At 62.7% G+C, this 208,708-nt stretch carries 183 protein-coding genes, 1 other RNA gene and 2 pseudogenes; 113 read left to right on the top strand and 73 right to left on the bottom strand.

What is annotated here, in order from left to right:
- Positions 1–902 precede the first annotated feature (902 nt).
- On the top strand, positions 903–2,465 hold the full coding sequence (locus ACW73L_RS14060) for an FG-GAP-like repeat-containing protein (RefSeq protein ID WP_498922862.1): 1,563 nt from the start codon (positions 903–905) through the stop codon (positions 2,463–2,465).
- Positions 2,466–3,188: 723 nt separating this feature from the next.
- Here ACW73L_RS14060 and ACW73L_RS14055 read toward each other — a convergent pair.
- Entirely contained in the window at positions 3,189–5,624 is a 2,436-nt protein-coding gene (locus ACW73L_RS14055; RefSeq protein WP_498922861.1) for a LamG-like jellyroll fold domain-containing protein, read from the bottom strand.
- 489 nt (positions 5,625–6,113) lie between these two features.
- On the opposite strand from ACW73L_RS14055, the gene ACW73L_RS14050 reads away from it, so the two are divergent.
- The 9 genes from ACW73L_RS14050 to ACW73L_RS14010 all read left to right on the top strand — a co-directional run bounded on the left by ACW73L_RS14050 (position 6,114) and on the right by ACW73L_RS14010 (position 18,858).
- Positions 6,114–8,426: an NADP-dependent malic enzyme gene (locus tag ACW73L_RS14050; protein WP_498922860.1), complete on the top strand. Its 2,313-nt coding sequence runs from the start codon at positions 6,114–6,116 to the stop codon at positions 8,424–8,426.
- A gap of 7 nt (positions 8,427–8,433) precedes the next feature.
- A complete protein-coding gene (locus ACW73L_RS14045) occupies positions 8,434–9,801 on the top strand; it encodes an NAD-dependent succinate-semialdehyde dehydrogenase (protein WP_498922858.1) in 1,368 nt (455 codons plus the stop codon).
- Between the two features lie 198 nt (positions 9,802–9,999).
- Complete coding sequence (locus ACW73L_RS14040) at positions 10,000–10,395, top strand: CBS domain-containing protein (RefSeq protein ID WP_498922856.1); 396 nt, start codon at positions 10,000–10,002, stop codon at positions 10,393–10,395.
- 122 nt (positions 10,396–10,517) lie between these two features.
- A complete protein-coding gene (locus ACW73L_RS14035) occupies positions 10,518–10,934 on the top strand; it encodes a hypothetical protein (RefSeq protein ID WP_498922854.1) in 417 nt (138 codons plus the stop codon).
- A 236-nt stretch (positions 10,935–11,170) separates the two neighbouring features.
- A complete protein-coding gene (locus ACW73L_RS14030) occupies positions 11,171–11,377 on the top strand; it encodes a hypothetical protein (RefSeq protein ID WP_129883781.1) in 207 nt (68 codons plus the stop codon).
- Positions 11,378–12,175: 798 nt separating this feature from the next.
- A complete protein-coding gene (locus tag ACW73L_RS14025) occupies positions 12,176–12,451 on the top strand; it encodes an RNA recognition motif domain-containing protein (RefSeq protein WP_129883780.1) in 276 nt (91 codons plus the stop codon).
- Between the two features lie 98 nt (positions 12,452–12,549).
- The gene (gene rbp, locus ACW73L_RS14020; protein ID WP_129883779.1) at positions 12,550–12,840 is read left to right on the top strand and encodes an RNA-binding regulator; all 291 of its coding nucleotides are present in this window, start codon (positions 12,550–12,552) and stop codon (positions 12,838–12,840) included.
- Between the two features lie 619 nt (positions 12,841–13,459).
- Entirely contained in the window at positions 13,460–17,152 is a 3,693-nt protein-coding gene (locus ACW73L_RS14015; RefSeq protein ID WP_498922851.1) for an FAD-dependent oxidoreductase, read from the top strand.
- A 257-nt stretch (positions 17,153–17,409) separates the two neighbouring features.
- The gene (locus ACW73L_RS14010) at positions 17,410–18,858 is read left to right on the top strand and encodes a response regulator (RefSeq protein ID WP_498922849.1); all 1,449 of its coding nucleotides are present in this window, start codon (positions 17,410–17,412) and stop codon (positions 18,856–18,858) included.
- Positions 18,859–18,878: 20 nt separating this feature from the next.
- On the opposite strand, the gene hemE is transcribed toward ACW73L_RS14010, so the two are convergent.
- The 8 genes from hemE to ACW73L_RS13970 form a co-directional block, all read right to left on the bottom strand.
- Entirely contained in the window at positions 18,879–19,943 is a 1,065-nt protein-coding gene (gene hemE / locus ACW73L_RS14005; RefSeq protein ID WP_498922847.1) for a uroporphyrinogen decarboxylase, read from the bottom strand.
- Positions 19,944–20,022: 79 nt separating this feature from the next.
- On the bottom strand, positions 20,023–21,108 hold the full coding sequence (aroB, locus tag ACW73L_RS14000; protein WP_498922845.1) for a 3-dehydroquinate synthase: 1,086 nt from the start codon (positions 21,106–21,108) through the stop codon (positions 20,023–20,025).
- Positions 21,105–21,665 carry a shikimate kinase AroK gene (aroK, locus tag ACW73L_RS13995; RefSeq protein WP_498922843.1) on the bottom strand — a complete coding sequence of 187 codons (561 nt, stop codon included), beginning with the start codon at positions 21,663–21,665 and terminating at the stop codon, positions 21,105–21,107. The genes aroB and aroK overlap by 4 nt, the downstream gene beginning before the upstream one ends.
- A 50-nt stretch (positions 21,666–21,715) precedes the next feature.
- Positions 21,716–23,992 carry a type IV pilus secretin PilQ gene (locus ACW73L_RS13990; protein WP_498922841.1) on the bottom strand — a complete coding sequence of 759 codons (2,277 nt, stop codon included), beginning with the start codon at positions 23,990–23,992 and terminating at the stop codon, positions 21,716–21,718.
- Positions 23,989–24,573 (bottom strand): pilus assembly protein PilP, encoded by a 585-nt coding sequence (locus ACW73L_RS13985; protein WP_498922839.1) that lies wholly within the window; start codon positions 24,571–24,573, stop codon positions 23,989–23,991. Before ACW73L_RS13985 ends, ACW73L_RS13990 begins: the two co-directional genes overlap by 4 nt.
- Before the next feature lie 46 nt (positions 24,574–24,619).
- The gene (locus ACW73L_RS13980; protein WP_498922838.1) at positions 24,620–25,264 is read right to left on the bottom strand and encodes a type IV pilus inner membrane component PilO; all 645 of its coding nucleotides are present in this window, start codon (positions 25,262–25,264) and stop codon (positions 24,620–24,622) included.
- On the bottom strand, positions 25,261–25,836 hold the full coding sequence (locus tag ACW73L_RS13975; protein ID WP_201276228.1) for a PilN domain-containing protein: 576 nt from the start codon (positions 25,834–25,836) through the stop codon (positions 25,261–25,263). The genes ACW73L_RS13980 and ACW73L_RS13975 overlap by 4 nt, the downstream gene beginning before the upstream one ends.
- On the bottom strand, positions 25,833–26,897 hold the full coding sequence (locus tag ACW73L_RS13970; RefSeq protein WP_498922835.1) for a pilus assembly protein PilM: 1,065 nt from the start codon (positions 26,895–26,897) through the stop codon (positions 25,833–25,835). Before ACW73L_RS13970 ends, ACW73L_RS13975 begins: the two co-directional genes overlap by 4 nt.
- 249 nt (positions 26,898–27,146) lie before the next feature.
- Here ACW73L_RS13970 and ACW73L_RS13965 point away from each other — a divergent pair, with 249 nt between their 5' ends.
- Positions 27,147–29,546 (top strand): penicillin-binding protein 1A, encoded by a 2,400-nt coding sequence (locus tag ACW73L_RS13965; protein WP_498922833.1) that lies wholly within the window; start codon positions 27,147–27,149, stop codon positions 29,544–29,546.
- A 35-nt stretch (positions 29,547–29,581) separates the two neighbouring features.
- Positions 29,582–30,208 carry a hypothetical protein gene (locus ACW73L_RS13960; protein ID WP_498922831.1) on the top strand — a complete coding sequence of 209 codons (627 nt, stop codon included), beginning with the start codon at positions 29,582–29,584 and terminating at the stop codon, positions 30,206–30,208.
- Positions 30,209–30,334: 126 nt separating this feature from the next.
- On the opposite strand, the gene rpmE is transcribed toward ACW73L_RS13960, so the two are convergent.
- On the bottom strand, positions 30,335–30,538 hold the full coding sequence (gene rpmE / locus ACW73L_RS13955) for a 50S ribosomal protein L31 (protein WP_129883770.1): 204 nt from the start codon (positions 30,536–30,538) through the stop codon (positions 30,335–30,337).
- A 157-nt stretch (positions 30,539–30,695) separates the two neighbouring features.
- Here rpmE and ACW73L_RS13950 point away from each other — a divergent pair, with 157 nt between their 5' ends.
- Both ACW73L_RS13950 and ACW73L_RS13945 read left to right on the top strand, forming a co-directional pair.
- On the top strand, positions 30,696–31,475 hold the full coding sequence (locus ACW73L_RS13950) for an exodeoxyribonuclease III (RefSeq protein WP_498922829.1): 780 nt from the start codon (positions 30,696–30,698) through the stop codon (positions 31,473–31,475).
- Complete coding sequence (locus ACW73L_RS13945; protein ID WP_498922827.1) at positions 31,453–32,772, top strand: AmpG family muropeptide MFS transporter; 1,320 nt, start codon at positions 31,453–31,455, stop codon at positions 32,770–32,772. Before ACW73L_RS13950 ends, ACW73L_RS13945 begins: the two co-directional genes overlap by 23 nt.
- 7 nt (positions 32,773–32,779) lie before the next feature.
- Here ACW73L_RS13945 and lpdA read toward each other — a convergent pair whose 3' ends face one another.
- The 8 genes from lpdA to ACW73L_RS13905 form a co-directional block, all read right to left on the bottom strand.
- The gene (lpdA, locus tag ACW73L_RS13940) at positions 32,780–34,219 is read right to left on the bottom strand and encodes a dihydrolipoyl dehydrogenase (RefSeq protein ID WP_498922825.1); all 1,440 of its coding nucleotides are present in this window, start codon (positions 34,217–34,219) and stop codon (positions 32,780–32,782) included.
- A 151-nt stretch (positions 34,220–34,370) separates the two neighbouring features.
- The gene (gene aceF / locus ACW73L_RS13935; RefSeq protein ID WP_498922823.1) at positions 34,371–35,705 is read right to left on the bottom strand and encodes a dihydrolipoyllysine-residue acetyltransferase; all 1,335 of its coding nucleotides are present in this window, start codon (positions 35,703–35,705) and stop codon (positions 34,371–34,373) included.
- A 10-nt stretch (positions 35,706–35,715) separates the two neighbouring features.
- Entirely contained in the window at positions 35,716–38,400 is a 2,685-nt protein-coding gene (aceE, locus tag ACW73L_RS13930; protein ID WP_498922821.1) for a pyruvate dehydrogenase (acetyl-transferring), homodimeric type, read from the bottom strand.
- Between the two features lie 126 nt (positions 38,401–38,526).
- The gene (thiE, locus tag ACW73L_RS13925; protein WP_498922819.1) at positions 38,527–39,153 is read right to left on the bottom strand and encodes a thiamine phosphate synthase; all 627 of its coding nucleotides are present in this window, start codon (positions 39,151–39,153) and stop codon (positions 38,527–38,529) included.
- Between the two features lie 37 nt (positions 39,154–39,190).
- On the bottom strand, positions 39,191–39,589 hold the full coding sequence (locus tag ACW73L_RS13920; RefSeq protein ID WP_498922817.1) for a hypothetical protein: 399 nt from the start codon (positions 39,587–39,589) through the stop codon (positions 39,191–39,193).
- A 119-nt stretch (positions 39,590–39,708) separates the two neighbouring features.
- On the bottom strand, positions 39,709–40,134 hold the full coding sequence (locus ACW73L_RS13915) for a hypothetical protein (RefSeq protein ID WP_498922815.1): 426 nt from the start codon (positions 40,132–40,134) through the stop codon (positions 39,709–39,711).
- Positions 40,135–40,414: 280 nt separating this feature from the next.
- Positions 40,415–41,401, bottom strand: coding sequence for a sulfite exporter TauE/SafE family protein (locus ACW73L_RS13910; RefSeq protein WP_498922813.1), 987 nt, complete (start codon positions 41,399–41,401; stop codon positions 40,415–40,417).
- 285 nt (positions 41,402–41,686) lie between these two features.
- Positions 41,687–42,925 (bottom strand): multifunctional CCA addition/repair protein, encoded by a 1,239-nt coding sequence (locus tag ACW73L_RS13905; RefSeq protein ID WP_498922811.1) that lies wholly within the window; start codon positions 42,923–42,925, stop codon positions 41,687–41,689.
- A 62-nt stretch (positions 42,926–42,987) separates the two neighbouring features.
- Here ACW73L_RS13905 and ACW73L_RS13900 point away from each other — a divergent pair, with 62 nt between their 5' ends.
- The 8 genes from ACW73L_RS13900 (at position 42,988) to ACW73L_RS13865 (ending at position 52,279) form a co-directional block, all read left to right on the top strand.
- On the top strand, positions 42,988–43,836 hold the full coding sequence (locus tag ACW73L_RS13900) for a sulfite exporter TauE/SafE family protein (protein WP_129883760.1): 849 nt from the start codon (positions 42,988–42,990) through the stop codon (positions 43,834–43,836).
- Positions 43,837–43,844: 8 nt separating this feature from the next.
- Complete coding sequence (locus tag ACW73L_RS13895) at positions 43,845–44,135, top strand: Rdx family protein (RefSeq protein WP_498922809.1); 291 nt, start codon at positions 43,845–43,847, stop codon at positions 44,133–44,135.
- Between the two features lie 152 nt (positions 44,136–44,287).
- On the top strand, positions 44,288–44,818 hold the full coding sequence (locus ACW73L_RS13890; protein WP_498922807.1) for a GspH/FimT family pseudopilin: 531 nt from the start codon (positions 44,288–44,290) through the stop codon (positions 44,816–44,818).
- Positions 44,815–45,324: a type IV pilus modification protein PilV gene (gene pilV / locus ACW73L_RS13885; RefSeq protein WP_129883757.1), complete on the top strand. Its 510-nt coding sequence runs from the start codon at positions 44,815–44,817 to the stop codon at positions 45,322–45,324. The genes ACW73L_RS13890 and pilV overlap by 4 nt, the downstream gene beginning before the upstream one ends.
- Complete coding sequence (locus ACW73L_RS13880) at positions 45,321–46,202, top strand: PilW family protein (RefSeq protein ID WP_498922804.1); 882 nt, start codon at positions 45,321–45,323, stop codon at positions 46,200–46,202. Before pilV ends, ACW73L_RS13880 begins: the two co-directional genes overlap by 4 nt.
- Before the next feature lie 3 nt (positions 46,203–46,205).
- Complete coding sequence (locus ACW73L_RS13875) at positions 46,206–46,739, top strand: pilus assembly PilX family protein (protein ID WP_129883755.1); 534 nt, start codon at positions 46,206–46,208, stop codon at positions 46,737–46,739.
- Between the two features lie 28 nt (positions 46,740–46,767).
- Complete coding sequence (locus ACW73L_RS13870; RefSeq protein ID WP_498922802.1) at positions 46,768–51,774, top strand: PilC/PilY family type IV pilus protein; 5,007 nt, start codon at positions 46,768–46,770, stop codon at positions 51,772–51,774.
- A 34-nt stretch (positions 51,775–51,808) separates the two neighbouring features.
- Positions 51,809–52,279 (top strand): type IV pilin protein, encoded by a 471-nt coding sequence (locus tag ACW73L_RS13865; RefSeq protein ID WP_129883753.1) that lies wholly within the window; start codon positions 51,809–51,811, stop codon positions 52,277–52,279.
- 92 nt (positions 52,280–52,371) lie between these two features.
- On the opposite strand, the gene ampD is transcribed toward ACW73L_RS13865, so the two are convergent.
- Positions 52,372–52,947 (bottom strand): 1,6-anhydro-N-acetylmuramyl-L-alanine amidase AmpD, encoded by a 576-nt coding sequence (gene ampD / locus ACW73L_RS13860; protein WP_498922800.1) that lies wholly within the window; start codon positions 52,945–52,947, stop codon positions 52,372–52,374.
- 137 nt (positions 52,948–53,084) lie between these two features.
- Here ampD and moaD point away from each other — a divergent pair, with 137 nt between their 5' ends.
- From moaD to ACW73L_RS13835, 5 genes are all read left to right on the top strand, one after another.
- Positions 53,085–53,318: a molybdopterin converting factor subunit 1 gene (gene moaD / locus ACW73L_RS13855; RefSeq protein WP_129883751.1), complete on the top strand. Its 234-nt coding sequence runs from the start codon at positions 53,085–53,087 to the stop codon at positions 53,316–53,318.
- A gap of 68 nt (positions 53,319–53,386) precedes the next feature.
- Positions 53,387–53,773 carry a molybdenum cofactor biosynthesis protein MoaE gene (locus ACW73L_RS13850; RefSeq protein WP_498922873.1) on the top strand — a complete coding sequence of 129 codons (387 nt, stop codon included), beginning with the start codon at positions 53,387–53,389 and terminating at the stop codon, positions 53,771–53,773.
- A gap of 78 nt (positions 53,774–53,851) precedes the next feature.
- Entirely contained in the window at positions 53,852–54,199 is a 348-nt protein-coding gene (locus tag ACW73L_RS13845; RefSeq protein ID WP_498922799.1) for a DUF2288 domain-containing protein, read from the top strand.
- Positions 54,200–54,378: 179 nt separating this feature from the next.
- Positions 54,379–54,894: a disulfide bond formation protein B gene (locus ACW73L_RS13840; protein ID WP_498922797.1), complete on the top strand. Its 516-nt coding sequence runs from the start codon at positions 54,379–54,381 to the stop codon at positions 54,892–54,894.
- 71 nt (positions 54,895–54,965) lie between these two features.
- Positions 54,966–55,814, top strand: a complete 849-nt coding sequence (locus ACW73L_RS13835; RefSeq protein ID WP_498922795.1) for an SDR family oxidoreductase — start codon at positions 54,966–54,968, stop codon at positions 55,812–55,814.
- Positions 55,815–55,892: 78 nt separating this feature from the next.
- On the opposite strand, the gene rnpB is transcribed toward ACW73L_RS13835, so the two are convergent.
- Together rnpB and ACW73L_RS13825 are read right to left on the bottom strand one after the other, a co-directional pair.
- Positions 55,893–56,265: RNase P RNA component class A (gene rnpB / locus ACW73L_RS13830), an RNA gene on the bottom strand.
- Positions 56,266–56,493: 228 nt separating this feature from the next.
- Positions 56,494–56,988 carry a DUF5063 domain-containing protein gene (locus ACW73L_RS13825; protein ID WP_129883746.1) on the bottom strand — a complete coding sequence of 165 codons (495 nt, stop codon included), beginning with the start codon at positions 56,986–56,988 and terminating at the stop codon, positions 56,494–56,496.
- A gap of 193 nt (positions 56,989–57,181) precedes the next feature.
- On the opposite strand from ACW73L_RS13825, the gene thiD reads away from it, so the two are divergent.
- A complete protein-coding gene (gene thiD, locus ACW73L_RS13820) occupies positions 57,182–57,982 on the top strand; it encodes a bifunctional hydroxymethylpyrimidine kinase/phosphomethylpyrimidine kinase (RefSeq protein WP_498922794.1) in 801 nt (266 codons plus the stop codon).
- A gap of 77 nt (positions 57,983–58,059) precedes the next feature.
- On the opposite strand, the gene ACW73L_RS13815 is transcribed toward thiD, so the two are convergent.
- Positions 58,060–58,542: an MEKHLA domain-containing protein gene (locus ACW73L_RS13815; RefSeq protein WP_498922792.1), complete on the bottom strand. Its 483-nt coding sequence runs from the start codon at positions 58,540–58,542 to the stop codon at positions 58,060–58,062.
- A gap of 74 nt (positions 58,543–58,616) precedes the next feature.
- Between ACW73L_RS13815 and ACW73L_RS13810 the strand changes: the two genes are divergently transcribed.
- The 3 genes from ACW73L_RS13810 to ACW73L_RS13800 all read left to right on the top strand — a co-directional run bounded on the left by ACW73L_RS13810 (position 58,617) and on the right by ACW73L_RS13800 (position 62,437).
- Positions 58,617–60,527 carry an ATP-binding cassette domain-containing protein gene (locus ACW73L_RS13810; RefSeq protein ID WP_498922791.1) on the top strand — a complete coding sequence of 637 codons (1,911 nt, stop codon included), beginning with the start codon at positions 58,617–58,619 and terminating at the stop codon, positions 60,525–60,527.
- Positions 60,528–60,647: 120 nt separating this feature from the next.
- On the top strand, positions 60,648–61,139 hold the full coding sequence (locus tag ACW73L_RS13805) for a TlpA family protein disulfide reductase (RefSeq protein ID WP_498922790.1): 492 nt from the start codon (positions 60,648–60,650) through the stop codon (positions 61,137–61,139).
- A gap of 50 nt (positions 61,140–61,189) precedes the next feature.
- Positions 61,190–62,437, top strand: coding sequence for an urease accessory protein UreH domain-containing protein (locus ACW73L_RS13800; protein WP_498922788.1), 1,248 nt, complete (start codon positions 61,190–61,192; stop codon positions 62,435–62,437).
- Positions 62,438–62,634: 197 nt separating this feature from the next.
- Here the strand turns inward: ACW73L_RS13800 and ACW73L_RS13795 are convergent, their stop codons facing one another.
- Together ACW73L_RS13795 and ACW73L_RS13790 are read right to left on the bottom strand one after the other, a co-directional pair.
- Complete coding sequence (locus tag ACW73L_RS13795; protein ID WP_498922787.1) at positions 62,635–63,246, bottom strand: hypothetical protein; 612 nt, start codon at positions 63,244–63,246, stop codon at positions 62,635–62,637.
- 174 nt (positions 63,247–63,420) lie between these two features.
- Positions 63,421–63,813: a hypothetical protein gene (locus tag ACW73L_RS13790; protein ID WP_498922786.1), complete on the bottom strand. Its 393-nt coding sequence runs from the start codon at positions 63,811–63,813 to the stop codon at positions 63,421–63,423.
- A gap of 658 nt (positions 63,814–64,471) precedes the next feature.
- Here ACW73L_RS13790 and ACW73L_RS13785 point away from each other — a divergent pair.
- From ACW73L_RS13785 to ACW73L_RS13750, 8 genes are all read left to right on the top strand, one after another.
- Complete coding sequence (locus ACW73L_RS13785) at positions 64,472–64,771, top strand: hypothetical protein (RefSeq protein WP_498922784.1); 300 nt, start codon at positions 64,472–64,474, stop codon at positions 64,769–64,771.
- Positions 64,772–64,776: 5 nt separating this feature from the next.
- Complete coding sequence (locus ACW73L_RS13780) at positions 64,777–66,030, top strand: ABC transporter permease (protein WP_498922782.1); 1,254 nt, start codon at positions 64,777–64,779, stop codon at positions 66,028–66,030.
- 3 nt (positions 66,031–66,033) lie between these two features.
- Entirely contained in the window at positions 66,034–66,705 is a 672-nt protein-coding gene (locus ACW73L_RS13775; protein ID WP_498922781.1) for an ABC transporter ATP-binding protein, read from the top strand.
- A gap of 5 nt (positions 66,706–66,710) precedes the next feature.
- Complete coding sequence (locus ACW73L_RS13770) at positions 66,711–67,709, top strand: hypothetical protein (RefSeq protein WP_498922780.1); 999 nt, start codon at positions 66,711–66,713, stop codon at positions 67,707–67,709.
- An 11-nt stretch (positions 67,710–67,720) separates the two neighbouring features.
- Entirely contained in the window at positions 67,721–68,239 is a 519-nt protein-coding gene (locus tag ACW73L_RS13765) for a nitrous oxide reductase accessory protein NosL (protein WP_498922779.1), read from the top strand.
- Positions 68,240–68,245: 6 nt separating this feature from the next.
- A complete protein-coding gene (locus ACW73L_RS13760; RefSeq protein ID WP_498922778.1) occupies positions 68,246–68,803 on the top strand; it encodes a peroxiredoxin family protein in 558 nt (185 codons plus the stop codon).
- On the top strand, positions 68,778–70,286 hold the full coding sequence (locus tag ACW73L_RS13755; protein WP_498922776.1) for a nitrous oxide reductase accessory protein NosL: 1,509 nt from the start codon (positions 68,778–68,780) through the stop codon (positions 70,284–70,286). Before ACW73L_RS13760 ends, ACW73L_RS13755 begins: the two co-directional genes overlap by 26 nt.
- Before the next feature lie 167 nt (positions 70,287–70,453).
- Complete coding sequence (locus tag ACW73L_RS13750; protein ID WP_498922775.1) at positions 70,454–70,972, top strand: metallophosphoesterase family protein; 519 nt, start codon at positions 70,454–70,456, stop codon at positions 70,970–70,972.
- Between the two features lie 123 nt (positions 70,973–71,095).
- On the opposite strand, the gene ACW73L_RS13745 is transcribed toward ACW73L_RS13750, so the two are convergent.
- Both ACW73L_RS13745 and ACW73L_RS13740 read right to left on the bottom strand, forming a co-directional pair.
- Positions 71,096–71,809 (bottom strand): uracil-DNA glycosylase family protein, encoded by a 714-nt coding sequence (locus ACW73L_RS13745; protein ID WP_498922774.1) that lies wholly within the window; start codon positions 71,807–71,809, stop codon positions 71,096–71,098.
- Positions 71,810–72,417: 608 nt separating this feature from the next.
- Entirely contained in the window at positions 72,418–74,118 is a 1,701-nt protein-coding gene (locus ACW73L_RS13740) for an alkaline phosphatase family protein (protein WP_498922772.1), read from the bottom strand.
- 659 nt (positions 74,119–74,777) lie between these two features.
- Between ACW73L_RS13740 and ACW73L_RS13735 the strand changes: the two genes are divergently transcribed.
- The 3 genes from ACW73L_RS13735 (at position 74,778) to cysG (ending at position 79,108) form a co-directional block, all read left to right on the top strand.
- Positions 74,778–75,743 carry a glycosyltransferase family 2 protein gene (locus tag ACW73L_RS13735; RefSeq protein ID WP_498922770.1) on the top strand — a complete coding sequence of 322 codons (966 nt, stop codon included), beginning with the start codon at positions 74,778–74,780 and terminating at the stop codon, positions 75,741–75,743.
- Positions 75,744–75,885: 142 nt separating this feature from the next.
- Positions 75,886–77,670 carry a glycosyltransferase family 39 protein gene (locus ACW73L_RS13730; RefSeq protein WP_498922769.1) on the top strand — a complete coding sequence of 595 codons (1,785 nt, stop codon included), beginning with the start codon at positions 75,886–75,888 and terminating at the stop codon, positions 77,668–77,670.
- Positions 77,671–77,695: 25 nt separating this feature from the next.
- Positions 77,696–79,108 (top strand): siroheme synthase CysG, encoded by a 1,413-nt coding sequence (gene cysG, locus ACW73L_RS13725; RefSeq protein WP_498922768.1) that lies wholly within the window; start codon positions 77,696–77,698, stop codon positions 79,106–79,108.
- A gap of 177 nt (positions 79,109–79,285) precedes the next feature.
- On the opposite strand, the gene ACW73L_RS13720 is transcribed toward cysG, so the two are convergent.
- Positions 79,286–80,053 (bottom strand): hypothetical protein, encoded by a 768-nt coding sequence (locus ACW73L_RS13720; RefSeq protein WP_498922767.1) that lies wholly within the window; start codon positions 80,051–80,053, stop codon positions 79,286–79,288.
- Between the two features lie 292 nt (positions 80,054–80,345).
- Here ACW73L_RS13720 and ACW73L_RS13715 point away from each other — a divergent pair, with 292 nt between their 5' ends.
- Positions 80,346–81,281, top strand: coding sequence for a hypothetical protein (locus tag ACW73L_RS13715; RefSeq protein ID WP_498922766.1), 936 nt, complete (start codon positions 80,346–80,348; stop codon positions 81,279–81,281).
- Between the two features lie 36 nt (positions 81,282–81,317).
- Here the strand turns inward: ACW73L_RS13715 and mpl are convergent, their stop codons facing one another.
- Positions 81,318–82,694 carry a UDP-N-acetylmuramate:L-alanyl-gamma-D-glutamyl-meso-diaminopimelate ligase gene (gene mpl, locus ACW73L_RS13710; protein WP_498922764.1) on the bottom strand — a complete coding sequence of 459 codons (1,377 nt, stop codon included), beginning with the start codon at positions 82,692–82,694 and terminating at the stop codon, positions 81,318–81,320.
- 244 nt (positions 82,695–82,938) lie between these two features.
- Between mpl and apaG the strand changes: the two genes are divergently transcribed.
- Positions 82,939–83,316: a Co2+/Mg2+ efflux facilitator ApaG/CorD gene (apaG, locus tag ACW73L_RS13705; RefSeq protein ID WP_129883732.1), complete on the top strand. Its 378-nt coding sequence runs from the start codon at positions 82,939–82,941 to the stop codon at positions 83,314–83,316.
- A 12-nt stretch (positions 83,317–83,328) separates the two neighbouring features.
- Positions 83,329–84,162 carry a symmetrical bis(5'-nucleosyl)-tetraphosphatase gene (locus ACW73L_RS13700; protein ID WP_498922763.1) on the top strand — a complete coding sequence of 278 codons (834 nt, stop codon included), beginning with the start codon at positions 83,329–83,331 and terminating at the stop codon, positions 84,160–84,162.
- 32 nt (positions 84,163–84,194) lie between these two features.
- Here the strand turns inward: ACW73L_RS13700 and ccmI are convergent, their stop codons facing one another.
- From ccmI to alaC, 9 genes are all read right to left on the bottom strand, one after another.
- Positions 84,195–85,397 (bottom strand): c-type cytochrome biogenesis protein CcmI, encoded by a 1,203-nt coding sequence (gene ccmI, locus ACW73L_RS13695; RefSeq protein ID WP_498922761.1) that lies wholly within the window; start codon positions 85,395–85,397, stop codon positions 84,195–84,197.
- Positions 85,398–85,401: 4 nt separating this feature from the next.
- Positions 85,402–85,866 (bottom strand): cytochrome c-type biogenesis protein, encoded by a 465-nt coding sequence (locus tag ACW73L_RS13690; RefSeq protein ID WP_498922760.1) that lies wholly within the window; start codon positions 85,864–85,866, stop codon positions 85,402–85,404.
- Complete coding sequence (locus ACW73L_RS13685; RefSeq protein ID WP_498922871.1) at positions 85,863–86,393, bottom strand: DsbE family thiol:disulfide interchange protein; 531 nt, start codon at positions 86,391–86,393, stop codon at positions 85,863–85,865. Before ACW73L_RS13685 ends, ACW73L_RS13690 begins: the two co-directional genes overlap by 4 nt.
- A gap of 24 nt (positions 86,394–86,417) precedes the next feature.
- Positions 86,418–88,391: a heme lyase CcmF/NrfE family subunit gene (locus tag ACW73L_RS13680; protein WP_498922759.1), complete on the bottom strand. Its 1,974-nt coding sequence runs from the start codon at positions 88,389–88,391 to the stop codon at positions 86,418–86,420.
- On the bottom strand, positions 88,388–88,852 hold the full coding sequence (gene ccmE, locus ACW73L_RS13675) for a cytochrome c maturation protein CcmE (RefSeq protein WP_139557785.1): 465 nt from the start codon (positions 88,850–88,852) through the stop codon (positions 88,388–88,390). The genes ACW73L_RS13680 and ccmE overlap by 4 nt, the downstream gene beginning before the upstream one ends.
- Positions 88,849–89,019: a heme exporter protein CcmD gene (gene ccmD / locus ACW73L_RS13670; RefSeq protein WP_498922757.1), complete on the bottom strand. Its 171-nt coding sequence runs from the start codon at positions 89,017–89,019 to the stop codon at positions 88,849–88,851. The genes ccmE and ccmD overlap by 4 nt, the downstream gene beginning before the upstream one ends.
- A gap of 80 nt (positions 89,020–89,099) precedes the next feature.
- Positions 89,100–90,191, bottom strand: a complete 1,092-nt coding sequence (thrC, locus tag ACW73L_RS13665) for a threonine synthase (protein WP_498922756.1) — start codon at positions 90,189–90,191, stop codon at positions 89,100–89,102.
- Positions 90,192–90,259: 68 nt separating this feature from the next.
- Entirely contained in the window at positions 90,260–91,570 is a 1,311-nt protein-coding gene (locus tag ACW73L_RS13660; protein WP_498922755.1) for a homoserine dehydrogenase, read from the bottom strand.
- A 33-nt stretch (positions 91,571–91,603) separates the two neighbouring features.
- On the bottom strand, positions 91,604–92,788 hold the full coding sequence (gene alaC, locus ACW73L_RS13655; protein ID WP_129883724.1) for an alanine transaminase: 1,185 nt from the start codon (positions 92,786–92,788) through the stop codon (positions 91,604–91,606).
- A 211-nt stretch (positions 92,789–92,999) separates the two neighbouring features.
- Here alaC and ACW73L_RS13650 point away from each other — a divergent pair, with 211 nt between their 5' ends.
- Positions 93,000–94,196, top strand: coding sequence for a cytochrome-c peroxidase (locus ACW73L_RS13650; RefSeq protein WP_498922754.1), 1,197 nt, complete (start codon positions 93,000–93,002; stop codon positions 94,194–94,196).
- A 19-nt stretch (positions 94,197–94,215) separates the two neighbouring features.
- Here the strand turns inward: ACW73L_RS13650 and ACW73L_RS13645 are convergent, their stop codons facing one another.
- The 4 genes from ACW73L_RS13645 to ACW73L_RS13630 are packed head-to-tail and all read right to left on the bottom strand — an operon-like array spanning position 94,216 to position 96,873.
- Complete coding sequence (locus ACW73L_RS13645) at positions 94,216–94,530, bottom strand: DUF4870 family protein (RefSeq protein ID WP_498922753.1); 315 nt, start codon at positions 94,528–94,530, stop codon at positions 94,216–94,218.
- A gap of 45 nt (positions 94,531–94,575) precedes the next feature.
- Complete coding sequence (locus ACW73L_RS13640; RefSeq protein ID WP_498922751.1) at positions 94,576–95,121, bottom strand: GlcG/HbpS family heme-binding protein; 546 nt, start codon at positions 95,119–95,121, stop codon at positions 94,576–94,578.
- Positions 95,122–95,149: 28 nt separating this feature from the next.
- Positions 95,150–95,860 carry an N-acetylmuramate alpha-1-phosphate uridylyltransferase MurU gene (gene murU, locus ACW73L_RS13635; protein WP_498922750.1) on the bottom strand — a complete coding sequence of 237 codons (711 nt, stop codon included), beginning with the start codon at positions 95,858–95,860 and terminating at the stop codon, positions 95,150–95,152.
- The gene (locus ACW73L_RS13630) at positions 95,857–96,873 is read right to left on the bottom strand and encodes an aminoglycoside phosphotransferase family protein (RefSeq protein WP_498922748.1); all 1,017 of its coding nucleotides are present in this window, start codon (positions 96,871–96,873) and stop codon (positions 95,857–95,859) included. Before ACW73L_RS13630 ends, murU begins: the two co-directional genes overlap by 4 nt.
- Positions 96,874–97,150: 277 nt before the next feature.
- On the opposite strand from ACW73L_RS13630, the gene ACW73L_RS13625 reads away from it, so the two are divergent.
- The 4 genes from ACW73L_RS13625 to rsmA are packed head-to-tail and all read left to right on the top strand — an operon-like array spanning position 97,151 to position 102,936.
- Entirely contained in the window at positions 97,151–99,745 is a 2,595-nt protein-coding gene (locus ACW73L_RS13625; protein ID WP_498922747.1) for an LPS-assembly protein LptD, read from the top strand.
- 20 nt (positions 99,746–99,765) lie between these two features.
- Positions 99,766–101,136, top strand: a complete 1,371-nt coding sequence (locus tag ACW73L_RS13620; RefSeq protein ID WP_498922745.1) for a peptidylprolyl isomerase — start codon at positions 99,766–99,768, stop codon at positions 101,134–101,136.
- A 1-nt stretch (position 101,137) separates the two neighbouring features.
- Positions 101,138–102,136 carry a 4-hydroxythreonine-4-phosphate dehydrogenase PdxA gene (pdxA, locus tag ACW73L_RS13615; protein ID WP_498922743.1) on the top strand — a complete coding sequence of 333 codons (999 nt, stop codon included), beginning with the start codon at positions 101,138–101,140 and terminating at the stop codon, positions 102,134–102,136.
- Entirely contained in the window at positions 102,136–102,936 is an 801-nt protein-coding gene (gene rsmA / locus ACW73L_RS13610; RefSeq protein WP_498922741.1) for a 16S rRNA (adenine(1518)-N(6)/adenine(1519)-N(6))-dimethyltransferase RsmA, read from the top strand. The genes pdxA and rsmA overlap by 1 nt, the downstream gene beginning before the upstream one ends.
- A gap of 144 nt (positions 102,937–103,080) precedes the next feature.
- On the opposite strand, the gene ACW73L_RS13605 is transcribed toward rsmA, so the two are convergent.
- Together ACW73L_RS13605 and ACW73L_RS13600 are read right to left on the bottom strand one after the other, a co-directional pair.
- Complete coding sequence (locus ACW73L_RS13605; protein WP_236102134.1) at positions 103,081–103,404, bottom strand: Lpp/OprI family alanine-zipper lipoprotein; 324 nt, start codon at positions 103,402–103,404, stop codon at positions 103,081–103,083.
- Positions 103,405–103,487: 83 nt separating this feature from the next.
- Positions 103,488–104,051 (bottom strand): L,D-transpeptidase family protein, encoded by a 564-nt coding sequence (locus tag ACW73L_RS13600; RefSeq protein ID WP_498922869.1) that lies wholly within the window; start codon positions 104,049–104,051, stop codon positions 103,488–103,490.
- A 103-nt stretch (positions 104,052–104,154) separates the two neighbouring features.
- Here ACW73L_RS13600 and ACW73L_RS13595 point away from each other — a divergent pair, with 103 nt between their 5' ends.
- Both ACW73L_RS13595 and ACW73L_RS13590 read left to right on the top strand, forming a co-directional pair.
- A complete protein-coding gene (locus ACW73L_RS13595; RefSeq protein ID WP_498922739.1) occupies positions 104,155–105,789 on the top strand; it encodes an alpha-D-glucose phosphate-specific phosphoglucomutase in 1,635 nt (544 codons plus the stop codon).
- Positions 105,790–106,391: 602 nt separating this feature from the next.
- The gene (locus tag ACW73L_RS13590; protein WP_498922738.1) at positions 106,392–108,860 is read left to right on the top strand and encodes an RICIN domain-containing protein; all 2,469 of its coding nucleotides are present in this window, start codon (positions 106,392–106,394) and stop codon (positions 108,858–108,860) included.
- A 375-nt stretch (positions 108,861–109,235) separates the two neighbouring features.
- Here ACW73L_RS13590 and ACW73L_RS13585 read toward each other — a convergent pair whose 3' ends face one another.
- Positions 109,236–115,022: an alpha-2-macroglobulin family protein gene (locus ACW73L_RS13585; RefSeq protein WP_498922736.1), complete on the bottom strand. Its 5,787-nt coding sequence runs from the start codon at positions 115,020–115,022 to the stop codon at positions 109,236–109,238.
- Positions 115,023–115,308: 286 nt separating this feature from the next.
- Here ACW73L_RS13585 and ACW73L_RS13580 point away from each other — a divergent pair, with 286 nt between their 5' ends.
- Entirely contained in the window at positions 115,309–115,971 is a 663-nt protein-coding gene (locus ACW73L_RS13580) for a class I SAM-dependent methyltransferase (protein ID WP_498922735.1), read from the top strand.
- A 726-nt stretch (positions 115,972–116,697) separates the two neighbouring features.
- A complete protein-coding gene (locus ACW73L_RS13575; protein WP_498922734.1) occupies positions 116,698–118,848 on the top strand; it encodes an outer membrane protein assembly factor BamB family protein in 2,151 nt (716 codons plus the stop codon).
- Positions 118,849–119,082: 234 nt separating this feature from the next.
- On the opposite strand, the gene ACW73L_RS13570 is transcribed toward ACW73L_RS13575, so the two are convergent.
- The gene (locus tag ACW73L_RS13570; protein WP_498922732.1) at positions 119,083–119,565 is read right to left on the bottom strand and encodes a bis(5'-nucleosyl)-tetraphosphatase; all 483 of its coding nucleotides are present in this window, start codon (positions 119,563–119,565) and stop codon (positions 119,083–119,085) included.
- A gap of 94 nt (positions 119,566–119,659) precedes the next feature.
- Here ACW73L_RS13570 and ACW73L_RS13565 point away from each other — a divergent pair, with 94 nt between their 5' ends.
- A complete protein-coding gene (locus tag ACW73L_RS13565) occupies positions 119,660–120,406 on the top strand; it encodes a BPSS1780 family membrane protein (protein ID WP_498922730.1) in 747 nt (248 codons plus the stop codon).
- A gap of 476 nt (positions 120,407–120,882) precedes the next feature.
- Positions 120,883–121,293 carry a c-type cytochrome gene (locus ACW73L_RS13560; protein ID WP_498922728.1) on the top strand — a complete coding sequence of 137 codons (411 nt, stop codon included), beginning with the start codon at positions 120,883–120,885 and terminating at the stop codon, positions 121,291–121,293.
- A 30-nt stretch (positions 121,294–121,323) separates the two neighbouring features.
- Here the strand turns inward: ACW73L_RS13560 and uvrD are convergent, their stop codons facing one another.
- Positions 121,324–123,489 carry a DNA helicase II gene (gene uvrD, locus ACW73L_RS13555; protein WP_498922727.1) on the bottom strand — a complete coding sequence of 722 codons (2,166 nt, stop codon included), beginning with the start codon at positions 123,487–123,489 and terminating at the stop codon, positions 121,324–121,326.
- A gap of 86 nt (positions 123,490–123,575) precedes the next feature.
- Here uvrD and ACW73L_RS13550 point away from each other — a divergent pair, with 86 nt between their 5' ends.
- Positions 123,576–123,830: a YgaP family membrane protein gene (locus tag ACW73L_RS13550; protein ID WP_498922725.1), complete on the top strand. Its 255-nt coding sequence runs from the start codon at positions 123,576–123,578 to the stop codon at positions 123,828–123,830.
- Positions 123,831–123,919: 89 nt separating this feature from the next.
- On the opposite strand, the gene ACW73L_RS13545 is transcribed toward ACW73L_RS13550, so the two are convergent.
- Positions 123,920–124,348 carry an FxsA family protein gene (locus ACW73L_RS13545; RefSeq protein WP_498922724.1) on the bottom strand — a complete coding sequence of 143 codons (429 nt, stop codon included), beginning with the start codon at positions 124,346–124,348 and terminating at the stop codon, positions 123,920–123,922.
- A 41-nt stretch (positions 124,349–124,389) separates the two neighbouring features.
- On the opposite strand from ACW73L_RS13545, the gene cutA reads away from it, so the two are divergent.
- The 10 genes from cutA (at position 124,390) to ACW73L_RS13495 (ending at position 134,213) form a co-directional block, all read left to right on the top strand.
- The gene (gene cutA, locus ACW73L_RS13540) at positions 124,390–124,725 is read left to right on the top strand and encodes a divalent-cation tolerance protein CutA (RefSeq protein ID WP_498922722.1); all 336 of its coding nucleotides are present in this window, start codon (positions 124,390–124,392) and stop codon (positions 124,723–124,725) included.
- Positions 124,722–126,980: a protein-disulfide reductase DsbD gene (locus ACW73L_RS13535; RefSeq protein WP_498922720.1), complete on the top strand. Its 2,259-nt coding sequence runs from the start codon at positions 124,722–124,724 to the stop codon at positions 126,978–126,980. The genes cutA and ACW73L_RS13535 overlap by 4 nt, the downstream gene beginning before the upstream one ends.
- The gene (locus ACW73L_RS13530; RefSeq protein ID WP_498922719.1) at positions 126,970–127,506 is read left to right on the top strand and encodes a TlpA family protein disulfide reductase; all 537 of its coding nucleotides are present in this window, start codon (positions 126,970–126,972) and stop codon (positions 127,504–127,506) included. The genes ACW73L_RS13535 and ACW73L_RS13530 overlap by 11 nt, the downstream gene beginning before the upstream one ends.
- A 127-nt stretch (positions 127,507–127,633) precedes the next feature.
- Positions 127,634–128,080, top strand: a complete 447-nt coding sequence (gene aroQ, locus ACW73L_RS13525) for a type II 3-dehydroquinate dehydratase (RefSeq protein WP_498922717.1) — start codon at positions 127,634–127,636, stop codon at positions 128,078–128,080.
- A 7-nt stretch (positions 128,081–128,087) separates the two neighbouring features.
- The gene (accB, locus tag ACW73L_RS13520) at positions 128,088–128,537 is read left to right on the top strand and encodes an acetyl-CoA carboxylase biotin carboxyl carrier protein (RefSeq protein WP_498922715.1); all 450 of its coding nucleotides are present in this window, start codon (positions 128,088–128,090) and stop codon (positions 128,535–128,537) included.
- 42 nt (positions 128,538–128,579) lie between these two features.
- Positions 128,580–129,926, top strand: a complete 1,347-nt coding sequence (gene accC / locus ACW73L_RS13515; protein ID WP_129883701.1) for an acetyl-CoA carboxylase biotin carboxylase subunit — start codon at positions 128,580–128,582, stop codon at positions 129,924–129,926.
- A gap of 3 nt (positions 129,927–129,929) precedes the next feature.
- Positions 129,930–130,808 (top strand): 50S ribosomal protein L11 methyltransferase, encoded by an 879-nt coding sequence (gene prmA, locus ACW73L_RS13510; RefSeq protein WP_498922713.1) that lies wholly within the window; start codon positions 129,930–129,932, stop codon positions 130,806–130,808.
- A gap of 4 nt (positions 130,809–130,812) precedes the next feature.
- Positions 130,813–132,012, top strand: coding sequence for a class I SAM-dependent rRNA methyltransferase (locus ACW73L_RS13505; protein ID WP_498922712.1), 1,200 nt, complete (start codon positions 130,813–130,815; stop codon positions 132,010–132,012).
- A gap of 110 nt (positions 132,013–132,122) precedes the next feature.
- Complete coding sequence (locus tag ACW73L_RS13500; protein WP_498922710.1) at positions 132,123–133,478, top strand: adenosylmethionine--8-amino-7-oxononanoate transaminase; 1,356 nt, start codon at positions 132,123–132,125, stop codon at positions 133,476–133,478.
- A 3-nt stretch (positions 133,479–133,481) separates the two neighbouring features.
- Positions 133,482–134,213 (top strand): 16S rRNA (uracil(1498)-N(3))-methyltransferase, encoded by a 732-nt coding sequence (locus ACW73L_RS13495; protein ID WP_498922709.1) that lies wholly within the window; start codon positions 133,482–133,484, stop codon positions 134,211–134,213.
- A gap of 27 nt (positions 134,214–134,240) precedes the next feature.
- Here ACW73L_RS13495 and ACW73L_RS13490 read toward each other — a convergent pair whose 3' ends face one another.
- On the bottom strand, positions 134,241–134,723 hold the full coding sequence (locus ACW73L_RS13490; protein WP_139557816.1) for a YajQ family cyclic di-GMP-binding protein: 483 nt from the start codon (positions 134,721–134,723) through the stop codon (positions 134,241–134,243).
- Between the two features lie 14 nt (positions 134,724–134,737).
- Positions 134,738–135,595, bottom strand: coding sequence for a co-chaperone DjlA (djlA, locus tag ACW73L_RS13485; RefSeq protein ID WP_498922708.1), 858 nt, complete (start codon positions 135,593–135,595; stop codon positions 134,738–134,740).
- 66 nt (positions 135,596–135,661) lie between these two features.
- Here djlA and ACW73L_RS13480 point away from each other — a divergent pair, with 66 nt between their 5' ends.
- The 12 genes from ACW73L_RS13480 (at position 135,662) to ACW73L_RS13425 (ending at position 147,528) form a co-directional block, all read left to right on the top strand.
- Positions 135,662–136,546 (top strand): phosphoribosylaminoimidazolesuccinocarboxamide synthase, encoded by an 885-nt coding sequence (locus ACW73L_RS13480; protein ID WP_498922707.1) that lies wholly within the window; start codon positions 135,662–135,664, stop codon positions 136,544–136,546.
- 112 nt (positions 136,547–136,658) lie between these two features.
- Positions 136,659–137,879 carry an argininosuccinate synthase gene (locus ACW73L_RS13475; protein ID WP_498922706.1) on the top strand — a complete coding sequence of 407 codons (1,221 nt, stop codon included), beginning with the start codon at positions 136,659–136,661 and terminating at the stop codon, positions 137,877–137,879.
- Between the two features lie 864 nt (positions 137,880–138,743).
- Positions 138,744–140,324 carry a cytochrome D1 domain-containing protein gene (locus ACW73L_RS13470; protein WP_498922704.1) on the top strand — a complete coding sequence of 527 codons (1,581 nt, stop codon included), beginning with the start codon at positions 138,744–138,746 and terminating at the stop codon, positions 140,322–140,324.
- A 53-nt stretch (positions 140,325–140,377) separates the two neighbouring features.
- Complete coding sequence (locus ACW73L_RS13465; protein ID WP_498922703.1) at positions 140,378–140,692, top strand: c-type cytochrome; 315 nt, start codon at positions 140,378–140,380, stop codon at positions 140,690–140,692.
- A gap of 3 nt (positions 140,693–140,695) precedes the next feature.
- Positions 140,696–141,004: a c-type cytochrome gene (locus tag ACW73L_RS13460; RefSeq protein ID WP_498922701.1), complete on the top strand. Its 309-nt coding sequence runs from the start codon at positions 140,696–140,698 to the stop codon at positions 141,002–141,004.
- Positions 141,001–142,167, top strand: coding sequence for a cytochrome D1 domain-containing protein (locus tag ACW73L_RS13455; RefSeq protein ID WP_498922699.1), 1,167 nt, complete (start codon positions 141,001–141,003; stop codon positions 142,165–142,167). The genes ACW73L_RS13460 and ACW73L_RS13455 overlap by 4 nt, the downstream gene beginning before the upstream one ends.
- A gap of 1 nt (position 142,168) precedes the next feature.
- Entirely contained in the window at positions 142,169–142,633 is a 465-nt protein-coding gene (locus ACW73L_RS13450) for an Lrp/AsnC family transcriptional regulator (RefSeq protein ID WP_498922698.1), read from the top strand.
- 3 nt (positions 142,634–142,636) lie between these two features.
- Positions 142,637–143,179 (top strand): siroheme decarboxylase subunit beta, encoded by a 543-nt coding sequence (ahbB, locus tag ACW73L_RS13445; RefSeq protein WP_498922696.1) that lies wholly within the window; start codon positions 142,637–142,639, stop codon positions 143,177–143,179.
- Positions 143,176–143,619, top strand: a complete 444-nt coding sequence (locus tag ACW73L_RS13440; RefSeq protein ID WP_498922695.1) for an Lrp/AsnC family transcriptional regulator — start codon at positions 143,176–143,178, stop codon at positions 143,617–143,619. Before ahbB (ACW73L_RS13445) ends, ACW73L_RS13440 begins: the two co-directional genes overlap by 4 nt.
- Positions 143,620–143,622: 3 nt before the next feature.
- Positions 143,623–144,111 (top strand): siroheme decarboxylase subunit beta, encoded by a 489-nt coding sequence (gene ahbB, locus ACW73L_RS13435; RefSeq protein WP_498922694.1) that lies wholly within the window; start codon positions 143,623–143,625, stop codon positions 144,109–144,111.
- 15 nt (positions 144,112–144,126) lie between these two features.
- A complete protein-coding gene (gene nirJ, locus ACW73L_RS13430) occupies positions 144,127–145,329 on the top strand; it encodes a heme d1 biosynthesis radical SAM protein NirJ (protein WP_498922693.1) in 1,203 nt (400 codons plus the stop codon).
- Positions 145,330–146,424: 1,095 nt separating this feature from the next.
- Positions 146,425–147,528, top strand: coding sequence for a hypothetical protein (locus ACW73L_RS13425; protein WP_498922691.1), 1,104 nt, complete (start codon positions 146,425–146,427; stop codon positions 147,526–147,528).
- A 430-nt stretch (positions 147,529–147,958) separates the two neighbouring features.
- On the opposite strand, the gene ACW73L_RS13420 is transcribed toward ACW73L_RS13425, so the two are convergent.
- The 3 genes from ACW73L_RS13420 to ACW73L_RS13410 form a co-directional block, all read right to left on the bottom strand.
- Positions 147,959–149,716 carry a choice-of-anchor Q domain-containing protein gene (locus ACW73L_RS13420; protein WP_498922689.1) on the bottom strand — a complete coding sequence of 586 codons (1,758 nt, stop codon included), beginning with the start codon at positions 149,714–149,716 and terminating at the stop codon, positions 147,959–147,961.
- 987 nt (positions 149,717–150,703) lie between these two features.
- On the bottom strand, positions 150,704–150,835 hold the full coding sequence (locus ACW73L_RS13415) for a hypothetical protein (RefSeq protein ID WP_498922688.1): 132 nt from the start codon (positions 150,833–150,835) through the stop codon (positions 150,704–150,706).
- An 8-nt stretch (positions 150,836–150,843) separates the two neighbouring features.
- On the bottom strand, positions 150,844–151,068 hold the full coding sequence (locus ACW73L_RS13410) for an enoyl-CoA hydratase-related protein (RefSeq protein ID WP_498922686.1): 225 nt from the start codon (positions 151,066–151,068) through the stop codon (positions 150,844–150,846).
- Positions 151,069–151,499: 431 nt separating this feature from the next.
- Between ACW73L_RS13410 and ACW73L_RS13405 the strand changes: the two genes are divergently transcribed.
- Positions 151,500–152,909 (top strand): choice-of-anchor D domain-containing protein, encoded by a 1,410-nt coding sequence (locus ACW73L_RS13405; RefSeq protein WP_498922684.1) that lies wholly within the window; start codon positions 151,500–151,502, stop codon positions 152,907–152,909.
- Positions 152,910–153,397: 488 nt separating this feature from the next.
- Here ACW73L_RS13405 and scpB read toward each other — a convergent pair whose 3' ends face one another.
- From scpB to ACW73L_RS13385, 4 genes are all read right to left on the bottom strand, one after another.
- A complete protein-coding gene (gene scpB / locus ACW73L_RS13400) occupies positions 153,398–154,177 on the bottom strand; it encodes a methylmalonyl-CoA decarboxylase (RefSeq protein ID WP_498922683.1) in 780 nt (259 codons plus the stop codon).
- Between the two features lie 74 nt (positions 154,178–154,251).
- The gene (locus ACW73L_RS13395; protein WP_498922681.1) at positions 154,252–155,940 is read right to left on the bottom strand and encodes an acyl-CoA mutase large subunit family protein; all 1,689 of its coding nucleotides are present in this window, start codon (positions 155,938–155,940) and stop codon (positions 154,252–154,254) included.
- Between the two features lie 11 nt (positions 155,941–155,951).
- Positions 155,952–156,926: an ArgK/MeaB family GTPase gene (locus ACW73L_RS13390; protein WP_498922680.1), complete on the bottom strand. Its 975-nt coding sequence runs from the start codon at positions 156,924–156,926 to the stop codon at positions 155,952–155,954.
- Entirely contained in the window at positions 156,923–157,357 is a 435-nt protein-coding gene (locus tag ACW73L_RS13385) for a cobalamin B12-binding domain-containing protein (RefSeq protein WP_498922678.1), read from the bottom strand. Before ACW73L_RS13385 ends, ACW73L_RS13390 begins: the two co-directional genes overlap by 4 nt.
- Before the next feature lie 210 nt (positions 157,358–157,567).
- On the opposite strand from ACW73L_RS13385, the gene ACW73L_RS13380 reads away from it, so the two are divergent.
- Positions 157,568–158,941 carry a cytochrome P450 gene (locus ACW73L_RS13380; protein WP_498922677.1) on the top strand — a complete coding sequence of 458 codons (1,374 nt, stop codon included), beginning with the start codon at positions 157,568–157,570 and terminating at the stop codon, positions 158,939–158,941.
- A gap of 56 nt (positions 158,942–158,997) precedes the next feature.
- Here ACW73L_RS13380 and ACW73L_RS13375 read toward each other — a convergent pair whose 3' ends face one another.
- Both ACW73L_RS13375 and ACW73L_RS13370 read right to left on the bottom strand, forming a co-directional pair.
- Positions 158,998–159,408 (bottom strand): hypothetical protein, encoded by a 411-nt coding sequence (locus tag ACW73L_RS13375; RefSeq protein WP_498922675.1) that lies wholly within the window; start codon positions 159,406–159,408, stop codon positions 158,998–159,000.
- A gap of 410 nt (positions 159,409–159,818) precedes the next feature.
- Positions 159,819–160,883 (bottom strand): DMT family transporter, encoded by a 1,065-nt coding sequence (locus tag ACW73L_RS13370; protein ID WP_498922674.1) that lies wholly within the window; start codon positions 160,881–160,883, stop codon positions 159,819–159,821.
- 151 nt (positions 160,884–161,034) lie between these two features.
- Here ACW73L_RS13370 and ACW73L_RS13365 point away from each other — a divergent pair, with 151 nt between their 5' ends.
- Genes ACW73L_RS13365 through ACW73L_RS13350 form a run of 4 tightly spaced genes read left to right on the top strand, consistent with a single transcriptional unit; the run spans position 161,035 to position 167,227 of the window.
- Complete coding sequence (locus ACW73L_RS13365) at positions 161,035–162,486, top strand: toll/interleukin-1 receptor domain-containing protein (RefSeq protein WP_498922673.1); 1,452 nt, start codon at positions 161,035–161,037, stop codon at positions 162,484–162,486.
- 6 nt (positions 162,487–162,492) lie between these two features.
- Positions 162,493–163,476 (top strand): AAA family ATPase, encoded by a 984-nt coding sequence (locus tag ACW73L_RS13360; RefSeq protein ID WP_498922671.1) that lies wholly within the window; start codon positions 162,493–162,495, stop codon positions 163,474–163,476.
- Positions 163,473–166,397, top strand: a complete 2,925-nt coding sequence (locus ACW73L_RS13355; RefSeq protein WP_498922670.1) for a formylglycine-generating enzyme family protein — start codon at positions 163,473–163,475, stop codon at positions 166,395–166,397. The genes ACW73L_RS13360 and ACW73L_RS13355 overlap by 4 nt, the downstream gene beginning before the upstream one ends.
- Positions 166,397–167,227: a formylglycine-generating enzyme family protein gene (locus ACW73L_RS13350; RefSeq protein ID WP_498922669.1), complete on the top strand. Its 831-nt coding sequence runs from the start codon at positions 166,397–166,399 to the stop codon at positions 167,225–167,227. The genes ACW73L_RS13355 and ACW73L_RS13350 overlap by 1 nt, the downstream gene beginning before the upstream one ends.
- Positions 167,228–167,480: 253 nt before the next feature.
- Here the strand turns inward: ACW73L_RS13350 and ACW73L_RS13345 are convergent, their stop codons facing one another.
- The 3 genes from ACW73L_RS13345 to ACW73L_RS13335 all read right to left on the bottom strand — a co-directional run bounded on the left by ACW73L_RS13345 (position 167,481) and on the right by ACW73L_RS13335 (position 168,942).
- On the bottom strand, positions 167,481–167,696 hold the full coding sequence (locus ACW73L_RS13345; protein ID WP_498922668.1) for a PIN domain-containing protein: 216 nt from the start codon (positions 167,694–167,696) through the stop codon (positions 167,481–167,483).
- A gap of 77 nt (positions 167,697–167,773) precedes the next feature.
- On the bottom strand, positions 167,774–168,046 hold the full coding sequence (locus ACW73L_RS13340; protein ID WP_498922666.1) for an antitoxin: 273 nt from the start codon (positions 168,044–168,046) through the stop codon (positions 167,774–167,776).
- A gap of 302 nt (positions 168,047–168,348) precedes the next feature.
- Positions 168,349–168,942, bottom strand: coding sequence for a Uma2 family endonuclease (locus ACW73L_RS13335; RefSeq protein ID WP_498922664.1), 594 nt, complete (start codon positions 168,940–168,942; stop codon positions 168,349–168,351).
- Between the two features lie 308 nt (positions 168,943–169,250).
- Between ACW73L_RS13335 and ACW73L_RS13330 the strand changes: the two genes are divergently transcribed.
- Positions 169,251–170,456, top strand: coding sequence for an MFS transporter (locus ACW73L_RS13330; protein WP_498922663.1), 1,206 nt, complete (start codon positions 169,251–169,253; stop codon positions 170,454–170,456).
- A gap of 31 nt (positions 170,457–170,487) precedes the next feature.
- On the opposite strand, the gene ACW73L_RS13325 is transcribed toward ACW73L_RS13330, so the two are convergent.
- Positions 170,488–171,114, bottom strand: a complete 627-nt coding sequence (locus ACW73L_RS13325) for a hypothetical protein (RefSeq protein WP_498922662.1) — start codon at positions 171,112–171,114, stop codon at positions 170,488–170,490.
- Between the two features lie 75 nt (positions 171,115–171,189).
- On the opposite strand from ACW73L_RS13325, the gene ACW73L_RS13320 reads away from it, so the two are divergent.
- The 3 genes from ACW73L_RS13320 to ACW73L_RS13310 all read left to right on the top strand — a co-directional run bounded on the left by ACW73L_RS13320 (position 171,190) and on the right by ACW73L_RS13310 (position 174,437).
- A complete protein-coding gene (locus ACW73L_RS13320; RefSeq protein ID WP_498922660.1) occupies positions 171,190–173,499 on the top strand; it encodes an MMPL family transporter in 2,310 nt (769 codons plus the stop codon).
- 231 nt (positions 173,500–173,730) lie between these two features.
- Positions 173,731–174,087, top strand: coding sequence for a hypothetical protein (locus ACW73L_RS13315; RefSeq protein WP_498922659.1), 357 nt, complete (start codon positions 173,731–173,733; stop codon positions 174,085–174,087).
- Positions 174,084–174,437 (top strand): hypothetical protein, encoded by a 354-nt coding sequence (locus tag ACW73L_RS13310; RefSeq protein ID WP_498922658.1) that lies wholly within the window; start codon positions 174,084–174,086, stop codon positions 174,435–174,437. The genes ACW73L_RS13315 and ACW73L_RS13310 overlap by 4 nt, the downstream gene beginning before the upstream one ends.
- Positions 174,438–174,594: 157 nt before the next feature.
- On the opposite strand, the gene ACW73L_RS13305 is transcribed toward ACW73L_RS13310, so the two are convergent.
- From ACW73L_RS13305 to ACW73L_RS13295, 3 genes are all read right to left on the bottom strand, one after another.
- Positions 174,595–174,954 (bottom strand): DsrE family protein, encoded by a 360-nt coding sequence (locus tag ACW73L_RS13305; protein WP_498922656.1) that lies wholly within the window; start codon positions 174,952–174,954, stop codon positions 174,595–174,597.
- A 91-nt stretch (positions 174,955–175,045) separates the two neighbouring features.
- Positions 175,046–175,705, bottom strand: coding sequence for an NAD(P)H-binding protein (locus ACW73L_RS13300; RefSeq protein ID WP_498922655.1), 660 nt, complete (start codon positions 175,703–175,705; stop codon positions 175,046–175,048).
- Between the two features lie 68 nt (positions 175,706–175,773).
- Positions 175,774–176,109: a DUF5684 domain-containing protein gene (locus ACW73L_RS13295; protein ID WP_498922653.1), complete on the bottom strand. Its 336-nt coding sequence runs from the start codon at positions 176,107–176,109 to the stop codon at positions 175,774–175,776.
- Positions 176,110–176,411: 302 nt separating this feature from the next.
- Here ACW73L_RS13295 and ACW73L_RS13290 point away from each other — a divergent pair, with 302 nt between their 5' ends.
- From ACW73L_RS13290 to ACW73L_RS13230, 13 genes are all read left to right on the top strand, one after another.
- A complete protein-coding gene (locus ACW73L_RS13290; RefSeq protein WP_498922651.1) occupies positions 176,412–177,161 on the top strand; it encodes a hypothetical protein in 750 nt (249 codons plus the stop codon).
- A gap of 89 nt (positions 177,162–177,250) precedes the next feature.
- On the top strand, positions 177,251–179,122 hold the full coding sequence (locus tag ACW73L_RS13285) for a VWA domain-containing protein (RefSeq protein WP_498922650.1): 1,872 nt from the start codon (positions 177,251–177,253) through the stop codon (positions 179,120–179,122).
- Between the two features lie 97 nt (positions 179,123–179,219).
- Positions 179,220–180,017 carry a hypothetical protein gene (locus tag ACW73L_RS13280; RefSeq protein ID WP_498922648.1) on the top strand — a complete coding sequence of 266 codons (798 nt, stop codon included), beginning with the start codon at positions 179,220–179,222 and terminating at the stop codon, positions 180,015–180,017.
- Between the two features lie 99 nt (positions 180,018–180,116).
- The gene (locus ACW73L_RS13275) at positions 180,117–180,353 is read left to right on the top strand and encodes an antitoxin (RefSeq protein ID WP_139557845.1); all 237 of its coding nucleotides are present in this window, start codon (positions 180,117–180,119) and stop codon (positions 180,351–180,353) included.
- Positions 180,350–180,757 carry a type II toxin-antitoxin system tRNA(fMet)-specific endonuclease VapC gene (gene vapC, locus ACW73L_RS13270; protein WP_498922647.1) on the top strand — a complete coding sequence of 136 codons (408 nt, stop codon included), beginning with the start codon at positions 180,350–180,352 and terminating at the stop codon, positions 180,755–180,757. Before ACW73L_RS13275 ends, vapC begins: the two co-directional genes overlap by 4 nt.
- A gap of 322 nt (positions 180,758–181,079) precedes the next feature.
- Positions 181,080–182,663: an SrfA family protein gene (locus ACW73L_RS13265; RefSeq protein WP_498922645.1), complete on the top strand. Its 1,584-nt coding sequence runs from the start codon at positions 181,080–181,082 to the stop codon at positions 182,661–182,663.
- 25 nt (positions 182,664–182,688) lie between these two features.
- Positions 182,689–185,679, top strand: coding sequence for a virulence factor SrfB (locus ACW73L_RS13260; RefSeq protein ID WP_498922644.1), 2,991 nt, complete (start codon positions 182,689–182,691; stop codon positions 185,677–185,679).
- A gap of 10 nt (positions 185,680–185,689) precedes the next feature.
- The gene (locus tag ACW73L_RS13255; protein ID WP_498922642.1) at positions 185,690–188,362 is read left to right on the top strand and encodes a putative virulence factor; all 2,673 of its coding nucleotides are present in this window, start codon (positions 185,690–185,692) and stop codon (positions 188,360–188,362) included.
- Positions 188,363–188,373: 11 nt separating this feature from the next.
- Positions 188,374–189,438: an SEL1-like repeat protein gene (locus ACW73L_RS13250; RefSeq protein ID WP_498922641.1), complete on the top strand. Its 1,065-nt coding sequence runs from the start codon at positions 188,374–188,376 to the stop codon at positions 189,436–189,438.
- Positions 189,435–191,423 (top strand): vWA domain-containing protein, encoded by a 1,989-nt coding sequence (locus ACW73L_RS13245; RefSeq protein ID WP_498922639.1) that lies wholly within the window; start codon positions 189,435–189,437, stop codon positions 191,421–191,423. The genes ACW73L_RS13250 and ACW73L_RS13245 overlap by 4 nt, the downstream gene beginning before the upstream one ends.
- A gap of 337 nt (positions 191,424–191,760) precedes the next feature.
- On the top strand, positions 191,761–192,567 hold the full coding sequence (locus ACW73L_RS13240; RefSeq protein WP_498922637.1) for an ABC transporter ATP-binding protein: 807 nt from the start codon (positions 191,761–191,763) through the stop codon (positions 192,565–192,567).
- On the top strand, positions 192,560–193,804 hold the full coding sequence (locus tag ACW73L_RS13235) for an ABC transporter permease (RefSeq protein WP_498922635.1): 1,245 nt from the start codon (positions 192,560–192,562) through the stop codon (positions 193,802–193,804). Before ACW73L_RS13240 ends, ACW73L_RS13235 begins: the two co-directional genes overlap by 8 nt.
- Positions 193,805–194,062: 258 nt before the next feature.
- Positions 194,063–195,658: a GmrSD restriction endonuclease domain-containing protein gene (locus tag ACW73L_RS13230; RefSeq protein WP_498922633.1), complete on the top strand. Its 1,596-nt coding sequence runs from the start codon at positions 194,063–194,065 to the stop codon at positions 195,656–195,658.
- Positions 195,659–196,096: 438 nt separating this feature from the next.
- Here the strand turns inward: ACW73L_RS13230 and ACW73L_RS13225 are convergent, their stop codons facing one another.
- The gene (locus tag ACW73L_RS13225; RefSeq protein ID WP_498922631.1) at positions 196,097–196,435 is read right to left on the bottom strand and encodes a HepT-like ribonuclease domain-containing protein; all 339 of its coding nucleotides are present in this window, start codon (positions 196,433–196,435) and stop codon (positions 196,097–196,099) included.
- On the bottom strand, positions 196,432–196,650 hold the full coding sequence (locus ACW73L_RS13220; RefSeq protein WP_498922867.1) for a nucleotidyltransferase family protein: 219 nt from the start codon (positions 196,648–196,650) through the stop codon (positions 196,432–196,434). The genes ACW73L_RS13225 and ACW73L_RS13220 overlap by 4 nt, the downstream gene beginning before the upstream one ends.
- Positions 196,651–196,878: 228 nt before the next feature.
- On the opposite strand from ACW73L_RS13220, the gene ACW73L_RS13215 reads away from it, so the two are divergent.
- Positions 196,879–197,001: a hypothetical protein gene (locus tag ACW73L_RS13215; protein ID WP_498922629.1), complete on the top strand. Its 123-nt coding sequence runs from the start codon at positions 196,879–196,881 to the stop codon at positions 196,999–197,001.
- Between the two features lie 125 nt (positions 197,002–197,126).
- Here the strand turns inward: ACW73L_RS13215 and ACW73L_RS13210 are convergent, their stop codons facing one another.
- The gene (locus tag ACW73L_RS13210; protein ID WP_498922627.1) at positions 197,127–197,390 is read right to left on the bottom strand and encodes a Txe/YoeB family addiction module toxin; all 264 of its coding nucleotides are present in this window, start codon (positions 197,388–197,390) and stop codon (positions 197,127–197,129) included.
- Positions 197,387–197,629, bottom strand: coding sequence for a type II toxin-antitoxin system Phd/YefM family antitoxin (locus tag ACW73L_RS13205; protein WP_498922866.1), 243 nt, complete (start codon positions 197,627–197,629; stop codon positions 197,387–197,389). Before ACW73L_RS13205 ends, ACW73L_RS13210 begins: the two co-directional genes overlap by 4 nt.
- Positions 197,630–197,800: 171 nt before the next feature.
- Here ACW73L_RS13205 and ACW73L_RS13200 point away from each other — a divergent pair, with 171 nt between their 5' ends.
- The 4 genes from ACW73L_RS13200 (at position 197,801) to ACW73L_RS13185 (ending at position 199,792) form a co-directional block, all read left to right on the top strand.
- The gene (locus ACW73L_RS13200) at positions 197,801–198,508 is read left to right on the top strand and encodes a transposase (protein WP_498922625.1); all 708 of its coding nucleotides are present in this window, start codon (positions 197,801–197,803) and stop codon (positions 198,506–198,508) included.
- Between the two features lie 294 nt (positions 198,509–198,802).
- Complete coding sequence (locus ACW73L_RS13195) at positions 198,803–199,027, top strand: DUF433 domain-containing protein (RefSeq protein ID WP_498922624.1); 225 nt, start codon at positions 198,803–198,805, stop codon at positions 199,025–199,027.
- Positions 199,028–199,062: 35 nt separating this feature from the next.
- A complete protein-coding gene (locus tag ACW73L_RS13190; RefSeq protein ID WP_498922864.1) occupies positions 199,063–199,203 on the top strand; it encodes a DUF5615 family PIN-like protein in 141 nt (46 codons plus the stop codon).
- A gap of 154 nt (positions 199,204–199,357) precedes the next feature.
- Positions 199,358–199,792, top strand: a complete 435-nt coding sequence (locus tag ACW73L_RS13185; protein ID WP_498922622.1) for a hypothetical protein — start codon at positions 199,358–199,360, stop codon at positions 199,790–199,792.
- A 657-nt stretch (positions 199,793–200,449) separates the two neighbouring features.
- On the opposite strand, the pseudogene ACW73L_RS13180 reads toward ACW73L_RS13185, so the two are convergent.
- The 3 genes and pseudogenes from ACW73L_RS13180 to ACW73L_RS13170 form a co-directional block, all read right to left on the bottom strand.
- Positions 200,450–200,635 (bottom strand): annotated as a pseudogene (locus tag ACW73L_RS13180) (transposase domain-containing protein); the annotation flags it as partial.
- Positions 200,605–201,300 (bottom strand): IS110 family transposase, encoded by a 696-nt coding sequence (locus ACW73L_RS13175; protein WP_498922621.1) that lies wholly within the window; start codon positions 201,298–201,300, stop codon positions 200,605–200,607. The pseudogene ACW73L_RS13180 and the gene ACW73L_RS13175, both read right to left, overlap by 31 nt.
- A 253-nt stretch (positions 201,301–201,553) precedes the next feature.
- Positions 201,554–202,147, bottom strand: coding sequence for a hypothetical protein (locus tag ACW73L_RS13170; RefSeq protein ID WP_498922619.1), 594 nt, complete (start codon positions 202,145–202,147; stop codon positions 201,554–201,556).
- A gap of 768 nt (positions 202,148–202,915) precedes the next feature.
- Here ACW73L_RS13170 and ACW73L_RS13165 point away from each other — a divergent pair.
- The 6 genes from ACW73L_RS13165 to ACW73L_RS13140 all read left to right on the top strand — a co-directional run bounded on the left by ACW73L_RS13165 (position 202,916) and on the right by ACW73L_RS13140 (position 208,090).
- Positions 202,916–204,487 carry a formylglycine-generating enzyme family protein gene (locus tag ACW73L_RS13165; protein ID WP_498922618.1) on the top strand — a complete coding sequence of 524 codons (1,572 nt, stop codon included), beginning with the start codon at positions 202,916–202,918 and terminating at the stop codon, positions 204,485–204,487.
- A gap of 8 nt (positions 204,488–204,495) precedes the next feature.
- Positions 204,496–205,278 (top strand): YMGG-like glycine zipper-containing protein, encoded by a 783-nt coding sequence (locus tag ACW73L_RS13160; RefSeq protein WP_498922616.1) that lies wholly within the window; start codon positions 204,496–204,498, stop codon positions 205,276–205,278.
- Between the two features lie 31 nt (positions 205,279–205,309).
- Positions 205,310–205,777 (top strand): hypothetical protein, encoded by a 468-nt coding sequence (locus tag ACW73L_RS13155; protein WP_498922615.1) that lies wholly within the window; start codon positions 205,310–205,312, stop codon positions 205,775–205,777.
- 24 nt (positions 205,778–205,801) lie between these two features.
- Positions 205,802–206,137 (top strand): hypothetical protein, encoded by a 336-nt coding sequence (locus tag ACW73L_RS13150; protein WP_498922614.1) that lies wholly within the window; start codon positions 205,802–205,804, stop codon positions 206,135–206,137.
- Between the two features lie 159 nt (positions 206,138–206,296).
- Positions 206,297–206,761 (top strand): YbhB/YbcL family Raf kinase inhibitor-like protein, encoded by a 465-nt coding sequence (locus tag ACW73L_RS13145; protein WP_498922612.1) that lies wholly within the window; start codon positions 206,297–206,299, stop codon positions 206,759–206,761.
- A gap of 12 nt (positions 206,762–206,773) precedes the next feature.
- Positions 206,774–208,090: a DUF4910 domain-containing protein gene (locus ACW73L_RS13140; RefSeq protein WP_498922610.1), complete on the top strand. Its 1,317-nt coding sequence runs from the start codon at positions 206,774–206,776 to the stop codon at positions 208,088–208,090.
- Positions 208,091–208,492: 402 nt separating this feature from the next.
- Here the strand turns inward: ACW73L_RS13140 and ACW73L_RS13135 are convergent.
- Positions 208,493–208,708, bottom strand: a pseudogene (locus ACW73L_RS13135) (IS256 family transposase); the annotation flags it as partial.

Here is a 208,708-nt window from a genome sequence, read left to right as displayed (position 1 = left end):
AAACCGACCCCGCACCCAGCCGATTTGGTTCGGCGGGAAAGGTAAGGGGAATTTCAGAGCGGTTTTTCACCATCCTGCTAGTGAAAAGACGATTTATATTCAGGTATTGGCACTTTCTCGTCAGTTTATCCGGTGACATATTGATGTCAATGGATTGGTCTTTCTCTCGTTTTTCTATGCATATGGTTGATCATCTTCGCACCGATTTTTCCTGGCAGGGCGAGTCGGTCTGCCATGCCATTAGCGATCTATCGTATGCGTTCAACTTGAATTCATGTGTTTCGGCTGGCGCGCTTACTGGGATTATGGGTTAGGGTCCAGGAACGACCGGGCCATCAGCCACACATCAGCTATATGTCGGTGCGATTCAGGTCGGTACCTCCGTAACGACCTGTGTGTCGAATATTGCCCCAGCTAGTCGGGTACGCTCGCGGTGATGCAGAGCAGCTTCAGTGCGACGCATTTTTTTGTGCTGGAGGCTGGTTTGCGCTCCTCCTACGGTTATGAGCGGCCTGTGTTCATCCGTATTGGTTTGTCGGAACAGGTTAAGGGCCGCTTGTGATAGCGATAAAGACATAGGTCTAAGGAGATACGCAATGATACCTATTGACGGAAATAAGCCGGTTCAATTCCAATAACTATCAGGTTAATTCGACATTTGCCGGATAAATGGCAGGAGGGTATCGTTTGCTCAATGCGTTCGGCTCATTTGGGATAGTTTCAGGTATCCAATATTCGTGGGGTGTAGTCCGATCGGCGTACTGCTCATGTCCTACTTCGTGCGTGCTTTTGTCCGAGTCGGTTCGATGGGTCAGCGTTGGTCGGGGGTAATCTTAAGGATGACAGCAATGTTGACTGCAAAGAAATTTGAGAGACGGGCGATTTGCACAGCTCTATTTACCATGGGTGTGGTCGGTGGAGACGCTGCGGCTGGAGCGCTCGTCGACACTGCGGCCGAGATCGGGATAGCCGAGACGACCCCGGCGTATCACATGACCGCTGCCGACTATGATGGAGACGGATGGCCGGACATCCTGGTCAATCGACGCTGGACCCTGCCGTTTCGCCTGTATCGCAACGTCGGCGGGAGTTTCGTCGAGGACACTCGCATCGACTTCGGCATACGCGACCGGCTGGACTGTCAATGGGGCGATCCGAACGTAGATGGACGGCTCGATCTGTACTGCGGCAGAGGGGCGTCTCACGGCACGGCGACGAAGGCGAATCAGCTGTGGATCCAACAACCCGATGGTTCGTTTCAGGACCAAGCGGCAGCCTGGAATGTGACTGATCCGCATGGACGGTCGCGCAGTGTGGTTTGGCTTAACTTCAATGGAGACGGGTTTCCCGATCTATTCGTTGGCAACCACTTTCCCCGCCAGGACGGAATCCCCAGCCCTAATCGTCTGTTCGTCAATCAGGCTGGCAGCCGCTTCAGCGAACTTGTGATTCCCGGATTCACTGAGGAGATCGGCGGCGCTCCAGCTTTTGCGGTGGACATGGACGCAGACGGTTTCGATGACCTATTGGTCTGTGGGGCTTCGACGCTTTACGCATTCAGGAATACGGGCGGCACGGGCTTCGTCGACATGACGACAACGCTGGGTTTGCGGTACTACGCGCGCAGCGCCATCGCCGCTGATGTCAACCAGGATGGTCAACTCGATCTCGTGGTCACGATCCCGCGGGAGGTACGCATCTACCCCGGCCAAGGCCCCTGGAGCTTTGGTGAGCCCCAGCGCTTCACGGGGCAGAATCTCTACGACACGGTAACGGCAGATGTCGATGGCGACGGTGATCTGGATATCTACGTCTCCAGCACGAATCCGTCGGGGTCTGCCAATCCGGCCGATCTTTTGTTGCGTAACGGTGGGAACGGGGTGTTCACGCCGGAGGTGGTGGCCTCTTCGAGCCAGGGCTCGGGTGGGCGCGTCGCCGTCATCGATCACGATCTCGATGGCCGAGCCGGTATCCTGCTCGTGAACAGCCGCGGCGTGGGCGACGGTGGGCCGCTTCAATTTTTTCAGGACCCGCCGCCGGTGCAGCCGTCTACGAATCTGATACCCAATGGCGACTTCGAGACGGGTCAGCTGAGTCCGTGGGTCAGTTGGCGCGGTGCATTGCAGATCGCGCGCGATGAGACTCGTGGTGGCAGTTGGGTCGGGACTGTCCATGTCCGCGGCGGCGGCGGACAGGTCATCCCGGCGAGCGCCAATACCCGCTACACCCTTCGGGTTTCCGGTAGGGTCGACATGCCCCACTGGGCCGCAGCGGGTTATCAGTTCCAGGATGCGTCCGGCAAACCGATAGCGGCTGGCAGAAATCTGACACCGTTCGGGACGTCCTACGCGGAGCACACCGTAAGCTTCGAGACGCCTCCGAATACCACATCAATCTTGGTGCAGATCTGGAATACGGCCGGGGGGGGCGTCTATGCCGATGACTTTTCATTGACTGCACCATAAATCCTTTCTGATGCATGGCGTGCCACGGAATGGGCGCGCCGCGCAGGCAAAGCTCGGGCACTTTCGATCGCGATCACTCCAGTCCTCCTTATTCGTACGTCAGATTGGCGGGAAGCCGCGGCTGCCGTGCCCTGTACGTTGAATTCGAGCCGGCGCCGCAACATTCATACAAGCAGCGGTTCGCTGTCTTCATTCGTACCTTGCGGATTTCGGAAGGCTGAGGTCGAGACGCCCGACATGATCGGGATGACTACTCCTTGCGCTGACCAAGATGGGCCGGAAAGCGTGGAGCTGGCTGGTCGTAGTCTGCATGCCCGACCGGCTCTGGCCTAGCTGCCGGATGCTCCGCCACACTCCGGAGCGGATGCCCTGTTCTTCAGCAGTCTTCGCTGTGGTCAACAGGTCAAGCTTCGCCCTGCCGTCGGGTCGGAACGCTTGGGAACAGTGGCTGCGTGTCTGCCTTGGTCTAGGCTGAGCTGGATCGGTCGCGTTGCCAGCCTTACGTTGAGCTCAAGCGGCGCGGGACGACCCGGGAGGAGGAACCTCGAGTTTTCTGCTGGAGGCGCTATCCGAGCAAGTTCGAGTGGCGCCCGCATCGATTGCCCCGGCGCCACCTCCACTTCATTCGGTCAGCATCCGAAGACCGAGTGCCCGCCTGTGAAGAAAAGACCCGTCGCCGGCGCTGGGGGATATCGGTGCCCCGGGCGATTTGTGATCCGCGCGTCATCTCAGTTGTGCGTCATCGAGGTAAAGCGTCCCGCCCGCATTGATTTCCATCCAGATATTGAACTGCAGCGTCTGCCCGGTTGTGACCGGCACATTGGCCAGAACAGCTTCGGCCCAACTGCCGATCGAACTCATGGGAACGGTGTTCTGATACGTGACCTTACCGGTGGCGGTATCGCGTACTTTGACACCCAGGTGCGCCCACTTGATGCCGTTGAGTCGTTGGTACCAGATGGAGAGGGTATAGGCTGCCGGGGGCAGGGCACCTTGGCTCTGGTATAGCATGGTCTTGGTGGCCACCGGGCGAGTGTAGAGAGCGGCCTTCTGCCCGCTGTGAACGTTGGCGCCGGTGATGGTGCCGTTCCCTATGCCCTGCCAACCGGCGAAATCGTTTTCAAACCCCGGATTCGTGAGCCGGTTGGGAGGCGGGCCATCATGGGTGATGGTCGTTACCCCCGAGCCGTCGGGGCCGAGGACGATGGTGAAGTCGCCGGAAGGCCCCTTCGTGATGGTGCCCGCGCCTCCCGTCAGCCCTGCAGCCGGAGACCAGCGCGCGCCGTCCACCTCGGCGGCTTTCCCGGTGCGGTATACGGTAAAGATCCTGTCCAGCGTCGCCGCGGCAAACCCGATTCCGGGATCCCGTCCGGAGCGGTGCAGGGCCGAAATCATTCCTTCCGATAGCGCTGATGACCAGACGCCGCAATCGTCCAGTGAGCCGCTGAAGCCATTGGCCTTCTGCCCATCGGCTCCGACCGTAATGCCACCCCACGGTAGCGTATCCAGCTTGGTCGCGGAATTGGTCGCAGAGGCGGCGAGTGCAACGCCATCGACATACAACTTGGCTGCCATCATGGTCGCCCCGTGCCCCGGATGTGTGGTCGCGACATGATGCCAGAGGCCATCGCTCAAAGTGGGTAGCGAGGCTGCCGGTTTGACTGTACTGCCATGGGCGACCAGGGAGGGTATCCCGTTGTTCATCTGCAAGGCAAAAGCGCTGGATCCGGATCCCAGCGAGATGAGGGTCTGTTTGCCGGTGGAACTCGTGTTGATCCAGCACGCGAGGCTGCGTGGGTGGTCCGAGATGATCGGATTCAGGTGGACGGGCGCCTTGGCAACGGGAAGTTCGATGTAAGACGGTGATGTGCCGGAGAATCGCCCTGCGTTACCAACGATCCCCACTGTGCTCGTTACGTTCTTGGCGAGTCCGTAATAGTATTCTGATAACTGCCCGTTATTGGGAATGTTGCGTGAGTAGTCCGTTCCGTCCATGTTGTAGTTGAGAACGATTCCGGCGCGGTCTACCGGCTTCAGATTGCCTGTTGCCGTGATCACGTTGTTGCCGTTGTCATCGCCCTTGGTTATGGTCATCGTCCCGGTGGTTTTGAATGTCGTATAGGTTGTATCCGAGTGCTCGCGAAGCTGGATGTCGATCCGGTTATCTGTGACGTCGAAGAGCAAGTGCGAATGGCTATATCCCTTGAATCCGTTGACCAGTTGTACCGTCCCGCTGCTATCGTCGACGGATGAGGTAAATGAATGCACTTCGCCGGTCAGATACACATCGACCTTATGCTTGCGGATGATCTGCCAGAGCGGCGACCTTTCAGCGCCCTTGATAATCATGGCACTCGTATCGATCAGATTTATGGGCAGAATGGCTGGAGTATGCCCGGCAACAAAAATGAACCGGATATCGGGCAGATTCCTTCCGGCGGCAAGCACGGCATCGAGCCAGTTGAGGTGATCGCCAACCAACTCGGGCGAAACGACGCCGGTACGCGGGTCGAGCACTTGATTTGCGCCTTCGAAACGGAAGACATCGAGAATGACGAAGAGGATGTTGTTCTCGATGAATGCATAGGACGTATTCTCGTAGGGCGTGCCGACGGGCCTTTGCCGTGCCGTGCCAATCCAGCCATCATAGCGGGATGAGCCATCGGACTTCACCGTAAACGCCTTAGCAAAGGCTTGTTTGAAATAGACCATCGCACGGGCTTTCTCCGACCCTGATGGCCAGTTGTTGTCACCCAGTTCGTGGTCACCCAGTGCGCTGATCAGTGGCAGGCCGGCGGGAGGGCCTTCGAAGCGGTTCTTGATGTCCCCGAAGCAAACGGTGGCGCAATTTTCGATGAAATATGGCAGCGAGAAGGTTCCGTTCGGAGGAATGCCATAAGTCGCGCGGATGTTCTGGTTGCTGAGCCAGATGCCTTCAAACAAATCGCCTGTTTGAATGATGAACCGTGCGCCGCTGTCGTGAAAATCGAGTAGTTGTCGATGATCACGATTGACTACTACGGTCGGTGCCGGGCCGTATACTGCATCGTTGGAATGGATATCGGAGGTCGCCCCGAAGATCCAGGCCGACACGGTCATCGGGAAAAGGCATAAATACCCTGTGAGGAGCGATGCGAAGCGCGCTTTTATGTGGTTCATGGGTGGGTATCTCCATTGCAGGTTACCAGGCTCAGGGGTGCCTGGTTGGGGTTCTCCTAAAGTGATCTCTCATTAACGCCCTGTTTTCTTGCCTTCCGGGGTTTGGCTCAGTCCTCACTAAGGCTTAATATCGCTGGAATAAGTCAAGCACTTGGGGTTTAGTCCGTAAATGGGCGTGATTGCCTAGGAAAATGCTCTCAGTGAACGGAAGGAGTAGCGGATGTCTACGACGCAGGTAGGTCGGCGGGTGCTGGCGACGATACCCGCTCGCCGGAGCTCAGACGATGCGCAGCCGCGCGCTGGGCGGCGCGACGTACGCAGGGTCGTTCGATCGCTTACCCTGCCCGTCCGGAGGGCGCGATCGTCGAAATGAGCCACTTGGTAGACACACGGTTTCCTGGATGGGCCCGAAAAGGGCCCATCCCGATGCCGCCGCTCGATGGGACTGGGCTAACATGGCGGCTCCAGAAAATTCCGGAGTCGATCCCAATGGAAGAGGCACTGCGCAAAGCGGCGCTCGATTATCACGAGCACCAGAAGCCGGGCAAGATTTCGGTCGCGCCGAGCAAACAGCTGACGAACCAGCGCGATCTTGCGCTCGCATACTCCCCCGGCGTTGCGGCTGCCTGCGAAGAGATCGTCGCGAATCCGGCCAACTCCTACCGCTACACCACGCGCGGGAACCTGGTCGGAGTCATCACCAACGGCACGGCGGTGCTTGGGCTCGGCGACATCGGCCCGCATGCGGCTAAACCGGTCATGGAGGGCAAGGCGGTACTGTTCAAGAAGTTCGCCGGCATCGATGTGTTCGACATCGAGATCAGCGAGCGGGATCCCGACCGACTGGTCGACATCATCGCCAGCCTGGAGCCGACCTTCGGCGGCATCAACCTCGAGGACATCAAGGCGCCGGAGTGTTTCTACATCGAGCGCAAGCTGCGTGAGCGGATGAAGATTCCGGTCTTCCACGACGACCAGCACGGCACCTCGATCATCGTCGGCGCGGCCTTGCTGAATGCGCTGAAGATCGTCGGCAAGCCCATCGAGGAGGTCCGCATCGTGTCGTCCGGTGCCGGCGCCGCAGCGCTTGCGTGCCTCGATATGCTGCTCGTGCTGGGCGCGCGGATGGAAAACATCCTCGTGACCGATATCAAGGGCGTCGTCTACACCGGTCGCGTCGAGGAGATGGACGACAACAAGGCGCGGTATGCCAAGGATACGTCGGCCCGGACGCTCGCCGAGGCCATAGGCGGTGCCGACGTCTTCCTCGGCTTGTCCGCAGGCGGCGTGCTGAAGCAGGAGATGGTTGCCCGGATGGCCGAGCGCCCGATCATCTTCGCGTTGGCGAATCCGACACCCGAGATTCTGCCCGACGAGGTCAAGGCGGTGCGTGATGACGCGGTGATCGCGACCGGCCGTTCGGACTATCCGAATCAGGTCAACAATGTGCTGTGCTTCCCGTTCATCTTTCGCGGTGCGCTCGACGTCGGTGCGACCACCGTGACCGACGAGATGAAAAAGGCCTGTGTCGAGGCACTCGCCGGACTCGCCCAGGCAGGCCAGGCCGACCGTGTGCGCGAGGCCTATGGGACCGAGACGCTGACCTTCGGGCCGGACTACATCATCCCGAAGCCCTTCGATCCGCGTCTGATCTCGGAGATCGCACCATCGGTTGCACGCGCGGCGATGGCATCGGGGGTCGCGACCCGTCCCATCGCCAATTTCGAACAATACCGGCAAAGCCTGATCGAATTCGTTTACCAGACCGGCCTGGTCATGCGACCGGTGTTCGCTCAGGCGAAGCGCGAACCGAAGCGGATCGTGTTCTGCGAGGGCGAGGATGAACGGGTACTCCAGGCGGTCCAGGTCGTCCTGAACGAGGGGTTGGCACAGCCGATCCTCATTGGGCGCCCGGCTGTCGTGCATAAGCAGATCACGCGCCTCGGCCTGAGCCTGCAGGCCGGCAAGGATTTCGAACTGGTCGATCCGGATGCCAACCCACGCCATGAGGAATACTGGACGTGGTATCACCAGCTGATGTGGCGTCGGGGCGTGTCGCAGGAGCTCGCCCAACGGGAGGTTCGCCGGCGTACGACCCTGATCGGCGCGATCATGGTCCGCTTCGGGCTGGCCGACGGCCTGATCTGCGGCACCTTCGCGCAGTACGGCCTGCATCTCCGATACATCCACAACGTCATCGGACACAAGCCCGCTACCCGGAACTACGGCGCCATGAATGTGCTGATGTTGCCGGACCACACCCTGTTCATCTGCGACACCTATGTGAATCCCGATCCGACGGCCGAGCAGCTTGCGGACATCACTGTCCTGGCTGCAGAGGAGATCCGCCACTTCGGCATGACGCCGAAAGTCGCGCTGTTGTCGCACTCCAGTTTCGGCACGCACGAAAACCCCAGCGCCCAGAAGATGCGTGACGTGCTGCGGCTGATCCACGACATCGCGCCCGAACTGGAAGTGGAGGGGGAGATGCACGGCGACGCGGCGCTGTCCGGCGACATCCGGCAGCGGGTTTTTCCTTACGCGCGCATGCACGGCCAAGCGAACCTTCTGGTCATGCCGACATTGGATGCCGCCAACATCTCGTTCACCTTGCTGCGCGCTGCGGCGGCCGGAGCGATTACGGTCGGCCCCATCCTGCTGGGTGCCGCCAGGCCGGCCCATATCCTGACGCCGAGCGCGACGGTGCGCCGTATCGTCAACATGACGGCGTTCACCGTTGTGGGCGCGCAGGCGGCGGAGTCGCACGAGAGCGCCACTCAGGCAAGCCTACGCATTCGTTGACGAGCCCGTGTTCACCACCGTCGATCCGTACTCGGGAGAGCCGCTGGCGACCTATCCCGAAATGACGCCGGCCGCACTGGAAAATGCGCTCGAACAAGCTCGCGTGGCACAGCGGACGTGGCGCCGATGGACAGTGCGTGAACGCGCCGAGCGCGTGTTCCGGCTCGGTCATTTGTTGCGCGACGGCCGCGACCGGTACGCCGACCGGATGGCTGCCGAGATGGGCAAGGTATTGCGGGAGGGTTGCGCCGAAATCGAGAAGTGTGCGAAAGCCTGCGAGTTTTTTGCGGAGCGCGCCGAGGAGTGGTTGCGCCCCGAGGCCGTTGCAACCGAGGCATTCGACAGCCATGTGGATCTGCTGCCGCTCGGCGTGGTGCTCGCGATCATGCCGTGGAACTTCCCGTTCTGGCAGGTGCTGCGCTTCGGCATTCCCGCGGTGCTCGCCGGCAACGGCATTCTGTTGAAGCATGCGCCGAATGTGTTCGGCTGCGCGCTGGACATCGAGCAGCTGTTTCGCGCAGCAGGGTTCCCGGAGGGTCTGGTTCGCGCACTGTTGATCGATACACCGCGGATTCCACAGGTGATCGCGGACCGGCGAGTGGCTGCGGTGACCATCACCGGTAGCGTGAGGGCGGGACGCATCGTCGCGGGTCTGGCCGGTCAGTCACTGAAAAAGTCGGTGCTCGAACTCGGCGGCTCCGATCCGTTCCTGGTGCTCGCGGATGCCGACGTTGAAGCGGCCGCGTCGGCGGCCGTGGCGTCGCGTTTCCAGAATTGCGGGCAGGTCTGCATCGCGGCCAAACGCCTGATTGCGGTCGAAGCGGTGCGGGAGTCCTTCGAGCATGCGTTGCTGGAGCGGCTTGCGGCGCTGCGCGTCGGCGACCCACGCGATGCGGAAACCGATCTGGGGCCGATGGCCCGCGGCGATCTGCGGGAGCAGTTGCACGGCCAGGTCGAGGCGGCACGGAAGTCGGGTGCCGAGCTTGCGTTGGGTGGGCGCATGCCTTCCGGACCGGGCTTTCTGTACCCGCCGACCCTGCTGATCCGGGTGACGGCCGATGCGGCTGTCGGTCGTGACGAAGTATTCGGTCCGGTGGCGGTGTCGATCGGGGTTCGCGACGAGGCCGAGGCGATCCGCGTGGCGAATGCGAGCGAATATGGGCTTGCGGCATCGGTCTGGACCCGGGATCTCGAGCGGGGCGCATGCGTGAGCGCTCAGCTGGATGCGGGCGCGGTGTTCGTCAATCGTGCGCCGTTCTCCGATCCTCGTCTGCCGTTCGGGGGAATCAAACAGTCCGGCTATGGCCGGGAACTCTCCCGCCAGGGCATGCTTGAGTTCTGTGCATCCCGCTCGGTCTGGATCGACCCTGCCTGAACCGGGACGCACCGGGTAGCGGTTTGGGTGCTTCGGCACCGCGTTACTCGCCCGACCTCTCTCGCTGCATGTGGAAAAACTGCCGCTAGCAACTATTGCGGGGCCGCCTGCGATCTCAGACAATGGCGCGCTCCCGAACCGCGCCTAAATCACGGGGCGGTGCTGCGCGCCGCCGTAAGACAGCGAGGAGGTAACCCCATGTTGCGACAGATCAGCGTCCGCAGTTACATGACCACGCGTCTGGTTTCGTTCACGCCGGACATGAGCGTCTACGAAGCGATCCGCAAGATGCTAGAGCATAAGATCACTTCAGCGGTCGTCATGGACGACCATGGCAAGCTGGTCGGTTCTTTTTCCGAGTCCGATTGTCTGCGGGTCGCCTATCATGCGGGCTACCATGAGGATCCGGGCGGTAAGGTGCGTGATTACATGGCCACGGATATCCCGGTCATCGATCCCGAAACCAGTATCCTCGATGTGACGGAAATGTTCATGCGGGAGCCTTATCGCAGCTATCCCGTAATGGAGGACGGCGTGCTCGTCGGAGTGATCAGTCGTGTCGATGTCCTGCGAGCGCTGATTGCCATGGCATGACGGGACGGCATGTGCCGGCGGCCCGATCGATTAAGCCGGGGCGTCGGGGCCGGGTTGTGACAGGACGCGTGTTCGCGGACCCGCCAGCGGTCCGTCATCAAATCGCGTGACAGAGAGGCTTCATGAGCGAGTCGGGGCGGAGAATCCCCTGGAAGATCATTCTGATCGCGACGGCGATTGCCGCGATACTGTTCGGCGGCGAAGTGCTCGTCACGTTGTTCGTGGAGTTCGTCGAATTGCTGGTCGATGTGACTCACACGGCATTCATGCTGTTGTTGGAGAAGGTCTTCGGCCTTCCCTACGAAAAGGCGCAGGGCCGCGCCGCATGGATGAGTGTCGGCTTGCTCATCGCGCTTGCCTTGTTCGGCGCCTGGCGGTTGACCCCATGGATCAAGCGGGTCTCGGGCGAATGCCGACAGAGTGTTCACGATGCTCGCGCGGCCCTGATCGATTTGTGGCGGTCGGCACGCTGGTATCAAAAGCTACTCTACCTGGCAGGTGGACTGATCGTTCTGGCGATGCTGTTGATGGTGGTCTGAAGTCCTTGCGAAGCCTCTGAAGGAAGGCTCCCCCGGCTGGGTTCAGACTCGGCGTGACAAGATGCGGTTCGCGTTGCCAGACGAGACAGGATGGTTTACCGCCAAGGTTCTTGGCGATTGGACTCTCTACCGCAGAAATCGCCGAATGAGGCAGTTCGTCTTCGACCGACATGCCCCGCACCCCGTCGAATGCGGAAGTTTTTGCCTGACTGATTTAGCCGTTTCCCCAACAAACCATGCGTTACCGCGAAAATTCGGCCGAGCAGGTCGGTGCCGCTGTCGATGAACAGATGATGCTCGGCACAGCGTCGTACTCGTTGCTGGCCGGTCTGCTCCTCTGCGCGCTGGGTTTGCGGGCGCGTAAGTACTGGCTCGCCATGATGGGGGCCGTTTTCGTCGCGAGCAGTTCCGCTTATCTGTTTTCGCGCCTGTTCTCTGGGTGACGCGCGACCGCGTAGCACGGAAGAGCCTTGCGGGCAGCCGCTGCGTGCGTTGATCGGAGTCATGACCACCCGAAGCCTTGCCCACGGCGGCGTAAGGTGGGCGGACGGTATCGCGCAATCACTGTCTGCAGAGCGCCCCCGAAGTAACCAGAGCGTCGCTGTCGCGGGGCCGCAAAAGGCTCGGGCCGGGAGATTCAGTCGGGTCGACGACCCCTTCCCGGTGTGGGCTGGCCGATCGCCCGGATGGGCCTCGCCGTTGCTGCACGCATCGTTTAAAGGGGCCACCGAAAAAATCGATTGGCCAAAGCACACGAAGCAGGATAAGCTGTTAAGCGGTTAGCTGCTTCGCAGGCCAAATCCCCGGCTGTTCCGGTTTAGCTCTCATGGCAGAGTGCCCGGATGGCTGTATGCAAAGCCCACCTGATCCTCCAAGACCCTCCGCGGTAATCCTGGCTGCTCGCCGAATCCGGTTCGGCCGCCCGATGCCACGGGATCGTCGATCGCGTTCAGCGCTTGAGCTGCGCGCTGGCAACTCGAGGAATCGCAGTCTCCCAACCTGTATTGGGAGAGTTTTGTGGCGTGATTTGGCGAGACGCGCCTACGAACGCCCCGCTTAAATTCCCAGTGGATCATCGACGGCTTCTCCGCGACGGAACTCATCGTCGTGGCGTGGCCGGGTTCACCGAATCTGAGCGATCTATTTTGCAATACCCGGCCGGACCGGGAAGCCGACGACTGCGAAAGCCCCGCTCTCGCGGCGCGGCCCTGTGTTTCGGCACACGATGGAGGACCGTGCTCATGCTTCGAATCTATATTGGCAATCTCCCCCCCGACGTCACCGACGGCGAATTTACCGAGCTGTTCGCTGCCTACGGCCGCGTTCGTTCGATCGAATTGGTGCGTGATATTTTCTCGGGCCGTTGCCGCGGGTTCGGGTTCGTCGAGATGGAGGGCCACGAGGCCAGGGCAGCCATCGCCGGCCTGGATGGATATAATCTTCGCGGCAACAGTCTGCGGGTCAACGAAGAAAGGCCGCGCGCGCGCCGTGGCAGCAGTGGCGGCCGCCGCCGCTAGGCGCGGCGGCTGAGACTCCCGGTTGCATTGGGTTGGGCCGGGTTTCGTGACCGGCGGCGTTTTCGCACTTGGCGTGCTGGATTTCTGGAGTGTCTTTTATGAGCAGTAAGTTATACGTCGGTAACCTGAGCTACGACACGACCGATCAGGACCTTGAACAGTTGTTCGGTGCGTACGGCAGGGTCCAGTCGGTCCAGGTGATCATCGACCGGGCCACAGGGCGATCCAAAGGCTTCGGGTTCGTCGAGATGGGCAGCGATCAGGATGCCAAAGCGGCGATTGCCGGCATGAACGGCAAGGAAGTTGGAGGGCGCCGGTTGACCGTCAACGAGGCGCGTCCGCAGCAGGATCGCGGCGGCTTCGGCGGCGGTGGCGGAAGACGTTACTGAGCCTTACCGTCCTTACTCGTCTCATCCCGAGAGGGGCGACGGCCAGATAGGTCCGAGCCCCCTCCAGCCCCTCGGAACTGTGCCAAGGCTCAGAAGGCACGGTAACCATTCACCCTGCTGACGTGTTGGGTAGTGGGAGCGGGCTGGGAGGGCGAGACCGTCTGCGGGAGGGAACACGCAGCCGAGCCTCCAGGGACGGATTCACGGTTTGTCTCGGCCTCCCGGACCGCTCGCGCGCGGGGGACGTGAACAGTTACGAAGGCACGTCGCTCGCCCGATCGGGTTCGCGATAGCCGCTCACCCTCGGCTCTTTCGATTGCGTTCAGGTAGGCAAAAGCAACTCGGGGGCGGCCCTAACCGCGGCTCGAAGCAACTGCCGACCAAGTCACGCGGCGTGCCGCCACTTCTGGCGGCGTCGCGCTATCCCTCTTCAGCCGAGCGGCCGGGCCCGGCGGATTCCGGCCCACTGCTGCCCTCTCCGAGTTCCGCCAGTGCGCTGGTGCGCACCACACGACGGAGAGTCGCGTTCAAAACGCTGATTCGTTAAACTAACGGGTTATTGTAATGCTTCAGCTCGCAGCTGAGCCCGTTCATCAACCCGCTGAACAAACCTAACCCTATGACAGAACTCGCTCTCGGCGTGCCGGGCTTCACCTACGCAGACCTTTATGATTCGGCGCGATTGGCCGACCTGTCCCGTGAGTTCGATCGCGAGCTCGAGGAACGGGACGCCGAACTCTTCAGCGCTTTTCGCGACTACCGTTCTTGCGAGGGCGAGGGGATGAGCCCCGAGGTTGTCTCGGATCTGCTGGTCCGCGCCGCACCCCATGTTGGTGCTTTCGTGGCTCGGTTGTTTCAGGTCGAAGCGACGAGGGAAGAGCAGATCCGGGCGATCTGCAATGAGTTCGATACGGTTTTCGTCTACCGCAACGATATCGTCGCGACGCTGGATAAAGCCTTCAAGGGGGTCGATCCTGCCGCGTGGCCGGATCTCGATGTGCTGGATGCCCGCGTCCAGGCGCTGTTGCAAGCGACGACCGCTGCCGATGTGGACGCGGAAAGCCGCATGGGCCAATTGGCCGCGCGCATCGTGTCGCTGCAGCGGCACTTCGCGGCAGTGGCGTCGGACAAGCCCGGCACGCTCGATGATGCCGCTGACCGCGTGGATGCCCTGCGTGAGCAGTTGGTCGCTTCAGCGATCGCGCGGGAGGCCTTGTCCGAAACGCTGGCATTGACGGATCCGGCCGAGTTTGCCGATTCGCTGCTCCAACTGATCCGCCGCTGGAGCTTCGCCGCTCAACGCTTACCGGCCTTCCAGCGCAAGGTGCGGGGCTGGGTGAGCTTCAAATTTCCTGCAAAGACCGATTTCACTCATCTGGTCGAGCATGAGGTGCGGGAGCGTGACGGCTACGGTGCCTGGGCCGGCAGTCCGGAACATCACCGGCGGCGCGACGGCTTTGCGCTGACCGACCCGCGCTTCTCAGAGCGCCGTGTGCTGTACGAGGTGGACCACTGCATCTACTGCCACGACCGCGACACGGATTCCTGTTCCAAGGGCATGCGGAACAAAAAGGACGGCAGCTACAAGGAGAATCCGCTGGGCGTCACGATCACCGGTTGCCCGCTCGAAGAGAAAATCTCCGAGATGCATCTCGTGAAGCGCCGCGGGGACAACATCGGTGCACTCGCCCTGATCACGATCGACAATCCGCTGTGCCCCGGTACCGGTCACCGGATCTGTAACGATTGCATGAAGGGTTGCATCTACCAAAAGACAGAGCCGGTCAACATTCCGCAGATCGAAACGAATGCGTTGACCGACGTGCTGTTCATGCCGTGGGGATTTGAGATCTACAGCCTGTTGACGCGCTGGAATCCGCTGAACGTCAAGCGTCCGTACGCGCTGCCCTACAACGGCAAGAACGTGCTGATCGCTGGTCTGGGTCCGGCCGGATACACGCTAGCGCATTATCTGTCGAACGAAGGTTTCGGCGTGGTGGGCATCGATGGCCTGAAGATCGAGCCGCTGCCTAAGGAACTGGTCGGCGACTGGAAGACGCCGCCCAAGCCGATTCGCGACTTCCGTGACCTCTACGAGGATCTCGACAAGCGGATCATGCTGGGTTTCGGTGGCGTCGCCGAATACGGCATTACGGTGCGATGGGACAAGAATTTCCTGAAGGTGATCTATCTGACGCTCGCGCGGCGCCGCAACTTCAGCGTCTACGGCGGCGTTCGTTTCGGCGGCACGCTGACGATCAACGAGGCCTGGGATCTCGGTTTCGACCACATTGCAATCGCGTCGGGGGCCGGCAAGCCGACCGTCATCGACATCAAGAACAATCTGATCCGGGGTATCCGCAAGGCTTCGGATTTCCTGATGGCGCTACAGTTGACCGGCGCCGCAAAGGAATCGTCCCTGGCCAATCTGCAGGTTCGCCTGCCGGCGGGCGTCATTGGCGGTGGTCTGACAGCCGTCGATACGACAACCGAGTTGCTCGCCTATTATCCGGTGCAGGTCGAGAAGGTGTTGCACCGGTACGAAAAGCTCTGTACCGCGTTCGGCGAGGACCGCGTGCGGAGTCGTTATGACGCGGAGGAAACCGAGATCCTCGACGAATTCCTGACGCATGGTCGCGCTATCCAGGCAGAGCGGCAGCGTGCCGACGCGGCCGGCGAGAAGCCCAACTTCGTGCCCTTGCTGGAGCAGTGGGGCGGTGTGACGCTGTTCTACCGCAAGGGTATCAAGGATTCGCCCGCCTACCGGCAGAACCACGAGGAAATCAAGGAAGCGATGGACGAGGGGATCCTGCTCGCCGAGGGCATGAGCCCGCTGGAGGCGCTGGAGGATGCCCATGGCCATCTGCGTGCCGTTCGCTTCGAGAAGCTCGAGGAGACCGATGGCCGCTGGAAGAAGGCGAGCGAACTCGAAGTGCCGCTGAAGAGTCTTTTCGTCGCAGCCGGAACCTCGCCCAACACGATCTACGAATCCGAACATCCCGATACCTTCGAGATGGACCGGAAGTTTTACCAGCGCTACGAGCCCATCGCGGCCGAGGCCGGGTTCGAGTTCGAGCCGGTCAGCGACACCTTGTGGCCGAAGATCGGCAAGCCGGCGCCTTTCACGTCCTACCGCCGCGGCGGGCGCTACATCACGTTCTACGGCGACAACCATCCGGTCTATGCCGGCAATGTCGTCAAGGCGATGGCCAGCGCGAAGGATGGGCATCCTTACGTCGTGCGTCTGTTCGAGAAGGAACTGGCGGCGCTGGACCCGGGCAGGCAGGCCGAGCGCAATCAGGCTCTGCAGGCGTTCCAGCGGAAGCTGGATGAGGCGTTGAACGCCTACATCGTCGAGATCAACCGGCTGACGCCGACCATCATCGAAGTCATCGTCAAGGCGCCACTGTCCGCGAAGCACTTCTGCCCGGGCCAGTTCTATCGGGTCCAGAACTTCGAAGCTCTGGCGCCCGTCGTCGAGGACACCGTGCTGACCACCGAGGGTCTGGCTTTGACCGGTGCCTGGGTCGACAAGGAGCAGGGCCTCATTTCGTTGATTGCCCTCGAAATGGGCAGTTCATCGCGGCTGTGCGCGACATGGAAACCCGGCGATCCCCTCGTCGTCATGGGCGTTACCGGCGCGCCGACCGAGATCCATACCGGCGGAACGGTCATGCTTGTGGGTGGCGGCCTCGGCAACGCCGTACTGTTCTCGATCGGACGGGCATTGCGCGCCGCCGGTAATCAGGTCATCTACTTCGCCGGCTATCGCAACCGCGGCGACGTATTCAAGGTGCGCGACATCGAAGCGGCTTCTGACCTGGTGATCTGGGCCGTCGACAAGACGCCGGGCGCCGAGGCGATCCCGCCGCTGCGGCCCCAGGACAAGACCTTCGTCGGCAATATCATCGAGGCGATGCTGGCCTACGCCAAAGGTGAGCTCGGCGCGACACCGATTCATCTGGACGATGTCGACCACATCATCGTGATCGGCTCCGACCGCATGATGTCGGCTGTCAAGGCGGCACGGCACGGTGTACTCGCTCCTTATTTGAAGCCTCACCATACCGCCATTGGCTCGATCAATTCGCCGATGCAATGCATGATGAAGGGCGTTTGTGCTCAATGCCTGTGCAAGCACGTCGATCCGGAAACCGGCGAGGAGTATTTCGTCTACTCCTGCTACAACCAGGACCAGGAACTCGACCGGGTCGATTTTCCGAATCTTTACGCGCGTTTGCGGCAGAACTCGGTCCAGGAGAAGCTGGCGGGACTGTGGCTGGATTATCTGCTCACCAAGAAGAGTGCCTGATGGGTTACCGCGGGGCGGGTGCGAGTTGACGTCGCGCTTGCCCAGCTCCATTGGCCTGCATTGGTGCGGTGCTTTCGCGCAATGGCAGTATTGGTGACTGGGTTTTGGGGTACGGCGTTGAGGTCCTGACGACGCGCTCGAGTATATGCTGTGGCTATCGATACGGACGGACGGTGTGGCTTTCGGCTCAGGGTGGGACCGTCAGGCCCCTCGACTTCTGCGGCGCGGCTCTCCGGATACACTCATGAGGGAATCCATTGCAACTGCAACCCCAGATTCTGATCATCGATGATGAGCCGGTCAGTGCCGAGAGCCTCAAGGCGCTGCTTCACAGCGAAGGCTACTGTCTCCATTTCGCCGCTGATGGTCCCTCGGGTATCGAGATGGCCGAAGCGACGCCGCCCGATCTCATTCTGCTGGACGTCATGATGCCCGTCATGGACGGGTATGAGGTTTGCCGGCGCATACGGCAAAGCTCAACTCTGGCCGAGGTCCCGGTCGTCATGGTCACCGCGCTCGACGACCGCGAATCCCGAATCGCCGGCATTGAGGCAGGGGCGGACGACTTCATCAGCAAGCCGGTCTCTCGTAACGAGCTGCGCGCGCGGGTCCGAACGATCACCCGGCTGAATCGTTACCGCCGCCTGTTGGCTCAGGAGTCCCAGCTGCGCTGGCTGCTCGAGCAGTCCAAGGACGGCTATTTGCAGATGGATTCGAGCAACCGAATCGTTTATGCGAACCACAAGGCGTGTTTGTTCCTGGGCCTCGATCCGTCGAATCTGGAGGAGCAGGGCGATTTCCTTGTCAAGGCGCGGCAGCAGTACAACCTGGAGCCCCCGGCCGCCTGGGGTGCATGGGAGGCCCGCAAATCCCATGAGCCGCTGTATCTGGTGCGGCCCGAATCCGAGGTTGCGGCCGCATTCTGGATCGGCGTGGATGAGCTGCAGTGCAACGACTGCGGGCCGCTCGGACGTCTGGTGCAACTGCGCGACGTCAGCGCCGAGATGGCCAGTATCATCGATACCGCCAAACTGAGCCGGCTGATCCCGCACAAGCTCAATACGCCGCTGAATCATATTGCGATGAGCTTGTCGCTGCTGGAAGAGGTACTCAAGGGGCATCCGCTCGAGGCGGACGCCATCGAGTTGCTGACGATCGCACGCGGCGCCTCTCAGCAGCTCAACGAGTCGGTCGCTCACATCATTAGTTACATGAGCGTGTCGATGGGTCACCGCCAGCGTGGCAGGCTGGAAATTGCCGAGGCAGAAGCCGTACTCCGTGAGGTTGGCGACGCGTTGGAGTTCGCGCGGGCCGATGTCCGCTTCGCCTCGGATGGCTTCGTGTCTCGTCTTGCGATCGAGCGTTCCGCGCTGTCGTTGCTGTTGCACGAGATTCTGGACAACGCGAGGAAGTTCCACCCGGAGCGGCGGCCCGTGATCGACGTCAGCGTGGGCGCCGCGCGGTCGGGCAAGGTGCGGCTCCGGGTGGCGGACAATGGGGTCTGCCTTTCCCCGGCACAGATCGAACGGGCGTTTCAGCCGTTCGATCAGGCCGAAAAGTATGCCACCGGAGAAACGCCGGGCATCGGCCTGGGGCTGCCATTGGTGCGCCGCTTGATCTGGCAGGTCGGCGGCGATGTGCGGCTGTTGAATCGCGAGGATGGGCCGGGAGTCGTTGTCGAGGTGGAACTGCCCGCCGCGGTCTGATCCCTGGGTATGCGGTCCCGCTAGTCGCGGTGAAACGCCGGGCTGAGCTCATGCACGGCAGCGATCATCGCACCGGCATGTTCCGGGTTTACATCCGGCAGGATGCCGTGACCCAGATTGAAGACATGGCCCGGTGCGCGGCCGTATTCCTGCAATACGCGGCGCACTTCGTCGCGTATCACGTCCCGGGATGCGTAAAGAGTCATCGGGTCGAGATTGCCTTGCAGTGCGACCCGGTCGCCAACCCGGGCACGCGCTTCTCCGAGGTCGGTGGTCCAATCCAGGCCGAGTGCATCGAATCCCGCCGAGGCCATGCTGTTCAGCCACTGTCCTCCGCCTTTGGTAAAGAACACCGCGGGAACCCGGCGGTCTTCGTTCTCGCGGTTCAGTCGTTCTGCGACTCGCGCGGCATAGTCCAGCGAGAAGCTTCGATAATGGTGGTGGGCCAGGGTTCCGCCCCAGGTATCGAAGATCATGACGGCGTCTACGCCGGCGGCGATCTGCGCATTCAGATACAGCGCGACGGCATCCGCCAGCTTCGCCAGCAAGGCGTGCAGCAGGGTCGGATCTTCGTATAGCAAACCCTTGATCCTGCGAAAGTCGCGACTGCTCCCGCCTTCGACCATGTAGGTTGCCAGAGTCCACGGGCTGCCGGAGAAACCGATCAGCGGAACACGCCCCTGTAGCTCGCGCTTGATGAGTCGCACGGCCGCCATGACGTAGTCGAGGCTCTGCTCCGGGTCCGGGATCGGGAGATTGCGGATGTCCTCGGCCCGCCGGACCGGATGGCTGAAGCGAGGACCTTCGCCTTCGACGAAGGTCAGGCCGAGGCCCATCGCGTCCGGTATCGTCAGGATGTCGGAGAAGAGGATGGCTGCGTCCAGCGGAAAGCGTTCCAGCGGTTGCAGCGTGACTTCGCAGGCGAGTTCCGGGTTCGTACACAAGCCCATGAAGCTCCCGGCGAGTTCGCGCACCCGGCGATACTCCGGCAGGTAGCGGCCCGCCTGGCGCATCATCCAGACAGGGGTTCGGTCCGTCGGTTGGCGCAGCAGTGCGCGGATCAGGGTGTCGTTCTCTAGCAGCATGACAGGGTTCCGGCGGCGGCTGCGAAGGATCGGGCCGAGCGTCGTCCGAACCCGAGCGGATAAGGGTGGGGGCCGAGTCTCAACTGGAAAGAATCTCGGTCAGTGTCGCTTCCACCGTGGCCGAGTCGATTTCGAGCGGCAGGGTTGCACTACCGATTCCCTCGAGCAGAATCAGGCGCAGTTTGCCGTCGACGTTCTTCTTGTCGACCGCCATCAGTTCCAGCATGCGGCCTGCGGACAGCTGTCCCGGTTCGAGTTGCGTCGGCAGGCCGGCAGATCGCAGCAGGCTTTCGATACGCCCGACCCCATCGTAACCGAGCCAACCGAGGCCGTGCGACAGCCGAGCCGCCATGCAGGTTCCAATGGCGACCGCCTCCCCGTGGAGATAGGTACCATACCCGCAGCCGGTCTCGATAGCGTGTCCGAAGGTGTGACCGAGGTTCAGGGTCGCGCGTACCCCAGTTTCCCGCTCGTCCGCCGCGACGACCGCCGCCTTGTTTCGGCAGGACTGTTCGATCGCGTGGGCAAGTGCTGCCGGCTCGCGCTGCACGAGTGCCTCGATGTTGGCCTCGATCCAGTCGAAAAACACGGGGTCGCGGATCAGTCCGTACTTGATCACCTCGGCGAGACCGGCGCTCAGTTCGCGGTCGGGCAACGTGCAGAGCGTGCCCGTATCGGCGATGACGGCCAGCGGCTGGTAAAAGGCGCCGATCATGTTCTTGCCGCGCGGGTGGTTGACGCCGGTCTTTCCACCGACCGAGGAGTCGACTTGCGCCAGGAGTGTCGTGGGGATCTGCACGAAGGGTATGCCGCGCTGGTAGCAGGCCGCGGCGAAGCCTCCCAGATCGCCGATGACTCCGCCGCCCAGGGCGACCAGTGTCGCGTTGCGACTGAAACGTCGTTCCAGCAGACGGTCCCAGATTTCCGCTGCCGAATCCAGTGTCTTGTACGCCTCTCCGTCCGGAAGGATCAGCTGCTCGATGCGGCGGTCGCCCAGAGCGGCGTTCACTCGGGCCAGATAAAGGGGAGCCACCGTCGCGTTGGTCAGCAGCAGAACCTGCTGCGAGCTGACATGCCGCGCCAGCAGTTCGGCACGATCGAGCAGTTCGCGCCCGATGTAGATCGGGTAGCTTCTGTCGCCGAGCTCGACATTCAGCGTCTTCATGTGTCGCCCCGCCCGCTGCAGGCATTCTGATAGGCTTTGGCGATGGACCGGACGGCGGCCTGTCCCGACAGTAAACCCGTGTCGACGGTCACATCCGCGATCTCGGTGTAGAGCGGCTCACGCTCATGGAACAGATCTTCGAGGCGTTGGCGCGGGTCGGCCGTATTGAGCAGCGGGCGGTGAGAGTCGCGTTGGGTGCGTTCGAGTTGTTTCTCGATGCTGCACTTCAGATACGCCACGAAGCCTCGCCGTCGCAGCAGGGCACGGTTCTCGGGCAGGATGACGGCGCCCCCGCCGGTGGCCAGGACGATTTCGTCGCGCGCGCTCAGCTGCGCCAGCATCTCGGCTTCGCGGCGTCGGAAGCCCGCTTCGCCTTCGTATTCGAAGATCATCGGTATCGTGACACCGGTCCGTCGTTCGATTTCCCGGTCGCTGTCGACGAAGTCGCGGCCGAAAGTCTTGGCGAGCAACTTGCCGATGGTCGACTTGCCGGCGCCCATCGGACCGATCAGGAAGATATTCACGTTGACGGCACAGCTCTCGAAACGGGGGCGCAAATCATAGCACGGTGCCCCGGCTGGGGCGGACGCCTTGGCCCTTCATGCGGTTAGCGCGCGGCACCGAGGCTGTCGTTCAGCAGCTTCGGGGTGATGAAGATCAGCAATTCGCGCTTGTTGTCCTGGACTTCGTCGCGGCGGAAGAAGAAACCGATGCCGGGCAGATCGCCGAAGAACGGGACCTTGTCCACCGTGTTGATGTTGTCGGTTTCGTAGATGCCACCCAGCACGACGGTCTCGCCATTGGCGACCTGGGCCGTCGTCTGAATCTCGCGCTTTTCGATGATGATGTTGCCATTCGTCGTAGTCCCGCCGGGTGTGTCCTTTTTGATCAGCAAGTCCATCAGCACGAAATCATCAGGCGTGATGTGCGGTGTGACGTTGAGTTCGAGTACGACTTCCTTGAACTGGACATTCTGTACGGGGAGGCCCCCGGTCGTGCCCTGCTGAGTGATCTGGACCGGTATCTCGACACCCTGCTTGATGGTTGCCTTGGTCTGGTCCCCGGTAATGACCCGCGGATTCGACAAGAGCTCGCTGCGCCCGACGCGCTGTGCCGCCGACAGTTCCAGGTCGAGCAGATAATCCCCAGCCTTCAATAGAGTGAACCCGGCAGCCGCTGGCGTCACGAAACCGCCGCCCTTCGCGGCAAGATCGACCAGAGCGCTGCCGTAAGTGGCGCCCTGCGTCGCGTCGACAGGCAGTACGCCCTCGGTCGGTACCAGGTAGGCGCGCTGAGTCTGTAAGGCACCGGGCACGACCCGGTTGAGTCCAATCTTGGCGCCTAGTTCCCGGAAGAAGTCGTTACGGGCAATCACGATCCGTGACTCGATCAACACCTGCCGTACCGATTTGTCCAGCTGATTGATCAGGTCGCGGATTCGCTCCAGGTTGCGGGCCGTGTCCTTAACGATGAGTTGGTTCGTGCGCGGGTCCACGGTGACGTTCCCGCGACCCGACAAAATGGATTGCGTCGCTTCGGCCGTTGCGGGTCCTTCCGGTGGTTCGTTCAGGTTGCGGAGGTCCTTCAGGGTTGTCGGGTCCGAACGCATCGGCGTGGTCTGGTCGATGGTGCCCATCAGCACCTTCTTGATCTCGTCGGCGCGGGTATATTTGATCTGGATGATCTCGGTGCGCAGCGGCTCCAGGTCCTCGACGATGCGTTGGGCTTCCAGATCCTCCTTTTCCAGGCGATTGATCTCGTCAGTGGGTGCGACCCGAATGATGTTGCCGTCCTGACGCTTGGCCAGGCCTTTCGATTTCAGCACCAGATCCAGTGCCTGATCCCAGGGGACCTCGTTCAGACGCAGCGTGACATTGCCTTGGACGCTGTCGCTGGCGACGATGTTGAGGTTCGTGAAGTCAGCCAGGATCTGCAGCACCGAGCGGACCGGAATGTCCTGGAAATTCAGCGACAGGCGCTCGCCCGAATACTTGATGCCCCGCTTCTTGCTAACTTCGTCGCGTTCGGCGCGGCTCAGCGGCCGAAGTTCGACCGTCAGCACGTTATCGGTCTGGTAGCTCGAGTAGTCATAGTCTGCCGATGCCGGGGAAATGACCACTTTGGTGCCTGAACTCGCATCGATGGAGCGGACGGGGGTGGCGAAGTCGGTCACATCGTACTGCCGGGCAACCTGGGACGGGATCGTCGAACCAGGTAGTGTGACGACGATGCGTCCGCCTTCCGGACGCACGTTGACTGCGGCATCGGGGTCGCTCAGCGTGATGATCACGCGCCCCTCGCCACGATCGCCGCGGCGAAAATCGATGCGGTTTACCCTCGAAACGCCGATCGGTTCGCGCATGGCTGCCGGTGCGGCATAGCCGGGGCTGACCTGGCGGCTGGGTGCGAGCGGTGGATTCGGTGTGCGCCGGTAGGTGCCGTGCGACTGGTCTCCCGTCTTCAGTCTCAATCGGAAGCCGTTGCCTTCGACTTCGCCGGCGTAGGGAACCATCGACGCGAGATTCAGAATGACCCGCGTCCGCCCGCCGGCTTCGATCGCCTGCAGGGATTCCGCGCCGTGGGACCGCACCGGAATTAGCGTCTGTTTGAGCCCGTTCCGCGCGCCCGGGAAATCGATCGCCAAACGCGTCGGGTTCTCGGTCATGAACATCCGGGGTGTTGCGATGGGGCTGTCGAAGCTGAACCGGAACGTCAGGTCGCCGTCGGCCGAGGTCGAGAAATCGACGTCCCGCAGCGTACTCAACTGGGCCCACGCGGGTGCTGCCGCATGGACCAGCAGTACCAGCGCGAAGTACAGCCAGCGTCCAACGCGACCGTGGCCGGGGAAGCGAGTATGGGTCGGGGGGCAGGGTATCCCTTTCATCGCGTTTTTCGTTCTGCGTCGGGGGTGGCCGAGTCATTCAGGTCGAGCGCAGCCTGTCGCTCTTCCCATGACCCGTTGTTCACGGAAACCAGTTCAACGAGAAAGATGTGGTCGGACGTGATTTCCTGGATTCGCCCGTAGTTCCGCCCCATATGGTTACCAGGGCGTACGCGGTAGATTGTCCCATCGGCTGCCTTGACCAAGCCCCAGAGGGCCCCCTGAAGTCTGATGGTGCCAACCATGCGCAGGCTGTCGAGTTCGTATGCCTCCAACTCTTCCTTGGTGCGCGAAAGATCCGGGCGGGGTCCAGCGACCGGATGCTGCCGCTCGCTGGTTTCTTCCTTCGCCTCGGCACGGGCGAATGGATCTCTGCGTCCGCTGCCCTCGAAGGTGAATGGCTCGATGGAATGGAATTCCGGCAGCGGTTCGATCCTGCCCTGCTTCCGCGATTTCACTTCGGTGACATACGCCTGCAAATCGCTGATCTCATCGTCCGCGCAGCCGGCAAGCGCTGCCAGGGCACACCACAACGTGGCCCATCCCAGGCGCAGGGTATGTGTTTGTGTTCCTGATCCAGTCATGGTCGCTCGTACTCAGTGAGCCCTTTCGGTCGCGTAATCCGGATCGCTATTTCGGTTTGGGCGGCACCTTGGGTGCCAGAGGTTTGGCCGCGGTTTCGTCCAGGTAGCGATAGGTCTTCACGACGGCATCCATCAGCAGCTGTTCCTTGCTGCCCTTCGTGTTGCCTTCGCTACGGCGCGAGATCTTGATGTTGTGGATCGTAACGATCCGGGGCAGTGCGGCCAGTCCGCTGACAAAGGTTCCGAACTTCAGGAAGTCACCCACGACGCGAATCTGGATCGGCAATTCGGCATAGAACTCCTTGTTGACCTCTTCCGCCGGCTTGAACAACTCGAATTCAAGTCCGCTGGCCAGGCCGGTCTGAGACACGTCGACGAGAACGTCCGGTACCTGCGTCTTGTCCGGCAGTTGCTTCAGCAGGTCGCCGAAGGTCTGCTGAATCTCGACCAGTTGCTTCTTGTAGGCTTCGAGGTTTACCGCCTTCTTCTGTTTGATTTCGAAGGTCTGCTTCAGCTGGCTTTCCTGCGCTTCTTCCGCGGCGAGCTGTTCCAGTTGATTCCGTGTACCGAGGTAGTACCAGACCCCGGTGGTGGCGATGCACAGTACGCCGATGACCAGCGCCTTGACCGCCAATGGCCACGTGCCGGCCCGCTCCAAATCCCAGTCGATCTGGGTCAGGTCCAGGTTCATCGGGGCGTTCCTTCCGGTACCGTCGAGATCTGCTCCACGCGGACCGTAAACTGCTTGGCGAGCGGGGTCTTTGTGTCCTTCTCCTTTTCGGTCTGGATCACGTTCAGTATTGGCCGGGTCAGCCAACGGGACGATTCGAGATTCCGGAGATAGGCGGAGACGCGTCCGTTCGATTGTGCGCTACCGTTGATCACCATCTTTTGATCAGTTTGCGTCAGATCGCTCAGGGACACCCCCTCCGGGACCGTCTGTACGATCTCGTCGAACAGGTGCACGACGGCGGGGCGGCTGGTCTGCAACTGTTGGATGACTTCCATGCGGGCTACCAGACGTCGCTTCTGCGTATCCAGGTTCTGGATTTCCTTTATTTTTTCATCCAGCACGCGGATCTCCGACTTCATGAACTCGTTCCGTCGCACTTGGCGATCGATGGTGCGAGCGATATGAAGGTGCACACTGAGCATGACCAATAGGGTACAAAAAACGGCCAGCGCGACCCGCGCGAAGAAATCGCGCTTCTTCTGCTGACGCAGTTCGGCGCGCCACGGCAGCAGATTGATGTGGACGGTCAATCGAAACTCCTTAATGCCAGACCGCAGGCGACCATCAGCGCGGGCGCCTCGGCGCGCAGCGTCGGCGCCTTGATCCTGTTCGCCAGGGCCATCCCGGCAAAGGGGTCCGCGATCAGCGTCGGAATCTCCAGTGCCGTTTCCAGATATTCGCGGATGCCGCGGATCTGGGCGCATCCGCCGGCCAGCAGCAGTCTGTCCAACTGGCGGTTTGCGCCGGAGGAGCGAAAGAACTGCAGCGACACGTTGATCTGTCGGGCCATGGCTTGCCGGAACGGGTCCAGTACCTCCTCCAGGTAGCTCTCGGGCAGGCCTCCGAGTTTTTTTGCGAGCCCGGCTTCGGCAAAAGAGAGGCCGTACTTGCTCTGGATCTCTTCCGTCAACTCCTTGCCGCCGAACCCCTGCTCGCGGACGTAGACGCTGCGTCCGTCATGCACCACATCCAGTGTCATCATCGTCGCACCGACGTCTGCGATGGCGGTAGTTTGGCCCGAGCCGTGTTCAGGAAGCTGCTCGAGCATCACGCTGAACGCATTTTCCAGCGCATAGGACTCGACATCTACCACGCCGGCCCTGATGCCGGCCAGATCGAGCGCGGCCAGACGATCGTCGACGTTCTCCTTGCGCGAGGCAACGATCAGCACGTCCATCAATTCCGCATTCCGTGCATTCGGCCCCTGCACTTCGAAGTCCAGGCTGACTTCATCCAGCGGGTACGGAATGTACCGGTCGGCCTCCAGTTCGATCTGCAGTTCGAGTTCGTCATCGCCCAGGGAGGCCGGCATCGTGATGATCTTGGTGATGACCGCCGAGGTGGGTACCGCGACGGCTGCCGTCTTGAGTCGGGTGCCGGATTGCTTGACGACCGCTTTCAAGGCATCGCCCAGGAGTTCCACGTTGGCCACCGTCCGGTCGACAATGGCGCCGGGCGCCAGCGGCGCCACCGCGCATGCCTCGACACGAATCAGCCCGGCTTTGTCGCGGCTCAGTTCGAGTAGCTTGACGGCCGCTGTGCTGATGTCGATTCCGAGCAGTCCCGGTTTCGGTCTCTGTAATTGAAACATCGTGTGCCTTCCGTGCGTCCGCTGACCATCAGGAAACCGGGGTCCGGATCGCCTTAATCCGTGCGTTAGACTGGTACAACCCTGCGCCCGATGGTAATCTGCTGCGCAAACCGATCCTTCGCAACACAATCTCTTAGGCCTCTCGTGGGGCCTCCGTCCAGATCAGCGCCGAGCCTGCGCCCACTTTCCCACTGCTTCACAAATCTTCCTCTTCCACGCGTGGCAATTCGCAAGAAAACTGGCTCCTCGGTGATCGCCAGATTGCTGAAGGGGCTTATAGCCTTCGTTCTGTTCGCGATCCTGTTCGCCACCGTCGGGTTGCTTGGATTGTACTCCTATCTGGAGCCTCAGCTGCCCGATATCGCTAGCCTGAAGGACGTACGCTACCAGGTACCCATGAGTATCTTCAGTCGCGACGGCAAGTTGATGGCTCAGTATGGCGAGGCGAAACGCTATCCGGTCGCGATCGCGGACGTGCCTGAAGCCATGAAGCAGGCCTTTCTGGCAGCGGAAGATGACCGCTTCTTCAATCATCCCGGGGTGGACTACCAGGGCTTGCTGAGAGCCGTGTACACGTTTGCCAGCACCGGCGAGAAGAGGCAGGGGGGCAGCACGATCACGATGCAGGTCGCGCGAAACTTTTTCCTGACCAGCGAAAAGACCCTGGCACGGAAGATCAAGGAGATTCTGCTGGCCATCAAGATCGAGTCGACCCTGCCAAAGGAACAGATCCTCGAGCTTTACCTTAACAAAATCTATTTCGGCCACCATGCGTATGGGATCGCGGCTGCCGGGCAGATCTATTACGGGAAGGAGATACGTGATCTGACGCTCGCAGAGATTGCGATGATCGCCGGCCTGCCGAAAGCGCCGTCCCGCTACAATCCGATCGTCGACGCGCCGCGGGCCTTGGAACGGCGCAATTACGTTCTGCAGCGGATGGGCAAGCTCGGTTTCATCTCCCCGGAGCAGTTCCGGGAAGCGATCGCACAGCCGAATACCGCACGACTGCACACTCGTGCGATTGAACTGTCGGCGCCGTATGTCGCCGAAATGGCGCGCAATGAAATGGTCCAGCGCTACGGTGAAGACGCCTATCTCAATGGCTATCAGGTTCACACGACGATCGATAGCCGCTTGCAGCTCGAAGCCGAAAAGTCGCTCCGGAAGTCGTTGCGGCGTTACGACATGCACCGCGGCTATCGCAGCAGCAAGCAGCGCATCGACCTGAAAAAGGCGAAGACCGATGCGGACTGGGAAGAGGCATTGCGCAAGATTCCCAGCGGCGGCGAGACCGTGCCGGGAGTCGTGATCTCGCTGAAGGACCGTTCCGCAACCGTTTATGTGGCCGGTACCGGACTGACGGATGTCGACTTCGATCAGAGCGGTTGGGCGCGTAATCCCCGTGAAGGCCTCAAGCCGGGGTCCATCGTCCGGCTCTCGGTCAAGGATGGTGGCGCCTGGGTCTTGGCGCAAGTGCCGGAAGTGGAAGGCGCCATCGTCGCTTTGGATCCGAAGGATGGGGCTCTGATTGCCTTGGTGGGGGGTTACGATTTCGCGTTGAGCAGCTTCAACCGCGCCACGCAGTCCCAACGCCAGCCGGGTTCCGGCTTCAAGCCCATCGTTTATGCGACGGCCATGGAGAACGGTTACACCCCGGCCAGTGTGGTCGTCGACGGTCCGATCGCGGTCAAGGACGAGTCGCAAAGCGGTGGGGTCTGGCGCCCGAAAAATTCGGGTGGCAAGTTCATGGGTCCGGTACGGCTTCGGGTGGCTCTCGCGAAGAGTCGGAATCTGGTCTCGGTGCGCCTGATGAAGGATGTGGGTACCGACAAGGTGCTCGAGATGGCGAACCGCTTCGGCTTCACCAGCGATGAGCTGCCGCGGGGTCTGTCACTGGCGCTGGGCAGCGGTCATGCCAGTCCGCTCCGGATGGCGCAGGCCTATGCCCCGTTCGCTAACGGTGGTTTTCGCGTCGATCCTTATGTGATCGCCCGGATCGAAACACCCGACGGTGAGACGATCTTCGAGGCCAAGCCGCCCAGGGCCTGCCCGGAATGCCCGCTGGACGCCGAGCCGGCGGAGCCGGTCGCACCGCGAATCCTGTCGCCGCAAGTGCATTACATGATGAACTCGATGTTGCAGGACGTCATTCGCACAGGCACGGCGAAGAAAGCGTTGCAACTCAAACGGAAAGACATTGGTGGCAAGACGGGTACCACCAACCGCTCGCGTGACGTCTGGTTCAACGGGTACTCCCCGGCCCTGGTGACGGTGTGCTGGATGGGCTTCGATTCGTTCAAGTCGTTGGGCAAGCAGACGGGTGGTGACTTGGCGCTCCCAATGTGGATCGATTTCATGAAGACGGCGCTGGCCGACGTGCCTGAGGAATCCTTTCAGCAACCGGAAGGGCTGACGGCCACCCGTATCGACCCCAAGTCGGGTATGCTCGCAGGGAAGGGACAGGACGCCGGGGTCATGGAGCTGTTCCCATCGGACAAGGTTCCGAAGAAGCGTGCGGTGCCTAAGCCGGCCAAACGCAAGCCGAAGCCCAGCGAGGGAGAGGAGTTCAGCGAATTCGGTGGCTCGTCCCGGGCGCCCAGCCGCGGTGGTGGAGGCTCCAGTCGGTCTATCGAGTCCCTCTTTTAACGTTTCGAACGCTTCGCCACCAGCGGGGAGCCGCCGTGAATGCTCGCGACAGGGTCCAGTTCCGAATTGCCCAGGAAGCGGCCCGGGTGATGATCGAGGATGGCGTCCAGGATTATGGCAGGGCCAAGCTCAAGGCGGCCGAGCGGCTGGGGTTGCGTGACGTGCGGCAACTGCCGCGCAACGATGTGATCGATCTCGCGCGTCAGGAGTATCACCGGCTCTACCGGGATGCATCACACGAGTGCAGGTTGCTGAGCTTGCGGCGCATCGCGGTGGAAATCATGGCGCAGCTCGAGGCCTTTTCCCCCTGTCTTGTCGGTGATGCCGTCGCCGGCGACGCCGGGCCGCACAGCCCGGTCACGATTCAGGTTTTCCCCGAGGCGCCGGAGCAGGTCATCACGAAGCTGATCGATGCCCGCATTCCCTTTAGGGAGACCAGCCACCAGATAGCGGGCCGGATGGGGTTCGTGGAAGTACCCGGACTCCGTTTTTTTGCCGGCCAGTCGCGCGTCGACATCGTGATCCTCGCTCCAGACGGAGCGGGTCGTCATTGGGTGCGGCGCAAGAGCCAGCTTCCGAAGCTGTCGCTGGCCGAGTTGCGCAGGCTGCTCGAGGATCAGCCGGGTTCGTCGCCGGACCGAAATACCGGGTGGACTACCTGAGGTGAGAGCGGCAACAAGAAGGCGGCACTGCGGACGTGCCGGACCGAGGTCGGAGGCGTGGGCTGACGTTGGTAGCGACCGGTCGGCGCGGCGAGCCGCGCCGATGCAGCGCGCCGCCCCGAGTGATCAGCCGCGGGCGTACTTGCGGCGGAACTTGTCGACCCTGCCGGCGGTGTCGACGATTTTCTGCTTGCCTGTATAGAATGGATGGCAGGCCGAGCACACTTCGACGTGTAGCGGCTCGCCGAGGGTGGAGCGAGTTTCAAACGTGGCGCCGCAACTGCAGGTCACGGATATCGTCTTGTACTCCGGGTGAATATCGGGCTTCATGGACTGGGTCTCCCAACTGGGCTGGCGCGAAAAGCCCTTAAGTCTACTTGACTAAGCGCTACGCATCAAGCAAACCGGGTCGGACACGGTAATCGCTGTTCCGGCCACCGACGTCTCGCACTGATTGCCCCCGCCATTTCGGTTCTTTAGCCAGAGCATGCGTATTATCACGTTGAACGTTAACGGCATCCGGGCGGGTGCCCGCAAAGGCTTTTTCGACTGGCTGCCGCGCCAGCATGCCGATGTCATCTGTCTGCAGGAGATCAAGGGGCAGACGCATCAGCTGACGGATCCCTTGTACTGGCCGGAAGGTTTGAGCTGTTTTTACCTGGACGCCGAGAAGCCAGGGTACAGCGGCGTCGCATTGTATGCCGTGCGCGAACCGGATGAGGTCATCCAGGGGCTGGGCTGGCCGGACATGGACCGCGAGGCACGCTATCTGGAGGCCCGTTTCGGCAAGCTCAGCGTCGTCTCGCTCTACCTGCCATCCGGTTCGTCCAGCGAGGAACGGCAGGCGGTCAAATTCGACTTTCTGGAACGCTTCCTGCCGGTCATGGCCGAATTGATGCAGTCCGGTCGTGATTACGTCCTGTGCGGCGACTGGAACATCGCGCACAAGCCGATCGACCTGAAAAACTGGCGTTCGAACCAAAAGAACTCCGGCTTCCTGCCCGAGGAGCGTGCCTGGCTGGACAGGGTGTTCGACGAGCAGCATTGGGTCGATGCGTTCCGTGCCGTGAACCCTGAGCCCGATCAGTACACCTGGTGGTCGAATCGGGGGCAAGCCTGGGCCAAGAACGTGGGCTGGCGGATCGACTATCAGATCGTGACGCCGTCGCTCCGGGACTGTATCCGTTCAGCGGCCATTTACAAAGATGAGCGATTCTCCGATCACGCCCCTCTGACCATCGATTATGACTACCCATTCCCCGCGTGAGGCCTTGCTGAACCGGCGCATGCTGATTTGCGTGTTGACCGGGTTTTCCTCCGGTCTGCCGTTGTTCGTGCTGATCAGTCTGCTATCGGCCTGGCTCCGGGAGGGTGGCGTCGACCTGAAGGCGATCGGCCTGCTGGCGCTGGTCCAGTTCCCTTACATCTGGAAGTTTCTGTGGGCGCCGCTGTGCGATCGCTACGGTTTCCGTCTCGGTCGACGTCGCTCGTGGATGCTCGTCACGCAAGTGGGCTTGTCGCTGACCTTGCCGGCCTTCGGCTGGTTCGCGCCACAACCGGATCTCGCGGCTATTTCCGCCCTCGCCGTCGTCGTCGCATTCTTCTCCGCGACACAGGACATTGCGATTGACGCCTACCGCCGCGAACTGCTACGGGATGACGAGCAGGGTCTCGGCAACGTGATCCACGTGAATGCCTACAAGGTGTCGAGTTTGATTCCGGGTTCGCTGTCGCTGGTTCTGGCGGATCACCTGTCATGGCAGACGGTCTATTGGATTACCGCCTTGTTCATGCTGCCTGGTCTGCTGCTGACGCTGCTCGTCCGCGAACCTGAGGCCGCTCAGCGGGCGCCGACGACCCTGCGGCGCGCCGTGGTCGAGCCTTTTCGGGAGTTCGTCGGCCGGAACGGCTGGGTTTCCGCTCTCACCGTGCTGGCCTTCATCTTCTTCTACAAGCTGGGCGACAGCATGGCGACCGCGCTGGTCACGCCCTTCTACCTGGACATGGGCTACTCGAAAACCGAGATCGGCATGATCGCCAAACATGCCGGCTTGTGGCCTAACGTGGCCGGCGGCATTTTCGGTGGGATCTGGATGGTCTACCTGGGCACGCACCGGGCGTTGTGGGTCTTTGGCACGCTGCAGGCGCTCGTGATACTCGGCTTCGCTTGGCTGGCGACGGCAGGGCATACGCTGGTAGGTCTGGCGTCGGTTATCGGGGCCGAAGCCTTCGGCGTCGGGCTTGGCACCGCAGCGTTCGTGGCCTATATCGCCAGCACGACGAATCCGGCTTATACCGCAACCCAGTTCGCGCTGTTCACGAGTCTGGCCGCGACGCCGCGGACGCTGGCCAATGCCTTCACCGGATTTCTGGTCGAGGGGGGGGATCTGAAGCTGGGTGGGCTGACCTTGTTCCACGTCGAGGCGCTGGGCTGGGAGCGCTTCTTCTGGCTGTGTTTCATGGCGGCGGCCCCGGGCATGCTGCTGCTGTTCTTCATCGCGCCCTGGAACGGAACGCCCCGGAGCTTTGGCAGGCCGGCGGCCGAGTCCGACCGCGCGGCCTGAAGCGGCGCTACTTCTTGACGTACAGATCGGTGATCGAGCCTTCGATCATCTCGGCAGCGAAGGCAAAGGTCTCGGACAGGGTCGGATGCGGGTGAATAGTTAGCGCGATGTCCTCGACGTCGGCTCCCATCTCCAGTGCCAGCATCGCTTCCGCGATCAGGTCACCGGCATGCGGTCCGACCATGCCGACGCCGAGCAAACGCTTCGTGGCCTTGTCGCTGATCATCTTGGTCAGCCCCTCGCGCCGCCCCATGCCCAGCGCACGTCCGCTGGCAGCCCACGGGAACACGGCTTTTTCGAACTCTATCCCCTGCGCTTTGGCCTCCGCTTCGGAAAGCCCCATCCAGGCGACTTCAGGGTCGGTGTAGGCCACCGATGGAATAGACAGGGCCTGAAAGGCGCTGGGGTGTCCGGCGATCACTTCCGCAGCGACCTTACCCTGGTGCGTGGCCTTGTGCGCCAACATCGGGTTTCCGACCACGTCACCGATGGCAAAGATGTGCGGCACATTGGTGCGCTGTTTGTCATCGACCGGAATGAACCCGCGTTCGTCGACATGGATGCCGGCGCTGGCGGCCCCGATCATCGCGCCGTTTGGCTTCCTTCCTACGGCGACCAGAACCCGGTCGAACAGATCGGACGCAGGCGCCCCTTCGCCCTCGAAAGCCACCCGCAGACCGGCCTCCTCGGACTGAATGGAACTGACCTTCGTCTTCAGGAAGATGTTCTCGTACTGCTTCTGGATCCGCTGCGCAAGCGGCTTCACCAGTTCCGGGTCGCAGCCCGGAATGAGCTGGTCCATCAACTCGACAACGGTAATCTTCGAGCCCAACGCGTGATAGAAGCACGCCATTTCGAGGCCGATGATGCCGCCGCCGACGATCAGCAGCCGAGCCGGCACATCCTTGAGTTCCAGTGCGTCGGTCGAATCCATCAGGCGCGGGTCATCGTACGGAAAGCCCGGAATCTTCACCGGCGTGGAGCCGGCCGCGATGATCGCGTGGTCGAAGGTGATCGTCGTTGCGCCTTCGGGCGAATCGACGCGGATTTCCCGCTCCGAAACGAAGCTGCCCAGGCCATGCACGACCGTGACCTGGCGCTGCTTTGCCAGTCCGGCCAGACCGGTATTGAGGGTCTTGACGATACGGCCCTTCCAGTCCCGCAGCTTGTCGAGATCGATTTCCGGCGTCGCGAAACGGATGCCGAACGGGGCGCTTTCCTCGGCGTCGTGGATCACGTGTGCGACATGCAACAGGGCCTTCGACGGAATGCAGCCGACGTTCAGGCACACGCCGCCAAGCGCGGCGTAGCGCTCGATCAGCACGACGCGCTTGCCGAGGTCGGCAGCACGAAACGCGGCCGTGTAGCCGCCCGGTCCGGCGCCGAGCACGACGACCTCGGCATGCAGACTATTCCCTAGTGTAGTGGCGGAGGATTCGGTGGCCATGGTGCTCTCTAGCGTTGGTGCGATGGTATCTCGGAGGAGTTCGTGTTGTCCCTGCCGGGCCTTAATTCGGGCTGCGCGTGCTGCCGCAGGAAGTCGGTGACCGCCGTGGACGCGTTCGTTGCGGAGCCACGACTCCGCAACGAGCAAGAGATCAGAGCAGTACGCGCCGCAGGTCGCTCAGCAATTGCGCCAGGGTTGCGGCGAAGCGCGCGGCTTCGGCGCCGTCGATGACCCGATGATCGTAGGACAGCGACAGCGGCAGCATCAGTCTCGGTACCCACTGGCCGCCTTGGTAGGCCGGCTTCAGTTGGGCCTTGCAAACACCCAGAATCGAGACTTCGGGTGCGTTGACGATGGGTGTGAACGACGTGCCGCCGATGCCGCCCAGACTGGAAATCGTGAAGGTACCGCCCTGCAGATCGGTGTTGCGGAGCTTCCGATTGCGGGCGCGCACGCCCAGTTCGGCCAGTTCCGCGGCGATTTCGTAGACGCTCTTACGGTCGGCATCGCGTAGCACCGGCACCACGAGCCCATCGGGGGTGTCGACGGCAAAGCCGAGGTGGTAGTACTGCTTGAGGATCAGTTCCTCGCCGTTGGCCGCCAGAGACGCATTGAAGTTCGGGAAGGCCTTCAGTGTCGCGATGACGGCCTTCATGATGAACGGCAGCAGCGTCAGCTTGACCTCGCGCCGTTCGGCCTCCTGCTTGAGCGACACGCGGAAGGCTTCCAGGTCGGTGATGTCCGCCTCGTCCTGATGGGTGACATGTGGGATGCCCACCCAGGCGCGATGCAGGTTGGCGGCCGACAGCTTCTTGATCCGGGACATCGGCTTCCGGTCCACCGGGCCGAACTGCGAGAAATCGATCTCGACCGGCTCCGGCAGCGAGAAGCCTGACGCTGCGGTTCGCTCCGGTTGCTGGAGGCGCTGCTTGATGAAATTCTGCACATCCTCCTTCAGGATCCGGCCCTTGATGCCGGTTCCGCGAATCTGAGCGAGATCGGCGCCCAGTTCCCGCGCGAACTTCCGTACGGACGGGCTGGCGTGCGGTGGCGCCCCCTCGCTAGGTGGAGTGGTCGTTGGTGGCGGCGGTGCTACCGCGGCGGCAACCTGAGCCGGTTGTGGCGTCGCCGCCGGGGCGGAAGGGGGCGCCGTGGCGGCAGCGGGCGGCTCCGCTGCGGGCTCGGGCTTTGGCGGTGCGGCAGCTACCGGTGCCGGTTCGCTCGCGGCAGTCGGCGCGTCCCCGTCTTCGACCACCAGCGTGAGAATCGGAGATCCCTGGCTGACGCGGTCGCCCAGTTGCACCTTCACTTCCTTGACCGTGCCCCCGAACGGGGATGGTACTTCCATGGCCGCCTTGTCGCTCTCCAGTGCGATCAGTGAATCATCCGCCTTGACCGCATCACCGGTCTTGACCAGGACCTCGATGATTTCGACGTTCTTGTAGTCACCGATATCCGGAACGGATACCACCGCTTCTCGACCCATAGATGAATTCCTAGACCGTCAGAGGATTGGGCTTTTCCGGATCGATCTCGTAGCGCTTCAGCGCCTCCGTGACCTTCTCCACCGGGATCTGGCCTTCATCGGCCAGGGATTTAAGCGCGGCGACCGCGATGTAGTAACGGTCAACCTCGAAGAAACGGCGCAGCGCCTTGCGGCCGTCGCTGCGGCCGTAGCCATCGGTGCCGAGGACCGTGTAGTGGCGCGGTACCCAGGCGCGGATCATGTCGGGCACGGTCTTCATGTAGTCCGTTGCCGCGACGATGGGGCCTTTGGTGGGCGCCAGGCATTCCTCGACGTAACTGATTCGCTTTGGTTGGTCTGGATGCAACAGGTTCCAGCGTTCCTTTTCGAGCGCGTCGCGCCGCAACTCGCCAAAGCTTGTGGCGCTCCAGACGTTGGCCTTGATGCCAAAGTCGTCGTCGAGGAGTTTCGCCGCGGCGATGCTCTCGCGCAGGATCGTGCCGCTGCCGAGCAGTTGTACGGAGGCTTTTTTTCCCGCGTCGAGGATCTGGTACAGACCCTTGATGATCCCTTGCTCGGATCCCTTCGGCATGTCCGGATGCGCGTAGTTTTCGTTCATGACAGTGATGTAGTAGAAGACACTCTCGCCTTCCTGATACATCCGGCGCAGGCCGTCCTGAACAATGACAGCCAGTTCGTAGGCGAACGTCGGGTCGTAGCTGACGCAGTTGGGAATCGCTGACATCGTGAGCAGGCTATGACCGTCCTGATGCTGCAGACCTTCCCCGGCCAGCGTCGTGCGGCCGGCCGTTCCGCCCATAAGGAAGCCGCGTACCTGCATGTCGCCCGCGGCCCAGAGCAGATCGCCGACCCGCTGATAGCCGAACATCGAATAGTAGATGTAGAACGGGATCATCTGCACGCCGCAACTGCTGTAAGCCGTTCCTGCGGCGATCCACGAGCAGGCGGAGCCCGCTTCGTTGATTCCTTCCTCGAGGATTTGCCCGGTCTTGTCCTCGCGGTAGTACATGATCTGGTCGGCGTCTTCAGGTGTGTAGAGCTGGCCGACCGACGAATAGATGCTGTACTGGCGGAACAAGCCTTCCATGCCGAAGGTCCGGGCCTCATCCGGCACGATGGGGACGATGTACTTGCCAAGCTTCTTGTCGCGCAGCAGGATCGTCAGCATGCGGACGAAGACCATCGTCGTCGACAGTTCCCGGTCCTCGCTGTTCTTCAGCAGGCTCTCGAACAGGCTGAGATCCGGTACCTGCAGCAACGGCGCCTGCTCGCGACGAGCGGGCAGGTAGCCGCCGAGCGCCTGCCGGCGCTCCTGCAGATACTTCATCTCCGGGCTATCCTCGGGTGGCTTGTAGAACGGGATTTCCGCCAGGCGGTCATCCGAGACCGGGATGTTGAAGCGGTCGCGGAAGGCGCGCAGCGCCTCCTCGTTCATTTTCTTCTGCTGGTGCGTGATGTTCTGGCCTTCGCCCGCGCGGCCCATGCCGTAGCCCTTGACGGTCTTGGCCAGGATCACGGTCGGCTGACCCTTGTGGTGCACGGCCGCATGGTAGGCCGCGTAAACCTTGTGGGGGTCATGACCGCCGCGGTTGAGGCGCCAGATGTCCTCGTCCGACATGTTGGCGACCATCTCGAGCAACTCGGGGTACTTGCCGAAGAAGTGTTGGCGGGTGTAGGCGCCGCCCTTGGCCTTATAGTTTTGATACTCGCCGTCCACGGCCTCTTCCATGCGCTTGATCAGCAGGCCGGAATGGTCCTTCAGGAACAGCGGATCCCAGTATGAGCCCCAGATGACCTTGATCACGTTCCAGCCAGCGCCGCGGAATTCCGCTTCCAGTTCCTGGATGATCTTGCCGTCGCCGCGCACCGGACCATCGAGACGCTGCAGATTGCAGTTGATTACGAAGACCAGGTTGTCCAGCTTCTCGCGTCCGGCCAGGCCGATCGCACCGCGGGATTCCGGCTCGTCCATTTCGCCGTCGCCGCCGAAAAACCAGACCTTGCGTTCTTCGGTCTTGAGGATGTCGCGGTTCTGGAGATACTTCAGAAAGCGGGCCTGATAGATCGACATGATGGGACCAAGCCCCATCGATACGGTCGGAAACTGCCAGAAATCCGGCATCAGCCATGGATGCGGGTAAGACGACAGGCCGCCGCCGTCCACCTCCTGGCGGAAACGTTTGAGCTGCTCTTCGGTCAATCGGCCTTCCAGGTAAGCGCGAGAATAAATGCCCGGCGCCGCATGGCCCTGGAAGTAGATCAGGTCGCCGCCATGTTCCTTGGTGGGCGCCCGCCAGAAATGGTTGAATCCGACATCGTAGAGCGTGGCCGCCGACGCGAAGCTGGCGATATGCCCGCCATATTCGCTCGACTTGCGGTTGGCTTGCAGTACCATCGCCAGCGCGTTCCAGCGCACGTATGAACGGATGCGGCCCTCGATTTCCTGGTCGCCCGGGATGCGGGCTTCCATTTGCGGCGGGATGGTGTTGAGGTAGGCCGTATTCGCCTTGTACGGCAGGTTCGCGCCCGAGCGGCGAGCCTTCTCGACGAGGGACTCGATCAGGAAGTGCGCCCGCTCGATTCCCTCCTGCTCGATGACCGCGGCCAGCGCATCGAGCCATTCCCGTGTCTCGCCGGGGTCGACATCGTGGTCGTGTGGGACTTGCGCGAGCGTGAGGGGATTGACTGCTGCCATGTGTGCCTTTACGTACGCTGGGGTTTGAACAATCGGCGGATTATAGTCTTACCGCTCCCTTGGTATCCATGCCCCAAGGGGGAAACGGTTTGTGGACGGAGAGGGATGGCGCGCGGGCGTTTTCACTCAGTGCGCGAACAGGGAGAACAGGTTGCGGGCCGCAGTCTCAGGGTCGTTTTCACCGAAGACGGCATCGACCACGGCCAGCAGATCCGCGCCTGCTTCGATGAGCTCCACGCCATTCTTCTTCGTGATGCCTCCGATCGCGACGATCGGGACTGCCAGCCGTGATCGGGCGGCTCGCAAGGTATCGAGATGAGCGGGAGAGGCCAGAGGTTTGGTGACTGAGGAGAAGAACCGGCCGAAAGCGACATAGTCTGCACCCTGGGTCGCCGCATCTTCGGCTCGTGCCAACGAGTCGTAACAGGAGATGCCGATGATCGACCGCGCGCCCAGTAAGGCGCGGGCTTCCGTTATCGAAACGTCCTCGCGGCCCAAATGTACGCCGTCCGCCCCGATGCTGGCCGCTAACTCGGCGTCATCGTTGATGATGAGCGGGACGTTGAATTCCCGGCAGATGCCGCTCAGAAGCGAGGCCTTGCGGGCCCGTTCCGAAGGCCGCTTCTCGCGCAACTGAACTACAGCGGCGCCACCCTTCAAGGCGCTCGTGACCGAGGCGGTAAGCGCCTCGTGCGGCTCACCATCGCGCGTGATGACGTAAAGACCGCGGCGCGGGAACGGCAACGGGCCCATGCGCCTGGTCAGGCGTAACGCCTCACCAGCGACCCGGTTACCAGCCCCATGGGCCCCACATGCCCCAATTCATCGCCGCGTCTTCGTTCATCATTGCCGCCTGCCGCTGTTCGTCGGCAATCGACTTCTGTATAGCGAGCTGCTGATAGCGCTGATAAGCCGCGCCGTCACCAGCGTAGAGGCATTGGCAATATTTGGCGTCGGCGTAGATGAAACGCACCGAGTCGTTTTCGTTGTGCGGAACCAGTTTGAGTTGGGTCAGCGTCTGGAGGTGGGCTTTTTTGTCCGGTGTGTCAGCGTATTTGATCTGGAAGCCCGACGCCGCGAGCATCTGCTCGATGTCGGTGACCTCGTTGCGCTCGATTGCGGCGCACCCACTCATCAGACCGGCCACGGCTGCCGCGATGATCACGCCCCGGATGTTCTCTATGCCCATGCCTCGAATCCCTCGTGTGACGAAATACCCAGAGGAACTATTATGCCGGAAGTTCGTGCTGGCTGCCCTCGCCTTGGCCGACCCACGGCCGGTTCGTGCCTAACCGTGTTCCCACAGTTCTACAGACCGCCCCCATACGGGCCCCACATATCCCAGCGCATGCGGTTGGCGTGGTTCCACATGGTCTGTTGCCGCTGCTGGTCCATCTTGGAATTTTTGCGCGCGTAGTCCTGGTACCGCTTGTAGGCGGCCTGATCGCCAACATAGAGGCACTGGCAGTAGGTCGCGTCGGCATAAACAAAGCGGGGCTTGTCGCCGTCCTTGTGCCCGGTGATATCCAGTTGTGGAAGTGACTGGAGGTGCGCCAATTTTTCGGGCGTATCCGCGAGCTTCTCTTCGAATCCCGCAGCGATGAGCATTCGTTCGACTTCCGTGACCTGATCCTTCTCCATGGTCGCGCAACCCGACGCAGCAAAGGCTACAAGAAACGTGGTCAGGCTTCCGACCGAGTTCGGACGCAGTCGTGGTGCGACGTTGATGTTCATCATCGGGTTTCGGTTCTCCGACTTGGTTATGGGTGGATCGGCAGCGTCTGCCGTCGCCGACGAGCAGGCAGGCGGGTCCGCTTGCGCCATCTCTCCCGGATACTACACGGGATCCGCGCAGCTTGACAAAGGACTAGACTGAGCCACCGTCGGGGCGTGCTTTTGGTGAGGCTCGCAAGCGGAAGGACTGTGGCGGGGTTGAACTGATCGCTTGGTCGGATCGTCCTTGAGTAGGTTGCCGGTTGGGGGCAGCAGGCCGGCCCTTCGACGATGACTCCCGTCATTCAAGAGCGCTTCGCAGCGAGGAGCCGGCCCGGTTCAGGTCGGCGGGACGCTGCATGCTACGAGGGCGAGCTGTAGGCCGAGCGGGTGCGTGCAGCCAGACGCCAAGGCTCAGGATGCCCAGTACGGCAAGGATCCCGTCGGCGACCCAGACCCAGAACAAACGGGCTCCCGCCTGCGTCATGAGTTCGGCTCCCAGTTGATTGCGAATCTCCTGCAGCAGGTCGGTGCTCGCTTCGCGATAGACCAGATAGCTGGCCACAGCGATGACGAGCAGACCGAACAGGCGCCGGAGCGCCGTTGCATTGACGAAGCGCGCGATCAGCGCACCCAGAAAGCTGCCGCCGACCGTCCCACCGACGATGATGCCGGCCAGATCGAGATCGATGCTGACATGCTGGCTGTGTCCCGCGAGGGCGGCGAAAGACTGCAATGCCAGCACCATCAGCGAAGTGCCGACGGCCGACTGCATCGGCAGCCCACCGAGCAAAGCCAGGGCGGGCACGATCAGAAAGCCGCCGCCGGCACCGACCAGTCCGGTGAGGCAGCCTACCAGAATGCCGTCGAACGCGATGGCCAATAGCGGCAGGTGGGCCGGACACAGCGGGCCTCCGAGCTCACTTTCGGGTGCCCGCCGGCTGCTGCTCAGCATCGCAAATGCCGTCCCAAACATCAGCATCGCGAAGGTCAGCAGCAGGATGCCGCTCGGAACGAACTCGGCCAGACGCCCGCCGGCGTAGGCGCCGAGCATGCTGGCGAGCCCGAACGAAAGGCCGGTTTTCCAGCAGACACTCCCGCGCAGGGCGCGACCAATCATGGCCACCGCGCTGGTCGTCCCAACGACCAGCAGCGAGGTCGCGATGGCCGCTTTGGGCTCCATGTGGACGAGATACACCAACATGGGTAGCGTCAGTATCGAGCCGCCGCCGCCGAGCAGCCCCAACAGCAGTCCGATCCCTGCCGAGAGGACAACGATCAAGGTCATCGCCGCTGTCCCCCGCTGTATTCGACGAACGGTGCGCTGTGGGTGTCTGGCGTTGCAGTGCGGCTCATCGAAGCGGTTGGTTGGGGTAGTGGCGATGCACCGGAATGCCAGCTACTTCCGTGCCAGGGAATGGCAACGGGGCGTGCGTTGCAGCACGGGCTCGGGTGGCCGCAGGCCGCGGGGCTGGGGATCTCGCGAGAGAGGGGGGTTCGAATGTCTCGGTGTGTTTCGTAGTGAAACGTGTGAGGCGCCTTGAAACGGGCGCCTTAGCGCTCCGCTCGGCGGTCAATGTGCGGGACTGGGAAAATCTTGACGGGCTGCGCGGACGGCCCGGATGCGCAGTTCGCGGAGTGCCTGTCCGAAGGCTTCGCCGTTAAGCCCACGTCCCGTCAGTGCCTCGGTCTTTACCCCGCGGGCGGCGTTGCGCGCTGCGCGGATCCAGTCGGCTTGCGGGTAAGGTCGGTCCTCATAACCTGCACGCCCGCGGGCGTCGGCTTCGCAGGCCAGGAGAAAGTTCTCGGTATCGTCACCGCGATGAAAGGCGTCGATGCGCTGGAGCAGGTCGACGAGCGTCGCGGCACGCAATTCGAAGACACGGTGACACGTCCCGTGATGGAGCATGACCTTCTCGGCCAGTTTGCGATAGGCATTCGGAACCTTGAGCCGAGTGCACAGATCGCGGAGCGGGGCGAGCCCGCGCTGTTCGTGTCCGTGATGACGCGGGATTAGCTCCGGCGGTGTGGTGCCTTTGCCCAGGTCGTGCATCAATGCCGCGAAGCGCACGCAAGCATCTTGGCTTAGACGGACCGCCTGGTCGAGCACCATCAGGGTATGCAACCCGGTGTCGATCTCCGGATGGTACTCAGCTCGTTGCGGGACACCGAACAGGCGTTCGATCTCCGGAAACAGCACGCGCAACGCACCGCAGGATCTCAACGTCTCGAAAAAGGCGCGAGGCGCCTCTTCGCCCAGCGCGCGTTCCATTTCCTGCCAGACCCGCTCCGGCACCAGCGCGTCAGCTTCCCCGGCCGCGACCATGTCACCCATCAGGCGCCGGGTTTCGTCGGCAACGGTAAATCCGAGGGGCGCATAGCGGGCAGCGAAGCGGGCAATCCTTAGAATCCGGACCGGGTCCTCCCGGAATGCCGGCGACACGTGGCGCAGGCAGCGGCCTTCGAGATCACGCTGGCCTCCGTAAGGATCGATCAGCCGGCCGTTCTCATCGATTGCCATCGCGTTGATGGTGAGGTCACGTCGGAGCAGGTCGTCCTCGAGCGTGACGTCGGGGCCGGTGTGCACGGCGAAGCCGCGGTATCCTGGCCCCGTTTTGCGCTCGGTCCGTGCCAGTGCGTGCTCTTCGTGCGTTTTCGGGTGCAAAAATACCGGAAAGTCCTTGCCGACGGGCTTGAACCCCAGTGCGATCATCTGCTCTGGCGTGGCGCCGATTACGACCCAGTCGCGTTCGGAAATCGGTCGCCCCAGGAGTTGGTCGCGCACGGCGCCGCCGACGAGATAGCGCTTCATCTTGCGGTTATTGAAGGGATACCTGATAGGATTCGAGCATTCTAATCGGGGCGTAACGGTCTATGTGGGAATCCCTGCTGCTGTACCTGATCTGTGGGGCCATCGCCGGTCTAGCGGCCGGTTTGTTCGGTATCGGTGGCGGCATCGTGATCGTGCCGTTTCTCGCCTGGTTGCTTCCAGGTCAAGGGTTCCCGGATTCTCTCGTGATGCTGTCGGCAGTCGCAACATCGCTGGCGACCATCGTCGTCACGTCCATATCATCGGTTTCCGCGCATCACCGCCAAGGCGCGGTCTCATGGCCCACCGTTTGGCGTCTGGCGCCCGGCCTCGTTCTCGGTTCGATCGTGGGGCCACTGGTCGCCCGACATTTGCCGGTGCCGGTGTTCAAGTCGCTGTTCGGCCTGTTCCTGTGGTGGGTGGCTGTTCGGACTTTGGGTCACACGCGGCGCGGCGCCCCAATGCGCCCGACTGCGGGCGCGGCCTTTGCCGCTTTCGGGACACTGATCGGGCTTTCATCGGCGGTACTCGGTATCGGCGGAGGCACCTTGAGCGTGCCGTACCTGTTGCGTAACGGTTATCCAATGACCGAAGCCGTTGCCGTGGCCGGTGCCTGCGGATTTCCGATCGCAATCGTCGGCACGGCGACCTACCTCTTGCTAGGCTGGTCGCAGGCCACGATGCCCGTGCCGAGTATTGGCTATGTTTTTCTGCCTGCCTTCGTCGGCATCGTCGCGGCCAGCGTGCCCGCTGCCGCCGTGGGCGCACGACTCGCGCACCGGCTCCCGACGCGACGACTGAAGCAGGCGTTTGCGCTGATCCTGATCGGTGTCGGTGCCCGCTTGCTCTGGCAGGGCGGAATGCCACTGGGTTCAGCGCTGTGGCAAACCCTGCGACCGTTGATCATCGAGTGAGGTTCGCTATGTCGAAACCGCGTGTGGAGATCGAGTACTGTACCCAATGTCGCTGGCTGCTGCGCGCGGCATGGCTAGCGCAGGAGTTGCTGACCACGTTCGAACAGGAACTCGGCGCGGTCAGTCTCGTGCCGGGCACCGGAGGCGTATTCGTTGTTGCGGTGGATGGAGTGGTCGTCTGGTCCCGCAAAGACGAGGGACGCTTTCCGGAGGCGAAGGAATTGAAACAGCGGGTTCGTGACCTGATCGCGCCGGAGCGGCACCTCGGCCATTCGGATCGGGGCGCACAATTGGGCTGAGCAGAGCGCGGATTTGGTCCGCGCTGCGCCCTGTTGGCAAATCGCGGTGAACCGAGACAGGGATGACCGTCTGGCCTTGATCGGGCTGACAGATCGCAAAGTGGTGCATCGGTCACGGCAGGGCTCGGCGAGCCGCCCTATACCTCCGGGCCATGAACGCGCAAAAGACATTCGGTTTCACGTTGATCGAGTTGATGGTCACCGTATCGATCGCAGCGATCGTGCTGACGCTTGGGGTGCCGGGCTACACTCAAATGATTCAGAACAACCGCATGAGCGCCCAAGCCAATGAGTTCGTGGCATTTCTGAATCTCGCTCGCAGCGAGGCGGTAAAGCGAGGTACACGCGTGACCCTCTGTAAGAGTGCCGATGGGGCGAGTTGCAGCGGCTCGGGTGCGTGGGATCAGGGATGGATTGTCATCGTCGACAGCAACAACAATGCGACCGCGGATGAGGGATCGCCGCTGGCCGTGCATTCCGACCTCGGCACCTCAAGCCTGTCGGGTAACTCTTCTGTCGCTTCCTACATCTCGTTCGTTGGTGCCGGTGTTACTCAACTCACCTCGGGCGGTTTCCAGGCGGGAACGCTCACCTTGTGTTCCGGTATCTCCAGCATCCAGGGCCGCTCCATCGTGGTCAGTCGCACCGGGCGGGCGACCGTGAATAAGGTGTCGTGCTCGTGAATCACAGACATTCCCGTAGCGCCATTCAGGTCGGCACGCGCGAAGCAGGCTTCACCCTGATCGAGGTATTGGTCGCCGCGCTCGTGCTGGGACTTGGCCTTTTGGGGCTTGCCGGCTTGCAGGTCATGAGCCTGCGCAACAACCAGAGTGCCCATTTCCGATCGGTTGCCACGCAAGCGGCCTACGATATGGTCGATCGAATGCGTGCCAACCGGATCGGACTCGCCGACGGGAACTATCACAACGTCGTCGCCAGCGCCGATGATTGCGTTGCGAGCGCATGCACGCCGCTGCAGATGGCGGGCTACGACTTTGCGCAATGGTCAAACCACCTGGCGGCTGATTTGCCCCTCGGTACCGGTACCGTGTGCCGTGACGGCACACCCGAGACAGCCGATTGCGATGGGCAGGGTAGCGCCTATGCGGTCAGGATCTCATGGGACGACGATCGCTCCGGTGCGGTCGACGCAAACGATCCCGCCTTCGTAACGAGTTTTCAGCCATGACTCATCGTCTGACTCAATCCGGAGGACATGTTGCGCCCCGGCCCGGTCTAGATTGGGGTCGCATGGGCGGTTTCTCGCTCGTCGAAGTAATGATCGGTTTGACGGCGGGCCTGATCCTCATCGCAGGCATTGGGCAGATCTATCTCGGCAGCCGGCAGACCTACCGGCTTCAGGAGGGGCAGGCGCGGCTGCAGGAGGACGGGCGCTTTGTGATCGAATTCCTGAAGAAGAACATCCGGATTGCCGGCTATCGCAGCATTCCCTGGAATACCGGTCCGGTTGCTTTTCCGGCGCGCGCCACCGTACCGAGTTTCAGCACCGGGCAAGTGATAACCGGTACCGCAGATTCGGTCAGCATCCGGTTGCAAGGAGCGGGCGATGGCAAGGGTGATGCCGATGATCGGGTCGCGGACTGTCTGGGCGCTGCGTTAGATCGATGCGACGTTGCGATAAACACCTTTGCAGCCGACATCGACGATGCCGAGTTGGAATGTAGCGTGATAGTCGTCACCATGACACAAGAGCAGAACGAGGCGACGCCGCAGCTGAATGAATGTTCCGCTACTGCTGGAGTTACAGCCCGAACGATTACCCTGAAGAGCCCGCAGCCATTAGTCAGTGGATTTGGCAACCTCAATGTGCTTTATGGTTTATACACGGGTGGTACGTTGCCGACGATCCGATATCTCCCGGCGATCAGCGTTCCCGCTGGTTCTTGGGGTAACGTTGTCAGTGTCAGGATAGGCTTCGAACTGCGCTCTGAAGACAATCTGATTGCTGCACCACAGACCTATGTGTTCAATGGCGTAGAGGTTACCGATCGCCGGCTGCGCCGCAGCTTTGAGACGACCATTGCACTCCGCAATAAGCTGCCTTGAATCATGAACGCGACCGACAGGCTTGGCCTTAATGCTACTACTCAGTCCGGCGCGGCTCTAATTACGGGCCTCCTGATGCTGCTGGTCATGACGCTGATTGGTGTAACGGCGATGCGGGTCACGAATCTCGAAGAGAAGATGGCAGGCAATCTACGGGATCGGAATGTGGCGTTCCAGGCTGCCGAGACCGCACTTAGAGCCGGAGAGCGCTGTGTCTCGGCAGCAAACGGGCTTCAGGATTGCGTCGCTGGTCTATATTCCGAGAATGACTATAACCGCGATGCCACAGCCAACGATCCGCTCCCACTGCTGGATGCGTCGTTCTGGGATTCATCGGGTGTCATGACCTACAGCGGAGCCAACTTGGCGGCAGTATCGGTCGGACCTCGCTATGTCGTCGAAGAAATTCCCTATCTGTGTGCGCCGGTCAGTTTGGAAGTCGCTCCAGTCGAGCGATGCTACTTTCGGATAACGGGAAGAGGTATCGGGGGCACGACGAGCGCGGAAGTTATTCTACAGTCGGTTCATAAACGTTAGCGAGCCTGGGGCTGCTCCGGAGGTTGCCGTGTCCAAATACACTTCCTTCGTAAGCTCAATCGGTCGTTCCTTCGGTCGCGCATTCTTTGCCGCCATCTGTGTGGCAAATTCGGCGACATCCTCGGCAGGTGCCATTGCGCAGTCGCCGCTGTTTCTGGGCGTTAACGCCCCACCTTTGGTCTTGATTACCATGGGGCGCGACCACAAGCTGTACTATGAGGCTTATAACGACGCATCCGATCTGAACGGTGACGGTGTCCTAGATGTTGGCTATAACCCTGCCATCGATTATTTCGGTTACTTCGATTCCTATAAGTGCTACTCCTATGGGAGTGGCGTCTTTTCGCCCACTGCGAGAACGATGACGAAGAAATGTTCAGGAGAGTGGAGTGGAGACTTCCTGAATTATCTGACGACATCCCGCATGGATGCGCTGCGAAAGGTTCTATATGGCGGCTACCGCAGCACGGACTCGACCGCCGAGACGATTCTCGAGCGAGTGTTCATCCCGCAGGATGCGCATAGTTGGGGCAAGGAATACAAGGATGTCACGACCAATGGTTTCGACATTTCTCAGTACACACCGTTGTCCGCTCCCTACCCCGGAACACGGCACCTCTTCGCCAATACGACACTCTACGGGACCAGCGATCCGCTGCTGCGTGTCCTGACCGACAGTGCCTACCGTGTCTGGGAATGGCTGTCGATCGAGCGACCTGTTGCCGGTACTCAATGCGCAACCGGAAACAATACTCGGGCCAATTGCGCCACGAGCGGTTCCACGTATTGGGAGATCGTCCCTTCCGGATACTTTTCGAATCTGACGCAGACGACCTACCTTACACCGGGCTACACGAGCTCGCCCGTCGACGGCCCTGCCTTTACTTCGCTTGTTTCGACGTATGGTACCACTGCGAATCGCTCAGGCTCGGGGCCGGCGGCGAATGTAAATGGCTCTGGAAATCCTTTCGGCGCTGGTGACTATTACTTTACGTTGTTCGATGGGCAGTTGGTCATTCCGGAGGGAGCCGGTGGAACCTACACCTTTGCCGTGGATGGTGACGATGCAGTCGATGTGCTGATCGACGGCTCAGTCATAGCCAGTTGGTATGGCCAGCATTCCAAGTGCGACTGCACGACACATAGTGGCAGCGTCACGCTGGCGGCTGGGGCTCACACCTTCAGGTTCCGGCATCAAGAGCGCAACGGTAACGACTACTACTACTTGCGTTGGCAACGCACGATCCCGGCATCGACAATGACCGACTACACCGTACGTGTCAAAGCCTGTGTCGACGGCCTGCTGGAAACCGACTGCAAGGCCTACAAGTCGGGCAGCACAACGATCTACAAGCCGACGGGATTGCTCCATGAGCATGGCGAGGATGACGCCATGATGTTCGGTCTGTTGAGCGGTTCTTATACGAAGAATACATCGGGCGGAATCATCCGCAAGAATGTGCTGTCTTTCAGAAACGAGGTCAATGCGGCGACGGGACAATTTATCAATGGTGTCGGTGGGATTGTCGAGACGATCAACAAGCTCAAGACGGTGGGCTTCGGATCGGGCTATTCCTACGACCAAAATTGCACGGTCCCGGAAGTCAATCAACCGCTGCGTGAGGGCTATTGCCGCATGTGGGGCAATCCAATCGGCGAAATGATCTATGAAGGCCTCCGATATTTTTCGGGGAAGTCAGGTCCAACGTCGGATTTCTCGATCGGGACTTCGGGGGACGATGCGAACCTGGGGTTGCCGAAGCCGAACTGGCTAAATCCATATTCTGGCAATATGGGGACAACCTACCCCTCGGGCTACCCCACTTGTTCGCGCCCCAGTCAACTTATCATCAGCGATATCAATCCCTCCTATGACACGGATAAGGTTCCTGGAACCAGCTTCGGCAGTTATTCTGGAGACCTGTCAGGCTTTAATGCGTCCACCGAAGCCGGGAAGATATGGGGTGGTGAATCCGAAGCGACAAGAGTATTTATTGGTGAATCACAGGCCAACACGCCAAGTTACGATGGTGCGCCAACCCCAAAGACCGTCAACAGCTTCAATAACATTAGGGGTTTGGCACCGGAAGAGCCGACGCGGGAAGGTGGCTTCTATTCCGCCGCCGCGGCGCTGTTCGGCAAGACGCATGACCTGAATGCCGTCAGCGGGCCACAGAAGACCGATACTTTTTCGGTGGTACTCGCCTCGCCGCTGCCGCGTATCGAGATTCCGGTTGCGGGGCAGACGGTCACGCTGGTGCCCTTCGGCAAGACGGTTGGCGGTTGCGGCACGTTCAACCGAAATCAGGGTTACTACCAGCCGACCAACACGATCGTCGACTTTTACGTCGATACGATTCGGAACACGGCGGCCATCAACTACGATGCGTCCATAAACGGGGGGCGCCCCTACGGCAAGTTCCGAATCAATTATGAGGATTCGGAGTACGGCTCGGACCACGACATGGATGCCATCGTCGAATACACGTTTGCAGTGCAGGCAGACAATGCCGTCAGCATCGCGCTGCGTTCGGACTACGCGGCCGGTGGCTGCATACAGCACATGGGTTACGTGATCTCCGGCACCACTGCGGACGGAACCTATCTCGAGGTGCGGGACTCCGATACGAACAGTGATGTCGACTACTTCCTCGACACGCCACCGGGGCAGCTTCCCGGAGGGACGTGGAGCGACGGACAGGGGTTACCGCTGACTACCTCGCGCGCCTTCAGTGTCGGCAGCACGACCTCGGCATCCTACCTGAAGCATGACCCGCTCTGGTATGCGGCTAAGTGGGGTGGCTTCTTTGACAAGAAGAATCCTTCCACCAACCTGGGTAACGATCAGCTCGATGGTGATGAGTGGGACCTTGATCACGACGGCGTCCCTGACAGTTATTTCCTGGTCACGAATGCCGGCAAGCTGAAGGAGCAACTGACCAAGGCTTTCAACGAAATCAAGGCACGCGTGGGGTCGGCGGCCAGTATCGCCACTAACTCGACTCGGCTCGACACCGGTACGCACATCTATCAAGCCAAGTTCAACAGTGAGGATTGGAGCGGACAGTTGCTCGCTTTCCAGATCAGTTCCAATGGCTCAATCACTGACCGATCAATCAACGGTGTCAGGGACGGAATCATTGACGCCAAGGATGCACTGTGGGATGCGCGCGACAATCTACCGGCGGCGGGTGAGCGCGCTGTCTTCTCCTACGATCCGACGCCTGCCGATCCGGGTGGGATTGCCTTCCAATGGACCAATCTAAACGATACCCAGCAACTGGCGTTGGCCGGCACGGCCGATGACAACAGCCAGTCGGGGCTGGATCTGGTGGCTTACCTGCGCGGCGATCAATCGAAAGAGAAGAACAACGGGCCGTTCCGGCCACGGGAGACGGTGCTGGGAGATATCGTCAACTCAGATCCCCTCTTTGTTGGCAGCGAGAACTTCGGCTACAAGACCCTACCAGCTGGCGGCAGCGCCTACGCGAGTTTTCTCTCCAACAAGGAGAGCCGGGTGAAGATGTTATATGTCGGTGCCAACGACGGGATGCTGCATGCCTTCCGAGTCGATACCGGAGCTGAATTGTTCGCTTACTTGCCCGGCCTGCTGGTCGACAGTCATCTAGCCACCTTGGCCTCCGAACCTTACGCGCACCGTTATTTTGTCGATGGTTCGCCCCGTGCCGGCGATGCGTATCTTGACGGGGCGTGGCACACCATTCTGGTGGGAACGACCGGTGCCGGTGGCCGCGGGGTGTTCGCGCTGGATGTGACCAATCCCGCCGCGTTCAGCGCCAGCAATGTGCTGTGGGAATTTACGGCGACGAGCGACGCCGACCTGGGGTATACGCTACCGCAACCATCGGTGGTTCACATGGCGGACGGATCTTGGGCGGCTGTTGTCGCCAATGGATACAACAGTCCGGCAGGCCATGCGGTGCTGTTCATTCTTGATCTACGTGACGGCAGTGTGATCCGCAAGATCGATACCGGAGCCACTGGGAATACCGTTATCAGCAAGAACGGCCTCTCGACACCGATTGCGATCGACAAGGATCAGGATCGAGTCGTTGACTACATCTATGCCGGCGATCTCGTGGGTAACTTATGGAAATTCGATGTCAGCGATCCTGATCCCGGGGCATGGGGTGTTGCGGGCGGCACGTCGCCGTTCTTCGTTGCGTGCGCCTCTTCCACGGTTCCCTGCAGCGATGCCAACCGTCAGCCGATCACCGGCAAGCCGCAGGTAGGCAAGGCCACGGACGCGATGCAGGTGGAGCGGGGCGGTGGACTGATGGTCTATTTCGGGACAGGCAAGTATTTTGAGGACGGCGACAGCATCGTCCCTGAAGATCCCCAACTCCAGACCTTTTACGGCCTCTGGGATACAGATCCGGACGACGGGACGCTCGACGCCATTTCCGGCCGCGGTGAACTCCAGGGACAGTCCATAGTGGCTGAAACGAGCAAGGGCGCGTTCGACCTCAGGGTCACGACGAGCAATCCCGTCAACTACGCTGATGCGGCGGTTGTCGTCAAGGATGAAGCGGGTAACGACTTAACGCTGCAACCCCAGAAGGGATGGTATCTGGATCTCAAACCGGCATCGGGAGTAAAACAGGGCGAGCGGGTCGTCACCTACCCTCTGTTGCGCGGCGAACGCGTGATCTTCGTTACGGTGATTCCATCGCCGAATCCCTGCGACTACGGCGGAACGAGCTGGTTGATGGAACTGGCGGCGAGCAGTGGCCAACGGTCGGCTTCCGCGCCTTTCGATATCTACGGGGCGAACGGAGCACCGGATGGCGTCATCAACACGCAAGATCTGGTCAGCGCGATGGTAGGGGCAGCCACCAGGGATCTCGCGCCCTCCGGAAAGAAGTCGAACATCGGCATCATCAAGACGCCGGGCGTGATCGGAGGCGGAGAACTGGAATACAAATACACCAGCGGTTCCAGCGGGGAGTTGGAAGTGACGACCGAAACAGGGGCGGATGCGGGTGGCCGCCAAACCTGGATTCAGTTGCGCTGACCGTCTGCGGCACATCGTTTGGAGCGCAACGACCATGAACGATCACGATTTGCTTAATCCTCGTGGTTTCACACTGATCGAACTGATGATCACCGTAGCGATCGTCGGCATTTTGGCGATGATTGCGGTACCGAGCTACACCTCCCATCTGGCCAATGTCCGCAGGGCTGAGGCGCAAGGCTCACTGATGGAACTGGCGAACTTCATGGAGCGCTTTTACACGGAAAACATGAGTTACCTCTGCGTGCGCGAATATGCGCCGACCTGCACGGCAGTGGGGTCGCCTCCCACGCTGCCATTCACGCAGGCGCCCAAGGAGGGTGCACCCAAGGTTTACAACCTTGCGCTGCAGGCGGCCGCAAGCACCTACACGCTTCAGGCGACCCCGATTGCCGGCGGTCCGCAGGCCGAAAATGGCGCCATGGAACTCGATCATACCGGCGCGCGCCGCTGGGACAAGAACAACGATGGGGCCTTCAGCGGCGAAACCTCGTGGTCGCGTTAGGCTTCGGACTGTAGTCGACCCAAGAGTGCGCCCGGACGGTGCCATGCCTTGGGGGACTCGTAAGTGCCGTTCGTTCTATGGCCGATAGCCGTTCAGCCCCGCTGCAACAAGGCGCGTAACCGCTCCCAGTCGAACGACGGTCCCGGATCTGTCTTGCGGTCAGGGGCGATGTCGCTGTGACCTGTGATGCGCTCCGGCGACAGGGTCGGATACGTCTTCAGCAGCGTGCCGATGACTTCCGCCAGTCGATGGTATTGCTCGTCGGTGTACGGGACCGTCTCAGTCCCTTCGAGTTCGATCCCGATGGAAAAGTCATTGCAGGCGGCGCGGTCGCAGTAACGCGAGACGCCAGCATGGTAGGCGCGCTTGTGAAAGGGAACGTATTGCACGATCTCGCCGTCGCGGCGTAGCAGCAGGTGACTGGAAACGCGTAGATTAACAATGCCTTCGAAGTAGGGGTGGGCAGAAGGCTCAAGCGTGTTCGAAAACAGCCGGTCGATCCACTCGCCGCCGAATTCTCCGGGCGGCAGGCTGATGCAGTGGATGACGATCAGGCTGATGTCGTTTTCATCAGGACGGTCGTCGAAGTTGGGCGTTGCGCCGCGCCGCGCCGCGCTCAACCAGCCCTGATCGATTGCTCCGCCGGCTGTCGTGATCTGCACTGTCATTTGTTGTCGTCCGGGTGAATTGCGGGGCGCGTCACGAACGGAAAGTGGGCGCTTGGTAGCCGACTGGGCCGACGCTTGCCTGACCGGTTGCCGCGTGTATGATTGGCCTCTCCGAAATCCGTCGCGCCAGGATCGCCATGTCCATTCGAGTGCGTTATTTTGCCAGCCTCCGGGAAAAGATGGGCCGTGTCGAGGAAACCTTGGCGGCCGAAGGGCTCGAAACCGTATCCGATGTCTGGAAAGCGGTCAGCGAAGGACGACCACTGCCCGAACAGATTCTGTGCGCGGTGAACATGGACTACGCCACGCCGGAGTCGCTGGTCGCAGACGGTGATGAGGTCGCCTTTTTTCCACCGGTCACGGGGGGTTAACTGTGACGGTCGAGTTGCGCCCGACGCCGTTCGAGCCGTTTGCCGAGTTAAGTCGATTTCACGAGTCGATGGCGGAACAGCGGCGGTCAGCCGGCGCCTTGGCCACGTTCATTGGGACGATGCGCGACTTTAATGAAGGTGACACGGTGACGCGCATGACACTCGAACACTACCCCGGCATGACCGAGCGACAACTCGCGGCGATCGTCGAAACGGCGAGGGCGAGATGGCAATTCATCGATGCCCTCGTGATCCATCGGGTGGGAGAGGTATGGCCGGGCGACCCGATTGTGCTCGTCGGGGTCTGGTCATCGCACCGCGCGGCCGCATTCGACGCTTGCCGCTACCTCATGGAGGAATTGAAGAGCCGTGCGCCGTTCTGGAAGAAGGAAACTCTCGGCGCACGCGAACGCTGGGTCTCGTGCAACACCCCGGGTTATTCGTCGTGCGGTTGATCGGGTCTGCCGGCATCGGAGTCCAGGCCGTCATGCGACATTCTCAGTGCCACAACCGCCTTTGATCTCGCCACAGGCATGGCTTCAAACGCAGACCTGTCAGAGTCCCGGACACATCTCCACGCCAAACTGAACGGCGAGACGGGCAAGCTATACTGGCGCGAGCTCGAGCGGCATTTCGCGCGCGGTGCCGTCGTCAAGGTGGACGCGAGGCTCGACCTCGTCGAGGTGGCCGTTAGCATGGTGCAGGACGACGCGGCGACGCTAGGTGTCTGGCTGGAACAAGGCCTTATCGCACGCGCCAGTGACTCCGACGCCCTGGCGTGGAGCGCTGAGCCTGACCGCCCGTTCTGGGCTGTCGTCATTGCACCGTGGGTCGTCGTACAGACGGTGGTCGGCGAGATCGAGGCACCGGTCAGGGCTTGACTGGTCCGATGGACAAAATCTCCCTGATGTCGCAACATGCGGCTTTTCGTGTTGGGGTCTAAAGGGGACTGGGCCGGTCCGCGCCCGGGCCGTCGTCTTGCTCCGTTCCCATTGGACCGTCCGGCTAAGCCACCCTTCCGTCAACCCCACGGCGTGGGACACTGATAGACCACACAACGATGGATCTTCGTTACCCTCCCTCCGTCTATTTCGGCTTGCTGCTGACTTTCTGCTCGGTGCTGATTGCCGCGGCTCTGTACTTTCAGTTCAGTGGCGGGCTGGAACCCTGCCCGTTATGTATTTCGCAGCGCATCATGGTGCTGGTCGTGGGGGTCGTGATGCTGGCAGCCGTACTGCATCGACCCGGCCGTGTGGGTACCCGCGCGTATGCCGTGGCCGGGTTTCTGACAGCCATCGGCGGCGCTGCAATCTCGGCGCGACATGTCTGGTTACAACACCTGCCACCCGAGGAAGTCCCTTCCTGTGGTCCGGGCCTCGGCTACATGCTGGAGAACTTCCCGATCGGCGATACGGTCAAGGCCATGTTGAGTGGAACCGGTGATTGCGCCAAGGTCGACTGGACCTTGTTTGGGCTTAGCATGCCGGCCTGGGTGTTGTTGTGCTTTCTTGGACTGGCCGTGGCCAGCCTTGCTCAGGCCTGGAATACCCATGGTGCCGACAACCGCTTCCGCTGAGAGGCCCGCGTAGGCTCATCAGGGCATTCCATGGATTCCCTTCAAGGCGTTCTGATCGGGTCGGTTTCCTGATGGGCGTTGCCTCCGTTACGCCGGCTCGTTCAATTCTGATCACGGGATGCTCGTCGGGCATCGGACGTTGCGCGGCCGACCTACTGCGAAAGCGCGGCTATCGCGTTTTTGCCAGCGCCCGCAAGCCGGAAGATGTCGACGCGCTGCGTCGAGATGGTTTCGAAGCCGTGCATCTGGATCTGGCTGATTCCTCGTCGATTCGTGCTGCCGTGGCGTTCGTTCTGGAGGCCACCGGCGGCTCGCTCTATGGTCTGTTCAACAATGGCGCTTACGGTCAGCCGGGCGCGGTCGAGGATCTGCAGCGGGAGGTGCTGGTCGAGCAGTTTCAGACCAATGTCTTCGGCACGCACGAGTTGACCCAGCTGGTGGTGCCCGTGATGCGGCGTCAGGGCGGTGGCCGCATCATCCACAACAGCTCGTTACTGGGTCTGGTGTCGCTGAAATACCGCGGGGCCTACAACGCGAGCAAATATGCGCTTGAGGGCTTGGCCGATACTCAGCGCCTGGAACTCGATGGATCGAACGTGTTCGTCTCGCTGGTCGAGCCCGGTCCCATCCTGAGCCGCTTCCGTGAGAACTCGATGGCTGTCTACCGGCGCACGATCGATGTCGATGCGAGCGTTCACCGTGATCGTTACCGTGAGCTGGAAGAACGGCTAGCCAAGCAGGGCGCGGCCGCGCCGTTCACGCTCGGGCCGGAGGCGGTGGTTGCTAAGGTCATTCAGGCGCTGGAAGCAGGGCGGCCGAAACCGCGTTACTTCGTGACGTTTCCGACGTATCTGTTCGCCGCGCTGAAGCGCTGCCTGCCGGCCGTCTGGCTCGATCGGGTGTGTGCCCGCGTGAACTGATCCGATCTCGACACACGGCGTTTGAGGGAGAAGTGCGCCGCTCGGACGCAAGGTCTTTACCCGGAATCCCGGGAATAAAGGAGGAGTCAGCCGATAAGCCGGGTTCTGTCGTGGGCAGCCATTCATCTGGGACGCACGTCACCGTGCGCCTCAAGCGACCTACCCGGGAGCCGTGCGGGCCGCACGCTGGGCCGAAGCCGCCGCTCCCCTATTTGGTCTTGCTCCGGGTGGGGTTTACCGTGCCGTTCCCGTTACCGGCAACGCGGTGCGCTCTTACCGCACCATTTCACCCTTACCTCGCGCCGTAAAGGCACGGGGCGGTATATTTTCTGTGGCACTTTCCGTAGGCTCGCGCCCCCCAGGCGTTACCTGGCACCTTGCCCTGTGGAGCCCGGACTTTCCTCCCTCCACGGTCGTTGCCGACGCGAAGAGCGACTGCCTGGCCAACTCCGGTGGCTAGTGTAGCCGCCTGCGGTCCATCCCGCGAGTGCTGCTCTTGACCGTGCGATCCGTGTTCGGGTGAAGTCGAGGCGCAGCGGCAATTAGCGGCTTTACGGTGTAGACACACGACGCGCAAGTCGACGAACGGTCGCCCTGCCGCGGTGCGCTGGTCTCTATGGCGGGAAACGTACTGTGGGCACGGGCCGTCATGCTCAGGGGTGAGTGGCGGCAGTGCCGCTCAACTGGCGATCTTGAACTCGAACAGTTGCTTCGTGGCGTCTCGCAGGTGCTGTTCCCAATGGACTCGGTAGCTGAACACCCACATCGACAGGGCATGGGCCTCGTGGTCCGGTCCGGCGACGTGAAGATTGAGTGCGCGCTTGAGGTCGAAGTAAACATCGGTGATGTCGTCCGCCAGGCTCCCGGTCTTGAGTCCGTCACCGGCCTCCAGATCGCCCTCCGACCAATAGTCATCGAAGGGGCCAAGGAAGCTCTTGAGTCTCTGGTAGAGGGCAAAGCGGGCTTCGAGGTCCTGTAGCATCGAGTACTCGGTATCGTCCGCCGTGCTGCGCAGCAGGGGTTGAATGCGCTGTTCCAGTTCCAGCATGAGGTTTCCGATCTGGTGTAGCCAGGTCTTGCTGTCGCCTTCGAATGCCGCGTACCCTTCCACCAGGCGACAGAAGCCCGTGACGGATTCCGCGAAGCGGTTCTCGGAAGGATCCTGGTTACGCACTCGGCGCCTCTTGTGGAGTTTTTTTTGACTGTTCAGACCGCTAGTCTAGCTTACCGGGCTCGCGTCGTGTCGACGACCGGTCGCACTCGGTTGCCGCGTATGGCCGGTGCTGCGATGGCGCCGGGAGATTTCGCTCGCTGGCGGTCCATCACTCTCTCTCTCTCTCTGTCTCTCTCTCGCTCGGAGGTTGCGCGTGCCCCTGCCGGTCGTTTTGTGCTTCTCGGGCCATGATCCGACCGGCGGCGCCGGGATCCAGGCCGACATCGAGACCTTATTCAGTTTCGGCTGCCATCCGTGTACCGTCATCACCGCGCTGACCGAACAGGATACTGTCGACGTCCGTGGGGTATTCCCTCAAGATCCTGCCGTCTTCGTGGCCCAGGCGCGCACGCTGCTCGCCGATCTGCAGGTATCCGCCGTCAAGATCGGGCTGCTCGGCAGTGCCGATATCGCCCGGGCAATCGTGGAATTGCTCGATGCGCTGCCCGGCGTGCCGGTCGTGCTTGATCCCATCCTTGCCGCTGGCGGCGGACATCCGCTGGCCTCCGAAGCGCTGGCTGCGGTGATCGACGAGTATCTGCTGCCGCGGGTGGACGTCCTGACGCCCAACTCGACGGAGGCGCGGCGGCTGTCGGGACTCGCTACCCTCGACGCATGTGCCGAGCACTTGCTCGGTCGCGGCTGTCGACGGGTGCTGATCACTGGCACGCACGAGGTAGGCGAAGACGTCATCAATCGCCTCTATGGCCCCGAGCGCGTATGCACGCAGCGTGTCGCCCGTTTGCCTGGCACCTATCATGGTTCCGGTTGCACGCTCGCGGCGGCCGTCGCCGGTTGCCTGGCCTTGGGGCTCGACATCGATCACGCCGTACTTCGGGCGCTCTCGTACACGTGGGATACGCTTGCAGCCGGTTATGCGGCGGGCCGCGGACAATGGCTGCCGAATCGCCGAGTGACACCGCATCTTTCGCTCGATGCAAACTGGCCACCTTAGCGCGGGGAGGCGGCGAAACGTCCTGCGCGCAGCGGTGTCTTCCCGCTACCCCCGAGCCACGCCCTGCCTTGTGAAGGCTATTCGTCCTCCAGGAAAGTCCAGTGCGCGAAGCTTGCCGCTTGCCCATGGAGCATGCCGGTCTGGTCCACCAGGTTCCAGACGGTGGCCTTGTCGATGCGGAAACGCCGACCGCCGCGCGCGATCCGCACGCCCTGATAGTCGTCGATGTAGCCGCGCGTCGTGACTTGTTCCAGCAAGCGCGCACGTTCCTCGCGGCTGACCGGGGCGGCGGAAAAACGGGACGGCAGCGCGGTGAAATCCTCCCACGGCATGCCAAACAGGCCTAGCGCGGTTTCGTTGGCGTAATTGAACACCGGGTCGGGCGCCGTGTCGTGCGATACCAGTACGAAGCGGGCGCAGAAGACGAAACGCGCTGCTTCAGCGTCGGTTAGCCTCGGGTCAACCAGATCGCGCCGCGTCCAGTGCCGGAAGCTGTATCGCATCAGTGCCACATGGGTGGCCAGATAGTGGTTGTCTTCAGCAGGTTTGGGGAAGTGCATGATCCGGGTTTTCAGTGCCGATGGGCGGTCGCGCCGTATACTATGGCGCCTTTCCGACCGACTGCAACTTATCCATGCCGCTGCTCCGCCTGACCGACGTTTCCATCGCTTTCGGTGTCCACCCGCTGTTGGATCACGCGCAACTCCAACTCGACTGTGGCGAGCGGGTCGGGTTGGTCGGGCGCAATGGCGAGGGCAAGTCGACCTTGCTGAAGATCCTGTCCGGGGAGATTCTGCCGGACAGCGGTGAACTCTGGCGCCAGGGGGGCTTGAAGACGGCGTTGCTGGCCCAGGCGCCAACCCTGCCGGAGCAGGGGACGATTTATGACGCGGTGGCCGACGCGCTGGGCGAGATCGGCCACTGGATCGCGGAATATCACCGGCTGTCCGAACGGTTGACGTCCGATGGAGACGGCGATCTGCGCCCGCTCGAACGCCTACAGCATCAACTCGAAAGTCACGACGGCTGGAACTTGCGTCAGCGCGTCGAAACGGTGTTGAGTCGGCTTGGTTTGCCCGAGGATAAACCGACCGCGGGGCTTTCGGGCGGCTGGCAACGCCGCGTCGCGCTGGCTCAGGCTCTGGTGCTGGAGCCAGACGTTCTGTTGCTGGATGAACCGACTAACCACCTGGATCTCGATGCAATTCTGTGGCTAGAGGAGCATCTGCTGCAGTTCCCCGGCGCGATCTTGCTGATCACCCATGACCGGGCCTTTCTGCAAAGGGTCGCAACCCGGATCGTCGATCTGGACCGCGGCCGGCTGACCTCCTGGACCGGAAGTTATGACGATTTCGTCCGGCGCAAGGCGGCGGCGTTGGAGGAGGAAAGCCGTCACAACGCCGAGTTCGACAAGAAGCTGGCCGAAGAGGAAGTCTGGATCCGGCAGGGAATCAAGGCGCGGCGTACCCGGAACGAAGGCCGTGTGCGGGCATTGAAGAAATTGCGCGAGGAGCGCCAAGCGCGCCGCGAGCGGCAGGGTACGGCCAGGCTGGCGCTCGACCAGGCCGAACGCTCCGGTAAGCTGGTCATGGAAGCCGAGAGTATCAGACTCGCGTTCGATGACCGCCCTGTCGTGCGCGACTTCTCCACCAGTGTGATGCGCGGTGACCGGATCGGTTTGATCGGTCCGAACGGTGCCGGTAAAACCACGCTGGTCAGGCTGCTGCTCGGCGAACTGCCGCCGGATTCCGGTACCGTTCGGCTCGGGACGAATCTCAAGGTTGCCTACTTCGATCAGTTGCGGGCTCAATTGGATCCGGACCAGACGCTGGTCGAGGCGGTCGGCGATGGCCAGGAATGGATCACCATCGGCGAGCAACGCACCCATGTGCTCAGCTATCTCGGGAATTTTCTCTTCTCGCCGGCTAGAGCGCGCTCGCCGGTCAAGAGTCTCTCCGGTGGCGAGCAGAACCGCGCGCTGCTGGCACGGCTGTTCAGCCAGCCGTGCAATGTGCTCGTGCTCGACGAACCGACCAACGATCTCGATATCGAAACCTTGGAGCTGCTGGAGGAACTGCTGGCCGAGTTTCAGGGCACGGTGCTGCTGGTCAGCCACGACCGCGCATTCCTCGATCGGGTTGTTACGAGCACCTTCGTGTTCGAAGGCGATGGTCGAATAGCCGAGTATGTCGGCGGCTACTCCGACTGGGTGCAGCAACGCACCCCTGCCATCGCCCCCGCGACGTCTGCGCCAGCGACGGCAGCCACGCCCCCCGAGCGTTCCCGTCCACGTAAGAAGCTGAGTTACCGGGAACAGCGCGAACTGGACGAACTGCCGGCGGAAATCGAGAGCCTGGAGACGCAGCGCGCCGAGTTGACCGCGTTGATCAACGCCCCGGAGTTCTATCGCCGGGAACAGTCAGACGTGCAGCGCACGCTCGATGAGTTGAAGGCTCTGGAAACGCGGCTCGAAGCCCGTTTCGAACGCTGGGGTGAGCTGGAAAGCCGCGTGACGGACGACTCGCCCGGGCACGAGGCCCGATAATGGCGGGTGGGAACGGTCGCGGCATTTCAGGATCGGTCGCGCGCAGGGTTCGTCGCGAAGCTGGCCGCAAGGCTATCGGAAGGCGTGAACTCGTTGGAAAAATTCCGTAAGAAACGGTTTATGGCCATGCGTTGTTTCGGGTTGGTCATGATTCCGATGCTCGTCGTCCTCGCAGCGAGTTGTGTCGACGCCTGTGCCGCGACGCGAGAGTTCAAGCCCGGCAGCTTGACAGCCATCAAACAGGAGCACCAAGGCCAGCCGTTTCTGCTGAAAATGTGGTCGGTCGACTGTCCACCCTGCGTCAAGGATCTCGGGATGTTGCGGGACAAATTGAAGCGGCATCGGAAGCTGAATCTCGTCCTGGTCTCCGTGGACGAAAGTTCGACCGACCAGCAGGTCGCGGCCACCCTCCACCGGCTCGGCATGGATCACGTGGAGTCGTGGATTTTCGCCCACGGCGATGCGCGCAGTCTGCGCCGCGAGATCGACTCGCAGTGGTACGGCGAACTGCCACGTACCTATTTCTATGATGCCGCCCACGCACGTCTCGCGCTGACCGGACCCCTCACCGATGCGCAGGTCGACGCCTGGCTGCAGGTGATCGGGCGCTGACGATACCTTTGGGTGAAAGCCCATGATTGCCGAACAACAGGAAGCTCGTTATGGCCATCGGTAACGCACGCGCTGGCGTCGACCCGCCGCGTTCACCCTTGCGCTTCGCGCTGGGCCTGGTTTTTGCGGTGGTCGGCATCCTCGTGATTCTGTATCTCGATGAGCAACTGCGCGGCCACTCCGATCTGCCCGCCAATTCCGAGAATCTCAGTCTCGGCCTGCTGTTCGTGGCCGGCCTTTTGACCGGCTTCCATTGCGTCGGGATGTGCGGGGCGCTGGTGCTCGGTTACAGCGCCAGGGCGGCGACGGCGGGTCGTCTGTCGGTGTGGTCTCATCTGCTATACGGCGCGGGCAAGACGATCTCATACACGGTGATCGGTGCCGGTTTCGGCTTGCTGGGTTCGGTCATCGCATTCACGCCGTTTCTGCGCGGGGTGGTCGGCGCAGTCGCGGGCCTGTTTCTGGTGGCGTTCGGGATCAGCATGTTGCGGATCTGGCCCTCGTTCCGTGATTTTCACATCAAGCCACCGGCGTTTCTGCTCCGCTTCATCGGACGCGAGTCGCGCCGTTCAGGCCATCCCTTCGTGATCGGGCTGCTGAACGGCCTGATGATCATCTGCGGCCCCCTGCAGGCGCTGTACATCATGGCGGCGGGAACTGGCAGCCCCGTCAAGGGCGCACAACTGCTATTCGTGTTCGGAGCTGGCACGCTGCCGGTGATGCTCGGCTTCGGCATGCTGGCTTCGCTGCTTTCCAAACGCCTGACGCCGAAGCTGTTGCAGGCCTCCGGCCTCATCGTCGTCGTGCTGGGCGTGATCATGGTCAACCGCGGCCTCGCGATGACCGGCCGCGGCTACGACTTCAACTCGGTCAAGGCGCGAAGCTCCGCCTATCTGGAGCGTCAGCGTCTTGATCTGAGTGGGCTCATCGGACGCCTGACCGCCGACGACGAGAACGAGGTTCCGGCCGCACCGGTCCTGCCACCGCTCATCGACGGCTTCCAGATCGTCCACATGGCCGTCACCGACAAGGGCTTCGAGCCGAACCGGTTTCGTGTGCGCAAGGGGGTGCCGGTGCGCTGGGTCATCACCGCGACCGACCCAGTCAACCCGTGTGGCAGCGCGATCGTGATCCCGCAATTCGAACTCGAGATCGAGGTCAAGGCGGGTGAGCAGGCCTGCGAATTCACGCCCGTCGAGGAAGGCATCATCCCCTGGTCCTGCTGGATGGGGATGATGTCGGGGACCTTCGTCGTCGTCGGTGAGCCAGCCGGAGTCGCGGTTCCTGGTGGTAGCTGACGTCACGGTCGACGCGGCGCAGGTCGGCTCATTAACCGTATGTAGTCGCTACCGCGCTCCGAGCGCTCCGCGCTCGTCGCCCGGTTCGGCGCCAACGCGCTGCCCGCCCTTGTTGGAGCCCAATGGCACCTTCGCTGGCCCCCTCCAATTCCGGATGATGGCGGTGAATGGAGTGGGGAGGCGAGCACTCTGCCGGATTATTCGTCGGCCCGTCGCGAGCGGGCGAACAGATACATCAGGTAACCCGCGGCCATCCACTCATACCGATGCAGCCAGGGACGGCGTATCCATTGCTGCGTGATCAGAGGCCAGTGGAGTTTGATCAGATAGACCGCCAGCACGTCGTTCAGTGCGAAGATCACGTTGTCCTCGCTCAGCACCGAACGTGCGCGCTGCTGCACCGCTTCCCGTCGCGCCAGGACGCCCATGGCGGCCACGGTTTCTCGGGCTTCCTGCACTTTCCCGCGGAGCCAGCGCGCCGGCTGCCACCCGGACGCCCGAGCAACGGGAGGGATGGGTGCGGCTGTCTCGGCCGTCCGTTCGGTCTGCTCCGGCTCAGCCCATTCGACTGCCGTTAGCAGGCGGTACAGGGCTTGGATCAGGGCCTCGAACGCGCAGATATGTTCCAGGAAACGGACCGAAAGCTTCTCCTGGCGCGGCGAAAGATCGACGCGGTAAACGCCTTCGATGCGGCGCAGTTCGGATACGAGACGCTCGGCTGGCTGGCCTGAGCATAGCACCGGCGAGATCTGAAAGCGGACATGACCGGGCGATCGATAACGAAGGACTGTTTCCTTGACAAGGTCCATGGTGCGTTTGGGCAATGCGGTGGGGTGTCGGGTCGCCCTCGCGACTACGTTATCACTTCGTCGGGCGGGGACTCCGGCCGGTCGGTTACAGCGGCACGGCCCGGCGGGTCGACCACTGAGCCATGCTGGTCGTGGGGCCGCCCCGCTCAAGGCGGCGCGGGGTGTTTCCGTAGGCTACTCCGCGATTTCACTGCCCTGTTGGAGGATTTCCTCGCGGTACTTATGGATGAGGTAACCGACAGCCAGACCCGCTCCGAAGAGGACGAGCGGATGCGTCACGATCCGCCGGAGCAGAGAATGACCGGCGGCTGACGACGCAGTGACCGCCGCGCCGGTCGCGACACCTGCTGCCGTCACGGCGCGCGAACTCATCATCGCGCCCATACTGCCGTGTTCCATCATCGAACCCATCCCGCCAGCCATCGTCCCGGCCATGCCGGCTCCCATCATGTGCTTCATGCCGGCGCCTTCACCCATCATCTCGCCTGCCGCGTGCAGCGGGCAACTCGCTTCTTCGACAACCTTCTTGGCTACCTCGACTGTCTTTCCACCGTGTATGTGTGCCATTTCCGTTTTCCTGAATTAATGAACATCGATGATCGTTCCGGCTGCGCTTTCAATCGGGCCTCGGGCTTGGGGCTGTCGCTCCGCACACTCATCGTTGAATCACGTGTGTCTCTAGACCGTTGAAGGCGGGAACTGCAATTGGCCGCGCAGACGCGTGGCGCTCTTAAAGCGGGGGCCGCCAAAGCGAAGCGCAGCCAGCCCGTCAACGTGAAGCACTAGCAATGGGTTCGCAGGAGCGATGGGAACCGCCGCGGATTAGCTTCCGAGACACTCGCCACGACGCAAGCTAAGCCGGAGGGAAAGCTTTGTCAACTGAGTCGGGTGGCATGACTCGACCCGTCTGTCGCCGCCTCGGTGAGGCCGAGCGGAATGTTGGTGCAGGGCGTTCAGCGCGTCAAAGGCAGCGCGACAGACGCGCAGCGAAAGTGTTTCCAGGCAAATGTCCATAAGCGAGTTCAGGGCATCGACTGAGCGAAAGACGTAGAGATTTCTACGCATATTAGAGCGTTATCGAGAGGTGTAGCATGGTGAAGAGTGTTGCGTAAGCGCAAATCTGTTTCTTTTGTGCATATTGCTGGTGCGAGGTGATTCGGCAGCGCGTGCCGATCGTGAGTTCCATCCACTCGATCGGGGCTCGGCACGACCAAAGTCCATGGCCATGAGGAAGTCCCTTTCCATTTTCCTGGTCGTCATTATTCAACTGGTGATCGCGACTTTGCTCGGGGTGCATTGCGTCACAAGCCTCCGCTATGCAGAGCAGCGTCTGGCCGGCGAGCGATCGCTGGTGGAACGCCTGATGCTGACGGACCTCGCGCTGTTCACGGAAGCGCGGTACACGCGGCATTTGTCCCAGGCCGACCTGCACACGGCATTTCAGGATTTTCCGATGGCCCTGGAACATTTCCCGTCGGGCTCGTTCGTGCAGCCGGCGCCTGGCCACTACCAGCGAGAACCCTAGCCGCCATGCGCGAGTGGATCGAGAAACAGCGCTACATCATCGATTTCACGTTGTCGTCGCTGTTGCGGCGCAAGGTGAAGAATCTCGGGCTGTGGGCGCTATACATGCTGGTGGTCTTTCTGCTCGCGTCCGTGATGTTCTACACCCATGCGATCAAGCGCGAAGCGGTCGATGTTCTGGCGCATTCCCCGGAGATCATCGTGCAACGCGTCATGGCCGGCCGCCACGACCTGTTCCCCATGCGATACCTCGACACCTTGAAGGCGATTCGCGGTGTTAGGGCGGTCGGCACGCGGCTGTGGGGTTACTACTACGACGGCAGCACCGGCGCCAACTACACGCTGCTGGTGCCGCCCGAGCCGCCGGCCGACGAAGCCGCCCCAGCCGACGCGAGCCGGACGGTGACCGTGGAACAGGATACCAAGGCGCTCCGCGAAGCGCAGAGGCCACTGTTCACAGTCGATGGCACGCCCCTCGCGCCGGGCAGCGTGATCATCGGCAATGGCATCGCCACGGTACGGAAGGCCGGGGTGGGTGAATACATGACCGTCCGTGCCCACGACGGCAAGGTTATGACGCTGAAGATCGCGGGGCTGTTGTCCTCGTACTCGGAACTGGTGTCGAGCGATCTGATGCTGATCACCGAGAACGATTTCAGGCGGATTTTCGGTGTCCCGCAGGACTTGGTGACCGACGCGGTGGTCGCGGTGACCAACCCCGAGGAGGTCACGACCGTATCGACCAAGATCAACAAACTGTTGCCCGACAGCCGGCCGATCGTCCGCGACGAGATTCGCCGGACCTACGACTCCATCTTCAACTGGCGTGGCGGCATGATGATCGTGATCCTGTCCTCCGCGGTGTTCGCGTTCGTGATCTTCGCCTGGGACAAGGCCTCCGGCCTCAGTGCCAGCGAACGGCGGGAAATTGGCATCCTGAAGGCGATCGGCTGGGAGACCTCCGACATCATCCTGATGAAGTTCTGGGAGGGCGCCGTGATCTCGTTGACGGCTTTCCTGACCGGCGTGATCCTGGCTTACATCCATGTGTTCTTCACGTCGGCGATGTTGTTCGAGCCGGCCTTGAAGGGATGGTCGACCCTATACCCGGCTTTCCGGCCCGTGCCGTTCATCAGCGCCGAACAGTTGATCGTGCTGTTCTTTCTGACGGTGGTCCCGTACACGATGGCGACGGTCGTGCCGTCCTGGCGGGCGGCGACAATCGATCCGGACACGGCGATGCGGCAAACGGGAGAGTGAGCGATGATCGAACTGGTCAATGTCAGGAAGGTTTTCAACGCCGGCAAGCCCAGCGAGTACGCGGCCTTGAACGGAGTCAGCCTGACCATCGAAGAGAACAAGGTCACGGTACTGACCGGCCCCAGCGGCTCGGGCAAGACGACGCTGCTGAGCATCATCGGCTGCATGTCGCGACCTACCGCAGGACGGGTCAAGATGAAGGGCCGGGAGATCACCAGCCTGCCGGAACGCTTCCTGACTGAGGTGCGGCGGCGCAGCTTCGGTTTCATCTTCCAGCAGCATAATCTGATCAGCGGCATCACGGCGCTGGAGAACGTGATGCTGCCGGCCTACCCGCTAGGGGAGCGCCGCTCGACGCTCAAGGAGCGGGCGACGCAATACCTCGGACAGCTCAATCTGCAGGACAAGGCGGCATCGCAGATCGAATGGCTGTCGGGCGGTGAGGCGCAACGGGTCGGGATCGTGCGCGCGCTGATCAACAACCCGACGACCATCATCGCCGACGAGCCGACCGCCCACCTCGACACCAAGCTATCGCACCGGTTCATGGAGATTGTCGAGGGCTTCAAAGCCGAGGGCCGTACGGTGCTGATCACCAGTCACGATCCGCTCGTTTATCAATCCTCCGCGGTGGACCGCGTCGTCAAACTCAGGGACGGCCAGATCGAGGGCTAGCGGCCATGTTGTTGCTACATCCCGGCGTCATCGCCAACCTGCTCGCGTCGCTGATCATTGCGACAATGGTCATGTACTCAGCGTATTACGGCGTGCAAATCCTGCGCAACTGGGATATCGAGAGCGGCAGCGAACTGCAGCTGGTGCTGGAGCGCAAGACCTATCTGGTTTCGACCGTCCTGTCATATGTGTTCGCTCTGCAGTTGCTGTCGCTGTTCATGTATGTATTCACGGCCGACAACCTGCACCCCTTGTTCGTCGGGGCGATGTGTGCAGCCGGGACGCTGAATTTGAACGAGTTCGGCTATCCGACATTGCTGCTGAAAATGCTCAATTTCATCCTGGCCGGGCTCTGGCTCGTTCTGAATCATGCCGACAACCAGGGCTACGATTATCCGCTGATCAAGAAGAAATACGCACTTCTGGCCGTGGTCGCGCCGCTGATCGTGATCGAGGCCATACTGGAGTTCGGGTATTTCCTGGGCCTGCGCGCGGATGTGATTACATCCTGCTGCGGCAGTCTCTTCAGCAGCGAACAGGCGGGGGGGTTAGGGTCCGATATGGCGGAGTTGCCACCTGGCCCGATGATCTGGTTCTTCTACGGTACCGTGCTCCTCACGCTGGCTTCGGGGCTGTACTACTACCTGAATGGCCGGGGTGGCTATGTGTATTCAGTCGCGTCGGTGCTGTTCTTTCTGACGGCCATCGTGTCGATCATCTCGTTCATCTCGCTGTACATCTACGAACTGCCGACCCACCACTGCCCGTTCTGCATCGTGATGTCCGAATACGACTACATCGGTTATCTGTTGTATGTCGCACTCTTCATCGGCGTGGTCATGGGGGCCGGCGTCGCGACGCTGACTCCGCTGCGCGGCATCGCGAGCCTGCGTGAGGTGATCCCTGCTCTGACCCGCCGGTTGACGATGAGTTCGCTGGTGCTGTTCGCCGGTTTCGCGTCGGTGGTGACCTACCGTATCGCGGTTTCCAATCTGATCATGTGAAGGATAAAGCCATGATTCATATCACACGGCGCCAATATCTGCAGCTTTTGGCCGCTGCGGCGGTGGCCGGAGCAGGGGCCCTGTTGCCGATCCGCTATGCAGAGGCGGAGCCGGCCGGAGTGCCGGTGCTGAAGAAGACCGACCGTTGCCCGGTCTGCGGCATGTTCGTCTACAAGTACCCGAAGTGGGTCGGCCAGATCGTTTTCAAGGATGGTTCCTCGTACTTCTACGATGGTGCGAAGGATCTGTTCAAACATTATTTCGATGTCGCGAAATACACACCAGCAAAATCTGCCGGTGAGATTACGTATATGTACGTAACGGACTATTACGAGGTGGAATTGATCGAGGCCAAAACGGCGTTCTATGTGCTGGGCTCCAATGTGCTCGGGCCTATGGGGCACGAGTTGCTGCCGTTCAAGGACGAGGAGTCGGCACAGGAATTTCTGGAAGATCATCGGGGCACGTCTGTCGTGCGGTTTCCGCAAGTGACACTGCCACTGGTGATGTCGCTGGACCGCAGGACCTGATGGCAGATGATGATGTCCGTTAACTGTGCCTTGCGCCGGGGGCGGTTCGCCTCGTACCTGTTGTTGGCGATTGCTCTGTCTGCTTGCCAACCCAATACCGGGCTTCGCATCGGCGGTCAGTTCCCGCCGATTAAATTGGCGGATGTCAATGGCAAGCCCATGAATCTGCCCAGTGATGTGAAGGATAAGGTCGCATTGATTCGATTCTGGTCGATCACCTGCCCGTCGTGCAGCAAGGAACTCTTGAAGGCGCTAGAGGAGTTGTACCAGAAATATCGGGACCGTGGTTTGGTTGTCGTGACCATCAACGTGGACTCGACTGCCGAGAGTGATGCCGAGTTCCGAAAACTGAAAACGATTACGTATCCATTTCTGACGGATCCGGCCTGGGGTACAGCCAAAGCGCTCGGTATCGACAAGGTGCCGTTGACGTTTATCGTGGATACACAGGGAATCATTCGGGAAATCATCAGAGGAGACGCTCCGCCTGAGTTTTTCGAGCAATTGGTTACGCAAGTGTTATACAAGGGAGGCTTTTATGGACATCAGGTCCGCGGCCCTTAGATTAGGGCTCGCTTACGTCTTTGGCCTCTTCATGGCATCCGTCGTCGCTGCCGTGGAGATCGATACCCATGGTGAGGATTTGCACAAGAGGGAATGCCGTGTCTGCGGCATGAACATCGAGGAGTACAAGCGCAGTTCCGGCAGGCTCGTCTGGAAGGATGGCGTGACCGAATGGACCTGCGGCGTCGCCTGTACACTGCGTGAAATCGAAGAGGCCGGCGGTGTCGACAAGTTCCAATCGGTAGTTGTTCATGATTGGAACACCGGGAAGGAGATCGATATCCGCAAGGCGTTTTTCGTCGTCGGGAGTTCGGTGATCCCCGACATGATTCCGAACTACATCGCCTTCGAGACGTTCGAGGACGCGTCGAACTTCCGGGCAAAGAAAGGCGGTGATCTGATGACCTACGATCTCGCCTACGAGGACAGCTCGCCGCGCGGCAATACCGTGCCGTTCCGGGTCCGCACCGCGGTCACGCCGGGTGCGAACGCGTTCAGCGCCGGCATCACCTACAGCTACCAGCAGTCGGACATGATCAAGATGGGCGAGTCGGGTATCGATCCCGGTGCCTTCATCCGGGGCAACCCCTCGCAGGTGCGTGCGCCCGGTGAACTCCAGATCCAAGCCCAGTCGCTGGTGTTCAACTGGTCACCGACGGATCGCATCGGCCTGTTCATGAATCTGCCGTGGTCGCAGCGGCGGGTGACGGGCTATCAGCGGCGGGCCGTCATCGATCCGGAAACCAGACGTCCCGTCCGGGATCCGAAGACGGGTATCGTCAGGAGCAATGTCGTTGATACCACGCGCACCGCGGAGGGCCTCGGCGATCTGGCCCTGGAAATGCGCTACAACATGTGGCGCAGCAATCACTTCGACAAATGGTTCACGCTCCTGGTGGGTACGACGCTCCCCACCGGCAACTTCAATGCCCGCCGTCAGCTCGACCTCGCCACGGGCAACCAGATCACCGCAGAGGCACCCGGCATGCAACTCGGCAAGGGCACGGCGACGATGACCGGTGGACTGGTTTATTCGCACCGCTGGGAGGATTTCTGGTTCCATGGCAATCTGCTCTACCAGATAAACCCCGAGAACAATAACCACTATTCGTACGGTGACGTCGCGACGGCAGCGATCGGCCTGCATTACACGCCCAGCTACGACCTGGTGCTCGGCGTGGAAATGGACGCCATCTATGCCGACAAGAATCGGGACGGCCGCGTTCGCATCGGCAATACCGGCGGCACGACGGCGGACATAGCGGCCATCTTCGATTGGCGGATCGCCAATGCGGCGGGCGGAAACTTCAATCTGCGCGGTGCCGCGGGCCTGCCGTTCTATCAGGATCTCAACTATAAAGAGGTGCGCAGCCCGTTTGGTGGCACGACCCGGCAAGTGGCGCTGGGTGAGGGTTTCTTCGCGAATATCGCGTTGACCTGGCAGACGCGGTTTGCGCCGGGCATTCAGAGCTACGACCAATAATCGCTCTAAAGAGCGGGAGCGGGCCGGCCTCGGGCTGCTCCCGTCGCGCCCCTGGCGTGATCCATGCCTGGAATAATGCCCGGGCGCGGTGTCAAAACCGTGTCGATACGAGGCGGTGTTGACGATGCTTTAGTGGAGCTTGGCGCGACTCAGGAGGCGCTTCTCGGATGACGGTTTGTCGCGTTGGGCTCATCGCGGACACCCACGGCCTGTTACGGCTCGAGGCGGTTTCTTTCCTGCGTGGCTGCGACCATATCATCCATGCCGGTGACATCGGTGGGCCCGAGCTATTGGCTGTGCTGCGCGACCTAGCGCCGGTCACGGCGGTGCGGGGCAACAACGACCGCGGCCCCTGGGCCGACGATTTGCCGGATCGCTCCCAGGTGGTGGTCGGAGGCGTCACGATACACGTTCTGCACGACCTTGCCGCGCTCGATCTCTCGCCGGCCTCGCGGGTCGTCGTGTCGGGCCATTCGCACCGGCCTTCGGTTGTCGAGCGCGACGGCGTGTTGTACGTCAACCCGGGCAGTGCCGGGCGCCGACGCTTCAAGCTGCCGGTCGCGGTCGGCGAGCTATGGCTGGATGGCGACGAAATCTCGTCCCGTATCATCACGCTGGACTGCGCTACGGACCCGTTGAATCCCCTCATGTTGCGGGAGGGGCCGGGGAGACGAGACACGCCGTGAACACGTCCGTTTCGGCTCGGCTGCGGGGTCCGTCCCGCAGACGGTCCCGTCTCCCCGGTCCCGCTCCCGTTACCGATCGAAGGGGGAATGGTGATCTGCGATTACCCCCGCATGGCCTGAGGCTCATGGCACCACGATGCCGAGCCGCTCGAGCGCCAGGTCCATTTGCTCCGCCCACCCGCGGTTCGCCTGCGGGCTCGCCGGGCTCGGGTGGGGCAGGCCGCCGACCCGCACGGAACTGCCGGCCAGTGCCTCGGCGGCGCGGCGTTCAGCGAAGCGGCCGATCCCGAGTACCCAACGCGGTTTGAGTATGGCGGTCATGCGCTGCAGGGAGCGGTCGCACGCTGCCGTCACAGCGCGCCGTTCCCCGAGCGGCAATTTGTCCGGCGTCAGATTGGTGCCTGCTTCCAGAAAGAAGCACAGCGGACAGTAGTTGCCGACGAAAAACCGTTCGAAGAACCGTTCCGGATCGCCGTAGCGGTCGCGCGCCCAGCCCCACAGACGCCGGCCGCTGCCCTCGCGGCGCCGGCACGCGTAGCCCAGCACCGGGCGCTTGGGATGAAGGGTGGCCGGCTGGCCGACGGGACCCTCGATGCGGAGCCAGTCGCGGACGAATTCCACATCGCCGAAGGGAACACCGGTCTGGATCATGCCCCAGGGGCCCGGATTCATGCCGACCATCAGTATCTCGCGCTCACCCTGGCCGTAGCGTTCCAGGTAGGTTCGATGTGGCTCCCAAGCGTAAGCCAGGGGGTCGTATATGTGGCTGACCGGGGGCACGAACCGGATCCGGCGTAGTTCGGCCTGCAGGGCGGTCGCGTTATCGATTAGGGTCATGAGTGTGTCCTGATCCGTGCTCGGCACGATTGGCAAGATTCAGCACGGCGCGCGGCCGGCCCGCTAGCGGCGGCGGAGCTGGCTTTCCACAGCCAGCAGATGCTTCGGGCGGCGGTTAGAAAGGGATGCTCTCAGTCGTTCACCAACTCTGGTAACCATTCACCCTGCTGACTTGTTCGGTAGTCGGAGCGCGCCGGGAGGGCGAGACCGTCTGCGGGAGGGAACCCGCAGCCGAGCCAGAGACGGATTCACGGCGTGTCTCGGACTCCCGGACCGCTTCCCACGAGGGGGGCGTGAACAGTTACCCGTCTCTGTCCACGCACAGAGAGGTGCCGCACGAGTCCAGGACAGCCGTGTTGTAGCCATCTTGTTCTCAAATGGCCTTGTGCCAATCGCCGGCGGTCAATACCGATACGAGAGCGAACCCCAGGGCTGCCTGAAGGCGCCGCTAATGCCCCCGTCATTCCCAACGCCGCTCCTGATACCCGAGTAAAAACCCCACGATGGCGGGCTATCCCACGCGACGGGCTTACGCTTCACATCCCTATGGGTTTGACGGCAGGTGCCTCCGGGAGCCGGTACCGCTCCCGATAGCATTGGCAAGCCATTTATGCCGCTTCATTCTGCCGCAGCGCAGCGATGATGTCGGCGATGGGGTGCCCATCGAGATGAGCGGGGACGGGGGCCCCCATCAGTGTCAGCAGGGTCGGGCCGATGTCGACTCCCTCAACTGTCGGGCCCACCTTGCCCGCTTCGATCCCTGGCCCCGAGGCCATCAGGAAACCGGTCGACCGATGTCCGCCGGGTCGGGCGTGCGGGAACGGCCCGATGCGTCCGAGTTGAGGGCTGTCTGCGACATCCGCTGGTTGCTTGGGGTTCTTGTTCCAAATGGCGATCAGGTCGGGTCCCGGCAGTCGGTCACGGTCTTGATCCTCGGTAGGGTAGCGGCGGGTTCGCACCACCCTGTCTACGCAGGGTTCACCGGTTCGAGCGTTGGTCAGATCGGTCAGCAGATCAGTTATTTCCTGACAAACGGCATCGTAGTCGGCCGGATCCACGACGCCGTTTCGATCGCGTCCCTTCAGGTTGATGCGGATGTGTCCATCGGCGAAACCTGGTAGGCCGAAGGCCTTCATGCGTGGCCAGAGATCGCTGTACCACATTGCCGGCATCCAGTTTGCTCGCACCTTGCGTTCACCCAGTTCCCACGGAGACACCAGTCCGTTTGCCGATTTCGGCATGAACCGTTTCGGCAGCCAGGGTTTCACGAGTCTCAGCAGAGGATTGGGTTCATCGTTGAGCACCCAGACTTCGCCGGCCCACGATTTGCGGCCGATTCCGGTTTTGACTGGAGGGGGAGGCGCGGACGGGTTGCCCGCTGCGAGCGCCACCTGACCCGGGAAGCTGTACCGGTACATGAGTTCCGGTACGACTGCCATGCTCAATAGATCCGTAACGTTGACACCCATGCCGTGTATCGAAAAACAAAAGACATAGGTATCGGCTGGTACATCCGCCAGGATTTCGCCCAGGGCCGTGTCCACTGCTTCGTAGATATCAAGGAGCGGGTCTGCATCGGGGATGACCTTATCCTTGTAGCGGTTGTAGACCGGGTGGTCGGGATGGCTTAGATGCAACAGGTCGTGGCCACCGCTATGGGTTTCCGGAAACACCATAAGAAACAGGTCCAGCGTGTCCCTACGCATCAAGTCCTTGGCTATTTCCGTGCGGGTCTTGATGCTGCGCAGCAGGGCATGGTATAGCCAGCGAGCGTATTTCGGGTCCGACCAATGGCCATGGTCATTCCCAAGGACTTCATTCTTGCCGTATTTCTGATTGATCTCCTCGAGGGTTTCAGCGGGTCTCGAGTGGCTGGGGGTGAATGGGTAGTGCCCACCCCAGGCCAGTATCTGGAGTCCATTTACGTTGTCGGAAAGGCCTGAAGCGGGCAGGTCGAGGACGGATACCTTGTAATTTTCACCTACGGCATAAAAGGGTGGGTATTCCTTGAAATCGACACCGATTTCGGTGCATTCCCGGGAGGTGTGATAATCCTCGGGGAAGAATTTCGTCGTATCCCAAAAACCGGTCTTGTCGGGACGGCAACTAGTCCATGTCATGCTCCACAGTCGTTCGGTCGAACAGGTTGTGACTGGGCGGCCCGCTTGGTTGACCGTATTTTCGATTAGGCAGAAAGTGCCCTGCTCTTTGAGTTTTCTTAAATTCTTCAGATGGCCTTGCGCCATCCATCGCTCCATCAAAACAGGATCCGCCGAGTCGATTCCAATGCCGATGATGGGTCGCTTCATAAGTCCTCGCGCCGGTAGACGTCAAAAAAGTCGATGCTCGTATTTCGTTTCTGCCCGTATGCACGCGAGAAATCCGGCGGCGATCAACCACAACCTAGAGCGGACTTTCGGACAGACGTTCGGAACGTCCCTCACAACAGTTCGGGCGCCCCTTCATGGTGTGCCAACTTTCAGCATAGGGCTTTCGTATGATGCCTCGCGTCGTCCGCCGGCTCAACCTGTACTTTGCACCAAGTGCTTGCCAGGAAGGCGATATCTGTTGGGTGGCGCTGTGTTTCCTTGTGAGAACTCCAGTGATGCTGCGCTACCAGCGCACAGCCGTTTCGGGCCCATCGGCTGAAAGTTGCATGCGGGGCAAACAGTCAGCACACACAAATCAGTCGCTTGGCCGTTCCCCAATTTGATGTGGTGAGGTTCCGCTCGGATCATCACCGTAACCGTCCTCCAGAGTCACTCGTATCGCATTAAATGGTGAGCAAAACTTGAGGGGGGCGGGTTTTCCTGTACTATCTAATGCGAGACCAAGAGGGTCAGGCTGGCGAGCAGAATTGTTGCGGGGGCGGGAAAAAGGCGACGTCCTCGTTCCTTCGCAGCATTCGCATGAGTTCGATGCCAGCAGATGATGCGCCCTGCGGCGCGCAACAAATTCGAGCAGCACGATGCCGAGCGTCACCGTCATTATTCCTGCGTTTAACGCGGAGGCCTTCATAGGCGAAGCGTTGCAGTCGCTCCAATCGCAGAGCTTCAAGGATTTCGAGGGGATTGTCATTGACGATGGCTCTGCCGACGGCACGGTTGCGATTGCGCAGGCAGCAGCCGGCGCCGATGCGCGATTGCGGGTGTTGGTACAGCCCCGGAACATGGGCGGACCCTCTGCCATCAACCGGGCCATCGACGAGGCCAGGGGAGACTGGATCACGGTCCTGGACTCGGACGATGCCTTTTTTCCCGACCGCCTGCATTATCTGCTTGAGCTTGCGAAACGGTGGGAGGCAGATCTGTGCGCCGATAACCTGTGCCTGACCGAGGTCGGCACTGCCCAGCCGCTAGGTGTGTGTCTGGACGAGCGCCGACTGCCTCGAGAGACACTCATTTCATTCACCGATTTCCTGAAACTCGATGCGCTGGATCCCTACGGCCGGTCGAGGATGGGGGTGGGGTACTTCAAGCCGCTTATCAACAAGGAGTTTCTCGATCAGAACCACATTCGCTATCGGACCGACCTGACGAGCAACTACGACGGTCTGTTTCACGCCGAATGTCTGCTGGCGGGAGCGCGCTACGCGTTGAGCCCGGAGGCTCGCTACAATTATTTCGTCGCTCGACCGGGATCGATTGGTGCGACGTCGCGGGGGTTGCGCTCCGTTACCAACCGCACGCTCAGAAACCGGATTCTCATCGAGCACCCGAACCTGGATCGGTTTCCCGGTGCTCGCGAACTGTTGGTCGAACAATCCGCCACGCTGGCCCGGGCGAAGGCTTATATCGAGACCACCCAGGCCTTGAGCGATGGTGACTACTCGGTGGCAGCCCGACGCATGGGACAGCACCTGACTTACCTGCCGTACTTCGTGGCGCGGTTCGGGCACGCGGTCATGCGAAGGTTGCTGAGCGGGCACCATTAATGAAGGGTTCCTCCGTAGAGTAGCCCTCCCTCCACGCTGGCGGTTCGATTCCCCAGGGACCTGCCGCCTCGGTTACGAACCCCCCGCCAGTCACCCTCGCTCGCTCCGGGCGGGGTGTGATTCGCGGGGGAACTGTGCCACCATGACCGCCTTTCGAGCCCGGCCGCTCCTGTCGGAGCGCTGTGCTCGGCCTAACCGACTTTTCACTTACTGGACGATGCCGCGCTACGCCCTGCCTCTCCTTGCGGTGCTGGTCAGCGCCGTGACGCTGTGCTTTGGCCTGGGCGCCTATCCGCTCCTGCAGCCCGACGAAGGTCGCAACGCCGAGGTGGCGCGGGAGATGCTGGAGTCGGGCGCCTGGTTCGTGCCGACTTATGACGGTCTGCCGTATCTCGATAAGCCGGCCTTCTTCTTCAAGGCGGTGGCCCTGTCGCTAGGCGCGTTCGGTCAGAGCGAAGCGGCTGCCCGGCTGCCCTCGGTGGTTTTTGCGGCTGCGCTGCTGTTGCTGCTGTATCGTTTTTGCCGGCGACACTACGATGCCGCGACTGCCGCCGTGGCAGTGATCGTGGTCGCTGCGACCCCGCTCTACATCGCGTTCGCCCGTATCGTGATCTTTGACATGACGCTGGCCTTCTTCGTCTCGGCGACGATCCTGATGTGCTTCGAGGCTGCCGGCGCAGACGAGGCGCGGCGGCGGGCGCGGTTGTACACACTGGCCGCGGCTTGCGCGGGCTGCGCAACCCTGGTGAAAGGACCGGTGGGGTTTCTGCTGCCGACACTGGTCCTTGCGGTGCATCATGCACTCGGCGGCGCAAGGGGTTGGTGGCGCGAGGCGTTCGCGGCGCGGAATGTCGCGTTGTTCTTCGCGCTGTTTCTGCCGTGGTTCGTCGGCGTGAGTCTGCAACACCCCGATTTTCCGTACTACGGCATCATCAAGGAGTCGGTCCAGCGTTTCACGACCGACGAGTTCCACCGCACGGCACCCTTTTACTTCTACGGCGTGATCATCGCGCTGTGTTTTTTTCCATGGAGCGCGCTCCTCCCTGAAGCGATGGTCGCCGTATGGCGCGGACGGTCCAGGCTCGGCGCGGTGGACCGAATGTTCGTGGTCTGGGCGATCGTGGTGGTGGTGTTTTTTTCGCTGTCCAGTTCCAAGTTGCCCGGCTATATCCTGACGGCCAGCGTGGCGCTGGGCGTGCTGACGGCCCGGTTGTTCGTGCTGGCCGCGGCGGGGAATACGCGGGCGACAGGTATCGTGCGGCGCGGTACGTGGGGGCTGGCAATCGTCGCGTCGTGCGCGGCAGCTCTGTCCGGCAGCGTTGCGGCGAATCCCGACCGGCTGGGTCGGTTGCCCGTCAAGGTGGCGGAACATCTCGTGCCGCTACAGGGGGCATTCGGTCCGCTGGCGGTCGTGCTCGCAGTCACGGCGGGGCTCGCAGTATTCGGTGCGCTGCGCCGCAACCCACGCTACAGCTTTGCGGCCTTCGTCCTCTTTCCGCTCGCGCTGACGATGCTGACGGTTCAGCACATTGGGCCGTATGCAACGCAGCGTTCCGCACAGTCGCTGGCGGGCGCGATACCGCCTCTCGCCGACGACGTGGAGGTGGCCTGCTACCTGTGTCTCCCGAATGGGCTGCCCTACTACCTGGGGCGTCCGGTCACCGTGATCACCTTCCGGGATGGGCGCGAGTTCGAGAGCAACTACATCCGGTTTCGCCTGCTGGCGGATCCGAACTGGCCCGATGCAGCCGTCCGGGAGCCCGAAGTCGAGCGCTGGGTGACCGGGCGCGTGAAACCTGTCTACCTGCTCGTGCGCCGCACCGACCGGGAATACGTGCGCCGGCGGCTACAGCGTCCTGAGCTCGAATTTACCCGTCTGCATCCGGATTACTGGGGTACCTGGGTTCTGCCGCGGGCCTCGCGGTGAAGCATTCGACGGCGTAGGCGACACCATGCAGTACTTACCCATTTTCCTGAAGGTGACTGGCGAGACCTGTTTGGTCGTCGGCGGCGGTGAAGTGGCGTCGCGCAAGATTGCCACGCTGCTGCGCGCCGGTGCGCGAGTGACGGTCGTGTCCCCGGAGCTCGTCCCGGTAGTGGCCGAGTTGGTGACCCGGGGCCTCATCGTGCATGTTGCCAAGCCATTCGAGCCCGATGACCTCGAAGAGGTCGCGCTGGTCGTGTCGGCCACCGGCGTGCGGGCTGTCAACGAGGCGGTGGTCGCAGCGGCGCGTGAACGCGGCATTGCCTGCAATGTGGTGGATTGCCCGGAGCTGTGCACGTTCATTTTCCCGGCTATAGTCGACCGCTCGCCGGTGATCATCGCGGTCTCCACCGGTGGCGCATCACCGGTGCTTGCGCGCCAGGTGCGTGCCCAACTGGAGACCCGGCTGCCGGCGGCCTACGGGCGGTTGGCCGAATTCGCCGAGCGGTTCCGGACACGGGTCAAACAGGCTTTGACCAATGGCGATCAGCGGCGGCGGTTCTGGGAGCAATGCCTGCGAGGTCCGGTCGCTGAACTGGCGCTCGCCGGCCGGGAGGACGAGGCAGCGGCGCAATTGGAGCGGCTTATCGAAGTTGCGGCCGGTCGATCGTCGGCGGTCGGTATGGTGTCCCTCGTCGGCGCGGGCCCGGGCGATCCGGACCTCCTGACCCTGCGGGCCTTTCGCCTGATACAGGAGGCCGATGTCGTCGTCTACGACCGCCTGGTTTCGCCTGCAGTCATGGCCTTGGTCCGCAACGATGCCGAGCGCATTTATGCGGGCAAGGAACGCAGCCGGCATACCTTGCCGCAGGAGGATATTAACCGTCTGCTCGCGCGCTTGGCGCGTGCGGGGCAGCACGTCGTGCGGTTGAAGGGAGGGGATCCGTTCATCTTCGGTCGCGGCGGCGAGGAAATCGAAACCTTGATGGACGAGGGTATCCCATTCCAGGTCGTGCCGGGCATCACGGCAGCTTCCGGCTGCGCGGCCTATGCCGGGATTCCACTGACCCACCGCGACTGCGCGCAGTCGGTGACGTTCGTGACCGGGCATCTGAAAGAGGGGTCGGTCGGCGACCTCGACTGGGAGCGGCTCGCGCAACCACAGCAGACGCTGGTGATCTATATGGGGCTTCAGGGTCTGGAGCAGATCTGCGCGGCCTTGATCGCGCATGGCTGCGAGCCCGACCGTCCTGCCGCGCTGGTCCAGCAGGGAACGACGCCCGGGCAGAGAGTCATTCTGGGCACCGTTTCTACCTTGCCAGGTGAGGTCGCGACGGTGGGTGCCAGCGCGCCGACCCTGGTGATCGTCGGTCAGGTCGTCCGCTTGCGGCAAAAGCTGGCCTGGTTTCAGGCCGCCGCGGGACTGCCGCGCGCGCCTTGAGGGCCTCCGGGGTGTTCCGCCAAGCCGAACATACGGCTTGGGTTCAGTCCAAGATCCCCTGCGTCTACGGACCGGGCATGCGATCGGGATGGCTGCTATACGGCGGCGCTGCTTGCGGGCTGCGCTGTTGCAGGCTGAGGTAGCGACAGTCCCACCCGATAGCCGGGCGACCGTAGGTCAGCGGAACGGAGATTTCTCGGGCGCTGCGGGGGCTGCCCCGACGTGAAGCGCCTTTAGGGTGATGCGCAGTGCCGGCAGGCCGGTATCGGCGCTGGGCGTATAGGTCAATGCCGCCTCCTCGAACGGCGGCGTCCCGTGCGGCAGTACGAAGAACAGGAAACCGCGTGCCGACTCGCCGCGCCTGAGATCGACGGTCCGCAATTCCTTCCGCGTATAGTCTTCGCGGCGACCGTCGGCGGCCTCGTCGTCGCGTTGGTTCAGCATCAGGGAGCCCAGCAGACCGGCAACCCGGCCCGCCAGAGCGCCGATCGGGCCGGCCAAGCCACCCACCATGCCAGCGCCGGTCACGGCGTAGTGGGCTACGCCTGGTTTGGGCGGAAACAGCAGTGCCACTTCAGGGCCCGGGCGCGGCGTCGTCGTCTCACCGCCGGGCAAGGCCAGCGAGAAGTGTTCGGGTGCGACGTGCAGGGGAAGATCCGCAGCATTACTGACGACGACCTGGACCGGCAGCACGGCGATCGAGGCAAAATCGGCGGCGAAGATCGCTTCCTGTCGCTCGGGTTGGACGTGAGGGTCCGCGCCGAGCGAGATGGACCCTTGCCGGACCGAGTGCGGCATTGCCGGGATCGGCGCGCTGGCCGCTTCCCGCGCTTCGTAGGCCGCACACCCGGTCAGCAGCAGGCAGCTGCTCAACAGTGCCGCAGTTGCGGTCGCAGCGAGTCCGCCACGCGATGGCACTTGAACGTCGAGTCGATGCGGTAACATCGGGACACCGGAAGGGTGGTGGGCTTGCTGTCAGGCCATGAGGATCGCTCAGCTGAGGGCGCGGAGCAAGCCGGCTGGTGCAATGGCGCCGTTCCGCGACCTACGTGTTCACGCCTATTGCCATGCCGCGGGGGGCGGATTAGTCTCCATTTGATAAGGCATCGGCTCGAAGCCGACGGGTCATCAGACAGTAGGTCCTTCGCTACACTGTGGGTTGTCGCGGTGCCCGCGTGCCAGCGGCGGGTTGTCGGCGCCACCGATTTCGTGCCGTTCGCGGCAAAGGAGGTTCAAGATGAACGGGTATAAAGCATTGAGGCTCGCAGTACTGGGAGTCGCGCTTTCGCCGGTCGCCGCCGTAGCGGGCGGCTGGGGATTCCTCGCTCAGGCGCTGATGGTCGAAGACATCAGCTCGAGCCGGAATGGGGGCAGTCTGGCGGCCTATTACGGCGCGGTCGGCGTGAACGTCTTTTCGACGACCAGCAGTGCCTGGTGCCGGACCGGACTCTACGACGCCACGCACACTCAGTATCTGGCGTTCTGGAACGCGCGCACGTCCGCTCCGACCAGCTTCGGGTTTGGGTTCGGGTTCGTTGCGCAAAACGATGACTGGGGCACGAACTCGACCGCGATGACGGAGAGTCTGACGTCCACGACCGGTCAAGGCTACGTGGTCGGCAAGGCCGCTATCCTGGCCGAGGAACTCCCACTGGCGGATTTCGGGATCAATATCCCGGACGCTCAGGCGACCGAGCTTTACCAGGCCTTCATCACCCTGGCGATCGAGCAGCGCTTGGCAAAGTCGCGCCGTCACTTGGGCGCCGTGCTGGCCCAGGCCGCGAGGCGGCGGACCGACCGCTTCCCGGCGATGCTGGTCGATGCCTATGCGGAGACGATTGCCGGCAGTTGCGGCACGGACACGGCCCAGGTTGCCAAGCAGATCGAACGCCAGGAAAAGGCGTTTCGCCGCCATGTCCAAACCTATGGATCGCTGGTTTTTTCGCGCGGCAAAGAGGGCTTTCACTCGATCGTCGTGAGTTGGGCGGCGCTGACCGCGGCCGTCTGGAACAACCAGGGTGTGCACTCGGTATCTGCTTTCACCTTGCGGCGCCTGGCCGGATACTACCTGCCGCTCGCCGACGAGCTGATACGCGACGATTACCTCGCCGAGCTTCGGGCGACCGCCGATCAGGTTGGATCAGAACTCATAAAACAGCTGTTTGCGCCCTGAGCCCCGGTAGCACCGGCGGCAGTCCGCCGCCCGCCTTCAGTGTCGCGTGCGCAAGGCCTCAGCCGTTTTCGCGTGTACCGCGCCGAAGCCGCCATTGCTCATGAATACGATGTGATCGCCGGCTCGGGCTTCGGTTCGCAGGTGATCGATGATGGCGTCGAGCGTTGGCAGGACACTGATGTGCGGTGAGCTTGCCGCGACGCGCGCCGCATCCCAACCCAGGTCCGGCGCCTGGTAGATGATCGCCCGGTCAGCACTGGCGAGCGATGCGGCCAGCGCATCGACGTGCACTCCCATCTTCATCGTGTTCGATCGCGGTTCCAGGATCGCGATGATCCGGGATTCACCGACTCGTGCCCGCAAGCCCTCCAGCGTTGTCGCGATGGCGGTCGGGTGATGGGCGAAGTCGTCGTATAGGGTGACGCCGTCGACCGTCGCGTGGATCTCGAGCCGGCGCTTCACGTTGCGGAAGCTGCCGAGCGCGGCCGTGGCATGTTCTGGCTCGACTCCCGCATGGCAAGCTGCGGCAATGGCGGCCAGCGCATTGCGGGCATTGTGATGCCCGCTGAGTTCCCAAACGACTTCGCCCACGGAACGGCCCCGCCAGAACACTTCAAACCGGCTGGCATCCGCTGCCGCGAGGCGCGCTTGCCAATCTGCCGACCCCGATGGATCGAGGCCTGTCAGACCGGTGCGCTGCACCGGAGTCCAGCAGCCCATCTCTACGACCGCATCCAGATTGCCATCGTCCGCTGGCCGAATGATCAGTCCCTCTCCGGGGATGCTGCGAATCAGATGGTGGAACTGTCGCTGGATGGCCGCGAGGTCAGGGAAAATGTCCGCATGATCGTAATCCAGGTTGTTCAGGATCGCGGTTCGCGGCCGGTAGTGGACGAACTTCGAGCGTTTGTCGAAAAACGCCGTGTCGTACTCGTCGGCTTCGATGACGAAGAAGCGGCTCCCGCCGAGCCGCGCCGACAAACCGAAATTGAGTGGAACGCCCCCGACCAGGAAGCCGGGTTCCAGCCCGGCCTGCTCCAGAATCCAGGCCAGCATGCTGGTCGTCGTGGTCTTTCCATGGGTTCCGGCCACGGCCAGGACCCACCGCTGGGTCAGCACGAAGTCATGCAACCACTGTGCGCCCGAGGTGTAGGCCAGGCCCCGGTTAAGGACGGCTTCGACCTCGGGATTGCCCCGCGACAGGGCATTGCCGATGATGACGAGTTCCGGCGCGGGGTCGAGGTTCTCGGCTGCGAAGCCGCTCATCAGGCCGATCCCGTGGCGCTCGAGCTGCGTGCTCATCGGGGGATACACGTTCTGGTCCGAGCCGGTGACGTGATGGCCCAGCTCTTTGGCCATAATCGCGAGCCCTCCCATGAAGGTCCCGCAGATGCCGAGGATATGAATGTGCAAGTGGCAATACCTGTCGTAAGGAGCGGCATTCAGCGATGCCTGGCGGAGAATTCCCCGCCCGTGGCACGACCGAAGTTTGTGCCGGCGTGGCGCTTCGCCGAAATCGCTGCAGCGCGGTGGGTGTTGTCCTACGAGAGCCAGCGGACTTTGCCGCGCACCAGGCCGAGTCGGCTGCGGCGTGAAGATTTGTGGCGATCCCGGTTTGGCTTAAACTAGACGCCGTAGCGTAGCCACCTTTAGTCACATGAGCAAGAAGCACTGCATACAGATCGAAGCGGTTTCCCGGTACCTGGAATCCCAATCGGCGCCGGAAGCCGGACGTTACGTCTTCTCCTACACGATTACGATCGTCAACAATGGCAGCGTTCCAGCGAAGCTTCTGTCGCGTCACTGGGTGATCACCGACAGTGATGGGAAAGTGCAGGAGGTGCGCGGTGACGGTGTCGTCGGCGAGCAGCCGCATCTGGTGCCGGGGCAATCCTTCCGCTACACGAGTGCGGCCATGATCGAGACGCCGCTGGGCACGATGCAGGGCGAATACCAGATGGTTTCGGACGACGGGCAGCATTTCGATGCCGAGATCGCGCCGTTCGTGCTCGCGATCCCCCGCGTTCTGCACTGAGTTTCTCCGGGCATGGCGCTGCATGCCGTCGGCGACGTGCAGGGCTGTCACGCCGAACTGCTGAGTCTGCTCGACGAAATCCGCTTCGATCCGGCCCGTGATCGGCTACTGCTGACCGGGGATCTCGTCAATCGTGGCCCTCGATCGCTCGAGACCTTGCGCCTCGTCAGATCGCTGGGAGCGGCCGCGACCACGGTTCTGGGCAATCATGACCTGCATCTGCTGGCAGTGGCCTTCGGGATTTCCCGCACGAAGCGGAAGGATACATTCCACGATGTCCTCGATGCACCGGACTGCAACGAGTTGCTGAACTGGCTCCGGCGTCAACCACTCTGTCATCGCGAAGGCCGCTATACCTTGGTGCATGCCGGTCTGTCGCCTTACTGGACGGTAGACGAGGCGCGCGCCCGCGCCGCCGAGGTGGAAGCCGTGCTGCGGGGGCCCGACTGCGCCGCATTCCTGCGCCAGATGTATGGCAATGAGCCGGATCGCTGGTCGGAGCAGGCGACCGGCTGGGATCGCCTGCGCTACATCGTCAACGCCTTCACTCGCATGCGCTACGTCGCGCCGGATTGGCGGCTCGATTTCCGCGATAAGGGGCTGCCGGGTACGCAGCGTGACGGGCTCCTGCCGTGGTTCGAGATCCCGGGGCGGCGCAGCGCCGGTGCAGCAATCGTGTTCGGGCACTGGTCGACGCTGGGGTTCAGGGTGTCGGGCGGATGCCATGCGCTCGATACCGGATGCCTCTGGGGCGGCGAACTGACCGCGCTGCGTCTCGACGGCGCGTCTCAGCGGGTTGCAGTACCGTGCCTGAACGGACCCGAGGGTTATCAGCCGAAGGGGTAGGGCGGTCGTGCCCGATCCGTTTCGCCGGGAGGCTAAGGCACGATCTCGTGGATCTCGATCGACTGAACGGTCGTGGTGTTGCTGGGCAGCGGTGCGCTGAGGCCCTGCAAGTCGCCCGGTGACGGTGTCGGCTTGCCGCTCTTCGAGATGCGTGCGCCGATCACGATCCGCTCGAAGGACGAGAGCTTGCGTCCGGCCATCATGGCCATGGAATCGTCCAGTGTCACCTCCAATGGCAGGTCACGTACCTGACGACGCACCACCGCAAGCGGCATTGGCGGGCCCTCGCTGGCACGGGCAAAGACGAACACGCTGTCGTCGGGCGCCGCTCTGGACTTGAGGGCGGGGGACAGGGTCACATGGACAGCAATGCGGGCGCCGGAAGCCGGCTGGGGAGCCACTGCGGGCGCGTTGCTGGATGGGGCGGCAGCCTCGGCCTGCGCGATGTAATCGGCGACGGTTCGATACTCTTCGCTATCGGGAGGCAGTTGCTTTGCCAGCGCGCGCCAGTACCCCGCCGCCACGGCCATCTCGTCACGCTCTGCCGCGCCCAGACCGGCCAGCCACAGGCCAGTCGGGTGCTTTGGATCCCGCGCGAGGATGCCGTCAACCAGTTTTGCGGGCTCCCCGGCCATCGAGCCACCGTTGTTCTCGGCCAGCGCCTGCGCGTACAACGCGATGATGTCGAGGTTGTCGGGAGCGAGCTTGCGTGCGAACTCGTAGGCCGTCAGCGCCTTCGCTGAATTGCCCATGGCTTCGAGCGAGCGTCCGAGCAACAGCCATCCCTGCAGATCGTTTGGCTCTTTTGCGAGCTTGGCGGCCAGTTGTTCGACGGTGGCTTGCAGGGACTCGCGAGCCTCCGCGGTGGAGGCGGGCGGCGCGCGCACCAGATCCAGCCGTCCGAGTTGCCCGTACAATAACAGGCCGCCCGCGACGGCACCCAGGATGCCGGCGACGACGGATGTGCGACCCGCCGCGGCGGGTTTCGATGGCACTGCGTCAGGCGCAGCATCCAGATCGTCGAGCAGTGTGCGGTCCAGTTCTGTCTGCAGTGCCGCTGCCTGACCGGCATCGAGATCCTCGGCTTCCAGTTCATGGCGCCGCTGCTGATGGATCAGTAGATTCAGATCGCGGCGGGCCAGGCTTGCCTGCCGACCCCGGCTGAGCAACGCTGGCAGGATGAGGCCCAGCCCGAACAGCACCAGCAGCGCTGCGAGACTCCAGAACTGGGTCATCGGTTCATTTCCGGGTGTCGCCTTCCAGTTGGCGCAGTCGCTCGCGCTCAGCTGCGCTTAGCTCGGGCGAACGCGTAGCGGCGTGCTGCCGGGTGCGGGACCGGATGAACAGCAGCCCGCCGACCAATGCCACGAACGGGCCGAGCCATAGCAACCAGGTGATGGGCTTGACCGGGGGTCGGTACAACACGAAGTCGCCATATCGCTCCACCAGAAACTGGACCGCTTCTTCGTCGCTCTTGCCGCTCCGAATGATCTGGTAAACCTCGTCGCGCAGGTCGCGCGCCAGATCCGCGTCGGAGTCGGCCAGGGACTGGTTTTGACAAACGAGGCAGCGCAGTTCCTCGACCAGCCGCTCGTAACGCAGCTGTTCGGTCGTGTCCTTGAAGGTCCGGATTTCGGTAGCGCTCGCAACGGGAATGCAGACGCAGCACAGAACGAGCAGGCAGGCCCGGACAGAGTGTTTCAACCCGGTTCTCCTTCGAGTTGCTGGACGAGTGGCAGCAGAATGCCGTCGATTGCCTCACGCGTCAGGGGGCCGGTGAACTTGTGCCGGATGATGCCCTTGCGGTCGATCACGAAGGTCTCGGGGACGCCGTAGACGCCCCAATCGATGCCGACGCGCCCGTCCGCATCGAACGCGCTGCTGCGATATGGATTGCCGAGCCGCGCCAGCCACTCCAGGGCGGCATTCCGCTCGTCCTTGTAATTAAGGCCGTAAATGGGCACGCGGCCGGTCTTCGCGAGTTCCACGAGCAACGGGTGTTCCTGTCGGCACGAAACGCACCACGAGGCCCAGACGTTCAACAGGCTGACCTGTCCGCGGAACACCTCGCTGCTCAGCGCTTCGGCCGGTGCATGCAGTTGCGGCACGGAGAAAGCCGGTGCCGGCTTCCCGATGAAGGGCGACGGCACTTCGCGCGGATTGAGTGTCAGCCCCACGCCGAGTAGCACGACCATCAGCACGAAAACGACCAGCGGGATCAGGAAAGTCAGGCGCAAGGGCAGGGTTCCCCGGGTTCAGGCGGTGGCCGACGAAGGCGTCGCTGACAGCGCGGTCTTCTGGCGTGCGGCGACGCGATAGCGCTTGTCGCTCGCGGCCAGCACGCCGCCGAGTGCCATGCAAAGGCCGCCCAGCCAGATCCATCGAATGAACGGCTTGTAGTAGAGGCGGACGCTCCAGGCGCCGTTGTCCATCGGTTCGCCCAGCGCGACGTACAGGTCGCGGGTGAGGCCCGGGTCGATCGCCGCTTCGGTCATCGTGTTGCGTTGCACCCGGTAGGCGCGCTTCTCGGGCTTGAGTATCACCTCGCGGGTACCCGAGCGCACTGCGAATTCGCCTTGCGAGGCCGTGTAGTTCGGGCCTTCCACGCGGGTTGTCCCGCGAAAGGTGAACGCGTAGTCGCCGATTGCCACGGTCTCGTTCGGCGCGAGACGGACAGTCTTCTCGACCGTGTAGCGGCCCGACAGGGCGATGCCGATCAATACGACGGCCAGCCCGGCGTGGGCGAGGGTCATGCCGTAGACGCCGCGTGACTGGGAGCGGAGGCCCGCCAGCCAGTGTTCGCGCAGACGAATGCGGCTCCAGAGCGTATAGCCGGCCGTGACCACAAGCCAGATCGCCAGCGTGATCGTGGCCAAGGTCTTGATGTCGCGAAGGCTCCAGAACACGGCCATGGTGACGATCCCAGCGGCCAGGCTCAGCAGGGCCAGCCAGCGGGTGCGGTGTGCGATGGCGGTCAGATTGGCACTGCGCCACGGAAACAGCAGACCCGTGCCGGCCAGCAGGAATACCGGGGCCATCACCGGCGCGAACACGGCATCGAAATAGGGCGGTCCGACCGAGATCTTGCCGAGGCCGAGCGCGTCGACCACCAGCGGATACAGCGTACCCAGCAGGATGCTTCCGGCAGCCGTGACCAGCAGGATGTTATTCAGCAACAGCAGGTTTTCGCGCGAGACGAGTTCGTAGCGTGCGTTGTCACGGACGGCGGGTGCGCGCAAGCCGTACAGCATGAGAGATCCGCCGATCACGACGCCGAGCAGCACCAGGATGAACAGTCCGCGGGCCGGGTCGGTCGCGAAGGCATGCACGGAGGTCAACACGCCCGAGCGGACCAGGAAGGTGCCCAGCAGGCTCAGCGAAAACGCAAAGATGGCCAGCAACACCGTCCAGGCCTTGAACGCCCCGCGCTTCTCGGTCACGGCCAGCGAGTGGATCAGTGCAGTCGCGACCAGCCACGGCATGAATGAGGCATTCTCCACCGGGTCCCAGAACCACCAGCCGCCCCAACCCAGTTCGTAATACGCCCACCAGGAGCCTAGCGTGATGCCGGCCGTCAGGAAGGTCCAGGCGACCAGTGTCCATGGGCGCGACCAGCGGGCCCAGGCCGCATCCAGCGATCCGCTCAGCAGTGCGGCGACGGCGAAGCTGAACGCGACGCTGAGGCCGACGTAACCCATGTAGAGCATCGGCGGATGGATCGTCATGCCGAAATCCTGCAGCAGCGGGTTCAGGTCATTGCCGTCCGCAGGTGGTACCGGCAAGCGCTCGAATGGATTCGAAGTCAGCAGGATGAACAGCAGGATGCCGATGCTGACCAGCCCCATGACACCGAGCACGCGGGCCACGAAGTCCTCGGTCAGGCTGCGGCTGAAGATGGTCACCGCCAGCGTCCACAGGCCCAGGATGGTTGCCCAGAGCAGCATCGAGCCCTCGTGCCCGCCCCAGACCGCCGACAGGCGGTAGTAGAGGGGCAGCGCGCTGTTGGAGTGCTGCGCGACGTAGGCCACCGAGAAGTCGTTGAGGGCGAAGCTGGCCGCCAGGCACCCGAACGCCGCGAGCAGGAAGAAACACTGTGCGCGCCCAGCGCCCCGGGCAACCGCCATCCACAGCGTCACACCACCCGCGGCACCGGCCAATGGGAAACCGGCCTGCAGCAGTGCCATCATCAAGGCCATGACGAGGGCCAGATGGCCGAGTTCGGCGATCATTTCGGTTGCCAGGCCTGGTAATCGAGGACGGGCTTGCCGTCGGCGCCGTGCTTCACGGTGTCGGCGATTTCGGGCGGCATGTAGTTCTCGTCGTGTTTGGCGAGGACCTCGGTGGCTTCGAACACGCCGTCCTGATTCAACTGCCCGATCGAGATGATCCCCTGGCCTTCCCGGAAAAGGTCCGGAAGGATGCCACTATAGGTGACCGCGACGCTCGCCGGACCGTCGGTGACTTCGAATCCCACCTTTAGACTGCCGGCATCGCGTTTTACGCTGCCCGGAACGACGAGGCCGCCGACGCGGAACGGATAGCCTTTGGGCGCTTCGCCCGCGGCAACCTGTGATGGCGTGTAGAAGTACAGCAGGTTCTTCTGGAATGCGGACAGAGCAAAAAATGCCGCGACCGCGATCCCGATAAGGATGCCGCTCACCGCCAGCATGCGCTGGTGCCGCCGTGTCATGTGGAACTCTTGCGCTGTTGGTTCAAGGCCGAGAATCGCCGCTGGACCCGGGTGTGGCGGCGGCGTGCCGCGATCAGGTTGGCGGCCAGCACGAGCGCGGCCAGCCCGTAGGCCGGCCAGACGTAGGCGGCATAGCCGCCCATGTTCAGAAAGTGTTCGAAGTCCATCGTGAAGTCGTGTACCTGGCGCTGTCGTTCAGTGTTTGTGGAGGGGAGCGGACGGCAGCGGCCGGTCTCTTCACACCCCCTCAGAGTGCATCGAGGATAGCGCGTTTCACCGCGTCGAGTTGGGCTTCTACAGTGCGCGGCTTGACCGTGCATTGCCCAATGGCCGTGTCCGGGTCTTTGAGGCCGTGTCCGGTCAGAGTGCAAACGACCGTACTGCCCTCGGGGATGCGGCCCCGTTCGATGTCGTGGATTGCGCCGGCTACCGAAATCGCCGAGGCGGGTTCGCAAAAGATGCCCTCCTTCTCGGCGAGCAGTTTTTGCGCCGCCAGAATCTCCTGATCGGTGAAGCCGGCGAACCATCCGCCCGATTCACGCTGCGCGCGCCAGGCCCCGTCCCAGGACTGTGGGTGCCCAATGCGGATCGCGGTGGCGATGGTCTCGGGATGGTCGATCATTTCGCCGGTCAGGAAAGGCGCGGCGCCCGCGGCCTGATAACCCAGCATGATCGGTCGCCGGTCGGTCACCGGTGGATGGCGTTCGGTGCCGATCGCGTATTCGCTGTAGCCCTTCCAGTAGGCAGTGATGTTGCCGGCATTGCCGACCGGGAGGCAATGGTAGGTCGGGGCCTCGCCCAGTTCGTCGACGATTTCGAACGCCGCTGTCTTCTGCCCGTCGATACGGAACGGGTTGATCGAGTTGACGATCGTGACCGGCGCATGGTCGGCGATCTCCTTCACGATCCGCATGCCGTCATCGAAATTGCCCTTGATCTGCAGCACGACTGCGCCGTACAGCATGGCTTGAGCCAGCTTGCCCATGGCGATTTTGCCATCGGGAATCAACACGAAAGCCGTGATTCCGGCACGTCCGGCATACGCGGCGGCGGCGGCAGACGTGTTGCCGGTCGACGCGCAGATGATCGCCCGGCTGTCCTCCTCGACGGCTTTCGACACGGCCATGGTCATGCCGCGGTCCTTGAAGGAGCCCGTGGGGTTCAGTCCCTCGAATTTGACATACAACGCAACATCCTTGCCGATCAGCCTCGGGATGTTGTGGAGTTGGATCAACGGCGTGTTGCCCTCGCCGAGGCTGATCGGACAGGTCTTGTCCGTGCAGGGCAGACGGTCGCGGTAGCGGTGGATGAGTCCGATGTAGCGGTTGGCTGAAGGCATGGTGGCAGTCGCTGCGAAAAGGCTGGGGCGTCGGTCGTAACGCGCGAGTCCGGCTTTGGGGCTCGCGCTTACTTCAAGGTTTCGAGGCGGATCCGCACGGCGGGACCCTGGATCGTGTCGAGGGCTTCGATCTGCGCCAGCGCAGCATTCAGTTCCCGCTCCAGCACCCGGTGGGTGATCATGATGATCGGCAGATGACTCGCGCCCGTGGGCGCTTCCTTCTGTATCAACGCCTCGATGCTGATGCCCTGGTTGGCGAGGATCCGGGCGATGTCGGCCAGCACGCCGGGTTTGTCTTCAGCGTTCAGTCTCAGGTAATAGGCCGTTTCGACCTCGTCGATCGCGAGTACCGGTATGTCGGAGATCGACTGCGGCTGGAACGCGAGATGCGGTACGCGATTCTCGGAATCGGAAGTCAGCGTGCGCACGACATCGACCAGATCCGCCACGACCGAGGACGCCGTCGGCTCGGCGCCGGCGCCGGCACCGTAGTACAGCGTGGGTCCTACCGCGTCGCCCTTGACCAGGATGGCGTTCATGACACCCGCCACGTTGGCGATCAGCCGGCGCTCGGGAATCAGGGTCGGGTGCACCCGCAGTTCCACGCCGCGTTCCGTGCGCCTTGCGATGCCGAGCAGTTTGATCCGATAACCGAGGGCTTCCGCATAGGCGACGTCCGTGGCGGTGATGCCGGTGATGCCTTCGACGTAGACGCGCTGGAACTGCAGCGGGATGCCGAACGCGATCGAGGCCAGGATCGTCAGTTTGTGCGCGGTGTCCGTACCCTCGATGTCGAAGGCGGGGTCGGCCTCGGCATAACCCAGCGCCTGAGCCTCCTTCAGCACGCTGTCGAAATCGCGCCCCTTGTCGCGCATTTCGGTCAGGATGAAGTTGCAGGTCCCGTTGATGATCCCGGCGACCCACTCGACGCGATTGCCGGCCAGGCCCTCACGCAAGGTCTTGATGATCGGGATGCCGCCTGCCACGGCGGCTTCGAAGGCCACCATCAACCCGCGTCGGCTCGCCTCGGCGAATATCTCGTTGCCGTGCAGCGCGATCAACATCTTGTTCGCGGTAACGACATGCTTGCCCCGGTTCAGGGCCCGCAGCACCAGATCTTTGGCCGGTACTTCGCCGCCGATCAGCTCGACGACGATCTGGATGTCGGGATCGTCGACGACTGCGTGCGGATCGGTGGTGACTTCCAGCCCGCTGGTGTCGCAAATTCGGGCGCGCGCGAGGTTGCGAGTCGCAATCCGGGCGATCTGAATTTCGCGGCCGGCGCGCCGGCTGATCTCGCTGGCATTTCGACGCAGCACGTTGACGGTGCCGCCGCCGACCGTACCCAGCCCGAGCAGGCCAATCTTTACCGGCTTCAATGACAGGTCCTCACGTGGCATCTCGACCGGCGATCATACTTCATTGTCCCGTCGCAGCATATGACGGATGCCGCGCACGGCTTGTCGCGTCCGGTGTTCGTTCTCGATCAGGCTGAAACGCACATGGTCGTCGCCGAACTCACCGAAGCCGATGCCGGGCGATACGGCGACTTGCGCATCGAGCAACAGCTTTTTCGCAAATTCCAGCGAACCCATCGCGCGGTACTGCTCCGGGATCGGAGCCCAGACGAACATGGTGCCGCGCGGCTTCTCGACGTGCCACCCGATGTCGTTCAGGCCCTTGCACAGCGTATCCCGGCGTGATCGATAGAGTTCGCAGATCTCGTGGACGCAATCCTGGGGGCCTTCCAGAGCGGTGATCGCAGCGACCTGAATCGGGGTGAACATTCCGTAGTCCAGATAGGACTTGATGCGGGCCAGCGCGGCGACCAGCTCGGGGTTGCCACACATGAAACCCACGCGCCACCCCGGCATGTTGTAGCTCTTCGACAGCGTGAAAAACTCGACGGCGACTTCGGTCGCATGAGGAACCTGCAGGATCGACGGGGCGACGTATCCGTCGAAGACGAGGTCGGCGTACGCGAGGTCATGCACCACCCAGATCCGGTATTCGCGAGCGATTTCGATGACCTTCTCGAAGAAGTCCAACTCGACGCACTGCGTGGTCGGGTTGCCCGGAAAGTTCAGGACCAGCATCTTGGGTTTCGGCCACGAGGTCTTGATGGCCTTTTCGAGTTCCTCGAAGAAGTCGACCCCGTCGATCAACGGCACGTGGCGGACATCCGCACCGGCCAGCACGAAGCCATACGGATGGATCGGGTAGGCGGGATTGGGCACGAGCACCGCATCGCCCGGGCCCATCGTGGCCATCGCCAGATGGGCCAGGCCTTCCTTCGAGCCGATCGTGACGATCGCCTGGGTGTCCAGATCCAGTTCGACGTCGAAGCGGTCCCGGTACCAGTTGCAGATGGCGCGGCGCAGGCGGGGAATGCCGCGCGATACCGAATAGCGGTGGTTGGTGTCCTTGCGGGAAACCTCGACCAGCTTGTCGACGATGTGTTTGGGTGTCGGTCTGTCCGGATTACCCATGCCGAAGTCGATGATGTCGCTGCCGGCCGCTCGTTCCTTCGCCTTCAGTTCATTGACGATGTTGAAGACGTACGGCGGTAAGCGTTTGATGCGCTGAAATTCTTCCATTCGCGGCTCGGCAGGCAGAGGTCGTTGGGGGGAGGGCGGGTGTACGCGGTGAGGCGCCGTGACAAAACGCCTAAAAATAAGATCCGCGGTGGTTCTTGTCAAACTCGGCTTGGATGGTACGGCCGCGGGGTGATGGTGTGTCGGGATCTTGATTGAATTGCATTACAGATAGTAATGTTTATCAACTGTAAAAACTAATCAGGTGCCGGCCATGAAACGCGCTCATTCCGTTATTTTTCCGATCGCCGCCGTGGCTAGCATGGTCTCGCTGCCCGTACCGGGCTGGGCCGAAGGCCCGGTTCTCGGCGGTCAGCGATTCCTGCCGCTGAAGGCCCAACTCGGGCAGAAACTGTTTTTCGATTCGGACCTGTCCGCGCCGCCCGGTCAGTCGTGCTCGAGTTGCCACGATCCGAACGCTGGGTTCTCGGATCCCGATCCGCGCACGCCCACCTCGAAGGGCGTGATTCCCGGCCGCTTCGGCAGTCGCAATGCGCCCACCGCTGCCTACTCCGCCTTCGCTCCGGCATTCCATTACGATCCTGCCGAGGGGCTTTTCGTGGGCGGACAGTTCCTCGACGGGCGGGCGGCGACCCTGGAAGATCAGGCCGGCATGCCGTTCCTGAACCCGCTCGAGATGGCCAATCCGGACAAGGCGACAGTCGTCCGAAAGGTGCGCCAAGCCCACTACGCCGATCTGTTCCGCGCCGTTTACGGGCCCAAGGCGTTGGCCGAGGTCGATCGCGCCTACGACCGTATAGCGGATGCGATTGCCGCGTTCGAGAACACCCGCCTGATGAACCGCTTCAGTTCCAAGTACGATGCATATCTCGCCGGGAAGGCCGAGCTGACCCCAGCCGAAGCGAGCGGGCTGCGTTTGTTCGAGGATCCAGCCAAGGGCAATTGCGCCGCATGTCATCCCAGTGCCCCGGGGCCGGGTCGGACCCCGCCGCTATTCACCGACTACACCTATGACAATCTCGGCGTGCCGCGGAATCCGGCCAATCCGTTCTACGGTTTGCCCGCGGAGTTCAATCCGGAGCAGCGGGAGTTCGTCGACAGGGGGTTGGGAGCGGTTCTCGCGCGGTCCTCGGAAGACGGCAAGTTCAAGGTGCCGACGCTGCGCAACGTCGCCGTCAGCGGACCGTACATGCACAACGGTTACTTCGCCAGCCTTCGGGCAGTGGTTGCCTTCTACAACGATCGTGACGTCAGGCCGGCGTGCAAACCACGGTTCGTCGGTGAGGCAGAAGCGTTGCGGAGGGGCTGTTGGCCCCGGCCCGAGGTGACCCACAACGTCAATCGGGACGAACTAGGCCAGCTTGGTTTGACTGATCAGGAGGTCGACGACATCGTGGTATTCCTGCAGACCCTGACCGACGGTTACCGGTTGCCGACCGTGACGGAGTGACGCCGGTTGCGGGGCCGAATCACGGTCCCACGGCTTGCTCCCGGCTCAGCCGGACCCAGCCCTGAACGACCCGATAGACGATCCACATCAGGTCGCCGCTGAGGATCATCACGCCGAGCGGGCCAGCCGTCAGTGCGAGTGCTCCGGCGACGCCCACCGCGAGGCTGATCCAGAATGTCTGGATCTGCCAGCGGAAGTGGGATGCCAGCCACGACTCACCCGCTTTGGGCAGTTGCGTGTGGCTGATGATCGCGCTGATCGGGTAACTGATGCCGGCAATGACTGCGCCGGCCTGGAGCAGGTAAGCAATTTGAGCCAGTTGCTTTTTGGTCATGGCCATAAGCGGGTTTTATCGCGGTGTGAGGGGCGCGGTGACTCGCTACGTCGGCGGTCCGTATGGCTCAGCGCCGATGGCGGCCAGTCCGGCTCGCGCGCAGGTCTCGTCCAGGCGCACGCCCGGTGCACCGCCGACTCCGATGGCACCGACGATGGCGCCGTTCAGGGAAATCGGGAAGCCGCCCCCGAGCAGCAGGATCGAGTCGTTCATATCGTGCAGTCCGGCCAGTTCTGCGGAGCCGGCCGCGATTTCTGCGATGACTTGGGTGGGTTGGCGCAGGCTCGCGGCCGTGTAGGCCTTGCGTCGGCTGCTTTCCACGGTGTGCGGTCCGGCGCCATCAGCCCGTGCGGCCAGCACGGTCACACCGGCAGCATCGGTCACGGTCACGCTGACGCGGTGGCCATCCGTCTGACACTGTCGCAAACTCGCGGCTGCGGCCTTCTGCGCGAGTTCCAACGAAATGTTTGAGACCGTGACGAGATTCTCGGCGCGGAGCGGTGATCCGAACGAGGATAGCGCGAATGCTGCAAAAACGGTCGCCAGGTGACTCATGGAAGCGACGTCACGCTGCGTGGGGTGTGTCTTCATCTCGAACTCCGGGGCAATCCGACCCAAGTCAGACTTTCGACTGCGCGGCGCGATCGGATGTTCCGGTCGGTATATGGGGCTGACGCAGGCGGGCATCGAACTCCTGCAGGCGTTCGCGCGTGCCGATATCCATCCAGAAACCGGGATACAACTCGCCCGTGACGCGCCCGTGGGTCATGGCTTCGCGCAGGAGCGGTGCCAGCGCGCAACGACCCTCCGGCAGGTTGGCGAACAGCGAAGGCCGGTAGAGACCGATCCCGGCAAAGGTATGACGCTCCGCGCCGTCCGGCATCAGTGTCTGGCCGTGCAAGGCGAAGTCTCCGACTGGATGGTGCTCCGGGTTTGCGGTCAGGACCAGATGGGCGTCACCGGGCGGCGGGCGGTGCAGGCGCTCGAAGGGAAAATCGGTTGCGATGTCGCCGTTCACGACCAGAAAAGGGTCGTCCCCGAGCAGCCCTAGGGCATGGCGGATGCCGCCGGCCGTCTCCAGGGGCTCCGGACCCTCATCCGAGTAAGCGATGTTGACACTCCAGCGGTGTCCGTCGCCGAGGTGCTCCCGAATCTGGTCGCCCAGGTAAGCCAGATTGACCACCAGTTCGCGAAATCCGGCTTGGGCGAGCGCGACGATCAGGTGCTCGATCAGCGGCCGCTCTCCGGCTTCGAGTAGGGGTTTCGGCGTGTGGTCGGTCAGTGGCCGCAGCCGTTCGCCGCGGCCGGCTGCGAGGATCATGGCCTTCATGCGAAGACCGCGCGCCGGTGCGCCGGTTCGGCAGTGGACCGGAGAAACTCGCCGAACTCGGCGAATTCCGGATACTTCGTGCATACGCTGTCGACGTAGCCCAGCGTCCGCGGAATGTCTTTGAGGTAACCGCCCTTGCCATCGCGGAGCTGGAGGCGGGCAAAAATGCCGACGGCCTTCAGGTGTCGCTGCATGCCCATCAGGTCGAACCACCGCTCGAAGCGGGGAGCGTCCGAGGCAGCCAGCAGATCGTGTGCGATGGCCTGCTCCAGGTACTCCTGTCGCCAACGTGAGACACGGGACTCGGGCCAGGCGACATAGCAGTCCCTCAGCAGGGACACCAGGTCATAGCTGATCGGACCGATGACGGCGTCCTGGAAGTCCAGGATGCCCGGATTGCCGGAGGCACAGACCATCAGGTTGCGCGAGTGGTAGTCACGGTGGACGAAGACGCGCGGTTGCTCCAGGGCCGAGGTCACCAGTGTCGCGCTGACGCGGTCAAACAGAGACGCGGCATCGCCGTCGAGCGGACTGCCGAGCAGTCGACCCAGGAACCAGTCGCGGAAGATATCCAGCTCGCGTCGCAGCAGTGCGGCGTCGTAGGCAGGGCGTCCGCAGTCTTCGGTGTCGATCCCCGCCTGCAGGCGAACCAGCGCGGCGATCGCATCCCGGTAGAGCCGGTCCGAATTGTCCGCCCCGAGCGTTTCCAGATAATGGCGGCTGCCAAGGTCGCTGAGAACGGCAAAGCCTCTCTCCAGGTCGGTGGCATGCACGGCGGGCACCGTCACGCCGGCCTGACGCATCAAGTTCGCAACATCGATGAAGGCCTGGAGATTCTCCGTAGCCGGTGGGGCATCCATGACGACCCAGGACAGGTCGGCGATGCGGGTGCGAAAGTAGCGGCGGAAGCTGGCATCCCCGGAGGCGGGAACGAGCCTGCCCTGGCAACCGGGCAAGGTCTGTTCGAGCCAGATCGACAATTCGGTGCAGCGTGTGTCCTGGGGAGTGGTCATGCGTCTCTTGCGGTCGTCGAAAATTGCTTCGCGAGCGGAATGATGGGTTAAAATCAGGGCATTGTATGAGCTCCCGAGTCAGAAGAGAAACCCGGCCTCACGGCCAAGGCAGCGCGCCCGGCCGCCGTTGCGTGTAAGATGCCCAGTCCTTCGACCGCTTTCGGACGCCTTGCGCCCCTCAGTGCTGCCAGACTTTCTCCACCCTAGGTCCCTAGTCCCGGTCCTGAGAGGCCTCGCGGGCATCTGGCTGTGCGTGCCTTTCGGTGCGCAGGTGGCCATGGCGGTGCCTGCGCCGACATCCGTCGACGCGCAGCCTGCCTCTCGGATGGTGATTCGTAAGCCCTCGGAAGTCGCGCATGTCGAGGTTCCGCAGGGCCGTGCGGCCGGCATCACGGACGCGAAGTCCGGCTGGACCTGCCGCCAGGGTGACGAAGAAAAGGAATGGAAGTGCTCCCTCGCCGGCCCGGATCCCCGCGGAGAAACGCACGTGGTGCGCGAGCCGGGGGAGGAAATCGAGAACTGGTCCGAGCAGACCGACATCACGGACGAAGACGAAAAGCGGTTCCGGCCGCTGATGAGCAGCTTTCCATCCGATCCCTGGCTGCTGAATTGCGGGAAGCGGGAAGAGTACCGGGGCACGGACTTTCTGCTGTCGCCTGCCGATCGGACGGCGCGCGAACGCGCACCGATCGAGATCCGTTCCGATTATGGTGAGTTGCACGGTGATGAAGTCGCCAATTTCTCCGGCGCCGCTGAGGTCACGCGCGCCGATCAGAAACTGTCGGCGGACTTCATGAGCCGCAATGCCTTTGTGAACACGATGAATGCGAACGGGAACATGACCTATGTGGAGAAGGGCATGGCTTTCTCGAGCGACAGCGGCTTTCTTGATCTCGGGAAAGACAAGGGCGTTCTGCGCAATTCGCAGTTCGTGCTGTCCACCGTCCCGGCACGCGGCACCTCGCGCCTGACCTTCTTCGATAACAAGGATCTCTCGCGCTACGAGCAGTTTGCCTATACCAGTTGCCCGCCCGGCAACCGCGACTGGGTCCTGCACGCCGACAAGGTCAAGATCAACAAGGCCACCGGTCAGGGATCCGGCAGTCACGCATGGATGGAGTTCAAGGGTGTCCCGATGTTCTACACGCCCTACATGTCTTTTCCGACCGACGACAGGCGGCAAACGGGCTTGCTGGCTCCCAGCTTCGGCTATTCTTCGGTGCGCGGTTTCGATCTGACGGTGCCCTATTACTTCAACCTCGCGCCGAACTACGATCTGACCGTCTGGCCGCGGCTGCTGACCGAGCGCGGCGTGCTGTTGCACGGCGATTTTCGCTACCTGACTCCCTACAACCAGGGGCGACTGATCGGCGAGGTTCTGCCGGACGATTGGGAGACGCACCAGACGCGTGGTGAGGTCGGGTTGCTCGATAACGCGACCTGGACCGAGAATCTGCGATCGCATGTGGACCTGAACTGGGTCTCCGATCAACAGTATTTGAACCAACTCAGTAACCAGCTCGCGCTGATCGATTTCAACTTCGTGCGCAGTAACGCGTCGGTAACCTATACGGGCAGCACCGACAGTTTCGGCGCCTATGGCGTGACGACCTCCGCCGACACGTTCCAGACGATCAATCCCTTGATCGCGCCTGAGCAACGTCCCTTCTATCGGCTTCCGGCGACGAACATCTTTCATTACCTGCCGATCGCGGACACCGGTTTGAATGTGACGACCAACGTCGAGTTCGCCAATTTCGTCAGCGATGTAAATCCCGCGGGTCAGCGCCTAAACCTGAAGCCCCGCTTGCAGTTTCCGCTGCGCAGTGCGGCGGGTTTCGTCACGCCGAGCGTCAGCATGCAGTTGACGCAGTACATGATGACCGACCTGGTCAACCCGAACGATCCTGCCGACAGGGGTAAGCAGAACCAGCAGGTTGTCGACAGCAGCCTGACGCGCGCATTGCCTATCGTATCGCTGGATAGTGGCCTGTACTTCGAGCGGGATCTGGATATCGGGAAAGCAGGGTACACGCACACATTCGAACCGCGCTTGTTCTATGTGTATATCCCCTATCAGGATCAGGATCAGTTTCCGCTTTACGACACGATCAACTACGACTTCAACTATTACCAGTTATTCCGCGAGAACCGTTTCACCGGCAACGACCGACTGGGCGACACCAATCAGGTCACGCTGGCAATGACCTCCCGGCTGTCCGATCTGGCCAGCGGCAGGGACCGCTTCAGGGCGACGATCGGTGAGATCTTCTATTTCCAGGGGCGTCGCGTGACCTTGCCCATCTCGAATGTCGGAACGCTCTACTATCCGGATCAGGCGACGACGTTTTCGAACCTGATTGGCGATATGAGCGCGGCAATCACCGACCGCTGGTGGGTCGATGTCGGGGGACAGTACAACCCCTATGACAATCAGTTCGAGCGGCGCCAGATTTCGCTGCGCTACGATGCGCGCAACAACGATTTGCTGAACCTGACCTACCTCTACCTGAACCAGCCGAGCAATCAGGACTTCCAGGTCAACTTGCTGGACGGCTCGATGCGTCTGCCGATCCCGTTCCTGGGTGACGGTTGGCATGCGATTGGGCGCTGGCAGTATTCGCTACTCGATCAGATCACGCTGGAAGCGTTCGGCGGTATCGAGCGCGAAACCTGCTGTTGGCGCCTGGGCGTCGTCGCGCGGCATTACATCAACAGCGTGAATGGCGTCAGTGGCACCAACAGCTTCACGTCCACGGCGAACAATGGCGTTTTCGTACAGTTCGAGTTCAAGGGTCTGACCCGACTGGGCGATCAGCTCGAAAAGCTCCTGACGCGAAGCATCCGCGGCTACCGGACGCCAGACCAATGACGGCCAGAGACCTCGCAGTGATGACCATCCGGACGATCATGGTGAAGCGCCCGGCCGCTGCGGCGCAGCTGTTACTTGCATGCGGCATTCTCCTGGCGGGGCCGGCGCGAGCCTATGACGAATCGATTGATCGCATCGTCGCAGTGGTCGAAGACGGCGTGATCCTGGAAAGCGAGTTGGATAACAAGGTCCGCACTATCCGCCGCAGCCTGGACCAAAGCAATACCTCGCTGCCCCCGATCGACGTGCTGCGCCGGCAGGTGCTGGACCGGATGATCCTTGAGAAGATTCAACTGCAACTGGCAGAAAAGGCGGGCATCGGCGTGGACGATGAGACGCTGCGGACGGCGGTGCAACAAATTGCCCAGCGGAACCAGATTTCGGTCGATGAGCTGCGTGCGTCCCTGGAGCAGGAAGGCATCGGCTATGCGGATTTTCTAAACCAGATTCGCAGCGAGATTACACTTGGGCGCTTCCGCTCAAGTCAGGTGAACAGCCAGATCAAGGTCACCGACCGCGAAGTGGATCACTACCTCGAGACGCAGGCACAGTCGGGGGTGGGGGCGGACAGCGAATATCTCCTTGGTCACATCCTGATCGCCACGCCGCAGGCCGCGTCTCCGGAAGACGTCCAGAAAGCGAAGGAAAAAGCCGACGCGCTGGCTGCCGAACTAGTAAAAGGGGCGGACTTCAAACAGGCGGCGGTCGAGAATTCGAGCGATCCGCAAGCGCTGAATGGCGGAGAATTGGGGTGGCGCAAGCTGGCACAGATTCCGACCTTGTTCGCGGAAGCCGTGCCAAAAATGAAGAAGGGTGAAGTGCAGGGGCCGATGCGCAGTCCGAACGGATTTCACATCATCAAGTTGATCGATGTTAAGGGATCTGAGCAGCAGACCGTCACCAAAACCCGTGTCCGCCACATCCTGATCAAGCCTAATGAAGCCTTGTCCGACAGCGACGCAGAGCAAAAGTTGGTCGGGCTCAAGGAGCGGCTGGCGAATGGAGAGGATTTCGCCGACCTCGCGCGCGCGCACTCCGATGACAAGGGCTCGGCGATCAAGGGCGGTGAACTTGGGGAGGTTGAGCCGGGCGCGTTGGTGCCGCCGTTCGAAGAAGCCATGAGCAAACTGAAGCCCAGCGAAATCAGCGAGCCGGTGCAGACCCAGTTCGGCTGGCACTTGATCCAGGTACTTGATCGGCGGGAATCATCGGACAACAACGAGGCGCAAAGGAACCAGGCGCGCGACGCACTTTTCAAGCGCAAAGTCGAGGAAGAGACGGAGCTCTGGCTGCGTCGAATCCGGGATGAGGCGTATGTCGAGATCCGGCTGCCCGAGGCTGCGCCGGAATCGCTGTTGCCGTCGAATCCACTGTCCCCATCGTCGCCCTGACGTGGCGTTCCCCCGTATTTTATTGACGACGGGCGAGCCAGCCGGTATCGGCCCCGATCTGCTGGTAGCCATTGCCGGGGCGGCCTGGGACTGCGAGCTCACCGTTATCGGTGACCCGGCCTTGATCGAAAACCGGGCGGCCGAGCTGGGTACATCACTCCGTGTGCGTCGGACGGCACCGGCTGTCACGCTGGGCCGGCATGAAGCCGGCTGCTTGTCGGTATGGCCAACGCAGCGCAGCGTGCGAGCCCGGTGCGGCCAGCTAGAGCCGAACCACTCCGCCTATGTGCTCGAGACGATCGACGAGGGAACGCGCGCCTGTTTGAGCGGGGTATTCGATGCGCTGGTGACGCCCCCGGTACATAAGGGGGTCATCAACGCCGCGGGCTTCAACTTCACCGGTCACACGGAACACATTGCCGCGCTGACTGGAGGCGATCCGGTAATGATGCTGACCGTGCCGGGCCTCCGGGTCGCTTTGGTGACGACCCATATGCCGCTCGCGAAGGTCAGTGGTGCCATCACGTCGGAACTGCTGGAGCGAACTCTCCGCGCCGTACATCGGGATCTCCGTTTGCGATTCGGCATAGCGACGCCGCGGATTGCGGTGTGCGGCCTGAATCCGCATGCCGGCGAAGGAGGTTACCTGGGGCGCGAGGAGATCGAGGTTATCGAGCCGGTGCTTTTGCGGTTGCGGGGTGAGGGTTGGCAGTTGCGCGGCCCGCTGCCGGCCGATACGGCATTCTTGCCGGAGATACTGGCGGAGGTCGATGTGGTGCTGGCCATGTATCACGACCAGGGTCTGCCGGTGCTGAAACATATCGGATTCGGTCGCGCGGTCAATGTCACACTGGGGTTGCCGATCATCCGGACTTCAGTCGATCACGGCACTGCGCTCGACCGCGCAGGCACTGGGCGGGTCGATGCGGGTAGCCTTAAGGCCGCTCTCGAGATGGCGATCACGCTGGTGAGGCGCGGGCGCGTGTCGGAGGAGGGGTGATGTCACACGCTCCCCGTCGACGTTTCGGCCAAAACTTCCTGCGCGATGAGACGGTGCTGCGGGCCCTGACGGACGCGATTGCTCCGGGCCCCGATGACCGGGTCGTCGAGATCGGGCCTGGCCGGGGGGCTTTGACGCAGCGTCTCGCGGGCACGTGCGCGGAGTTGCACTTGGTCGAGATCGACCGCGATCTGGTCGCGGAACTGCGCCAACGCTATGCGGGTGATTCGGGTGTTTTCATCCATCAGGCCGATGCGCTGAAGTTCGACTTCCGTGAGTTGGTGACCGACGGGCGCAAGCTGCGCCTGGTGGGGAATTTGCCTTACAACATCTCGACACCGCTGCTGTTCCATCTATTCGAGCAGCAAGATGGCGTCGTCGACATGCACTTCATGTTGCAACGGGAAGTGGTTCAGCGGCTCACCGCGGATCCCGGTTCGGCCGATTACGGCCGCCTGACCGTCATGTCGCAGTACTTTTGTCGCTCGGAGTCGCTGTTCGAGGTTTCCCCGGAGAGTTTCTTTCCGCAACCCAAGGTGACGTCCGCCGTCGTGCGACTGGTGCCGCATCAACAGCCGCCAGTCAAAGTTTTTCTTCCGGCACTGCAAAAGGTCGTGCTCGCCGCGTTCGGACAGCGTCGCAAGACGCTGAGGAACTCATTGAGTGGGCTGTTGGGGCCCGAAACGCTGGCAGCGCTCGCCATCGATATGGGGCTGCGCGCTCAGGACTTGGAACTGGAGGATTTCGCGCGCATAGCGGACACGCTACCGCGGATGGAGGGTGACCGAGGCTCGGGCTGAGCGGCTATCGTGCCGAGAGCGGGAGAAGTGGAACTTTGCGGAGATAAGTGTGGATCGCTTTTTGCGGGGCGCCCCCCCAAAATAAAAACCCCGATCGGCTTTGATGGCCGGTCGGGGTTCCTCGTATGACGATTAAGCCGGAGCTTACTTCATCATCGACTTCTTGAACATGCGGTCGAGCTTCGCATTGACTTCCTCTGAAGCCGCCGCTGCACGGCGAGCAGCAGATTCAGCGCTGGAAGCCTTCGCTTCAGCCGACTGCGCAGCCGACAGCGCTTCCTCGGCGGTGCTCTTGATCGAAGCCTGTTCGGCCTTCAGACCATCGATCTGGGTCTGCAGGGCGGTAACGTCAGACTTCGAGGCGCAGCCCACCAACAAACCGGTCGACAGCAGCACTACGGACAATTTGGTTGCGTTCAACATAGCTAGCTTTCCTTCTTCCTTACTGAGGTTGATTGAGTCGTTCATCCACGCGGGAACTCACGACTCCCGCCCGTTAGTTTGCCGCTATTTCGGCGGATTTTCCACAACTATTTTGGTTTAGCCCCCCTTCACCGGATGCTCACCAGCGTACCTTTCCTGACCCAGTGCGCGAGCCGGTCCACTTGACGGTTGGTCAAGGCTACGCAACCATGCGTCCAGTCGAACAGTTCATGGACATCCGCATTGCCGCGGCCAACGCCGTGAATGCCGATGCGACCTCCGAGCGGGGTACTTTGCGGTGGGACATTCCGGCCGAAGTGGGCTTCCATGATCTGATTCAGAGTATCCCCGCCGATCAGGCCTCGGTCGAAAGCACGACGAGCGACCTGCAAATTGGGATAGGTAAAGCCAAAGAATCGATGAAACTGGCTGTTCTCGTTGATCCAGCCGATCCGGTATTCCCCGAGCGGCGTCTTGTCGTCGCCGCGTTGCTTGTCAAAACTCGCACCGCGGCGGCCGATCGCGATACGGGGGAATGATTCCACCATCTGTTCGCCGGCCATGACATTCAATTCGTGTGTCTTGGTATCGATCAACAGCCAAGTGTCGGTCGTGCTCGCAGGTCCGGCAATGGCCGAGCAGCAGAAGAACGTTGCGCACAATGACAGGGAAAGATAGCGCCTCAACGACATTAACCTCATTTTTGCAATTGCGTAAGCTGAAATCCATTATTTACCGGAGCGAATTACTCCGCCAGTAAATGGTACGACTCACTAAGCTCATCGGACAATAACTATGCTCATCGAGACCAGAAAGACCCAACCTTATCCGGACCAAAAGCCAGGAACCTCCGGGCTGCGCAAGAAAGTCAAGGTGTTCCAGCAGCCTGGCTATCTCGAAAATTTCGTGCAGTCGGTATTCGATACGCTCGGTGACGTCAACGGCAAGACCCTCGTGCTGGGGGGCGATGGTCGCTACTTCAATCGCCAAGCCTCGCAGATCATCATCCGAATGTCGGCGGCCGCAGGCGTGGGGCGCCTTCTGGTTGGCCGCGGTGCGATTTTGTCGACCCCGGCGGCTTCCTGCGTTATCCGCAAGAACAAGGCGCTCGGCGGCTTCGTCCTGTCGGCCAGCCATAATCCGGGCGGACCGGACGAGGATTTCGGCATCAAATTCAACGTTGCTAACGGTGGGCCCGCCCCGGAGAGCTTCACCAATGCGGTCTACTCGCGGACCCTCGAAATTGCGGAGTATCGGATCGCCGAGTCGCAGGAGATCGATCTCGACCGGCTCGGCGAGTACCAACTGGGCGAGATGACAGTCACGGTCATCGATCCGGTGGACGATTACGCCGAGTTGATGGAAAGCCTGTTCGACTTCGAACTGATCAAGGGTGCGCTGAAGACCGGCACGATCACGCTCCGCTTCGACGCAATGCATGCCGTCACCGGACCTTATGCCAAGCGGATTCTGGAGGACCGCTTGGGCGCCGCCCCCGGGTGTGTCATGAATGCGGTGCCGCTCGAGGATTTCGGGGGTGGTCATCCGGATCCCAACCTGACCTACGCGCACGCACTGGCCGAACTGATGTACGGTGCCAAGGCGCCAACCCTGGGCGCTGCATCCGACGGGGACGGCGATCGTAACATGATCATGGGGGCACGGTTCTTCGTGACACCCAGCGACAGTCTTGCCGTGCTCGCTGCCAATGCGCACCTGATTCCGGGGTACCGGAACGGTGTCTGCGGTATCGCACGTTCAATGCCGACCAGCCAGGCAGCGGATCGCGTCGCGAGGGCTCTTGGGGTCGAATGCTTCGAAACCCCGACCGGCTGGAAATTCTTCGGCAACCTGCTGGATGCGAACAAGATCACCCTGTGCGGGGAGGAGAGCTTCGGGACAGGATCTGGCCACGTTCGGGAAAAGGACGGGTTGTGGGCGGTGTTGTTCTGGCTGAATCTGGTGACGGTGCGTCGGCAGTCGGTGGCTGAAATCGTCCGCGATCACTGGCGCCGGTTCGGCAGGGATTTCTACACGCGCCACGATTACGAAGGTATCGATTCCGTGATCGGAGACAGTATTCTCCAGTTGCTGCGCGATCAGTTGCCTAGTCTGGCAGGGCAGACGCTCGGCGCGCAAGTCGTTCGCTTGGCGGACGATTTTTCCTACAAGGATCCGGTCGATGGCAGCACCAGCGACAAGCAGGGCATCCGCATCCTTTTCGAGGATGGATCGAGGATCGTGTTCCGGCTGTCCGGTACAGGCACGGAGGGGGCAACCTTGCGTATTTACGTGGAACGCTATGTGCGTGATGAGGCGCTGCACGGGACCGAAACCCAGGAGGCGCTGCGCGACCTGATCGAGCTTGCGGAACGACTGTGCGAGGTCAAGAAGCGTACCGGCATGACCGAGCCGACCGTCATCACCTGACCGCATCCGTTTCGCGTCCGGGTCCAGGGACGCGCGGGCTTTCTGTCCCGGGGCTCGTTTTCCCCCAAGACTTCATTGAGCGCAGGTTCCGCCGCGCCGGCCTAGGCCGGCGCCGTCCCTGGGCGGATTACGCTGCTGTTGCGGTTTTCGCATTCCGGCCATGAGGAGGCACCGACGCCTCATCGCGTTTCGCGCGTAGTCGCGCCGGTGAGTCTGTCCCGTGTTTCAGGCCGATCCTGATCGCTGCCGATCGACGCGTCAGCATATTGCTTTTGCTGACGTCAGCATTTTTTACACTCCGGGTGCCGGTGCGCCTATCCTCCGTCGGTGACAGGCTGTTTGTCGTCGCGGGGAAGGGGGTTATAGGTGTTGGTACGTCACGTGCTTGTTCTGTCGGGTAGTCGTTTTCCGAGCGACACCCCGGATGGTTTGATCGCCATTCGCAGTACGTCTCCCCTAGCAGCGCTTGCTGCATGGTGTTTGGGCTGGAGCATCAGCCCAGTTGATGGCCCTACCGAGCGTGGGTGGTGAAGTACAGCCGGGTGAAGTCCAACTCGGGTCATTTACGTGAACGCATATTGTCAATCGAGGTTACGCGACGCATGAGTCATTTGCTGAAAAGTGTTCAATTTCCCTTGCGGGCGATACGGTTATTTGCGGTTGTCCTGATGTCGTTGGGTGCGGCTTCATCGGCGTCCGCCACGACCTCGCTGGTCCGTACCGCGTACGACAGCATCATCGCCGAAAGCTCTGGCCAATGTCTGGATCTTGGGCGCGTAGCCGGTTCGCCCAATGCTGTCGCACAATGGGACTGCCAGGGCCAGACGGGGCAGCGCTGGACCATACAGCGCCGGTCCGGCTCATCAGTGATCATCAATGCCAAGACGCGACGTTGCCTCGCAGTCGAGGGAGACGGCAGCGATGCCGGTGCCTCTCTGGTTGAGGCCGCCTGCAACGTGCCGAGTCGCTTTTGGAACGTTTCTCCGTCGGGTGGCCGCTTGCAGCTCGTTTCGCGGCAAAGCGGCCTCTGTGCGACGGTGCGCGGCGCATCGCGTACGCGGGGGGCGGCCATGGAACTGCAGCCTTGCACCGATGTGTCGCACAAGCGCTTTGTGATCGGTCGAGGGCTCGTGACGCCGGAGACCCCGGTCCACCTGATCGGTCAGGAAAGCGGCCTGTGTGCGGTTGTGCCCGGTGCGCAGTCCGCTGCGGGAACTGCAGTCGTTCAGCAAGCCTGTGGCACGACCCTCAACACACAGTGGACACTGCAACCGTATGCGTCCGGGGCGGCTGGAGCTTACCGGATCGTCGCCGGCCACAGTGGGGCCTGTCTGGCAGTCGATGTCGCGACGGACGGGGCAGGGATGCAGTCCGGCGCGCGACTCGTCCAGGTTGCCTGCAGCGCTCAGCGTGCCGAACAGTGGCTGCTTCGCGCTCAGGTGTCTCGCTCGGCCTATCGGCTGGAATCCAATCTGAGTGGGCTTTGCCTCGACGTGGCTGGCGCGAGTCGCGCCAAAGGTGCCGCGCTGGTGCAAACGGCCTGCAGCAATGCGGCGCCGACGCAAAACTGGACTCTGGCCATTGCCAACCCGCGGGCCTCGTGGGGAACCCTGATCAATCTGCCGCTGGTGCCTGTGGCCGTGTCGAATCTCCCGGACGGCAGGGTTCTTGGCTGGTCTGCAGGGGCCGAGCTGTACTTCCAAGTGCCGGGTGCGGGCGAGCCTGCACAGACTGAGTCGGTGGTTATTGACCCCAGCACTGGCGACTGGTCCCAGTACCGCATATCGAACACCAACCACGACATGTTCTGCCCAGGAACCAGCAACTTGCCGGATGGCAGGCTTCTCGTGTCCGGCGGCAGTTCGAGCCGGCGCACCAGCATATTTGATCCATTCGAGTCTCTGGCCGATCCGTGGATTCGGGGACGGCAGATGAACATCAACCGTGCTTATCAGGGCAACACGGTATTGTCGACCGGCGACGTTTTCACGCTAGGCGGATCGTGGAGCGGCGGGATCGGCAACAAGGCGGGTGAACTTTACTCGACCTCAGCCGATGCCTGGAGTTTGCTGTCAGGCGTGCCGCTGCCGGATACGTCGGACATCATTGGCCCTGATCTCGGCGGTACCTACCGGGGTGACAATCATGTCGCATTGTTTGCGCAGCGCGATGGTTGGGTATTCCATGCCGGCCCAAGTGCCCAAATGCACTGGATCGACACGAAGAACGGTGGCAGCGTGTCGGCCGGGATTCCGCGCGGGGACGACACCTACAGCATTAACGGCAACTTCGTCCTATACGACACCGGTGACACGAGCCGGATCCTGAAGCTCGGCGGCGCTCCGAATTACGATTCCGGTGACGCCTTCGACCGGGCCTATCAGATAGACATCAACCAGAGCCGCAACGTTGCCGTCAAGCGACTCGCTCCCATGAATCACCCGCGGACCTTCTCCAACAGCGTGGTTTTGCCCAATGGTCAGGTCATCGTCGTGGGCGGTCAGAGTCGTGTTCGGCTGTTCTATGACGACGATGCCGTGTTCGAGACGGAACTGTGGGACCCGCGGACCCAGGTGTTCACCAAGCTGAATGCGCCGATCGCGGTAGCGCGCAACTATCACAGCGTGGCCTTGCTGTTGCAGGATGGGCGGGTACTTTCCGGCGGCAGTGGCTTGTGCGGCGTCAATGCCATGCAATCAACCGGTTGCCCGGGGAATCATCCGGACGTACAGATCCTGACTCCCCCCTATTTACTGAACGAGGATGGCTCGCTGGCTAATCGGCCGGTCATTAGCCAGGCACCGGCGGTAGCGGCGTTGGGTGCCACCATCACGGTCGATACCGACCGGCCCGTCAGTGAGTGGGCGATGCTACGCATGTCATCGACCACCCATACCGTCAACAACGACCAGCGGCGAGTCCTGCTGAGGCACACCAGCGCGGCGGTCAGGAATCGTTACAGGCTCACCATTCCTGCGCAGAGCGGCACCGCTCTGCCGGGTTACTGGATGCTGTTCGCCCTCGACGCTCGGGGTGTGCCGAGTGTGGCGAAGACCCTCCAAATCCAGTGAGGGTTCCCGCTAGACATTAGACGAAGGCTTTTCCGGCGGTGGCGCGCGTGCTTCGCGCCACCATCCGTTGTGTCGTCATTGGTTGCCTTTCCCGCCGGGTCGATCGCAAACAGGCGCCGGGTGGATCGAGTCCGCAGGGGGCTCTGGCTTCTCCGTCGCCCATACGATGGGCGAGACTCGCTGGGCGGCAGGGATCCGCCCCGAAATTTCGGGCGAAGCACCTAAATGGAAGACTCTACTGCGGGGCGTGCAGACAAGAGGCGATCAGTTGTGCCCTCACTCAAGCGGCATGCTATGCACCGTATTCGTCTCGGTGCATCCGAGGAGCGCTCGGGCCGAATCGCTCCCACTCAAGCGCGGCGCGGATGCAGCTGATCATGGCTCCTTGACTTCCAGCGTGCCATTCGGGCTCTCACCGAATACCTCAGGCGCGTAGAGCGCCTCGACCCGCGTCGGGGGCAAGGCAAACCGGCCCGGATTGTTGAACCGCACCGTGTACTCGACGGTCCACCGGCCCTTGGGGACATAATCGTAGTAGGACCTGAAAGCGTCGAAACGCCGCTCCTGATAAAGCGGCCAAGCCCCGCCATCCTGGCGCTCGTCTGCCGTCAGCAGCGATGAGTCGCGTCCCAGGCCCGTGCCCAGAATCGAGGCTCCGGACGGAATCGGATCGTCGACGACCACCCAGGCCATGTCGGCCTGAGCTTCCAGTTCCAAACGGACACGCGCGACGTCGCCGCGGCTCCAGATCCCGGCCTGACGCTGCTCAACCGGCAGCAGCGTCCGGTGTATCGCATAGCCATTGAAATCGTCCGCGCGCAACGGCACGGCGGCTCGGCTCTGGATCGTCGCCCAGGGCGTGCCGCTCCCCTGATGTTCCAGTTCCAGTGCCGCCGGTTGCGTGGGCCAGGGGAGATCCACGGTGCCGCGGGTAGAGTCCGGACCAAAGTGCCAGGAGGCTTGCTGCTCCGCCAGCTTCACTTGTGTTACGCCGCTTACCGTCCCGCCGCGAAAGGCCGCTGCGAATTTCTCGAGCGCCAGGGTGCCCCAGGCGTTGGCGACCGTCGTGTCCCAGTGGCCTTTTCTCTGGCGTCCCAGCGCGCCGGTCACCAGACGAGGCAGGTCACTGCGCCAGTCGATACGCCCCGATACGGCAAGTATCAACCGCGCGAGGTTGGCGTCGGTGCCGGCCATCAGCCACGGCAGTCCGTCGGACCGTTCGGTGGAGAATCCGGCAGTAGTGCCGCGAAAGCTCAAGCGTGACCTCAAGGTCTGTGCGGCTTCCTGCAGTCGGGCGTCGCGACCGGCGAGGGTGGGCAGGCGCTGCAGGATCCCGAGCCAATCCAGGATGGCTGACGTCGGCCAAAGAGCAGGTTCGATGGTCAGCGCGTCCAGCATGGATGGTCGCGCCTGTCCATGCCGCGCCAGGGCTTCGATCGCCGTCAGTCTGCGCACGACCCGATCGGTTGCGAAGGGGGCCACCAGCCGCGACAACCGTCCCTCGACGAAGCCCTGCAATGCGGCTATTGCCCGATTACGGCTCGCCTCGGGCAGGGGCCAGCCACTTTCGTCAGCCATTGCCAGAAGATACGCGGTCAAGGTGTCGCTCCCCTCGAGCCGGTCTCCCGGAAAGTATTGGAATAGTCCGTCCCCGTCGGTGTAGCTCGGCAGTTCCGCCATCATGGAGTCCCATAGCCCACGATCGCGGAGGGCGACAGCCCGCGAGATGCGCTGTTCCAGGCACGTGTAGGGGTAACTTTGCATGTACTCGCGCACGCCGTCGCCGCCGTCTCCCAGCCATTCCCGCAGTTCGACGCGCACGCCACCGGCTCCCGGAACAGCATCCGGTGGCCGAGCCGTCTCGATGCGCACAGCTTGGGTAAGTTGCACCAGTGTGGCCTGCTGCACGCGCACCGGCAGTGCCGGGATGACCGTCTGGGCCAATCTCAGGTTGTCGCGAGCATCGCCACCGTCGCGCTCGCTGGCCGTGATGTCCCAGGTAAGCTGTGCCGTGTCGGTCGGTACCGTCATCGCCCAGCGTAGTTCCTGCGCCTCTCCCGGCTTGAGGGTCAGCGATTGCGGCGCTAACGCCGGGACCGTCGGTCGCCCGGATTGGGCGGAGACACTCGCCGACACGTCGGCCGTCACGGCACGATTCGAGGTGTTACGTGCGGTGAAAATCGCCACGACGTCATCGCCTTCCCTGACCAGCGGCGGCAGGCCGCTGGTCAGGGCCAGATCCTGGGTCGCGCGTATTGTCGCGCTGCCGGTTCCGAAATATCCGGTGCCGCCATCGGCGACCGCCGTCAGACGAAAGCCGGTGATCGAATCGTTCAGCGGCACCTCGACCTCCGCCTGCCCGCCGGCATCGAGCGGAACACGGCCGCGCCAAAGCAGTAGCGTGTCGAACAACTCGCGTGCCGGCTGACGTCCACCCCCGCCGCCGTGTGGGACCGCCTTTCGCCCATAGTGACGCTTGCCGACGACTTGCATTTGCGCGGTCGAAGTAAACACCTCGATACCGCGTCGTCCCATCATCGCATCGAGTAATTGCCAGGAGCGATTGGGCTTCAGTTCGAGCAGGCCTTCGTCGACCGCCGCGAAAGCGATCTCGGCCGATTCCGGCAACGGTCCGGCGTCGGCGCGGTTCACAGCGACCTTGATTCGGGCCCGTTCGCGGACCTTGTACGTTTCCCGTTCGGGCATGACCTTCACGTCCAGCCGGTACGGCTTCCAACCAATGTCGATGCTGCGCGTGCCGAGCCGGTAGGCCGGCTTGTCGAGATCGACGGTGGCCGTGAGCTTCTCCCTGTCCTTGGTCAGATGCAGTTTGCGACCCAGTTCGTGTAGCCATCCAAGGGGCTCGGCCGCGCGTCCGCGCACCGCGAGCACGGAGACGAATGCATTTGGCGCATACTGCGGCTTGATGGGGATTTCGATGACCGGTGATTTCCCGGACAACTCGGTGACGAAGGCATCGAGCACGCCTTCGCGCTCGATCGTGACGAGCGCAGTCGCCTCGCGGAACGGGCTGCGCACCTGAATGCGGGCGGTGTCGCCGGCCTCGTAGGCGGCGCGCTCGGGCAACACATCCATGCGGTCACTCGGACCGCCTTCGAACCACCAGTCGTCGCCGGTGGCGACCCACACTTCCCGGGTGGCCAGCGCCATATTGCCGCGGTCGTCGCGCGCACTCGCCCGCAACACGACCGCTCCCGAGCTTGCCGGTGGAACCTCGCAGGATGCAAGCCCGAGGCGGTCGGTGCGTACGTCGCAGCGCGCCGGGAGTCGCCGCAACTCAGATCGGTTTTCGTACGCGTAGAAGCCACCGATCAGGCGTTTGCGGTAGGAAAAGGTCTTCTTGGCGAACAGCTCGACCTGAATGGCCTGACCCGCAAGCGGTTTGCCGTCCAGGCCGAGTGCGACGACCTGGAACTGCAGACGATCGCGGCTCACGGCCCAGTTCTCGGTCCGCAGGCCCAGATTCAGCTTCGCCGGCCAGAGCGGAATACGCTGTGCTACCGTGAGGCGTTCGCCGTTCGCATCCGGGTATTCCAGTTCAGCCAGCAGTTCCTGGGGTGTCTGCGCGGTCGGCAGGTCGGTCAGCGTGGTCCGCGCCGAGCCGTTCCCGTTCAGCGTCAGTGGCAGCGTACGCGCTGGCGCGGTAACCGTGTCGGGTGCTTCGTCGGTCTCCTCGATCAGGCCTTCGGCCACATCTGTTCCACCGAAACTGAAATCCTCATAGGCCGGAAAGGTCAACGGGCGCGGCCGCACTTGTGTCCGCAGCACGACCGGAAGGCCTCCCGCTCCACCGCCGCTGAGATAGCTGACGAACAAGTCGACCGTTGCGCTGGATGCGTTGACCAAGGGTTCCGCGCCGGACTGGATTACGGCGCGCATCGTCGGCACCCGGAACTGCTGCACCTGAAACTGTCCCGCGTCGGCGAGCCACTGATCGTCACGGTATAGCCGCAGGTCGTAAGCGCCCAACTTGGCTTCTCGCGGAATCGTCCAACTGGCCTCGGCGATCCCGCGCGCATCGAATGCGACCGGCAGCGGATATTCCTGGTTGCTGCCGGAGTGGGTGATGCGCAGCTGGTTCGGTTGGGTACCCGCCGGAACCGCAAAGCCGTTCATGACTTTCTCACGGAGAAGAAGCTTCATCGACACGGTCTCGCCGCTGCGCAGCAAGCTCCGATCGAGCACGGCGTGGGCGACGCGGGCCTGCTCGGCCGATCCGGTCATTAGGCCGAAGTCGCTGGGCTGGATGCCTCGGTTCCAGCCGGAGAACGTGAAGCCAAGCTGCCCGTCGACGCGCGCGCTGACGAACAGGGGTGGGCGGGAAGCGTTCCAGTCGCCGCAGTCACGATCGTCGTTAGGGGGAGGAAGGGTTGCGCCGCCGATCGTGGCTAGCCCCGCGGCGTCGGTTGTGCCGTTCCAGATGACGGTGCCCTTGCAGTAATCGCTGATCCGTATCGCGGCATTAGCCACGGGTGTGGCGCGGTCCAGGGTCGTGACCCAGACGCGCGAGGACTCTCGTCCCCATTTGAAATGTACAGCGAGATTGGTGACCAGCGCCGAAGTCGCCACGTAGCGCGGCCTCGGTACGCCCAGCAACGCCGCTCCGAGCCGCGGGCTGGCCAGTTCGACCACGTAGAAGCCGGGCGTTGGCAGTGGAATGCCGATGACTTCGAAAGACCCGCCGCCCAGTGGCTTGGTGATGGACAGCGGCGTGGTCCCCGCCGTGCCGGCGAACACCGATGTGGATCCGGTCAGCTCCTTCCAGTGCGGGGGCTTGTCGGTACCAGTCCCGACCCACTCTCCACGCCGCTCAGCCGCCGTCTTGACGGTCTTGAGCCAGCCGATGATTCGTGCATCATCGTCATCGACGCGTTGTAACTGCCCGGACAGCGCAGCGCCCCGCGTTGCCTCGGGCCCCAGGAGTTCCGCTGCGACGGTGTCTTCGACATTCCGCAGCGTGACCGGCAAGATGCCGCCTTCGTTGGACTCAATGATGCCGAATTCCCCGGAGAACTTGGCCAACGGAGGATATTCGTCGGTCGCGACCGGTAAAGGAAAGCGCGCAGCGTTTTCCAGCGGGCGTCCGGCATCATCGGTCAGGTCGGCCCCGAGCCGGATTTCAAATTTGGAGGCTTCGGGGAAAGGCCCCTTGAACACTACATGATCGATCGTCGCCTTCCCGGTCTCGAAGGCTTCGGGCGAAAAGGTCCGACCATCGGCCTGGGCGACCAGGCGGATCGCGGCCGCCTGTTCGGCCGGCAGCGACGCCGAAAAGAACAGCTTCATGGGCAGGAACGGCACACACTGGGCCTGGGCATTGACGCGTTCGCATTCGAAACGGGCGGTGAAGGACGGGCGGGTTCGGAATTCGAGTGTTCGGGCCTCGGTCGTCGCCAGTCCGCTGCCAACGGCCTCGATGCCCTTGCCCCAGACCAATCGCACGGGTGTGTCCGGCGGCAGGCGGCGACGGCACTGCAGGGCAACGAGGCGTTCCTGCAGGGCTTTTGCGTCGGGAAATCGGTCGAAGAAGTAGCGGTATTCCTGTCGAAGTTTGCTGGTCAGCAGGGTGTCGCGGGCGGTGCCCGTCAGCAACTGGGTTTCGATACGCTCTCCAACCCCTTCCACCTCGCAATGAGTATGAGCGGCGATCGACTCGCCGGTCGCTGCGGCGTCGAGCGCCAGGATGAAGCTTTGGTCGGCATCGATGCCGCCGTGACCCTCGCCCGGGAGCGAATCGATGATGCCGGGTCCTCCCGTATCAAAAGTAAACGCACGGTTGCCGCTCAGGAGGCGGCCACCGAGTGAACTGAGCGAGGGCTCGACGGTGAACGAGCAGCGCAGTCCGGCAGGCAGGTCGGTCGCGAAATCGTAGATCCAGTTACGGCTGTCCAGCCAATGCCCGCGGCCGGCCACCGGGCAGTCGATCCGGAAGGGCTGCGGCCCGAGGGCATCGCCGAGGCGCAGCATCGGGGCCGAGAAACGGGCGGTGACCTGCCGAATCGGCTTGACCGTCCCTTGCGGCGAAAAAGCCTCCACCCGTATCGCTTCTGCCGGGGAGGAATGGGGCGTCGTGGCGCTGGTCACGGCCCCGTGACCGGACAGCGCCAGTACAAGCAGGGCTTGAAGCATGGGAAACCGCATGGGAGTGCCTCCGTGGCAGGCGATGGCTTTCGATTCTAGCTGTTCCGAGCGGCAAAAGCGCCAGAGCGTCGACACCGGCAGATCGCTGGCGGGCGGTCGGAAGCACCGCACGGAGCGGGCGGCTGGCCACGGTTACTCGGTGTTTGATCGCTTGTCAGTGACGCATGGTTCTGAAATCCTGTGGTCGACGGCGCTGCCGCCGTATTTCCCCGCCCCCGTCAGGGTAACTCGGCGGAAGAGAGGGCTCAGGTGTCGAGAACTTCGCGACGGACGAGGAGGTGTTGCGATGGAACGAATTCCGGAACCGGACTTGATGGACGATGACGATCAGGCGGAAGCCTATCATCTGGCTGATTTTGCGGAGCCGCACAACCATTTCGTGACGCTGTTTGGCCAGCACTTCGAAGCGGGCTTCTGGCAGGGGCCGGTGCTGGATCTCGGGTGTGGTACCGCCGACGTGACCCTGCGCTTTGCCGACGCTTTCGACGCGGTCGAGATCGACGGCATCGACGGTGCGGAAAGCATGCTGCGGCTTGGACGGGCGGCCGTCTCCAGCCGGGCCCTGGCGCATCGCGTTCGTCTTTCGCGTGCCTATCTTCCGCTCGATGATCCTCCGCGCAGCGAATATGGTGCTCTGATCTCAAATTCGCTGCTCCACCATTTACAGGATCCGATGGTTTTGTGGGCGGCGATTAAGCGAGTCGCTGTGCCGGGCGCTCCCGTGTTGGTCATGGACCTATTGCGACCGACCGACAGTCGGCAAGTCGAGCAGTTCGTCGCGCGGTATGCCGCGGACGCGCCGGAACTGCTGCGGAGAGACTTTCGCAACTCGCTGCGGGCGGCCTATCGCGTCACCGAGGTGGAGGCGCAGCTACGGCAGGCCGGATTGGGCCATCTCCAGGTGTCGGTCGCGAGCGACCGGCACCTGATCGTAGCAGGGCGGGCGTAGCGCAGGCTCCGGTGATTTCGACCAGCCTCGAAAGGGACTTGACGTGGTTCATGTGTCAGTTTTCTTTACACTTCCTTTTGCGGTGTATTTGATCCGGTCGTGTTTTTCCGGGTGGCGTTTCATAGAAACAGTCACTTACAGCGTGTGGCTCAGCCATTGCGTGTATGACCTTTGGCGCCATTTTTCGCGACGTCGACGGGGAGGGCGGCCATGGGTCGGTGTAGTGCTACTGTGGCTTAAGGCTTGCCCGGTGCGCGGGTCAGGTCGAACCTGCCGGGTCCGGAGGATGTCGCTGAACAACGGTTTAAGGCTGTGCCGTGGCGTTTCGACCGCCATATCCCCTATCGCGAGTGTCATGATTTTTTACAGCAGTTTTCGCCGACATAGCTTTTCATCTGCGTGAACTTCGAACGGTTGTTGAAAACCCCTGCCGCGTGCAACGCTTGTGACTGGCTGCAAGCGGGGTTCGAGCAGGCTGCCAGACCGAGGCGCGCCACACGCGTGGTCAAGAAATCACCTGCCTGCCAGGACGGCTCCTGAATGCCAACAGTGCCGCGCCTATCGGAGCGTCTGCAATCACCTGGGCTCGGCCGGTTTCTGAGTTCGGGAATGCTGCGGCTGAGAGCCGCGATGGTCGGATGCGGGCGGGTGTCTGGTGCCCCGCGATTTTTGTTTTGCTTTGATTTTTGTCTGAAGGTAATTCCATTGATGTTCGGAGTTTCAAGTATGTATCGAAGGATGCTGGTAAAGGCGGGTCCGGTCACCTTGCTCAGTCTGTGCGCAATGGGCGCACAGGCGGGCGACTGGACCAAACTCGCAGGGGATCGATCGCTCACCGGGACCGTCCGGGATGCGGTCTTCAAAGGGTCGAACGTGGGTGGTCTGGCGATTCAATGGCAAGCGAACACGGGCGGGGCCGTGTCCGCCTCTCCTGTCGCGAAGTACTTCCCCTCGATCAGAAAGACCCTGGTCTTCATTGGGAACAACAGTCGGATGATTGCGGCGTATGACGCCGCAACCGGCGACCGCGTCTGGTATCTCAGGACGGGCGCGGTGGTATATTCGACGCCGGTGATCTGGGGTAACAGCATCTGGGTCGGCGGCCAGGACCGCTACCTGCGCAAACTGAATGCCTTGACGGGTGAACTCGAATGCCAGTACGTCAGCCCCGGCGGCATCACGTCTTCTCCGCTCATCACCGATCCTGATGGGTCGGGTCCGGCGTCGCCGATGATTTTCTTCGGCGACGCCGGTCTGGCCGGGGCGGACGACGGGGGGCACGTCACGGCGGTCGATGTGGCTGATTGTAAAGAAAAGTGGCGTTTCAGCGGATATGGACCTGTTGGTGCGCCTCAACCGCTGGCCGGGACCTGGTCGCCGATTTCGTTCGCTCCCGCCTGGGGCGGCGGCCATCCGCCGCTGATCCTGTTCGGGGGATCGAGCCCTGACAACGCGGTCTACGCGATCAATGCCATTACCGGCAACGCGGCCACAAACGTGCCGCTGTGGCGACTCCAGGCCGCCCCGAATATCAACGATCTGGACGTCGGTGCCGGTGTGACGGCAGCGCATGTCAGGCCCGCTACGCCGGGCGGTGTCGGGTTCGTATCGGCGAAGAATTCGGTGATGCGGGCCATCGACCTGAACGATGGCAAGCAACTCTGGGAATATGACGTCCTGGCGGATTCGCCGGGGAATTACCATGTCCGGTCGACAGCCGCCTACCTGCCGGGGCGCATCATCTTCGGCTACGGTTACGGACTTTATGCGCTCAACGCGACGACCGGCGCCAAGATCTGGAAGACGGCCGACTTCCAGGCGGAAGGTCACGACGTCCTCGCTTCGCCGTCGATTTCCTTCCCTTCCGGGTCCCGGATCGGTGATGCCGCGATCTTCTATGGCGACGTCCACGGAAGGTTCCACGCGGTCAATGGGGCAGGGCAGGAGATGTGGTCGTATGACACCGGCGGCCCGATCTTCGCTTCTGCGGCAATCACGGAGGATCGGGTTTTCGTAGGCAGTGGGGATGGGTTTTTGTATGCATTCGGACTTGGCGGCGGTGCAAGTGCCAAGCCGGAGACGTCGATTTCGTCACCGACCGGCGGTACAGTGCCTCACCCGGGTATCGGTGCCGAGCTCACGGTGACTGGGTCCGCCAGCGATGACAGGTCGGTCAGCCGAGTGCTGTTGGCGGTGCAGGACACGTCGACCGGCCGATGGTGGGATGCCGTGACGAAGACCTGGGTGCCCGTCTTCATGCAGGCCGAGGTCGCAACCACGCCTTCAGCGGGCGGTCCTAACGTGACTTGGCAAGCGAAGTTCCCGATCGCGTTTGCTGGAGGCAGGTTCTATGTCCAGGCGGAGGCGGTCGATTCCGACGGCCAGCACGACGCGGAAGTCGCGCAGGCCCGATTCACCGTGCCAACGCTGGGAAATCCGCCTGATGCTGCCTTCACGTACCCGGCTGCGGGCCAGAACCCGCTCTCGCGCTTTCCGAACGGACGAGAGGTCTATCCCATCACTGTAACGGGTACGGCGACCGACACGCGTGGCGCGAACCCGGGCGTCCAAAGGGTCTTCGTCGAAGTTCGCAACTCGGATCACAACGAATACTACTGTGGGCCTGCCGGTTGCCCGGGGCTCCCGGAAGGTACGTTGTGGCAACCGCAATGGGCGCAGATCGAAGCCACGCTGAGCAATCCGGGTGGCACTTCGACCGAGTGGTCCATCGTGTTCCCGACCTATGATCATCCGCACAACTATCGATTCCGCGTCAAGCCGGTCGACAGGGACGGCGAGACGAGCCAGGGCTGGATCGACGGCGGAAAGATCTGTGTACGCGATCCGGGTCCGGTAACCGACTGCTACCGTATCTAGTCCTGCGATCTGCTTCTTCAGGCAACCGGCGGCGCTAGTGCCGCCGGTTGTTGTCTCTCCATGGGGGGCTCCGAGACCGATGGGTCGGGGTACCCTCGTGGCTTCGGGAACGTCGCGTAGGAACCGGCCCGATCGCACGGGCTGCCCTGCTGGCACCTGCCTGGGCTCGCCAGAGCCATGAACTCTGTGTGTGAGACTGCGGTCACGGCAAGCGGAAACCGCTGGCCGGCGTCGTCAGGCGCGTTCTGGCAAATCCGTCATCGCTTCACGGGGGGCGTCGGTGCCGAGCCGCACCAGCCAATCCGCCCAGTTGAGGATGGGTTGTAGGCGTGCCACGAGCAATTGCCGAGCGCCCGCAACATCCACCCAGCGAAACTCTTCATGTTCGGCCCTGCCGAGTCGCGGATTGATGTGCAGTTCGACCTTCCCGCTCAACGATTCTGCCAGGTAATAGCGGGCAATCTTGCCGATCCCGTAGGGGGGCGTTTCCTGGAAGTCCTTGCCCCAGCGAAACATCAGGTCGCGCAACCCGGCCTCTTCCCATACCTCGCGCTGGGCGGCCTGGAACGGATCCTCGCCCGGCTCCACCATGCCCTTGGGAAAATCCCAGTAACTGAAGGCCCTCAGCAGCAGGTAGTGCGGCGTGCCGGCGCAGCGCCTCACCACGACGACGCCGGCCGACAAAAGGTATTCCTTGCAAGATTTGTTCGAAGGCATAAGGCATCATACACGCTCGCAAGACGGGAGCCGTTGAGGCACTTCATCGGAACCTGATTCATGGGGTGAGGACGCTTTCCTGATGGAGGTGCGAATGCCTATCGCGCGTGTCGAAGCCGGTCGTGGCTGGTCCTGGTTGATCGAAGGGTTCACGTTGTTTCGCAGGGATCCGGCGATCTGGATCGGCTGTCTGCTCGTCTATCTGCTCGCTGCATTGACTGTGTCGGCGGTGCCCGCAGTCGGGCCGCTGGCCTCCACCGTGCTGCAGACCGTGCTGCTCGCCGGCCTGCTGATTGGTTGCCGCGAGGTCGAGGGCGGCGGCAGGCTGACCTTTTCCCATCTGCTCTCTGGGTGGTGCGCACAGGGCAAGGCATTGGTCGTGCTGGGCATCATCATTGCGACGGCATGGTTCGCTGTCCTCTTGGTGATGTACGCTCCCTTCGCGGCCATGATGGGCATGGGCTACTTCGGTTCGGCCCTGACGGAGACGCCGGAATGGCCGGATACCCTGCCGGTTGATCTCGACCCCTCCATGATCTGGGCCACCCTCGCGGTGCTGACTGTGGCGCTGCTGCTCGCCGTGCCTGTCGCCATGGCGACCTGGTTCGCACCTGCGGTGATGGTGCTGCGGAATAGCGGCGTCGCGGATGCCCTGAGGGCGAGCTTTGTCGGGTGTTGGCGCAACATCTGGCCCCTCTGCGTCTATACCTTGCTGCTGGTCCTCGCCGGCGTCGTCGCCATGATTCCGTTGGGGTTGGGGTTCCTCGTCCTCGGGCCGGTGTGGGTTGCGTCCTTCTATGCCTCCTACCGCGACATTTTCGGTGCGCCCGATAGCCGGTAACGACTCTTGCCGGAATGGCGCATCATCCGTCCTCGCATCGGGAAATTTTCCTTAATTCGCGCTTTGCCGCGCTGACCGCCAACGCGCTCGCAAACAGCTTCCGACATGCAATCTCCGGTAGGCAGCGCGGCCGTTGACCGCGTCTGTCAGGCCGCGGTGTGACAAAGATCGTATGCCGTGAGTCAAAGGGCTCAGCCTCGTCGCGTCCCGGTTGGGTAAGGGTTGCCGCCCGCCTCTCACCATGCAGCGTCGCGCAGTTGGCGCCGGGCCTGCTTTTAGGTGCAGTGCATAACCTCAACTTGCATCGCGGCGGTTGCTGAAACGGGTTACCCGGAGACGGGAGCCCGTTCCCTCGACAGCCGCTTTTTTTTTGCGGGCTTACAGGTTAATGTGTGCGCCCAAGGGGCGGCGGGCGATCCGCGTGCCCCGATGAATCGTTGTTCGTTGCATTTGCAAACAGAAAAAGAGGGGATGTTATGCGTAAGATCACCAGGACGGCGCCTACTACTGGTTTGACCGCCATCGGCGCTCTTGTTTTCGCCATTGGTATGCAGTCTCCGGCGCAGGCCCAGGAAGCGCCTTACAAGGTCGATGGCAACAAGGTCGACAAGGCCACGCTCTCGGGCTACAAGCTCTACACGCGCGAGCGTTGCGAAACCTGCCATGGCCAGACGGCCGAGGGCGGCGGAGCTTTCCCAAGTCTCGTCGCCGCGTTGAAGAACATCACGAAGGAGCAGTTCGTCGCCACGGTGACGAATGGCAAGGGCGCGATGCCTTCATACAAGGACAATACCAAGGTCATGGAAGGTATCGACGGACTCTATGCGTACGTGAAGGGCCGCTCGGACGGCGCGGTTCCGGCCGGCAAGCTCGAAGAGTTGCCGTAATCGACCGTTGGCCGGGTCGATTCCCGGCCGTCAGAGTGGCTGAAGCTTGGCGTAGGCCAGCATCAGCCATTTGGCGCCCGCTTCGGCAAAGTTCACCTGGACTCTAGCCTGGGCGCCTACCCCCTCTTGTTGCAGGATTACACCTTCGCCAAACTTGGCGTGCTGCACCCGCTGGCCCAGCCGGAGTCCGGTTTCGCTAGGAACGACGGTGGCATTGGTCGGCCCCAGTCCGACGGCCGGTCTTGCTATCGTGCCCCTCAAGCGCACTTCCTCTAGTTGTTCGGACGGGATTTCCCGGATGAAACGCGATGGTCTGGGGTAGGTTTCCTTACCGTAGAGGCGGCGACATTCCGCGTGGGTAAGGTAAAGTTTCTTTCGTGCGCGCGTTATGCCGACGTAGCACAGTCGGCGCTCCTCTTCCAGTCTGCCCGGTTCTTCCAGTGACTGCAGGCTGGGAAAAAGCCCCTCCTCCATGCCGACCATAAAGACCAGGTCGAATTCCAGGCCCTTCGCGGCATGCAGTGTCATCAACTGTACGCAGTCCTGGAATGCATCCGCCTGGTTCTCGCCCGCCTCCAGTGAAGCATGTGCGAGGAACTGGTCGAGTCGGCTCAGTTCTTCGTCGACGGGTTCGGTCTCGAATTGGCGCGCAGCGTTAACGAGTTCATCCAGGTTCTCCAGTCGCGCTTCGGCCTGCTCGCCCTGTTCCTTGCGATAGTGATCCAGCAATCCGCTGCGTGCGATGACCCGCTGCACTTGCTCCCACAACGGCAGTTCAGCGATTTCGTCCGAGAGGGCACGGATCAGTCCGATGAACCCGGCCAACGGCGTTCGGGCACGCGCCGAAAGGCCCGGATCGCTGCACAGCCGCTCGGTTGCTTCCCACAACGAGGTGTTTTCCTGCCGCGCCAGATCGCGGATGAGGTCCAGCGTCTTGGCACCGATGCCGCGTACGGGTGTATTGATGATTCGTTCAAGCGACGGATCGTTGCCACGGTGGGCCACCAAACGCAGATAGGCGAGTGCGTCCTTGATCTCGGCGCGCTCGAAAAAACGCAGTCCGCCGTAGACGCGATAGGGGATGCCCATCGCGACGAGTTTCTCTTCGAACTGGCGTGATTGCGCGTTGGATCGGTACAGGATTGCAGCCTCGGCGCGCCGGTGGCCGTGCTCGATTGACTGCCGGATGCGTTCGATGACGAATTGAGCCTCTTCCGTCTCGTTGAAGGCACCGTAGACCGATATGGGTTCGCCGACGCTGCCCTGGGTCCACAAGGTCTTGCCGAGGCGGCCCTCGTTGTGGCCGATCAGGGCGTTCGCGGCCTTCAGGATCGTGTCGGTCGAACGGTAGTTCTGTTCCAGACGCACGAGTCGGTGGCCGGGATAATCTTTTTGGAAGCTGAACAGGTTCTCGATCTTGGCGCCGCGCCAGCCATAAATCGACTGGTCGTCATCGCCCACGACGAACAGGTTTTGCCGTTCCCTTGTCAGCAGTCGCAGCCAGGCGTACTGGATCTTGTTGGTGTCCTGGAACTCGTCGACCAGCACGTAGTGAAACCGCCTTTGGTAATGCGCGAGCGTCTCCGGATCGTCGCGCAGCAACTCGTGCACGCGCAACAGCAGTTCGGCAAAATCGACCAGGCCGCTGCGGGTGCAGGCGTCCTCGTAGGCCCGGTAGATGCGCTGCAGTTCGACCTGATGCGGGTCGTAACTCTCCGGGAGGTGACGCGCACGCCGGCCTTCGTCCTTGCAGCCATTGATGAACCACTGGATCTGGCGGGGTGGCCAGCGCGCCTCATCGAGGTCCAGTGTCTTCAGGATGCGGCGGATCAGCCGGTACTGGTCGTCCGAGTCGAGGATCTGAAACGCGTCGGGGAGCCCGGCGTCGCGGGCATGTCGGCGCAGCAGGCGATGGGCAATGCCATGGAACGTGCCCATCCACAACTCGCGCGCGCTGATCCCGAGGAGCGCTTCGATGCGGCCACGCATTTCCGTTGCGGCCTTATTCGTAAAGGTTACCGCCAGCACGCCATGAGGCGGGATTTCCTCGGCCCGCATCAGCCAGGCGATACGGTGGACCAGCACCCGCGTCTTGCCGCTCCCTGCGCCGGCCAGAACCAGCAGCGAGGCTTCCGGAGACGTGACGGCCTCACGTTGGGCATCGTTTAACGGGGCGATGATCGGGGTGATGTCCATGGCGGTATTCTACGGATGCGGCTTGCGCAAACTCAATGAAGCAAGGAAAATCCGGGCGTTTAACCACCGCACGAGGAATCGCGAAGATGGCTTTCGATTACAAGCGCATGCTCCACCGGGAACTCAATGTCGGGCTCAAGGAACGCCAGCTACGTTATTATGCCGGCGCAGCAGCGGCCTTTATCTCCGTCTTCTTGGGCAATGTTTTGCTGCTGCTGCTCGGTATCATTCTGATCGCCACCGGCTTTACCCGCTGGTGTCCGGTGTATTCCGGCATGAGCCGCAGCACGGTCGATCCGGCCGAAGAGTTCCCAACCGAATCGAAGGGCCCGGTGCACTGAACGCGGGCTGCGGGCCGGAAGCGCTCAGCCGTATCGCGGGACCGGGTTCGCCCGTGGCGGCGATGCGACCGGGCCGCGCAACCCTCGGGTCAATCCTCCCTGCGGAACTCGCCATCGATCGTGCGCGTGGCGGCGCCGTTTCGGGGCGACGGTGCCAAGCCCGCAAAGCGGGTTTGGAGATGCCGCGCCATCCATGATCGCGACAGCGGCAGCAGACAGAACAGGGCCAACACGTCGGTCAGGAGCCCGGGAACGACAAGTAGAATGCCGCCGGCGATGACGAAAGCACTGTCCAGCAGTTCGCGTCCCGGTGACTGGCCGGCTGCAACGGCCTGCTGCACCCGGCTCCAGATAGTCCAGCTGCAGGACTGGAGGATTCTGGCGCCGATGGCGCCCGAGGCCAGCACCCAAAGCAACACTGCGGCGAAGCCGAACATCTGGCCGGCTCTCGCGATCAAATACATTTCAAGCAGCGGCAGTCCGATCAGGATCCATAACGGGTAGCGACTGGAGAGCATGGCGTGAAGCCTCATTGGCGATCGTGGCAGGGGAGTAGGGTGTGAGCAGCGATTTCTGCATCGTCCTGGCCAGTTGCCCGGATGACGAGACGGCGAAGACGCTGGCCGAGGGACTGATTGGCCACAGCCTGGCGGCGTGCGTGAATATTTTACCCGGAATGACCTCGATTTATCGCTGGGAAGGTCGCCTCGAGCGGACTCGCGAGAGCCTGCTGCTGATCAAGACCCGCACCGACTGCTTCAGCGCATTGCGGGATTATCTCGTCGCGAAGCATCCCTACGAGGTACCCGAAATCGTCGCTGTGCCGATCGAGGCCGGGCTTCCCGCCTACCTGTCATGGGTCGATGCGTCAGTCGCACTTGGGGGGGCGCCATGATCCTCCGTTGGCTGTTCTTGCTGGCCACGTGTGTTCCGGGTTCCGGGATGGCGGCCGTATTGCCGGTCGACGAGGCATTCAAGTTGAGCGCCGTCTACGCTGCGTCCGGGGAGGCTCGCGTGTCATGGGTCGTGGCCGATGGCTACTATCTCTATCGCGACAAGTTCAAGTTCACCTCGCAGTCCGACGGCGTGGTGCTCGGCCCACCGATCCTGCCGCCCGCCAAGCAGAAACAGGATGAGTTTTTCGGCCTGATCGAGACCTATCGCGGGCAGTTCGATGTTCGCGTGCCGGTTTCGCCATCCGGGCCTTTTGCGGGTCCCCTGCGTCTGGAGATCCGTTTTCAGGGCTGCGCCGACGCCGGTATCTGCTATCCGCCACAGCGCCGGAGTGTCGAGTTGGCAATGGCCGACGCGCCCACGTCGCTTCCCGGGGAGGGGGCATCGGTGACGAGTCGACTGACCGATGCGTTTCGAGCGCTGGGGCTGAAGTCCGGACCGGCTGAGTTGCTGCCTGCGGACGAGGCATTCCGCGTGTTGGCCGAGGTCACTGGGCCGGACATGGTGCACCTGTCGTGGCGCATCGCTGACGGCTACTACCTCTATCGGGAGAAATTCAAGGTAACGGTCGTGGCCCCGCCCGCAGTCCACCTCGGCGAGTATCGAGTGCCTCGCGGTGAACCCAAGCACGATGACGAATTCGGCGACGTCGAGGTTTTTCATCAGGATGTTGGTTTCGATCTGCCCCTGGTTCGCGCGGATGCGCAAGGCGTGCGGGTACGACTGCAGGTCGCCTTTCAAGGCTGCGCGGATCGAGGGGTCTGCTATCCGCCGATGGAAAAGACGCTGGACCTGGACCTTCCGGAGCGGACGGCACTTCAGGCCGGTGCCGCGTTGCCCACGACGGGCGAGTCCATCCCGGCTGCCAGGGAACCCGCCGTCGCGGAGCACGATCGGATCGCACAGGCGCTCAAGGACCGCTCACTGGGTGCGACCATGCTGTCGTTCCTCGGTTTTGGATTGTTGCTGGCCTTTACGCCCTGTATTTTCCCGATGATCCCGATTCTGTCGGGCATCATCGTTGGGCATGGCGCCACCATCACGACCGGTCGCGCCTTCGCGCTATCCCTTGCCTATGTGCTGGCGTCAGCGGCGGCCTACACCGTCTTCGGCGTGCTCGCAGGGCTCTTCGGAAGCAATCTCCAGGCGGCCTTCCAGGCGCCCTGGGTCATCGTCGCGTTCAGCGCGCTGTTCGTGCTGCTGGCCTGTTCGATGTTCGGGTTCTTCACCTTACACCTCCCCGTTGCCCTGCAGTCCCGCATCGCGGCCCTCAGTTCCCGGCAGAAACATGGAACGCTTCTGGGGGCGGCCATAATGGGCGCGCTGTCGGCGCTCGTCGTGGGGCCTTGCGTTGCGGCTCCGCTGGCCGGCGCCCTGATCTACATCGGTCAGACCGGTGATGCGTGGCTCGGCGGTGCGGCGCTGTTTTCGCTCGGTATTGGGATGGGAGTCCCGTTGCTGTTGCTCGGGGCCTCGGCCGGCACGCTGTTGCCAAGAGCCGGTGTCTGGATGAACGGCGTCAAGGCGGTATTCGGCGTCGGTCTGCTGGCGGTCGCGGTCTGGCTGCTGGAGCGAGTGATTCCGGCGCCGGCGGCCATGACCCTGTGGAGCATGCTGCTGATCATTCCCGCAATCTACCTTCGCGCGCTCGACCCGCTGCCGGCTGCCGTATCGGGCTGGCACCGGCTCTGGAAAGGGGTTGGCGTCGTGATGCTGGTCTACGGTGTGTTGATGCTGCTGGGCGTTGCCGCGGACAACCGCGATCCACTGCAACCCCTGCGCGGCCTGTTGGCGCAGTCGGCACGGCAGGACTCGGCGGCCCGGGTTTCATTCGTTCGTGTACGGGATGGCGCCGACCTCGATGCGCGCCTCGCCGAAGCCCGCGCGCGCGGGCAATGGGTGATGCTCGACTACTACGCCGACTGGTGCATTTCCTGCCAGGAGATGGAGCACAACACTTTTGCGGATCCCCGCGTCGTCGAGGCCTTGGCTGGCCTGCTGACGCTCCAGGCGGACGTGACCGCCAACGGTCCGGCCGACCAGGCGCTGCTGCAGCGCTTCGGCCTGGTAGGGCCTCCGGCAACACTATTCTTTGCGCCCGACGGACAGGAACGAACAACTCGGCGGATCATCGGTTACCTCGGGCCCGACGAGTTCCTGAGGCATGTGCGAGGGGCGTTCACCGATGCGCGTTAAGCTACTCCTGATCCTTTTTGCCGTTGCCGCCTTCGGCGCCGGTCTCTGGGGGTTCCGTTACGTTTCTCAGGGCACGCTCACGGTGCCGGCGCCCGCGGCCGCCGGGACACTGTCGGACATCGCGTTTCCCGATGTGACGGGAAAAATGCGGAGCTTCTCCGAATGGTCCGGCAAGATACTCATTGTCAACTTCTGGGCAACCTGGTGCCCGCCGTGCAAGGAGGAGATGCCCGAGTTCGATCGGCTTCAGCAGGAGTTCGGATCGCGCGGCATCCAGTTTGTCGGCGTCGCTTTGGAGGATGGCGATTCCGTGCGGGCTTATCTGCAGCACAGTCCCGTCGGCTATCCCATTCTGATCGGCGAGGCCGGTGGGACGGAATGGGCCGAAACCTTGGGCAATTCCCTGCAGGTCTTGCCGTTCACGGTGGTGTTCGATGCTGCGGGAGCGGTCGTTCAATCCAAGGCGGGACCCTACACGCGCAGCGAACTGACCGAGTTGTTCGGGCGTCTACTCGGTCCGAACTGAGTCCGGTGTGACGGAAAATGACCGCTGGGAGTGAAGATCGCGCATTTTCTGGACAGTTCTCGTCTTTTTGGGCAAAATTTGCGCCGCTTCGAAGCTCCACTGCGCGACAAGAATCACTATAACTGCGATGCCGAGCGTGCTGTTCCTGAACGGTCCCAACCTGAACCTACTCGGTCAGCGGGAGCCAGAGATCTACGGCAGCGATACGCTCGGGGATATTGAGCGACGGCTGTGTCAGGTGGCCGGCGACTACGGTCTCAGCGTGGCGTTTTTCCAGACGAATGCCGAGCATGAGTTGATCGAGCGCATACATGCGGCGTTCAGGGACGCGACCGACTTCATCGTCATCAACCCCGGCGCCTTTACTCACACCAGCGTCGCTTTGCGCGATGCGCTGTTGGGTACCCGGCTGCCCTTCATCGAAGTTCACCTGTCCAATGTCCATGCGCGCGAGGCGTTCCGTCGCCATTCGTATCTTTCCGACATTGCGCGTGGCGTGATCACCGGCTTCGGAGCGCAGGGCTACGAGTTCGCGTTGGCCGCGGCGGCACGTGAGATTTCCAAGAGTTCCTGAGAGAAAAATGGACATCCGAAAAGTAAAAAAACTGATCGAGATGATCGAGGAGTCCAAAATCGCGGAGATCGAGATCCGCGAAGGGGAGGAATCGATCCGCATCACGCGCTATACGGCGCCACCCCCGGTCGTTGCCGCGCCACCGTCATCCGTCGCCGCGGCCTATCCGCCGACGGTGGCAATGTCGCCCGAGAGTGTCGAGGCCGAGGCGGAGCCGGAATTCGCGCATGTCGTCCGCTCACCGATGGTCGGAACCTTTTACCGCGCACCAACGCCCGGCGCAAAGGCGTTCGTCGAAGTGGGACAGACCGTCGCTCTGGGCGACACGCTGTGCATCATCGAGGCGATGAAGATCCTGAATCAGATCGAGGCGGACCGGGCCGGGGTGGTTGCGAAGGTCTTCGTAGAGAACGGGCAGCCCGTGGAGTACAACCAGCCGCTGTTCGCGATCGACTAGCCGACCCGCGCCGCCTCGTCCGTTCAGCCAGGTTAATTCCCCATGCTCGGTAAAATCGTCATCGCCAACCGCGGCGAGATCGCTCTTCGTATCCTTCGCGCCTGCCGGGAACTCGGCATCAAGGCCGTTGCCGTCCATTCCGAGGCCGACCGCGACCTTAAACACGTGCGCCTGTCGGACGAGTCGGTCTGTATCGGACCCGCAGCGTCTCGCGACAGCTATCTGAACATCCCGGCGATCATCAGCGCCGCCGAAGTGACCGATGCCGTGGCCATCCACCCCGGCTACGGTTTCTTGTCGGAGAACGCGGACTTCGCGGAAAAGGTTAATCAGAGCGGTTTCATCTTCATCGGTCCACGTCCCGAGACCATCCGCTTGATGGGCGACAAGGTGTCTGCCATCGAGACGATGAAGAAGGCCGGCATTCCCTGCCTGCCCGGCTCGGACGGCCCCTTGACGGAGGACTACGACGCGTCGCTGAAGATCGCGCGTCGCGTTGGCTTCCCGATCATCATCAAGGCCGCCGGCGGCGGGGGTGGTCGCGGGATGAGGGTCGTCCATAGCGAAGCCAATCTGCACAGCGCCATCACGCTGACCCGCAGTGAAGCCGCCTCCGCCTTCGGCAATGACAGCGTGTACATCGAGAAGTTTCTCGAGAATCCTCGCCATATCGAGTTCCAGGTGATTGCCGACACGCACGGCAATGTGATCCATCTCGGTGAGCGGGATTGCTCTACGCAGCGGCGACATCAGAAGGTCATCGAAGAGGCGCCGGCGCCGGGCATCACCGAGACTCAACGGCATGAGATGGGCGAACGCTGCGTCCGCGCCTGTCGCGAAATCGGCTATCTGGGTGCGGGGACCTTCGAATTCCTGTTTCAGGATGGTGAGTTCTACTTCATCGAAATGAACACCCGGGTCCAGGTCGAACATCCGGTGACCGAGATGGTGACGGGCTTCGACATCGTCAAGGAACAGTTGCGGATTGCCGCCGGCGAGCCGCTCTCGTTGCGCCAGGAAGACATCGTCATGCGCGGGCATGCGATCGAATGCCGGATCAACGCCGAGGATCCGGTCACCTTCATGCCGTCGCCCGGGCTGATCGAACAGTTCCACATGCCCGGTGGGCCGGGCATTCGGGTCGAGACCCATATCTACAACGGTTACCGCGTGCCGCCCTATTACGATTCGATGATCGGTAAACTGATCGCTCACGGCGAGACGCGTCTCGGCGCGATCGCACGCATGCGGACCGCGCTGCACGAGATGGTCGTCGGTGGCATCAAGTGCAACATTCCCCTCTTGCTCGACATCGTCAACGACAAGGCCTTCGAGGCCGGTGGCCAGAACATCCACTATTTGGAACAGAAACTCGGCCTGAAGCCCTGAGCCATGTGGCGCCAGCTCGCAGTGGAAGCGGACGAGCACGTCGCCGAGGCAATCGCCGATGCGCTGTCGGACGACGGCGCCTTGTCGGTCAGCCTTCAGGATGCCGGCGATGTGCCCCTGTTCGAGCCGAAGCCCGGGGAGACACCGATCTGGACCCGAACCCGAGTGATCGGGCTGTTCTCGGAAGAGGCGGACCTGGATACGGTGCGCCGGAACCTGATGCGTCGTTTCGGACAGGCGGTTGCAGCCTGTGACGTTGAGTCGCTGGAAGACCGGGTCTGGGAACGCGAATGGCTGGAGCATTTTCGCCCCGTCCGCTTTGGAGAACGGCTCTGGGTCTCTCCGACCGGATTTGCTGTCGATGAACCGGGTGCAGTCGTCGTGACGCTGGATCCCGGCCTGGCCTTCGGCACCGGCTCTCATCCGACGACCGCACTGTGTCTCGAATGGCTGGATGGACAGAATCTGTCCGGCTGCGCCGTGATCGACTACGGCTGTGGATCGGGCATCTTGGCCGTGGCAGCGCTGGTGCTTGGGGCTACCGAGGCCCATGCCGTCGACATCGACTCCCAGGCCCTGCTCGCCACCGAGGACAACGCCGCCAAGAACGGTGTCGCCCAGCGGGTCCGCTGCGCCGTGCCCGACCAATTCGGTCGAGAAGTCACGGCTGACATCGTGATGGCGAACATTCTCGCCAATCCCCTGATCGACCTCGCCGGCGAATTGTCGCGGCGCGTGCGTGCCGGCGGTTGGCTCGTGTTGTCAGGAATTCTTGCCGAGCAGGGGGTCGATGTCGCGCGCGCCTACGCGGCGGGCTTCGAGTTTGCCCCGGTAGCGGAGCGCGAGGGCTGGGTTCGTCTCGTGGGCCGAAAGAGAGGTTGACGTGATGGGCAGCCTACCGACCCTGCGGTTGCGGCGTAACGAAGAACGGCGCCTGCGCGCCGGACACCTGTGGGTGTTCAGCAATGAAGTTGACGTCGAACGAACGCCGCTGCGCGACTTCGCTCCAGGCGATCTGGTCAGGATCGAAGACCATCGCGAGGCTCCGCTCGGCGTCGCCTATATCAATCCCGAGTCCCTGATCTGCGCGCGTGTGCTGACCCGCGATGCCAGGGCGGTCATTGACGACACGTTCCTTACCCGGCGTCTGACTCGGGCTTTGCACCTGCGGGAACTGCTGTTCGATCGGCCGTTCTATCGCCTGTGCTATGGCGAGAGCGACGGCCTGCCCGGGGTTGTCATCGATCGTTTCGGGGATGTGCTGGTGGTGCAGACGAGCACGGCGGGTGCCGAGCGCTTTCTCGATGCCATCGTCGATATCCTGCAGAAACTGCTGATGCCGCGGGTCATCGTGCTAAAGAACGTGTCCAGCCTGCGGACACTCGAGGGGCTCGACAGCTATGTTCGGGTGGTAAAGGGAGTGGTCGACGGTCCGACCCAGATTCGCGAGAACGACGTGGCGTTCTGGATCGATCCGGTCAACGGGCAGAAGACCGGGTGGTTTTTCGATCATCGTGCCAATCGGGCGATGGCCGCCAAGCTCGCCAAGTGCCAGCGCGTGCTCGATCTGTTCTCCTACAGCGGTGCCTGGGGCGTGCAGGCGGCTGTGTCGGGCGCCGAGCACGTGGATTGTGTCGATAGCTCCGGGCCCGCTCTGGCACTGGCGCGTGACAATGCCGTATTGAACAGCGTCGAGGACCGGATGCGCTTTATCGAGTCCGACGTGTTCGAGTTCCTGCGAAACGCCCGGGAGGACCGCCGGCGTTACGATCTGATCCTGCTCGATCCACCGGCACTGATCAAGCGCAAGCGAGACCTCAAGGCTGGCACCGAGGCCTATCGGCGGCTGAATCAGCTCGCCCTTCAGGCCCTGAATTCAGGTGGTGTGCTGGTTTCGGCATCGTGCTCTTACCACTTTTCGCGCGCTTCGCTGAGTGACATGCTGCGCGGCCTGACCCGCCATCTGGATCGGCATGCCGTGTTCCTGTGGCAGGGCGGGCAGGGGCCAGACCATCCCGTCCATCCCGCGATTCCCGAGACCGATTACCTCAAGACGATCTTCTGTCACGTATCGGCGCCTGGCTGAGACGTTTTGTCGGGACGAATCCCGACCTTAAAATGGCGCGGGAATTTGGTTCGGGCAGGTTCCACCCCCTGTTCCGCCACCGGCTAGCCGTAACCCACTGGTATCGCAACATGCCCCTCAACGCCGCGAGTCTCGTCGAACGCGATCTGAGCACGGTCTGGCATCCGTGTTCGCAGATGAAGGATTACGAGGCCACGCCGCCAATTCCGATTCGCAGTGGCTCAGGTGTCTGGCTCGAGGATCATCAGGGGCGCCGCTATCTCGACGCGATCAGTTCATGGTGGGTGAACCTGTTCGGGCACTGTCATCCGGCGATCGGTGCGGCGGTGGCCGATCAGCTCGCAACACTAGAGCATGTGATCTTTGCCGGTTTCACGCACGAGCCGGGCATCGTGCTGGCCGAGCGGCTGACCCGACTGGCGCCGCCCGGGCTGACACGCTGCTTCTACGCCGACAACGGTTCGGCAGCGGTCGAAGTTGCGCTGAAGATGAGCTTCCACTACTGGCGCAATCTCGGCTTCGATCGCAAGACCCGTTTCGTCACGCTGGAGAACAGCTACCACGGCGAAACCCTGGGGGCGCTCGCGGTGGGCGACGTCCCCCTGTACCGCGAAACCTACCGCCCCCTGCTGATGGATGTGCTGACCGTCCCCAGCCCAGATTGCTTTTCGCGGGAGCCGGGCGAATCCTGGGCGGAGTGTTCCGAGCGCCGCTTCGAGGAGCTCGATCGCCTGCTGGCCGAGTCCGCCGACTCGATCTGCGCCGTGATCGTCGAACCGTTGGTGCAATGCGCCGGCGGCATGCGGATGTATCACCCGATCTATCTGGAGCGACTGCGCGCAGCCTGCGATCGCTATGGAGTCCATCTGATCGCCGACGAGATCGCCGTCGGCTTCGGCCGCACGGGCACGCTGTTCGCGTGTGAGCAGGCCGGCATCACGCCCGATTTCCTGTGCCTGTCGAAGGGGCTGACGGGGGGTTACCTGCCGCTGGCGGCCGTGCTGACGGGCGAGGCGGTCTACAGCGCGTTCTATGATGATTACGTCACGCTGAAGGCCTTTCTGCATTCGCATAGCTACACCGGCAATCCGCTGGCCTGCTCCGCGGCGCTGGCCACGCTGGACCTGTTCGAGGCCTCCGATGTGATCGGGCGCAATCGCGAACTCGCCGGCCATATCGCCCGCCAGTGCGAGCCCTTCGCGAACCATCCGCATGTCGCCGAGGTTCGGCAGACTGGCATGATTGCCGCGATCGAATTGGTGCAGGACAAGGCCGGACGGGTGCCCTATCCGTGGCAGGAGCGTCGCGGATTGCGGGTCCACCGGGCGGCACTGGAGCAGGGGGTCCTACTGCGGCCCCTGGGATCGGTGATCTATTTCATGCCACCTTACGTGATCACACCCGAGGAGATCGAGCGGATGACCGAGGCGGCGCGCGTTGCGATCGACTCCGCCACGGCGGATTGAGCGATGCGCGTGCCGCGACTGTTTCTGCCCGCTGCGCTGGATGAAGGCGCTACGCTTGTCTTGTCGGAAGAGCGGGCGCATTACCTCAAGACCGTACTGCGGCTCCGGGTTGGTGCTGAGCTGGTTGTTTTCGATGGTGCTGGAGACGAGTTCGAGGCCGAGGTCGACGCGTTGAGTCGCGCGGAGTCCCGACTTCGGCTGGGCAGCAGGCGGGTCCGGTCGGCCGAATCCCCGCTATCGCTGCATCTCGGACTTGGTATCTCACGTGGCGACCGGATGGATCTGGTGATCCAGAAAGCCGTCGAGTTGGGTGTCGCGGTGATCAGCCCGCTGATCGCCGAGCGCACCGTGGTTCGGCTCGATGACGAACGCCGGGCGAGTCGCTGGATGCATTGGCAACGGGTGGCTCAGAGTGCCTGCGAACAGTGCCATCGGAACCGTATTCCGCATTTGGCGGAGCCGCAGCCGCTGCAGCAGTGGCTGGACGAAGTTCGAGGTACCCGACTGCTGCTGGATCCTGCCGGCACGCACGCCATCGGCGACGTGGCGCCCACCGCAGAAGGTATCGTGTTGTTGTCGGGGCCGGAGGGTGGGTTCTCGCCCTGCGAACGGGCGCAGGCCGAAGCGGCCGGCTTCATGCGCGTGCGCTTCGGGCCCCGGATTCTGCGGGCAGAGACCGCGGCGATTGCGGCACTGACCGCTGCCCAGTTGTTGTGGGGAGATTTGTGCAGCTAGGAACTCGGCAGGTCTATGCCGGCGCGATCAGTCACGGAAATTTTCGTACTGGAGCGGCTGTGACAGTTCACCCTTGCGCAGCAGCGCGATCACCGCTTGCAGATCGTCCCGCTTGGCGCCGGAGACTCGCACCTTGTCGCCCTGGATGCTCGCCTGAACCTTGAGCTTGGAATCCTTGACCATCTTGACGATGGTCTTGGCCAGCACGCTGTCGATGCCCTGCTTGAGTTTCACCGATTGCCGCGCCTGCCGGCCGCTGACCTCGGGGCTCTGGATGTCCAGGCTCTGGATGTCGACACCGCGCTTGGCCAGCTTTGCCTGCAGGATGTCCATCATCTGTTGTAACTGGAATTCGGACTCGGCCTGCAGCTGAACGGTATCGTCTTCCACGGCGAATTGCGCGCCACTGCCCTTGAAATCGAAGCGTGTCGTTACTTCGCGGTTGGCCTGATCGACGGCGTTATTCACTTCGTGCAGGTTGACTTCGGATACCACGTCAAAAGTCGGCATCGGCAGGACTCTCCTCAACTCAAATTGCGCTGTTCAACAATCAGTTCGTAGGCCTTGCGGATCTGCTGCGTCTTCACAGTCGCGCTGCGGACCCGTTCCTCGGGCGCGCCGGAAGCGACCAGCTTGTCCGGATGATGCTGGCCGATCATGCGACGATAAGCAGATTTGATCTCGGCGTCGCTGGCTGTCGGGCGGATCCCCAGGACGATATAGGCCTCGTCGAGCGCGGAGCGCCGAGGGGGGGGCGGCGGAGACCGCGGACGGGTCCGCTCATAACCGGTATGGGCCAGGCGCTGGGCGGCATCCACCCGCGCCTTCAAGGCATAGAAATCGAGTCGCGACAGATGCAGGCGGTCGCAGATCTGGAGTAGCAGGCGCTCCTCGCTGAAGCGCAGCGGGCCATCCGCATAGGCCAGTTCGAGCAGAATTTCCATGAACAGGCGGAACATTGGGTACCGGTGATGGCACTCATTCCGGAACTGCTCCAGCGCATCGTTCAGTGGAAAGCCCTGTTTCTTGCCTTCGGTGAACAACTGGATCGCGGCTCGCCGCAGCTCGGTCGAAAGTTCGAAGCGGTCCATGACGGCTTTGGCCGCGTTGATCTCGGCTGCGGAGACGGCGCCGTCGGCTTTGGCCAAGTGTCCCATCACCGAAAACGTGGCGGTGAAAAACGCCATTTGCACACGGCGCTGGTCGCCGATCTCGAGCCGGGGCTCCAGTCGCTCGGGCCCTCGCCGGCCGCGGTCGTACTGATGTCCGGCTGCGGCGCCCAGGATGGCGCCGAGAGGGCCTCCCATCAGAAACCCGAATGCGCCCCCCAGCACCTTGCCGAGCCAGCTCATGTCGCCATGACTGATTTTTTCTTGCCTCAAGGTCTGCAAACTACCATGATTGAGGGCCAACCAGCAGGTCCAGACCACCGGGATACGCGATTAACAATGGACACCTTGTTCGAGAGCGCCTTGACCACGCTGCCGCTGCGCAGCCGCGGCAAGGTTCGCGACATTTACGATATCGACGGCGAATATTATCTCATTGTGACGACCGATCGGCTTTCCGCCTTCGATGTCGTGCTGCCGGATCCGATCCCGGAAAAGGGGCGCGTGCTGACAGCCGTGTCGCGATTCTGGTTCGAGCGACTTTCATCGGTGATCGGCAACCATCTCGCGGATCTCGATCTCGCAGCGGTTCTGCCGGATCCTGGGGAACGCGCGCTGGTCGCGGGGCGTTCGATGGTGGTGCGAAAGCTTAATCCCTTGCCGGTCGAGGCGGTGGTGCGCGGGTATCTGATCGGATCCGGCTGGAAGGACTACCTGGCGACCGGCGCGGTCTGCGGCATGCCGCTGCCGTCCGGGCTGGCAATGGCTCAACAGCTTCCGGAGGCGATTTTCACGCCTTCCACGAAGGCGGAGACGGGATCCCACGACGCGAACATCGATTTCGACGAAACCTGTCGGCTGATCGGCCGGGACCTCGCCGAGCAAGTCCGCGACGTCAGCTTGACGCTATACCGGACTGCGGCTGCTTATGCCTTGCAACGCGGCATCATCATCGCCGACACCAAGTTCGAGTTCGGCCTCGACCGCGACGGCAACCTGGTCTGGATCGATGAAGCATTGACGCCCGATTCCTCCCGTTTCTGGCCCGCTGATCAGTACCGGGTCGGAATCAGCCCGCCGAGTTTCGACAAGCAGTTCGTGCGGGATTACCTGGAGACGCTGGACTGGAACAAGCGCGCGCCGGGTCCGCATCTCCCGCCCGAGATCATCGCGAAGACTGCTGCAAAGTATCACGAGGCCGAAGTTCGCCTGACGCAGGCTTAGTCCAGCTGTCGGCGTCCTTCCGGAACCGCCCGATACCGGATGCTTTCGGCGAGGCCAAGCGCCTTTCGTTATAATCGCGGCGTTTTCATCGAATCAGGCAATGTCTTCGACCATGGCAAAAAGCACGATCAAGAAAGTCATCCTCGCGTACTCCGGTGGTCTCGACACCTCTGTCATCCTGAAGTGGCTGCAGGAGGTCTACGACTGCGAGGTCGTGACCTTCACCGCGGACATCGGGCAGGGCGAAGAGCTCGAGCCGGCGCGCGCCAAGGCTCAGGCGATGGGCATCAAGGAGATCTATATCGACGACCTGCGCGAGGAATTCGCCCGTGATTTCGTGTTCCCGATGTTTCGTGCGAATGCGATCTACGAGGGTGAATACCTTCTCGGCACCTCGATCGCCCGACCGCTGATAGCGAAACGGCTGATCGAGATCGCGAACGAGACCGGAGCCGACAGCATTTCGCACGGCGCTACCGGAAAGGGGAACGATCAGGTTCGTTTCGAACTCGGTGCCTACGCCCTCCGACCCGACATACGGGTGATCGCGCCATGGCGCGAATGGGATCTGACCTCGCGCGAAACGCTGCTGGCCTACGCCGAAAAGCACGGCATTCCGATCGAGATGAAGCGTGGCAAGGCCTCGCCCTATTCGATGGATGCCAACCTGCTGCATATCTCATATGAGGGTGGGGTGCTCGAAGATCCCTGGGACGAACCCGAGGAGTCGATGTGGCGCTGGACGGTTTCGCCCGAAAAGGCGCCCGACCGGCCGACCTACATGGAACTGACCTACGCGCGCGGCGACATCGTGGCGATCGATGGTGTCACCGTCTCGCCGGCGCAGGCGTTGAAACTGTTGAATCAGGTCGGTGGAGCCAACGGTATCGGGCGCCTCGATATCGTTGAGAATCGCTACGTCGGCATGAAGTCTCGCGGCTGCTACGAAACGCCGGGCGGCACGATCATGCTGCGGGCGCATCGGGCGATCGAATCGCTAACGCTGGATCGCGAAGTCGCGCACCTAAAGGACGAGTTGATGCCCCGCTATGCGAGCCTGATCTACAACGGTTACTGGTGGAGTCCCGAACGGCAGATGATGCAGCAGATGATCGATGCTTCCCAGGCCGCGGTGAACGGTGTCGTGCGACTGAAACTCTACAAGGGCAATGTGACCGTCGTTGGTCGCAAGTCGGAGCGGGACAGCCTGTTCGACACCAATATCGCAACCTTCGAGGACGATGCGGGAGCCTACGACCAGAAGGACGCCGAGGGCTTCATCAAGCTCAACGCTTTACGGCTTCGGATCGCGGGACGTAAGAGCCGCGTCTGACTCCTCTCAGGGTCGCACCTCTCCGAGGTGCGACCGGCGGCAGCGGGTGAGGCCCGCGACCTGCCGATTGGCTCGCGGCAGCCGCTGGCGGTTGGCCGACCGCCTCGTCGCTGCCGGCCAGGTTCGGCCAGCATCTGTTTCGCGGCGCGATGTTGAACCGTCGGGCACGGGCCCTGGGGGACTTCGTGCTCATCTCGCTAGATGAACGCCAGCAGCAGTAGGAGTCCGCTCCAGCCGGCCAGCCAGCTGCCCGCGATCTTCATCGCCACGAGGGTTTCCACGGTCTCTTTGCTTTCGAGTTTGATACTCATCGTTTGTCTCCTTCCCCGGTCAGAAATTGCCCACTAATCTTGCGCCGGTCTCGCTGACGGGCTCTGGCTCGGATGCCGAGCCGCCTTTCCGAACGTTGAATCAGTTGCCTACGCTAGCCAGGAGCGGGGTGTGTAAATTCCGCCTGAAGCGGACTGCCGATCACGCGCAGTGCCGGGTCGCTTCCTCACGATTTGCGCCGCTGCCCGCTGCACTGGTGTTCCGGGTGTCTAGACGATAAGCTTCGCGTCCCGAGCACACCGTGAACGAGTGGCTTCCCGTATGGGTATTTTTTCCCGACGTCCTCGCCGTGTGAGACGGTTAAATCCGGCTCCGATCTCGAGCTCGGGCGGTGTTCGTCAGGGGAACTCGCTCGCGCAAGTTCCATGTCTCGCGCTTCGCTTGACAGGATCGGCCGCGATCGGTAGCCTTAGGTTTCGTTACGAAACTGTATTGCTTGGGCCAGTAGTTGGGTCCGCCGGGGCCCCTTTTCGGTAGGGTGGTGCCGGTCGCTCGGCGAGTAGCCGCTCTTCGCAGTCCTCTTGGAGTTCTGAAATGACAACACGCCATCGTGCCAGGCATGCCTCACTGACCTTCTTTCTCGCTGGACTGCTACTGTCGGCAGGTTCCGCCATGGCGAAGGAATTGACGCCGGCTGAGCGGACTCAGGCCGAAACGCTATTCAACGGCAATTGCGCCAGCTGCCACGGTCAGGACCTGGGCGGTTACCTGGCGCCTGCCTTGAATAAGACCCGGTTGGCCGGCCGCAGCCCGACGACGCTGCGCAGCATGATCATGACCGGTGTGTTCGACACCTTGATGCCGCCGTTTTACGGCAAGCTCAGCGACGACCAGATCAAGCTGCTGGTCAACTATATCTCGACGACGCCGAAGCTTGATCCGAAGTGGACGCTGGACGACATGAAGCGTTCCCTGAAGGTCCATGTGCAGGATGAGTCCACGCTGCCCGAAAAGCCGGGCTACGCGATCGAGAACATGGACGATCTTCTCGGCGTCGCGGCGCGTGGCCGCTATGGGCGCGGCGCCGGCTCGAAGGCGGTGTTCATCAACAGTGCCAACAACACCAAGGTTGGCGAGGTGCCGACCGCGACCGCGGCGCACATCATCGAATTCAACCCGGTCAACCCGCGCTGGGCCTACGTCAAGACCGATGCCGCCGAACTGTACAAGGTCGATCTGTATTCGATGAAGATCGTCCGAGAGATCAAGACCGGCCTGAACGGCCCGGCGCTCGGTATTTCGCGCGACGGCCGCTACCTGATGGCGGGCTCGTTCGTACCGCATGTCGCGGTCATTCTCGATGCCAACACGCTGGAGCCATTGAAGCTCTTCGCGCTCGAAGGTGTCGATCCCGACGGCAAGTTCGTGACTTCCGATTCGGGCATGATCACCGGTACGCCGTATGCGGATGTCTTTGCGATCGCGCTGGAGAACGCCGGACAGGTCTGGGTTATCGATCTGAAGAGCCCCGATTTCCCGATCACGGCGATCAAGGACGTCGGACGCCACCTGCACGATGCCTTTCTTTCGCACGGCGGCCGCAAGCTGATGGTCGCGTCCTACGACGACAGCATCGTTGCCGCGATCGATCTCGAAGAGCGCAAGCTGATCAAGAAATTGCCGGCCGGTTGCGTGCCGCATGTCGGCGGTGGATCGGTCGTGAAGGTGAACGGCAAGACGCTCGGGTTCGGTACCAATTTCGGCGATTGCGACCACGAGGTCGTCAGTGTCTGGGATCTGGACACGATGGAAGTCGTCAAGCAGGTGCCGGTCAGCGGCGGCACCGAATCTCCGGCCGCGCATCCCAATGCGCCGTACGTGGCGGTCGATATCATCAGCAAGGACCGCCGGGCCCGTACCATCCAGTTGATCGACAAGAATACGCTCGAGGTGGCGAAGACCCTCGACGTGGGCGGGCATGCCTACTTCCCCGAATACAACGCGCGTGGCAACCTCCTCTTCGTCAGCGCGGGCTATTCGGGGGATGAGGTCGTCGCGTTCGATTCGCAAACCCTGAATCGCGTGGCTTCATTCGAAATGGAAAGCCCGGCCGGCATCTTCTCGCGGGCGCGGGCGAAGTTCATGACCCGCGGGCTCGCGCCCGGTGACCTATGACGCCCGCGGATCCGGGTGTCCGGAGTAATCCTCGAACAGACAGGAGAAGTGCCATGTCCAGATTGCATGTCCCGTTCGCCCTGATCGTCGCGCTGGGTTCCGGCCCGGCCGCGGCGGCGAACCCGGAGGCCGGCAAGGCTACGGTAGAGTCAGTCTGCGCGGCTTGTCACGGCATCACGGGCATCAGTGCCGGCGATGCCTTTCCGAACCTCGCCGGACAGAAAGAGAGCTACCTGCGCTCGGCGCTGACCGCGTACCGGGAAGGGACTCGAAAGGCGCCGATCATGAACAACATGGCGGCCAGCCTGAAGGACGAGCAGATTGCCGATATCGCCGCGTACCTGTCGTCGTTGAAGCGCTGCGAATAGCCGGTGGTCAAGGAGTTAGCCTGGGGGTTGTTGCTGGCGCCGATGGTCGTCCACGCCGAGACGCTGAAGGCGGAGCGCCAGCAGCAGCTGCTCAACCTGTTGAAGCAGGATTGCGGATCCTGTCATGGGCTGCAATTCAAGGGCGGGCTCGGGCCGCCATTGTTGCCTGAGGCGTTGGCCGGCAAACCCGACTCGGCCCTGATCGATACGATTGTGAATGGTCGCCCCCGTACGGCGATGCCTCCGTGGCGGGACTTCCTGACGGCGGATGAAGCCGCGTGGCTGGTTAATCAACTGCGTAACCCCCAATGAAGTTCCTGGTTCGTCTGCTCGCTCTGGTGGCCCCTCTGTCCTTGGCGGTCGGCGCCGAGCTTCGCGGTACCGGTGATCTCGGCGTGGTCGTCGAACGCGCAGAGGGCAGCGTGCAGATCGTCGACACGACCCGCAGGACCCGCATCGGCCGGATTACCGGCCTGGGCGACCTGTCCCATGCGACGGCGGTTTTTTCCCGCGACGAGCGCTACGCCTACCTGTTCGGCCGCGACGGCGCGCTGACCAAGCTGGACCTGTTGGCGGGTAATGTTGCGAAGCGCGCCGAACAGGCCCACAACAGTGTCGGCGGCGCGATCTCCCAGGACGGGCGCCTGCTCGCAAGTTCCAATTACACGCCGGGTGGCGTGCGGGTTTTCTCCGCCGAGACGCTCGATCGGGTGGCCGACATTCCGGCCGAATACGGGAACGGTCAGTTGTCGAAAGTCGTCGGGCTGGTCGACGCGCCCGGGCAGCGCTTCGTGTTCTCTCTGTTCGAAGCGGGCGAAATCTGGGTCGCGGATCTGCATGATCCTAAATCGCCCAAGATCCAGAAGTTCAAGGCCGGAAAAGAGCCCTACGATGCGCTGATCTCGCCGGATGGGCGGTACTATATCGCCGGACTGTTCGGCGAGGAGGGCTTGGCGCTGCTCGATCTGTGGAATCTCGACGCTGGGGTCAAGCGGATTCTGCCGGTCTATGCGAAGACCGACGAGAAACTGCCGGTGTTCAAGATGCCGCACCTTGAAGGCCGGGCGCTGGTCGGCGACTACTGGTTCCTGCCGGCGGTCGGTCATCACGAGATGCTGGTCGTGGACCGCCGCTCATGGGAGGTCGTCAAGCGCATTCCGCTCGAAGGTCAGCCGGTGTTCGTGATCGCGCGGCCGGACGACCGGCAGATCTGGGTCAATTTCGCGCTGCCCAACAACGACAAGCTGCACGTGATCGATACGCAGACCCTGACCGTCGTCAAGCGGCTAACGCCGGGCAAGGCGGTGCTGCACATGGAGTTCACGCCCAAGGGCGAGGAAATCTGGGTGTCCGCGCGCGATGACGACCGCCTGGTCGTTTACGACACCGAGACCTTCGAAGAGAAGGCGCGGCTGCCGGCAGACAAGCCCAGCGGCATCTTTTTCACGGCACGCGCGCACCGCCTCGGACTGTGATATGGCCACCGCGCTTTCTGTCTTGCAGCAGCATCTGCTGAACGATTTCCAGCGTGACCTGCCATTGACGCCGACCCCTTACCGGGAGATGGCGGACGCCTTGGGAGTCGACGAGGAAGCCGTGCTGTCCCAGTTGCAGTCGCTGCAGACCGGCGGCGTGATCAGCCGCGTCGGGCCGGTATTCGCGCCCAACCGCCTTGGTGCCAGCACACTCGCGGCAGTTGCGGTGCCTCCGGAACGGTTGGAGGAAGTGGCGGCGTTGGTGAACACCTATGCCGAGGTCAATCACAACTACGAGCGCGAGCATCGCTATAACCTGTGGTTCGTATTGACCGCGAGGGACGAGGCACGCCTGAGCGAGGTTCTCGCGCAGATCGAGGCGGCGACCGGTCTGCCGGTCCTTTCGCTGCCGCTGCTTGAGGAATTCCATATCGATCTCGGTTTCCCGCTGCGCTGGGAGGACTGATGCGTGGCGACGGTGAACGATCCGCGTGAAGATCCCAGGCTGGCGCGCCTGCTGGAAGCCATTCAATCCGGCTTGCCGTTGACGCCTCGCCCTTATGCAGAATTGGGCGAGCGGGTCGGCTTGAGTGAAGGTGAGGTCGTCGACACCGTTTCGCGCTGGGTACGCGAAGGGCTGATCAAGCGGCTCGGTGTCGTCGTGCGCCACCGCCCGCTGGGCTACCGAGCCAATGCGATGGTGGTCTGGGATGTCCCCGATGACCGCGTCGGCGACATCGGGCGCCGGATGAGCGCCCACGAGTTTGTGACCCTGTGCTATCGACGGCCCCGTCGGGGCGAGGACTGGCCCTACAACCTGTTCTGCATGATCCACGGACGTGACCGCCACAGTGTGAACGCCCAGATCGAATTGCTCGCGGAAGCCTGTGGATTGACCGATACACCGCGCGCCGTGCTGTTCAGCAGCCGTTGCTTCAAGCAGCGCGGGGCGCGCTATCTGGCGGAGGTGCCCTCCGGCGACACACGGTCCGGCCGGGTGCGCCCGGCATGACCGAGACCGAGCGGGTGGTCATCAATGGTCTGCAGGGCGGATTCCCGATCTGCGAGCGGCCATTTCTCGAGGCCGCGGAGAAGCTGGGCCTGGGCGAGGAGGAGTTGATCGGCGTCATTGAGGGGCTGCTCGATCAGGGCCTGCTGAGCCGCTTCGGACCGCTATACCACGCCGAGCGGCTCGGCGGGGCACTGAGTCTTGCCGCGATGAAAGTGCCCGAGGCCGAGATCGACGCGATTGCCGAGCGGGTCAACGCGTTCCCCGAGGTCGCGCACAACTACGCCCGTGACCACGCGTTGAACATGTGGTTCGTACTGGCGACCGAAACGGCCGAGCGGCATCGGGCCGTGTTGCGCGAGATCGAGGCTGCTACCGGCCTGACCGTCTACGACATGCCCAAGATCACCGAATACTTCGTCGGCCTCCATTTCACCGTTTGAGTCATGCAGACGCCCGCCCTTGACGACACTGACCGCCGCATTATCCTGGCGACGCAGGCTGGTCTGCCGTTGACGCCCAGGCCTTATCATGCGCTGGCCGAGCAACTCGGCCTGTCGGCCGAAGACGTCATGGTGCGACTACGGACGCTGCTCGATCGAGGCGTGATCCGTCGCATCGGTGTGGTGCCGAACCATTACCGCATTGGCTACACGGCGAACGGTATGACGGTCTGGGACGTGCCGGACGAGCGCGTCGACGAACTCGGCGAGCGGGTCGGGCGGATGCCCTCGGTCAGCCATTGCTACCACCGGCCGCGCCATCTGCCGGACTGGCCGTACAACCTGTTCGCGATGGTGCACGGGCGGACGCGGGCCGATGTCGAGCATGAGGCGGATCGGATTGCCGAGGTCCTCGGTGCGGCGGTGCGGGGCCGTAGCGTGCTGTACAGCACGCGGATCCTGAAGAAAACCGGGCTGCGGTTGCAGTCCTAGCCCTGCCGCGACCTCATGTTCCGCATCACCCCCTACATCCAGGAACTGCTGACGCCCTCGCCGCCGCCGGCCGTGCCGCGCCGGCGCGTTCTGCCGGGTCCCGTCGTCATCTGGAATTTGGTCCGGCGCTGCAATCTGGCGTGCAAGCACTGCTATACGACCTCGGCGGATATCGATTTCCCGGGCGAGCTGAGCACCGACGAGGTGTTCACGGTCATGGACGACCTCAAGGCCTTCCGAGTGCCGGTGCTGATCCTGTCGGGCGGAGAGCCGCTGCTGCGGCCCGACATCTACGACATCGCCGCGCGTGCCAAGGGATTGGGCTTTTATGTGGGACTGTCCAGCAACGGGACGCTGATCACCGACGAGAACATCGATCGCATCGCCGCGGTCGGCTTCGATTACGTCGGGGTCAGCCTGGATGGTCTGCGCGACACACATGACGCCTTTCGGCGCAGCAAGGGCTCTTTCGAACGCTCGCTGGCCGGCGTCCGGCTGTGCGTAGCCCACGGACTGAAGGTCGGCCTGCGCTTCACGCTGACCCGCGACAACTTCGCCGATTTTCCGGGCATGCTCGACCTGATGGAACAGGAGCGTGTCGACAAGTTCTATCTGTCGCACCTCAATTACGGCGGCCGCGGCAACCGTAACCGCAAGGACGATGCGGTCTACCTGATGACCCGGCAGGTCATGGACCGGTTGTTCGAAACTTGCCTGGAGCGGCTTCGCGCCGGTAACCCCGCCGAGTTCGTGACCGGCAACAACGATGCCGACGGGGTTTACCTGCTGCACTGGGCGGAAGCGCGTTTCCCGGGCAGCGTCCCCGCGCTGCGCGCAAAGTTGACCGCATGGGGCGGCAATGCTTCCGGTGTCAATATTGCCAATATCGACAATCTAGGCAACGTACACCCCGATACGTTCTGGTGGCACTACGGTCTCGGCAATGTCCGTGACCGGCCTTTCTCGGCGATCTGGCCCGATACGAGCGATCCGCTGATGGCGGGACTCAAACAGGATCCTCGGCCGGTCAAGGGGCGCTGTGGTGCTTGCGCCCATCTCGACATCTGCAATGGGAACACGCGTGTCCGCGCCCACCAGACCACCGGTGACCCGTGGGCCGAGGACCCCGGCTGCTATCTGACTGATCAGGAGATTCAGGCCTCGCGCGAACCGGCTTGCCGGGCCGCCGGTCGCGAGGTCGGCGCTACCCTGATCTGAGCATCGATGGTCGATATCCGCCCGCTTCAACGCCGCTGAACCGTGGCGGGCGGCGCCGGTTCGCGTCCGGCTCCATTCCCTGTCGCCACTGCCCGCGCTGTCCTTGCCACACCGGCATCGTCTCCCAACTCAAGCCCACTAACCCGGACGACCGCAGGTTCGCCGTGTGGGTCCTCGCCTTCCAGGCTGCATGCCCCGCAAAAGATCTTAACCATTCTTCATCGTAAGGCCTGTTGTCTGTCGTGTTCAGGCCGGTCGTCGCGGGACTCTAACCGACCGCCCAAGCCTCCACTGCCCGGATGAGCGTGTCCTTGTGGAACGTCCCGTGACGTCTTTACTGGGTGACGGGTGGGCCCGACTCGTCTTCTGATCGCTGCGATCGACAGGCCGATCTTTGTTGGCCGGCGAGATGCTGAGGCCTATGCCATATTTGGGTGATTGAAATACCGGACCAAGGGACCAAACCCGCGGAAAAGGAGCACGTCGTGGTGCGATTAGGGGTCTGTCGAGTGCGTTGTTTGCCTGGCTCCGGATGGCTGCGAGCCTGCGGGGATAAAGGCCGATGACCAGTTCTGAGAAGCGTTCTCAGACATATCCCGGAAGAGATACCTATCCCTTGCTCCAGTTCACACACAGTGTAACCAGGTGCGAAATGCATTATTCGCGCCGCATCGAATACGTGGCATAGGATATGCCTAAAGATATACTGTGCCTGCATCCAGCGATGTTGGTGCGGTTGGCTTCGGCCATCCAGGAACGCCCGATCCAAGGATTTGCAGGGCTTGCTTCGGGCGGTTTCGCCTAGACAGGCATCAATGACCTTTGGGGGGATCTATGAGCAAATACTGTCATATGGCGCGCGTTTTGGTCGCGCTACTGGCGAGTAATGTGGCTTGGGGTGTTACGGTGTCACCATCCACCGTGGACTTCGGCCAAGTCCAGATTCATCAAACGAGCGCACCCGTACGGATCGTGGTGAGGAACCCGAGTGCGGGACGGTCCGAGCGGGTCTGGGGGATCACCTTCAGTCATCCCGCGTTCAGTAGGGTGGCAAACACTTGTCCTTGGTGGTTGGCGCCGGGGGCGAGTTGCACGATGGACATCGTGTTTGCGCCCGAAGAGGCTGCTACTCATGCCGACACCGCACTGGTGGACGGTTCGATCGCCGACCAGACCATTTCGCTTTCTGCTCAGGCGGTGGATCCGCCCGTCACGAAGTTCGGGCCCAAAAAGTGGAATCCCGGACATTATGCGCAATTGGGTGTGCTCTACAACAATACCAGTCTCAACAGGATCGCGGCCATCCCGGAGATGAAGGGCGTCATGCTCTCCTATCACTGGGGCAACCTGGAGACGGCGAAGGGCGTATACGATTTTTCCAGGATCCGGAGCGACTTGGCATTCTTGCGCATCAGGGGCAAGCGTTTGGTGTTGCAGATCTCGGACAAGGCCTACCGCGCCGAACGAGAGGACGCCTGCACGCCGGAATACATGAAGACGGATCCCGAATATCTGGGCGGCATGATCAAGTTCACGACTCAGAATCTGCAGCGGCCGGGGTGTATAGCGAAACGGTGGGTGCCGGCGGTCATGGATCGACTGATTGCGCTGCATGCGGCGTTGGGCGCTGAATTCGACAGCGAGCCGTTCATCGAGGCGATCGTGACCGAAGAGAGCGCCACGACGGTAGCCTTGACGGATGCGGCGACCCCGCGGACCTATGTCGATCAGTTGAAACGGCTAGCCTCGGCATTCGCGACCTCCTACCCGAGCACCCTGAGCGTAATGCAATTGAACTTCCGCACGTCGCCCAATGAGTATGAACTCATGGAGCATCTCTACCGCAATGGGATCGGCGTCGGTGGACCTGACACCAGTCCGCTGTTGGTGACCGAGTTCGTTCCCGAACTGACTGCGGCGTATGCAGGCAAGGTGCCGATTCTGATGGCAGTAAACGCAACCCACCTGACCTTTTCGTCCGATCCGATCGGCGATGGGCTTCTGACGCTGGATCAGGTCTTTGACTTTGCGGTCACCGATCCTAACGGGATCAATGCCAACCACCTGTTTTGGTGGTTCTTCGAGAAGAGATGGAATCCTGGTGTGTCGTATGACTTCTTCGACACGCTGGAGATAATTAGGCAGCGTGGTGGATACATCAATACCGCCTGCCCGGAAAACACGCTGTGCGCGGAGTAGGACAAGATTGGCCTGAGAGGGAAATGCCGCGCCGAATCCGGAAAATCCGGTAGTCGCGAGAAGCAGGAAGCCGTAAGGCCCCGCGTCAGACGGGGCCACCAAAGGGGTCGGTCGCATCGGACACCGAGTCCAATGCGGCCTACCCCCCAGTCCGGTCGCTATCCTACCCGGGATGCCGCCCGTCGCTTCGTCAGGGGCAACTGCCTGAGTCCTTGCAGTCCGAGTGGCGTGTCCGGTCACATACGTGGCCCGCGCATCCTTGGCATGCCCAGCGTGATGGCTGCGTCCGGTACCCCCGGACCGCTCGGCGCCCTGCCGAATCCCTGTCGCTCAGGAGCCTGGCTGGCGGTGTCCTGTGCGTCCTTGCGCGCCGCGCCATGGCCGGTCCGCTGCCCCAGTTCTGATTCCCCTGCAACCGGCCAGAGTCCGCCTACGGTTGAACTTCGAAAGCCCCGATATCCATATTCGCTCCCCGCATACGCAGGAAGCCTTCACCCCGCTGGTCGTAGATCCTGTCACGCCCAAAGATAACCTTCTGATAATCTGGATCGCCCGTATCCACGGCCGCGCTTCCTGGCAGCAACGCATGTGTGGGGGTCGGACCGCCATTATTGGCGAGACTCGCATCCAGAATCTGTGCCGGCGCCTGGGTCGGCACGACATCCCGGTTGCCGGCGGACACGCCTGCCAACCCCGCGGAGCCGCTATGCCCGAGCAGGTTGTAGTGATTGACCAGGGCATAACGCCCGCAAAGAGTTCCGGTGCAACTGATCTCCGGGCCGCTGCCGCCGGTCGTATTTCCCGTGACGATTGTGTTCGAAAGCACGGTGGGGCTGTTAGAGACATACACGCCACCGCCCCGGGTATTGGCGTGGTTGAAGGCGACGGTACTGCGGGTCAGTGTGGTGAGGCCTTCGCCCCAGACGGAGACGCCCCCTCCGCTCGTTCGGGACGTGTTACCGCTGATGGTCGTGCTGACGACCACGAGTCCGCTGTGGGAAGTCGTTCCGGTCAGTCCTCCGCCGAGGCCGTTAGACACATTCCCCGATATGGTGCTGTTAAAAATCGTCATGGTAGCGAAAGCGCCATTTTCGACTCCGCCCCCCGACGTTCTTGCAAGATTGTTACTTATGACACAATTGCGGATTGTTCCCTGGCTATCCCATTCCTGACGTATACCCCCACCATAAAATGCGTTATTGTCCCGGACGGTCGAGTCAGATATCGTCAGAATGCTGGCGCCGCCGTAAATAGCGCCGCCATCGTTTTTTGCCGCGGTATTTCCTGAGAACGTCACCCTGGAAATCTCTGCTTGGCCATGGAGTTGGGCTAGCCCTCCGCCTGTGCTTCCCGTGTTACCCGTGACGGTGCTATCCGTCAGCTTGAGGTGCCCATCAACGTTATAGATACCACCACCTCGGTAGAAACAGGAGTTGTCGGCTAGCGTGCTGTTCTCGATGTCAACGCTGCCTTCATAAATCAGTATGGCGCAGCCCCCGTTACGGACTCCATCGCCCTCCCAGTCCGACTGCCTCCCGCCTTGAAGCGTGATGTTCCGGAGAGTCAGGGTGCCGGTTACCGCCATTAGACGAAATGACGGCGCACTGCTGTTCCGAACGATACTGCTGCCGTTCCCTTGAATCGTGATATCCGATGCGATGATGGGAAGACCGGTGACTCCATACGTCCGGTTGTGAACCGCGGTCAGCTCCTGGGTGCTCGCCGGAGGCAGAACGAGCGTATCCGCGCCCTGTCCGGCGGGACAATCAACTTGTACGGCGGCGTCGTTGTTGGCGTTGATGATCGCCTCCATCAGGGAACAGAGTCCGTCGTCGGCCATGGCCGGAGGCGTGCCGGGGGAAATCGGGATCTCGTTGGACCATCCTATTTGAGGCAGCAGAACGGAAAACAAGCCGATCCCCAGCAGTGATGACAGAAGCCGGTTCCGATGTGCCCCGGTGTTTCCCAATGGCTTTTCGGTAAGTGGCCGATGCAGTCTCCTCAAGTGCTCCGGTTGCTTCTGGTCAAGCTGGCAAGAGTTTAATGGATCAATACTACCGGGCCACCGAAGCGGCGATTCGACGTGATCCGTATCGGGCGGCAGATCACCATCAGCTTGGGCGAGTCGATGCAAGTTTAGTGCGGCGCTTTGGGGTAAAAGATTACGGTGGCAATTTGGATAGTTCATGACTGTAGTCTCTGTGCACATAGATCGTGGGGCAGCTTTGCTCGATGCGGTTTCCCGTTGGTCGAGCTGAAAAGGCGCCGGTTCATCTCCTCCGCTTTGCTGCCCTTCCCGAGCTGATATCGTCCCCCGTTGTCCACGGGTGGTGGTTATTCGCTTTGAGCTTTTGCATGTTGCGGCCATCAATAGTCTTATCGACCAGTGTGCCCGTCGCTGCGGTACTGGTCGCTTGTCCCGTATGCGCGGATAGTCTGACCATCCGTTGTAGCCATTTCTATGGGTATGAATGCCTATTTTGGGGACGACGCGCCATCGGGATTATTTCCTAAGGGCTGGGGGCGTCGGGTGGATCGATCTGCAGCGCTCGTGAGGAGGCGTTGCAGTCTGACTAGGCAATAGTCGGGAGGCTCGACGGCGGCACGCTGTGTACCCGCTGCTTCGAATTCATCGCCACCCTTCAATGATTCACCTGAGATTCGACGGGAGGACTGGCCACCGTTCATGGCTGGGATGGGCCGCAGAAAGAATGGTCGCTGGCCCTTGTGGCACGAACTGTTGGTCTTGCGCCTATCTTCGTTCTCGCGAGAGGGGCTGCGGACGCCGGCGCGTCCAGGCTGCGGGCAGAGAGTCCATGGAAGTCATGAGGGAATGGGGGGGGCTTCGCGGGTCTGTCTTTCGCAATAGTCTCGTGATCGATCTTCAATGGTAAGGCTCGATATAGTGCTTTAGAGGTACGTCTTAACACGTAGTAGAGACTGTTTTCAAGCTCAGGGGTGGCCTGTGTTGTACTGTCGCCGTATCACGGGCTGGATTGCCGGCCAGTTCGGCCCAGAAACCCGAGCAGGGGAAGAGACCGTTTTTGAGGACTCGCAAGGGTAAGGCGCCACAGAGGATCACCTCTTCCGGCGAGATGGCCCGCGCGTTGGCCAGCAAGTTCAGTTCTTCCTTCATCATGGCGATGCTGAGCGGTGCGATCTGCGCCGCGAGCCCCTAGCTTGTCGTCTCGAGTTCTTCGGCCGGCACGACGCGATTGGCGATACCGAGTTGCTCGGCGCGGCGTCCCGCAATGGGCTGGGCGGTAAAGGCCATTTCCTTGACGATGTGCGGATGCACCGCATTCATGAAGGTCATCAGACCGGTGAGGTTATAGGGCCCCCCGGCTTCGCCGGCATGATCGCAAAAGTTGACGCCTCGCAGGCGACGACGATGTGGCAGGCCATAGCGGCTTCACAGGCGCCGCCCCACACGCTGCCCTCGTTCATGGCGATGACCGGCATCGGGGTTTCCTCGATCGCGCGCACGAGTCGTCGCAACGCATCGTCCCAACCGAGCGGATCGCGGTTCGATAGTGGCAATTTCTCGACATCGTGGTCGGCGGACCAGACGGTGGTGCTTGGCCGAATCCCGATAGTCTCCCTGTCAACTGTCGTTGGCGCACGACGTCCGCTATTGGTTTCGAGCCTTGACGGCGACCAGTCGGTCCGCAGTCGACCCGCAATAAGCTGCTCCATCGTGATGCCGCGTGTTTCCGATGTCTTTGCGGAAGCTCCCATTAAGTCCAAAGAAAGCAGCGCCTTGCGCCCCAAATGCTGACGCATGTCGGAGCGTATACCACGCGTCAGTAAGCGGTACGCCTAAGGCGGTAAACTGTTATGGCATGGCCTGTGCAAATGTCCCCAAGCGGTTGCCAATGGCATCCGCAGGCGAACTGAGATCTTAAGATTTCAGTTTTTTAGGAATGTCTCTCGTGGGGTTGTCCTGATTATTTTTCTTCGCGGGTATTCCCATGGGTTATTGCCGTAGGGCAAGCATCGTGAACAGATCTAGAAAAATAGAAATTCGCATAGCCTATATTTTTTCGCAGCTCTATCTTGCATTAATGAGTCACGCTGCGTTTGGGGTAAGTGTATCGCCGACAAGTATCGACTTCGGGTCGGTCGAAGTCGGACAGGAAAGCCGGTCGGCGCGGTTGGTCCTTAAAAATGCGAGCTCTCAGTGGCATGAGAGAGTCTACGGGATCAGTATGAGCGATACCGATTTCAGGCAGGTATCTAGCGATTGCCCCTGGTGGCTTCCGCCGGGTGGAAGTTGCTCCATGAATATCGCCTATGCACCTGCGGCAGCCGAAAATGATGCTGGTACCGCTACATTGGATGCGTCCTTTGGTGATGCCGTTGTACAGCTGAAGGGGCAGGGTCGCTCGGACCAGGTAACCCAGAGTGGTGCCAAGAAATGGAATCCTGGACACTATGCCCAACTGCCGGTCCTTTATAACGATGCCAATATTGAAGAAATCTCCAAGATCCCGGAAATAAAGGGAATCATGATTTCCTATCAATGGGGGAATATCGAGAAAAAGAAGGGAAGCTATGATTTCTCCAGGATCCGTCACGATCTGGACTTGCTAAAAGCCAGGGGTAAGCGTTTGGTCTTGCAGATCGCGGATAAGACCTATCGTTCAGAGCTTGAGAATGCCTGTGTGCCGCCCGATATGCGAACCGATTCGAAATATCTAGGCGGTCAGGTGTCGATTACGCTGAATACAGGGCGGCGTGGATGCATCGCAAAGCGTTGGGTTCCGGCTGTCATGGATCGGTTGATCGCGCTGCATTATGCCTTGGGGTCGCAATTCGACAAGGAACCATTCGTCGAGGGTATCGTTACCGAGGAAAGTGCCACATCGACGGCGTTCACGAATGGTGCGACCGCGCGGAGTTATGTCGATCAACTCAAACGACTCGGCTCAGCGCTGTCGACGGCTTATCCGAGCACCTTGGTTGCGATGCAACTCAATTTTCGGATCGAACCCCATCAAGCCGAACTGGTCGATCATCTCTACCGCAGCGGAATCGGCTTCGGCGGCCCGGATACCAGTCCTCTCGTCAAGACTTCGGTAGTTCCGACCTTGTCCTCCGCGTACGCCCGTAGGACTCCCATTCTGATGGCCGTGAACGCGACCCATCTGACGTTTTACGACGATCCTATCGCCGAGGGTATCCTGACCCTGGATGACGTGTTCGATTTCGCGGTCGCGGATCCGGCGGGAATCAATGCCAACCATCTGTTCTGGTGGTTCTTCAAGAAGCAGTGGAATCCGGGGGTTTCGTACGACTTTTACGATACCGTAGCGTTGATCAAACGGCGTGGTGGGCAAATCAACACCGGCTGTCCGGAGAATATCCTGTGTGGAAACTGAGAGCGGTGGCACGGTGTAGACTTGGACGCGACCGGGAGTCGTTGATCGGGCGACCGGTCGCGAAGGGCAGGCCCTGGTCTGTGCGCCAAGGAAATTCGGAATAGGGACGTTCTGGCGGCGTTCAGCACCAGTGCGACCACTCGCGGCTTTGCCTTACCTGACGGAATCGACCTTTCAAGGTCCGTTCATCGGTCAGGTAAGGCGCACAATGGCCTCGAACATGAGTGGGGAGAAGCCTACTGACAGGCCCGACAGGTGTGCAATCACGTAATGGCGCCCCGCGTTGTCGAGCTGGCCTGAATGCCACTTGATTTAGCTGCCCATTGGGCAGGGTGTTCACGAGCAGCGCGTTTAGTCCGGGCTTGAACGCGGTGAACAGAAACCGGACGAGAGGCCGGGGACTGCAGCGGCAGGCCGGGCCTGGGGCCGACGCAAGGTACTGAGGTGCCCGCCTCGACGGTGTTTTCGTCTTCGCGGCTGAACTGGCCTCATTCGCCCCGAAACAGCGGCCGGCGTTTCTCCAGGAACGCCTGAATCCCCTCGCGGTAATCCGCGCTGTTGTAGACGACGCGCCGCAAGGCCTGAATGCGTTCGAAGGTTTGTGGCGACAGGTCTCGCGCGTTGGCCAGCAAGTTCAGTTCTTCCTTCATCACGGCGATGCTGAGCGGTGCGTTCTGCGCGATCTGCGCCGCGAGCCCGTAGCTTGTCGCCTCGAGTTCTTCGGCCGGCACGACCCGATTGACGATACCGAGTTGCTCGGCGCGGCGTGCCGCGATGGGCTGGGCGGTAAAGGCCATTTCCTTGACGATATGCAGATGCACGGCGTTCATGAAGGTCATCAAACCGGTGAGGTTGTAGGGGACCCCCAACTTGGCCGGCGTGATCGCGAAGGTCGAGGTATCACAGGCGACGACGATGTCGCAGGCCATCGCGACTTCGCAGGCACCGCCCCACACGCTGCCCTCGATCATGGCGATGACCGGCATTGGGGTTTCTTCGATCGCGCGCACCAGCCGGCGCAGCGGATCGTCCCAACCCAGCGGGTCGCGGTTGGATAACGGCAATTCCTCGACATCGTGGCCTGCGGACCACACCTTGACGCCCGGTGCTGCGCGCAGCACGACGGCGCGTGCTCCGCTATCGACGAAGGCCTCCAGCGCCGCCATGACTTCGTCGATCAACTGGCTGCTCAGCGCGTTGCGCTTTTCCTGGTGATTCAGCGTGATGGTGCCGATGGTATCGCGTTGGTCTTTCAGGGTCAGAGACATGGGCGTGGTCCTTTGCGGGAAGGGGCAAGGCGGGTTGCCAACGGCGCGACAGCGAGGGTGCGTGGAGGGATAGACTAACTGAACGCATCCACGTGTTCGCCGAATACGTTCTGCAGGCAGCTGCAGATCTCGCCGAGGCTGACGGAGACCCGGACCGCGTCGATGATCGCCGGCATCAGATTCTCGTCGCGGCGTGCGACCTGCTCGATTCGGCTCAGCGCGGCGGCCACGGCCGCGGCGTCACGGTTGCGCTTGACGGCGGTAACGGCCTCGGCCTGGCGCGTCTCCACCGCAGCCGCTACCGAGAACAGGTCCATCGCCGGCGGCTTGTCTTCGACGAATTTATTCACGCCGACGATGGTCCGGTCGCCGGTCTCGATCGAATTGCCGTACTCATAGGCCGCCTGTTCGATCGCGCGCTGCACATAGCCCTGCTCGACTGCCGCGACCATGCCACCGATCGAATCGATCCGTGCCAGCCATTCTTCCGCCTCCGCCTCCAGGCGATCGGTCAGGCTTTCGACATAGTAACTGCCGCCCAGCGGGTCGATCGTATTCGCGACACCGGTCTCGTGCGCGATGATTTGCTGCGTGCGGAGTGCCAGGCGCACGCTGTCTTCGGTCGGTAGCGCCAAGGCCTCGTCCTTCGAGTTCGTGTGCAAGGACTGGGTCCCGCCCAGCACGGCGGCCAGGGCCTGGATCGCCACCCGCACGACATTGTTGTCGGGTTGCTGCGCGGTCAGTGCGACGCCGCTGGTCTGGGTGTGAAAGCGCAGCATCAGGCTCTTGGGGTTCTTCGCGCCGAAGCGCTCCTTCATCAGCCGGGCGTAGAGGCGGCGCGCGGCGCGGAATTTGGCGACTTCCTCCAGCAAATCCATGTGTGCTGCGAAGAAAAACGTGATCTGCGGCGCGAAGTCGTCGACGTCCAGGCCCGCGGCGATGGCCGTTTCGATATAGCAGACGGCGTCCGCCAGCGTGAAGCCGATTTCCTGCGCGGCGGTCGCCCCGGCCTCGCGGATGTGGTAGCCGCTGACCGATATCGCGTTCCACTTTGGCAGGGTGCTGGCACAGTACGCAAACAGGTCGCTGATCAGCCTGAGGCTGGGTCTGGGCGGGAAACGGTAGGTGCCACGAGCGAAATACTCCTTCAGTATGTCGTTCTGGATCGTGCCGGCGAGCGCCGTCAGCGGGGCTCCCTGGCGCTCGGCGACGACGATGTACATCGCGAGGATTACCGCGGCCGTCGCGTTGATCGTCATGCTCGTCGAGACCCGATCCAGCGGGATGCCGTCGAACAGCGCCGCCATGTCCTCGACCGTGGATACCGCGACGCCGACGCGTCCGACTTCTCCGCAGGACAGCGGATCGTCGCTGTCATAGCCGATTTGCGTCGGTAGATCGAAGGCGACCGACAGGCCGGTGGAGCCCTGTTCGAGCAGGTAGCGAAAGCGCCGGTTCGATTCCTGCGCGGTCGCATAGCCGGCATACTGGCGCATGGTCCAGAATCGCCCGCGGTACAACGTCGGCTGGATGCCGCGCGTGAACGGGTACGTCCCTGGAAAGCCGAGTTTGTTCCGATAGGTTTCGCCGACGTGCGCCGCCGGTTCGGGGACGTACACGCGGTCGACGTCGAGACCGGATCCGGTCTTGAACTGCGCCTGCCGTTCCGGACAGCGGGCAATCGTCTTGGCGACAGTGCCATTCTCCCACTGCCGCTTGGCTTCCTCAGGCGTCAGCGCCTGTTCACTGTCCTTCTCGTCCATCCTGAGCGTCCTCAAGTGTTGTCCAGCACGGCGCGCCGCAGCAATTCGCCCGCCAGATCGGCCAACGCCGTTTCGCCGCGCAAGACCCGCTCGACCGGGTCGCTTTCAGCGAGCCCGCTCCATTCCGCCTCCAGGCGGCGCTGCGCGAGTTCCAGGACCGCGGCCCGCAGGTGCGTGACAAGCCGTGTCCGCCGCCGGGCCAGCCACCGAGCCGCTTCGGTGTCGCGGAGCCGTTCGAGATAGTCGAGCAACTCGGCGATACCGTGATCCTCGCGCGCGCTGACGAGTCGCACGGCATCGGGCCCCCGTTGTTTCCGGTCATGGTCGATCAGCCGCAAGGAGGCCATCAGTTGCGCATGAAACTCGCCAGCCCCGACACAATCGCCCTTGTTGACGACGAACACGTCGCCCGCTTCCATCAGACCGGCTTTCTGGAACTGCATGGCATCGCCCTGGCCCGGTGCCAGCACGATCAGCACGAGGTCGGCCAGGCTCTCGATCTCGATTTCCATCTGACCGACGCCGACGGTTTCGATCAATACGATATCGCAGCCGGCGAGCCCCATCACCTTCAGCATGCCAAAGACCCCTGCTGCCAGCCCCCCGATGTGTCCGCGGGTCGCGGCCGAACGGATGAAGATGTTCGGATCGCCGGCGTGTCGCATCATCCGGACGCGGTCGCCGAGAAAGGCGCCGTTCGAATAGGGGGAGGAGGGATCCACGGCGATCACGCCGATATGGCTGTCCGGATTTTCGGCCCGACAGTGCTGTAGCAGCCGGTCGACCAGCGAACTCTTGCCTGAACCGGGGCTGCCGGTCAGGCCGAGCACCAGGCGCGGTTCGGGTGCGCCGGCGAGCTTGCCGAGCACGTTGACGGCCGCGCCGCTGCCGCCTTCCGCGATCGTCATCAGCCGCGCCGCGGCGCGAATGCGGCCAGGTCCCGCGGTGCCCGCCTCGCGAATCAGCGCGTCGACATCGACATTCATGCCACCTGCCGATTGTCGAGCAACTGACCGATCCGGTCGACGATCGTCCGCGCCGACGTGCCGGGTGTGAACACCTCGGCCACGCCCATGGATTTCAGGGTCCTGACGTCGTCGGGCGGAATCGTGCCGCCCCCGACCAGCACCACCTGTCCCGCGCAGCGGCGGCGCAACTGTTCGATCACCCGTCGGAACAGGGCGATATGGGCGCCCGACAGAAATGACAGGCCGACCACGGCCACGTCTTCCTGGACGGCTGCCTCGGCGATTTCCTCCGGCGCCCGCCGGATACCCGTGTAGATCACCTCGTACCCGGCGTCACGGAGGACATGCGCGACATATTTGGCGCCGCGGTCGTGGCCGTCCAGACCGACCTTGCCGATCAGGATGCGAACGGGCGGGTGTTGATGAGCGAATGCGATAGAGCTGGCCATGGCGGACTCCGGCGGAGTGTCGCGGCCCGGGTGCACGCGGCATCCGGAGCCGCTGGAGTGGGATAGCTCGCAGTATAGGGAGGCGGCGCCCGGAATGGCGATCCCGGTGCGAAATGCTGAGTGTCGCAAATCGAACGTCGCGGGGCCGGCAGCCAAGGGGCTGAGGGTTTGCGTACACTACCGGCTCGAACCACTCGGGTCTCCGTCAGAATGGCTTCCAGCGTCCCTGCATCCGCGCTTCCCACCGCACCGTCCCCGCCCAGCCTGCCATTGATCGGCAGCCTGCTCGAGTTTCGCGGCAACCCCTTCCAGAACATGCTCGACTGGCGCGTTCGTTACGGCGACGTCATCGCGTATCGGCTCGGCCGCCGGCAGTTTCACATGATCAGCCATCCGGCGTTGGCGGAGGAGGTGTTGATCACCCGGCAGAACGAGTTCATCAAGATGTACGAGCGCGACAGCCCGGCCGGGGTCGCGCTGGTTCTGGGACAGGGGCTGGCGACCAGTCGCGGCGATCTGTGGAAACGGCAACGGCGGCTGATGCAGCCGCTGTTCCAGCGCAGCCGCCTGCCGTCCTTCGTCCCGGAAATCAATGCGGCAGCGCGGCGTGTGGCGGAGCGTTGGTCGTCGCTCGCGCCCGCCTCCACGATCGATGTCGCCCATGAAATGATGCGCGCGACGCTGGAGATCATCACCCGCACGATGTTCAGCGTCAGCGTGCTGGATCGGGTCGACACGCTGTCGCCGGCTCTCGCGACCGTGCTGCGTTATTCCTCCGAGCACCTCAGCAATCCCTTTCAGTTGCCGCTGTGGTTACCGACCCCCGCCAATCGCGCGTTCCGGAACTCTCTGGCGTTGCTGGATGAGTTGATCGGGACGCTGATCCATGAGCGGCGGGCCGACGGACGGCGTTGCGACGATCTGCTCGACAAGCTGCTTCACGCCGTCGATATGGAGACCGGCGAGGCCATGGACGACCGCCAGATTCGCGATGAGTGCCTGACGATCTTCATTGCCGGGCACGAGACGACCGCGGTGGCGCTGAGCTGGTGCTGGAATCTGCTGGGAGCGAATCCGGAGGCGCGCGAACGCCTGTGCGGGGAGCTGGATGCGGTGATCGGGGATCGAATTCCAACGCTCGAGGACCTGCCGGCGCTGCCGTGGACCCGTGCCGTGCTGGAGGAAACGATGCGTCTGCTGCCACCGGCGATCGGCGTCGTCCGGAAGACCGTCGCGGACACGCAACTCGGCGGTTACCGGATTCCGGGCGGCACGCTAGTGTTCGTGAACATAGCGAACATTCATCGGCATCCCGAGTTCTGGGAGCAGCCCGATCATTTCCGTCCCGAGCGCTTTCTGGCCGGCAGTCCTGCGCCAAGCCACCGACTGGCATACATGCCCTTCGGCGCCGGGCCGCGCGTCTGTCTGGGCAATCATTTCGCGATGACAGAGGGGGCGTTGCTGTTGGCCCCACTCGCGCGGCAGTTCCGGCTCGATCCGGTTCCGGGGATTAGTGTGGAGCCTGAAATCGTGCTGGCCTTGCGGCCGAAGGGCGGGCTCAGGATGCGCCTGGAGCGGCGCTGAGCTAAGGAGGGCGTTGGAGAGCGGCGACCCGGGAAGCCGCCGCTGTGCTGGTGGGATTAGCGTCGAACGCCGTTCGACAAGCCCACCACACCGAAGGTGTTGACGAACTGGCCGGCGAAGGCCTCGCGGTCGCGGGTCAGTTGCACGTTGAAATCCGAGTCGATGTGCGGTCCGCCGTTGGGCACATCAAAGCCGAGGCTGATCGAGGCGGAGCAATTCTTGTTGACCGTGACCGGGCCGGTGACGGCGACGTCGAGGCCGTTGCTCATGACACACTGTCCCGTCGCGGTGCCGTCCTTGATCTTCAGCTCGCAACGCCCGGTGTGCTGGAAGCCGTCGCTGACCGCGGCCTGGTACATGACCCATTTGCCGCTGGCCGCCCAGGGGCCACAGCTGTCATCGTTGTTCGCATACGCCTGTGCCGTCAGGACGAGCCCGGCAGCGATCAACAGGATTTTACTTTTCATTAGGGTAAGCCTTGCTGTCTAGGTTTGATTTGCCGCGTCCCCGTTTGGGTCCCTGGCGTGCCTACCGTGACTGGGCGACGGCTGCGACCGGGGGTGGTCCGAGGAAGCTTTTTGAGGAAAGGGCATCCTGCCCCGCGGGACGTCCCGTCCCGGTCCATGCGACGCGCAATCGGTTCAGCGGCCCCCCAGTGTTAACCCGCTCAATGCGATGTGCGTACTGCGCGATCCGTGTCGCCGCAGGACCTAACGCAAGGCATGTGCCATTCCGGAATGCCGCGCAATTCGCGACCCGAAGTCGCCGCAAGACGCTGCGATGCGGCAAATCCCCTGGCGGGGTCCGGCAAATGCCGCGTTTGGTCGTGCATTGATGGTACGCCGCGTGACACCGGGTGTGCGGTGGCAGCTGCGGATCAATCGTGGTCGTGCCTATGGTGGGCGTCGGGGAAGTGGGGATGCGAGTGCGTCAGGGCTGCGTGCCGATGCGAGTGCGCATGTCGGGTTCCCGGGCGGACCGGTTCGTCGTGCTCGTGGTCGTGATGCGGATCGCCCGGGCTGTGGGTGTGCCAATGGCCGTGCTCCATCGGGTGGTGCTCGTGCCGATGGCTGTGATGCTCGGTCAGGTGCAGGCTCACGCCGAGCGCCATCAGTCCACCGGCCAGCAGCAGTGTCGGCGTGACCGGATCGCCCAGCAGTAGAACCGCGAGCGAGGCGCCGACGAAGGGCGCGATCGAGAAATAGGCGCCGGTCCGCGCCGAGCCCAGGTGCCGCAGAGCGATGACGAACAGCGTCAGACTCAGGCCATAACTCGCAAGCCCCAGCAGCACCGCGCCGACGAGATCCGGCCAGGCCGGTATCGCCGCGCCCGCGGTGACCGCCAGCGCCAGATTCGTCGTGCCCGCCGCCAGTCCCTTGGTCATCGCGATGAACGAGGCGTCGGCCAGAGCCACCTTGCGTGTCAGGTTATTGTCGAGGGCCCAGGCCAGGCACGCACCCAGTACCGCCATGGCCGGCAGCGCCGCGGGCAGGCGCGCCTCCCCCGGCCAGCTCAGCACCACGCTGCCGGCGACGATCGCCACCATCCCGAGCGCGATGCGCCGGTCAAGGTTCTCCTTGAACACGAACCAGGCGAGCAGGGCCGTGAACACGCCTTCGGTATTCAACAGCAGGGATGCGTCGGAGGCCGGCATGCCGAGCAGCCCCCACATCAGCAGCGAGGGCGCGATCACGCCTCCGGCCACGGTCGCCGCGGACAGCCAGAACCAGTCCGCGCGGGCGAGCCGCGGCATCGGGTTCCGGGTTAGCCCCCGCAGCACCACGAGGCCGATGCCGGAACCTACATACAGCAGCGCGGCCAGCAGCCACGAGTCGACTCGGTCGAGCAGCACCTTCGCCGCCGGCGTGCCCGCCCCGAACAGCAGCGCTGCGCCCAGGGCGGCAGCGATGCCGGCGCGGCGTTCGTTGAGGAATGTGGTCATTGGGTTCGTGTTCTTGAACGGGCTATTACGCGTCGAGTCGTTGGAGTTTCAGGCGAACTGCCACCGGCCTGCCGCTGTATGGCTATCCCTCGGACCACCCTGTCGCAGGTACTATAACGATCGGCAGTCACGGTCGGAATCCGGGGGGAGTGTGGCAGGAAAAGTCTACGTCTCGTATGCCTGGTCGGTGGAGCGGGAGAAGGGGATCGTCGAGAAGCTTGAGGCCGCCTGCCAGGCGCGCGGGATCGAGTTACTTCGCGACATCAATCAGATCCGCTACGGTAAGTCGATCCGCGAATTCATGGACCAGCTCTCCGCGGGTGATCACGTGGTGCTGGTCCTGAGTGAGCAGTACTTCAAATCCGAGCACTGCATGTATGAATTAAGGGAGATCGACAGCCACAGCCCGGACGCTGCGGCATTCCGACAACGCGTTCTGCCTATTGTCGTTGAAGGGACAAAGATCTATGAGCCGATTGATCGGATCCCCTACCTAAAACACTGGGAAGACAAGGCCGCTGAGCTCGAAGCCGGCCTTTCGAGCTTGAGTCGACGTCGAACAACGAACCTGAATGCTTCCCTGGATCTTTATCATGAATTTCGCGACAACGTCGACCGACTGCTGGGCGAACTGGTCGACATCAACGCGCTAACGGAGCCCGTTCATCTCGAAACGGATTTTGCGGCGCTGCTCGATCGCATCCGGCCAAAGGAAGAACCGGGTAAGCCAACCGCCATCACGCGTAACCGAAAGCCCGACGATCACTTCCAGGAATCGCTCCGGACGGAGGTTCGCGCTCTTCTTGAAACCCACGCACAACTGGCTGCCGCGATAAAGGAGTGCATCGCCAAGTTGCCAGGGCAAAAGGATTCCGGCGATTGGATAGCCTGGCTTTGGGAGCAGCCCATTGAACAGGTGGTCGACAGCGTTCTGCGTCCTGCAGCAATGAAAGTACTGACCGGCGCCAACGAGCTCAGTTACGAGTCCGACTGGAAGCAGGCTAAGCAGCTTTTCTACCGTCTCTTGATGCTGTCCGTCGATCCCCAATGGGTGAGACAGTCGGAAAATGATGAGCGCCCGGGCGACCTTCGCTTCGAATTGATCGTGCACACGCCGGGAGGTGTGGAGGTAGCAAGCGCGCGCTATCGTCAGCAAACGCTCGAACTGACTTTCGATCCGGGAACACCGGATGTTTACGGTCCGGGTGCGGTCAAGCCGCCGCCGTTCGAGACGGGCTGGAACGACGGTGATGCGATTCAGTGTCTGTTGACGGAGGTCTGGAACCGCGTATTCCCGAACCGGCGGACTACGCACCACTTGAATCCCCAACAGTTAAAGCAATTGCATAAATGGCTTTCCGATTGCGAGCATTTCCAGATGGGCCATTTCTACGTGCCGATAGATGTCGCAAACGACGGGCGATGGGGCCGCGCTGATCTTTACGACGGTCTGCTGAAGAGCCTCCCGAGTTTGACGATCATCTCTATTCGATCCGGCGGAGATCAATCGGTATTGCAGGTCTCGGACGAAGCGGTGTTCATGGTTTCGGTACTGGGCTTTCTACAGATTCCTGAATTACTGCGAAAAGGACAGAGTCACTAAATCGTCATGACCAAGACATCCGTCCCTGAAATCCCCATTGGCGCAGAGGTCCGCCTCGCCCAGCGAGGTTCGTTTCCCGAGTCCGTGCATATCTTCACCGAACAGGCGGCCTGGGCGATTCGAGCGGCCTTGGCGGCTCAGCGGCCGCTGTTGGTGCGGGGCGAGCCGGGAACCGGCAAGAGCCAGTTGGCGCGCGCCGCGGCCGAGGTGCTTGGGCGCCTGTTCGTAGCCGAGGTGGTCGATAGCCGCAGTGAAAGTCGCGATCTGCAATGGCGCTACGATGCCGTTGGCCGACTCGGCGACGCACAGGCACTGGGTGCGTCCGGGCTTTCATATGAGGAAGTTCGGCAACGACTCGAACCCGGCAATTACGTCAGTCCCGGGCCGCTTTGGTGGGTATTCGACTGGGACGCGGCGCTGGAACAGCATGCGCGAGGGGGCGGGCAATACGCGGCACCGCAACCGCCCGATGACTGGACGCCTGCCCTGGGAAGCGTGCTGCTGATCGACGAGATCGACAAGGCCGATGCGGATTTGCCGAACGGATTGCTCGAAACCCTGGGGAATGGCGCTTTCGGCGTGCCGTGGCGAAAAGAGCCGGTTGGAGCGCCCTCCGGCATTCCAACACCATTGGTCGTGATCACGACCAATGAGGAACGCGAGCTGCCCGCCGCCTTCGTGCGGCGCTGCCTGGTGTTGAATCTGCAGCTGCCCGAGGACAGGGAGGCACTGATCCAGGCGCTCGTCGAGCGCGGAAAGGCGCATTTCAAGGATACCTGTGCGGAGTCTGTTTACCGCACCGCAGCTGAGCAGCTTTGGGATGATCGACAACTGGCCGAAAACCAGGGCGTGATGCCGCCCGGTCAGGCCGAGTATCTCGACATGCTCCGGGTCGTCGTCACGATTGAACCGAACAAGCGGCGACAGAAGGCGCTCCTCGACCAGATCAGTGTGTTCGCGCTGAAGAAGCATCCGCCGCCGAAGGCATGAACGCCCGGCCGGCAATCAGTCCAGGCAAGTCTGGCCTCGGACGGGCCGATTTGCTGCGAGCGCTCGCGTCCGGCGGTCCCGATGTGCTGGAGGCCGCGGCATCGTTGCTGGGTTATGAGCGCGAGCCCGCGAAGCCTCCCCAGGACGATCGCGATGACGAAGGCCGAAATGCGGGTCCTGCGACCGGCGATCGTGAGACCTTGCCTCCACAGCCGGTTGTCGAAAACTGGCCCCGGCGGCCTCCTGCAAAGTTCTTTTATCTTGCGAGGCGCGAGGCCAAACCGGATGCAGAGATCGAGCAGGCTCGTGAGGGACCTGTCTGGCTCAAAACGGCCCGACGGCTGACGGAAGACGAGCGGCCAGCTCCGGAAATGATGCAGCCGCCGGCTCCGCTCCCTCTGACACGCTGGAGTCGCCTGTGGCCGTTCCTGCGCCGATCCCTTGGCCAAACGGCCACGACCCGACAACTCGACGTACCGCGTCTGGTCCGCGCCGTCACGCGTGGGCAGGTCCTGTCGCGAGTGCCGATGCACGAACGCCAGCGCTGGTGTCTCCGGATTTCGATTGTGGTCGATTACAGCCCTCGAACGATCCCGTTCTGGGACGATTTCAACCGCTTGTTGTCGGGCCTGGAGAAGCTGCATGGGGCCGCGGGCCTGGACGTTCATTGGCTTGATGGACCGCCCGGGCGCGAATTGCGTGTGCGAAGGGACGATCTACCTGGGCCCTGTCGCTGGACGGTTCCGGAGCCATCGACGCCGCTGCTGATCCTCAGCGACCTCGGCCAGATCGGCAACGATGCCGAAGTGCGCCGAGGCTGGCAGCGGCTGGGTATCCGGCTGCGCGCGGCAGGCTGCCGCCCGATCGTGCTCTGTCCGATCCCGGAGCCCGGCCAGGACCCGGTCTTGCGGCGCCTGTTTGCGGTTTATGAATGGGATGCTGCCAGCCGCTTCCTGCGGCCGGCACGCGCACCGCGCCGCGAGACACCCGTCTCCCGTGTTGAATCCACGGAGCGCCTGTTGGTTCTGGCATCGCCGTGCATTCGCGTCGAGCCGGCCTTGCTCCGCGCGTTGCGCGGTCTGCTGCCCGCCCATGAAGCCGCGGCGATCGACGAAGCGGAAGTCTGGCGGCATGAGGATGTGGTCTCCTCGACGCAGGGCTTCGGTTTCTCCAATCCGCGGGCAGTTGAGCGTTGGCAGACGGCGTTCAGAGCTTTGAACTCGCGCCTGCAGCAGCGGGTTGTCGACCTGTTGCTCCGTCATCACCAGCACCTGCCGGCATCGATCCGCTACCCAGAGTTGCTGACCTGCGAGCGGCTCGCACCGGGATCGGTGCCGGAGAAGATCCTGCAGGCGGCGCAGCGCTGGGCCCGAGACATCCTGAAGACCTGTGCCGCGGATGCCGTGCCCGCTGGGCTGCGAGACTGGTTGCGTCGCCATGTCGAACGTCAGCCGGATTCGGCTTGGGCCCGCAACGATGTGCTGGCTGCGCTATGGGCTTTGTCCAAGCGTGAGGCCGTTCGGGCCGGCGCGACGCTGGCCTATCCACCCGGTGTCACCGGGGAGCAGGTGGAGTACTTTCTGGGTGGGGACTCGGACGCTACGCGCCGGGTCGTGCTGGTTCAGCAGGGTCCCGGGCTTGTGCTGTGTGATTCCGACGTATCGGGCCCGGGGAGCCCCTACGGTCATTTCAGCCTGCGCGGGGATGCCGTAAGCGTGAAGGTCTGGTATGAGGCCGGCGCATCTCAAGCGTCTCGCGTGCCAGTTCCGCAACTGCCGCTTGTGGTAAACGAGACGCTCGCTGAGGCAGTGTCCATCGAAATCGATACGGGCATCGAGAAGCTGCTTATCCGGCACCAGGTCTGGCCATCCGTTGGCGAGATGGGACGCCAACAGTCCGGGCTCTACGTCGAGGTCCCCTGGCTGACCAAGCCCCAACGGCTGGTCTGGGAACCGCCGCGCGGCTCGACCTGGGATGACATCTCAAGGTCGAATGAAGGGGAGACCTTGGCGCACGATCCGAGCGGCCGTTGGGTCGGCGACGGGCCGGTCGGCTGGGACGAGATCGGCCTGTACGCGGATTTGACGGTGCAAGGGGTCACCCAGCGCTTCCGCTGGATCGCGCCCGGCACTTTCCGGATGGGTTCGCCGGCGGGTGAGCCGAAACGTTTAGTTTGGGAGATGCTGCACGAAGTCACGCTGACGCGTGGCTGCTGGCTGGCGGATACGGCCTGCACGCAGGCGCTGTGGCAGGCGGTGATGGGTGGGAATCCGAGTAGCTTCCGGGATGACCCGGAGAACCCGGTCGAGAACGTGTTCTGGGAGGATGTGCAAGGGTTCATTGCCCGCTTGAACGAACAAGCTGCTGGATTGAATGCCCGGCTGCCGACCGAGGCGGAATGGGAATACGCCTGCCGGGCCGGCACCGAAACGCCCTTCTCATTCGGCGACACGGTCACGCCGGAACAGGTCAACTACGACGGCAACCGCCCGTACGCTGGCGCTCCGATGGGGCTTTCCCGCGGAAAGACTGTGCCGGTGAAGGCGCTAGCGGCGAATCGCTGGGGGCTCTACCAGATGCACGGCAATGTGTGGGAATGGTGTGCGGACTGGTTTGGCGATTACCAGGAAGATTCGGTGGCCGACCCCACGGGCCCCGCTGAAGGCGCCACCCGCGTGTTGCGCGGCGGCTCTTGGGTCGGCAGCGCCAGGAACGCGCGTTCCGCGTTCCGCCGCGGCCCCGCTCCGGCCGCCCGCCTCGGCAGCCTCGGCTTCCGCTTTGCCCTGGGTCCGGCATCCCCGGAGCAGGCCGCGGAGCGGCAACCCGGCCGCGCGCCCGGCCAGGCCGCCGCGTCGGAGCGCCGCGGCGGTGCCGGAAAGCGCGCGCCAGGGCGCAAGACATCTACTTCGAAGAAGCGGTGATGGCCGCGTCGCTGTCCCTTGCATCGAACTTCCCCGCCCCGTTCCCCGCGGCCTGGGCCTCAGCCTGGGGCGAGGACGAGTACGGCCTGTGGATGACGCTGGAATACGGCGGCGCCGAACAGACCTTCCGCTGGATCGAGCCGGGGACGTTCCTGATGGGCTCGCCGGAGGACGAGCCGGAGCGGTCCGATGACGAAGTGCAGCACGAGGTCACGCTTACGCGCGGCTATTGGCTGGCGGACACCGCCTGCACCCAGGCCTTCTGGGTCGCCGTGATGGGTAAGAATCCGAGCCAGTTTCAGTCTGATCCCGAGAATCCGGTCGATACGGTCTCCTGGGATGCTGCGCAAACGTTCATCGCTCAACTGAACGGCGTGGTCGACGGGTTGAACGCCCGGTTGCCGACCGAGGCTGAGTGGGAATACGCCTGTCGGGCCGGCACCGCGACTCCCTTCTGGTTCGGTCACACGGTTACGCCCGAGTGGGTCAACTACCACGGGGAACTCCCTTATCCCGGTGCCTTGATGGGGCTGCATCGAAAGACAACCGTGCCGGTGAAGGCGCTACCGGCCAACGATTGGGGCTTGTACCAGATGCACGGCAACGTCTTTGAGTGGTGTGCCGACATTTTCGGTCCCTACCCATCGGGGCCAGAACGCGACCCGATCGGGCTGTCGGAGGGACCGGACCGAGTGTTGCGCGGCGGTTCTTTCTTCTCTGGAGCTGACGCTGCCCGTTCCGCTTACCGTTTACGTGCGCATGTGTCTTATCTGCTGGATGGTTTTGGCGTTCGCTTGGCGCTAGGTCCTTGGCATCCACCGGGCCGGTAGGCCAAAGCCGGCCGCCCGCACCGGGGCCTCCGGATCGAAATCTGCTGTGGGCAAATATTTGACGAAAGCGTGCACCCAGCGCACGAAATTCTATCCGCGCCCACGGAAAACGCAGGTCTCACAGGCACGGTGCACGCTTAAGGCTACGCCCAGTTGACCAGCGTCAAAGGCGCCTCGATTCGTTCGTAATGGCGGAGATTGTTGGTCACCAACACCGCGCCGGCTGACAGGGAATGAGCGGCGATCATCATGTTCATTTCACCGATGGGCTAGCCGGAGGAAACCCGTTGGCGGCGGATGTCGGCGTAATGGTCCGCGCCTCGGCGTCCCACGACAAGACGCGGACCAGTTTCAGGAATTGGCGCACCGCGAGTTGGAGGCGGTGGCTGGCCGGGAGTTGCTTCAGGCCGTACATGAGTTCCGCGCGGGTCACCGCCGAAACGCAGATCAGCGAGGGCAGGATCGCCATCAGCTACGCTTCGACCTCGGGAGAACGGCCCTTGCTCACCTAACTTGCGATGTCCGTATCCAGCATGTGCAACAGGCTCACGGTGCTTCGTCCCGGAATACCCTCTGCTCGATCGGGATCACGTTCATTGGCCGGTCCGCCATGAAGTCCTCGGGGACTTCGATGGCATGCAGCCTCTCGAAAAAGTCACCCCAGGTCTTTGCGCCGGGACGGGACGACAAGACCACATCGCCGGTCGTCTCGTCGCGCGTGGCGTAGACCTCCTCACCCTCGTAGCGAAATTCGGCGGGCAGGCGGACGGCTTGGCTGGCACCGTTCTTGAACAATTTGGCAATGCGTGTCTCGTGCATGGTGGGTCTCCCGTCTTCATGAATATATATTGCGGTATATATGCGCGGACGCCGGGTCGGAATCCCAGCTCTCATGCCTTGTGGCTACTTTGAAACGAGCCCTTCTCCGTAACCATTCACCCGCCCCCTCTGCTTGTCCGTGGGAGCGGGCCGGGAGGAAGAGACCGTCTGCGGAAGGGAAGCCGCAGTCGAGCCTCCAGGGACGGATTCACGGCGTGTCTCGGACTCCCGGCCCGCTCTCGCGAGGGGGGCGTGAACACTTACCCCTTCTCCGCGCGCCCTGCGCGCGCTACGGCCGCTGATCAGCCGGTCGGCGGTATCGCGTCCGGTGCCCACAAGTCCGAAAGCGCAAAGCTCACCGCCTCGAATGGCGGTAACTGCACTTGGTCATCATCCTTGAGCGCGGCGATCAGCATCCAGGCGTGTTCCCTGAGTTCGAACGCTTCGAGCGTGCGTGCGATGGGATCGACCAGCCACACATGCCCGACGCCATGGCGGGCATACAGCGGCAGCTTCAGCACGCGGTCCTTCTTGACGGTGCCGGGCGACAGAATCTCGCAAACCCAGTCGGGTACGACTTCGAAACGGTGATCGTCGGGCAAGTCCGGCATGCGCTCTCGCCGCCAGCCGGCCAGATCCGGCACGACGACTTCGGTGTCCCGCACGAAATGCAGTTCGGGTTCCGGCAGTATCCACCAGCCACCCGGTCCGCCCCGGCCGAAGCCGAACGGTCCGCCCAGATCCACGTTCAGGCCGGTCTGGGCCTGGGCGTGCTTCCCGGATGGTCGGGGTTGTGTATGCAACTCCCCGCCGATGATTTCGCCGGTCATGCCCTCGGGCAGTGCACACAGTCGCTCGTAAGCGGTGGGCGTTCGGTTTGGGACAGCCGCACTCATCGGGTTTGCTTCGGGGCTGATGCCATCGCGGGATTCTATCGCGTTTGGTCGGCGGTGGCCGCTGTCATGCAACGCCTAAAGCGCGCCGAGCGTGATGTGAGAGAACGCGTTGCATCGACGCGGGTCGTTCGAAGCCTCCGCATCCCCGGCGTCAAAGCTTTGAACGCGGGTTGGCAAGCCGTTGGACGCGGATCAGTCCTGCCCCAGCGGCGCAGGAAGCGATTGGGGTGCAATGTCGCGCATCCCCGGCGGTGATACCCTGTCCCGCCATCTGCCGCAAAGTCCTGCCGAGTCCCATGGACAACCCGATGCCTTCAGTTCCCCCATCCTCACCCGCTGCCCACATGCCCCGCGCGATCTGGATCCTCGGCTTCGTCAGCCTGCTGATGGACGTGTCGTCGGAGCTGATCCACAGCCTGCTGCCGGTGTTCCTGGTCACGACGCTCGGGGCCAGTGCGCTCGCGGTCGGAGTGATCGAAGGGCTGGGCGAGGCGACGGCGCTGATCGTCAAGGTGTTCTCGGGCGTGCTGTCGGATCGCTGGGGTCGCAGGAAGGGGCTGGCGGTGCTCGGCTACGGCCTCGGGGCGGTGTCGAAACCCTTGTTCGCGATTGCGGCCAGCGCCGACATGGTGTTGTTCGCGCGACTGAGCGACCGGATCGGCAAGGGCATTCGCGGCGCGCCCCGCGATGCGCTGGTCGCCGACATCGCGCCGCCGGAGTTGCGCGGCGCCGCGTTCGGCCTGCGGCAGTCGCTGGACACGGTCGGTGCGTTTCTCGGGCCGCTGCTGGCGATGGGACTGATGCTGCTGTGGGCGAACGATATCCGCGCGGTGTTCTGGGTCGCGATCATTCCCGGCTTGCTGTCGGTTGCGCTGCTGATCGGCGGCATCACCGAGCCTGAGCATCCAGCTGGCTCCGTGCGGACGAACCCCATCGTCCGGGATAGCCTCCGGCGTTTGCCGCGGGCTTACTGGGGCGTCGTCGCGGTCGGTGCGCTGTTCACACTGGCCCGGTTTTCGGAGGCCTTTCTGGTGCTTCGGGCAACCCAGGGCGGGCTGCCGCTGGCCTATACCCCGCTGGTGCTGGTCGCGATGAACGTGGTCTATTCGCTGTCCGCCTATCCCTTCGGGCGGCTGTCGGATCGGATGAGCCATCAGCGCTTGCTGCTGCTCGGTCTGGTCCTGTTGATGGCGGCCGACGCGGCCCTGGCGTACAGCCCGGCCTGGGGCTGGGTGTGGCTGGGCATATCGCTGTGGGGCCTGCACCTCGGGGTCACGCAAGGCCTGTTCGCGAAGCTGGTCGCCGACACGGCGCCCGCGGATTTACGCGGAACGGCTTACGGCTTCTTCAATCTGGTTGCCGGTGGCGCGATGCTGATCGCGAGCGTGCTGGCCGGCGTGCTCTGGGACCGGATCGGCGCGGTCGGCACCTTTTCGGCGGGTGCGGTGTTCTGCGCGCTGGCGGTCATCGTGCTGCTGGCCGGTCGCGGGCCGGTGCCGTCGAAACTTGCGTGAGGCGGCTGAGCGTCAAACCTGGGACGAGGCCTCAGCGAATGTTGCCGGCCGGTCGCATGTTCTCGTCCGACGCGCCGCCCGTTCGCCGTGAGAAGCGCAGCATGTCCATCTCGATGAACGCGAAAGCCAGTATCCACAGCAGCGCGTCGTAGGCATCCAGCCACTCGTCGCGCCAGACCCAGGCCAGCACCAGCAGGCCGAGTCCGCCGTACAGCAGCGCGGCGGTCGTCACGAAGAGCCGTTCGTTCATGATCACCAGATGCGGCCAGCGGACTTCGACTTCGAGCAAGGCAACCACCGCGATCCACAGTCCCGAATTGGTGACGTCCAGCCACGAGCCCTCGGCCGCAAAGGCGATGGCCGCAACAACCACGGCGGCCGCGGCGGTCAGCCGGACTGCGGGAATCACAGCGCGTAGGCGATCGGTAGCCGGTTGCCGGCGGCCCGAGGCTTCCCACTCGAACAGGAACAGCAAAAGCAGCCAGGCCGCCTCGTCGAGCGCACTGCTGGCGTCCGCGCGCGCCATATAGAATGCGGCGTTGAGCAGCAAGAGCGCGAAGATGGCGATTTTCAGGCCGGTGTACAGCATCGGGGGACAGAGTAAGGCAGGCCACGATACCCGGACGGCTTCTGACGGGGTCAGGCCGCTCGTGGTCATTTTAACGAAAGCGGTTCCAGTTGCCGCGCTGCACGATGGGCCGGACATTGGTTCGCTCGAGCGGAGCCGGTGCGCATGAGCAGCCGGTTTGCCATCGCGCTGTGGCTGGCGATGTTGGCCGGTTCCGGCTGGATGCTGTGGCGCGCGCCGCCGGTCAGCCAGGACCTCCTGTACTTCCTGCCGCGCAACCCGAGCACCGAGGAGCGAATTCTGGTCGATCAGTTGCGCAGCGGCTTTCCGTCGCGGCTGGTGCTGATCGCGCTGGCCGGTGCCGAGCCGGCCGAGCTGGCATCGGCCAGTGCCGCACTCGGCCGCGCATTGCGCAAGGCTCCCGAATTCGAACGGGTCCTCAATGGCGAGGCCGCGTGGTCGGACGCCGACACGCGCTTCGTCATGGAACACCGCTACTTGCTGAGTCCGGCCGTGGCGCCGGGCCATTTCGACCCCGATGCCTTGCGCGCAGCGCTGGAGGCGCGGCTCGCCGAACTCGGGACGACGTTGGGCCTGGCCACCAAACATCTGTTGGCGGGCGATCCGACCGGCGAGAGTCTCGCGATTTTTCGGCGTCTGCAGGGGCAGGCGCAGCCGGAGCGACGCCACGGCGTGTGGTTCGCCCGCGATGGCACCCGCGCGCTGCTGATCGCGCAGACACGGGCCGCCGGGTTCGACATGGATGCCCAAGGCCGGGCGGTTGACCGGATACGCCGCGCGTTCGCGGAACTCGCCAATCCGCCCTCCATGACGCTGGCGCTGAGCGGACCGGGGCCTTTCTCGGTCGAGATCAACGACACGATCACCCGCGACGCCGAGTTCATCTCGACGCTGACGATGATCGCGGTCAGCCTGTTCCTGTGGCGGGTCTACCGTTCGCTGCGCTTCGTGCTGCTGACGTTGCTGCCGCTGGGCTCCGGGGCGTTGGCCGGCATGGCGGCCGTCGCGGCCTACTCGGGCAACCTCAACGGGATCGTGCTCGGTTTCGGTTCGGCCCTGATTGGCTTCGCAAACGATTACCCCGTTCATCTATTCACCCACTTGAACGCCGGGGAACCGGTCGCCGCATCGATCCGGCGGGTCTGGCCGACCATTCGCCTGGGGGTGCTCGCGACGGTGGCCGGTTTCGGTGCGATGCTGTTCTCGGGCTTTCCGGGGCTCGTCGAACTCGGCGTGTTTTCGATTACCGGCCTGCTGGCCGCGGGTCTCGTCTGCCGTTGGGTGATGCCGGCATTCCTGTCCGGCGCGTTGAATCTGCCGCATTGGCCGGCCTTATTTGGGCTGCTCGACCGCGGCCGACAGGCGGGCTTGCGCGCCCTGCTTCCGCTGGGACTCGTAGTGCTTGCGGCGGTGAACGCGCGGCTCGCGATGCCGGTCTGGGACGACGATATCGCGCATCTGAGCCCGCTGTCCGAAAGCAGTCAGCGCTTCGATCAGGAACTGCGGGCCGAACTGCGGGCGCCCGAACTGAACCGGATCGCGCTGATCATCGGCCCGACAGCAGAAGACGTGCTGCGGCGGACCGAAGCCTTGTCCGGTCCATTGGATGAAATGGTTGGTGCGGGTTCGCTTACGGGGTACGACCTCGCTGCGCATTACCTGCCCAGTGCCGCGCGGCAGTTGGAACGCCGGGCAGTTCTGCCGGACCCGGGCCAACTGCGCCGTGACCTGAGTGTTGCCGCGCGTGGGCTGCCGTTCAGGCCCGGCAGTTTCGAGCCTTTCGTGGCAGCCGTCACCGCAGCGCGCAATCAGTCGCCATTGGAGCTGGCCGATCTGCGCGAGACGTCGCTGGGTTTGCCGCTGGAACCGCTGTTGTTTCCTTTCGAGGCGCAGTGGGTCGGGCTCGTCACGCTGGGCGAGTCTACGGCGCCGGGCCGGCTGGCCGAGGCCGTCGCGGCTGCGGGCGGACGGCTCGTCGATCTGCGCGAGGAATCGACCCGGCTGATTACCCGTTACCGCGAGGAAACTCTGGCGATGTTGTCACTCGGTGGGCTCGTGATCGTACTGCTGCTCCGCGCCGGTCTCGGTGCCTGGAGCGCGGCTTTGCGGGTTGTGCTGCCGATGGGTCTGGCGCTGGTGTTCACCGGCACCCTGATCCGGGTCGTCAGCGGCGGACTGTCGCTGTTTCACCTGGTCTCGCTGCTGCTGGTCATGGGCCTGGCGATGGACTACGGCCTGTTCTTCAACCGCCCGCCGGCCGACCGCGAGGAGCATCGCCGCACGCAGTTCTCGCTGCTGGTCTGCACGATGACGACGCTGTTGCCCTTCGGGCTGCTGGCGCTGTCGCAGACGCCGGTGTTGCGGGCAATAGGGCTCACGGTCAGCGTCGGTGCTGCCAGCGCCTTCGTGCTGGCGGCCTGGCTCGCGAAGCCGCAGCAGGCTTCCGGGACCTGACCCGGGCGCGCCCTTTCCCCTCTTCGCCCAATCGTCGCGTGCCGGCTTGTTTGCTTCCAAGCGCGGCTGGGCGAGCCTCGCAAGCCCACCAAGCTACCCCGACTTGCCACTGCCGGTCTATGGGAAGTCCTACGCATTGACCCACTCCGCGTGCGCGATTAGAAGAATGTTCAGGGGGAATCGCGTCCGGCGTGACGGCGGGCGCGCCGCCGGGCACAAGAGGGACTCGCCATGACTACGATGAAATGCCTTGCCAGCGGCTTGATGGTGCTGACGGCGCTGGTGTTGTCCGGCTGTGCCTCCGCGCCAGTAACGGTCGCGCCCATGCCGCCGGCCAAGTATCGCGTGATGGCCAAGGCCACGGGCAAGGCCTGCGGCTCGATCGGCATCCTGGGGACGGCCTATTACGTGATCCCGATGGGACTGAATTCCCGCGTGGAGCGCGCTTACCAGTTGGCGGTCCAGTCGGTTCCGGGCGCGACCGCCCTGATCAACGTCGAACTTCAGGATGATTGGTTCTGGTGGTTGCTGGCGACGACACGCTGCACCACGATTTCCGGGGACGCGATCAAGGAGGAGCGGCGATGAACACCGTGATCCGCAGCCTGATGGCAAGCCTTTTGGTTGTGATGCTGGCCGGATGTGCCGGAGACCCCGTCAAGATCGCCAGCGTGACCGATGTCAGCAAGATCGACCGGACACAGGGCCGGCGAATCACCGCGGAGGCCGGCGGATTTCAGCTGCTGCTGGTGATTCCGATCAATGTGAATTCACGGCAGCGTCGCGCCTATGAGGAGCTGCTACAGGAAGCAGCCGGCGACGAGATTGCCGACGTCAAGGTGACCGAACAGTGGGCGTACGGTTTCGTCGGCACGACCTACTGGACGGTCATGGAGGCTACCGCCTATCCGCGGAAGCATGAGGTCCGGCCCCGCTGAGTGTGCGCGTCCCCCGGCGTCGTCGGGACGCAGCCGGGGCCGCGGGCGCATCGTGGGGCGCGATCTGTGCCGCCGTCTGGTCGTTTTCCCTGGGATCGAGGTGTTGCGCGACCCGGGATTTACCACAGGCCGGAGAACGGCTTCGCGCCCCCGGGCCTCAGAACATCACGCTCTTGTCGCGCTCCAGCACGGCCGCGATGTAGTCCGGCATGCCCTTGATGGTCGAACCGGCCACGAGGTCCGCGTCGCCGACCTGGCGTGCCACGGCGCAGGCGCCGCAGACCCAGATCGGGATGCCGGCGGCCTGTACCGCGGCCAGCAGGTCCTTCAACGGTGTCAGGTTCACGCCCGTGACATGGTCGGCGACGCCTTTGCGTGCCAGGACCACGGCTTCGTTCCAAAGCCACAGCACGACATCGTGCCCTTGCTCCTTGGCCGCTTTCGCGGCGATGAACGGTAGCGTGGCCATCGTCGGGTCGTCAGTGCCGTGGCTACCGGAAATGATGAAAGTCTTCATATTGCCTCCGTGTTGTGGGCTCATCAGGGATTGATGATACTCCACCTCGTCGTGTCGTCCATCCGCAAACAGCCGGCATCGTAATCCCCGGTCAGCGAGCGGCGCGCAGCGCGGGGTTCTCCAGGAACTGGACCCCCGGCACATCCTCATGCGCGGCTCGGACCAGCGCCAGGGCAACCTGGGTGGCGGAAACCGGCTTCCACCGCTCCGGCAGGAGCCATGCCAGCCGTTTGCCGAGTTCTTCCCCGAAGCGCATCGAGCTGCGCTCCCCGATCAGCAGGGACGGTCGCGCAATCGTGACCGAGGGATAACCGAGTCGAACCACGGCCTCTTCCAGCTCGCCCTTGACCCGGTTGTAGAAGAACCGCGACCCGGCATCGGCCCCGGCGGCGCTGACCAGCAACAGGTGCCGGGCGCCCGCGGCACGCGCCGCTTCGGCCACGCGCAGCGTGTAGTCGAAATCGACTCGCCGGAAGGACTCGCGTGAGCCGGCGTCGCGCAGGGTCGTGCCCAGTGCGCAGAAGACGAGATCCACGCGGAAGGCTGCGCTGCTCGCGTCGAGGTGTTCGTAATCGACGAGACAGTCGTGAACCCGCGGCACTGCCGCGGCATCCGGACGGCTGCGGCGCACCAGCGCCCGCACCTCCGCGACGGTTTCGTCGGCGGCCAGCAATCTGACGCATTCGCGCCCGACGATCCCGGTCGAACCGGCGACGAGTGCGGTGGTGTGTAGGTGGGCAGCTGACGGCATGGTTTGTGATCGCGTGCAGGCGATTGAGGTCGTTGGTGGAGGCGAAGCAGTTGGACCCGAATCCGGAATCAGGCGCGGGGCGGCGGCGCGGAATAGCGCGCGTCGCCGAAGCCGAGCAGCGGAAAAAACACGAACGGCAACAGCAGCAGACCCAGCAGGTAAGGCCACTCCTTCCCGAAGCGCTGGGCGAGCTTCAGATACAGAAAGCCCGTAGCGAACACGTTGACCACCGGTGTCAGCGACAACACCAGCAGCCACCAGGGCTGTCCGGTGATCTGCGTCAGCACGTAGATGTTGTAGATGGGGATGATGGCTTCCCAGCCTTCGCGGCCGGCTTTCTCGAAAACCTGCCAGGCGCCGGCGAGGGTGATGATGATCAGCAGTATGCCTATGGAATCCGACATGGCGGGTGCTCGGCGTATCGGTTGCGGAACGATACGGTTAACGATACCCGACGGGCGCGGCTGAGCTCAAGGCAAAGGCCGGCTGGCCGACGCCGCCTGAAGCCCTCCGTCGCCACGCCGATCCGGTGCCGGAACGACCTTACGCCGTCCAAGTCCTGCGACAGCCGCGTTGCCGACTTAAGGGCTGGCAGACGCAGCGAAACGGCGCCGCGCTGTTTCCTTTGGGAATGGACCCGTTATCATCGTCCCTGCCGAGTGCGCGTCCGCATGACGAATCTGCAACCCATTACAGGAGGTGAACGATGAAAGAGACAGCTGCAACGGCAGGCCAGGTCGCGAGCATGGTGTCGGGCGTCGAGGCGATCGAGATCAAGGCCACCGTGGCCGAACATCAGATCGACGCCGCGCTCGCGCATTATCGTCTGACCGTCGACAACGACGAGGAACGGTACATTTATTTCTTCGACACGCCGGGGTTGACGCTGTTGGAGGACGGGATCATCGCCCGCGCCCGGCGCATCGTCGGCGACGAACACGACAGTACGATCAAGTTCCGGCCGGTCGTGCCGGCCGAGATCCCGGCCAAGTGGTGCAAACACCGGGGCTTCAAGATCGAGGCCGATGCCAGCGAGAAGGGCGTGGTCAAGTCGGCGTCGTTCACGATGCCGGTCGAGAAGGGCCTGATCAAAAAGGTTGCCAGCGGCGACAAATCGATTGCCAAGCTGTTCAGCAAGGAGCAGGAGCGCTTTCTGACGGATATGGCGGACCGCAAGATCGATTACGACGCGCTGAGCGTGCTGGGGCCGCTGAAGGCCCATCGGTGGCAATTCATGGATCCCGGCTGCCCGTGGGAGATCACCGCCGAATTGTGGAAGCGCGACGATGGCGACCGGTTGATGGAACTGTCCATCAAGGCGTCGATCGTGCAGGCTGCGGCGGCGATCGGCGGTTTCCGGGCGTTCATTGCCGAGGTTGGCGCGCAGCAAGACGCCGACGAGCAGAGCAAGACCCGCTGGGCGCTCGACTACTACGCCAGCCGGCTCAAACCATGAGACGGTGCCGGTGGCAGCGGCGCTCGGGCGGCGCAAGTCGCCAGCGGCCCGGCGCCCGGCTCCGCTGACCCCTGCCGGTTGCGAACGGAATGGCCGATCGCCTCAGACTCGCCCGGACAGCGATCGGCGCCTATCCCCTGCCGGCTGGCGTGCCGCGACCCGATGCGGGAACCTATCGCGAGATCAATGCCGTCCTGCGGCGCCATTTGCCGCCCACCGTCGTCAGCGTGCTGGCCGAACCGGTCGAGAACGCCGCAGCGGGCTATGTCGACTGGTTTACGTCTCTGGCAGGTCAACCGGTCCCGCTGCGGACGCTGACTGGCCCGGCGCGGACAAGAGCCGACAAGCTGCTCGGTGACCGGCTGCAGGCGATACGGACGCTGGCGGCGCGTCGCGCGGTGATCCGGTCCGAGGCGCTGTCCCAGATGCTCCGTCAGGCCACGACCTATCCGTCGGACGACGCGATCTATGTCGTCGACGGACAGCCGGTCGTCACGTTCTGGGGTTACGGTGAGCCGCCACCGGACGCCGCGGCGCCGGCCAGGATTGAGGCGCCCCGGGCGCCACGAACGCGGCTTTGGCTGCTCACCCTGCTAGCCGGCACCTTGCTGGCCGCATTGGCCGGGGCGGCCTGGTACTTCGGTTTGCTCGATCGGCTGTTCGATAGGACCGACTACGCCGCGCTCCTCGCGGAAGACCGTCGGCAGGGCGAACAGCTGCGCCGCGATTTGCTGCAGCGTGAACGGCAGTTGGCCGAAGCCCTGCGCACCTGTGCGCTGCAGACCTCGCTCGAGGGTTTGCATAGCGAAGGAACCGTGCTGTCGAAGCAACTCGCCGAGTTGCGGGAGCAGGTCCGGAACCGAGTCGTTTTTTGCGCGGCCCAGGCCGAAACCATGCGATTGCAGACGGAAGCCCGCGAGCTGGCGGCAAGATTGCAGGAATTGCGCGCGAACCTGGCCAAGCGTGTCTCGGCGTGTCGCGATCAGGCCTTGGTCGAAGCCCGTGCGGAGCAGCGGCGCCTGCAGGCGAAACTCAAGAGCTTACGGGCGCGGCTGAAGGATCAGCGGGAAGCCTGCAACCGGCCGCCTCCGCCACCCAAGCCGGAACCAGTCAAGCCGCCCCCGAGCAAGCCGCCACCGCCGGAAGCGGTCCCAGTCAAGCCACCGGCGTCGGAGCCTAAGCCGCCTCCAACCCCGGCGGCGCCAGCCGCGCCCGCGCCGCCGCCCCCACCACCGCCGGAAGCCAAGGCCGGCGCGTTGCCGCCTTGTCCGGGCGAACGTCCGCCCGAGGATGCGCCCGATGTGGCCATCGTGCTGGATGCCTCCGGCAGCATGCGGACGCCGGAGGTGCTCGACAGCGCCAGCGCGGCTGCGGTCACGGCGTTCGAGAGCTGCGTCGCCGTGATGGGTCCGCTGATGTGCGCTCCCTTCGCCGCGGCGTATGAAATGGTCATGCAGACCGCGCACGGGCCGACCCGGCTGCAGTCGGCGCAACAGTCGGTTACCAGCGTCGTTCAGTCGCTGCCGGCGGATGTCGACGTGGCGCTCGCGGTGCTGGAGGACTGCCCGCGTGCGACCGACTACGGCTTGTTCGAGAACGCCCAGCGCCGCCGCTTGTTGCAGACGGTGCACGGGCTGACGCCGCGCCAGGGCACTCCGCTCGCGGACGGACTGCTGCAGGCGGCTCGCCGGGTCGATGGTGTCCGTGCGCCGGCCGTCATGGTCGTCGTCTCGGACGGGAAGGACAGTTGCGGCGGCAATCCGTGTGCGGCCGCGGCCTCGCTGAAGGCCGCCAAGCCCAAGTTGAAGATCAATGTGGTCGACATCGTCGGTGATGGCGCGGTGAACTGCATCGCGAACCTGACCGGGGGCGATGTGTTGACACCCCGCTCCGGCATGAATCTGGATCAACTGGTCAAGCGCGCCGCGAGCGACGCCGAGAAGCCGGCGCATTGCAAATGAACACGGGCGACATGGAGCGAGGCAAGATCTCGGTGCCGCCAGGGGCTGGCGCGGTTCGCGGTGATCGGCCCATGCCGTGTGAACCGGAGTCACCGCGATGACGCGCTGCCGGATTGCCCGCACGGCAGCCGATGCCTATGCCTTGCCGGCCGGGGTCAAGGTGCCGGACCCGGCCATGTTCAAACGGCTGCACGGCCTGATCCGCCGTTATCTGTCGCTCGCGGTCGCGAATGTGTTGGCCGAACCGGTTCCGTTCGCTGACGGCAGCCAGCTGGACTGGTTCACGCCGCTGGGCGGTCAGCCCGAGCGCTTGCTGGATCTCCCCGAGCCCGAGCTGCCACGGGTCCGCCGGGTGCTCGACACCCGGCTGGAAGCGATCCGGGAACTGGCGCGCCGTTTACCCGAACTCGACCCGGAATGCACCGACGCGCCGGCCTTGCTGCAGGCGACCGCATTCCCGGGCGACGACGCGATCTATGTCGTCGGCGGTCAGCCCGTCGTGATTTTCTGGGCTTATGGTGTGCTGCCGCGATTCGAACCTGACGCGGGCGCCGCTGTGTCTGCGCCCGGCCGTCGTGCCCGCTGGACGGTTGTTGCGGCGGCCGTGCTGTTGCTGCTCGGTGTCGCCGGGTGGGCAGCGTTCCATTTCTCGCTGCTGCGCTGGCCGCCGTGGGGGCCCGATTATGTCGCGTTGCTCAAGGCCGAACGCGCGGAGGGCGAGCGCCTCCGACGCGAACTGATCGAGCGGCACAGTGCGCTAGCCGCGAGTCTCGGGCACTGCGCGCTGCAGGATCAGGTCGCCACGTTGCAGCGGGAACGCGAGTTGTTGGTAGGGCGGCGGGACGAATTGGCCGCGCAGCTCGGGCGACTGATTCAGAGCTGTAAGACGCCGTAATCGAACCGGCGCCGGCAAATGCGCCGATTTGACCGGGGCTGGTCATTTCTGATCGGTTAGCGTATATATTTTTGTGTTTACAAAATGGGAGCAGCACCTATGGCAACTTCCACTGCGAAAGTCTTCACGAGCGGCAACAGTCAGGCGATTCGTCTACCCAAGGAATTTCGCCTGGATGCAAAAGAGGTCTTCATTAGTCGCTCCGGCGACAGTCTGATACTGACGCCGCGGATGCTGTCTTGGGAAGGGTTTACCGAAGGCCTAAGCGGCTTCAGCGATGACTTCGAGATCACCGAGGAACTGGCTGCCGACACGCCCCGGAAATCCCTGGAATGATCCATTACATGCTCGAGACCAATGTGTGTATCGGCGTCATCAATGGGAGTCCGCCAACTCTTCGGAACCGTCTGTTAGGAATGCCGCCGGAAACGGTGACGATTTCGCAGATCGTCCGCTATGAACTCGAATTCGGGGTGTGTAATTCCCGGCAACAGCAGAGGAACCGAGCCAATCTGACGCACTTCCTCAAGTATGTGCAGGTGCTGGATTGGAGCGACGAGCAATCCATCGAGGCAGCTGAGATTCGCTGCGCGCTGGCGCGGAAGGGTCAGCCGATTGGCCATTACGACATACTGATCGCCGCCCATGCTCGATCACTCGCTGCCGTTCTGGTGACTCACAACACCCACGAGTTCGGACGGGTGGAAGGATTGCAGTTGGAGGACTGGGAGTTGCCGTGAACCCGCCGATACGAAGGCAGCTATCTGGTGGTGCCCAGCCGTCTCGGCTATCGCGGCTGCGTGCGGGATCTACACGTAGCGTAATCGTTTAGACCTCGCTGGTTGCCGGAGCGGACCGGGGCGCCGAGACACGCCGTGAATACCTCCCTGTAGGCTCGGCTGCGGGTTCCCTCCCGCAGACGGTCTCGGCGCCCCAGTCCCACACCTGCTGCCGGTCAAGAGGGGAATGGTTACCCGGCACCGGTGGGCCTGAAGCGTCCGCAGCCGGGCACCAATACGACTTTGCTACAATCCGGACAGCGCCGTTCCGCCCGCAGGCGCCGTGACACGCAGGGCCGTGCACCCGGGCGCCATCGTAGCCGACGAGGGATTTCAGGAAGCGAACATGGCTGGCGCGTTGCTCAGATCCGGCAATGTCAAGCAGTACAAGCCGCTCGGTGCGACCGGCAACCCGGTCTACCGTGCCGCTTCGCAGCTCCGCGCCGCGATACGCCGGCAACTCGGGGCGGATTTCGCCGAGTTATTCGCGATTCCGCAGCAGGACGACAAGGGCGACACGATCGACTGGTATGCGCCGCGCGAAGGCAGCGTCGTGCCGTGGACGGCCGCGACGACCGCCGAACGCGAGGACGCGAAAGCCTGCCTGCTCGCGGCCCAGCGCGAACTGAGCGCGAAGAGCCGCCTCCTGCAGGACGCCGACAACAGCGAGCAACAGGTCTTCGGTCGGTTGCTGGAACTCGCGACCCGGATTCCGGGCGAGGACCATGTCTATCTGGTCGACGGCCGGCCCGTCATGACGTTCTGGGGCTTCGTCGAGCGCGATGCGCCGGACTACCAGGACGTGCTGGCGATGCTGGACGTCGGCGGCGATGCCGCTAATGCCGCCGTCGGCGCGGAGACGGCCGAGACAGTGGTGGACGATGCGGAGCACAGTACCTCGCGTTTCCGCTGGTGGCGCTGGCCGTGGTGGCTGCTGTTGTTGCTCGGACTGTTGCTGCTCAGCGCGCTGTTGTTCGGCCTCAGGGGCTGCATCCCGGCGTGGGTCCCCGGCGCTGAGCTGATCGCGCCGGTCGCGGACAAACCGGCAGTCCTGCCCGATGAAGCCGCGGAGCCGGCCCCGGAGCAGCCCGACGGGGCTGAGCTACCGGTCGACACCGCCCCCGATGAGACCGTCATCGACGAGATCCATCGCAGTGGCGTGATCGACCGGTCCATGACCGGGTCCACTGTCGTCGATCGAACCGGCGAGGCGACGGAGTCCGAGCGCACAGAAGGCGAGGCCGAACAGGACGGAGCGGAGGCCGTGACGCCGGGCGGGGATGAGCCCGCACCACCCCAGACGCCGGCCGAGAAGGGCGCCGAACCGCCGAACTCCGAGCAGCCCGGTGAGGCCCAGAAGCCCGCCGAGGAGCCGCCGGGCGATCCCGCCGGCAAGCAGGATACGCCCGCGAATGACAAATCGGCGAAGGAGACCTCGCCGAAGGTGCCTGGCCCAGGCGGCGCGGGCGGCCCCGACGGGGCTGCCGGTGCGCCGCTGACGATCCCCAAGGATGCGGCCAAAACGGGTTCGACCGATTTCATGAACGGCCGCTGGCAGTCGGTGACCGGTCTTCAGGACGCCGACGGCAACCCGGTCCGGCTGGAGTACGAGTTCGCCAAGGGGCAGGGGACGGCCAGGCTGCGGCATCGCGCGGGCGGCAAGGAACAGGAATGTAGCGCGGCCGTGCGTTCCTCGTTCAGGGGCTCGAAGCTGATGATCGAACAGGCCGACGACATCCGCTGCCCCGATGGCACCCGCTTCCAGCGCTCCGCCGTCGAGTGTGCGACGAACCCGCAGGGACGCGCCGAATGCCAGGGCAGGAACCAGGACGGTTCCGCGTATCAGGTCCGGATCAACAAGCAGTGATGCGAGCGCGCGAGGATTTCCCGAGATGTTGAGCGAGCTGGTCGAATTCTCGGACAACGCGACGCTGATCATGCGCAGCGGCGTCCAGTTCCTGGATTTCGGGCTGTCGGTCGATCTGCGCAAGGAACCGCCCGGTGAATTCGCGCTGCAGAGCAGCCAGCAGTCGCTGGCCCGGCTGGAATGGGACGAGCGGCGCGAACGCTTCGTGCATCCGGCCGATCCCGGCGCCGTCGTCAAGCCTCGCTTCAGCGCCAGCGTCGACGATTCGCTGAAATTACTGGACGGCTGCTGGGTGCCGCTGCCGTTCCTGCGCGCGGGTGCGCAGCGCCGTTTCGACGACGGTCCGACGACCTGGGCGCGTGGCCGCATCGTCCGGCTCGCGGCCGGTGATGACCTGCGCGGCCACACCCACCGGCTGACGCTGGCCTTCGATACCAACGTGCTGGACCGCGGCGACGACACGGCCTATCTGGCGCCGACCCCAGCGGACGTGCAGACCGGCGCGAGCTTCCAGTTGGCCTATCGGGCGCACGAGTGCCCGTGGTTCCCGGAACAGCCCTGGGTCGATGAATGGCTGCGCGAGGTCTACCGTGACGAGGCCGCGCGGCGCCTGCGGATTCCGGCCGAGGACATCGAGACCGAACTGGAGCAGTTCGCGCACCATGCCCACTATCTGAACTTCCTGACGCTGATCGCGACCCGGCTCCGCCTGCCGCAGATCCGCGTGCGCAGCAATGCGGCGGACGACGTCTACGCGCCGATCCCGGTCGATCTGGTGCTGGACGTCGGCAACAGTCGCACCTGCGGCATCCTGATCGAAGAACATCCGCAGCAGCACGACGGGCTGAAGAACCGCTACGAGCTGACGATTCGCGACCTGTCCGAGCCGCACAAGGTCTATCAGGAACCCTTCGAGAGCCGCGTCGAGTTCGCCCAGGCCCTGCTCGGCAAGGAACATCTGGCCTGCAAGGGCGGCCGCAACGATGCCTTCGTCTGGCCGACGATCGCGCGCGTCGGGCGCGAGGCCGCGCGGCTGGCCAACCATCGCCGCGGCACGGAAGGCTCGACCGGGCTGTCCAGCCCGAAGCGTTACCTGTGGGACGACGATCGCTACGAACCGGGTTGGCGCTTCAATGTCGCGTTCAACCAGGAAGACATCGAACCGCATGCGACCGGCGCGCCGTACAGCAATCTGATCAATGAGCGTGGCGAAGCCCTGCACGAACTGCCCGAAGACGAGCGCATGCCGGTATTCGTGCCGAAATACTCGCGCAGCTCGCTGATGACGTTCCTGTTGTCCGAGATCCTGGTGCACGCGCTCGGCCAGATCAACAGCCCGGCGCAGCGCATCAAGCAGGGCGATCCGGAAAAGCCGCGGCATCTGCGTTCGATCATCATCACGGTGCCGCCGTCGATGCCGAAACCCGAGCGCCGGATCTTTGCGCGGCGGCTGCAGGCGGCCATGGGTTTGGTCTGGAAGGCGCTGGGCTGGCACCCGGAGGACGATGCGATTGACGCGATCGATGCCGCCGGCGCGTCGACCGCCTGGCCGCCGTTCCCGGCGATCCACACCGACTGGGACGAGGCGACCAGCGCCCAGGCGGTGTACCTGTTCAGCGAGATCCACGAGCATTTCGGCGGGCGTCCGGAGGACTTCTTTCGGCTGCTGCGCCGGCGCGACTCGTCGGGGGCCGGGCAGGCGATCACGCTCGCGTCGATCGACATCGGCGGCGGCACGACCGATCTGGTGGTCGCGGACTACCGCCTCGACCACGGACAGGGCGCGAACGTCTACATCCTGCCGGAGCAGCGCTTCCGCGACGGCTTCAAGATCGCCGGCGACGATCTGCTGCTGGAAGTGATCCAGAAGATGGTCGTGCCGGCCATCGAGGCGGCGCTGCGCGATTACGGCGTCGCCGACCCGCCGGCGCTACTTTCGCAGTTGATCGGCGCCGAGACGCTGTCGGTGCAGGATCGCACCTCGCGCCAGCGGCTCGCGCTGGAGGTGTTCTATCCGCTCGGCCTGAAGCTGCTGCATGCCTATGAGCGTTTCGATCCGACCCAGCCGACCGAGCCGCGGGTGCTGAAGATCGGCGAGGCCTTGAGCGCCGCGGAGCGGCCGTCGGACCACGTCGTCGCGCATTTCGCGCTCGGCGTGCGGCGGGCCGTCGGGCCGCGCGACGCCGATTTCGACCTGCTCGCGGTGCCGGTCGCATTCGATCTGCACCGGCTGCACCGGCTGTTCCTCGAGGACCAGTTCGAGCTGTGCAAGACCATCCGCGCCTTGTGCGAGATCGTCCATCTGTACCATTGCGACGTGCTGCTGCTGAGCGGACGCCCGTCGTGCATGCCCGGCGTGCTGGCGCTGTTCCGGCGGCTGTTGCCGCTGCCGCCCGATCGGATCGTGCCCTTGCACGGCTATCGCGCCGGCGTTTGGTACCCGTTCCACCGTGACGGGCGGATCAGCGACCCCAAGACCACCGCCGTCGTTGGCGCGATGATCTGCAAGGTGGGCGGTGCGCGGCGCATCCCGAACTTCAATTTCCTGGCGCACGCGTTCAAGGTCTATTCGACGGTGCGGCAGCTCGGGCTGATCGACCAAAACCTGGTGCTGCGGAATGCCGACGTGTACTACCGCGACATCAATCTGGACGACGAGGAATACGAGTTGCCCGAGACGCCGTTCGAGGTCCGCGCCCGCATGATTCTCGGCTTCCGGCAACTTGCGTCAGAGCGCTGGCCGGCGACGCCGCTGTATGTCGTGGATCTCAGCGACAAGGCCAAACGCATGCTGGCGGATGTCGACCGCAGCGCGCCCGCGGTCATCGAGGTGGGCCTGAAACTCGATCAGCGGCGCGGCTCGGGGCCCGAGAGTTTCAGCGTCGCCTCGGCCGTGACCAGTTACGGCACCGCGCTGAATCCGGCGCGCGACGTGCTGCTGAAGCTGAATACGCTGACCACGGTCGGCATCGGCGAAAGCAGCTACTGGCTGGATACCGGCAGTATTCTCCGGTGAGGACATCGCAGTGACGACCTGGGACGATCGAAACCTCTCCGCGCAATGTGCAGCCCTGTACGACGGTGCCGGGTCCGCGCTGGACTGGGTGGCCGCGGTGCGCGGCAATTCGCAGCGTCTGGACCGCGAGGCGGATGGGCTGAACGAGACCTTGCGGCGCTCGCGCAACCTGGCGCGCCGTCTCGGTGCCGCGGCGCAGCGGCCGTTCTCGGCCGGGGTGTTCGGCATGTCCCAAGCCGGCAAGTCGTATCTGATCTCGTCGCTGGCGCGCGCCGCCGACGGGCGGCTGCAAACGCTCCTGGACGGGCAGCGCGTCGATTTCATCGGGCACCTGAATCCGCCGGGCGGCGGCAAGGAGGCGACCGGGCTCGTGACTCGCTTCACGCGCCGGCCGGGCAGCGCACCGGCGGGGCATCCTGTCGAGCTGACGCTGTTCTCCGAGGCCGACCTCGTCAAGATTCTCGGCAACAGTTTCTTCAACGACTTCGATCGGGAGCGTGTCGCTTTCGATACCGATCAGGACTCGCTCCGAGCCTTGCTGGCCCAGGTCGAACGCTTCCGTCAGCCGGCGCCGACCGGCGGGCTCGACGGCGACGCCGTCGTCGACCTGATCGACTATTTCGAGCGGCGCTACGGGAAGTCGTTCGCGCCGCTGCGCAGCGATTACTGGCCGCGCGTGCTCGAACTCGCGCCGTATCTCGCGGCGGAGCACCGCGCCGAGCTGTTGTCGGTGTTGTGGGGCCGGATACCGGATCTGACCCGGGCCTACTTGACGCTGCGGAATGCCTTGCAGCAGCTCGCGCATGCCGGCGTCGTGTACGCGCCGCTCGAAGCCCTGGTCGCGGGTGCCGGCGATACGCTGTCCTGGCGCCCGGACAGCATCCTGAATGTCGACGTTCTTGACCGGCTCGGGCGAGCCGACTCCGAGACGATCGCCGTGCGGCCGGCCGCGGAGGGCCAGGTGTTGGGCGAGGTCCGGATCGCGCGCCCGGTGCTGGCGGCGCTGACCGCCGAAATCCGTTTCGAGCTGGCGGACAGCCCGGTGATCGATCTGCTCGAGGAGATCGATCTGCTGGATTTTCCCGGTTACCGCGGCCGGCTCGAGATCGGCGATCTCGACGAAGTGCGGAAGCAGCTGAAACGCGACGATGTGGACCCGGTCGGTCAGTTGATCCTGCGCGCGAAGGTCGCCTACCTGTTCGAGCGCTACACCGAAGATCAGGAAATGAACGTGCTGCTGATGTGCACGCGTTGCGACAGCCAGATCGAGGTGACCTCGCTCGCGCCGGCTTTGTCGACCTGGGTCCACAGCACGCAGGGCGAGAGTCCCGCGCTGCGCGGCACGCGGCCACCCGGGCTGGTCTGGGTCATCACGCAGCTCGACCGGCGGCTCGAACCCAAGCCCGGCCAGACCGTCGCCCAGCAGCAGCAGGAATGGTCGAACATGATCCACATTACGCTGCTGGAACGTTTCGCGCAGTCGGACTGGCTGCAGGCCTGGTCGGAAGACAAGCCTTTCGACAATGTCTTCCTGGTTCGCAAGCCCGGCATGCTGCGCAGCGCGTTCACGATCGACGCGCAAGGACAGGAAACGGGCTTCCTGTCCGACGAGGAGCGGCAACGGCTGCAGCAACAGCGCGAGTATTTTGTCGGCAGCGACGCGGTCATGCGCCACGTCCGTGATCCCGTCGCGGCCTGGGAGGCTATGCTCGGCATCAACGACGGCGGCATGCAGCGGCTGGCGGACTACCTGCGCGCGGTCTGCAAGCTGCAGGCGAAATGGGACCGCATCGGCGAGCAGGTCGTCGCCGTCCGGAAGGAGATCGGCGAACACCGGCTGCTGCCGTATTTCCAGAGCGAGGGCGCCGGCGAGGTCGAGCGGAAACGGCAGAGCGCCGAGCGTCTGTATCAGGCGGTCGTGAACGCGCCCGACGGTTTCGGCGAACTGCTATACCGCCTGCAGCCGGATGGCGAATTGCTGCGTCGGCTCTACCTCGCGGCCGAGAACGGCGCGAGCGAGGAGGCCAGCAGTTCCGACGCGAAGCCCACCCCGGCCCGCAAGACGCTGATCAACCTGCCACTGAAGAAGACGAACGAGCCGACCGCGACGGTCGAGCAGGGCGGACGGGCCGAGCGCTTCGCGAAGGCGGCGGTGTCGGTCTGGATACGCCAGTTGCGCGGCCTGCCGGATGCCGTCGAGCTGATGAATTATCTGGAATTGCCGGCGGAGGCCGCGCGCATCGTCACCGATGAACTGGTCACCGGCCTGGACCGCCACCAGCTGGAGCAGAAACTGGTCGCGGCCTTAAAGCCGCTCGAGGACATGCGCGGTACGACCCGGATCGGCATCGTCGACCAGCAGGTCATGGTCGTCCGGCAATTGCTGGGTGAGTTCGTCGACCGGCTCGGTACCGCCGAGCTGCCGGTCGGGCAGCGGCCCGAATCACCGCTCGGCGGCCGGCGCGTATTCGAACCGCCCGCGCCCATTCCGTCGGGCAGCCTGCCCGAACTGCCGGACGAGGAACTGAGTTATTCCGGGGCGTACATCATGGACTGGCTGGAAGCCTTCACGTCGCTCGCGATCGGCAATGCCGGACACCGCGCCGGTCGTGAGATCACGCCGGAGCAGAATGTGCGCCTCGGCGAGATCCTTGCGACGATGGGCGGGCCGGGTAGCGGCTGAGACCAGCAGCCGTGGCGATCAAATGTGAGTTGAGGAACGATGCCGCGCGCGGTCCGGGCTACGGCGTGATCCGCATCGCCGGGCTGCCGGTGGGCACCGTGCCCGCGGTGTTCTGCCTCGAACGCAATCAGGACGCGCTGCCCTATCTTGGGCCGGGTGGTCGCTGGCAGGCGCAGGAGGCCTGGCATCCGGTCGCGAGCGCCGAGCCTACCGGCGAGACGGCGGTCGAATTGCCGGTCGGACCCGAGATCGTCGATGCGCTGGTCGAGCAGCCGCAGCATGTGATGTGCCGCTTGTCGGTCGATTGCGGTGGGGGCCCGCAGGCTGGTGCCCTGAAGCTGCAGCGGCCCTTGCTCAGTTCCAGGGCGCAAGGTTTCGTGGCTGCCTCTGTTGCGGTCGAAGCGCCGGCACCCGAGCCCGAGCCGGAAGACTTTGTTGACGAGTCGCCGGACGAGATCCTAGTCGTGCCGCTGGCCGAGCCAGTGCCACCGGTGCAGGACCGCAGCCGGTGGCGCATCGTGTTGTGGATCGCGATCCCCTTGTTGCTGCTCGCGGCCGTCGGCGGCTGGTTGTGGTGGGATTGCCGCGTGCCCGGATTGCCCGGTCCGCACTGCGCGCCCGGGGCGGCGCCCGAGATGGCAGTCACGCCACCGGCCGAGACCTTGCCGCGAAATTGCGGCGGTCTCGACGGCGAGGCCTGCCTGGCCCTTGCAGTCCGCGCGACCGAAAGCGGTCAACTCGATCAGGCTCGGCAGTTGCTGCAGGAAGCCGGCAGTCTCGGGGCCGTCAAGGCTTATGTCCGGCTCGCGCAAATGTACGATCCAGGGACATGGGTGGCCGATCGGAGTCCGGTCGCACAACCCGACTGGGAAACGGCGGCGTACTGGTATGACGAGGCGGCGCGGTCCGGGGACGACGAGGGCAAGCCGGGCGCCGGGCGTCTGTATTGCGCCAACGCGAGCGATCCCGCGTTCCTGAGCCATGGCGCCGAGTTGCTGCGGCAGGCGGTCGCCGCCGCGCCGGGCGATGCGGGTCTGGCTGAGGCCCTGAAGAATTGCGAGGAGCGGCTCAAGTGAAACTACAACGTCGATGGGTCGTGTGCATGGTGCTGGTGCTGCTTGCAGCCACAAGTCAGTATGCGGCACCGCCGGCCGCCGCCGCCGAACCCTTGCTGCTGCCGGGCAAGAAAACCTTGTACGAACGGGTGCTGACCCGGCCTGGTGCGAAGCTCGTCGCCAGTCCCGGCGCCGCGGATGGTAAGCCCGTCGTGGCGCTGTCCCGGTTCTACGTCTATGAGCGTCAGGACGCCGGCGGCAAACAATGGGTGAAAGTCGGCGGCAGCAGCCGCGGCAACACCGACGGTTGGCTGGATGCGGCGCAGACCATTCCGTGGAAGCAGCAACTGACGCTGGCCTTCACGAATCCGGCCAACCGGTCGCGCGCCTTGCTGTTCGACAGCCATGACAGCGTCATGGGGCTGCTGAAAGCGCCCGATGCCGGCGCGAAGGCCGCGGAGCTTCTGAAGTCGGTCGAGTCGGGCAAGGCCGATCCGCGCGTGGTGTCGGTCGAGCCCAAGGAATACGTCGATCTGTCGAAGAAGTTCTATCTGCTGCCGATCCTGCAGGCCGAGGCCTTGAGCGCCCCGGCGAACGTTCGGGTGTTACAGGTCGCCTCGGTGACCGCGAAACCCGGCGATGCCTCCCCGGCCGAGGCGCAGAAACGGCAACAGGAAACGCCCGCGGTCATCCGCAGCTTCAGCGCCGCGGTCGTGTTCGTCATCGACACGACGATCTCGATGGGCCCTTACATCGATCGGACCCGCGACGCGGTGCGCCGGATTTCCGCGAAGATCGAAAAGGCGGGACTCGGCGATCAGGTCAAGTTCGGGCTGATCGGCTTCCGGTCCAGCACCAAGGCCGTGCCCGGTCTGGAATACGTCAGCAAGGTGTACGCGAATCCCGGCGAGGTGAAGTCCGGCAAGGATTTCATGGACAAGGTCGCCGGTGTCAGTGCGGCCACGGTTTCCAGCGCCCGTTTCGAAGAGGATGCCTACGCCGGGGTCATGGAGGCGCTGCGGCAAGTCCACTGGAACGACTTCGGCGGCCGCTACGTGCTCCTGATCACCGATGCCGGTGCCATCGAAGGCGGGGATGAGTTGTCGGAGACGAAACTCGGCGCCGAGCAGGTCCGGATCGAGGCGGCGCAACTCGGCGTCGCGGTGCTCGGCCTGCACCTGAAGACGCCCGCCGGCAAGGCCAATCATGCCCGCGCGGAAAAGCAGTACCGGACCCTGACGCAGCATCCGCAGGCGCGCCGGCCGCTGTACTACCCGATCGAGTCGGGTACCGTCGAGCGCTTTGGCCGTCAGGTCGATACGCTGGCTGACACGGTCGTGCAGATGGTGCAGGGCGCCTCTCGCGGTGAGCTGGTGGCCGGCAGCGCCCAGTCGGTCCAGGGTGGCAAGCCCAAGGAAGCCGACGAGCAGATCAAGACCGACGCGCTGGCGGTCGGCCATGCGATGCAGCTCGCCTATCTGGGCCAGCAGAAGGGCACCCAGGTGCCGGATCTGTTCACGGCGTGGCTGTCCGATCGCGACTTCGCCCACCCGGAACTCGCGACGGTCGATGTCCGTGTGCTGCTGACCAAGAACGAGCTCAGCAATCTGAGCGAGGCGATTAAGCTGATCCTCGACAAGGGAGAGGAATCGCAGCGCAACGACACCGCCGATTTCTTCAACCTGCTGCGTTCCTCCGCGGCGCATATCGTGCGCGACCCGGCGAAGCTGAACGATCCGAAGGCTAAGAATCTCGCCGATCTGGGGCTGCTCGGCGAATATCTGGACGATCTGCCCTACAAGAGTCGGGTGATGAACCTCACCGCCGACGAGTGGGAAACCTGGAGCGCCAGCGCGCGCCAGCAGGAGGACTTCCTCGACGGGCTGCGGCGCAAGCTGCGCCACTATCAGCTCTATCACGACGACGCCGACCGCTGGATCATGCTGGACGGCTCCAGCGATCCGGGCGAGGCGGTCTATCCGGTGCCGATCGACGCCCTGCCGTGACCGCCGGGCTGCCGCTCTCGGATCGTGACGTTTCACCGCCTTCCGGTTGCCGGAGCGGAGCGGGCCGCCGGGACACGCCGTCAAGTCGTCCCCTCACCGTGAAAACGCCGTGTAGGCTGGATAAGGCGCAACGCGCCGCATCCGGCAACAGTGCTCGCCGGATGCGCTGCGCCCTTCGACTCCGCTCAGGGCACGCTTATCCGGCCTACCGGTTGTCATGTTCGGGGGTGCCGCTTGCGGCATGGGCGGTTAGGCTCGGCTGCGGGCTCACTCGCGCCGACGGTCCTGTCGTCCCGCTCCGATCCCGCCGCCCCGCGTGCGGGGCGGTGAAGGGCTGATGCTGCATCTGGCCGGAGTCGAGCGACAGCGCGGCAGCGGTCCCGGCGCATTCACGCTGCGCATCGAGCATTTCTCGCTGAGCGCTGGCGCCTGCGTGGCCGTCACCGGAGCCAGCGGATCCGGCAAGAGCACCTTCCTCGATTTGCTGGGCCTGGTGCTGCGTCCAGACCGGGCAGACGTGTTCGAATTCCGTGGCCGCGACGCGACGCGCTGCGACCTCGCGGACTGGTGGCGGCGTGGCGCGGATGGCGAACTGTCGGCGTTGCGCGCCAGCGAAATCGGTTACGTGCTGCAAACCGGCGGTCTGCTGCCCTTCCTGAATGTCGCGCAGAACATCCGGGTGTCGCTGCAGTTGCTGAGACTGGGCGAGGACGGTTTCGCCGCCGAGCTGATGGGGTGGCTCGCGATCGAGCGGCTGGCGGCTAAGATGCCGCATCAGCTGTCGGTCGGGGAGCGCCAGCGCGTTGCGATCGCGCGGGCCTTCGCGCATCGGCCGCGCCTGGTGCTGGCGGATGAGCCGACCGCTGCGCTGGACCCGCCGCAGGCGCTGCGGGTGTGCCAGCGGATGGTGGAACTAGCCGCGACGCTCGGCATCGCGCTGGTCATGGTCTCGCACGATTGGGGACTCGTGCGCACGCTGGGGCTACCGGAAGCCGTGGTCGAGCCGGACGAGACGCCGGGACACAGCGGCAGTCGCCTGGCCTATGTGCCGCCGACTGGTCTGGACACGTTGCCGGTGGCGCTGGGTGCTGCGACCGCACCGGCCTCGCTCGCGGGTTCCGGTTCCGAACCCCCGAATGGCTGATCCCTTGGTACGTTCACCGACTTTCGGCCGGCAACTGCGGTGTACCGTCGCCTGGGCCTGGTACGATTGCCGGTTCGAGTGGCGCGTCACGCTGTGTCTGGCGCTGGCCGTGGCCGCGGTGCTGGCGCCGCTGCTGGTGCTGTTCGGGCTCAAGTCGGGCATCGTCGGCACGCTGACTGAGCGCCTGCAGTCGGACCCGCACGCCCGCGAGATCGTCTGGAAGTTCAATGGCCCGCTCGATGCGGCCTGGGTCGATGCGCTCGCGCAGCGTCCCGAGGTGGGCTTTCTGGTACCGAGCACGCGGTCGCTCGCCGCGACCGTGGACTTGCAAGGGCCCGGCGAAGCACTGCAGGACATCGACCTGTCGCCGACTGCGCCCGGAGATCCGCTGCTCGGCAGCGGGCAACCGGTGCCGACCGGGTTCAGCGAGGCCGCGCTGAGCCATGAAGCGGCCCGCCGCCTCGGGGTAAAGGCGGGCGATACGGTGGAGGCTGTCATCGCCCGCGTCTACCGTCAGCAGCGCCAGACACTGCGATTTCCGCTGCGCGTGGTCGCGGTACTGGACGAATCCGTATTCGCCGGCAAGATGGTACTCGCGCCGCTGGCTTTGCTCGAAGCCTGCGAAGCGTATCGCGACGGTTTAGCGGTGCCCGAACTCGGCGCGGTCGACGGCGCCACGGGTCCACGTGCCCGGCCGCCGCATGCGCGGCTGCGCTTATACGCACGCACCCTCGACGACGTGCGGGGTCTGGCGCAGGAACTGAGCGCGGCCGGTTTCGAGGTCACGACCCGCGGCCGGGAGATCGAACTGGTCGAGCAGATCGATCATGCCTTGAGTTTCCTGTTCCGGCTGATCGCCGCAGTCGGTGTGACCGGCTGCCTGCTGTCGCTGGCCGCGAGCCTGTGGGCCAACGTGATCCGGAAGCGGAGAGAACTCGCACTGCTACGCCTGATCGGCGTCCGCGAGCGGGTGCTGACCGTTTTCCCGGCGGTGCAGGCGCTGCTGATCGCCAGCGGCGGTTCGCTGCTCGCGTTCGGTATCTATGCCGTATCGGCCGAACTCATCAACCGCACATTCCAGATCGACCTCGGCCGCGACGAATTCGTCTGCCGTCTCGCCAGGCTCGATGGTCTGATGGCTGTATTACTGACCCAGTTACTGGCCGTGGCGGCGTCGATGATCGGCGCCATCGCCGTCGCGCGGGTCGATCCGGCGGATGGGTTGAGGGAGGGGTGATGGTGGGGGTGTGCTGCGGATAGAAAAACATCATTTGCCGACCAACCGCAACCCTCGATCGCATCTTTCGAGAGGTGTGGTATGTTTTCGGTGTATCGCCTTTGGGGGCAAGTCTATGTTGATCTTGCGCGATGACTTCTGTGGGGCAGGGTTCTTATCGGGGAACCTTACGGCACCGCCGGTGAGCTTTGTCGTTAGGCTTCACCAAGCCCACCATCGCGCTGCATTCACATCCACCATGACGGCGGGACCCTTTGCATGAAGGCTGATATCTCTTCGCAGCTCACTACCGACACGTCTTACTTTAGTCAGCTCGTAGCGGATATTAAGAAGGGCGAGGTCAAGATTCCGCAGTTCCAGCGAAAATTCGTCTGGAAGGATGACCAAGCACTTGATCTCTTGGACTCGGTAGCGAACGGATATCCGATTGGGAGCATTCTTCTTTGGAAGACGAAAGACAAGCTCCACGCGGCGCGAGACATCGGCATCTTTCAACTGCCAAAGACGGACGACTTAACTCCGACCAACTACGTTCTTGATGGTCAGCAGCGGTTAACGGTTATCTACTCGTGCCTGGGAGCGCCGGAGGAAGCCCCGGGATACAAGGCGGGATACGACCTTTCCGAGGACGCATTTGTTGAGATAAAGGGCGGCGCGGCCAAGCCAGACGTCTTTCCACTGCGGAAGCTTTTCAACACCACGAGCCTGTTGAACTTCCGTACCTCACTGCTAACGCTTCCGAACGCGCCCCTACTTCAGAAGAGGCTTGATGATCTGATCGCCGCCTTCACTCAGTACAAGCTACCTGTAGTCACGCTGAAGGACCTCACCATCGACGAGGTTTGCCCAATTTTCGAGCGCATCAATAGTTCCGGTACACGACTGTCAACTTACGACCTCATGGTGGCGGCGACATGGGCCGAGGACTTCGATCTCAACGAGAAAGTCAGTGCGATCCTCGCGTCCATTGAAGCCAAAGGCTATGGAGAGACAGAGCGGTCAACAATTCTCAAGTCGGTGTCTGCCGTCCAGCTGGGCTCTATTCAGGACAAGGCCCTACGGGAACTTCGCAAGCTCAGCACCGCAGAGATCGACGCTGTCGCCTCGAAAACCGAGGCAGCCCTCCAGCGCGCCGTCGACTCGCTGAGCACGCAGTTCAAAATCCACAGCTGGGACTTCTTGTCGTATGAAGCGGTGCTCATCATCGCGACCTACCTTTTCCGCGAGACTAAACACCTCTCTGCAGAGCAGTCAGCTCGCTTGCGGCAATGGTTCTGGCGCGCATCATTTGGCGAACGGTACAAGGTTGGGGGAGAGAACTTTGTATCTAAGGACCTGGAGAACGTTGCAGGCTATATCCTCGGTGGCAAAGGCGATCCTGAGCAGTTTGGCTCCGTCCCGCAACCCGGGGAATGGGGCAAGACACAGTTCAAGAGCAACGTATCCCGTTCTCGAGCCTTCATCCTTGCGCTCGCTGCAGCTGCGCCGCGGAATCTCACAAACGGAATGAATGTGGATGTCCAGTATGCTCTTTCATCCTACAACAAGAAGGAGTACCACCACGTCTATCCGCGCGCCTATCTCAAGGCCATCGGCGAAGGCGACTCATCCAACGTCCTTGGCAACATCGTGATGCTCACGTCGGCATCCAACAAGACGATCTCGGACAAACCTCCTTCCAAGTACGTACCACCCCTCTACGCATCATTGGGCGCAAACTGTGATGCCGTCTTCGCGTCGAACCTTCTTCCGGTGCCCTCTGTCTTCGACTACGGGAAAGCGACGTACATGGAGTTTCTCGCAGAGCGCGGAAAGCTCCTAACCGCCCACGTCACCAAACTCATTCTCGGCTGAAAAGAAAAAACGTGACAGACCAAGGAAAAAGGGGCCAGGCTCACATTTAAGAAAAAAAGGGGGGCAGACCACGATTTTCTTGTGGGGGGAAAGGTCAGATTCCTTCTCTCGTTCAGGGGATATTGAGGCCATAGCGGGTTGACGTGCCAGGATTGTTACCGTCGGGCAGCCGAAGAAATCGCAAGATGATCCGGAAAAGTAACCTGATCCTTTTTCCGTTGGAAAATAGCGGGAAAATAGGGGACAGACCACGGTTTTCTTGTGGGTAGGACTGCGGAAAAGGGAGGGGCGGCGCAGATTCAGCGATTAGGGAAAGGCGGGGGTCAGTTCTTGACTTTGCACATAGAACACGTCTTGCGGTCCTTTCGCATTCCCTGCCGCGATTTCTTCTGTATCTCTGAAATAGAGGCACAAGGGGCCAGACTCATTGTTCGGCGATTACGTTTCCGATTCGCGGAGCATGGCGCTGACAGCCGCTTCCAATGGCTCGAGCTGCTGCTTGATCACGCGGTCCACGGTAGCCGGGTCAATGTGACCTAAGTAGTCGTGCACGTGGATGTTGCGAAAACCACTGATTTGCTTCCAGGGGATTGCCGGGAAGCGCTGCTTCACGGCCTCCGGCAGTTGCTGGGTCGCTTCCGAGAGGGTTTGTAGGTTGCGCAGGGCGGCATCGTAGAGCACTTCGTCCTGCGAGAGATCGCCGCGGGATTCGATGCGGCGGATCCTGGCGATCGTGTCAACGATGTGCTCGGCGTAAGCCTGCCAGCGTTTGGTCACAGATCGATTGCCTCCGCCAGCACCTGGGGTCGCAGGTGGCGGTTCAATTCATGTTCCGGGATCAACTCGACGCGACGACCGGTCAGGGTCCCCAGTCGCTCGGCCAACGGCAGGCGCTGCCCGAAAAGATCATATCCAGGAGAAAAGTCGACCAGGAAGTCGACATCACTGTCGGGACGCTCCTCGCCGCAAGCGACCGAGCCGAACACGCGAATGCGGCGGCGCGCCCCAAAATTCCCGAGCCAAGTCGTGGATGGCTTCGCGTTGGGCGCGGAGGCGATCGAGCACAGTGGACATGAGAACTCCCTGGGGCAGCAGGACCGTGCACGGAAAACGTGCCCTTAGAAATCCGGGGTGAGTTGTGGCTTGGCAATGACGCGTACTTTTGTGGCGTAAAAAGGGGCCAAGCTCACCTTTCGCGTGACCTGTGCCATGTTCCACGCATGCCACGCCGTACGCGCATTCATCTGGCAGGCCTGCCGCTGCAGCTGGTGCAACGGGGCCACAAACGGGACGCCTGCTTTTTCGGCGACGATGACCGTGGGGCGGACCGGCACTTTTTCTAGCCGCAGGCCGCGAAAAGCGTTACCTCCCGCGCGGGGGCTGAATTCTCCAGAAGTCCTCCTCAGCGGAATGTCTAGGCCGCAGAAGATTCTTGGGCTTCGATCTGACCCTCCCGTTGCGTGCGACCTCAATCGTAGTGCGTCCATAGCCGCAGGATTTTTACGATGCGATCGGGTTCTATCACCTGATAAACGATCCGGTGTTGTATGTTGATGCGCCGTGAGTATGCACCCGTAAGATCGCCTACGAGCTTTTCGTAGGGGGGTGGATTCTGGAATGGATTCCGTCCAATGAGTTCCAGCAGTTCCGAGGCTTTGGCCTTCAAACCCGAAGCGGCAAGTTTCTTCGCATCCTTCTGGGCCTGTTTCGTATATACCAGTGACCAGGTCACCAATCCAGCTCTTTCGCGCATGCTTCGGGAGGGGTTGCCATACCCTCCTTGATTGATTCCCTCATTCCTGGCGTTGACAGCAGGTACAAGGTTTCGGATATGGCATTCCAATCTTCTTCCGAAACGAGTACCGCGTTGCCGCGCTTCCCGGTGATTACAATAGGCTGGTGCGTAGTCGTTGTCTCGTCGATCAGGCTGTAGAGCTTCGCTCGGGCCTCAGTTGCATTGAGAACAGTCATGTCTGGTACCTCCATGGAAAGCGTACGCTTTCCCGCGCGTCCAGGCAACACCAGCGGTTCTTGAAATAAATGGAGAGTAAATGTGCGGCCGGCCACGATTTGCTTGTCGGCAGGACTGCGGGAAAAGATGGCCGGGCTCACATTCTTCGTGACGTGTGCTGTGTTCCCCGCATGCCACGCCGGACGCGCATTCACCTCGCAGGCCTGCCGCGGCATCGGGTGCAACGGGGCCACAATCGGGAAGCCTGCTTCTTTTGCGACGATGACCGCCGGGCGTACCTGAACTGGCTGGGGGAAGAACTGTTGGGCACGGGCTGTGCCCTGCATGCGTATGTGTTGATGACCAACCATGTGCACCTGTTGCTGACGCCACCCGAGGCGGATGCGGTGCCGAAGCTAATGATCTCGCTGGGTCGTCGCTACGTGCAGTACATCAACCGCAGCTATCGGCGGGCCGGAACGCTGTGGGACAGTCGCTACAAGTCGTCGTTGGTCGTTGGTCGATGCCGACGGCTCTTGTTGTGTTGCCAGCGGTACATCGAACTCAATCCCGTGCGGGCTGGCATGATAAGCCAGCCGGGCGCGTACTTCTGGAGCAGCTTTCGCTGTCACGCCGAGGGACAGGCCGACCCTCTCGTGACGCCACACGCGGTCTACCAGGCGCTGGGTTCGGATGAGCCCAGCCGCCAGCAGGCTTACCGCGGCTTATTCCAGCTTCACTTCGATCCGGAGGCTCTGGCTGCGATCCGCCTCGGGGTGCAGCAGAGTCAGCCGGTAGGCAACCCGCGTTTCCTGGACACGATCGAGCGGATGACGGGCCAGCGACGGGGGCCGAAGCCACGCGGCCGTCCGCGCAAACCAATGCCGCCCGAGGGTTAATCGAGCCTGGCACCTTTTCCCCTTTTCCCTAGCCCGCGGTTAATGGGAACGGCCGGGAAGGGGTGGGAGCTAACGTTGTCGCGGTCACATTTCGCGAGGGGTGTGATATGGTCGGGTCACACGACCTGGCGTGAACGTTCATGGTGCTGACCTATTGCGGGGTAGCGTTGACGCAATCGAGCACCGTACCGGCTTTTCCCTGCATCCGCTGACGGTTTTCGTTCCTGGCACCTTTCCGAACTTCTGCGGGCAATGTGTACGTTGAGGACTATCATCGACCCGAGCGCACCCACGATGAATTATCGCGAAAGAATCACTATTGAGACCGGCAAGCGTGGAGGCAAGCCCTGCATTCGCGGTTTGCGTATCTCGGCGTACGACGTGCTGGAGCAACTCGCATCTGGACTAACACCGGAACAGATTATCGAGGACTTTCCAGAACTGGAAGCCGATGATATTCAGGCCACACTTGCGTTCGCGGCAGACCGCGAGCAGAGGGCACTTGCTTTGTCCGCGTGATGAAGCTGCTGCTCGACGAAAATCCGTCACGTTGAATCGTACCCTTCTCGCAACCTGATTACAGTGGGAGCACGCAGGTCGCGCTCATTGGGATGGAACAGGCGGATGATCAAGAGATCTGGTCGTATGCCCGGGACAGTGATTTCGTCATCGTCACCAAGGCTGCCGACTTCTAGGGCCTGAGTTTGTTGCATCGGGTGCCACCGAGGGTTATTTGGCCAAAAGTTGGCAACTGCAACAAGGCTGAAGTAACCCGCTTGCTATTGGAAAACGGCCACTGGATCGTGTTGCTACTCAGGCAAGAGCAGACGACGTCTCTAGAGCTTTACGATGATCTGGGATGACAAGCCTGGGGACGTTTCGCCAAGCGCGGTAGGTCGAGTAACCGATGCTGGCTGTGGAGGAATTGGTGTCCGGCCCCATTTTTCCGCCGTCGTAAAACACCACAGGAAGGTGACGTATCGGCTACTAGAACCGGTCCCGGAGTTGTCGTGCGGCGATAGTACGAGCGGCAATTTGATCGTGCAGGGCGATAACCTGGATGCGTTGAAAGCTCTGTTGCGACGCTGCGCCGGGCAGGTAAAGTGCATCTATATCGACCCGCCCTATAACACCGGCAACGAAGGCCGAGTGTACAACGACAATGTGAACAGCCCAGAGATCCGCAAGTGGCTGGGCGAAGTCGTTGGCAGGGAAGGGGAAACGCTCGACAGGCACGGCCGCTGGCTGTGCATGCTGTATCCCCCAGTTGGTGCCGTCGGGTAAACAGGTCCTATTTATCCGACTCCATCTCTGGAGTTTAAAAAACCATATGTTTCATAATTTTTATTAAATTAAACCAAAATGAACACGGATCCAGGGAGCACCCAATCTGATGTGATAATCGTTGAGCGCGGGAGCCTTCGCTCGACAATCTACCTGTGGATTGGTACAACGGTGGCGTGGCTAGCCCTAACGCTAGATAATCCAGAATTCGCGACGCTTTTCGACTCAAATTGGCCATTAGCTTGTGTTATATATTCTGGGTTTCTTGCCGTCATGTCCTTCATTGGCTACAGCAGTCGCCCACGCTTATTTATAATGCCACGCGGCTTTGCAGTCGACTACTTTCCTGTGGGTAAAAAACGTCGCCGACAGGCGTGTGCTAGGAATTGGGAGGAGATTGATGGTGAGTTCTATGTCTCGTCTATAATCTTTTTTTCGTTTGTTTGTTATAAGTTAAAGCCAGAATTCAAACCTCGATTCATTAAGAATACGAAACATTCTCCTGGATTCGATGAAATCATACCTCGCGGCTTAGCCTTGCCACCGGAAAAGGTGGCGGAGTTACTTAATTTCAACATGCAGCGCTACCGACAATTAGTCGGATAGGTGATTGATCTATCGTAAGCGCTCCACAAACCCCAGGCTGTCGGTTGGGGATCAGGTCGTGATCAAATCCGCGGGTGGGCAAGGCCAGGGGAGCAGGGCTTCGAAGTATTCGGCGGTGGTGGCGGTGGGCAAGCGGCGCAACACATGGCGCAGCCACAGGTACGGTTCGAGGCCGTTGGCTTTGGCGGTTTCGACCAGAGAGTAGATCAGTGCGCTGGCGTGGGCGCCGGCCGGGGTGGAATGGCACCGACACCCGGAATCGTGGTGAACTGCTGGTAGTCAGGCTGCGGCCTGACTACCTGTAACAACACCTCTTCCAGCAACGCCTGTTGATCTTGAATGGCCCGATAGACGAGGAGCGCGCTTTGCGCCGACAGCCGCTGGGCGGCACCCGGCACGTTCACCACGAAGTCCGCTTGCTTGAGCCGGCGCGTAGCGATCCGCTCGGCTGTCTGCCGCCAGATCTGGCTCTGCAGGCTGATCAGTTGTGCGCTCGCCGCATGCACCAACTGCATCCGGCGCCGTAACAGGTCCCGAATGGCGCGCTGCTCCTTCGGGTAGATGTGCCCGGTCGGCAAGATGCCCAACCGCATCAGGTGCGCCAGCCAATAGGCATCGTAACGGTCGTCCGTGTACTTCAACCCGGCATACTGCTGCACCGCAGTCGTGTTCACGAGTCGCATCGGATAGCCCGCCTCCTGCAGGCCGTCGACCAGCCAATACCAGTTGAAGGTCGATTCCACCGCCACCCCGACCAGTTCCGACCGATACGGGTCCAGTGTCTGCAACGTCAGCGCCACATCGTTCCCCCAACGCCGCTCCAAGATGCGTCGATCCTCGTCGTCGATCACCACCACCACGTGGTTGTTGGAATGCAGATCGATACCACAGTAAAGTGCCATGACGGCCTCCTCACGTCCTCTCTTTTGCCAGGTCAGTGGTACCGCTGACCCGAGGAGGCTGGCTAGAGGATTATCGGGTTACGTTTTTATAGCCTTCGGCCGAAGTCACGGCAAAAAGAAACGGCGGGATTCCCTACTCCGAAGAAGGGGGTCGAGCAGGGAGCGCAAGCGGTGCATCATGGTGCTGAAGAGCTGCGCCCCCTGGCCGTCATACCCCGTATCGCCCTCTTTTATTCGGCGTTTCTGACTGGGATCATCCCAATTTGGACCAGCCGCGCTGGACGGCGCTCCGAAAACCTGCATGGGATTGGTAGGCGAAGTAGCCAGCAGCCGTCAGTACGACTGCAATTATCAGCGCCGTATTCAGGTCGATGCCATGCTCTTCCGCCAGGTGGAATTTCAACTGGGCATCGTGTTTCTTGTCGCCTTCGATCAAGCTGGCGCGGGCAATGTAATCCCCAGGCTCGGTCAGGTTGATGGTGCGGGTAAACGTGCCGGTCACGAACTTCTCCGGCGGTTGATACATCACGCGGGCGCCCCCGACGGCCTTGGTGATTTCAAACTCCAGGGTCTTGTCCCTGAGCGCCTTATCCTCGAGGTCGAAAACCACCGCCACATTGCCGATCTCCGGGATCTCGGTGCAATAGGTTGCGCTACCGCTCAGTTGCGGCTGGTAGGCCGTGAAGGTCACCACATGGGAGTCCAGCAGAAGGCGACAGCCGCCCCCTGCCGCGGCACTCCCGCCTTCACCCCCGCCATCGGCCAGGACGATACTGTTGCCGAGCAGGGTCATCAGGAATACGGCCAGCATGATCGGGGGCCGTTGCATTGAGATCAGCGTTCGCATGGGAACTTCCTAGCCCGGTGGCTGTAGAGGTAAGAAAACGCGGTCCTGCACCGTGTTCTGGTTCAGGATCTCGGAGAATAACCACAGTGTTACCGGGGGTGAGAGTGAACCTAGATGGGACGTATGTCAAGCAAATGCTAATATTGAAAATACTAACGGGTCGGCGTGCTGGTTAGATCTGGCTCGTAACCGCATATCGATAATAAAAAGAACAGGGTACGGCACGCTACGTGGCAAACAGGAGCCACCGAAACTGAGCGCTCCAGTCTGCGCCGTCGGGAACCCAAAATAAGGAGGGGCAGGAAAAGAGGGTAAGTTAAACGAACTAAAAGGGGCCGGGTCCTAGTAAAGAGAAACGGATTTGGGTTACCTATTGGTAGTATTATGTCGGGTGGAAATAGCGGGTCAGGTTACTTTTCTGGTATCAGGCCGTGGCAAGACGATGTGCTCGGCGTAAGCCTGCCGGCGTCTGGTGGCAAGCGTTTCGTGCGCACGGTGCACGTTACAGCAAATGGTTCTTGGAGAAGTGCGGGGTCAGTTCCTGACTTTCCGTCTACGACACTTCGTGCTGCTCGTTCGCATTCCTTTCCGCGATTCGATCCGTGGGCGTTGGTGTTCGGCCCCGATGGTCCGCCTTCCGCTCACCGGTCCCAATGCCGCAGTGTTCGCGTCCGGAGTCGGCTCGGCACTTGATTGCCGGGCGGTCGCTCGCGATACTCGCTGTCGCGTGATGTTTACGCCGCTCCATCCGGTTCGTTGGAGATCACCATGCTTCACACGCCGCGACTCGGCGTCGCCTTGCTGCTCGCCGGTCTCTCGATCGCGCTGCCCAGCGCTGCCGCCGACTGGCCCAAGGAATATTTCAATCCGAACCCGGCCAAGGATGACGTAGTGCTGCCGCTGCCTTGTGGCGGCGCGATGGCATTCCGGAGGGTACTGATTCCGAACCAGGGGCCGCTGAACGACTACGGTATCGTCGTCGGCGGTAACGAGGACGCGGTCGATTACGCCGAGCATACGCGGCCGGCGCAGGTGGCTGGCAGCTTCGAGCAGGGATCCGCCGAGCGGTATTATCTGATCGGCAAATACGAAGTCAGCCGCGCGCAATACAGTGCCCTCGACCCGCAATGCACGCCGCCGGCCGACGAGCAGCGTCTGCCCCAGACGAAGGTCACCTGGTTCGAGGCGCTGGCCTATGCCGACCGCTACAACCAGTGGCTGTTGAAGAATGACGCCGACAAATTGCCGAAAGCCGACCAACAAGCGGGCTTTCTGCGGCTCCCGACCGAAGTGGAATGGGAGTTTGCGGCCCGCGGCGGTCTGGCGGTACCGGTGGCGCAGTTCCAGGAACGGACTTTCCCGATGACGGATGATCTCGTGCGCTATGTCTGGTTCGATGGCAGCGAGTCCGCCAACGGCAAGCCGCAGGCGATCGGTACGTTGCAGCCGAACCCGCTCGGCCTGCACGACGTGCTCGGGAACGTCGACGAGATGATGCTCGACCCGTACCGGCTGAACCGGCTCGACCGTCTGCACGGTCAGGCCGGAAGCGCAATCGTGCGGGGTGGCAATTACTTCACGCCTCGCGAGGAGATCCGCTCCGCGCAGCGGGTCGAAGTGCCGTTCTACGTCAAGGGGGAGCCGCGCCGGGCCGAGACGACCGGCTTCCGGCTCGTCGTCGTTGCACCGGTCGAGTCGTCGCGCGACCGGCTCAAGGCGATACGCGAGGCCTGGCAGAAACTGGGTACCGCAACCCCCCCGGAGAGCAAGCCAACCGTCTCGCCGGCGGTCGCCGCGCAGGCTCTGGAGAACCCGGTCGAGGAACTCGGCGCGTTGGCCGAGGCGACGCCCGATGAGAACATGAAGGCGCGGCTCAAGGGCGTGCAGAATCGCCTCAAAGTGGCAGTTCAGGAGCGCGACGATCAGCGCCGGCTGGCCGGCAAAGCCGCGCTTCGGCTGGGCGCGTTCCTGTGCCAGAAGATGGCGGCGGATGGACAGTGGGTGGACGCCAGTGGGGCGATCCTGAAACGCCGCGAGCAGGAGTTCGGCGCGGACGATGCGCGGACGAAATCCTACCGCGGGCAGTGGCAGCGCGATCAGGCAACGCTCAGGGACAATCTGCTTTATTATGCGGAGACGATTCTGGGGGCGGCGTCGATTTACGACGACGAGGTGCTGGCGAGCCAGTTCGGCGTGCTGAAGACCGAGCTGGAACTCAAGGGATACAAGGACCTGATCCGTTACGCTGACAGTTACTATCAGCAGTTGACGGGCTACCGCAAGAAGCCCGAAGTACGACAGACCCAGTGGCTGAGTCTTTGCAAAGCGATCCGAAAATAGCGCCCCGCATGCGGCGCCGTCCGGCCGTGCCGCTCGTCGAGGCCGGTGTGGGCGAGGTTAGCGGCCCTGCTGACGAGCGGCCCCACTCTGCGTTCGGCCGAGCGGTGGCGGCCCTGCTGATTCCGGCGATGCTGATTTCGGGCTGCGCGACGACGCGGCAGCCGACCGCCAATGCAACCCAGGACGAACGGCGCCTTGCTCAGCTGTCGGAAGCCTATAACGAGACACTGGCCGAGGGCTGCATCATCGGTGCGGCGGCCGGAGCCGGAATCGGTGCCGCCGCGTACTCGCGCGACCGCGGGCAAGGGGCCCTGATCGGCGGGCTGGCGGGCGCCTTGCTGGGCTGCCTTGCCGGGAACTATATGGCGAATCTGCAGAATGGTTATGCGACCGACGAGGACCGGCTCGACAAGGTGATCGCGGACCTGACCCAGGAGAACCAGACCTTGTCGGCGATGATTCCGATCGCGAGCCGGGTCGTGCTGGATAACCAGACGCGGATCGCCGAACTGGAAAAGGCCGTCGCGGCCGGTCGCATGACGCGCGTTCAGGCCGAGGCTCAGCTGCAGGACGTGGACGCCACGCGCGATCAGTTACAGGCAACCGTGACCAAGGCCAAGCAACGTCTCAACGACCAGAAACACGCGGTCGCGCTGGCCGCGCGCAACAGCCATCCGCAGCAGGTTGCGATCGCCAGTTCGGAGATCCAGAAAAAGGAGCAGCAGATCGTGACACTCGAGTCCGAACTCGACACGCTGACCAAGCTGCGCAGCGTATCGACCGTGGGGTAGCGGGGCCGTGATGCGGGGTCGAATACTGTGGATGCTGAAAGCGGCTTGCCTGGTCTTGTCGGGCTGCGCGACCACCGATTGCGATCCGGCGCACGGCGGGTTCATCCGCGGTATCGGCTGCGCGACCAGTGGCAGTTACGAGCAGCGCCAGCAGCAGAAGCAGGCGGATGTCACGCGGGTGCAGCAGACTCAGTCCGGGCTCAAGCGCGAATACGACACGCTGAATCGGCAGGGCGAACAGACCGGGGCGGAACGGCAGGCGCTCGAACAGGAGCTCGCCCAAGTGCAGGGTCAGATCGACGCGCTGAACGCCGAGCTGGCCCAATCCAACGCGGATACCGCACAGCTGCGCCAGAATCTCAAGAACCTACAGCATCAGTTGGATTTGTTGAAGGTGGACCGGATTTCGCCGAAACCCCAGGTCGACCAGCGGCGGGCCGCGTTGGACAAGCGCATCAAGGAACTGGAGCGTGAAGTCGACCTCGTGCGCAAGCGTTAGCGACCGGCAAGCGGAGTCCTGAGCATGAAACCAAGCAACGCGGTGGGTATGGGCTGCGATCGTCTTTGCGCGGGGTGGGGTGGTTCGCGCTCGGCGCCGCGAGTTGTATTCGGCCGCGCGCTGCTCGGGTTCCTGTTGACCCTGGGGCATGCCGCCAATGGCAATGCGCAGGATGCCAGCGAACTGCAGGCGCAGATCGAACGGCAGCGGGCCGAGAACCAGGCACTCAAGGACAAGATCGAGCAGTTCGAGCGGGTGCTGAAGACCGACATCTGCAAGAATCCCGATGCTGCCAAACTGCTCGACGAAGAGCCACCGGCCGCGCCGCCGCCCGAACCCGCAGCACCACCGGGCAAGTGAGTTCCGGCGCCGTTCACAGCGCTGAGTCGGGCCGGGATCATCGGTCCATCCACTCTGACGGAGGGTTTGCCCATGTCGTCCTCGTCCTTACTGCGCCCAGGGGTCGGGTTGTTGGGCCTGATGCTGTTGGGCTCGGTTCCTGCGTTCGCGAGCACTGCCATGAAACTGACTTCCACCGCTTTCGCCGATCACGCTGCCATTCCGGCTCGGCACACCTGCACCGGTAACGATGTGGCGCCCCCACTGGCGTGGGCCGATGTGCCGCCGGGTACGAAGAGCCTCGCGCTGATCGTCGATGACCCTGACGCGCCGGACCCGGCTGCGCCGAAGATGACCTGGGTGCACTGGGTGCTGTACAACCTGCCGCCGGATGCCAAAGGTCTGCCCGAAGGCGTCACTGCGACCACCTTGCCGGCAGGAACTCAAGAGGGCCTCAATGACTGGAAGCGCACCGGCTATGGCGGGCCGTGCCCGCCGATCGGGCGCCATCGCTATTTCCACAAGCTGTACGCGCTGGACATCGTGCTGCCCGACCTGAACCAGCCGACGAAGGCGCAACTCGAGCAGGCGATGCAGGGCCACATTCTCGGCGAGACCCAACTCATCGGGACCTATCAAAAGTAAGGAGCACGGGACGTGATACTGCAGGGACTGGGGAGCCCGGAAGGCTCCGAACGCGCCGCGGCAGCGGCCTGGCCGCTGATGGAGGCCTTGTACCCGATCTGCCGCAGCATCACGGGCGACGGGGTGCGCCGGACGCTGGATCTGCTCGAAGGCATGATTCCGCTGCAGCGGACCGAGGTCGCCAGCGGGACCGCGGTGTTCGACTGGGAGGTGCCGCCGGAGTGGAACATCCGGGAAGCGTACATCGAAGGCCCGGACGGTCGGCGCGTCGTCGATTTCCGCGACCACAGCCTGCATGTGCTGAATTATTCGGTACCGGTCGATTGCACCATGAGCCTGGAGGAGCTGCAGGCGCATCTTCATTCCCTGCCGGAACAACCCGACTGGATCCCGTATCGGACGTCCTACTACGACGCGCGCTGGGGATTCTGTCTGCGTCACCGTGACCGGGAAGCGCTGAAGCCGGGCAACTACCGGGTCGTCATCGATGCCGACCTGCAGCCGGGTCATCTGACCTATGCCGAATGCCTCGTGCCGGGCCAGACCGGTGAAGAGGTCATCGTCTACACCCATCTGTGCCACCCATCACTGGCCAACGACAACCTGACCGGACTTGCGGCCGCCGCGGCACTCGGGCGGGAACTGCTGAACGAAAAGCCGCGCTTGTCCTGGCGCTTTGTGTTTGGTCCCGGCACGATCGGTTCGCTGAGTTGGCTCGCGATGAATGAGGAGCATCTGGCGCGCGTTCGGGCAGGTTTCACGATCGGCCTGCTCGGCGATGCCGGTCCGCTGACCTACAAGCGCAGCCGCAGGGGAGGGCGCCTGCCCGACCGCGTCGCAGAATACGTGCTGCCGCGGATTGCGGACGATGCCCGCCTGTTCGACTTCGAACCCTACGGCTACGACGAACGTCAGTTCTGCTCGCCCGGCTTCGACCTGCCGTTCGGACGGCTGACCCGCTCGCGCAACGGCGAATATCCCGAGTACCACACCTCGGCCGACAACCTGGTGTTCATTCGCCCGGATCGCTTGGCCGGCTCGATCGCCGCGCTGGCGCGGATGTTCGCGGTCGTCGATGCAAACCGAGCGTTCCAGAACCTGAGTCCCAAGGGTGAACCGCGCCTTGGCAAACGCGGGCTCTACGGTCCGATGGGAGGCATGTCGCCAGCCGAGTTCCAATATGCGCTGCTGTGGATGCTGAGCCTATCCGACGGCGATCACGATCTGCTCGCGATCGCCCAGCGCTCGGGCCTGGCGTTCGAGACACTGGAACTGGCGGCGGGGCAGTTGGAGGGGGCTGGCCTGCTGCGGGCGCTGGGAGGGGGTTGAGCGTGGGCGTGAATTCTTTGTCGGATATCCAGTTTGATGGGCTTGAGGTAGATCTGAACAGAAGAGAATATCGGCCATAGCGGGGGACAGATCGTACTCCTGCACGCTTCCGAATGAACAAGTCGGCTCGAAAAATATCAGGAGCAACTGGTGTCAGTAGACTCTTCCTATTATGTCTATGCGTTGAAGGACCCACGTAATTCCCCAGCCTTGCCCTTCTACATCGGCAAGGGTACTGGCACCCGCTCCCATGATCATCTGGTAAAGCCAGACTCCACGCGCAAGGGGATCCGTATCCAAGAAATTCTTGCTTCAGGCGCCAATGTTCTTGTTTCTCGCTTAGTTGATTCGCTGACGAGCTATTGTCAAAAGTGGTGTTTAGGGCCGTGCTCGTGGGCTGAGTCAGGCGGCCAACACCTGCTGTTCCGGTGGGTCGTCAGTCACCGGGATACCATCTTCAAACACCACGCCGTGCAGTAAGTCCGGGATGCGTTCGGCGCCGCGAATACGCCGCCAGGATTTCGCCGCCTCCTCCATCAGTTTGAAGGCGAGGCCGAGGAACGTCGCTCGCGACAGGCAGTTCTTGGCGCGCGTGGTGCGGTGGCGGACCGTCGCGAA

It is taken from the genome of Methylolobus aquaticus (assembly GCF_054172105.1).
This window is presented reverse-complemented; position numbering and strand designations above follow the sequence as displayed.

What these genes read in the sequence shown, in the direction of transcription:
- ACW73L_RS14060 (WP_498922862.1), top strand. Translation starts at nt 903, where the DNA reads ATGGGTGTGGTCGGTGGAGACGCTGCGGCTGGAGCGCTCGTCGACACT.
- ACW73L_RS14055 (WP_498922861.1), bottom strand. Translation starts at nt 5,624, where the DNA reads ATGAACCACATAAAAGCGCGCTTCGCATCGCTCCTCACAGGGTATTTA.
- ACW73L_RS14050 (WP_498922860.1), top strand. Translation starts at nt 6,114, where the DNA reads ATGGAAGAGGCACTGCGCAAAGCGGCGCTCGATTATCACGAGCACCAG.
- ACW73L_RS14040 (WP_498922856.1), top strand. Translation starts at nt 10,000, where the DNA reads ATGTTGCGACAGATCAGCGTCCGCAGTTACATGACCACGCGTCTGGTT.
- ACW73L_RS14035 (WP_498922854.1), top strand. Translation starts at nt 10,518, where the DNA reads ATGAGCGAGTCGGGGCGGAGAATCCCCTGGAAGATCATTCTGATCGCG.
- ACW73L_RS14030 (WP_129883781.1), top strand. Translation starts at nt 11,171, where the DNA reads ATGCGTTACCGCGAAAATTCGGCCGAGCAGGTCGGTGCCGCTGTCGAT.
- ACW73L_RS14025 (WP_129883780.1), top strand. Translation starts at nt 12,176, where the DNA reads ATGCTTCGAATCTATATTGGCAATCTCCCCCCCGACGTCACCGACGGC.
- rbp (WP_129883779.1), top strand. Translation starts at nt 12,550, where the DNA reads ATGAGCAGTAAGTTATACGTCGGTAACCTGAGCTACGACACGACCGAT.
- ACW73L_RS14015 (WP_498922851.1), top strand. Translation starts at nt 13,460, where the DNA reads ATGACAGAACTCGCTCTCGGCGTGCCGGGCTTCACCTACGCAGACCTT.
- hemE (WP_498922847.1), bottom strand. Translation starts at nt 19,943, where the DNA reads ATGCTGCTAGAGAACGACACCCTGATCCGCGCACTGCTGCGCCAACCG.
- aroB (WP_498922845.1), bottom strand. Translation starts at nt 21,108, where the DNA reads ATGAAGACGCTGAATGTCGAGCTCGGCGACAGAAGCTACCCGATCTAC.
- ACW73L_RS13990 (WP_498922841.1), bottom strand. Translation starts at nt 23,992, where the DNA reads ATGAAAGGGATACCCTGCCCCCCGACCCATACTCGCTTCCCCGGCCAC.
- ACW73L_RS13985 (WP_498922839.1), bottom strand. Translation starts at nt 24,573, where the DNA reads ATGACTGGATCAGGAACACAAACACATACCCTGCGCCTGGGATGGGCC.
- ACW73L_RS13980 (WP_498922838.1), bottom strand. Translation starts at nt 25,264, where the DNA reads ATGAACCTGGACCTGACCCAGATCGACTGGGATTTGGAGCGGGCCGGC.
- ACW73L_RS13970 (WP_498922835.1), bottom strand. Translation starts at nt 26,897, where the DNA reads ATGTTTCAATTACAGAGACCGAAACCGGGACTGCTCGGAATCGACATC.
- rpmE (WP_129883770.1), bottom strand. Translation starts at nt 30,538, where the DNA reads ATGAAGCCCGATATTCACCCGGAGTACAAGACGATATCCGTGACCTGC.
- ACW73L_RS13950 (WP_498922829.1), top strand. Translation starts at nt 30,696, where the DNA reads ATGCGTATTATCACGTTGAACGTTAACGGCATCCGGGCGGGTGCCCGC.
- ACW73L_RS13945 (WP_498922827.1), top strand. Translation starts at nt 31,453, where the DNA reads ATGACTACCCATTCCCCGCGTGAGGCCTTGCTGAACCGGCGCATGCTG.
- lpdA (WP_498922825.1), bottom strand. Translation starts at nt 34,219, where the DNA reads ATGGCCACCGAATCCTCCGCCACTACACTAGGGAATAGTCTGCATGCC.
- aceF (WP_498922823.1), bottom strand. Translation starts at nt 35,705, where the DNA reads ATGGGTCGAGAAGCGGTGGTATCCGTTCCGGATATCGGTGACTACAAG.
- aceE (WP_498922821.1), bottom strand. Translation starts at nt 38,400, where the DNA reads ATGGCAGCAGTCAATCCCCTCACGCTCGCGCAAGTCCCACACGACCAC.
- thiE (WP_498922819.1), bottom strand. Translation starts at nt 39,153, where the DNA reads ATGGGCCCGTTGCCGTTCCCGCGCCGCGGTCTTTACGTCATCACGCGC.
- ACW73L_RS13920 (WP_498922817.1), bottom strand. Translation starts at nt 39,589, where the DNA reads ATGGGCATAGAGAACATCCGGGGCGTGATCATCGCGGCAGCCGTGGCC.
- ACW73L_RS13915 (WP_498922815.1), bottom strand. Translation starts at nt 40,134, where the DNA reads ATGAACATCAACGTCGCACCACGACTGCGTCCGAACTCGGTCGGAAGC.
- ACW73L_RS13910 (WP_498922813.1), bottom strand. Translation starts at nt 41,401, where the DNA reads ATGACCTTGATCGTTGTCCTCTCGGCAGGGATCGGACTGCTGTTGGGG.
- ACW73L_RS13905 (WP_498922811.1), bottom strand. Translation starts at nt 42,925, where the DNA reads ATGAAGCGCTATCTCGTCGGCGGCGCCGTGCGCGACCAACTCCTGGGG.
- ACW73L_RS13900 (WP_129883760.1), top strand. Translation starts at nt 42,988, where the DNA reads ATGTGGGAATCCCTGCTGCTGTACCTGATCTGTGGGGCCATCGCCGGT.
- ACW73L_RS13895 (WP_498922809.1), top strand. Translation starts at nt 43,845, where the DNA reads ATGTCGAAACCGCGTGTGGAGATCGAGTACTGTACCCAATGTCGCTGG.
- ACW73L_RS13890 (WP_498922807.1), top strand. Translation starts at nt 44,288, where the DNA reads ATGAACGCGCAAAAGACATTCGGTTTCACGTTGATCGAGTTGATGGTC.
- ACW73L_RS13880 (WP_498922804.1), top strand. Translation starts at nt 45,321, where the DNA reads ATGACTCATCGTCTGACTCAATCCGGAGGACATGTTGCGCCCCGGCCC.
- ACW73L_RS13875 (WP_129883755.1), top strand. Translation starts at nt 46,206, where the DNA reads ATGAACGCGACCGACAGGCTTGGCCTTAATGCTACTACTCAGTCCGGC.
- ACW73L_RS13865 (WP_129883753.1), top strand. Translation starts at nt 51,809, where the DNA reads ATGAACGATCACGATTTGCTTAATCCTCGTGGTTTCACACTGATCGAA.
- ampD (WP_498922800.1), bottom strand. Translation starts at nt 52,947, where the DNA reads ATGACAGTGCAGATCACGACAGCCGGCGGAGCAATCGATCAGGGCTGG.
- moaD (WP_129883751.1), top strand. Translation starts at nt 53,085, where the DNA reads ATGTCCATTCGAGTGCGTTATTTTGCCAGCCTCCGGGAAAAGATGGGC.
- ACW73L_RS13850 (WP_498922873.1), top strand. Translation starts at nt 53,387, where the DNA reads ATGGCGGAACAGCGGCGGTCAGCCGGCGCCTTGGCCACGTTCATTGGG.
- ACW73L_RS13845 (WP_498922799.1), top strand. Translation starts at nt 53,852, where the DNA reads ATGGCTTCAAACGCAGACCTGTCAGAGTCCCGGACACATCTCCACGCC.
- ACW73L_RS13840 (WP_498922797.1), top strand. Translation starts at nt 54,379, where the DNA reads ATGGATCTTCGTTACCCTCCCTCCGTCTATTTCGGCTTGCTGCTGACT.
- ACW73L_RS13835 (WP_498922795.1), top strand. Translation starts at nt 54,966, where the DNA reads ATGGGCGTTGCCTCCGTTACGCCGGCTCGTTCAATTCTGATCACGGGA.
- ACW73L_RS13815 (WP_498922792.1), bottom strand. Translation starts at nt 58,542, where the DNA reads ATGCACTTCCCCAAACCTGCTGAAGACAACCACTATCTGGCCACCCAT.
- ACW73L_RS13810 (WP_498922791.1), top strand. Translation starts at nt 58,617, where the DNA reads ATGCCGCTGCTCCGCCTGACCGACGTTTCCATCGCTTTCGGTGTCCAC.
- ACW73L_RS13805 (WP_498922790.1), top strand. Translation starts at nt 60,648, where the DNA reads ATGGCCATGCGTTGTTTCGGGTTGGTCATGATTCCGATGCTCGTCGTC.
- ACW73L_RS13800 (WP_498922788.1), top strand. Translation starts at nt 61,190, where the DNA reads ATGGCCATCGGTAACGCACGCGCTGGCGTCGACCCGCCGCGTTCACCC.
- ACW73L_RS13795 (WP_498922787.1), bottom strand. Translation starts at nt 63,246, where the DNA reads ATGGACCTTGTCAAGGAAACAGTCCTTCGTTATCGATCGCCCGGTCAT.
- ACW73L_RS13790 (WP_498922786.1), bottom strand. Translation starts at nt 63,813, where the DNA reads ATGGCACACATACACGGTGGAAAGACAGTCGAGGTAGCCAAGAAGGTT.
- ACW73L_RS13785 (WP_498922784.1), top strand. Translation starts at nt 64,472, where the DNA reads ATGAGGAAGTCCCTTTCCATTTTCCTGGTCGTCATTATTCAACTGGTG.
- ACW73L_RS13780 (WP_498922782.1), top strand. Translation starts at nt 64,777, where the DNA reads ATGCGCGAGTGGATCGAGAAACAGCGCTACATCATCGATTTCACGTTG.
- ACW73L_RS13775 (WP_498922781.1), top strand. Translation starts at nt 66,034, where the DNA reads ATGATCGAACTGGTCAATGTCAGGAAGGTTTTCAACGCCGGCAAGCCC.
- ACW73L_RS13770 (WP_498922780.1), top strand. Translation starts at nt 66,711, where the DNA reads ATGTTGTTGCTACATCCCGGCGTCATCGCCAACCTGCTCGCGTCGCTG.
- ACW73L_RS13765 (WP_498922779.1), top strand. Translation starts at nt 67,721, where the DNA reads ATGATTCATATCACACGGCGCCAATATCTGCAGCTTTTGGCCGCTGCG.
- ACW73L_RS13760 (WP_498922778.1), top strand. Translation starts at nt 68,246, where the DNA reads ATGATGATGTCCGTTAACTGTGCCTTGCGCCGGGGGCGGTTCGCCTCG.
- ACW73L_RS13755 (WP_498922776.1), top strand. Translation starts at nt 68,778, where the DNA reads ATGGACATCAGGTCCGCGGCCCTTAGATTAGGGCTCGCTTACGTCTTT.
- ACW73L_RS13750 (WP_498922775.1), top strand. Translation starts at nt 70,454, where the DNA reads ATGACGGTTTGTCGCGTTGGGCTCATCGCGGACACCCACGGCCTGTTA.
- ACW73L_RS13745 (WP_498922774.1), bottom strand. Translation starts at nt 71,809, where the DNA reads ATGACCCTAATCGATAACGCGACCGCCCTGCAGGCCGAACTACGCCGG.
- ACW73L_RS13740 (WP_498922772.1), bottom strand. Translation starts at nt 74,118, where the DNA reads ATGAAGCGACCCATCATCGGCATTGGAATCGACTCGGCGGATCCTGTT.
- ACW73L_RS13735 (WP_498922770.1), top strand. Translation starts at nt 74,778, where the DNA reads ATGCCGAGCGTCACCGTCATTATTCCTGCGTTTAACGCGGAGGCCTTC.
- ACW73L_RS13730 (WP_498922769.1), top strand. Translation starts at nt 75,886, where the DNA reads ATGACCGCCTTTCGAGCCCGGCCGCTCCTGTCGGAGCGCTGTGCTCGG.
- cysG (WP_498922768.1), top strand. Translation starts at nt 77,696, where the DNA reads ATGCAGTACTTACCCATTTTCCTGAAGGTGACTGGCGAGACCTGTTTG.
- ACW73L_RS13720 (WP_498922767.1), bottom strand. Translation starts at nt 80,053, where the DNA reads ATGTTACCGCATCGACTCGACGTTCAAGTGCCATCGCGTGGCGGACTC.
- ACW73L_RS13715 (WP_498922766.1), top strand. Translation starts at nt 80,346, where the DNA reads ATGAACGGGTATAAAGCATTGAGGCTCGCAGTACTGGGAGTCGCGCTT.
- apaG (WP_129883732.1), top strand. Translation starts at nt 82,939, where the DNA reads ATGAGCAAGAAGCACTGCATACAGATCGAAGCGGTTTCCCGGTACCTG.
- ACW73L_RS13700 (WP_498922763.1), top strand. Translation starts at nt 83,329, where the DNA reads ATGGCGCTGCATGCCGTCGGCGACGTGCAGGGCTGTCACGCCGAACTG.
- ccmI (WP_498922761.1), bottom strand. Translation starts at nt 85,397, where the DNA reads ATGACCCAGTTCTGGAGTCTCGCAGCGCTGCTGGTGCTGTTCGGGCTG.
- ACW73L_RS13680 (WP_498922759.1), bottom strand. Translation starts at nt 88,391, where the DNA reads ATGATCGCCGAACTCGGCCATCTGGCCCTCGTCATGGCCTTGATGATG.
- ccmE (WP_139557785.1), bottom strand. Translation starts at nt 88,852, where the DNA reads ATGACACGGCGGCACCAGCGCATGCTGGCGGTGAGCGGCATCCTTATC.
- ccmD (WP_498922757.1), bottom strand. Translation starts at nt 89,019, where the DNA reads ATGGACTTCGAACACTTTCTGAACATGGGCGGCTATGCCGCCTACGTC.
- thrC (WP_498922756.1), bottom strand. Translation starts at nt 90,191, where the DNA reads ATGCCTTCAGCCAACCGCTACATCGGACTCATCCACCGCTACCGCGAC.
- alaC (WP_129883724.1), bottom strand. Translation starts at nt 92,788, where the DNA reads ATGGAAGAATTTCAGCGCATCAAACGCTTACCGCCGTACGTCTTCAAC.
- ACW73L_RS13650 (WP_498922754.1), top strand. Translation starts at nt 93,000, where the DNA reads ATGAAACGCGCTCATTCCGTTATTTTTCCGATCGCCGCCGTGGCTAGC.
- ACW73L_RS13645 (WP_498922753.1), bottom strand. Translation starts at nt 94,530, where the DNA reads ATGACCAAAAAGCAACTGGCTCAAATTGCTTACCTGCTCCAGGCCGGC.
- ACW73L_RS13640 (WP_498922751.1), bottom strand. Translation starts at nt 95,121, where the DNA reads ATGAAGACACACCCCACGCAGCGTGACGTCGCTTCCATGAGTCACCTG.
- murU (WP_498922750.1), bottom strand. Translation starts at nt 95,860, where the DNA reads ATGAAGGCCATGATCCTCGCAGCCGGCCGCGGCGAACGGCTGCGGCCA.
- ACW73L_RS13630 (WP_498922748.1), bottom strand. Translation starts at nt 96,873, where the DNA reads ATGACCACTCCCCAGGACACACGCTGCACCGAATTGTCGATCTGGCTC.
- ACW73L_RS13625 (WP_498922747.1), top strand. Translation starts at nt 97,151, where the DNA reads ATGGCGGTGCCTGCGCCGACATCCGTCGACGCGCAGCCTGCCTCTCGG.
- ACW73L_RS13620 (WP_498922745.1), top strand. Translation starts at nt 99,766, where the DNA reads ATGACCATCCGGACGATCATGGTGAAGCGCCCGGCCGCTGCGGCGCAG.
- rsmA (WP_498922741.1), top strand. Translation starts at nt 102,136, where the DNA reads ATGTCACACGCTCCCCGTCGACGTTTCGGCCAAAACTTCCTGCGCGAT.
- ACW73L_RS13605 (WP_236102134.1), bottom strand. Translation starts at nt 103,404, where the DNA reads ATGAACGACTCAATCAACCTCAGTAAGGAAGAAGGAAAGCTAGCTATG.
- ACW73L_RS13600 (WP_498922869.1), bottom strand. Translation starts at nt 104,051, where the DNA reads ATGTCGTTGAGGCGCTATCTTTCCCTGTCATTGTGCGCAACGTTCTTC.
- ACW73L_RS13595 (WP_498922739.1), top strand. Translation starts at nt 104,155, where the DNA reads ATGCTCATCGAGACCAGAAAGACCCAACCTTATCCGGACCAAAAGCCA.
- ACW73L_RS13590 (WP_498922738.1), top strand. Translation starts at nt 106,392, where the DNA reads ATGAGTCATTTGCTGAAAAGTGTTCAATTTCCCTTGCGGGCGATACGG.
- ACW73L_RS13585 (WP_498922736.1), bottom strand. Translation starts at nt 115,022, where the DNA reads ATGCGGTTTCCCATGCTTCAAGCCCTGCTTGTACTGGCGCTGTCCGGT.
- ACW73L_RS13580 (WP_498922735.1), top strand. Translation starts at nt 115,309, where the DNA reads ATGGAACGAATTCCGGAACCGGACTTGATGGACGATGACGATCAGGCG.
- ACW73L_RS13575 (WP_498922734.1), top strand. Translation starts at nt 116,698, where the DNA reads ATGTATCGAAGGATGCTGGTAAAGGCGGGTCCGGTCACCTTGCTCAGT.
- ACW73L_RS13570 (WP_498922732.1), bottom strand. Translation starts at nt 119,565, where the DNA reads ATGCCTTCGAACAAATCTTGCAAGGAATACCTTTTGTCGGCCGGCGTC.
- ACW73L_RS13565 (WP_498922730.1), top strand. Translation starts at nt 119,660, where the DNA reads ATGCCTATCGCGCGTGTCGAAGCCGGTCGTGGCTGGTCCTGGTTGATC.
- ACW73L_RS13560 (WP_498922728.1), top strand. Translation starts at nt 120,883, where the DNA reads ATGCGTAAGATCACCAGGACGGCGCCTACTACTGGTTTGACCGCCATC.
- uvrD (WP_498922727.1), bottom strand. Translation starts at nt 123,489, where the DNA reads ATGGACATCACCCCGATCATCGCCCCGTTAAACGATGCCCAACGTGAG.
- ACW73L_RS13550 (WP_498922725.1), top strand. Translation starts at nt 123,576, where the DNA reads ATGGCTTTCGATTACAAGCGCATGCTCCACCGGGAACTCAATGTCGGG.
- ACW73L_RS13545 (WP_498922724.1), bottom strand. Translation starts at nt 124,348, where the DNA reads ATGCTCTCCAGTCGCTACCCGTTATGGATCCTGATCGGACTGCCGCTG.
- ACW73L_RS13535 (WP_498922720.1), top strand. Translation starts at nt 124,722, where the DNA reads ATGATCCTCCGTTGGCTGTTCTTGCTGGCCACGTGTGTTCCGGGTTCC.
- ACW73L_RS13530 (WP_498922719.1), top strand. Translation starts at nt 126,970, where the DNA reads ATGCGCGTTAAGCTACTCCTGATCCTTTTTGCCGTTGCCGCCTTCGGC.
- aroQ (WP_498922717.1), top strand. Translation starts at nt 127,634, where the DNA reads ATGCCGAGCGTGCTGTTCCTGAACGGTCCCAACCTGAACCTACTCGGT.
- accB (WP_498922715.1), top strand. Translation starts at nt 128,088, where the DNA reads ATGGACATCCGAAAAGTAAAAAAACTGATCGAGATGATCGAGGAGTCC.
- accC (WP_129883701.1), top strand. Translation starts at nt 128,580, where the DNA reads ATGCTCGGTAAAATCGTCATCGCCAACCGCGGCGAGATCGCTCTTCGT.
- prmA (WP_498922713.1), top strand. Translation starts at nt 129,930, where the DNA reads ATGTGGCGCCAGCTCGCAGTGGAAGCGGACGAGCACGTCGCCGAGGCA.
- ACW73L_RS13505 (WP_498922712.1), top strand. Translation starts at nt 130,813, where the DNA reads ATGGGCAGCCTACCGACCCTGCGGTTGCGGCGTAACGAAGAACGGCGC.
- ACW73L_RS13500 (WP_498922710.1), top strand. Translation starts at nt 132,123, where the DNA reads ATGCCCCTCAACGCCGCGAGTCTCGTCGAACGCGATCTGAGCACGGTC.
- ACW73L_RS13495 (WP_498922709.1), top strand. Translation starts at nt 133,482, where the DNA reads ATGCGCGTGCCGCGACTGTTTCTGCCCGCTGCGCTGGATGAAGGCGCT.
- ACW73L_RS13490 (WP_139557816.1), bottom strand. Translation starts at nt 134,723, where the DNA reads ATGCCGACTTTTGACGTGGTATCCGAAGTCAACCTGCACGAAGTGAAT.
- ACW73L_RS13480 (WP_498922707.1), top strand. Translation starts at nt 135,662, where the DNA reads ATGGACACCTTGTTCGAGAGCGCCTTGACCACGCTGCCGCTGCGCAGC.
- ACW73L_RS13475 (WP_498922706.1), top strand. Translation starts at nt 136,659, where the DNA reads ATGGCAAAAAGCACGATCAAGAAAGTCATCCTCGCGTACTCCGGTGGT.
- ACW73L_RS13470 (WP_498922704.1), top strand. Translation starts at nt 138,744, where the DNA reads ATGACAACACGCCATCGTGCCAGGCATGCCTCACTGACCTTCTTTCTC.
- ACW73L_RS13465 (WP_498922703.1), top strand. Translation starts at nt 140,378, where the DNA reads ATGTCCAGATTGCATGTCCCGTTCGCCCTGATCGTCGCGCTGGGTTCC.
- ACW73L_RS13455 (WP_498922699.1), top strand. Translation starts at nt 141,001, where the DNA reads ATGAAGTTCCTGGTTCGTCTGCTCGCTCTGGTGGCCCCTCTGTCCTTG.
- ACW73L_RS13450 (WP_498922698.1), top strand. Translation starts at nt 142,169, where the DNA reads ATGGCCACCGCGCTTTCTGTCTTGCAGCAGCATCTGCTGAACGATTTC.
- ACW73L_RS13440 (WP_498922695.1), top strand. Translation starts at nt 143,176, where the DNA reads ATGACCGAGACCGAGCGGGTGGTCATCAATGGTCTGCAGGGCGGATTC.
- ahbB (WP_498922694.1), top strand. Translation starts at nt 143,623, where the DNA reads ATGCAGACGCCCGCCCTTGACGACACTGACCGCCGCATTATCCTGGCG.
- nirJ (WP_498922693.1), top strand. Translation starts at nt 144,127, where the DNA reads ATGTTCCGCATCACCCCCTACATCCAGGAACTGCTGACGCCCTCGCCG.
- ACW73L_RS13425 (WP_498922691.1), top strand. Translation starts at nt 146,425, where the DNA reads ATGGACATCGTGTTTGCGCCCGAAGAGGCTGCTACTCATGCCGACACC.
- ACW73L_RS13420 (WP_498922689.1), bottom strand. Translation starts at nt 149,716, where the DNA reads ATGAACTATCCAAATTGCCACCGTAATCTTTTACCCCAAAGCGCCGCA.
- ACW73L_RS13415 (WP_498922688.1), bottom strand. Translation starts at nt 150,835, where the DNA reads ATGAATGCGGTGCATCCGCACATCGTCAAGGAAATGGCCTTTACCGCC.
- ACW73L_RS13405 (WP_498922684.1), top strand. Translation starts at nt 151,500, where the DNA reads ATGGGTTATTGCCGTAGGGCAAGCATCGTGAACAGATCTAGAAAAATA.
- scpB (WP_498922683.1), bottom strand. Translation starts at nt 154,177, where the DNA reads ATGTCTCTGACCCTGAAAGACCAACGCGATACCATCGGCACCATCACG.
- ACW73L_RS13395 (WP_498922681.1), bottom strand. Translation starts at nt 155,940, where the DNA reads ATGGACGAGAAGGACAGTGAACAGGCGCTGACGCCTGAGGAAGCCAAG.
- ACW73L_RS13390 (WP_498922680.1), bottom strand. Translation starts at nt 156,926, where the DNA reads ATGAATGTCGATGTCGACGCGCTGATTCGCGAGGCGGGCACCGCGGGA.
- ACW73L_RS13385 (WP_498922678.1), bottom strand. Translation starts at nt 157,357, where the DNA reads ATGGCCAGCTCTATCGCATTCGCTCATCAACACCCGCCCGTTCGCATC.
- ACW73L_RS13380 (WP_498922677.1), top strand. Translation starts at nt 157,568, where the DNA reads ATGGCTTCCAGCGTCCCTGCATCCGCGCTTCCCACCGCACCGTCCCCG.
- ACW73L_RS13375 (WP_498922675.1), bottom strand. Translation starts at nt 159,408, where the DNA reads ATGAAAAGTAAAATCCTGTTGATCGCTGCCGGGCTCGTCCTGACGGCA.
- ACW73L_RS13370 (WP_498922674.1), bottom strand. Translation starts at nt 160,883, where the DNA reads ATGACCACATTCCTCAACGAACGCCGCGCCGGCATCGCTGCCGCCCTG.
- ACW73L_RS13360 (WP_498922671.1), top strand. Translation starts at nt 162,493, where the DNA reads ATGACCAAGACATCCGTCCCTGAAATCCCCATTGGCGCAGAGGTCCGC.
- ACW73L_RS13355 (WP_498922670.1), top strand. Translation starts at nt 163,473, where the DNA reads ATGAACGCCCGGCCGGCAATCAGTCCAGGCAAGTCTGGCCTCGGACGG.
- ACW73L_RS13350 (WP_498922669.1), top strand. Translation starts at nt 166,397, where the DNA reads ATGGCCGCGTCGCTGTCCCTTGCATCGAACTTCCCCGCCCCGTTCCCC.
- ACW73L_RS13345 (WP_498922668.1), bottom strand. Translation starts at nt 167,696, where the DNA reads ATGGCGATCCTGCCCTCGCTGATCTGCGTTTCGGCGGTGACCCGCGCG.
- ACW73L_RS13340 (WP_498922666.1), bottom strand. Translation starts at nt 168,046, where the DNA reads ATGCACGAGACACGCATTGCCAAATTGTTCAAGAACGGTGCCAGCCAA.
- ACW73L_RS13335 (WP_498922664.1), bottom strand. Translation starts at nt 168,942, where the DNA reads ATGAGTGCGGCTGTCCCAAACCGAACGCCCACCGCTTACGAGCGACTG.
- ACW73L_RS13330 (WP_498922663.1), top strand. Translation starts at nt 169,251, where the DNA reads ATGCCTTCAGTTCCCCCATCCTCACCCGCTGCCCACATGCCCCGCGCG.
- ACW73L_RS13325 (WP_498922662.1), bottom strand. Translation starts at nt 171,114, where the DNA reads ATGACCACGAGCGGCCTGACCCCGTCAGAAGCCGTCCGGGTATCGTGG.
- ACW73L_RS13320 (WP_498922660.1), top strand. Translation starts at nt 171,190, where the DNA reads ATGAGCAGCCGGTTTGCCATCGCGCTGTGGCTGGCGATGTTGGCCGGT.
- ACW73L_RS13315 (WP_498922659.1), top strand. Translation starts at nt 173,731, where the DNA reads ATGACTACGATGAAATGCCTTGCCAGCGGCTTGATGGTGCTGACGGCG.
- ACW73L_RS13310 (WP_498922658.1), top strand. Translation starts at nt 174,084, where the DNA reads ATGAACACCGTGATCCGCAGCCTGATGGCAAGCCTTTTGGTTGTGATG.
- ACW73L_RS13305 (WP_498922656.1), bottom strand. Translation starts at nt 174,954, where the DNA reads ATGAAGACTTTCATCATTTCCGGTAGCCACGGCACTGACGACCCGACG.
- ACW73L_RS13300 (WP_498922655.1), bottom strand. Translation starts at nt 175,705, where the DNA reads ATGCCGTCAGCTGCCCACCTACACACCACCGCACTCGTCGCCGGTTCG.
- ACW73L_RS13295 (WP_498922653.1), bottom strand. Translation starts at nt 176,109, where the DNA reads ATGTCGGATTCCATAGGCATACTGCTGATCATCATCACCCTCGCCGGC.
- ACW73L_RS13290 (WP_498922651.1), top strand. Translation starts at nt 176,412, where the DNA reads ATGAAAGAGACAGCTGCAACGGCAGGCCAGGTCGCGAGCATGGTGTCG.
- ACW73L_RS13285 (WP_498922650.1), top strand. Translation starts at nt 177,251, where the DNA reads ATGGCCGATCGCCTCAGACTCGCCCGGACAGCGATCGGCGCCTATCCC.
- ACW73L_RS13280 (WP_498922648.1), top strand. Translation starts at nt 179,220, where the DNA reads ATGACGCGCTGCCGGATTGCCCGCACGGCAGCCGATGCCTATGCCTTG.
- ACW73L_RS13275 (WP_139557845.1), top strand. Translation starts at nt 180,117, where the DNA reads ATGGCAACTTCCACTGCGAAAGTCTTCACGAGCGGCAACAGTCAGGCG.
- vapC (WP_498922647.1), top strand. Translation starts at nt 180,350, where the DNA reads ATGATCCATTACATGCTCGAGACCAATGTGTGTATCGGCGTCATCAAT.
- ACW73L_RS13260 (WP_498922644.1), top strand. Translation starts at nt 182,689, where the DNA reads ATGTTGAGCGAGCTGGTCGAATTCTCGGACAACGCGACGCTGATCATG.
- ACW73L_RS13240 (WP_498922637.1), top strand. Translation starts at nt 191,761, where the DNA reads ATGCTGCATCTGGCCGGAGTCGAGCGACAGCGCGGCAGCGGTCCCGGC.
- ACW73L_RS13235 (WP_498922635.1), top strand. Translation starts at nt 192,560, where the DNA reads ATGGCTGATCCCTTGGTACGTTCACCGACTTTCGGCCGGCAACTGCGG.
- ACW73L_RS13230 (WP_498922633.1), top strand. Translation starts at nt 194,063, where the DNA reads ATGAAGGCTGATATCTCTTCGCAGCTCACTACCGACACGTCTTACTTT.
- ACW73L_RS13215 (WP_498922629.1), top strand. Translation starts at nt 196,879, where the DNA reads ATGCCACGCCGTACGCGCATTCATCTGGCAGGCCTGCCGCTGCAGCTG.
- ACW73L_RS13205 (WP_498922866.1), bottom strand. Translation starts at nt 197,629, where the DNA reads ATGACTGTTCTCAATGCAACTGAGGCCCGAGCGAAGCTCTACAGCCTG.
- ACW73L_RS13200 (WP_498922625.1), top strand. Translation starts at nt 197,801, where the DNA reads ATGCCACGCCGGACGCGCATTCACCTCGCAGGCCTGCCGCGGCATCGG.
- ACW73L_RS13195 (WP_498922624.1), top strand. Translation starts at nt 198,803, where the DNA reads ATGAATTATCGCGAAAGAATCACTATTGAGACCGGCAAGCGTGGAGGC.
- ACW73L_RS13185 (WP_498922622.1), top strand. Translation starts at nt 199,358, where the DNA reads ATGATCTGGGATGACAAGCCTGGGGACGTTTCGCCAAGCGCGGTAGGT.
- ACW73L_RS13175 (WP_498922621.1), bottom strand. Translation starts at nt 201,300, where the DNA reads ATGGCACTTTACTGTGGTATCGATCTGCATTCCAACAACCACGTGGTG.
- ACW73L_RS13170 (WP_498922619.1), bottom strand. Translation starts at nt 202,147, where the DNA reads ATGCGAACGCTGATCTCAATGCAACGGCCCCCGATCATGCTGGCCGTA.
- ACW73L_RS13165 (WP_498922618.1), top strand. Translation starts at nt 202,916, where the DNA reads ATGCTTCACACGCCGCGACTCGGCGTCGCCTTGCTGCTCGCCGGTCTC.
- ACW73L_RS13160 (WP_498922616.1), top strand. Translation starts at nt 204,496, where the DNA reads ATGCGGCGCCGTCCGGCCGTGCCGCTCGTCGAGGCCGGTGTGGGCGAG.
- ACW73L_RS13155 (WP_498922615.1), top strand. Translation starts at nt 205,310, where the DNA reads ATGCTGAAAGCGGCTTGCCTGGTCTTGTCGGGCTGCGCGACCACCGAT.
- ACW73L_RS13150 (WP_498922614.1), top strand. Translation starts at nt 205,802, where the DNA reads ATGAAACCAAGCAACGCGGTGGGTATGGGCTGCGATCGTCTTTGCGCG.
- ACW73L_RS13145 (WP_498922612.1), top strand. Translation starts at nt 206,297, where the DNA reads ATGAAACTGACTTCCACCGCTTTCGCCGATCACGCTGCCATTCCGGCT.